At 63.4% G+C, this 225,991-nt stretch carries 216 protein-coding genes and 1 pseudogene (1 of these 217 cut by a window edge); 101 read left to right on the top strand and 116 right to left on the bottom strand.

The genetic code is table 11. The annotated features are described in order from the left end of the window. The 7 genes from KCG88_RS17355 to KCG88_RS17325 form a co-directional block, all read left to right on the top strand. Positions 1–1,414, top strand: partial view of an alanine/glycine:cation symporter family protein gene (locus KCG88_RS17355; protein ID WP_047290058.1) — the 3' portion only. The gene continues 26 nt to the left of window position 1, outside the view; only the last 1,414 of its 1,440 coding nucleotides appear in the window; its start codon lies off the left edge, out of view; its stop codon occupies positions 1,412–1,414. 104 nt (positions 1,415–1,518) lie between these two features. After that, positions 1,519–2,520 carry an asparaginase gene (locus KCG88_RS17350; protein WP_047290061.1) on the top strand — a complete coding sequence of 334 codons (1,002 nt, stop codon included), beginning with the start codon at positions 1,519–1,521 and terminating at the stop codon, positions 2,518–2,520. 132 nt (positions 2,521–2,652) lie between these two features. Further along, on the top strand, positions 2,653–3,645 hold the full coding sequence (locus tag KCG88_RS17345; RefSeq protein WP_047290063.1) for an AraC family transcriptional regulator: 993 nt from the start codon (positions 2,653–2,655) through the stop codon (positions 3,643–3,645). A 184-nt stretch (positions 3,646–3,829) separates the two neighbouring features. Beyond that, complete coding sequence (locus tag KCG88_RS17340; protein WP_210712969.1) at positions 3,830–5,626, top strand: ankyrin repeat domain-containing protein; 1,797 nt, start codon at positions 3,830–3,832, stop codon at positions 5,624–5,626. Between the two features lie 109 nt (positions 5,627–5,735). Further along, the gene (locus KCG88_RS17335; protein ID WP_210712968.1) at positions 5,736–7,649 is read left to right on the top strand and encodes an ankyrin repeat domain-containing protein; all 1,914 of its coding nucleotides are present in this window, start codon (positions 5,736–5,738) and stop codon (positions 7,647–7,649) included. 164 nt (positions 7,650–7,813) lie between these two features. Continuing rightward, entirely contained in the window at positions 7,814–8,845 is a 1,032-nt protein-coding gene (locus KCG88_RS17330) for a histone deacetylase family protein (RefSeq protein ID WP_210712786.1), read from the top strand. A 12-nt stretch (positions 8,846–8,857) separates the two neighbouring features. Further along, positions 8,858–9,958 carry a polyamine ABC transporter substrate-binding protein gene (locus KCG88_RS17325; protein WP_210712785.1) on the top strand — a complete coding sequence of 367 codons (1,101 nt, stop codon included), beginning with the start codon at positions 8,858–8,860 and terminating at the stop codon, positions 9,956–9,958. Between the two features lie 81 nt (positions 9,959–10,039). On the opposite strand, the gene KCG88_RS17320 is transcribed toward KCG88_RS17325, so the two are convergent. Both KCG88_RS17320 and KCG88_RS17315 read right to left on the bottom strand, forming a co-directional pair. Beyond that, positions 10,040–11,251 carry a YeeE/YedE family protein gene (locus tag KCG88_RS17320; RefSeq protein WP_047290072.1) on the bottom strand — a complete coding sequence of 404 codons (1,212 nt, stop codon included), beginning with the start codon at positions 11,249–11,251 and terminating at the stop codon, positions 10,040–10,042. A gap of 40 nt (positions 11,252–11,291) precedes the next feature. Further along, positions 11,292–12,842, bottom strand: coding sequence for a PLP-dependent aminotransferase family protein (locus KCG88_RS17315; protein ID WP_210712784.1), 1,551 nt, complete (start codon positions 12,840–12,842; stop codon positions 11,292–11,294). Between the two features lie 105 nt (positions 12,843–12,947). On the opposite strand from KCG88_RS17315, the gene KCG88_RS17310 reads away from it, so the two are divergent. Genes KCG88_RS17310 through KCG88_RS17300 form a run of 3 tightly spaced genes read left to right on the top strand, consistent with a single transcriptional unit; the run spans position 12,948 to position 14,739 of the window. Next, positions 12,948–13,571, top strand: a complete 624-nt coding sequence (locus KCG88_RS17310) for an FMN-binding negative transcriptional regulator (protein ID WP_210712783.1) — start codon at positions 12,948–12,950, stop codon at positions 13,569–13,571. 30 nt (positions 13,572–13,601) lie between these two features. Next, positions 13,602–14,048, top strand: coding sequence for a GNAT family N-acetyltransferase (locus tag KCG88_RS17305; RefSeq protein WP_047290077.1), 447 nt, complete (start codon positions 13,602–13,604; stop codon positions 14,046–14,048). 19 nt (positions 14,049–14,067) lie between these two features. Continuing rightward, the gene (locus KCG88_RS17300; protein ID WP_047338159.1) at positions 14,068–14,739 is read left to right on the top strand and encodes a GNAT family protein; all 672 of its coding nucleotides are present in this window, start codon (positions 14,068–14,070) and stop codon (positions 14,737–14,739) included. An 83-nt stretch (positions 14,740–14,822) separates the two neighbouring features. Here KCG88_RS17300 and KCG88_RS17295 read toward each other — a convergent pair whose 3' ends face one another. Continuing rightward, on the bottom strand, positions 14,823–15,722 hold the full coding sequence (locus KCG88_RS17295) for a homocysteine S-methyltransferase family protein (protein ID WP_011064317.1): 900 nt from the start codon (positions 15,720–15,722) through the stop codon (positions 14,823–14,825). 110 nt (positions 15,723–15,832) lie between these two features. Between KCG88_RS17295 and KCG88_RS17290 the strand changes: the two genes are divergently transcribed. Both KCG88_RS17290 and KCG88_RS17285 read left to right on the top strand, forming a co-directional pair. Next, positions 15,833–16,654, top strand: a complete 822-nt coding sequence (locus KCG88_RS17290) for an ABC transporter substrate-binding protein (RefSeq protein ID WP_047338161.1) — start codon at positions 15,833–15,835, stop codon at positions 16,652–16,654. Beyond that, positions 16,651–17,487 (top strand): amino acid ABC transporter permease, encoded by an 837-nt coding sequence (locus KCG88_RS17285; protein WP_047290083.1) that lies wholly within the window; start codon positions 16,651–16,653, stop codon positions 17,485–17,487. The genes KCG88_RS17290 and KCG88_RS17285 overlap by 4 nt, the downstream gene beginning before the upstream one ends. Before the next feature lie 3 nt (positions 17,488–17,490). Here the strand turns inward: KCG88_RS17285 and KCG88_RS17280 are convergent, their stop codons facing one another. The 4 genes from KCG88_RS17280 to KCG88_RS17265 form a co-directional block, all read right to left on the bottom strand. Beyond that, positions 17,491–17,760 carry a helix-turn-helix transcriptional regulator gene (locus KCG88_RS17280; protein ID WP_047290086.1) on the bottom strand — a complete coding sequence of 90 codons (270 nt, stop codon included), beginning with the start codon at positions 17,758–17,760 and terminating at the stop codon, positions 17,491–17,493. Next, positions 17,757–19,031 carry a HipA domain-containing protein gene (locus KCG88_RS17275; protein ID WP_210712782.1) on the bottom strand — a complete coding sequence of 425 codons (1,275 nt, stop codon included), beginning with the start codon at positions 19,029–19,031 and terminating at the stop codon, positions 17,757–17,759. The genes KCG88_RS17280 and KCG88_RS17275 overlap by 4 nt, the downstream gene beginning before the upstream one ends. A gap of 232 nt (positions 19,032–19,263) precedes the next feature. Next, positions 19,264–21,072 (bottom strand): sodium-extruding oxaloacetate decarboxylase subunit alpha, encoded by a 1,809-nt coding sequence (gene oadA, locus KCG88_RS17270; RefSeq protein WP_047338163.1) that lies wholly within the window; start codon positions 21,070–21,072, stop codon positions 19,264–19,266. Between the two features lie 11 nt (positions 21,073–21,083). After that, positions 21,084–22,499, bottom strand: a complete 1,416-nt coding sequence (locus tag KCG88_RS17265; protein ID WP_015637534.1) for an acetyl-CoA carboxylase biotin carboxylase subunit — start codon at positions 22,497–22,499, stop codon at positions 21,084–21,086. 190 nt (positions 22,500–22,689) lie between these two features. Here KCG88_RS17265 and KCG88_RS17260 point away from each other — a divergent pair, with 190 nt between their 5' ends. Next, on the top strand, positions 22,690–23,652 hold the full coding sequence (locus KCG88_RS17260; RefSeq protein WP_047290092.1) for a LysR family transcriptional regulator: 963 nt from the start codon (positions 22,690–22,692) through the stop codon (positions 23,650–23,652). Here KCG88_RS17260 and KCG88_RS17255 read toward each other — a convergent pair. The 3 genes from KCG88_RS17255 to KCG88_RS17245 all read right to left on the bottom strand — a co-directional run bounded on the left by KCG88_RS17255 (position 23,594) and on the right by KCG88_RS17245 (position 27,879). Then, the gene (locus KCG88_RS17255) at positions 23,594–23,806 is read right to left on the bottom strand and encodes a hypothetical protein (RefSeq protein ID WP_080965482.1); all 213 of its coding nucleotides are present in this window, start codon (positions 23,804–23,806) and stop codon (positions 23,594–23,596) included. The genes KCG88_RS17260 and KCG88_RS17255 overlap by 59 nt on opposite strands. A gap of 174 nt (positions 23,807–23,980) precedes the next feature. After that, a complete protein-coding gene (hexR, locus tag KCG88_RS17250) occupies positions 23,981–24,847 on the bottom strand; it encodes a transcriptional regulator HexR (protein WP_011064325.1) in 867 nt (288 codons plus the stop codon). Between the two features lie 167 nt (positions 24,848–25,014). Continuing rightward, a complete protein-coding gene (locus KCG88_RS17245) occupies positions 25,015–27,879 on the bottom strand; it encodes an EAL domain-containing protein (RefSeq protein WP_047338165.1) in 2,865 nt (954 codons plus the stop codon). A 247-nt stretch (positions 27,880–28,126) separates the two neighbouring features. Between KCG88_RS17245 and uvrD the strand changes: the two genes are divergently transcribed. The 4 genes from uvrD (at position 28,127) to KCG88_RS17225 (ending at position 32,468) form a co-directional block, all read left to right on the top strand. Further along, positions 28,127–30,310, top strand: a complete 2,184-nt coding sequence (uvrD, locus tag KCG88_RS17240) for a DNA helicase II (RefSeq protein WP_011064327.1) — start codon at positions 28,127–28,129, stop codon at positions 30,308–30,310. 117 nt (positions 30,311–30,427) lie between these two features. Next, on the top strand, positions 30,428–30,868 hold the full coding sequence (locus KCG88_RS17235) for an EamA family transporter (protein WP_047290249.1): 441 nt from the start codon (positions 30,428–30,430) through the stop codon (positions 30,866–30,868). A gap of 180 nt (positions 30,869–31,048) precedes the next feature. Then, on the top strand, positions 31,049–31,924 hold the full coding sequence (locus KCG88_RS17230) for a Tim44 domain-containing protein (protein ID WP_047290098.1): 876 nt from the start codon (positions 31,049–31,051) through the stop codon (positions 31,922–31,924). A gap of 136 nt (positions 31,925–32,060) precedes the next feature. Further along, positions 32,061–32,468 (top strand): SMI1/KNR4 family protein, encoded by a 408-nt coding sequence (locus KCG88_RS17225; protein WP_011064330.1) that lies wholly within the window; start codon positions 32,061–32,063, stop codon positions 32,466–32,468. Between the two features lie 71 nt (positions 32,469–32,539). Here KCG88_RS17225 and KCG88_RS17220 read toward each other — a convergent pair whose 3' ends face one another. Beyond that, positions 32,540–34,303, bottom strand: coding sequence for a cation:proton antiporter (locus KCG88_RS17220; RefSeq protein ID WP_210712781.1), 1,764 nt, complete (start codon positions 34,301–34,303; stop codon positions 32,540–32,542). Between the two features lie 288 nt (positions 34,304–34,591). Between KCG88_RS17220 and KCG88_RS17215 the strand changes: the two genes are divergently transcribed. Both KCG88_RS17215 and KCG88_RS17210 read left to right on the top strand, forming a co-directional pair. Then, positions 34,592–35,077: an acyl-CoA thioesterase gene (locus tag KCG88_RS17215; protein WP_011064332.1), complete on the top strand. Its 486-nt coding sequence runs from the start codon at positions 34,592–34,594 to the stop codon at positions 35,075–35,077. Positions 35,078–35,332: 255 nt separating this feature from the next. After that, complete coding sequence (locus KCG88_RS17210) at positions 35,333–36,736, top strand: APC family permease (RefSeq protein ID WP_047290103.1); 1,404 nt, start codon at positions 35,333–35,335, stop codon at positions 36,734–36,736. 7 nt (positions 36,737–36,743) lie between these two features. Here KCG88_RS17210 and pdxY read toward each other — a convergent pair whose 3' ends face one another. Then, complete coding sequence (gene pdxY / locus KCG88_RS17205; protein WP_210712780.1) at positions 36,744–37,616, bottom strand: pyridoxal kinase PdxY; 873 nt, start codon at positions 37,614–37,616, stop codon at positions 36,744–36,746. 117 nt (positions 37,617–37,733) lie between these two features. On the opposite strand from pdxY, the gene KCG88_RS17200 reads away from it, so the two are divergent. Continuing rightward, on the top strand, positions 37,734–38,126 hold the full coding sequence (locus KCG88_RS17200; protein ID WP_019093413.1) for a DUF3301 domain-containing protein: 393 nt from the start codon (positions 37,734–37,736) through the stop codon (positions 38,124–38,126). Between the two features lie 23 nt (positions 38,127–38,149). Here the strand turns inward: KCG88_RS17200 and KCG88_RS17195 are convergent, their stop codons facing one another. From KCG88_RS17195 to dksA, 4 genes and pseudogenes are all read right to left on the bottom strand, one after another. Further along, positions 38,150–39,112 (bottom strand): CobW family GTP-binding protein, encoded by a 963-nt coding sequence (locus KCG88_RS17195; RefSeq protein ID WP_210712779.1) that lies wholly within the window; start codon positions 39,110–39,112, stop codon positions 38,150–38,152. Positions 39,113–39,257: 145 nt separating this feature from the next. Next, entirely contained in the window at positions 39,258–39,959 is a 702-nt protein-coding gene (locus tag KCG88_RS17190) for a DUF1826 domain-containing protein (protein WP_210712778.1), read from the bottom strand. Continuing rightward, positions 39,959–41,167, bottom strand: coding sequence for a zinc metallochaperone GTPase ZigA (gene zigA, locus KCG88_RS17185; RefSeq protein ID WP_210712777.1), 1,209 nt, complete (start codon positions 41,165–41,167; stop codon positions 39,959–39,961). The genes KCG88_RS17190 and zigA overlap by 1 nt, the downstream gene beginning before the upstream one ends. A gap of 30 nt (positions 41,168–41,197) precedes the next feature. Further along, positions 41,198–41,601: pseudogene (gene dksA, locus KCG88_RS17180) on the bottom strand (RNA polymerase-binding protein DksA). 121 nt (positions 41,602–41,722) lie between these two features. Here dksA and KCG88_RS17175 point away from each other — a divergent pair. Beyond that, positions 41,723–42,100 carry a hypothetical protein gene (locus KCG88_RS17175; protein WP_047290113.1) on the top strand — a complete coding sequence of 126 codons (378 nt, stop codon included), beginning with the start codon at positions 41,723–41,725 and terminating at the stop codon, positions 42,098–42,100. 80 nt (positions 42,101–42,180) lie between these two features. Here the strand turns inward: KCG88_RS17175 and KCG88_RS17170 are convergent, their stop codons facing one another. Then, on the bottom strand, positions 42,181–43,404 hold the full coding sequence (locus KCG88_RS17170) for an N-acetylmuramoyl-L-alanine amidase (protein WP_210712775.1): 1,224 nt from the start codon (positions 43,402–43,404) through the stop codon (positions 42,181–42,183). 129 nt (positions 43,405–43,533) lie between these two features. On the opposite strand from KCG88_RS17170, the gene folE2 reads away from it, so the two are divergent. The 8 genes from folE2 to thrS are packed head-to-tail and all read left to right on the top strand — an operon-like array spanning position 43,534 to position 51,098. After that, entirely contained in the window at positions 43,534–44,427 is an 894-nt protein-coding gene (gene folE2, locus KCG88_RS17165) for a GTP cyclohydrolase FolE2 (protein WP_047290115.1), read from the top strand. Then, positions 44,427–45,092 (top strand): ATP-binding cassette domain-containing protein, encoded by a 666-nt coding sequence (locus KCG88_RS17160; RefSeq protein ID WP_210712774.1) that lies wholly within the window; start codon positions 44,427–44,429, stop codon positions 45,090–45,092. The genes folE2 and KCG88_RS17160 overlap by 1 nt, the downstream gene beginning before the upstream one ends. Next, positions 45,092–45,958, top strand: coding sequence for a metal ABC transporter permease (locus KCG88_RS17155; protein ID WP_210712773.1), 867 nt, complete (start codon positions 45,092–45,094; stop codon positions 45,956–45,958). The genes KCG88_RS17160 and KCG88_RS17155 overlap by 1 nt, the downstream gene beginning before the upstream one ends. Before the next feature lie 11 nt (positions 45,959–45,969). After that, positions 45,970–46,854: a metal ABC transporter substrate-binding protein gene (locus KCG88_RS17150; RefSeq protein WP_210712772.1), complete on the top strand. Its 885-nt coding sequence runs from the start codon at positions 45,970–45,972 to the stop codon at positions 46,852–46,854. Next, positions 46,851–47,288 carry a phosphoribosyl-AMP cyclohydrolase gene (gene hisI, locus KCG88_RS17145; RefSeq protein ID WP_210712771.1) on the top strand — a complete coding sequence of 146 codons (438 nt, stop codon included), beginning with the start codon at positions 46,851–46,853 and terminating at the stop codon, positions 47,286–47,288. Before KCG88_RS17150 ends, hisI begins: the two co-directional genes overlap by 4 nt. Continuing rightward, entirely contained in the window at positions 47,285–47,845 is a 561-nt protein-coding gene (locus KCG88_RS17140; protein WP_011064347.1) for a carbonate dehydratase, read from the top strand. The genes hisI and KCG88_RS17140 overlap by 4 nt, the downstream gene beginning before the upstream one ends. Positions 47,846–47,847: 2 nt before the next feature. Next, positions 47,848–49,182 (top strand): dihydroorotase, encoded by a 1,335-nt coding sequence (locus KCG88_RS17135; RefSeq protein ID WP_047338174.1) that lies wholly within the window; start codon positions 47,848–47,850, stop codon positions 49,180–49,182. A 26-nt stretch (positions 49,183–49,208) separates the two neighbouring features. Next, entirely contained in the window at positions 49,209–51,098 is a 1,890-nt protein-coding gene (thrS, locus tag KCG88_RS17130; RefSeq protein ID WP_210712770.1) for a threonine--tRNA ligase, read from the top strand. A gap of 41 nt (positions 51,099–51,139) precedes the next feature. On the opposite strand, the gene KCG88_RS17125 is transcribed toward thrS, so the two are convergent. Beyond that, a complete protein-coding gene (locus tag KCG88_RS17125; RefSeq protein WP_047290122.1) occupies positions 51,140–51,664 on the bottom strand; it encodes a DUF3617 domain-containing protein in 525 nt (174 codons plus the stop codon). Positions 51,665–51,795: 131 nt separating this feature from the next. On the opposite strand from KCG88_RS17125, the gene cls reads away from it, so the two are divergent. Beyond that, a complete protein-coding gene (gene cls / locus KCG88_RS17120) occupies positions 51,796–53,235 on the top strand; it encodes a cardiolipin synthase (protein WP_047290123.1) in 1,440 nt (479 codons plus the stop codon). Positions 53,236–53,244: 9 nt separating this feature from the next. On the opposite strand, the gene cfaB is transcribed toward cls, so the two are convergent. The 8 genes from cfaB to KCG88_RS17080 all read right to left on the bottom strand — a co-directional run bounded on the left by cfaB (position 53,245) and on the right by KCG88_RS17080 (position 62,538). Then, positions 53,245–54,432: a C17 cyclopropane fatty acid synthase CfaB gene (gene cfaB, locus KCG88_RS17115; RefSeq protein ID WP_047290124.1), complete on the bottom strand. Its 1,188-nt coding sequence runs from the start codon at positions 54,430–54,432 to the stop codon at positions 53,245–53,247. Positions 54,433–54,516: 84 nt separating this feature from the next. Beyond that, positions 54,517–55,305 (bottom strand): DNA-binding domain-containing protein, encoded by a 789-nt coding sequence (locus KCG88_RS17110; RefSeq protein ID WP_047290125.1) that lies wholly within the window; start codon positions 55,303–55,305, stop codon positions 54,517–54,519. Continuing rightward, positions 55,296–56,141 (bottom strand): DUF692 domain-containing protein, encoded by an 846-nt coding sequence (locus tag KCG88_RS17105; protein ID WP_047290126.1) that lies wholly within the window; start codon positions 56,139–56,141, stop codon positions 55,296–55,298. Before KCG88_RS17105 ends, KCG88_RS17110 begins: the two co-directional genes overlap by 10 nt. A gap of 65 nt (positions 56,142–56,206) precedes the next feature. Next, positions 56,207–56,458 carry a membrane protein gene (locus KCG88_RS17100; RefSeq protein WP_047290127.1) on the bottom strand — a complete coding sequence of 84 codons (252 nt, stop codon included), beginning with the start codon at positions 56,456–56,458 and terminating at the stop codon, positions 56,207–56,209. A gap of 137 nt (positions 56,459–56,595) precedes the next feature. Next, positions 56,596–58,500, bottom strand: coding sequence for a cation-translocating P-type ATPase (locus tag KCG88_RS17095; protein WP_047338179.1), 1,905 nt, complete (start codon positions 58,498–58,500; stop codon positions 56,596–56,598). Beyond that, positions 58,497–59,555, bottom strand: coding sequence for a protease modulator HflK (locus KCG88_RS17090; RefSeq protein WP_210712769.1), 1,059 nt, complete (start codon positions 59,553–59,555; stop codon positions 58,497–58,499). The genes KCG88_RS17095 and KCG88_RS17090 overlap by 4 nt, the downstream gene beginning before the upstream one ends. Continuing rightward, positions 59,552–60,592: a protease modulator HflC gene (locus KCG88_RS17085; protein WP_011064358.1), complete on the bottom strand. Its 1,041-nt coding sequence runs from the start codon at positions 60,590–60,592 to the stop codon at positions 59,552–59,554. The genes KCG88_RS17090 and KCG88_RS17085 overlap by 4 nt, the downstream gene beginning before the upstream one ends. Further along, on the bottom strand, positions 60,589–62,538 hold the full coding sequence (locus KCG88_RS17080) for a protease modulator HflK (RefSeq protein WP_210712768.1): 1,950 nt from the start codon (positions 62,536–62,538) through the stop codon (positions 60,589–60,591). The genes KCG88_RS17085 and KCG88_RS17080 overlap by 4 nt, the downstream gene beginning before the upstream one ends. A 245-nt stretch (positions 62,539–62,783) precedes the next feature. Between KCG88_RS17080 and KCG88_RS17075 the strand changes: the two genes are divergently transcribed. The 6 genes from KCG88_RS17075 to KCG88_RS17050 are packed head-to-tail and all read left to right on the top strand — an operon-like array spanning position 62,784 to position 68,533. Then, positions 62,784–63,407 (top strand): CDP-alcohol phosphatidyltransferase family protein, encoded by a 624-nt coding sequence (locus KCG88_RS17075; protein ID WP_047290132.1) that lies wholly within the window; start codon positions 62,784–62,786, stop codon positions 63,405–63,407. Between the two features lie 10 nt (positions 63,408–63,417). Beyond that, positions 63,418–65,175, top strand: a complete 1,758-nt coding sequence (locus KCG88_RS17070) for a bifunctional alpha/beta hydrolase/class I SAM-dependent methyltransferase (RefSeq protein WP_210712767.1) — start codon at positions 63,418–63,420, stop codon at positions 65,173–65,175. Continuing rightward, entirely contained in the window at positions 65,175–66,521 is a 1,347-nt protein-coding gene (locus KCG88_RS17065) for a phosphatase PAP2/dual specificity phosphatase family protein (RefSeq protein ID WP_210712766.1), read from the top strand. Before KCG88_RS17070 ends, KCG88_RS17065 begins: the two co-directional genes overlap by 1 nt. Beyond that, positions 66,511–66,966 carry a hypothetical protein gene (locus tag KCG88_RS17060; protein WP_210712765.1) on the top strand — a complete coding sequence of 152 codons (456 nt, stop codon included), beginning with the start codon at positions 66,511–66,513 and terminating at the stop codon, positions 66,964–66,966. The genes KCG88_RS17065 and KCG88_RS17060 overlap by 11 nt, the downstream gene beginning before the upstream one ends. 9 nt (positions 66,967–66,975) lie before the next feature. Next, the gene (locus KCG88_RS17055) at positions 66,976–67,599 is read left to right on the top strand and encodes a lysophospholipid acyltransferase family protein (RefSeq protein ID WP_047338185.1); all 624 of its coding nucleotides are present in this window, start codon (positions 66,976–66,978) and stop codon (positions 67,597–67,599) included. A gap of 1 nt (position 67,600) precedes the next feature. Next, on the top strand, positions 67,601–68,533 hold the full coding sequence (locus tag KCG88_RS17050) for a phosphatidate cytidylyltransferase (RefSeq protein WP_047290136.1): 933 nt from the start codon (positions 67,601–67,603) through the stop codon (positions 68,531–68,533). A 5-nt stretch (positions 68,534–68,538) separates the two neighbouring features. On the opposite strand, the gene KCG88_RS17045 is transcribed toward KCG88_RS17050, so the two are convergent. Then, on the bottom strand, positions 68,539–69,012 hold the full coding sequence (locus tag KCG88_RS17045) for an Lrp/AsnC family transcriptional regulator (protein ID WP_011064366.1): 474 nt from the start codon (positions 69,010–69,012) through the stop codon (positions 68,539–68,541). A gap of 144 nt (positions 69,013–69,156) precedes the next feature. Here KCG88_RS17045 and KCG88_RS17040 point away from each other — a divergent pair, with 144 nt between their 5' ends. Continuing rightward, positions 69,157–69,786, top strand: coding sequence for a LysE family translocator (locus KCG88_RS17040; protein WP_210712764.1), 630 nt, complete (start codon positions 69,157–69,159; stop codon positions 69,784–69,786). A gap of 173 nt (positions 69,787–69,959) precedes the next feature. Here the strand turns inward: KCG88_RS17040 and KCG88_RS17035 are convergent, their stop codons facing one another. From KCG88_RS17035 to KCG88_RS17010, 6 genes are all read right to left on the bottom strand, one after another. Further along, positions 69,960–72,110: a hypothetical protein gene (locus KCG88_RS17035; protein WP_210712763.1), complete on the bottom strand. Its 2,151-nt coding sequence runs from the start codon at positions 72,108–72,110 to the stop codon at positions 69,960–69,962. After that, entirely contained in the window at positions 72,097–73,299 is a 1,203-nt protein-coding gene (locus KCG88_RS17030) for a DUF3142 domain-containing protein (RefSeq protein ID WP_210712762.1), read from the bottom strand. Before KCG88_RS17030 ends, KCG88_RS17035 begins: the two co-directional genes overlap by 14 nt. 156 nt (positions 73,300–73,455) lie before the next feature. Then, positions 73,456–75,495 (bottom strand): pyridoxamine 5'-phosphate oxidase family protein, encoded by a 2,040-nt coding sequence (locus KCG88_RS17025; protein ID WP_210712761.1) that lies wholly within the window; start codon positions 75,493–75,495, stop codon positions 73,456–73,458. A gap of 23 nt (positions 75,496–75,518) precedes the next feature. After that, the gene (locus KCG88_RS17020; RefSeq protein WP_047290141.1) at positions 75,519–76,148 is read right to left on the bottom strand and encodes a glutathione S-transferase; all 630 of its coding nucleotides are present in this window, start codon (positions 76,146–76,148) and stop codon (positions 75,519–75,521) included. Positions 76,149–76,274: 126 nt separating this feature from the next. Further along, positions 76,275–77,177: a LysR family transcriptional regulator gene (locus tag KCG88_RS17015; RefSeq protein ID WP_011064372.1), complete on the bottom strand. Its 903-nt coding sequence runs from the start codon at positions 77,175–77,177 to the stop codon at positions 76,275–76,277. 70 nt (positions 77,178–77,247) lie between these two features. Continuing rightward, positions 77,248–77,568 carry a hypothetical protein gene (locus KCG88_RS17010; RefSeq protein WP_047290142.1) on the bottom strand — a complete coding sequence of 107 codons (321 nt, stop codon included), beginning with the start codon at positions 77,566–77,568 and terminating at the stop codon, positions 77,248–77,250. 312 nt (positions 77,569–77,880) lie between these two features. Here KCG88_RS17010 and KCG88_RS31140 point away from each other — a divergent pair, with 312 nt between their 5' ends. The 3 genes from KCG88_RS31140 (at position 77,881) to KCG88_RS16995 (ending at position 80,243) form a co-directional block, all read left to right on the top strand. Then, positions 77,881–79,107 (top strand): PAAR domain-containing protein, encoded by a 1,227-nt coding sequence (locus KCG88_RS31140; RefSeq protein ID WP_047290143.1) that lies wholly within the window; start codon positions 77,881–77,883, stop codon positions 79,105–79,107. 5 nt (positions 79,108–79,112) lie between these two features. Next, positions 79,113–79,574, top strand: coding sequence for a hypothetical protein (locus tag KCG88_RS17000; protein ID WP_210712760.1), 462 nt, complete (start codon positions 79,113–79,115; stop codon positions 79,572–79,574). A 282-nt stretch (positions 79,575–79,856) separates the two neighbouring features. Next, a complete protein-coding gene (locus tag KCG88_RS16995) occupies positions 79,857–80,243 on the top strand; it encodes a hypothetical protein (protein WP_047290145.1) in 387 nt (128 codons plus the stop codon). A 93-nt stretch (positions 80,244–80,336) separates the two neighbouring features. Here KCG88_RS16995 and glmS read toward each other — a convergent pair whose 3' ends face one another. The 23 genes from glmS to rpmH form a co-directional block, all read right to left on the bottom strand. Continuing rightward, a complete protein-coding gene (gene glmS / locus KCG88_RS16990; RefSeq protein WP_210712759.1) occupies positions 80,337–82,169 on the bottom strand; it encodes a glutamine--fructose-6-phosphate transaminase (isomerizing) in 1,833 nt (610 codons plus the stop codon). Between the two features lie 10 nt (positions 82,170–82,179). Beyond that, a complete protein-coding gene (locus tag KCG88_RS16985; protein ID WP_169892547.1) occupies positions 82,180–82,950 on the bottom strand; it encodes a DeoR family transcriptional regulator in 771 nt (256 codons plus the stop codon). 161 nt (positions 82,951–83,111) lie between these two features. Continuing rightward, a complete protein-coding gene (gene glmU / locus KCG88_RS16980) occupies positions 83,112–84,479 on the bottom strand; it encodes a bifunctional UDP-N-acetylglucosamine diphosphorylase/glucosamine-1-phosphate N-acetyltransferase GlmU (protein ID WP_047290152.1) in 1,368 nt (455 codons plus the stop codon). A 115-nt stretch (positions 84,480–84,594) separates the two neighbouring features. Beyond that, the gene (locus KCG88_RS16975; RefSeq protein ID WP_011064380.1) at positions 84,595–85,020 is read right to left on the bottom strand and encodes a F0F1 ATP synthase subunit epsilon; all 426 of its coding nucleotides are present in this window, start codon (positions 85,018–85,020) and stop codon (positions 84,595–84,597) included. 45 nt (positions 85,021–85,065) lie between these two features. Then, entirely contained in the window at positions 85,066–86,442 is a 1,377-nt protein-coding gene (gene atpD, locus KCG88_RS16970; RefSeq protein WP_047290153.1) for a F0F1 ATP synthase subunit beta, read from the bottom strand. A gap of 27 nt (positions 86,443–86,469) precedes the next feature. Next, entirely contained in the window at positions 86,470–87,330 is an 861-nt protein-coding gene (atpG, locus tag KCG88_RS16965; RefSeq protein ID WP_011064382.1) for a F0F1 ATP synthase subunit gamma, read from the bottom strand. A gap of 50 nt (positions 87,331–87,380) precedes the next feature. Next, complete coding sequence (gene atpA / locus KCG88_RS16960) at positions 87,381–88,925, bottom strand: F0F1 ATP synthase subunit alpha (RefSeq protein ID WP_210712758.1); 1,545 nt, start codon at positions 88,923–88,925, stop codon at positions 87,381–87,383. Positions 88,926–88,946: 21 nt separating this feature from the next. Then, a complete protein-coding gene (locus KCG88_RS16955; protein WP_011064384.1) occupies positions 88,947–89,483 on the bottom strand; it encodes a F0F1 ATP synthase subunit delta in 537 nt (178 codons plus the stop codon). Between the two features lie 12 nt (positions 89,484–89,495). Then, entirely contained in the window at positions 89,496–89,966 is a 471-nt protein-coding gene (locus tag KCG88_RS16950; RefSeq protein WP_011064385.1) for a F0F1 ATP synthase subunit B, read from the bottom strand. A gap of 57 nt (positions 89,967–90,023) precedes the next feature. Continuing rightward, positions 90,024–90,281, bottom strand: a complete 258-nt coding sequence (atpE, locus tag KCG88_RS16945) for a F0F1 ATP synthase subunit C (protein WP_002555987.1) — start codon at positions 90,279–90,281, stop codon at positions 90,024–90,026. A 133-nt stretch (positions 90,282–90,414) separates the two neighbouring features. Continuing rightward, positions 90,415–91,287, bottom strand: a complete 873-nt coding sequence (gene atpB, locus KCG88_RS16940) for a F0F1 ATP synthase subunit A (RefSeq protein ID WP_011064386.1) — start codon at positions 91,285–91,287, stop codon at positions 90,415–90,417. Positions 91,288–91,303: 16 nt separating this feature from the next. After that, entirely contained in the window at positions 91,304–91,711 is a 408-nt protein-coding gene (locus tag KCG88_RS16935; RefSeq protein ID WP_015637573.1) for a F0F1 ATP synthase subunit I, read from the bottom strand. 148 nt (positions 91,712–91,859) lie between these two features. Continuing rightward, a complete protein-coding gene (locus KCG88_RS16930) occupies positions 91,860–92,732 on the bottom strand; it encodes a ParB/RepB/Spo0J family partition protein (RefSeq protein ID WP_011064387.1) in 873 nt (290 codons plus the stop codon). A 9-nt stretch (positions 92,733–92,741) separates the two neighbouring features. After that, on the bottom strand, positions 92,742–93,539 hold the full coding sequence (locus tag KCG88_RS16925) for a ParA family protein (protein WP_047290154.1): 798 nt from the start codon (positions 93,537–93,539) through the stop codon (positions 92,742–92,744). A gap of 18 nt (positions 93,540–93,557) precedes the next feature. Continuing rightward, a complete protein-coding gene (rsmG, locus tag KCG88_RS16920) occupies positions 93,558–94,193 on the bottom strand; it encodes a 16S rRNA (guanine(527)-N(7))-methyltransferase RsmG (protein WP_210712967.1) in 636 nt (211 codons plus the stop codon). 5 nt (positions 94,194–94,198) lie between these two features. Next, positions 94,199–96,091: a tRNA uridine-5-carboxymethylaminomethyl(34) synthesis enzyme MnmG gene (gene mnmG, locus KCG88_RS16915; protein WP_047290156.1), complete on the bottom strand. Its 1,893-nt coding sequence runs from the start codon at positions 96,089–96,091 to the stop codon at positions 94,199–94,201. 545 nt (positions 96,092–96,636) lie between these two features. Further along, positions 96,637–97,458: a phytanoyl-CoA dioxygenase family protein gene (locus tag KCG88_RS16910; RefSeq protein ID WP_047290157.1), complete on the bottom strand. Its 822-nt coding sequence runs from the start codon at positions 97,456–97,458 to the stop codon at positions 96,637–96,639. 3 nt (positions 97,459–97,461) lie between these two features. Beyond that, entirely contained in the window at positions 97,462–98,874 is a 1,413-nt protein-coding gene (locus KCG88_RS16905; RefSeq protein WP_210712757.1) for an amino acid permease, read from the bottom strand. 311 nt (positions 98,875–99,185) lie between these two features. Next, a complete protein-coding gene (gene mnmE, locus KCG88_RS16900) occupies positions 99,186–100,556 on the bottom strand; it encodes a tRNA uridine-5-carboxymethylaminomethyl(34) synthesis GTPase MnmE (RefSeq protein ID WP_041120513.1) in 1,371 nt (456 codons plus the stop codon). A gap of 79 nt (positions 100,557–100,635) precedes the next feature. Further along, positions 100,636–102,336, bottom strand: coding sequence for a membrane protein insertase YidC (yidC, locus tag KCG88_RS16895; protein WP_047290160.1), 1,701 nt, complete (start codon positions 102,334–102,336; stop codon positions 100,636–100,638). Between the two features lie 2 nt (positions 102,337–102,338). Then, on the bottom strand, positions 102,339–102,584 hold the full coding sequence (gene yidD, locus KCG88_RS16890) for a membrane protein insertion efficiency factor YidD (protein WP_003213574.1): 246 nt from the start codon (positions 102,582–102,584) through the stop codon (positions 102,339–102,341). After that, entirely contained in the window at positions 102,577–102,978 is a 402-nt protein-coding gene (gene rnpA / locus KCG88_RS16885; protein WP_210712966.1) for a ribonuclease P protein component, read from the bottom strand. The genes yidD and rnpA overlap by 8 nt, the downstream gene beginning before the upstream one ends. Positions 102,979–102,994: 16 nt before the next feature. Continuing rightward, positions 102,995–103,129: a 50S ribosomal protein L34 gene (rpmH, locus tag KCG88_RS16880; RefSeq protein ID WP_003213577.1), complete on the bottom strand. Its 135-nt coding sequence runs from the start codon at positions 103,127–103,129 to the stop codon at positions 102,995–102,997. A gap of 566 nt (positions 103,130–103,695) precedes the next feature. On the opposite strand from rpmH, the gene dnaA reads away from it, so the two are divergent. The 7 genes from dnaA to KCG88_RS16845 all read left to right on the top strand — a co-directional run bounded on the left by dnaA (position 103,696) and on the right by KCG88_RS16845 (position 111,746). After that, complete coding sequence (gene dnaA / locus KCG88_RS16875; protein WP_047290161.1) at positions 103,696–105,237, top strand: chromosomal replication initiator protein DnaA; 1,542 nt, start codon at positions 103,696–103,698, stop codon at positions 105,235–105,237. Between the two features lie 38 nt (positions 105,238–105,275). After that, a complete protein-coding gene (gene dnaN / locus KCG88_RS16870) occupies positions 105,276–106,379 on the top strand; it encodes a DNA polymerase III subunit beta (RefSeq protein WP_011058392.1) in 1,104 nt (367 codons plus the stop codon). Between the two features lie 20 nt (positions 106,380–106,399). Continuing rightward, complete coding sequence (recF, locus tag KCG88_RS16865) at positions 106,400–107,503, top strand: DNA replication/repair protein RecF (protein ID WP_011058393.1); 1,104 nt, start codon at positions 106,400–106,402, stop codon at positions 107,501–107,503. A 4-nt stretch (positions 107,504–107,507) separates the two neighbouring features. Further along, entirely contained in the window at positions 107,508–109,925 is a 2,418-nt protein-coding gene (gyrB, locus tag KCG88_RS16860; protein ID WP_011058394.1) for a DNA topoisomerase (ATP-hydrolyzing) subunit B, read from the top strand. A 345-nt stretch (positions 109,926–110,270) separates the two neighbouring features. Further along, complete coding sequence (locus KCG88_RS16855) at positions 110,271–110,795, top strand: DUF4265 domain-containing protein (protein WP_210712756.1); 525 nt, start codon at positions 110,271–110,273, stop codon at positions 110,793–110,795. 148 nt (positions 110,796–110,943) lie between these two features. Beyond that, entirely contained in the window at positions 110,944–111,429 is a 486-nt protein-coding gene (locus KCG88_RS16850; protein WP_210712755.1) for a DUF4265 domain-containing protein, read from the top strand. After that, the gene (locus KCG88_RS16845) at positions 111,426–111,746 is read left to right on the top strand and encodes a hypothetical protein (protein WP_199522646.1); all 321 of its coding nucleotides are present in this window, start codon (positions 111,426–111,428) and stop codon (positions 111,744–111,746) included. The genes KCG88_RS16850 and KCG88_RS16845 overlap by 4 nt, the downstream gene beginning before the upstream one ends. 27 nt (positions 111,747–111,773) lie before the next feature. Here KCG88_RS16845 and KCG88_RS16840 read toward each other — a convergent pair whose 3' ends face one another. Beyond that, positions 111,774–112,502, bottom strand: a complete 729-nt coding sequence (locus KCG88_RS16840) for a response regulator transcription factor (RefSeq protein WP_047338200.1) — start codon at positions 112,500–112,502, stop codon at positions 111,774–111,776. A 228-nt stretch (positions 112,503–112,730) separates the two neighbouring features. On the opposite strand from KCG88_RS16840, the gene KCG88_RS16835 reads away from it, so the two are divergent. From KCG88_RS16835 to KCG88_RS16825, 3 genes are all read left to right on the top strand, one after another. After that, entirely contained in the window at positions 112,731–113,018 is a 288-nt protein-coding gene (locus tag KCG88_RS16835) for a hypothetical protein (protein ID WP_047338201.1), read from the top strand. A 399-nt stretch (positions 113,019–113,417) separates the two neighbouring features. Further along, a complete protein-coding gene (locus KCG88_RS16830; RefSeq protein ID WP_210712754.1) occupies positions 113,418–114,416 on the top strand; it encodes a FecR domain-containing protein in 999 nt (332 codons plus the stop codon). An 18-nt stretch (positions 114,417–114,434) separates the two neighbouring features. Further along, positions 114,435–116,753 carry a CHASE2 domain-containing protein gene (locus tag KCG88_RS16825; RefSeq protein WP_210712753.1) on the top strand — a complete coding sequence of 773 codons (2,319 nt, stop codon included), beginning with the start codon at positions 114,435–114,437 and terminating at the stop codon, positions 116,751–116,753. 181 nt (positions 116,754–116,934) lie between these two features. Here KCG88_RS16825 and KCG88_RS16820 read toward each other — a convergent pair whose 3' ends face one another. The 4 genes from KCG88_RS16820 to glyQ form a co-directional block, all read right to left on the bottom strand. Further along, positions 116,935–117,705: a lysophospholipid acyltransferase family protein gene (locus KCG88_RS16820; protein WP_047290169.1), complete on the bottom strand. Its 771-nt coding sequence runs from the start codon at positions 117,703–117,705 to the stop codon at positions 116,935–116,937. Between the two features lie 83 nt (positions 117,706–117,788). Next, positions 117,789–118,322, bottom strand: coding sequence for a D-glycero-beta-D-manno-heptose 1,7-bisphosphate 7-phosphatase (gene gmhB, locus KCG88_RS16815; protein WP_011058402.1), 534 nt, complete (start codon positions 118,320–118,322; stop codon positions 117,789–117,791). Between the two features lie 17 nt (positions 118,323–118,339). Continuing rightward, positions 118,340–120,394, bottom strand: coding sequence for a glycine--tRNA ligase subunit beta (gene glyS, locus KCG88_RS16810; RefSeq protein WP_047290170.1), 2,055 nt, complete (start codon positions 120,392–120,394; stop codon positions 118,340–118,342). Then, positions 120,391–121,344: a glycine--tRNA ligase subunit alpha gene (glyQ, locus tag KCG88_RS16805; RefSeq protein WP_003177094.1), complete on the bottom strand. Its 954-nt coding sequence runs from the start codon at positions 121,342–121,344 to the stop codon at positions 120,391–120,393. Before glyQ ends, glyS begins: the two co-directional genes overlap by 4 nt. 81 nt (positions 121,345–121,425) lie before the next feature. Between glyQ and tag the strand changes: the two genes are divergently transcribed. The 3 genes from tag (at position 121,426) to KCG88_RS16790 (ending at position 123,231) form a co-directional block, all read left to right on the top strand. Next, entirely contained in the window at positions 121,426–121,989 is a 564-nt protein-coding gene (tag, locus tag KCG88_RS16800; RefSeq protein WP_047290171.1) for a DNA-3-methyladenine glycosylase I, read from the top strand. Between the two features lie 42 nt (positions 121,990–122,031). Then, the gene (locus KCG88_RS16795) at positions 122,032–122,919 is read left to right on the top strand and encodes a lysophospholipid acyltransferase (protein ID WP_011058405.1); all 888 of its coding nucleotides are present in this window, start codon (positions 122,032–122,034) and stop codon (positions 122,917–122,919) included. A gap of 72 nt (positions 122,920–122,991) precedes the next feature. Further along, complete coding sequence (locus KCG88_RS16790) at positions 122,992–123,231, top strand: PilZ domain-containing protein (protein ID WP_011058406.1); 240 nt, start codon at positions 122,992–122,994, stop codon at positions 123,229–123,231. A gap of 171 nt (positions 123,232–123,402) precedes the next feature. On the opposite strand, the gene KCG88_RS16785 is transcribed toward KCG88_RS16790, so the two are convergent. The 5 genes from KCG88_RS16785 to def form a co-directional block, all read right to left on the bottom strand. Continuing rightward, a complete protein-coding gene (locus KCG88_RS16785; RefSeq protein ID WP_047290172.1) occupies positions 123,403–123,720 on the bottom strand; it encodes a tetratricopeptide repeat protein in 318 nt (105 codons plus the stop codon). A 124-nt stretch (positions 123,721–123,844) separates the two neighbouring features. Then, positions 123,845–125,218, bottom strand: coding sequence for a Trk system potassium transporter TrkA (trkA, locus tag KCG88_RS16780; RefSeq protein ID WP_011058408.1), 1,374 nt, complete (start codon positions 125,216–125,218; stop codon positions 123,845–123,847). A gap of 22 nt (positions 125,219–125,240) precedes the next feature. Continuing rightward, positions 125,241–126,566: a 16S rRNA (cytosine(967)-C(5))-methyltransferase RsmB gene (gene rsmB / locus KCG88_RS16775; RefSeq protein WP_210712752.1), complete on the bottom strand. Its 1,326-nt coding sequence runs from the start codon at positions 126,564–126,566 to the stop codon at positions 125,241–125,243. Next, a complete protein-coding gene (gene fmt, locus KCG88_RS16770) occupies positions 126,563–127,522 on the bottom strand; it encodes a methionyl-tRNA formyltransferase (protein WP_210712751.1) in 960 nt (319 codons plus the stop codon). The genes rsmB and fmt overlap by 4 nt, the downstream gene beginning before the upstream one ends. A gap of 212 nt (positions 127,523–127,734) precedes the next feature. Then, positions 127,735–128,241, bottom strand: coding sequence for a peptide deformylase (gene def / locus KCG88_RS16765; protein ID WP_011058411.1), 507 nt, complete (start codon positions 128,239–128,241; stop codon positions 127,735–127,737). A gap of 153 nt (positions 128,242–128,394) precedes the next feature. Between def and KCG88_RS16760 the strand changes: the two genes are divergently transcribed. The 3 genes from KCG88_RS16760 (at position 128,395) to KCG88_RS16750 (ending at position 131,211) form a co-directional block, all read left to right on the top strand. Then, positions 128,395–129,405, top strand: coding sequence for a LysM domain-containing protein (locus tag KCG88_RS16760; RefSeq protein ID WP_210712750.1), 1,011 nt, complete (start codon positions 128,395–128,397; stop codon positions 129,403–129,405). Positions 129,406–129,492: 87 nt separating this feature from the next. After that, positions 129,493–130,599 (top strand): DNA-processing protein DprA, encoded by a 1,107-nt coding sequence (gene dprA, locus KCG88_RS16755; protein WP_210712749.1) that lies wholly within the window; start codon positions 129,493–129,495, stop codon positions 130,597–130,599. A 54-nt stretch (positions 130,600–130,653) separates the two neighbouring features. Next, on the top strand, positions 130,654–131,211 hold the full coding sequence (locus KCG88_RS16750; RefSeq protein ID WP_011058414.1) for an L-threonylcarbamoyladenylate synthase: 558 nt from the start codon (positions 130,654–130,656) through the stop codon (positions 131,209–131,211). Positions 131,212–131,275: 64 nt separating this feature from the next. Here KCG88_RS16750 and KCG88_RS16745 read toward each other — a convergent pair whose 3' ends face one another. Next, on the bottom strand, positions 131,276–132,253 hold the full coding sequence (locus KCG88_RS16745) for an NADPH:quinone reductase (RefSeq protein ID WP_210712748.1): 978 nt from the start codon (positions 132,251–132,253) through the stop codon (positions 131,276–131,278). A gap of 167 nt (positions 132,254–132,420) precedes the next feature. Between KCG88_RS16745 and hemF the strand changes: the two genes are divergently transcribed. After that, the gene (hemF, locus tag KCG88_RS16740) at positions 132,421–133,338 is read left to right on the top strand and encodes an oxygen-dependent coproporphyrinogen oxidase (protein WP_011058416.1); all 918 of its coding nucleotides are present in this window, start codon (positions 132,421–132,423) and stop codon (positions 133,336–133,338) included. A 93-nt stretch (positions 133,339–133,431) separates the two neighbouring features. Then, positions 133,432–134,253, top strand: a complete 822-nt coding sequence (aroE, locus tag KCG88_RS16735; RefSeq protein ID WP_015633620.1) for a shikimate dehydrogenase — start codon at positions 133,432–133,434, stop codon at positions 134,251–134,253. Positions 134,254–134,357: 104 nt separating this feature from the next. Here the strand turns inward: aroE and KCG88_RS16730 are convergent, their stop codons facing one another. The 3 genes from KCG88_RS16730 to betC all read right to left on the bottom strand — a co-directional run bounded on the left by KCG88_RS16730 (position 134,358) and on the right by betC (position 138,476). Then, positions 134,358–135,926, bottom strand: a complete 1,569-nt coding sequence (locus KCG88_RS16730) for a SulP family inorganic anion transporter (RefSeq protein ID WP_047290178.1) — start codon at positions 135,924–135,926, stop codon at positions 134,358–134,360. Between the two features lie 100 nt (positions 135,927–136,026). Continuing rightward, positions 136,027–136,944: a choline ABC transporter substrate-binding protein gene (choX, locus tag KCG88_RS16725; RefSeq protein WP_210712747.1), complete on the bottom strand. Its 918-nt coding sequence runs from the start codon at positions 136,942–136,944 to the stop codon at positions 136,027–136,029. A gap of 17 nt (positions 136,945–136,961) precedes the next feature. Then, entirely contained in the window at positions 136,962–138,476 is a 1,515-nt protein-coding gene (betC, locus tag KCG88_RS16720; protein WP_047290180.1) for a choline-sulfatase, read from the bottom strand. A gap of 114 nt (positions 138,477–138,590) precedes the next feature. Here betC and KCG88_RS16715 point away from each other — a divergent pair, with 114 nt between their 5' ends. Continuing rightward, entirely contained in the window at positions 138,591–139,541 is a 951-nt protein-coding gene (locus KCG88_RS16715; RefSeq protein ID WP_047338208.1) for a LysR family transcriptional regulator, read from the top strand. Here the strand turns inward: KCG88_RS16715 and KCG88_RS16710 are convergent. Beyond that, a complete protein-coding gene (locus KCG88_RS16710; RefSeq protein ID WP_210712746.1) occupies positions 139,538–140,203 on the bottom strand; it encodes an NAD(P)H-binding protein in 666 nt (221 codons plus the stop codon). The two genes, KCG88_RS16715 and KCG88_RS16710, sit on opposite strands and share 4 nt — an antisense overlap. Positions 140,204–140,285: 82 nt before the next feature. On the opposite strand from KCG88_RS16710, the gene KCG88_RS16705 reads away from it, so the two are divergent. After that, positions 140,286–140,612 (top strand): DOPA 4,5-dioxygenase family protein, encoded by a 327-nt coding sequence (locus tag KCG88_RS16705; RefSeq protein WP_210712745.1) that lies wholly within the window; start codon positions 140,286–140,288, stop codon positions 140,610–140,612. 53 nt (positions 140,613–140,665) lie between these two features. On the opposite strand, the gene KCG88_RS16700 is transcribed toward KCG88_RS16705, so the two are convergent. The 3 genes from KCG88_RS16700 to trpB all read right to left on the bottom strand — a co-directional run bounded on the left by KCG88_RS16700 (position 140,666) and on the right by trpB (position 143,263). Then, entirely contained in the window at positions 140,666–141,109 is a 444-nt protein-coding gene (locus KCG88_RS16700) for an anti-virulence regulator CigR family protein (RefSeq protein WP_047290184.1), read from the bottom strand. A gap of 121 nt (positions 141,110–141,230) precedes the next feature. After that, positions 141,231–142,043, bottom strand: a complete 813-nt coding sequence (trpA, locus tag KCG88_RS16695) for a tryptophan synthase subunit alpha (protein WP_047290185.1) — start codon at positions 142,041–142,043, stop codon at positions 141,231–141,233. Next, positions 142,043–143,263, bottom strand: a complete 1,221-nt coding sequence (trpB, locus tag KCG88_RS16690; RefSeq protein WP_011058426.1) for a tryptophan synthase subunit beta — start codon at positions 143,261–143,263, stop codon at positions 142,043–142,045. Before trpB ends, trpA begins: the two co-directional genes overlap by 1 nt. A gap of 147 nt (positions 143,264–143,410) precedes the next feature. Here trpB and KCG88_RS16685 point away from each other — a divergent pair, with 147 nt between their 5' ends. Then, on the top strand, positions 143,411–144,304 hold the full coding sequence (locus KCG88_RS16685; protein WP_047290187.1) for a LysR family transcriptional regulator: 894 nt from the start codon (positions 143,411–143,413) through the stop codon (positions 144,302–144,304). On the opposite strand, the gene KCG88_RS16680 is transcribed toward KCG88_RS16685, so the two are convergent. Continuing rightward, positions 144,301–144,627: a DUF883 family protein gene (locus KCG88_RS16680; RefSeq protein ID WP_047290188.1), complete on the bottom strand. Its 327-nt coding sequence runs from the start codon at positions 144,625–144,627 to the stop codon at positions 144,301–144,303. The genes KCG88_RS16685 and KCG88_RS16680 overlap by 4 nt on opposite strands. Positions 144,628–144,785: 158 nt before the next feature. Between KCG88_RS16680 and KCG88_RS16675 the strand changes: the two genes are divergently transcribed. Both KCG88_RS16675 and KCG88_RS16670 read left to right on the top strand, forming a co-directional pair. Continuing rightward, a complete protein-coding gene (locus KCG88_RS16675) occupies positions 144,786–145,001 on the top strand; it encodes a dodecin (RefSeq protein ID WP_011058429.1) in 216 nt (71 codons plus the stop codon). A gap of 134 nt (positions 145,002–145,135) precedes the next feature. Further along, complete coding sequence (locus tag KCG88_RS16670; protein ID WP_041114958.1) at positions 145,136–145,360, top strand: DUF1161 domain-containing protein; 225 nt, start codon at positions 145,136–145,138, stop codon at positions 145,358–145,360. Positions 145,361–145,419: 59 nt separating this feature from the next. Here the strand turns inward: KCG88_RS16670 and KCG88_RS16665 are convergent, their stop codons facing one another. Continuing rightward, positions 145,420–146,421: an LLM class flavin-dependent oxidoreductase gene (locus KCG88_RS16665; protein WP_210712744.1), complete on the bottom strand. Its 1,002-nt coding sequence runs from the start codon at positions 146,419–146,421 to the stop codon at positions 145,420–145,422. 240 nt (positions 146,422–146,661) lie between these two features. Here KCG88_RS16665 and KCG88_RS16660 point away from each other — a divergent pair, with 240 nt between their 5' ends. Together KCG88_RS16660 and KCG88_RS16655 are read left to right on the top strand one after the other, a co-directional pair. Beyond that, the gene (locus KCG88_RS16660) at positions 146,662–147,093 is read left to right on the top strand and encodes an OsmC family protein (protein ID WP_011058432.1); all 432 of its coding nucleotides are present in this window, start codon (positions 146,662–146,664) and stop codon (positions 147,091–147,093) included. 156 nt (positions 147,094–147,249) lie between these two features. Further along, complete coding sequence (locus KCG88_RS16655; RefSeq protein WP_047290190.1) at positions 147,250–147,483, top strand: DUF1161 domain-containing protein; 234 nt, start codon at positions 147,250–147,252, stop codon at positions 147,481–147,483. A gap of 6 nt (positions 147,484–147,489) precedes the next feature. On the opposite strand, the gene KCG88_RS16650 is transcribed toward KCG88_RS16655, so the two are convergent. Together KCG88_RS16650 and KCG88_RS16645 are read right to left on the bottom strand one after the other, a co-directional pair. Next, complete coding sequence (locus KCG88_RS16650) at positions 147,490–147,909, bottom strand: hypothetical protein (protein WP_047290191.1); 420 nt, start codon at positions 147,907–147,909, stop codon at positions 147,490–147,492. 42 nt (positions 147,910–147,951) lie between these two features. Continuing rightward, the gene (locus tag KCG88_RS16645) at positions 147,952–148,365 is read right to left on the bottom strand and encodes a hypothetical protein (protein ID WP_047290192.1); all 414 of its coding nucleotides are present in this window, start codon (positions 148,363–148,365) and stop codon (positions 147,952–147,954) included. 59 nt (positions 148,366–148,424) lie between these two features. On the opposite strand from KCG88_RS16645, the gene KCG88_RS16640 reads away from it, so the two are divergent. Beyond that, positions 148,425–149,534, top strand: a complete 1,110-nt coding sequence (locus tag KCG88_RS16640) for an aminopeptidase (RefSeq protein WP_047290193.1) — start codon at positions 148,425–148,427, stop codon at positions 149,532–149,534. Between the two features lie 28 nt (positions 149,535–149,562). Here the strand turns inward: KCG88_RS16640 and KCG88_RS16635 are convergent, their stop codons facing one another. Continuing rightward, positions 149,563–150,213, bottom strand: a complete 651-nt coding sequence (locus KCG88_RS16635; protein ID WP_047338213.1) for an HAD family hydrolase — start codon at positions 150,211–150,213, stop codon at positions 149,563–149,565. Positions 150,214–150,241: 28 nt separating this feature from the next. Further along, entirely contained in the window at positions 150,242–150,787 is a 546-nt protein-coding gene (locus KCG88_RS16630; RefSeq protein WP_047290195.1) for a gamma carbonic anhydrase family protein, read from the bottom strand. A 102-nt stretch (positions 150,788–150,889) separates the two neighbouring features. On the opposite strand from KCG88_RS16630, the gene prlC reads away from it, so the two are divergent. Further along, positions 150,890–152,941, top strand: coding sequence for an oligopeptidase A (prlC, locus tag KCG88_RS16625; RefSeq protein WP_047290253.1), 2,052 nt, complete (start codon positions 150,890–150,892; stop codon positions 152,939–152,941). Then, the gene (locus KCG88_RS16620) at positions 152,938–153,216 is read left to right on the top strand and encodes a YheV family putative zinc ribbon protein (protein WP_047290196.1); all 279 of its coding nucleotides are present in this window, start codon (positions 152,938–152,940) and stop codon (positions 153,214–153,216) included. Before prlC ends, KCG88_RS16620 begins: the two co-directional genes overlap by 4 nt. Before the next feature lie 119 nt (positions 153,217–153,335). Here KCG88_RS16620 and KCG88_RS16615 read toward each other — a convergent pair whose 3' ends face one another. Further along, a complete protein-coding gene (locus tag KCG88_RS16615; protein ID WP_047290197.1) occupies positions 153,336–153,995 on the bottom strand; it encodes a tyrosine-protein phosphatase in 660 nt (219 codons plus the stop codon). A gap of 292 nt (positions 153,996–154,287) precedes the next feature. On the opposite strand from KCG88_RS16615, the gene KCG88_RS16610 reads away from it, so the two are divergent. From KCG88_RS16610 to KCG88_RS16600, 3 genes are read left to right on the top strand one after another with little or no spacing between them, the layout of a single operon-like run. After that, entirely contained in the window at positions 154,288–155,040 is a 753-nt protein-coding gene (locus KCG88_RS16610; protein WP_047290198.1) for a gluconate 2-dehydrogenase subunit 3 family protein, read from the top strand. A gap of 2 nt (positions 155,041–155,042) precedes the next feature. Beyond that, positions 155,043–156,827 carry a GMC family oxidoreductase gene (locus tag KCG88_RS16605; RefSeq protein WP_015633637.1) on the top strand — a complete coding sequence of 595 codons (1,785 nt, stop codon included), beginning with the start codon at positions 155,043–155,045 and terminating at the stop codon, positions 156,825–156,827. Between the two features lie 12 nt (positions 156,828–156,839). Next, the gene (locus KCG88_RS16600) at positions 156,840–158,144 is read left to right on the top strand and encodes a cytochrome c (RefSeq protein WP_210712743.1); all 1,305 of its coding nucleotides are present in this window, start codon (positions 156,840–156,842) and stop codon (positions 158,142–158,144) included. Between the two features lie 45 nt (positions 158,145–158,189). Here the strand turns inward: KCG88_RS16600 and KCG88_RS16595 are convergent, their stop codons facing one another. Beyond that, positions 158,190–158,546, bottom strand: a complete 357-nt coding sequence (locus KCG88_RS16595) for a hypothetical protein (protein WP_047290201.1) — start codon at positions 158,544–158,546, stop codon at positions 158,190–158,192. A 198-nt stretch (positions 158,547–158,744) separates the two neighbouring features. On the opposite strand from KCG88_RS16595, the gene KCG88_RS16590 reads away from it, so the two are divergent. The 3 genes from KCG88_RS16590 to KCG88_RS16580 all read left to right on the top strand — a co-directional run bounded on the left by KCG88_RS16590 (position 158,745) and on the right by KCG88_RS16580 (position 162,408). Further along, positions 158,745–159,803 carry a PA0069 family radical SAM protein gene (locus tag KCG88_RS16590; RefSeq protein WP_011058445.1) on the top strand — a complete coding sequence of 353 codons (1,059 nt, stop codon included), beginning with the start codon at positions 158,745–158,747 and terminating at the stop codon, positions 159,801–159,803. 243 nt (positions 159,804–160,046) lie between these two features. Then, entirely contained in the window at positions 160,047–160,781 is a 735-nt protein-coding gene (locus tag KCG88_RS16585; protein ID WP_047338219.1) for a carbonic anhydrase, read from the top strand. Positions 160,782–160,872: 91 nt separating this feature from the next. Next, a complete protein-coding gene (locus KCG88_RS16580; protein ID WP_047290203.1) occupies positions 160,873–162,408 on the top strand; it encodes a SulP family inorganic anion transporter in 1,536 nt (511 codons plus the stop codon). A gap of 83 nt (positions 162,409–162,491) precedes the next feature. Here KCG88_RS16580 and KCG88_RS16575 read toward each other — a convergent pair whose 3' ends face one another. Beyond that, entirely contained in the window at positions 162,492–163,142 is a 651-nt protein-coding gene (locus KCG88_RS16575) for a hypothetical protein (protein ID WP_015633641.1), read from the bottom strand. A 373-nt stretch (positions 163,143–163,515) separates the two neighbouring features. On the opposite strand from KCG88_RS16575, the gene coxB reads away from it, so the two are divergent. The 4 genes from coxB to KCG88_RS16555 all read left to right on the top strand — a co-directional run bounded on the left by coxB (position 163,516) and on the right by KCG88_RS16555 (position 167,899). Then, a complete protein-coding gene (gene coxB, locus KCG88_RS16570; protein WP_011058449.1) occupies positions 163,516–164,643 on the top strand; it encodes a cytochrome c oxidase subunit II in 1,128 nt (375 codons plus the stop codon). An 82-nt stretch (positions 164,644–164,725) separates the two neighbouring features. Beyond that, on the top strand, positions 164,726–166,321 hold the full coding sequence (gene ctaD, locus KCG88_RS16565) for a cytochrome c oxidase subunit I (protein WP_047290205.1): 1,596 nt from the start codon (positions 164,726–164,728) through the stop codon (positions 166,319–166,321). A gap of 99 nt (positions 166,322–166,420) precedes the next feature. Further along, positions 166,421–166,978 (top strand): cytochrome c oxidase assembly protein, encoded by a 558-nt coding sequence (locus KCG88_RS16560; protein ID WP_011058451.1) that lies wholly within the window; start codon positions 166,421–166,423, stop codon positions 166,976–166,978. A 33-nt stretch (positions 166,979–167,011) separates the two neighbouring features. Then, entirely contained in the window at positions 167,012–167,899 is an 888-nt protein-coding gene (locus tag KCG88_RS16555) for a cytochrome c oxidase subunit 3 (protein WP_047290206.1), read from the top strand. 6 nt (positions 167,900–167,905) lie between these two features. Here the strand turns inward: KCG88_RS16555 and KCG88_RS16550 are convergent, their stop codons facing one another. Then, positions 167,906–168,109, bottom strand: coding sequence for a twin transmembrane helix small protein (locus KCG88_RS16550; RefSeq protein ID WP_011058453.1), 204 nt, complete (start codon positions 168,107–168,109; stop codon positions 167,906–167,908). Between the two features lie 70 nt (positions 168,110–168,179). Between KCG88_RS16550 and KCG88_RS16545 the strand changes: the two genes are divergently transcribed. From KCG88_RS16545 to KCG88_RS16525, 5 genes are read left to right on the top strand one after another with little or no spacing between them, the layout of a single operon-like run. Then, positions 168,180–168,920 (top strand): SURF1 family protein, encoded by a 741-nt coding sequence (locus KCG88_RS16545; RefSeq protein ID WP_210712742.1) that lies wholly within the window; start codon positions 168,180–168,182, stop codon positions 168,918–168,920. Beyond that, on the top strand, positions 168,886–169,476 hold the full coding sequence (locus tag KCG88_RS16540) for a hypothetical protein (RefSeq protein ID WP_015633644.1): 591 nt from the start codon (positions 168,886–168,888) through the stop codon (positions 169,474–169,476). The genes KCG88_RS16545 and KCG88_RS16540 overlap by 35 nt, the downstream gene beginning before the upstream one ends. A 10-nt stretch (positions 169,477–169,486) precedes the next feature. Then, on the top strand, positions 169,487–170,566 hold the full coding sequence (locus tag KCG88_RS16535) for a COX15/CtaA family protein (protein ID WP_019095615.1): 1,080 nt from the start codon (positions 169,487–169,489) through the stop codon (positions 170,564–170,566). Beyond that, complete coding sequence (gene cyoE, locus KCG88_RS16530; RefSeq protein WP_047290208.1) at positions 170,554–171,456, top strand: heme o synthase; 903 nt, start codon at positions 170,554–170,556, stop codon at positions 171,454–171,456. Before KCG88_RS16535 ends, cyoE begins: the two co-directional genes overlap by 13 nt. Further along, entirely contained in the window at positions 171,453–172,088 is a 636-nt protein-coding gene (locus KCG88_RS16525) for an SCO family protein (RefSeq protein ID WP_047290209.1), read from the top strand. The genes cyoE and KCG88_RS16525 overlap by 4 nt, the downstream gene beginning before the upstream one ends. Positions 172,089–172,282: 194 nt before the next feature. Here KCG88_RS16525 and KCG88_RS16520 read toward each other — a convergent pair whose 3' ends face one another. The 3 genes from KCG88_RS16520 to KCG88_RS16510 are packed head-to-tail and all read right to left on the bottom strand — an operon-like array spanning position 172,283 to position 174,788. After that, entirely contained in the window at positions 172,283–173,056 is a 774-nt protein-coding gene (locus KCG88_RS16520; protein ID WP_011058459.1) for a MetQ/NlpA family ABC transporter substrate-binding protein, read from the bottom strand. A gap of 59 nt (positions 173,057–173,115) precedes the next feature. Then, a complete protein-coding gene (locus tag KCG88_RS16515) occupies positions 173,116–173,781 on the bottom strand; it encodes a methionine ABC transporter permease (RefSeq protein ID WP_047290210.1) in 666 nt (221 codons plus the stop codon). After that, positions 173,781–174,788 carry a methionine ABC transporter ATP-binding protein gene (locus KCG88_RS16510; RefSeq protein ID WP_011058461.1) on the bottom strand — a complete coding sequence of 336 codons (1,008 nt, stop codon included), beginning with the start codon at positions 174,786–174,788 and terminating at the stop codon, positions 173,781–173,783. Before KCG88_RS16510 ends, KCG88_RS16515 begins: the two co-directional genes overlap by 1 nt. A 215-nt stretch (positions 174,789–175,003) precedes the next feature. Here KCG88_RS16510 and katE point away from each other — a divergent pair, with 215 nt between their 5' ends. Continuing rightward, positions 175,004–177,196, top strand: coding sequence for a catalase HPII (katE, locus tag KCG88_RS16505; RefSeq protein WP_282598217.1), 2,193 nt, complete (start codon positions 175,004–175,006; stop codon positions 177,194–177,196). A 56-nt stretch (positions 177,197–177,252) separates the two neighbouring features. Here the strand turns inward: katE and KCG88_RS16500 are convergent, their stop codons facing one another. From KCG88_RS16500 to zur, 4 genes are read right to left on the bottom strand one after another with little or no spacing between them, the layout of a single operon-like run. Further along, positions 177,253–177,972: a PA5502 family lipoprotein gene (locus tag KCG88_RS16500; protein WP_047290212.1), complete on the bottom strand. Its 720-nt coding sequence runs from the start codon at positions 177,970–177,972 to the stop codon at positions 177,253–177,255. Positions 177,973–178,009: 37 nt separating this feature from the next. Then, positions 178,010–178,798: a zinc ABC transporter permease subunit ZnuB gene (gene znuB / locus KCG88_RS16495; RefSeq protein WP_047290213.1), complete on the bottom strand. Its 789-nt coding sequence runs from the start codon at positions 178,796–178,798 to the stop codon at positions 178,010–178,012. After that, positions 178,791–179,576, bottom strand: coding sequence for a zinc ABC transporter ATP-binding protein ZnuC (znuC, locus tag KCG88_RS16490; protein ID WP_210712740.1), 786 nt, complete (start codon positions 179,574–179,576; stop codon positions 178,791–178,793). The genes znuB and znuC overlap by 8 nt, the downstream gene beginning before the upstream one ends. Continuing rightward, complete coding sequence (gene zur / locus KCG88_RS16485) at positions 179,576–180,058, bottom strand: zinc uptake transcriptional repressor Zur (protein ID WP_011058466.1); 483 nt, start codon at positions 180,056–180,058, stop codon at positions 179,576–179,578. Before zur ends, znuC begins: the two co-directional genes overlap by 1 nt. A gap of 66 nt (positions 180,059–180,124) precedes the next feature. Here zur and KCG88_RS16480 point away from each other — a divergent pair, with 66 nt between their 5' ends. Further along, positions 180,125–181,045 (top strand): zinc ABC transporter substrate-binding protein, encoded by a 921-nt coding sequence (locus tag KCG88_RS16480; protein ID WP_210712739.1) that lies wholly within the window; start codon positions 180,125–180,127, stop codon positions 181,043–181,045. A gap of 91 nt (positions 181,046–181,136) precedes the next feature. Here KCG88_RS16480 and KCG88_RS16475 read toward each other — a convergent pair whose 3' ends face one another. Further along, positions 181,137–182,087 (bottom strand): homoserine kinase, encoded by a 951-nt coding sequence (locus KCG88_RS16475; protein ID WP_210712738.1) that lies wholly within the window; start codon positions 182,085–182,087, stop codon positions 181,137–181,139. Between the two features lie 65 nt (positions 182,088–182,152). Next, a complete protein-coding gene (locus KCG88_RS16470) occupies positions 182,153–182,440 on the bottom strand; it encodes a DUF2782 domain-containing protein (RefSeq protein ID WP_011058469.1) in 288 nt (95 codons plus the stop codon). Positions 182,441–182,514: 74 nt separating this feature from the next. Between KCG88_RS16470 and polA the strand changes: the two genes are divergently transcribed. Continuing rightward, a complete protein-coding gene (polA, locus tag KCG88_RS16465; protein ID WP_047290217.1) occupies positions 182,515–185,307 on the top strand; it encodes a DNA polymerase I in 2,793 nt (930 codons plus the stop codon). A gap of 415 nt (positions 185,308–185,722) precedes the next feature. On the opposite strand, the gene yihA is transcribed toward polA, so the two are convergent. Then, on the bottom strand, positions 185,723–186,364 hold the full coding sequence (yihA, locus tag KCG88_RS16460) for a ribosome biogenesis GTP-binding protein YihA/YsxC (protein WP_011058471.1): 642 nt from the start codon (positions 186,362–186,364) through the stop codon (positions 185,723–185,725). Between the two features lie 191 nt (positions 186,365–186,555). On the opposite strand from yihA, the gene KCG88_RS16455 reads away from it, so the two are divergent. The 7 genes from KCG88_RS16455 (at position 186,556) to KCG88_RS16425 (ending at position 193,987) form a co-directional block, all read left to right on the top strand. After that, on the top strand, positions 186,556–186,846 hold the full coding sequence (locus KCG88_RS16455; RefSeq protein ID WP_015633654.1) for a c-type cytochrome: 291 nt from the start codon (positions 186,556–186,558) through the stop codon (positions 186,844–186,846). A 45-nt stretch (positions 186,847–186,891) separates the two neighbouring features. Beyond that, positions 186,892–187,497, top strand: a complete 606-nt coding sequence (locus KCG88_RS16450) for a c-type cytochrome (protein ID WP_011058472.1) — start codon at positions 186,892–186,894, stop codon at positions 187,495–187,497. Positions 187,498–187,694: 197 nt separating this feature from the next. After that, a complete protein-coding gene (locus tag KCG88_RS16445; protein ID WP_047290219.1) occupies positions 187,695–188,324 on the top strand; it encodes a thiol:disulfide interchange protein DsbA/DsbL in 630 nt (209 codons plus the stop codon). Between the two features lie 12 nt (positions 188,325–188,336). Further along, positions 188,337–189,215, top strand: coding sequence for an endonuclease/exonuclease/phosphatase family protein (locus tag KCG88_RS16440; protein ID WP_011058474.1), 879 nt, complete (start codon positions 188,337–188,339; stop codon positions 189,213–189,215). Next, positions 189,212–191,410 carry a diguanylate cyclase gene (locus KCG88_RS16435; RefSeq protein WP_210712737.1) on the top strand — a complete coding sequence of 733 codons (2,199 nt, stop codon included), beginning with the start codon at positions 189,212–189,214 and terminating at the stop codon, positions 191,408–191,410. The genes KCG88_RS16440 and KCG88_RS16435 overlap by 4 nt, the downstream gene beginning before the upstream one ends. Positions 191,411–191,511: 101 nt before the next feature. Then, on the top strand, positions 191,512–192,291 hold the full coding sequence (locus tag KCG88_RS16430; protein WP_047290221.1) for an N-acetylmuramoyl-L-alanine amidase: 780 nt from the start codon (positions 191,512–191,514) through the stop codon (positions 192,289–192,291). A gap of 73 nt (positions 192,292–192,364) precedes the next feature. Beyond that, a complete protein-coding gene (locus KCG88_RS16425) occupies positions 192,365–193,987 on the top strand; it encodes an EAL domain-containing protein (protein WP_047290222.1) in 1,623 nt (540 codons plus the stop codon). Positions 193,988–193,991: 4 nt separating this feature from the next. Here the strand turns inward: KCG88_RS16425 and KCG88_RS16420 are convergent, their stop codons facing one another. Continuing rightward, on the bottom strand, positions 193,992–195,776 hold the full coding sequence (locus tag KCG88_RS16420) for a KinB sensor domain-containing domain (protein WP_047290223.1): 1,785 nt from the start codon (positions 195,774–195,776) through the stop codon (positions 193,992–193,994). A gap of 10 nt (positions 195,777–195,786) precedes the next feature. Beyond that, positions 195,787–197,133: a sigma-54-dependent response regulator transcription factor AlgB gene (algB, locus tag KCG88_RS16415; protein ID WP_047290224.1), complete on the bottom strand. Its 1,347-nt coding sequence runs from the start codon at positions 197,131–197,133 to the stop codon at positions 195,787–195,789. A 441-nt stretch (positions 197,134–197,574) separates the two neighbouring features. Between algB and KCG88_RS16410 the strand changes: the two genes are divergently transcribed. The 5 genes from KCG88_RS16410 (at position 197,575) to KCG88_RS16390 (ending at position 202,058) form a co-directional block, all read left to right on the top strand. Then, on the top strand, positions 197,575–197,859 hold the full coding sequence (locus KCG88_RS16410; RefSeq protein ID WP_047290225.1) for a hypothetical protein: 285 nt from the start codon (positions 197,575–197,577) through the stop codon (positions 197,857–197,859). 81 nt (positions 197,860–197,940) lie between these two features. Then, positions 197,941–198,105 (top strand): DUF1328 domain-containing protein, encoded by a 165-nt coding sequence (locus KCG88_RS16405; RefSeq protein ID WP_003170804.1) that lies wholly within the window; start codon positions 197,941–197,943, stop codon positions 198,103–198,105. Positions 198,106–198,107: 2 nt separating this feature from the next. Further along, positions 198,108–198,575 (top strand): inhibitor of vertebrate lysozyme family protein, encoded by a 468-nt coding sequence (locus KCG88_RS16400; RefSeq protein WP_047290226.1) that lies wholly within the window; start codon positions 198,108–198,110, stop codon positions 198,573–198,575. A gap of 745 nt (positions 198,576–199,320) precedes the next feature. Continuing rightward, positions 199,321–200,652 carry a glutamate/aspartate:proton symporter GltP gene (gene gltP, locus KCG88_RS16395; RefSeq protein ID WP_011058482.1) on the top strand — a complete coding sequence of 444 codons (1,332 nt, stop codon included), beginning with the start codon at positions 199,321–199,323 and terminating at the stop codon, positions 200,650–200,652. 176 nt (positions 200,653–200,828) lie between these two features. Continuing rightward, positions 200,829–202,058, top strand: a complete 1,230-nt coding sequence (locus KCG88_RS16390; RefSeq protein WP_210712736.1) for a spore maturation protein — start codon at positions 200,829–200,831, stop codon at positions 202,056–202,058. Positions 202,059–202,130: 72 nt separating this feature from the next. Here KCG88_RS16390 and KCG88_RS16385 read toward each other — a convergent pair whose 3' ends face one another. The 9 genes from KCG88_RS16385 to KCG88_RS16345 form a co-directional block, all read right to left on the bottom strand. Next, positions 202,131–202,760, bottom strand: coding sequence for an ABC-type transport auxiliary lipoprotein family protein (locus KCG88_RS16385; protein WP_047290228.1), 630 nt, complete (start codon positions 202,758–202,760; stop codon positions 202,131–202,133). Next, positions 202,757–203,695 (bottom strand): MlaD family protein, encoded by a 939-nt coding sequence (locus KCG88_RS16380; RefSeq protein ID WP_011058485.1) that lies wholly within the window; start codon positions 203,693–203,695, stop codon positions 202,757–202,759. Before KCG88_RS16380 ends, KCG88_RS16385 begins: the two co-directional genes overlap by 4 nt. A gap of 1 nt (position 203,696) precedes the next feature. Beyond that, complete coding sequence (locus KCG88_RS16375) at positions 203,697–204,500, bottom strand: ATP-binding cassette domain-containing protein (protein ID WP_011058486.1); 804 nt, start codon at positions 204,498–204,500, stop codon at positions 203,697–203,699. Continuing rightward, positions 204,497–205,645, bottom strand: a complete 1,149-nt coding sequence (locus tag KCG88_RS16370) for an ABC transporter permease (RefSeq protein WP_011058487.1) — start codon at positions 205,643–205,645, stop codon at positions 204,497–204,499. The genes KCG88_RS16375 and KCG88_RS16370 overlap by 4 nt, the downstream gene beginning before the upstream one ends. A 54-nt stretch (positions 205,646–205,699) precedes the next feature. Further along, positions 205,700–206,743: a DUF5924 family protein gene (locus KCG88_RS16365; protein ID WP_047290231.1), complete on the bottom strand. Its 1,044-nt coding sequence runs from the start codon at positions 206,741–206,743 to the stop codon at positions 205,700–205,702. A gap of 179 nt (positions 206,744–206,922) precedes the next feature. Continuing rightward, on the bottom strand, positions 206,923–208,305 hold the full coding sequence (locus KCG88_RS16360) for an insulinase family protein (protein ID WP_210712735.1): 1,383 nt from the start codon (positions 208,303–208,305) through the stop codon (positions 206,923–206,925). 56 nt (positions 208,306–208,361) lie between these two features. Next, on the bottom strand, positions 208,362–210,020 hold the full coding sequence (locus KCG88_RS16355) for a Na/Pi cotransporter family protein (RefSeq protein WP_047290233.1): 1,659 nt from the start codon (positions 210,018–210,020) through the stop codon (positions 208,362–208,364). Positions 210,021–210,236: 216 nt separating this feature from the next. Further along, positions 210,237–211,004 (bottom strand): TerC family protein, encoded by a 768-nt coding sequence (locus tag KCG88_RS16350; RefSeq protein WP_047290234.1) that lies wholly within the window; start codon positions 211,002–211,004, stop codon positions 210,237–210,239. 67 nt (positions 211,005–211,071) lie between these two features. Then, on the bottom strand, positions 211,072–212,379 hold the full coding sequence (locus tag KCG88_RS16345; RefSeq protein ID WP_047338232.1) for a CitMHS family transporter: 1,308 nt from the start codon (positions 212,377–212,379) through the stop codon (positions 211,072–211,074). A gap of 319 nt (positions 212,380–212,698) precedes the next feature. On the opposite strand from KCG88_RS16345, the gene KCG88_RS16340 reads away from it, so the two are divergent. Further along, positions 212,699–213,100 (top strand): GFA family protein, encoded by a 402-nt coding sequence (locus KCG88_RS16340; RefSeq protein WP_047290236.1) that lies wholly within the window; start codon positions 212,699–212,701, stop codon positions 213,098–213,100. A gap of 101 nt (positions 213,101–213,201) precedes the next feature. Here the strand turns inward: KCG88_RS16340 and KCG88_RS16335 are convergent, their stop codons facing one another. The 11 genes from KCG88_RS16335 to KCG88_RS16285 form a co-directional block, all read right to left on the bottom strand. Next, entirely contained in the window at positions 213,202–215,163 is a 1,962-nt protein-coding gene (locus KCG88_RS16335; protein WP_047338233.1) for a DUF4105 domain-containing protein, read from the bottom strand. Then, positions 215,160–215,480 carry a DUF2388 domain-containing protein gene (locus KCG88_RS16330; protein ID WP_016963715.1) on the bottom strand — a complete coding sequence of 107 codons (321 nt, stop codon included), beginning with the start codon at positions 215,478–215,480 and terminating at the stop codon, positions 215,160–215,162. The genes KCG88_RS16335 and KCG88_RS16330 overlap by 4 nt, the downstream gene beginning before the upstream one ends. Before the next feature lie 27 nt (positions 215,481–215,507). Beyond that, a complete protein-coding gene (locus tag KCG88_RS16325) occupies positions 215,508–215,816 on the bottom strand; it encodes a DUF2388 domain-containing protein (protein WP_047290238.1) in 309 nt (102 codons plus the stop codon). A 103-nt stretch (positions 215,817–215,919) separates the two neighbouring features. Next, a complete protein-coding gene (locus tag KCG88_RS16320) occupies positions 215,920–216,237 on the bottom strand; it encodes a DUF2388 domain-containing protein (protein WP_011058497.1) in 318 nt (105 codons plus the stop codon). Positions 216,238–216,404: 167 nt separating this feature from the next. Further along, complete coding sequence (locus KCG88_RS16315) at positions 216,405–216,593, bottom strand: DUF1127 domain-containing protein (protein WP_080967005.1); 189 nt, start codon at positions 216,591–216,593, stop codon at positions 216,405–216,407. Positions 216,594–216,876: 283 nt separating this feature from the next. After that, entirely contained in the window at positions 216,877–217,092 is a 216-nt protein-coding gene (locus KCG88_RS16310) for a DUF1127 domain-containing protein (RefSeq protein ID WP_011058498.1), read from the bottom strand. Between the two features lie 319 nt (positions 217,093–217,411). Next, a complete protein-coding gene (locus KCG88_RS16305; RefSeq protein ID WP_016963711.1) occupies positions 217,412–218,905 on the bottom strand; it encodes an acetyl-CoA hydrolase/transferase family protein in 1,494 nt (497 codons plus the stop codon). A gap of 179 nt (positions 218,906–219,084) precedes the next feature. Continuing rightward, complete coding sequence (locus tag KCG88_RS16300; RefSeq protein ID WP_047290240.1) at positions 219,085–220,521, bottom strand: NAD(P)(+) transhydrogenase (Re/Si-specific) subunit beta; 1,437 nt, start codon at positions 220,519–220,521, stop codon at positions 219,085–219,087. Then, positions 220,521–220,844 (bottom strand): NAD(P) transhydrogenase subunit alpha, encoded by a 324-nt coding sequence (locus KCG88_RS16295; protein WP_005783507.1) that lies wholly within the window; start codon positions 220,842–220,844, stop codon positions 220,521–220,523. Before KCG88_RS16295 ends, KCG88_RS16300 begins: the two co-directional genes overlap by 1 nt. Before the next feature lie 15 nt (positions 220,845–220,859). Continuing rightward, complete coding sequence (locus KCG88_RS16290; RefSeq protein WP_041115030.1) at positions 220,860–221,981, bottom strand: Re/Si-specific NAD(P)(+) transhydrogenase subunit alpha; 1,122 nt, start codon at positions 221,979–221,981, stop codon at positions 220,860–220,862. Between the two features lie 451 nt (positions 221,982–222,432). Then, positions 222,433–223,332, bottom strand: coding sequence for a LysR family transcriptional regulator (locus KCG88_RS16285; RefSeq protein WP_210712734.1), 900 nt, complete (start codon positions 223,330–223,332; stop codon positions 222,433–222,435). A gap of 159 nt (positions 223,333–223,491) precedes the next feature. On the opposite strand from KCG88_RS16285, the gene KCG88_RS16280 reads away from it, so the two are divergent. After that, entirely contained in the window at positions 223,492–224,673 is a 1,182-nt protein-coding gene (locus tag KCG88_RS16280; protein ID WP_025806792.1) for an acyl-CoA dehydrogenase, read from the top strand. Positions 224,674–224,686: 13 nt separating this feature from the next. Then, positions 224,687–225,907 (top strand): CaiB/BaiF CoA-transferase family protein, encoded by a 1,221-nt coding sequence (locus KCG88_RS16275; RefSeq protein ID WP_011058504.1) that lies wholly within the window; start codon positions 224,687–224,689, stop codon positions 225,905–225,907. Positions 225,908–225,991 lie beyond the last annotated feature (84 nt).

The raw sequence follows: 225,991 nt of genomic DNA, 5'->3' as shown, positions 1-225,991 counted from the left end.
CTCAGGGAAAGTGCTGATCGTGCTCATTGTCGGGCTCGGCAGCTACTTCACGATCCGCTCGCGTTTCGTTCAATTGCGCCACTTCCTCCACATGTTCGCGGTGTTCCGCGACAGCCTGAAAAGCAGCGGCGGCCAGCTCAGCTCGTTCCAGGCGCTGATGCTCAGCCTCGCCGGCCGAGTGGGCGCAGGTAACATCGCTGGCGTCGGCATCGCCGTGACCCTGGGTGGCCCGGGCGCAGTGTTCTGGATGTGGGTGACCGCACTGGTCGGCATGTCCAGCAGCTTCTTCGAATGCACCCTGGCCCAGGTCTACAAACGCGCCGACGGCGACGGCCTGTACCGCGGCGGCCCGGCCTACTACATCGAGCACGGCCTGAAGCGCAAAGGCATGGCGGTGGTGTTCTCCATCCTGCTGCTGGTCACCTACGGCTTTGCCTTCATCGGCCTGCAGTCCTACACCGTGACGCACTCGCTGCAGGACGCCTTTGCCTTCGACCCAAGCCACACCGGCATCGTCCTGGCGGTGCTGCTGGCCATCACCTTCATCGGCGGCATCAAGCGCATCGCCGCGGTGTCCGACCTGCTGGTCCCGATCAAGACCCTGGCCTACATCGCCGTGACCCTGTACGTGATCGGCACCCAGATCGAACAAGTGCCGGCCATGCTGGAGACCATCATCAAGAGCGCCTTCGGCCTCGACCCGGCCTTCGGCGGCCTGCTCGGCAGCGCCATCGTCATGGGCGTGAAGCGTGGCGTGTTCGCCAACGAAGCGGGCCTGGGCAGTGCGCCCAACGTCGCCGCCGTGGCCGCCGTGAAGCACCCGGGCGCCCAGGGCGTGGTCCAGGCCTTCAGCGTGTTCCTCGACACCTTCGTGATCTGCACCTGCACCGCACTGCTGATCCTGCTGTCGGGCTTCTACACCCCGGGCTTCGAAGGCGACGGCATCGTCCTGACCCAGAACTCGCTGGCCGCCGTGGTCGGTGACTGGGGTCGCCTGTTCGTCAGCGTCGCGCTGTCGCTGTTCGTCTTCACCTGCATCCTCTACAACTACTACCTGGGCGAGAACAGCCTGCAGTTCCTCACCCGCAACCGCACCGTGCTGATGCTGTTCCGCGGCCTGGTGCTGGCGCTGGTGGTATGGGGTTCGATGCAGGACCTTTCGACCGTGTTCGCCTTCGCCGACATCACCATGACCTGCCTGGCCTTCGTCAACCTGGTGGCCCTGGCCATGCTGTTCAAGGTCGGCCTGCGCGTGATGCGCGACTACGACGAGCAGCGCCGCGCCGGCGTCGCCCAGCCGGTGTTCGACTCGCGCAAGTTCGCCGATCTGGACCTGGACCTGAAGGCCTGGCCCGCCGAACCTTCGGCCACCGCCCAAGCCGAGCCGCAAGGCGTGCCCGCAGCGCAACGCTGACGGGTGAACGACGGGCGCATCCTCTGCACCCGTCGGTTACAGTGCGATAAATGTGCGAGCGGGCTTGCCCGCTCCCACAGGTACTCACCGTTTCGGAGAATCCCATGACCCCTTCGACCTACCCTGGCGCCCAGCACGTCATGGTGCTCTACACCGGCGGCACCATCGGCATGCAGGCCAGCGCCGACGGCCTGGCCCCGGCCTCGGGCTTCGACGTGCGTATGCGCGCCTACCTCGACAGCCAGCCCGGGCTGGTGGTGCCGGCCTGGCGCTTTCGCGAGATGGCGCCGCTGATCGACAGCGCCAATATGACCCCCGACTACTGGCAGCGCCTGCGTGAAGCGGTGGTCGAAGCCGTGGACCAAGGCTGCGACAGCGTGCTGATCCTCCATGGCACCGATACCCTGGCCTACAGCGCCGCCGCCATGAGTTTCCAGTTACTGGGCCTGCCGGCGCCGGTGCTGTTCACCGGCTCGATGCTGCCAGCGGGTGTGCCCGACAGCGATGCCTGGGAAAACCTCAGCGGCGCCCTGTCGGCCCTGGGCCAGGGCCTGGCCCAGGGGGTGCACCTGTACTTCCACGGCGAGCTGCTGGCACCGACCCGATGCGCGAAAATCCGCAGCTTCGGCCGGCACCCGTTCGCCGCCCTGAAGCGCAATGGCGGCGGCACCAGGGCCGAGGTGATTCCCGCCGGGCTGGATTACCGCCAAGCCAGGCAACTGGCCAAGGTCGGCGTGCTGCCCCTGTTCCCCGGCATCGGCGCCGAGCTGCTGGACGGTGTGCTCGACAGCGGCATCCAGGCCCTGGTCCTGGAATGCTTCGGCAGTGGCACCGGGCCCAGCGACAACCCGGCATTCCTCGCCAGCCTCAAGCGCGCGCAGGAACAAGGCATCGTCGTGGTGGCGGTGACCCAGTGCCATGAAGGCGGTGTCGAGCTGGATATCTACGAAGCCGGCAGCCGCCTGCGCGGCGTGGGCGTGCTCTCCGGTGGCGGCATGACCCGCGAAGCGGCGTTCGGCAAGCTCAATGCGCTGCTCGGCGCCGGGCTGGAAACCGCCGAAGTGCGGCGCCTGGTGGAACTGGACCTGTGTGGCGAACTGGCCTGAACACTCTGTAGGAGCCGGCTTGCCGGCGAAGGCGGTCTTGAGGGCCCCTTCGCTGGCAAGCCAGCTCCTACACAGGCAGGGCGGCATGCAACTTGCTCCGGTTAAGGGTCTTTCCCAGGCTGGAATCTGCGCATGCTGCACTCGCACCTCACCACCCTCAATGCGGTTTCCCTGATCCTCAACACCTTCAAGGGACAGGGCCAGGACGGCAGCGCGCTGTTGGCCGGCAGCGGTATAAACCCCGCCGACCTGAGCCGCGCCGACACTCGCATCACCACCAACCAGGAAATGCTGGTGTGCGCCAACGCCGTGGCCCTGCAACGGGACATCGGCCTGGAACTGGGCCGGCGCATGCACGTTTCTTCCTACGGCATGCTCGGCTACGCCCTGCTCACCAGTGCCACCTTAGGTGACGCTTTGCGCCTGGCGCTGCGCTATCCGGCGCTGATGGGAACACTTTTCGAACTGAGCCTGGAAACCGACGGTTCGCGCATCTGGTTCACTGCAGCCGGCTATAGCGAAAGCCCGGCCCTGGCCGCGTTCAATACCGAGTTCTGCCTGGTGTCGCTGAAAGTCATCTGCGACGACCTGCTGGGCCACACCCTGCCGCTGCTGGGCGCGCGCTTCGACTACCCCGCCCCGGACTATCAGCAACGCTACCGCGAACCCTTCGACTGCCCGCTGCAATTCAACGCCCGCAGCAACGCCTTCGCCTTCGAGCAGCGCTGGCTGGATCAGCCCCTGCCCCTGGCGGATGCCATCACCCACCAGGCCATGGCCGAACGCTGCCGCAAGCAGAACACCGAGTTCACCGGGCGCCAGGCCTGGCTGGGGCGCATCCGCCAGTTGCTGGCGGCGCAGCTGGATGCCGCACCGGGCCTGGATGGGCTGGCGGAACAGATGAACTGCTCGGCCCGGACCCTGCGCCGCCACTTGCGCGACCTGGGGTGCAGCTATCAGGAACTGCTCGACGAGCTGCGCTTCGAGCGCGCCAAGCAGATGCTCTGCGAAGACCAGATGCCCATCTACCGGATTGCCGAGGCCCTGGGCTTCAGCGAAACCGCGAGCTTTCGCCATGCCTTCGTCCGCTGGAGCGGCGTGGCGCCGAGCCAGTTCCGGCCCTGACAAAAACCCCGGCACAACGCTGGCGATTGCATTACATTGCCGACCTTTCTACCGGCAAGGGACTGCACGCTTGAACCTATTCACAGACGCCATCGGCATTCGCAGGCTTTGCCTGACACTGGTGCTGCTGGCTGGCGTCCCCGTCGCCCAGGCGTTCGACCTGTCGAAGATCCGCTGGTGGGAGATGCAGAACGGCATCCTCCTGGACGATCCGGAAACCGCCACGCTGCAACTCGAACCCTTCCCCCTGCCCGGGCTGGCCCAAGCGCCAGCCCGAGTGATCCTCAGCCAATACCACGGCCTGTTCTATCTCAACGGCTATGCGGATGGGCAGTACCGGCAGCGGGTCTACAAGTCGCCGCCCCTGCCGCTGTTCAATGCCCAGGAACTACAGGCCTGCGTGCCCGAGCAGCAACCCGTTGGGGCCTCGGACAACTGGCCGTCGAGCAAGCAGCTGGAAGCCGCCCTGAGCCTGACCAAACTGAGTTTCGACTGCCAGAGCCCAGGCTGGGAGTTGAGCAATCGCTATCTGCTGGTGGACAGCCGCGATCCCCAGCGGCCGTTGCTGGCCATCGGTCAGCGCCAGGGCGAGGCACGGATCGACTTCACCCCGCAGCAACCCATCAGCGCCGAGGTCCAGCAGCAATGGCTGCAAGCCCTGCAGAAGTATCCAAAGCTGCTGGAGCCCTTCGACGCCAGCAGCGGCCAGCTGAGCGTCAAGCCCTATGCGCTGCCGCCCAGCGCGGAGCAGGTCTGGACAGAATTTCGCCAACTGCACGCGCAATTGCGCGACGCCAAGGACAAGGCTCCGGGCATATCCCGGATGCAAGTCTTCTTCACCCGCCATGACTTTCGCGCTATCGCCCCCGAGCGCAGCACCTACCCCGGCCTGCTCAACGACATCGCCTATTGGGCCACCGAGGCCGGCCAGTTGCAGAGCGCCCGGCCCTGGCTGGCCTATGTACTGAGCCGCGACCCCAACCGCATGCCTGCCTACCTCAATCTGGCGGACCTGGACTGGCGCCTGTACGAACAGGAGCCAGCGGACACCCGGCACCTGGGCCGGGCCATGGAAAACTATCGGCTGTACTGCGGGCTGCGTCTGCAACGCCAGCTCGGGGTGCCCGCCAGGGTTAGCCAACGTCTGGGCCTGGAGGTTGCCAGCGAGCAGGCCTGCCAGAGCTCCTGGCCACTGGTGACGGCAGTGGACCAGGGTGACCAGGCCGAAGTCCGGCGCCTGCTGCACAATGGCCTGCGCGGCGACGTCATCGCCGCCGATGGGCGCCCGGCGCTGTTGCACGCGCTGGACAAACCCGACCTCGACATTGCCCGGCTGTTGCTGGCCCATGGCGCCCGCCCCCAGGGCCAATACAACGGCCGCACCCAGGTGGTCCTGGCCATGCGCCGCGACCTCAAGGACAACCCGGACCTGAGCCAGGCCAAGCGCCTTGGGTTCCTGTTGCAGGCCGGTGCCGCGATCGATGAGCAGGATGCCCAGGGCGGCACTGCACTTCAGCAAATGGCCAAGGAACGCGACGACATCGAGCGCTTCAACTGGTTGCTGCAACACCCGCAAGACCTCGACAGGCGCAGCGGGCCAGACGGCGAAACCGCACTGTTTCTGGCGCTCAGGGGCGGCAACTACGCCGCTGCCAGAGAACTGATAGAGGCCGGTGCCAACCTCAACCTGAGCTACGGCCGCGATTTCTGCGCACAGCAGCCGATTCGCCAAAGCCTGCTGATGATCGTCGCCGAACAGGGCTCGCCCGAGGTCATCAATCCCTGGGTCAGCCAGCAAGAGAGCCTGGACATGTTCACCCTGCTGCTACAACGTGGCGCCGACCCCAACGTCGGCCGCTACTGCAAGAACAACGGCTACACCTGGCTGTTGGAGATCATGGCCCGGCGCAAGCGCGACGACATGCTCAAGGTGCTGCAAGGCTTTGCGCCGCCACCGCCGGCGACGGCGTTTCGTCTGTGAGGCGTGGCGCCGAGCCCGCTGCGCTCCAGAAACAAAGCCCGACACAACGGCGCCGATTGCATTACATTGCCGGGCTTTCTACCGGCAAGGGACTGCACACGTGAACCTATTGACCGCCATCGCCCGGCGCAACGGCATTCGCGGGCTTGGCCTGGCGCTGGCACTGCTGGTTGCCGCCCCCGTGGCCCAGGCCTTCGACGTGGACCTGGCCTGGTTCAAATGGTCGGGAATGCGCCGCAACTTCGTCCTCGACTCCCCGGAAACCGCCACCCTGGAGCTCAAGCCTTTCCCCCTGCCGGGCCTGGCGCGAATGCCGCTGCGGATTGTCCTGAGCCAGTACCGCGGGCTGTTCTACTTCAATGGCTATCAAGACCTGCAGTACCGACAGCGGGTCTACAAGTCGCCGCCGATGGTCCTGTTCAGCCCTGAAGAGCTGCGGGCCTGTGTGAGCCCGGGCGATGACATCCAGGTCAGCGACATCTGGCCCACGAGCAACAGCCTGGCCCCCGGCATCACCCTGACGCCCCTGAGCTTTCAGTGCAAGGAGCCATCCGAGTGGCAACTTAGCGGGCGCTACCTGCTGATCGACCAGCGCGATCCGCAGCACCCGCTGCTGGCCATCAGTCACCGCCAGGACCTTAGCCAAATGGAATTCACCCCCTTGCAACCCATCAGCGAGGAAACCGGGCGGCAGTGGTTGCAGGCCCTGGAGACCTTCCCGCCGTGGTTCCGTCCCTTTACCCAAGGCCGCGGGCCGATCACCGTCAACGCCTTTGTGCCAGCGCCAGCCTCGACCCCAGACAGCCTCTGGAAAGAGTTCCGCGCGCTGCACGAACAACTGCGCACGGCCAAGGACAAACTGCCGGGCATCCGCAAAGTGGAAGACTTTTTCGTCACCCATGACTTTCGCAGCATCGCCACCGAGCGCCGCGAATACGCCGGCCTGCTCAACGACATCGCCTTCTGGGCCAGCCAGGCCGGGCAGCTGCAAACGGCTCGCCCCTGGCTCCAGGAAGTGCTGCGCCGCGACCCTGGGCGCATGCCGACCTACCTCAACCTGGCGGACCTGGACTGGGCGCTATTCGAACAGCGGCCGCTGGACAACGCCCACCAGGGCCGGGCCATCGAGGGCTACCGGGTGTATTGCGGCCTGCGCCTGAAGCGCCAGATGAGCATCCCGCCCCGAGTGCTGCAGCGCTTGGGCCTGAGCGCCGCCAACCCCCAGGCGTGCCAAGCCTTCTGGCCGCTGGTGGCCGCCGCGGATGCCGGCGACCTGGGCGAAGTGCAGCGCCTGCTGGCCAGTGGCATCAGCGGCGAGGTCATGGCCGACGATGGCCGCAGCGCGCTGTTGCACGCCCTGGACGCACCGCACCTGGACATCGCCCGGCTGCTGCTGGAGCACGGCGCCCACACCAGCGGCCTGTACAACTGGACCACGCTGGCGACCCTGGCCATGCGCCGCGACCTGGGCGACAGCCCCGACCTGAGCCAGGGCGGGCGCCTGAAGTTCCTCATCGAGGCTGGCGTGGCCATCGACGAACCCGACAGCCAGGGCGTGACGCCACTGATGCAGATGGCCGAGAACAAGCGCAGCCTGCAAGGCTTCAGCTGGCTGCTGCAGTACCCGCAGAACCTCGACCTGCGCAACAAGAATGACGGCGAAACCGCACTGTACCGGGCCTTCTCGGGCAACAACTACGTGGCCTTGAAGCAGTTGATAGCGGCCGGCGCCAACCTCAACCTGAGCTACGGCCGTGCCGTTTGCAATAACCAGCCCGTGGGCGAAAGCCTGCTGACCCTGGTCGCCGACAAGACCTCCGCCGACGCCCAGTCACCCTCCGTCAGCCAGCAGGACACCCTGGAGCTGTTCACCCTGCTGCTGGAGAAAGGCGCCGACCCGAATGTCGGCCAGCGCTGCGAGAAAAAGGGCTACGCACTATTGCTGGAAGCCATTGCCCGGAAAAAACGCGAGGACATGCTCAAGGTCCTGCAGCGCTACGCCCCTACCCCGCCTGCCAGCTGAATCCGGATGGCGCCCCGCAACGGGGCGCCCTGCCTCTTTAAGGGGCGAATTTCGGTCAAACACTTTGGCCACATCAATCCCCTTTTGGCCGCTCCTGCCGTTCTCCCAAACCCCGCACCCCGCAAGACTGTGATCCACCGAATCAGCCTGCGGAGAACAAGAAAATGCTGACGATCTACTCGGACGATCACCACCTGCACCACGGCCGTTGCGAACTCATCGACGGGCAACTGATGCCCTGCTTCGAAATGCCTTCCCGGGCCGACCACGTGCTGGATCGGGTGAAACATCAAAACCTGGGGCCGGTGCAGGCGCCCAAGGACTTCGGCCTGGAGCCTATCGAGCGCATCCACAGCCGGGCCTACCTGGACTTCTTCAAGGGCGCCTGGGCGCGCTGGGCGGCCCAGGGCATCGACGGCGACCTGCTGCCCTACACCTGGCCGGCGCGTACCCTGCGCAGCGTGATGCCCACCAGCCTCCACGGCCAGCTCGGCTACTACAGCTTCGACGGCGGCGCGCCGATCACCGCCGGCACCTGGCAGGCGGCCTATAGCGCGGCGCAGGTGGCGCTGACCGCCCAGGCCCATATCCAGAATGGCGCCCACAGTGCCTTCGCGCTGTGCCGGCCACCGGGACACCACGCCGCCGGCGACCTGATGGGCGGCTACTGCTACCTGAACAACGCCGCCATCGCTGCCCAGGCGTTCCTCGACCAGGGCCACAGGAAAGTCGCGATCCTCGACGTCGACTACCACCACGGCAACGGTACCCAGTCGATCTTCTATGAGCGCAGCGACGTGCTCTTCACCTCGATCCACGGCCACCCGGAAGCCGAGTTCCCGTTCTTCCTGGGCTATGCCGACGAATGCGGCGAAGGCGCCGGGGAAGGCTTCAACTTCAACTACCCACTGGCCGCCGGTAGCGGCTGGGATGCGTGGAGCGCGGCCCTGGAACAGGCCTGCAACGAAATCCAGCGCTATGACGCCGACATCATCGTGGTGTCCCTGGGCGTGGATACCTTCAAGGACGATCCGATCTCGCAATTCAAACTCGACAGCCCGGACTACCTGGCCATGGGCAAGCGCATCGCCGCCCTCGGCAAGCCGACGCTGTTCGTCATGGAAGGCGGTTACGCGGTAGAGGAAATCGGCATCAACGCCGTCAACGTTCTCGAAGGCTTCCAAAGCGCCCAGTGAGGGATTCGCATCATGCAAAGACTCAAACGCTTAATGATTCCCGCCCTGTGCGCCAGCCTGTTGGGGACCGCCGCCCACGCTGAAGAACGCACCCTGCGGGTGTACAACTGGTTCGACTACATCACCCCCAAGGCCCTGGAAGACTTCAAGGCCCAGAACAGCCAGGTGAAGCTGGTCTACGACATCTTCGACACCAACGAAGCCCTGGAGGCCAAGCTGCTCACCGGCAACTCCGGGTATGACGTGGTGGTGCCGTCCAACGTGTTCCTGGCCAAGCAGATCGAGGCCGGGGTGTTCCAGCCCCTGGACCGCAGCAAGCTGCCCAACTGGAACCACCTGGACCCCAAGTTGATGAAGCTGATCGAAGCCAACGACCCGGGCAACAAGTTCGCCGTGCCCTACATGTACGGCACCATCCTGATCGGCTTCAACCCGGACAAGGTCAAGGCCGCCCTCGGCGACAAGGCGCCGGTGGACAGCTGGGACCTGATCTTCAAGGAAGAGAACATCAGCAAGCTCAAGCAGTGCGGCGTGGCCCTGCTGGATTCGCCGTCGGAAATCCTGCCCCTGGCCCTGCAGCACCTGGGCCTGGACCCCAACAGCAAGAAACCGGCGGACTACGAGAAGGCTGAAGCGCTGCTGATGAAGATCCGGCCGTACATCACCTACTTCCACTCGTCCAAGTACATGGCCGACATCGCCAATGGCGATATCTGCGTGGCGGTGGGCTATTCGGGGAGCTTCTCCCAGGCCGCCAACCGCGCCAAGGAAGCCAAGAACGGCGTGACCGTGGACATGCGCCTGCCCAAGGAAGGCGCACCGATCTGGTTCGACATGCTGGCGGTCCCCAAGGGCGCGAAGAACCCGGAAGATGCCTACACCTTCATCAACTACCTGCTGCAACCCCAGGTGATTGCCCCGGTCAGCGACTTTGTCGGTTACCCGAACCCGAACAAGGACGCCACCGGACTGGTGGACCCTTCGATCCGCAACAACCCCAACCTGTATCCGACAGAAGCGGCCATGAGCACCCTGTACACGCTGCAGCCGTTGCCCCGTGATGTAGAGCGGGCGCGGACCCGGGCCTGGACCAAGATCAAGTCCGGGACCTGATCCGGCGGGCGATGGGCGCGCGGTCAGGGATAGACCGCGTCGCCGCTGTTCGCCGGCAAGCCGGCTCCTACACAGTGGCGTTTAGCAGCCGGTAAGGCCTTGGGCGCTGCCCTCTTCGGCGAAGAACCAGGGCCGCAGGCGCACGCCCACGCCGTTGCCGATGAAGGCCGCCACCAGCCACAGCCAGCCATGCAGGCTGCCGGAGGCGATGCCGCTGAAGTAGGCGCCGATGTTGCAGCCATAGGCCAGGCGCGAACCGTAGCCCAGCAGCAGCCCGCCAATCACCGCCGCCACCAGGGAACGGGTGGGGATTCTCAGGTTGGGGGCAAAACGTCCCGCCAGCCCTGCCGCCAGCAAGGCACCCAGGACGATGCCGATGTCCATGACACTGGTGATGTCCTGCCACACCGGTGCCGCCAGCGCCTTGGCATTCGCCGCGCCCTGCCAGAACACCCAGCTGCCCACGTCCACCCCCAGCCCGCTGGCGACCTTGGCGCCCCACAGGGCGAACGCCGAGGTAATGCCCCATGGGCGCCCCGCCAGGGCCAGGGTGGCGAAGTTCAGCAGGGCCAGGGCCACCGCGCCCCAGACCAGCGGCCAGGGGCCGCGCAGCAGCCGGCGCCAGCCCTGGTGCTGGCTGGTGACCGGAGCTTCAAGGCTGCCATGACGGCGCTTTTCCAGGGTCTGGGTGAGCACCGCGATCAGCGCGAACAGGCACAGGCTCAGGCCCAGCGCCGGGCCCACGCCAAAACTCTGGACGATGGAGATGGGCGGCAGCGACGGCAGCGCAAACCACCAGTCCACATGATGGGTGGCGATCAGCGAACCGCAGATGAAGAACGCCAGGGTCACCAGCATCCGCGCATTGCCACCGCCCACGGTGAACAGAGTGCCCGAGGCGCAACCGCCGCCCAACTGCATGCCGATGCCGAAGATAAAGGCACCGACAATCACCGAGACGCCGGCCGGCGCCACCAGCCCCACCACCGGCTGGCCGAACAGGCTGCCCGCCCCCAGCGCGGGGAAGAACAGCAGCACCGCCAGGGCCAGCATGACCATCTGCGCTCGCAGGCCGGCGCCACGCCGGTCGCGGATGAACACCCGCCAGGCCGAGGTGAAGCCGAAAGCCGCGTGGTACAGGGTCAGCCCCAGGGCAGCGCCCAGCAGCAACAGCAGCACCTGCCGGGCACCCACCTGGGCTTGCAGGAACAGGGCACCGGCCACCAGCAGCAGCAAGGCGAACAGCGGGGCGCCGAACTTGCGTTCAGGCGCCAGGAAGAGGGTCTGGCTCATGGGAGGGGCTCGCGCGGGAAATGCTCGCGAGTATACCGCCTCAGGCCCGCCAGGCCTGGCGCAAACGGCTTACCGCAGCCTGGATATCGGCTTCCGGCACCGCCGCGAAGCCCAGCACCAGCCCGGCCCGCTGGTCCTCGGGCAAGGTGGTTTGCGGCAGCCAGTAGCTGCTCAGGCCGGCGACCTCGACCTCAACGCTGGCGGCCTGGGCCAGCAGTTCCTGTTCCCGCGCCAGGCTGTCGACCCGCACCGTCAGGTGCAGCCCCGCCGCCACGCCGGGCAGCGGCCCGACGCCGCCGATCGCCTGCGGCCAGGCCGCCAGCAAGGTGTTGCGCCGGCTCAGGGCCGCCCGGCGCATACGCCGGATATGCCGCTGGAAGTGCCCGGCGGCCATGAACTCGGCCATCACCGCCTGGGTACTGACCTCGGAATGGCGCACGTCCACCGCCCGGCGCTGGGCGAAGGCCTGGACCAGGGTCGGCGGCAGCACCAGGTAGCCCAGGCGCAGGGCCGGAAAGGCGACCTTGCCGAAGGTACCGACGTAGATCACTCGGCCCTGGCGGTCCAACGCCGCCAGGGGGGCCAGGGGCGCACCGCTGTAGCGGTACTCGCCGTCGTAGTCGTCCTCGATGATCCAGCCCTGGCTGCGTTGGGCCCAGGCCAGCAGCTCCAGGCGCCGGGCCAGGCTCATGATCACCCCGGTGGGGTACTGGTGGGACGGCGTGACATAGGCCAGGCGGCAGCTGTCCAGCTGCTCCAGCTGGCGGCAGTCGATGCCCTCCTGGTCCACCGCCACGCCCTGCAACTGCGCACCCGCCAGCGCGAAGGCATGCCCCGCGGCGCGGTAGCCGGGGTTTTCCACAGCCACCTGGTCGCCGGGCTCCACCAGCAGCTGTGCACAAAGGCTGATGCCCTGCTGCGCGCCACTGGTGATCACAATTTGTTCAGCCGTGCAGTGCAGGCCCCGAGCGCTGCGCAGGTAAGCGGCGATCAGGCTGCGCAGCCGCGGATCGCCCGCCGAATCGCCATAGCACAATTGCCCGAGGTCGGGCCTGCGCCAGAAAGCCGCATTCAGCTTGGCCCAGACCTCGAACGGGAACAGATCGAAGGCTGGCACGCCAACCCGAAAAGCCCGTGGCGGCCCCTTGGGCGGGGTACTCAAATGATGGGTTTGCAGGCGCTGCCAGCCGCTGCTGTGGATAACTTTACTGGATAAATCACCAGCCATTTCCGTCTGTTTTGTGGATAAACCTGTGGGTAAGCCTGTTGAAAACCCTGTGGATACTTTTGTGGATAGTTTTTTGATCGGCAATCGGGTTTCCGGCAATTGCGCCACATAGGTGCCGTCACCGACCCGCCCTTCGATAAAACCCTCGGCGTACAGCTGGTCATAGGCCCGCACCACGCTGTTGCGGGAAATCCCCAGGGCGGCGGCCAGGTCGCGGCTGGCTGGCAGGCGCGTACCACTGGCCAGGCGCCCGTCCAGCACCCGCTGTCGCAAGGCCTGGTACAGCTGGCGGCTGAGGCCCTGGCGGCGGTCCAGCTCAATGCCGGCCGGATTGAAGGACAACGGGGGTACGGCACTGTTCATCGAGGTTCACCCGGGCAATTGGACCCACAAAATAGACCAGAGATGGCTCTTACAACGAACCATTAGCCTGCCTAGGATGCAGCCACTCGCCAAGGATTTTTTTACATGTACCTACCCCGCGCTTTCGTCGATGAAGACCTCGCCCGCCTGCAGCAACTGATTCTGGGCAGCCGCCTGGCGACCCTGGTGACCTGGGGCGCCCTGGGCCTGCAGGCCAGCCACCTGCCCCTGCTGCTGGACCCCGGACAGGGGGCCAATGGCACCCTCTACGGGCACCTGGCCAAGGCCAACCCGCAATGCGCCGAACTGGCCGCTGGCGCCGAGGCGCTGGTGATCTTCACGGGCGAGGATGCCTACGTCAGCCCCTCGTTCTATCCAAGCAAGGCCGAGCACGGCAAAGTGGTGCCGACCTGGAACTACGTGGCAGTGCACGCCTATGGCCAGCCTGAGGTATTCAGCGACCCGGAGCGACTGCTCAAGGTGGTGGGGGGCCTGACCGAGCGTCACGAAGCCGGCCGCCCCCAACCCTGGCAAGTGACCGATGCCCCCGCCGACTACCTGGAGGGCATGCTCCGGGCAATCGTCGGCTTTGCCTTGCCGATCCAGCGGCTGGAAGGCAAGCGCAAGCTCAGCCAGAACCGCAGCGCCGAGGATATCGCCGGGGTGCGCGAAGGCCTCGCGGCCAGCGCCGACCTGCGCGACCAACAACTGTCCCGACTGATGGGCTGAGTGCCCGCCCAGAACAATAAAGGAGCTTTCATGCGCCAGATCCAGATCCGCCCCGTTACCGCCGCCGACCACAGCGCCTGGCTACCCCTGTGGCAGACCTACCTGCGCTTCTACGAGACCGAGCTGGCGGATGCCGTGACCCAGAGCACCTGGCAGCGCTTTCTCGACCCCAGCGAACCCACCCACGCGGCCCTGGCCTGGGACGGCGAGCGCGCCGTGGGCCTGGTGCATTTCATCTACCACCGCTCCAACTGGAGCATCGAGAATTCCTGCTACCTGCAGGACCTGCTGGTGACCCCGGACCAACGCGGGACTGGCGTGGGCCGCCAGCTGATCGAGTTCGTCTACGCCCAGGCCAAGCAGGACGGCTGTGCCAAGGTGCATTGGCTGACCCACGAAACCAATGCCACGGCCATCCAGTTATATGAGCGCATCGCCGAGCGCCCGGGTTTCATCCAGTTCCGCAAACCCCTCTGAGTTGCCAAGGAGCCACTGCATGTCGATTTCACTCGCCGATTGGAAAGGCGTTCCCGCCCCCTCGGCCACCCTGCTTGATGGGCGCTTCATCCGTTTGGAAAGGCTCGACCCGGCGCGCCATGGCGACGATCTGTTCCAGGTGCTGCAAGGCCCGGGCGCCGATCCGGTGCTGTGGAACTACCTGCCCTACGGCCCCTTCCCCGAGCGCGCGGCGTTCGATACCTGGCTCAATGGCCATGCCGCCGCCAGCGACCCGTATTTCTTTACCGTGATCGACCGCGCCAGCGGCCAGGCCCAGGGCATCATCAGCCTGATGTCCATCGTCCCGGCCCAGGGCCGCATCGAGATCGGCCACGTGACCTTCGGCTCCCCCATGCAACGTTCGCCAAAGAGCACGGAAGCGGTGTACCTGCTGGCCAAGGAAGCTTTCGCCCTGGGTTACCGGCGGCTGGAGTGGAAGTGCAACAACGCCAATGAGCGCTCGCGCTATGCCGCGCAGCGCTTGGGTTTCAGCTTCGAAGGGGTGTTTCGCCAGCACATGGTGGCCAAGGGACAGAACCGCGATACCGCGTGGTTCTCGATCCTGGACGGGGAGTGGCCGGCAATCGCCAGGGGCTTCGAGCAGTGGCTCAGCGATGAGAACCAGAGCGGCTCGGGGCAGCTCAAGTCCCTGGCGGAGTGTCGCGGCTAAGCGGGATTTTCGCCGGCAAGCCGGCTCCTACAGAAATTGCGGTGAACCCGAACCTTGTAGGAGCTGGCTTGCCAGCGAAGGACTCAACCGAGCTTCTGCGCCAGCACCGCAATATGCTCTGGCCCGATGCCGCAGCAGCCGCCCACATGGCTGGCACCACGCTGGTGCCAGTCCGCCACCCATTGCAGATAACCCGGTGGGTCCAGGTCCTCGCGCAGCGGGCACAGGCCGTCGTTGGCGGTGGCATCCTCGGGCTGCGGCGGGAAGGCATTGGCATACACGCCAATGTGAATCTGCACGCCCAGGCGCTCGAAGGTCTCGCGAGCCGCATCCACCGCCGCCCCAATCACTTCCGGCTGGCTGCAGTTGAACAGCAGGGTCTGCACCCCCAACTGCGCCGCCACGGCTGCCGCTTCGGCCACCGTCTCGCCTGAACGCAGGCGCGGCACTTCGTCGACCTCTTCGTCCTTCAGGGTGAAGGACAGCCAGAACGGCTTGCCGTCCTTGGGCAGGCCGGCGTGGATAGCTCGCGCTTCGACGATCGAGCTCTGGGTTTCCGCCAACCATAGGTCCACATGGGGCGCCAGGCCCTTGACCAGCGGGCTGAGGATTTCCTCGACCCGCGCAGCGTCGAACAGGTCCGGGCGATAGGAGCCGAACAGCGGCGGCAACGACCCCGCCACCCGCACCGGCTTGCCGGAGGCCTCGACCGCGCGGCGCGCCAGCTCGCCCGCCAGGGCAGCCAGGGCCTGGCCTTCAGCAGCGAAGCGCTCTTCGCCGATATGAAAAGGCACCACCGCGTAGCTGTTGCTGGTGATCACATCAGCGCCGCTGTCGATGTAGGCCGCGTGCACCGCCTCCACCGCCCGGGGGTCTTCGCTCAATGCCAGTGCCGACCACTCGGGTTGCCGGAACGGCGCACCACGGCGCTGCAACTCGCGACCCATACCGCCATCCAGAATTACCGTGCTACCTGCGCCCATATGCTTTTCACTCATAAGCTTATGAAAATAACTCACTATCAGAGTCGTTCTTATAACTATTTAATACGCACCATTCAGTTAATAACAACTCTTTTTCAGTCAGGTTTTCGATGAATTTCAAACCGCTGCTGGCCCTCGGCCTGACCCTTCTCGCCGCCTCCTCCCAAGTCTTCGCCGGCGCCACCCTGGACCGTATCGAGCAGAAAAAGGAACTGGTCGGGGTGCTGATGGAAAGCTACCCGCCCTTCTCTTTCCTCAATGAGCAGAACCAGCTGGACGGCTTCGACGTCGACGTGGCCAAGGCCGTGGCCGACAAGCTCGGGGTCAGGCTGCGCCTGGAAACCCCGTCCTGGGATGTGATCGCCGCCGGGCGCTGGAGCGGGCGCTACGACATCTGCATCTGCTCCATGACCCCGAGCAAGGCCCGCGCCGAGGTCTTCGACTTCCCGGTGCAGTACTACGCCTCGCCGGCGGTGATCGTGGTCAACGCCAAGGACGAACGGATCCACGGCGCCCAGGACCTGAGCGACAAGAAGGTCGGCCTCACCGCCGCCTCCAGCTACGAGGGCTACCTGAACAAGAACCTGGTGATCGAAGGCGCCGAGGACACCCACCTGCAATACCCCTTCGAGAATGTGCAGATCGCCCCCTATGACACTGACAACGTGGCCTTCCAGGACCTTGGCCTGGGCCCGGGTGTACGCCTGGATGCGATCCTCACCAACCTGGTCACCGCCCAGCCGCGCCTGACCCAGGACTCGCGCTTCAAGCTGGCCGGCGAGCCGCTGTACGCCGAGCCCAACTCGGTGGCCATCGAGAAAGGCGATGCCCAGTGGAATGCCAAGGTGCGTGAAGTCTTCGCCCAGCTGAAGCAGGACGGCACCCTGAGCAAGCTGTCGCAGAAATGGATCGGCGCCGACATCAGCCAATGACCGCCTACACGCCCCCGCCTCAGCCACCGCAACCGGTGGCCGAGCCGCTGCTCAAGCGCCTGCTGGGCTTTCGCACCCGCCTGTACCTGACCTGGGCCGCGTTGCTGGTGCTGTTCGCCAGTTTCTTCCTGAGCTTCGAGCTGAAGTTCTCGATCATCCTCGACAAGCTGCCGAACCTGCTGGGCCTGCACCTGTCCCCCAGTGGTTTCCTCCAGGGCGCCGCGCTGACCCTGTTCCTCTGCGCCTGCTCCATCGTCGCCTCGTCGCTGCTGGGCTTTGTCACCGCCCTGGCGCGCCTGTCGTCCAGCGCCGTGGCCTTCGGCATCGCCAGCTTCTACGCCTCGTTCTTTCGCGGCACACCGCTGCTGATCCAGATCCTGCTGATCTACCTCGGCCTGCCGCAACTGGGGGTGGTGCCAGGCGCCATCACCGCCGGGATCATCGCCCTGTCGCTGAACTACGGCGCCTACCTCAGCGAGATCTTCCGCGCCGGCATCCTCGGCGTGCCCCACGGCCAACGCCAGGCCGCCCTGGCCCTGGGCATGAGCGACAGCGTGATCTTCTGGCAGGTGACCCTGCCCCAGGCCATGCGCACCATCATCCCGCCGGCCACCAACCAGTTCATCTCGATGCTCAAGGACTCGTCACTGATCTCGGTGATGGGAGTCTGGGAAGTGATGTTCCTGGCCCAGTCCTACGGCCGTTCCAGCTACCGCTACATCGAGATGCTCAGCACCGCAGCGCTGATCTACTGGCTGCTGTCCATCGGCCTGGAACTGATCCAGGCGCGGATGGAAAGGCATTACGGCAAGGGTTACGCCAAGCGCGGGTGAGGCTCAAGGGCGCAGGGAAACCACGCCCATCTGCAGGCCGAAAGGCTTGAACACCGCGTTCAGCGACTTGAGGGTCGGGTTGCCGTCGCCGTGTTCGATATGGATCAGGGTACGCAGGGAAATCCGGCACATCCTGGCGAACTGGCTCTGATGCAACCCGGTGACTTCAGTGCGCAGGCGCTTGACCGCATCGCCAATCGACAAACGCCCAGCGGCCAGTTCCTGGCGGATGTTATCGATCAGCAGGCCGCGCTGTTCCAGGGTCGTAGTCATCGCAAACCCCACTCCTGCAGGCGTCGATCCAGGTCACGCAGGTAAATGCGCGGGTGATTCAGGGTGGCCTCGGGCAAGCCCCCGGCACTGAGCAGGTCCGGCAGGGCCCGTAGCCGTTCGGCATCTTCGCGCAGGCGCGTCAGCGCAGCATCGGGATCGATCAGCGGCTTGAGGCTGGCACACACCTGGCGCCAGTCGATATCACCCGCCACTTCCATCCGGCCGGGCCATTTGGTGCTGCGGGTTATGCCCTTGTCATCCATCACTCGCGGCGCCAGATCGTGGATCGGCGCCAACTGCACCTGACCCTCCTGGCGGATGATCCAGGTGTTGCGCCCATGGTTGGCCGAGTTGCCAAGGATCTTGTTGAGCAGGTCCCGACGCAGGTAGTCGGCCACCAGCTCCGGGATCGCCGAGGCCTGCCCGGCGGTGCGCCAGAGTTCGGCCAGCAGCCCCAGGACCTTGGTGTGCCGCATGCCCAGGCTCTGGCCGGGCAACCCCGCCAGGGAATAGATGGACTCCAGCGCCAGCCGTTCCACACCCTGCCCGTGCAGGCGACGATCAAAGCGTCGCATCCACAGGCTTGGCTGCCGCTCCTCTTCCAGGGCCAGGCCCTGGGCGGAAACCGTATCGATGCCCAGCTGCTGCAGCGCCCGGTAGTAGTGGAACTCGCTTCTGAGCATGTCGCCGTCATTTGGCGTCGCCTGCTCTGGAAGGCATTTCACCAGCCAGTGGCACGCCGCCAACCTGTCTTGCAGCAGCGCATCGGGGTACAGCAACCCGTCGCGAGCCTGGGTCAGCAGCAGCTTCGGTGCCTCGCCAGCGGCACCTGTGGCACCGCTCATTGCCGCTCCCTGTTCATGGGCGTATTCAAGAAAGCGGTTGTCGCGGGCGCTCACCTCGGCCCGGGAGAACCCCAGCAGCGGCCGTTCATTCATGCCGGAAAGGGATTCCTTGATCCGCAGATTGCCCATGGGGGCCGCGCTGGATCGGGCCAGCAGGAACAGGTCAGGGGCAATGCCGGCGGGGCGCGCGCCCACCGAGCGCTCGGCCAAAAAACGCTGCATGGTGAGCGTCGGCGCAATGTCATACAGGAACGCCGGGGCGCCGGGGCTTCGCAGCAGTTCCCAGGTCAGCGGCAAACGCACACTCACCGATCCCGCCAGCGGCGTGGCAAAGGCTTCCAGATTGCCTGCCAGGTACGATTGCTCATAACCCAGACGGCAAGGGCTGGTGAAGCCCTGCTCGGGATGCTCGAAAATCAGGGTCATCGCATCGCTCCACGTACCGGCGCGATGGACCTGTAAAGTCAGCTGCAGCATTCATTACCTGCAATTTAATACACTCTAGGTGCGTCATTACCTCTGCGAAATGCATTGTAATGCAGATACAGCCGTTTTTTGCAGACAATAAGTGCACCAAAATGCACTCAGGCAAATCGTGGACAAAAAAAGGGAGGCCGTAGCCTCCCCGAGGTAAAGCGTTGCAGATGAAGGCCTGAACTCAGCCTTCGATCTCGATCAGGATCTCGCCCGGGTTGACCCGGTCGCCCTTGGCCACATGGATCGCCACGACCTTGCCGGCAACCGCTGCCTGGACTTCGGTCTCCATCTTCATGGCTTCGGTGATCAGTACCGCCTGGCCGGCCTTGACCGTGTCGCCTTCCTTGACCAGCACATCGACGATGTTGCCCGGCATGGTGGTGCTGACATGGCCCGGGGCGCTGGCCTGCTTGCGCTTGCTGCCACCGCCGCCGACGAATTCGTTGAGCGGCTCGAACACCACCTCTTCCGGCATGCCGTCGATGGACAGGTAGAAGTGACGCTTGCCTTCGGCCTTGACCCCGACGCCGGTGATGTCGACGCGGTAGGTTTCGCCGTGGACGTCGATGACGAACTCGGTGGGCACGCCTTCGCCGCCCGGCTTGCTCACGCCGCCCGCCTCGGGAATCGGCAGAAGCACTTCCGGAACCAGGGTGCCGGCCTCACGCTCTTCAAGGAACTTGCGCCCGATGTCCGGGAACATGGCGTAGGTCAGCACGTCTTCTTCGGAATGCGCCAGGGCGCCGATTTCGCCACGCAGCTTGGTCATTTCCGGCTTCAGCAGGTCGGCGGGACGTACATCGATCACCTCCTCGCTGCCGATCGCCTGGCGCCGCAGTTTCTCGTCAACTTCACCCGGAGCCTTGCCGTACCCGCCTTGCAGGTAGAGCTTCACTTCGTTGGTGATGGTCTTGTAGCGCTCGCCAGCCAGGACGTTGAAGAACGCCTGGGTACCGACGATCTGCGAGGTCGGGGTCACCAGCGGCGGGTAGCCCAGGTCGTGACGGACCCGTGGAATCTCGGCCAGCACTTCGTTCATGCGGTTCAGGGCGCCCTGCTCTTTGAGCTGGTTGGCCAGGTTGGAAATCATCCCGCCCGGCACCTGGTTGACCTGCACCCGGGTGTCCACCGCGGTGAATTCGCTTTCGAACTGGTGGTACTTCTTGCGCACGGCGTAGAAGTACAGGCCGATTTCCTGCAGCAGTTCCAGATCCAGGCCGGTGTCGAACTCGCTGCCTTTGAGGGCCGCGACCATGGATTCGGTACCCGGGTGGCTGGTGCCCCAGGCGAAGCTGGAAATAGCGGTATCGATATGATCCGCGCCGTTCTCGATGGCCTTGAGCTGGCACATCGCGGCCAGGCCGGCGGTGTCGTGGGAGTGGATGAACACCGGCAGCGACTGCTCGGCCTTCAGCGCCTTGACCAGCTCGCCGGTGGCATAGGGGGTCAACAGGCCGGCCATGTCCTTGATCGCCACCGAGTCGCAACCCATGGCCTCCATCTGCTTGGCCTGGGCCACGAAGGCCTCGATGGTGTGCACCGGGCTGGTGGTATAGGCGATGGTGCCCTGGGCGTGCTTGCCGGCGGCTTTCACCGCTTCGATGGCGACCCGCAGGTTACGCACGTCGTTCATGGCGTCGAAGATGCGGAACACGTCGATGCCATTGACCGCCGCCTTGGCCACGAAGGCTTTGACCACGTCATCGCTGTAATGGCGGTAGCCCAGCAGGTTCTGGCCGCGCAGGAGCATCTGCAGGCGGGTGTTGGGCAGCGCGGCGCGCAGTTTGCGCAGGCGCTCCCAGGGGTCTTCCTTGAGGAAGCGCACGCAGGCATCGAAGGTGGCGCCGCCCCAGACTTCCAGGGACCAGTAGCCGACTTTGTCGAGCTTGTCGCAGATCGGCAGCATGTCGTCGGTGCGCATGCGGGTCGCCAGCAGCGATTGGTGGGCGTCGCGCAGGATGGTGTCGGTTACATGAATCTTCTTGGACATTGTTTTATTCCTCACAGGCCTGCGTGGGCGGCAATGGCGGCGGCGATGGCCAGGGCCAGCTCTTCGGGTTTGCGCTTGATCGAGTAGTTGGTCAGTTCCGGGTGGCTCTCAACGAAGCTGGTGTTGAACTGGCCGCTGCGGAATTCCGGGTTACGCAGGATTTCCTGGTAATAGGCGGCGGTGGTCTTGACCCCTTGCAGGCGCATGTCGTCCAGGGCGCGCAGGCCCCGGTCCATCGCTTCTTCCCAGGTCAGGGCCCAGACCACGAGTTTCAGGCACATGGAGTCGTAGAACGGCGGAATGGTGTAGCCGGTGTAGATCGCCGTGTCGGTGCGCACGCCCGGGCCGCCGGGGGCGTAGTAGCGGGTGATCTTGCCGAAGCTGGGCAGGAAGTTGTTCTTCGGGTCCTCGGCATTGATCCGGAACTGCAGGGCAAAGCCGCGGTGCTGGATGTCTTCCTGTTTCACCGAGAGCGGCAGGCCGGAAGCAATGCGGATCTGCTCGCGCACGATGTCGATGCCGGTGATTTCTTCGGTGATGGTGTGTTCCACCTGCACCCGGGTGTTCATCTCCATGAAGTACACCTCGCCCTCGGCGAGCAGGAACTCCACGGTGCCGGCGTTCTCGTAGCCCACGGCCTTGGCCGCGCGCACCGACAGGTCGCCGATGTAGGCGCGCTGTTCCGGGGTCAGCTGCGGGCTCGGGGCGATCTCGATGAGCTTCTGGTTGCGGCGCTGGATCGAGCAGTCGCGCTCGAACAGGTGCACCACGTTGCCAAAGCTGTCACCGAGGATCTGCGCTTCGATGTGCTTGGGATTGACGATGCACTTTTCCAGGAACACTTCCGCCGAACCGAAGGCCTTGGTGGCTTCGGAAATGACCCGGGGGAAAGCCTGCTCCAGCTCTTCACGGCTGTTGCAACGACGGATGCCGCGCCCGCCACCACCGGAGGTGGCCTTGAGCATCACCGGGTAGCCGATGCGGTCGCCTTCGGACAGGGCTTCGTGGATATCGGCCACGTTGCCTTCGGTGCCCGGAGTCACCGGCACGCCCGCCTTGATCATGCTGCGGCGGGCTTCGGTCTTGTCGCCCATGCGGCGGATCACTTCCGCCGACGGGCCAATGAACTTGATGCCACGTTCGGCGCAGATGTCCGCCAGTTCGGCGTTCTCCGAGAGAAACCCATAGCCGGGATGCAGCGCATCACAGCCGGTTTCCACCGCCAGATTCACCAGTTTGCGTGGGTTCAGGTAGCCGGCCAGCGGCTCGGCGCCAATGCTGTGGGCCTCATCCGCGCGCTTTACATGCAAGGCATGGCGATCGGCGTCGGAGAAGATCGCTACCGAACGGATGCCCATTTCCGCGCAGGCACGCACGATTCGTACGGCAATCTCACCACGGTTGGCGATCAGGATCTTTTTTATCACTTGGAGGTTCCCTTGAGCCGTTGAAACAGACGACCCGCTAGACCGAGTCGGCGCGTGACCAAATGTTTCAAGTCAGTCGCAGCGACACACTAGCTCTGCAGAGGGATTAACAAAAATCAATAATTATTGGGTTGGCCATAAGTAAAGACTTATAGTCATGCCACCAGCCCTTGGCGCGAGCCCTCAAGAAATGCGCAAGTCCTTGATGAGACTGACATTGCGTCAGTTGCAGATTTTCAATGAAGTCTGCGATCTACGCTCCTACAGCCGCGCCGCCGATGAAATGTCCCTCACCCAGCCCGCGGTCAGCCTGCAGATTCGCCAGTTGGAGGAGCTGATCGGCCAGCCTCTGTTCGACTATGTGGGCAAGAAGCTCTACATGACCGAAGCCGCCGAAGCGCTGCAACGGGCCAGCCGGGACATCTTCGGGCGCCTGGAGAACCTGGACATGCAGCTCTCGGACATGCAGGGTTCGCTGCAGGGCCAGCTCAAGCTGGCCATCGAATCCAGCGCCAAGTACTTCGTGCCGCACCTGTTCGCCGCCTTCAAGCGCCAGCACCCGGAAGTGCACCTGCAACTGACGGTGGTCAACCGCTCCCAGGTGATCCGCCGCCTCTCGGACAATCGCGACGACCTGGTGATCATGTCCATGGTGCCCCAGGACATGGAGCTGGAGTTCCTGCCCTTTCTCAACAACCCGATCGTCGCGGTGGCCCCGCCGGAGCACCCCTTGAGCCACATGGGCCCGCTGCGCCTGCAGGACCTGGAGCCCTACACGCTGGTGCTGCGCGAACAAGGCTCAGGCACACGCCTGGCATGCGAGGAGTATTTCAAGGAGAAGCGCGTGCACTTCACCCAGATCCTCGAAGTGTCGTCGGCCGAGGCTCAGCGCGAGTGCGTGCGGGCGGGTCTGGGCGTGGCCTTGTTGACGCGCCACGCCCTGAACCTTGAGTTGGCGACCGGCGGGTTGGTCGAGTTGCCGGTCGAAGAGCTGCCATTGCTGCGCAGCTGGTGCCTGGTGCAGGCCAAAGCCAAGCGCCTGTCACCGGTAGCGCATGCGTTCCTGGGATTCATCCGCAGCGAACGGGTGCAGATCAGCGGCTTGGTTGAACGCTTCGACGGGAAGCCGCGGGTGCCGCCTGCCAGTAATTGACGGCTTCAAGCTCGGGGTAATCGTTGATTTGCTGCTGCAACTGACGCAGCTCGAAGCGGTGTTCGATCGCACGACGAAATTCCATGCGGCGCTGGTCTTCCTGCTGACGACGGGTCTTGACTGCGCTGTTGCTCTCTTCGTAAGGCCGGGCCATTTCGAGTCTCCCAATGCGAGTACGGAAGCTTCACGATGGACGTCGGCGGTTACGGTTTGGCTGCGGGTCGGTTACAGGACGATGAACATTCACAGCGCCTAGCTCTCTGTAGGAGCTGGCTTGCCAGCGAAGGCGTCCTTAAAACCCAGAGGCCACATCACCGGCCAGAGAGACTCAGTCGTCCAGGGCTTTGACCGACTTGGGCGACAGGCGCAGGCTGCGCAAGCTGCGCTTGACGCTCTTGAGGTGGTTCACCAGGCTCGGGCCGCGGGCCATGGCCACGCCCATGGCCAGCACGTCGATCACCACCAGGTGGGCGATACGCGAGGTCAGCGGGGTGTAGATCTCGGTGTCTTCATGCACGTCGATGGCCAGGTTGACCGTGGACAGCTCGGCCAAGGGCGTCTGGCTCGGGCACAGGGTGATCAGCGAGGCGCCGCTTTCACGCACCAGGTTGGCGGTGATCAGCAGGTCCTTGGAACGCCCGGACTGGGAGATGCAGATGGCCACGTCGGTGGGCTTGAGGGTCACCGCCGACATCGCCTGCATGTGCGGGTCGGAATAGGCCGCTGCGGTCAGCAGCAAGCGGAAGAACTTGTGCTGGGCATCCGCCGCTACCGCGCCCGAGGCACCAAAGCCGTAGAACTCCACGCGCTGGGCCTGGGACATGGCGGTTACCGCCTGCTGCAGGGCCACCGGGTCGAGCTTCTCGCGCACCTCCATCAGGGTATGCAGGGTGGTGTCGAAGATCTTCAGGCTGTAGTCGGCGACCGAATCGTCTTCATGAATCGCGAACTGGCCGAAGCTGGCCCCGGCGGCAAGGCTCTGCGCCAGCTTGAGCTTGAGGTCCTGGAAGCCGGAGCAGCCGATGGCCCGGCAGAAGCGCACGATGGTCGGCTCACTGATGCCCACGCTGTGGGCCAGGTCCGCCATGGAACTGTGCATCACGGCCGCAGGATCAAGGAGCACGTGATCGGCGACCTTGAGTTCCGATTTGCGTAACAAATGACGTGACTGGGCGATGTGCTGCAACAGGTTCAAAGGGCTGGACTCATTGTTATTGGCTGACGCCGGGGATGTAGCAAGCTTGTAGTTATACTACAGGAATCGGCTTTTTGCCCGCCCAATGCATCACGAAGTTGCCTGCCTGCCCCCCATTTTCAGCCGGGTACGACTTATGTAGCCGTTGTGGCAGGCAGCTCTGGCGGCTACTGGCTCTGGGCCCGCAACAGCAGTGCGAGGCCTTCGGCGGCCACCGGGCGGCTGATCAGGTAGCCCTGCACCTCGTCGCAGTGTTCCGCCTTGAGGAAGGCCAGTTGCGCCGGGTCTTCCACACCCTCGGCCACCACTTTCAACGACAGCCCGTGAGCCATGGCGATGATCGCCCGGGTGATGGCCGCGTCCTCGCCGCCCTCGGCCAGGCCGCGAATGAAGGCCTGGTCGATCTTCACGTAATCCACCGGGATCCGTTTCAGGTAACTCAGGGACGAATAGCCAGTGCCGAAGTCGTCGATGGCCAGCTTGACCCCCAGGCCCCGCAGTTGCTGGAAGGTCGCGATGATGTGCTCGACGCTGTCCAGCAATTGGCTTTCGGTCAGTTCCAGTTCGAGAAAATGCGGCTCCAGGCCGGTTTCTTCCAGCACCTGGCGCACCAGGCTCACCAGCTTGCCCTGGCGCAGTTGATACACCGATAGGTTGACCGACACGCGAATCGGCTCCAGGCCCTGGCGTTGCCATTCACAGGCTTGCCGGCACGCCTGGCGCAACACGAACTCACCAATGGGGCCGATGAGCCCGGTCTCTTCCGCCAGGCCGATGAAATCCCCCGGCGGTACCCGACCCATGACGGGGTGATCCCAGCGCACCAGGGCCTCGGCGGCATTCAGGCGGCCGCTGGCCAGGCACAGCTTGGGTTGGTAGAAGACCGTCAACTGGCCCTCCTCTATGGCCTTGCGCAGCTGGTTTTCCAGCTGCAGGCGCTCCAGGGTGCTGGCTTGCAGGCTCTCGGTGTAGAACTGGAAATTGTTGCCGCCCAGGTGCTTGGCATGGGCCATGGCCATGTTCGCCTGGCTGATCAGGGCTGCGATCTCCCGGGCGCTGTCGGGCAGCATGCTGATGCCCATGGACGCGCTGACCACCAGTTCATGGCCCTCGACGGTGATCGGCAGGCGCAGCTTGCTCAGCAGCCGGGTAGCGACCCGGGTCAGGCTCGACAGGCTGCCGTATGCGTCGAACAGCACGGCGAACTCGTCCCCGGAAAGCCGGGCGATGGTGTCGGCTTCCGGCAAGGCATTGACCAGCCGCCGGGCCATCTTTTGCAGCAGTTGGTCGGCCACTTCATGGCCAAGGCTGTCGTTGAGCAGTTTGAAACGGTCCAGGTTGATGTGCAGCAAGGCCAGGCTGCGGCCACCCTGGCGCACCCGCTGATGGGCCTCGCGCAGGCGCTCGCGAAACAGCGAACGATTGGCCAACCCGGTGAGCTCGTCGTAATGGGTGAGGTAGCGCATGCGCTCCTCGGATTCACGCCGTGCCGAAAGATCGGCGAAGAAGCCCACGATATGCCGGACTTTTCCTCGCTTATCACGCACTACATTCAATTGCAGCCATTGCGGGTAGAGCTCGCCGTTCTTGCGTGTCTCCACCAACTCGCCCTGCCAGCTGCCGTACTGTTCCAGGGCCTGGTGGATCAACGGGTAGTGCCGGCGCGCATCGCGGCTGCACGACAGCTCCACTACATTGCGCCCGAGCATGTCTTCGATCTGGTAGCCGGTGACCTGGCTGAAGGCATGATTGGCGGCGATCAAGGCGTAATCGGGGTCAAGGATGACGATGCCTTCGCTGGCTGCCTCGAACACCGTGGCCGCCAGGTTGCGCTGGACCTCCAGCTCCTTGTCGGCGCTGATGTCGCGACGGGTGCCGGCCATGCGCAGCACCCGGCCACTGGGGCTGCGCTCCACGGCCCGGCCACGGTCTTCGATCCACACCCAGTGGCCGGCGCCATGGCGTACCCGGTACTCCACCTGGTAATCGTCGCTGCGGCCCTTGAGGTGCTCCACCAGGGCGCGCTTGAGCAGGGGCAGGTCTTCCGGATGCAGGCGTGGCTTGAGATGGCTGAGCATGGCCGTGACATCTTCCGGCTCCAGGCCGAACAGCTCCTTGATCTGGGTGTGATGGACCTCGTCGGTCTGCAGGTTCCAGTCCCACAGCCCCAGCTCGCTGGCGTTCAGGGCCAGGGCCAGGCGCGCCTCGCTCTTGCTCAGGGCCTGGTTGGCGGCGTCCAGCTCCAGGCTGCGCTGGGCCACCCGCTGCTCCAGCCCGGCCTGGGCTTGGCGCAGCTGCTCCTCGGCACGGCGGCGCTGCTCCACTTCCCGGGCCAGCTCGCGGTTGAGCTGATCGCTGCGGCCCTGGGCATTCTGCAGGTGCTCGATCAGGGCCTGGTTCTGAAAGCGCCGCAGCAGGCCGCGCTGGATCAGGCGATTGACCTGCCAGGCCACCACACTCAGGGAAACCAGCAGTATCAGCCCGAGCCAGCCCCAGCCACGCTGCTGGTCGTCGCCGCCCCAGAACAGGTAGGCGATGGCCGGCAACAGACATGGCAAGGTGAATGAAAGGAAGGCCTGCAGGCTCACCGCGTAGGCCACGCTGGCGGAAAGGATGGCCGCACCGATCAGGCCGAAGACCCAGGCCTGCTGCAAAAAACTGTCGGTAGGCATCAGGGCGATGCCGGCGCAGGCCAGGGTCAGGCCACTGACCGCCGAGCCCAGGAGAAACATGCGTTGCCACACCGGCTGTGCCTGGCGGCTGGGAATCGCCGAATCGAAGGCCGCCACCTGGATCACCCGCAAGGCCACCAGGGCCAGCAGCCAGACCATCCACACACTGAGCAATAGATAGCGCGTCGGGTTCCATAACAGCCAGGTGCACACCAGGCCGTTGAGCAACATGAACAAGGTAGGCAGCAACGAACCCTGGTACAGCAGGCGCGTACGCTCCACTGCCATCTCCACGGCATAGTGCTGGCGGATGACCCGGGGCTCCACAAAGGGCCCGGACAGGTCGGGGTTAGGTGTCATAGGCAGTGTTCTTATAATGGTTGAGCCCGAAACGTCGCCGGAGCATACACAAGCAAAGCCCCGAGCCAAACTGCTCTAGGTCATAAAATAGATAAAACCGGATGGCCCGGCTTGCACCCTGAAAGCGCCCGGGCGAGAAGCGCCAATGGCTGGGGCCTGTGACCAACCGGTCGTCATCGGCGGCTGTTTTATCGGCTAATGCAAAGCCGGGTTTGCCCGGGGTGGCGCCGCCCCCTAGAATGCCCCGATGCGCGATGATCTCTCCCTCCTGTTGAACTCCCTCAACGACGCCCAACGCCAGGCCGTAGCCGCCTCCGTGGGTCGTCAGTTGGTCCTGGCCGGTGCTGGCTCCGGCAAAACCCGTGTGCTGGTGCACCGTATCGCCTGGTTGATCCAGGTCGAGAACGCCTCACCCCACTCGATCCTGTCGGTGACCTTCACCAACAAGGCCGCCGCCGAGATGCGCCACCGCATCGAACAACTGCTGGGCATCAACCCGGCAGGCATGTGGGTCGGCACCTTCCACGGCCTGGCCCACCGCCTGTTGCGGGCCCACTGGCAGGAAGCCGGGCTGAGCCAGACCTTCCAGATCCTCGACAGCGACGACCAGCAGCGCCTGGTCAAGCGGGTGATCCGCGAGCTGGGCCTGGACGAGCAGCGCTGGCCGGCCCGCCAGGCCCAGTGGTTCATCAACGGGCAGAAGGACGAAGGCCTGCGCCCGCAACATATCCAGGCCAGTGGCGACCTGTTCCTGGCCACCATGCGCGGCATCTATGAGGCCTACGAGGCCGCCTGCCAGCGCGCCGGGGTCATCGACTTCTCCGAACTGCTGCTGCGGGCCCTGGACCTGTGGCGCGACCACCCGGGTTTGCTGGCGCACTACCAGAAGCGTTTCCGCCATGTGCTGGTGGACGAGTTCCAGGACACCAACGCCGTGCAATACGCCTGGCTGCGATTGCTGGCCCAAGGTGGCGACAGCCTGATGGTGGTGGGCGACGACGACCAGTCGATCTACGGCTGGCGCGGGGCGAAAATCGAGAACATCCACCAGTACTCCGCCGACTTCCCGGACACCGAAGTGATCCGCCTGGAGCAGAACTACCGCTCTACTGCCGGCATCCTCAAGGCTGCCAACGCCCTGATCGCCAACAACACCGGGCGCCTGGGCAAGGAGCTGTGGACCGACGGCGGCGACGGCGAAGCCATCAACCTGTATGCCGCCTTCAACGAGCACGATGAAGCCCGCTATGTGGTGGAAACCATCGAGAGCGCGCTGAAGACCGGCCTGGCCCGCAGCGACATCGCCATTCTCTACCGCTCCAACGCCCAGTCCCGGGTGCTGGAAGAAGCCTTGTTGCGCGAACGCATTCCGTACCGCATCTATGGCGGCCAGCGCTTCTTCGAGCGGGCGGAAATCAAGAACGCCATGGCTTACCTGCGCCTCCTGGAAGGCCGTGGCAACGACGCAGCCCTGGAGCGGGTGATCAACGTGCCAGCTCGGGGCATCGGCGAGAAGACCGTCGAAGCCATCCGCGAGCATGCGCGCCACAGCGATGTATCGATGTGGGAAGCCATGCGCCAGCTGGTGGCCAATAAAGGCCTGACCGGGCGCGCTGCAGGTGCGCTGGGGGCCTTTATCGAACTGATCGAAAACCTCGCCGCCAAGACCCTGGAAATGCCCCTGCACCTGATGACCCAGACCGTCATCGAGCAGTCGGGGCTGATTGCCTACCACGAAGCGGAAAAAGGCGAAAAAGGCCAGGCCCGGGTGGAAAACCTCGAGGAACTGGTGAGCGCCGCGCGCAACTTCGAGAACACCGAAGAGGATGAAGACCTGACGCCCCTGGCGGCATTCCTCGGCCACGCTTCCCTGGAAGCCGGCGATACCCAGGCCGACGAGCATGAAGACAGCGTGCAACTGATGACCCTGCACAGCGCCAAGGGTCTGGAGTTCCCCTACGTGTTCCTGGTGGGCATGGAAGAAGGCCTGTTCCCCCACAAGATGAGCCTGGAAGAACCCGGCCGCCTTGAGGAAGAACGCCGGCTGGCGTATGTGGGCATTACCCGGGCCATGCAGAACCTGGTGATGACCTACGCGGAAACCCGACGCTTGTACGGCAGCGAAACCTACAACAAGGTGTCGCGTTTCGTGCGCGAGGTGCCCAAGGGGCTGATTCAGGAAGTGCGGCTATCCAACAGCGTCAGCCGGCCTTTCGGCGGCGGCCAGTCACAAAGTACCAGCAGCCTGTTCGGCGGCAGCGAAATCCCGGACACCGGACTGAGCCTCGGCCAGGCGGTACGGCACTCGGTGTTCGGCGACGGGGTGATCCTCAATTTCGAGGGCGCCGGCGCCCAGGCCCGGGTCCAGGTCAACTTCAGCGAAGGCAGCAAGTGGCTGATGCTGGGCTACGCCAAGCTGGAAGCCATCTAACCCCACCCGACCTTAGGAGCCGGCGTGCCGGCGAATCTCACTGGCGAAGGCCGGCACCAAGGCCTCTTCGCCGGCAAGCCGGCTCCTACAGCTCAGTGCAGAAAGGGAAGCGCGAACATGGGCTCAGGCTTTTTTTCCTCTTGGACATTCTGGGCCTTGTTGTCGGCAACTTTCGCCGCTTTGACGGCGATCTTCGCCAAAGTCGGGATAGAAAACGTCAATTCAGACTTCGCCACCCTGCTGCGCACCGTGGTGGTACTGGTCAGCCTGGCCTTGATTTTGTACGCAACGGGCCAATATCAGTCCCTGGGATCGATTTCTCCCAAAAGCTACCTGTTCCTGCTGCTGTCCGGGCTGGCCACGGGCGCCTCCTGGCTATGTTATTTCCGCGCCTTGAAACTCGGCCCCGCTTCATTGGTGGCGCCGGTGGACAAGCTCAGCGTGGTGTTCGTCGCGATCATCGGCGTGTGCCTGCTGGGAGAGAAGCTCGACCTGCGGCAGTGGAGCGGAATCGGCTTGATCACCGCAGGTGTGGTGCTACTGGCACTGCGCCGCTAACGGCTTTCGGGTTGAACCAGAGCCAGGTCTGCGGGGACCAAAAACCTATCGGCGAGCATGACGCCTGGCGAAGCTGAACCGAGGCTGTCAGGCAAAAGCCCGAAACATTATGCCGCTCGCCACTGACACTTCACCTGTGCAATATGGCGCGCGTGCCATCCACAAATGGGAACCCCCTTTATGAAACGTTTTCTTAGCATCGCCATGGCGCTGTGCATCGGCCTGACGATGAGCCTCGACGCCAACGCCAAGCGCTTTGGTGGCGGCAAAAGCGTCGGCGCTGCCCCGACCCACCAAACCCGCCAGGCGGCGCCAACCGCTCCGGGCGCTCCCGCCGCTGCAGCCACCGCGGGCGCAGCCGGTGCCGCGGGCGCTGCTGCCAAGGCCGGCGGTGCTTCGCGCTGGCTCGGCCCTCTGGCCGGCATCGCTGCCGGTGGCCTGCTGGCCTCCATGTTCATGGGCGGCGGCTTCCAGGGCATGCAGATCTTCGACATCCTGATCATGGCGGTCATCGCCTTCGTGATCTTCCGCTTCATTGCCGCTCGTCGCCGCAAGCAGCAGGAGCAATACGCTCCAGCCGGCCACGCGCCGATGCAGCGCGAAGCCTTCGAGCCTCAGCAGCCTGCCGGCGGTTCGATCTTCGGTGGTTCGCCAGCGCCTGCCGCGCGTCCGGTAATCAACGCACCGGCCTGGTTCAATGAAGAGCGCTTCATTGAAGCGGCGCGCAACCACTTCCAGTCCCTGCAGCAACACTGGGACGCCAACGAAATGGACAAGATCGCCGAGTTCGTGACCCCACAGATGCTGCAGTTCCTCAAGCAGGAACGTGCCGATCTGGGCGACGGCTTCCAGTCGACCTACATCGACAACCTGCAGGTGCAGCTCGAAGGTGTGGATGACCGTGCCGACAAGACCATCGCCACACTGACCTTCAGCGGTGTGTCGAAGACCTCGCGCTTCGACCAGGGCGAAGTGTTCAGCGAAAGCTGGAACATGGAACGCGCCCAGGGCGACAACCAGCCATGGCTGGTAGCAGGTATCCGCCAGAACGGCTGATTCATTCTGCTGTCACAGCTGTAAGGCAAAACCCCGACTCAGGTCGGGGTTTTGCATTTCACGATTGCACTTATAGCGAGCTACTGTATAAACCGCCGTCAAACAACCGCGCCATAGAGCTAAGAGGACCCAGGCCGTGGAAGAAGTCATCGAACAACTCCGGGAAGCCAACGAACCGGTACCCGTCCCCCTGGAACTGCCGGACGAAGACCAACTGGTGGAAATTGAAGAACAGCTGTTCATCAATATCCCGTTCGTCTTCAAGGAGTTCCTGTTGACGGTCAGCGACGTGGTTTACGGCAGCCTGGAACCTGTGACCGTCACCGATCCGCAATCCCATACCTACCTGCCGGAAGTGGCTGCGACCGCCTGGGACATGGGCGTGCCGCGCGAGCTGATCCCGATCTGCCAGGACGGCGACGATTACTACTGCGTCGAGGAAGACGGCACCGTGGTGCTGTGGTCCGGCGAAGAAGAGCTGATCACCGAAGAATCCTGGGAATCGGTGTGGCACTGGGCGCGGGACGTCTGGCTGGAAAGCTGAGACGCCGCCGCGGCTGCGTGCACCGCGGCGACTGAAACAGCTCGCCGGCGCCCTGCCGGCGAGCGGCAAGGTCAATGCCCACTGTTGTCCTTGCTGTGGTCGAAGGTTTCGATCAGCGCCACCTGCATTCGCGTATGCACACGGATGAACCAGCGCCACAGGACCGCGGCCACCGCCGCCGCCACTACGGCGATCAACACCAGCAGTTCCAGGGTCGGCAGGATGCTCGACGAGAGCGCCGCCAGCAGCAGGAAAATCACCAGCAGCGACAGGATCGGGATCACCTCGGCGATCACCCGACGCACTCGCTGGGTATGGCGCCCGGCCATTTCCGGCTTGACCCCCATCTCCGCCAGCAACATCGACAGTGCCTTGAGCTTGCGATAGGCAGCTATCAGGAACGGCAGCGAAAGCAGCAGTGCCCCGCCCCAGATCAAGGCTTTCTGCCAGCTCGGCTCACTGACCCAATCTTCCAGATAGGTGCCAATACGCTTGGCGAAATAGCCACCGGAAAAGAAGATCGCCACCACCAGCGCCAGGTTCACCCCCACTTGCAGCAGGATCTTGCGGATCATCGTCGCCAGCAGCGCGCCCTGGCCCTGGGGCTGGATGCTGCGCAACCACTCGCCATACATGCCCAGTACCCGGCTCAGGCGCTTGGGCAGGGCCCCTGCCAGCTTCAGCGATAGTGGGTCCGCGGCACGGATCAGGTAGGGCGTAAGCAAGGTGGTGATGGCGGACACCGCCACCGCTACCGGGTAAAGGAAGTCGCTGGTGACCTGCAGGGTCATGCCCAGTGCGGCGATGATGAAGGAAAATTCGCCAATCTGTGACAGGCCCATGCCTACCCGCAGTGAGGTGCGTCCATCATTGCCGGCGATAAAGGCCCCCATGCCGCAGGACAGCATCTTGCCCAGCACCACCGCCACCGTGATCACGGCAATCGGCCAGGCGTATTGCAGGAGGATCTGCGGGTCGATCATCAGGCCGATGGCGACGAAGAAGATTGCGCTGAACAGGTCGCGAACCGGTTCGATCAGCCGCTCGATCTTCAGCAACTGGCGGGACTCGGCCATGATCGCACCGATCAGGAAGGCCCCCAGGACCATGCTGTACTCCAGCTTGACCACCAGCAGGCAGAAGCCGAAACACAGCCCCAGCACGGTGATCAGCAGCATCTCGTTGCTGTCGAACCTGGCCACGTAGGCCAGCAGGCGCGGCACCAGCAGGATACCGATCACCAGCGCCACGATCATGAACAGCGAAAGCTTGCCGACCGTGGAGAACACCTCGCCGGAACTCACCGTACCGCTGACCGCGATGCTCGACAGCAAGGCGATGATGCCGATACCGAGGATGTCCTCGACGATCAGTACGCCGAAGATCAGCTGGGCGAAGCGCTCGTTCTTCATCTTCAGGTCATTGAGCGCCTTGACGATGATGGTGGTGGAGGAAATGGCCAGGATCGCCCCGAGAAACAGCGAGTCCATGGTGCTCCAGCCGAACCAGCGGCCGATTTCGTAGCCGATCCAGATCATCAGGACGATTTCCAGGAACGCCGCGATAAAGGCCGTGGCCCCGACCTTGAACAGTTTGCGCAGGCTGAATTCCAGCCCCAGGCAGAACATCAGGAAAATCACCCCCAGCTCGGCCAGGGTCTTGATGGTCTGTTCGTCGTGGATCAGCCCGAAAGGCGGAGTGTGAGGGCCGATGATGAAGCCGGCGACGATGTAGCCCAGCACGACGGGCTGCTTGAGGCGATGGAAGAGGATGGTCACCACGCCTGCGACCAGCATGATCACGGCCAGGTCCTGAATGAAGCTGATGGCATGCATGGCCGGGGCTCTCCTTGGAATGCTGGGCGGGGGCAATCGCCTAAAAAGAATGCTCTGATCAGTAGAAGGAAATATCCAAAATAGAAGCGGAAAATGCCCTGGAACGGGTGTTTTGCAGGTTAACACCGCGACTTCCGGCAGGAAGGCGGTGCAATATTAGGAAACAGATCCACCAGGGCGTGACGACGTGGCCCGGCCCGGCGTCCCGTTATCGATGGTTTGAAAACCCTTGGAGCCAGCACCCGCAGAGGTGCTCCAGCAACCCCTGCCCAGAACCGTGAGCGTGCTATGGAACCCGGAAACGCCCAACTGTCGATGACGGTATTGATGACCCCTGACATGGCCAATTTCTCTGGCAATGTCCACGGCGGCACCTTGCTCAAGTACCTCGATGAAGTCGCCTATGCCTGCGCCAGCCGTTACGCCGGCCGCTACGTGGTGACCCTGTCGGTGGACCAGGTGATCTTCCGCGAGCCGATCCACGTCGGCGAGCTGGTGACCTTCCTGGCCTCGGTCAACTACACCGGCAACACCTCCATGGAGGTGGGTATCAAGGTGGTCACCGAGAATATCCGCGAGCGTTCGGTGCGCCACACCAACAGCTGCTTCTTCACCATGGTGGCGGTGGACGACCAGCGCAAGCCGGCCCAGGTACCGCCGCTGCAGCCGGAAACCGCCGATGGCAAGCGACGCTTTATCCAGGCCCGGCAGCGCCGTCAGATCCGCCAGGAACTGGAACAGCGCTACCGGGAAATCAAGGCCGACGGCCCTTGAAGCTCAAGCTGCACCGCTGATTCAGCAGGACCACGGACGGTCCTCCCCCCTCCAGAGCCGCAAGCGCTCCGCCGCCACACTCCAACACCCGCCAGCAGGCTTCTGCGGTCATCCCCAATGGCCAGATCCATCCCTTTTTGACCACATCGAGAGTTATGTCCCCCAGGGCACCGCTGCCAGAATCGAAGGGCAAGGCACAAACGCACTCCCCGCCCGGGGAGCCTTCGAGCCAACGAACGCGTGAGAACAATAAAAATGCCCAGCACCAATGCTCTATCCTCCAGCCCCCCTGCGTCCTCCAGCCTTGATGGCGGCTTCACCCACAGCGCCCAGGGCACCTCGCTGCGGCGCATCCTCGGCCTGCCGGCCCTGGTGTTCTTCGGCCTGGTGTACATGGTCCCGCTGACCGTCTTCACCACCTACGGCGTGGTCACCCAGCTCACCGGCGGGCGCACCGCCGCAGCCTATGTGATCACCCTGCTGGCGATGATCTTCACCGCCCTGTCCTACAGCGTAATGGTCAAGAAATACCCGATTGCCGGCTCAGCCTATTCCTACGCCAGCCTCAGTTTCGGCCCAGGCATCGGCTTTCTTGCCGGCTGGTCGCTGCTGCTGGATTACCTGTTCCTGCCGATGATCAATTACCTGGTGATCGGCCTGTTCCTCAACCTGGCCTTCCCCGCCGTGCCGGCCTGGGTCTTCGTGGTGGCGACCATCAGCCTGGTGACACTGCTGAACATCCGCGGCATCGGCTCGGTATCGAGCATGAGCAACCTGATCGTTTGCGCGCAGATGGTCTTCGTGGTGGTGTTCGTGGCCCTGGTGGTCCGCCAGTTGGCAGGGGCCGAGAGCCTGGACCTGAGCGCACCCTGGGTCGGCGATGGCAGCCAGGATGGGTTGTTGCCGCTGATGGCCGGGGCCGCGGTACTGTGCCTGTCGTTCCTGGGCTTTGACGCGGTGTCGACCCTGGCCGAGGAAACCCGCGACCCGCGCCGGGACATCCCCCGGGCAATCGTCATCACCACCCTGGGCGCCGGCCTGCTGTTCATCCTGCTGGCCATGACCAGCCAGTTGGCGTTCCCCGGCAGCAGTTTCAAGGACGCCGACGCGGCGGCCAGCGAGGTCATGCTGCACGCCGGCGGACGCTTCCTGGAGATGTTCTTCACCGCCACCTATGTCGCCGGCGCCGCCGGTTCGGCCCTGGCCTCCCAGGCTTCGGTGTCGCGCATCCTGTTCAGCATGGGCCGCGACGGCATCCTGCCACGTCGGGTGTTCGGCACCCTGTCCGAGCGCTACAAGACCCCGGTGGTGGCCATTGCCCTGGTGTCGCTGGTGTCCTTGCTGGCGGTGGTCATCGACCTCACCACCCTGGCGTCGATGATCAGCTTCGGTGCACTGGTGGCGTTCTCGGTGGTCAACCTGGCGGTGATCAAGAGTCACCTGGGCCAGGGCCAGCCGCGCACCGGGGCACGACTGCTGCAATACGGCCTGCTGCCGTTGATCGGCTTTGGCCTGATTGCCTGGCTGTGGACCAGCCTTTCGGCCCTGACCCTGGGCATCGGCCTGGCCTGGTTCGCCCTGGGCCTGCTGTATCTGGGCATACACACCCGGGGCTTTCGCCAGCCCGCGCCGACCGTGCAGTTCTCCGAGCAGGCCTGAGCCCGCCTCAGAAGCCGATCGGCGTGGCCTCGAAGCGCACCCGTGGGTGGGCGATGCGGTCCTGGGCCCGCACCAGCTCCAGCTCGTAACTGGCGCAGGCCTGGGTTTCCAGCAGTACTTCATGCACCGCCGCGGCGGTGAATTCGAAGGCTGCCACCAGGCTGTCCCCCAACAGTACCCGGGCCAGGAACAGGCCCGAGGTCAGGTCGCCCACCCCCACCGGCTGGCGCGGGAACGCCAGCAACGGACGGCGCAGGTGCCAGCTGCCGTCAGCGGTCACCAGCAGCATCTCGAAGCCGTCCGCCAGCTTGCCCGGGTAGTCCAGGTGCTTGACCAGCACCGCCCTGGGGCCCTTGTCCAGCAGCGAGCGAGCCATGCCCAGGCAGTCGAACAGCGATTGCGGCTTGCGCCCGCAGAAGCTGTCCAGCTCCAGCTGATTGGGGCAGAGAAAATCCACCATGGCCACGGCCTCGTCCAGAAGGAAGTCGCTGACTTCAGCCGGCACGCTGCAGCCCTTCTCCGGGTGGCCCATCACCGGGTCACACAGGTACAGGGCCTTGGGATTGACCGCCTTGATCCGCGCCACACCGCTGAGGATCGCCCGGCCCTGGGCCGCGCTGCCCAGGTAGCCGGACAGCACCGCGTCGCAGTTGCCCAGCTCGCCGATGGCGGCAATGCCTTCCACCAGCTCGGGAATCTGCTGTGGCGCCAGCACTTCCCCGGCCCAATGACCATACTGAGTGTGGTTGGAGAACTGCACCGTATTCAGCGGCCAGACATTCACCCCGACCCGCTGCATGGGGAATACCGCGGCACTGTTGCCGGCGTGGCCGAAAACCACATGGGACTGGATCGCAAGCAGGTGGGGCGTACGTTTCATGCAGGATTTTCCATAAAACCGGTGGAATTCAAGCCGCGCAGTATGCGACTAAACGCAGCCTGTACGACAGACCGGAGTCGCAGTTAAGCTGACGCCACCTCGTTGGAGCAAACCTTCATGCTGACCCTTGGAAACATCTTTGTGCTGATGCTGCTGGCAACCGCTGCTGCCTGGCTGTGGCACAACCACGGCCTGCGCGAACGAGCCCTGGAGCGGGTCAAGCAGCACTGCGCGCGGCTCGACATCGAGCTGCTGGACGGCAACGTGGCGCTCAAGCGCATCGGTCTGGTCAAGGATGGCAATGGCCGGCGGCGCCTGGCGCGGGTCTACAACTTCGAGTTCACCGTGACCGGCGAAACCCGCCATGCCGGGACCATCACCCAGTTCGGCGCCCACAGCGCCCATATCGAGCTGGCGCCCTACCCGTTCGAAGCCAAGGAACCCCTGCCCAGTGCCGAGGTGATCGAGCTGAGCCAGTGGCGCGAGGAACATCGCAAGTTCAAGCCATAGAAATGGCTGGCACGCCGTTTTTCCTACAGGCGACAGGCATCGAGGCTGGCCTGCAGGGCGGCAATATCCTGAGGGCTACTGAAGATCAGTTCCAGGCGCGAATCCCGGCGCCATTCGCTGGGCAGCCAGTTGAGCGGTGAATTATCCAGCCCGTTGCCCGACCGCCAGCCTTGATCACTGTGGAGCACCAGCTTGGCCCGGCGCCAGTCGAGGTTCTGCAACCAGTGCTCGACCCGGACCAGATCGAACTGCTGGCTGGGGTGCCAGCGCCAGCCGATGCTCCAGCCATCCTCCTGGGACTGGCTGAGGCAGATCGGCAGCGCCGGATCGCTCCACACGGCCGGCAACTGGGCCAGGCCCTGGGGGATGTCCGACTGCTCCAGGGCTACTTCGGCGCTGGCTCCCAGGCCCGGCAGTTCGGCCAGGGGCAAGGCGGCATGGCGGGTCCAGAACAAGGGAAGGTCCGGCAATTGCTCCAGCACCCGCAACCTGTCGCTGTCGCTGAGCAACTCGTCCTTGTTCAGTACCAGCAGGCCGGCGCTGGACAGCGCATCCTGCTGCGCCCGGGGCAACGGCTTGCCAGCGGCCAGCGCCTGGGCATCCAGGACCAGCACGCAGGGTTGCACCGCCAGCACGCCCTTCCAGGGCGCCTCATTCAACTGCTTGAGCAATTGGGCCGGGTGGCCGAGGCCCGAGGGCTCGATAAACAACCGGTCCGGCCGGGCCTTGTGCAACAGGCGGCCCAGGCCCACCTGGAACGGTGCACCGTTGACGCAGCACAGGCAGCCGCCGGCCACTTCGCCCAGGGCGATGCCATCTTCGTCGCGGGTCAGCAGGGCCGCGTCCAGGCCGATCTGGCCAAACTCGTTGATCAGCACCGCCCAGCGCTCGGTAGCCGGGCGCTGGCTCAGCAGATGGCGGATCAGGCTGGTCTTGCCGGCGCCCAGGGGGCCGGCGATCACGTGGGTGGGGATGTTCTGCAGCATGGGAAAGGGTCCGGGAAACCTGTGAGGTGATGCTACGCCCTTCCCGCCCTGGGCGAAAATCCGCTCGATTCGACGCCGCTCTTCAGAGCGCTGAAGGTCCTGCGGACCTTTGCCCAGGCTCGGCAAGCGGCTACACGGGCCTAGGTCAACCCAGCCAATCGAGGGTGAGGATCAGCCGGCGTTCCCCTGGCGCTGGCTGCGGCGAGCGGTGAATCAGGCCGAAGCCTTCGTTGCCGTGCCATTTCTCGCCCTTGAACAGTGCCACGTCGCCGCTGGCGATCTGCTGGATCTGCGCCGGGTCCCGTGGTTCACCCTCGGCCTGCCCCAGTTTCCTGCGGTCCATGGCGCCTTCGCGTAGCCATTGGCTGCCGACTCCGGCGTAGGTGGTAATCAGCCGCACCGGTACATGGTCCACGTGAAACCGCGGGCACATGGCCTTGTCCAGGACCCGCAGGCGCAACCCGACGCGCCTGGCCCCGAGCAGGCAGGCAAAAGCGCTGACCAGCCAGGCAACGTCGGCGATAAAGCCTTCATAACCCTGCAAATCACTGAACCCCGATGCCAGGCCGCGCAGATTGGGTTGCACGTCTTCGTCGGGCAGCTCCAGGGACAGGGATTCGGCCAGCGGCTGGTCCAGGGACAGCAGCAACTCGGCGAAATCGGCGATGTGGGCCGGCAACTGGCGCTGCCAGAGGCCGAGGTTGACCTCATCCTCCAGCACCTGGGCGAGCACCGCCGGGGTGCTGCCGATGGCCTGGCGACGAGAAACCGGCGCAGTCACGCTCGGCCACAGCAGCCACCTGGGCGGATGGGCCAGTGGTGTCACCGGCAAGTTCAGGGTCAGCATCAGGCCGCTTCCTCGTCATGCCAGGGGCCAAAGGGGTCGTTCAGCAGGCTCCAGCCCTCGACGCCAAGGGCCATTTCATCGTCATCCAGCAGGCACAGGTCGAGCTCCGCGCAAAGCCGGGTGAAGTCGATGTTCTGGCCGATGAACACCAGCTCCTGGCGGCAATCGCCGGTGGCCGCGGTCCAGTTTTGCATGATCGCCGCGGTGCTTTCTTCGTCCTGGGGCCAGTGCTGCTTGGGCACAAAGCGCCACCAGCGCCCAGCAAAGCCATGGCGCATCAGGCCACCGGCCTGGGACCAACTGCCGGCTTCCTGGTACTTGCTGGCCAGCCAGAAGAAGCCCTTGGAGCGCAGCAGCTTGCCGTTGACCCAGGGCTGGTGGATGAAGTCGAAGAAGCGCTGGGGATGGAACGGTCGCCGCGCCCGGTAGGCGGTGGAAGCGATGCCGTACTCCTCGGTTTCCGGCACATGCTCGCCGCGCAACTCCCGCAGCCAGCCCGGTGCCTGGGCCGCGCGCTCGAAATCGAAGCGCCCGGTATTGAGGATCTTCGCCAGCGGCACCTGGCCCATGACCATGGGCACGATCTCGGCCTGGGCATTGAGGCTCTTGAGGATGGCCAGCAGTTCCTGGCGTTGGTCGCTGCTGATCAGGTCGATCTTGCTGACCAGGATCACGTCGGCGAACTCCACCTGTTCGATCAGCAGGTCGCTGATGGAACGTTCATCGTCTTCGCCCAGGGTTTCGCCCCGGGAAGCCAGGCTGTGCGCGGCCTGGTAGTCCAGCAGGAAGTTCATGCCGTCGACCACCGTGACCATGGTGTCGAGCCGGGCGATATCCGCCAGGCTCTGGCCGGATTCATCGCGAAAGGTGAAGGTTTCCGCCACCGGCAGCGGCTCGGAAATCCCGGTGGACTCGATCAGCAGGTAGTCGAAGCGCCCGTCGCGGGCCAGCTTGCCCACTTCCTCCAGCAGGTCTTCGCGCAGGGTGCAGCAGATGCAGCCGTTGCTCATTTCCACCAGTTTTTCTTCGGCGCGGTTGAGGCTGACATCGCGCTGCACTTCGCTGCCATCGATGTTGATTTCGCTCATGTCGTTGACGATCACCGCCACCCGCAGGTGGTCGCGGTTGCGCAGGATGTGATTGAGCAAGGTGCTTTTACCGGCGCCGAGAAAGCCGGACAGCACGGTAACGGGGAGACGGTCGGTCATGGGTTGTTCCTCATCAGGATCGCGGCTGGGTCAAAGCGCCCGTTGATGGCGTTCGCGCAGCTCTTGGCGTTCTTTGGCTTCGATACACAAGGTGGCGGTGGGCCGCAGCAGCAGGCGCTTGAGGCCGATGGGCTCGCCGGTGTCGCGGCACCAGCCGTATTCGCCACGGGCCAGGCGCTCCAGGGCTTCGTCGATCTTGTCCAGGAGCTTCTTTTCCCGCTCCAGCAGGCGCAGTTGCCACTGGCGCTGTTCTTCGGCGCTGCCGATGTCGGCGGGGTCGCTGTGGGGTTCCTGTTCGCGCAGTTGGTCGAACTCGCCGGCAATGCGCTCCTGCAGATCACTGCGCTGGGCCAGCAGCAGTTGGCGAAAGAAGCCCTGCTGGGCTTCGTTCATGTAGTGCGTCTCGGGTTGGGCGAAAGGTCTTGTTCAGTCATGGCGAGTCACGGGTCAGGCTGTGTTTTTATGTTATATTATAACAACACAAATTAGCCAACCTTCCCTTGCTGTCCACGACGAAGGGCGCGATGCTGCGCCCCTGTCGTCACGAGAATCGCCATGCGCCCTGTCCTGCCCACCCTGTTTTCAGGCCTGTTGCTGCTGGCTGGTCACGCCAGCGCTGCGGTGCCCAGTACCCTGGCCACCTGCACCCGCAGCGCCACCCTGCTGGCCTGCGTCGACCCGCTGGGCAACGCCTACAGCGTCGCCACGGCCGGCAGCACCACCTACCTGCGCGGCTTCGAGGTGATCGGCAAGCGCTATTGGGCGCAGACCAACAGCCGCTACGGGCAGCTGACGTTCTTCACCGGCCTGGCCTCTGACGGCGAGGCCTGGGTGGGCTACAGCCAGCGCGTGGGCTGGACCACGCGCAACCGCTTTTCCAGCTCCGGCGGCAGCCGCGGGCAGTTCACCTGCAGCCGCATCAGCGGCTGCTAGCTCCCTTTCCCCTACCGCCTGCGTAGGAACTGGCTTGCCAGCCACCACACTCACCGCCCTCTTCGCCGGCAAGCCGGCGTTCAGGCGGGGCGGTTGTTCTTGGTTTCCTGGAGCCAGGCCATGTAACTGTTAACCGGTGGGTTTTTCTCGAAGTAGCGCTGCAGGCCGTTGAACAGGCCATCGGCAATCGCCTGTTGGTGGCGCGCGTTAACCAGGCGCTGGCTGTCGCGGCTGTTGGAGATAAAGCCGGTTTCCACCAGGATCGACGGCACGTCCGGTGACTTGAGCACTGCAAAACCGGCCTGTTCCACACGCTTCTGATGCAGGGTGGTAATGCCCGACAGGCTCTGCAGCACAGTCCCGCCCAATTGCAGGCTGGCGGCGATGGTGGCGTTCATCGACATGTCGACAATCACCCCCGCCAGCATCGGGTCCTTGTCCTTGAGGTTGAGCAGGGTGGTCGCCCCCAGCAGGTCGGCGCCGTTTTCCCGCTGGGCCATCAAGCGCGCGGTGGCCGAGGTGGCGCCACCTTCGGACAGGGCGTACACCGATGCACCGGATGCCGTCAGCCGCGGCGCGGCATCGGCATGCACCGAAATGAACATGTCGGCCTGGTGCTTGCGGGCAATCTCCACACGTTTGCGCAGCGGCACGAAGAAATCATCGTTGCGCACCAGCTTCACGTCGAAACCCTTCTCGCGCTTGAGCCGCTTGGCCAGCAGGCGGGCGATGGCCAGCACCACATCCTTCTCCCGTTCGCCCTTGGCCCCCACGGCGCCCGGGTCCTTGCCGCCATGGCCGGGGTCTACTACCACGATGATGTCGCGCTTGGGATGGGGCTTGCCTGTCATGGCCTCGGGCCTGGCCAGCGGCGCGGCGCCCGCAGCGATCGGCGGAGGCAGCTTGGCGGCATTGGACAGATCCAGCACCAGCCGATGGCCCTGGCCATCCTGGGGCGGCAGGAGAAAACTGTGGAGCTGCACCGGCTCGCGCAGGTCGAGGACGATCCGCGTATCGCCCTGGCCGAAGTGCCCGGAGCGAATGGCGCGGATCACCGTGTTGGCCAGGGCCAGCTGGCTGAAATCACCGCTCAGGCGCGCGCCGTTCAAGTCGATGATCAAGCGCTCCGGGGCACTCAAGCTGAAGGTCTTGTATTGCACCGGGCCGCTCAGATCGAGCACCAGCCGCAACTTTTCTGCGTCCTTCCACAATCGTGCGTTGCGGATCTGCGCGGCGCGGACACTCCAGGGAAACATCAGGGCCGTACCGGCCAACAGCAGGTTGAGCAATTGACGTCTGTGCATGGCAAATACCGCGAAAAAAGGAGCGTCCCTACTCACAAGACAAGATGAACAACCGTCGAGGAAAAATTTCCCATCGAACGTATTGTTATAATATAACATGTGAAATCACTTCCCACGACGGACCTGTTCATGAACGCGCTGACTCTGCCGGATATCGCCGCGCAGGCCTCACGCCAAGCCTTGCCCCTGGAATGGGTGGGCATGTGCGGCATTGCCTTACCTGTAGTGATCAACAACCAGCCAAGTGCAGCCAAGGCCGATGCCGGTGTCAGCCTCGACGATGGCGAGGCTCGGGGCATTCACATGTCACGCCTGTATCTGGCCCTGGAAATGCTGGAACAGGAGAACCTCACCCCCGCTCTGCTACGGCGGGTCTTGCAGCGTTTTCTCGATAGCCATGATGGCCTGGCCCACAGCGCCTACCTGCGCATTGAGTTGGATCTGCTGTTGAAACGCCCGGCCTTGGTCAGCCCGTTGGCCGGCTGGAAAAGCTACCCGCTGAGTATCGAAGCGCGGTTGAAAAACGCGATGTTCCACGTGGAACTAAAAATCGACGTGCCTTATTCCTCCACTTGCCCCTGTTCCGCGGCGCTGGCGCGACAGTTGATCCAGCAGCAATTCATCGAAGATTTTGCCAACCGGCCATTGCAACACGCCGACGTCCTGGCCTGGCTGGGCTCGCCCCAGGGCATCGTCGCCACGCCCCATAGCCAGCGCAGCAACGCAGCATTGCACCTGCGCCTGGATGATTTCATCGACGAACTGCCGTTGATTGCCCTGATCAACGATGCGGAAAACGCCCTGGGCACCGCCGTGCAAACCGCGGTCAAACGTGCCGACGAGCAGGCCTTCGCCCTGGCCAATGGGCAGAACCTGATGTTCTGCGAAGACGCCGCTCGCCGCTTGAACCTGGCCTTGCGCCGCTCCCCCGGAATCAACGCCTTTCAATTGCGGGTGGTGCATGCCGAAAGCCTGCATGCCCATGACGCCGTGGCCGAAAGCCGCTGGAACTGGGAGGCCTGATGATCCGCTGCGAACACCTGCGTTGGGGCGCTCCGGGGCAACCCCTGACTCCAGCCCTGGATCTGCACCTGCCCAGGGCCAGCCTGAGCGCGATCATTGGCGCCAACGGGTCGGGCAAGAGCAGCTTGTTGAAAGTCATCGCCGGGCTGCAGAAACCACTCGCGGGCAAGGTCCACCTCGGTACTGCGCGAGGCGGCTTGTCCTTCTTGCCGCAACAGCAACACCTGGATCGACAGTTCCCCATCAGCCTGGAAGAACTGGTGGCCGGCGGCTTCTGGGGCAAGCGTGAACCGGCCAGGGTCCGGGCAGAAAAGCTGCGCGCGGTCCTCGAAGACTGGTGCCTGGGCGGCCTGGAAAAACGCCCATTGATGGCCCTTTCCGGTGGTGAATTGCAACGTGCCCTGCTCGCCCGATTGAGCCTGACCGAAGCCCCCTTGCTGCTCTTGGACGAGCCCCACGCCGCCCTCGACGAAACCGGCCAGGCCCTGCTCTGGCGCCACTTGTACAACTGGCACGCTCAGGGCCGGACCCTGGTGGTGGTCTGCCATGACCTGGCCGCCGTGCGTCAGCACATCCCCCATACCCTGCTGGTAAAAAGCAGTGGCTGCGTGTTCGGCCCCAGCCTCGATCTGATCACCCCCCAACCTTGCGCGCAGGTGGCTTGATGCACTTCGCCGCACATTTCTGGCAGCCGTTCAGCGAATTCCTGTTCATGCGCCGGGCCCTGCTGGGCGGCCTGCTGCTGGCCTGCAGCACTGCGCCCCTGGGGGTGTTCCTGATCCTGCGGCGCATGAGCCTGATCGGTGACGCCGTGGCCCACGGCATTCTCCCAGGCGCCGCCCTGGGCTTCTGGTTCGCCGGGCTCAGCCTGCCGGCGCTGACCCTGGGCGGCCTCGGGGCCGGATTGGGCATGGCCGGGCTGGCCGCCTGGATCACCCGGCGCACCGGCCTGCGGGAAGACGCCAGCATGGCCGCCATCTACCCCATTTCCCTGGCCAGCGGCGTGCTGCTCCTCGGGCTGGCGGGCAAGCGCCTGGACCTCTTGCACCTGCTGTTCGGCTCGGCCCTGGCGGTGGATGCCCCGACCCTGAACGGCATGCTGCTGGTCTCGCTCTGCAGCCTGCTGGCCATGGCGCTGATCTACAAGGCCCTGCTGCTGGACACCCTCGACCCGCTGTTCCTGCACAGCGTCAGCCGCCTTGGCCCCCTGGCCCACGGCCTGTTCCTGACCCTGGTGGTGCTCAACCTGGTGATAGGTTTCCAGGCCATCGGCGCGTTGATGGTGGTGGGCCTGATGATGCTGCCGGCCGCTGCTTCGCGTTTCTGGAGCCGACGCCTGCCCGCACTGATCGGCATCGCCGCGCTGTTTGGCTGCCTCTCGGTGTGGCTTGGCCTGCTGCTGTCGTTCCACTACTCGCTGCCCAGCGGCCCGGCCATCGTGCTGGTGGCCGGCGGCCTGTACCTGCTGTCCGTGGTGTTCGGCCCGGTGCACGGCTTGCTGCACCGCCCACCTTTGCTCACATCCCCATGAGGTGTTTCCCGATGCGCGCTCTACTCGTGCTGTTCAGCCTGCTGTTGCCCTTGTCGCTGCCTACTGCCCAGGCGGCGGACAAGCTAGCGGTGGTCACCAGCTTCAGCATCCTCGCCGACATGACCCGCCAGGTCGGCGGTGAGCATGTGCACATCACCAACCTGGTGGGTGCCGACGAGGATGCCCACACCTACGAGCCGAGCCCGGATGACGCCAAGGCCCTGCTCAAGGCCCGGCTGATCATCAAGAATGGCCTGGGTTTCGAACCCTGGCTGGATCGCCTGGTGGCCAGCACCGCCACCCAGGCCCAGGTCGTCACTGCCAGCCGCGGGGTTATTCCACGCACCCTGGAGGAAGACGGCGAAAGCCTTCCCGACCCTCATGCCTGGCACAACCTGGCCAACAGCGAGCTCTATGTGAGCAACATCACCAAGGCGCTGATCGCTGCCGACCCGGCCCACCAGGCCGACTACCAGCGCAACAGCCAGGCCTACCTGAAACAGATCTATCGCCTGCTGGCCGAGGCCAAGGCCAAGCTCGGCTCCCTGCCCCCGGGCAACCGCAAGATCGTCACCTCCCACGACGCCTTCGGCTACCTGGGCCAGGCCTACGGTATCGACTTCATGGCGCCCCAGGGCCTGTCCACCGAGCGTGAACCTTCCGCCGCCGAAGTGGCTGCGCTGATCACCCAGATCCGTAACGCCAAGGTCAAGGCAGTGTTCATGGAGAACATCAAGGACGCCCGCCTGCTCAAGCAGATCGCCGACGAAAGCGGCGCCCATATCGGCGGCACCCTGTACTCCGATGCGCTCTCGGCCAGCGGCCCGGCCAGTACCTTTACCGGCCTGTTCGAATACAACCTCGACACCCTGTACCAGGCCCTGAGCCGACCATGATCCGCCCCCCGCCACTGTCGCTGCTGGATCTGGAAGCCGCGCCCCAGGGCAGCCGCTGGGCCTTGACTGAGGTGCTCGACGCCCTGCCCTGGAACAGCGACGGCCTGATCGCCGCCATTGCCCAGCAGCACGCCAGCGGCGAGGTGCTGATGCTGGCCTGGATGAACCGCCAGGCCCTGGCCGAAACCCTGGCCAGCGGCCAGGTCTGTTACTGGTCGCGCTCGCGCCGGTGCCTGTGGCGCAAGGGCGAAAGCTCCGGGCATCGCCAGCGCCTGATCGAAGCGCGCCTGGACTGCGACGGCGATGCTGTGCTGCTGCTAGTGGATCAGCAAGGACCGGCCTGCCACACCGGGCGACCCAACTGTTTCTACAACGCCATTCGCGATGGCGCGGTGGAAGTCATCAGTTCCCCCTTGGAAGGACTCGCGCCATGATTCGTAAAAACCCCTCCGGCGATCTGCCCGTGATCGCCGAATCCGCCTACGTCGACAAGACGGCCATCATCTGCGGCAAGGTGGTGATCGGCGACAACGTCTTCGTCGGCCCCTATGCGGTGATCCGCGCCGACGAAGTGGACGCCAGCGGCCAGATGCAAGCCATCACCATCGGCGCCAACTCGAACATCCAGGATGGCGTGGTGATCCACTCCAAATCCGGCGCGGCGGTGACCATCGGCCAGCACACTTCCATCGCCCACCGCTCCATCGTCCATGGCCCCTGCGTGGTCGGCGACCGAGTGTTCATCGGTTTCAACAGCGTGCTGTTCAACTGCGAAGTGGGCGACGGCAGCGTGGTTCGACACAACTCCGTGGTGGATGGCCGCGACCTGCCGCCGGGTTTCTACGTGCCCTCCACCACCCGCATCGGGCCCAAGACCGACCTGGCGCAGTTCCCTCCCGTGAGTGTCAGCGCCTCTGAATTTTCCGAAGACGTGGCGCGCACCAACGTCGACCTGGTGCGTGGCTACAAGGCCCTGCAGAACGAGTTTTGAGCATGAGCCGAATCCTCATCCGCAACGCCCGCCTGGTGAACGAAGGGCGCGAATTCGACGCCGACGTGCTGGTGGCGCACGGGCGCATCGACACCATCGGCAGCCTGGACCACCTCAGCGCCGAAATCGAAATCGACGCCCGCGGCCAGTGGCTGCTGCCGGGCATGATCGACGACCAGGTGCACTTTCGCGACCCCGGCGCGCCGGACAAGGGCAGCCTGTACAGCGAGTCGCGGGCGGCGGTGGCCGGTGGCATCACCAGCTTCATGGACATGCCCAACACCTCGCCGGCGACCCTGGACCTTGCCGCCCTGAACGACAAGAAGCGCCGCGCGGCGAGCGTTTCGGTGGCCAACTATGGCTTTCACTTCGGGGTCAGCAACGACAACCTCGACCTCGTCGCCGCCCTGGACCCCACGCAGGTGGCCGGGGTCAAGGTGTTCATGGGCGCCTCCACCGGCAATATGCTGGTGGACGATCCCGAGGTGCTGGACCGGCTGTTCCGCCAGGTGCCGACCCTGCTCCTGGCCCACTGCGAACACACCCCGAGCATCCAGGCCCGACAACAGCGCTGGCTGCAGCTCTATGGCGAGCAGATTCCCGCCGCCGCCCACCCGCACATCCGCGATGCCGAGGCCTGCTTTCGCTCCTCGTCCCTGGCAGTGGAACTGGCGAAGAAACACGGCACCCGCCTGCACGTACTGCACCTGACCAGCGCCCGGGAACTGGCGCTGTTCGACGACCTGCCCCTGGCGCAGAAGCGCATCACCGCCGAGGTCTGCGTGCATCACCTGCTGTTCGATGACCGCGACTACCCACGCCTCGGCCACCTGATCAAGTGCAACCCCGCGATCAAGACCCAGGCCGATCGCGATGCCCTGCGCCAAGCCCTGAACAGCCAGCGCCTGGATGTCATCGGCACCGACCACGCGCCCCATACCTGGGAGCAGAAACAGCTGCCTTACAGCCGCGCGCCCTCCGGCCTGCCGCTGGTGCAGCATGCCTTGCCAGCGCTGCTGGAACTGGTGGCCGACCGGGTGCTGCCCCTGACCACCCTGGTGGAAAAAACCAGCCACCGAGTCGCCGACCTGTTCGCCATTCCCGATCGCGGCTACCTGCGCGAAGGCTACTGGGCCGACCTGGTGCTGGTCCGCGCCGAGCCCACAGGCCTGGCCGTGGACAGCCAGCCGATCCTCGCCCACTGCGGCTGGACGCCCTTTGCCGGCCAGCGCTTTCGCCACAGCGTCAGCAGCACCCTGGTGTCGGGCCAGCTCGCCTGGCACCAGGGCCGCCTGTACGACGACTGCCAGGGCCTGCCCCTGCGTTTCACCCGTTAATAGCCCGACACCAAGGACCACCGAAGATGATCCGCATCACCCTGCCTGATGGCGCGTGCCGTGAGTACGACCAGCCGTTGTCCGTTTTCGAAGTGGCCGCCAGCATCGGCAGCGGCCTGGCCAAGGCCGCCGTAGCCGGGCGAGTGAACGGCCAACTGGTGGACTGTGACTACCTGTTGCACAGCGACGCCCGCTTGAGCATCGTCACCGCCCGCGACCCCGAGGGCCTGGAAGTACTGCGCCACTCCTGCGCGCACCTGCTGGCGATGGCGGTGAAACAGCTGTTCCCCTCGGCGCAGGTGGCCATCGGCCCGGTGATCGAAGAGGGCTTCTTCTACGACTTCGCCCATGAGCGCCCCTTCACCCCCGAGGACCTGGAACTGATCGAGGCGCGCATGCATAGCCTGGCCGCCACCAATCATTCGGTGCACCGCCGGGAATTGTCCCGGGAGCAGGCCCTTCAGCATTTCGCCGACCAGGGCGAGCACTACAAGGTCGAGCTGATCCGCGACTTGCCGGCAGAGGCCGTGCTGTCGCTGTACCGCCAGGGGGATTTCGAAGATTTGTGCCGTGGGCCACACCTGCGTTCCACTGGCCAACTGCGCGCCTTCAAGCTGACCAAGGTGGCCGGTGCCTACTGGCGCGGCGATGCCCGCAACGCACCGCTGCAGCGGATCTACGGCACCTGCTGGGCCACCCGCCCGGAACTGGAGGCTTACCTGTTGCGCCTGGACCAGGCGCAACAGCGCGACCACCGCAAGCTCGGCCAGCACCTGGATCTGTTCCATTTCGACGACTGCGCACCGGGCTCGGTGTTCTGGCACGCCAAGGGCTGGACCCTGTTCCAGGAGCTGATCGGCTACATGCGCAGGCGCCAGGAACAGGCCGGCTACCAGGAAGTGAACACCCCCGACGTGATGGACCGCGGCCTCTGGGAAACCTCCGGGCACTGGCAGAACTACCGCGACCACATGTTCACCACCACCACGCAAGACCAGCGCACCTTCGCGCTCAAGCCGATGAACTGCCCCGGCGCGGTGGCGATCTTCGGTCATGGCCGCAAGAGTTACCGCGACCTGCCGCTGCGCATCGCCGAGTTCGGCAAAGTCCACCGCTACGAACCTTCAGGGGCCCTGCACGGCCTGTTGCGAGTGCGCCATTTCACCCAGGACGACGCCCACATCTTCTGCACCCCGCAACAGATGCAAAGCGAATGCGCCGCCACCATTGCCCTGGTATTCGACATCTACAAGGAGTTCGGTTTCGACCAGGTGGCGGTGAAGCTCTCGACCCGCCCCGACCATCGCATCGGCAGCGATGAGGTCTGGGACCAACTGGAAGAGGCCCTGGTCGGCGCCTTGCAAAGCATGCACATCGACTACCGGATCAACCCCGGGGAAGGCGCCTTCTACGGCCCCAAGCTGGAGTTCGTGCTGCGCGACGCCATCGGTCGCGACTGGCAGTGCGGCACCCTGCAGGCAGACCTCAACCTGCCCGAACGCTTCGCCATCAGCTACATCGACGAGCGCGGCGAACGTTGCCAGCCGGTGATGCTGCACCGGGCACTGTTTGGTTCCCTGGAACGCTTCATCGGCATTCTCCTGGAGCACCATGGCGGCGCCCTGCCCCTGTGGCTGGCGCCGCAACAAGCGATGGTGCTGAACATCAGCGAAGCCCAGGCTGACTATGCCCAGGCGATCAGCGACAGCTTGCGCCGTCACGGGCTACGGGCCAGCGCCGACCTGCGCAACGAAAAGATCGGCTACAAGATTCGCGAGCACAGCCTGCAGAAAGTGCCTTACCTGCTGGTGGTCGGGGAAAAGGAAAAGGACGGGGGCTACGTCAGCCTGCGCAGCAGAAATGGCGAAGACCTGGGCCGCCTGAGCCTGGAGCAGGCCCTGGCCCGGATACGCTAGGCGCTGCCCGGGGCACGGGCAGCGCCAGCGTCAGGCAAAAGTCAGGAAGCGCGGGGCTTGACCGTGCCGCAGTCCTGGCCCAGCCACACGGCGCGGGTATCCATGCTGCCCTTCTGCTGCAGACCGGTGGCGTTGAAGGTACCCATCACGTTGGTGGTGAACTCACGATCGCTGATGAACGTGGCCACTCCATTACCCTGGGCCTTGGGGCAACTGAAGCGGAACTTCCATTGATTGCCGCTGCGCTCGGTCACCTGCTGCTGGCAACCCGATTGCGGGTCCTGCAGCGGGATGGTGTCCGACTGCACCTGGGCCGGTGTCAGGCACACGCGAATCCCCTTGCCGCCCATGGTCACACCCTGTTTCTCCAGCATCGCCCGCTGCTGCGGGGTCATCTGCTGCTGCAATTGGCCGAGAATCAGCGACAGGTCCGGCATGTTCTGGTCGTCGATCTTCATGTTGCTGCTGGTCAGCTCCCACAACCCCGGCTGCAGCATCTGCGCCTGCGCCACCACCGGAAGCGCCAACCCCGCCGCCAAGGCCCAACCCAGTAAACGAAGTTTCATCGAATGACTCCTAGACAATAGTGGCCGTTAGACTTCAGCCGAGGCACGGCGTTGCATGCAGAATAAAATAGCGACATTCGCCGTGGAACATGGTCTGTTAGGCATTGAATCTTCAGGAGCAAGGCTGCCCCATGGATTATTTTGGCCCGCACATCTTCGGCTATCTCATCGCACTGCTGCATTTTCTCGGGTTGATCGCCGCGATCCACGCGGTACTCACCGTCAGGACCGCCCAGGGCGCTATCGCCTGGGCCCTGTCGCTGCTGTTCATGCCCTACCTGACCCTGATTCCCTACCTGGTGTTTGGTCGCAGTACCTTCGACGCCTACATCCAGGCCCGGCGCCAGGCCAACGTGGAAATGCACAAGGCCATCAATGAGCTGAACTGGCGTCCCTGGGTGGAAGAAGCCCTCACCGCCCGCGCCTCCAAGGCCTACGCCTCGCTGCGGGCCATGCCCAAGCTGGGGCGCATGCCGTGCCTGGCCAACAATCAGGTGCGCCTGCTGGTCAATGGCGACGCCACCTTCGAAGCGATCTTCAACGCCATCCGCCGTTCCCACAAGGCGGTGCTGATCCAGTTCTTCATCATTCACGACGATGACCTGGGCCGGCGCCTGCAACGCCTGCTACTGGAAAAGGCTGCCGAGGGCGTGTCGATCCACCTGCTCTACGACCGCATCGGCAGCCACTCCCTGCCCGCCAGCTACGTACAGACCCTGCGCGACGCCGGGGTCCAGGTGCACGCCTTCGCCACCCGCAGTGGCTGGCTCAACCGCTTCCAGGTGAACTTCCGCAATCACCGCAAGATCGTGGTGGTGGACGGCATGCTGGGGTTCGTCGGCGGGCATAACGTCGGTGACGAATACCTGGGCAAGAAGCCGCCCCTGGCGCCCTGGCGTGATACCCACGTGCAGGTCAGCGGCCCGGTGGTGGCCTGCCTGCAGGAGTCCTTTGCCGAAGACTGGTTCTGGGCGGCCCGGGAACTGCCACCGCTGATCCTCCCGGACACCTACCCGGACGACGGCGTGCTCTGCCAACTGCTGGCCAGCGGCCCGGCCGATGCCTACGAAACCTGCTCGCTGTTCTTTGTCGAGGCCATCCACGCAGCCACCGAGCGGGTATGGATCACCAGCCCGTACTTCATTCCCGATGAGGCGGTGTTCGCCGCCCTGCGCCTGGCGGTGCTGCGGGACGTGGACGTGCGCATCCTGCTGCCGGCGCGCCCGGACCACCGCATCGTCTATGCCGCCTCCAGCCTGTACGCCTTCGAAGCGGTGCGCGCCGGGGTGCGGGTATTCCGCTATCAGCCGGGGTTCCTGCACCAGAAGGTGGTGCTGATCGACAACGAAATCAGCGCCATTGGCAGCGCCAACCTGGACAACCGTTCGTTCCGCCTGAATTTCGAAGTGATGCTGCTGACAGTGGACGACGACTTCGCCACCGAAGTGGAATACATGCTGGAAGCCGACTTCGCCAGAGCCCGAGAGATCGCCAAGGAAGAAAGCCGCCAGACCCACCGCCTGCAACAACTGGGCATGCGGGTCGCGCGGCTGATTTCCCCGATCCTTTAAGGGCCGGGCTTATGGCTGGTAGAGGTCATCCCGGGTCCAGGGCAGTTCATGGCTGCCATCGGCATGGGGCTTGACCGCCAGGATCTGGTGCAGGTTGATCCAGCCCTTGGCAAAGGCATAGGCGCAGCCCGCCAGGTACAGCCGCCAGATCCGTAGCGCCTGCTCCGGAACCTGCCTGGCGGCGGCTTCCAGGTTGTCTTCCAGGCGTTCGCTCCAGTGATCCAGCGTCCGCGCGTAATGCATGCGCAGGCTCTCGACATCGACAATTTCCAGCCCCGCCTCGCTGATGAAGGCCGAGATCATTGCCAGGTGCGGCAGCTCGCCATTGGGAAACACATAGCGCTCGATGAAATCCCCGGCCCCACGGCCCACCGGGCGGCCGTCGGTATGCTTGGCGGTGATGCCGTGGTTCATCACCAACCCGCCCTCGCGCACGGCCTTGAACAGGGTCTGGCAGTACTCCGGCAGGTTGGCGTGGCCGACATGCTCGAACATGCCGACACTGACCACCTTGTCGAAGCGGCCGTCCTGGGGCAGGTCGCGGTAGTCCAGCAGTTGCAGTTCCACCAGGTCGTCGAGGCCTTCGGCGGTCACCCGCTCGCGGGCCAGGGCCAGCTGTTCCTTGCTCAAGGTGATGCCGAACACCTTGGCGCCGAACTCACGGGCGGCGTAGCGGGCCAGCCCGCCCCAGCCGCACCCGACATCCAGCAGGTAGTCCCCCGGTTGCAGGCGCAGCTTGCGGCACAGGTGGCGGAATTTGGCTTGCTGGGCCTGTTCCAGAGACTCGCTGCCCGTCTCGAAATAGGCGCAGGAATAGGCCATGTCGCTGTCGAGCCACAGCTGGTAGAAGGCGTTGGAAAGGTCGTAGTGGTAGGAAATCGCGGCAGCGTCGGTCGCCTTGTCGTGCAGCGAACGCACCGGCTGGTTGCCCTCGTCATCGTCGAGCAAGGCCTGGCTCAGTTCGTCGCAGACCCGGATGACTTCGCTGATGGAACCTTCCAGTTCCAGTTTGCCCTCGACAAAGGCGCCCCCCAAGGCGTCCAGGCTAGGGTGAGTCAGCTGCGCCACCAACTGCGGGTCCTTGACCACGATCGTGACGTTGGGCTCCGGCCCCAGATTGAATTCATGGCCGTCCCAGAGCCGCAGGCGTAGAGGCAAATGCAGATTCTGTAAGGCCGGTGGAAGTTGCGCGAGCATGGAAAATCCCCCCTTGTTTCAGACGTCTGAAATGAGGGTAGACCATCCTAGAAAATAGCAGGCTATCGATTTGATAGTGGTTTTCTATGATTCGCTGCGCATCACCAGGCCATCCTCGACCCACTGTTTCAACCAGGTAACCGCCTGCAGCGGGGCCCCCTCGGCATAAGTGACGGCCAGCTCGGCGCAGAGTTCCGCAAAATTCCACCGCTGCTCGATCATGCCCCGCAGTGCTGTGGCCTCATCGGCCAGCAGGCTGCGATAACGGCAGACCCGGTCCGCTCGCCAGACCAGGCACAGCTGTTGCTGATCGAGTAAAGCACTGCGGGGGAAATCCGCCTGCTCCTTGACCGCGCGCCACTGGGCCACGCTGTTGTAGCGACAGTCGAGCCATTGCACACAGGGCGCCAGGCACAGTTGCAGCTGCGGCCATTGTTCGGCATCCAGCCCGGCCATGGCGGCCACCGTGAGCACTTGGGCGTCGGCAGCGTCGAAGGCCAGGGTGAAGGCCCACTCCAGGCGCGCCAGTTCCGCCAGGGGGGCGCCCTGCTCCGGCACCAGATGGCCCAGGATGAATTCGGCAAAGCCCTGCCCCAGCCAGCGCAGGCTGAAATGCCGGGACGGGCACTGGCGAATATAGGCCTGCGTCAGGGCCTGGAATTCTGCGTCCCCCAGCCAGTACCAGATGGCCGGGAAGTCGCTGCCCATGACCTCCTGCAACCGGGCCATGTAGGCGTTGTGATAAATCGCCAGGCCGGTCTCGACATCCAGGGTCGGGCCACCGATCAGGCTGTCTTGCAGGACGGCGCGGGCCTGGGCCTGTTCGCCCAACAGATAGGCTTCAAAAGCCAGTTGCCAGTCGTTCAGGCGCATTGCTGCCTCCCGGCCAGGGTCTGTTGCCCGAGATCTCGGGCCTTGTGCAGTTCGCTGAGCAGCTCTTCCAGGGGCGGAAAATGATCGTCGCGCTCCAGCAAGGTGGCCACCGGCCCCAGGTGCTCAAGGGTGCGTTGATACAGCGCCCAGACGGGATCGCAGACCGGATGATCGTGGGTGTCGATCACGTAGTCGCCATAATCCTGGTGCCCGGCCAGGTGCAGTTGCCGCACGCGCTGGGCCGGCAACGCCTGGATAAAGTGCCAGGGATCGAAACCATGGTTGCGCGAACTGACGTAGACGTTGTTCACATCCAGCAGCAGTTCGCAGCCGCTGAGCTGGCTCAAGGCGGCGAGAAATTCCCATTCGCTGAACTCGTCGGCCGCCGCCCGCACATAACTGGAGACGTTCTCCAGCACCAGGGGGCGCTCCAGAATGTCCTGCACCTGACGCACTCGCCCTGCCACGTAGTACAGGCTCTCCTCGGTGTAGGGCAGCGGCAGCAGGTCGTGCAGTTGATGGGCGTTGCCCCGGCTCCAGCACAGGTGGTCGGAGATCCACGCCGGAGTGACCCGGCTGGCCAGTTGCCTGAGCCGCAGCAGGTAATCCTGGTCCAGGGCATGGGGGCCGCCGATGGACAGCGACACCCCGTGCATCACGATGGGGTAGCGCTCGGCGATTGCATCCAGGTAATACAGCGCCTTGCCGCCCTGCACCATGAAGTTCTCGGACACCACTTCAAACCAGTCGACGTCCGGCGCCTCGTCGAGAATCTGCTGGTAGTAGGCACTGCGCAAACCCAGGCCATAGCCCAGGCTGGAAGAAGATTCAGACATCGCCAACTCCTTGCCAAGTGGCCGCAGTGGTTGCCAACCCCACTGCGGCAGCACTCGAACGCCGCTTACTCGCCGACTTTGCCGCCCGCCTTGTCGCACGCGGCCTGGGTCATGGCCTTGAAGCCCTGGCCTTTGCAGGCGCCCATGCCCTTGCAGGCGTGGTCCTTGGTCTTGCAGTCGTTCTGTCCTTTGCAGGCGTTGACGCCGTAGCAGTGCACCTGGGCATCGGCAGCGGACGCTTGAGTCACGACACCGGCAAACATAGTGGCGGCAGCGAAGGCCAGGGCAGCGCCGGCAGCGGTTTTCTTCATGTTCATTTTTGTTTCCTCAATAGTCGCAGGGGATCGGCGGGTGCTTGTGCAATCCCGTCATAGCACTAGAGAGAGGGCACATCCCGGCGTTACAGCCGGGATGAAAAAAATCTGCACAAAGCGTTTCACCGGCAAGCCAGCGCCTACAGCTTGAGCAGCGGCTCCTGGAAACGCAGCAGGCGCCCGGCATTGCCCAGCACCAGCAAGGTGCTCAGGTTGTGCAGCACCGCAGCGATCATCGCCCCCGCCGCCCCCAGCCAGCCGAACGCGGCAAAGGCGACGATGGCCAGGGTCCAGCCCAGGCCGATGATCACGTTGACCTGCAAGGTGCGCCGGCATTCACGGCTCAGGCGTACACAGGTGCCCAGGCGTCGCAGGTCGCTGCCGATCAGCACCACATCCGCCGAAGCCAGGGCGATGTCCGCACCACCGGCGCCCATGGCCACCCCCACCACCCCGGCCTTCAAAGCCAGGGAGTCGTTGATGCCGTCGCCGACTACCATCGGCCGGAAGCCCTTGTCGATCTCCCCCAGTACCCGCTCAAGCTTGTCTTGCGGCAGGGCCTGGGCCTCGACGTCGGCAATTCCCACTTCCAGCGCCAGGCCGTCGGCCACACTCTGGCGGTCGCCGGTGAGCAGCAACTGCCGGCCCAACCCCAGTTCGCGCAACTCGCCCAGGGCCTGCCGGGCCTCGGGTTTGACACTGTCGGCCAGCAACAGCCAACCAAGAAATTCACCATCAAGCGCCAGGCCGGCAATCGGCCCGTCGTGCCCCGGCACCGGGCTGGTGTCGATACCCAGCTGGCGGAACAGCTCCGGGCGGCCGAGCGCCGCTTCGCCTTCAGCGGTACGGGCTACCACGCCCAGGCCCTGGCGTTCATGAATGTCCCCCAATGGCCATTGCTCTTCCTGGGGCACCAGCCCCGCCAGGGCCCGGCTGACCGGGTGGCTGCTGGCCGAGCCGAGGCTGGCGGCCAGAGTGAGCAGGCTTCGCTGGTCTTCCCGGGGGGTGTCGATGGCCTGTAGGCGCAAGGTGCCGTACGTCAGGGTGCCGGTCTTGTCCACTATCAGAGAGGTCAGGTCCGCCAGCTCCTCAAGAAAGGCCGAACTGCGAATCAGGATACCGTGGCGCGCGGCCACAGCGATTCCGGCGATGGCGGTGGCCGGTGCCGACAGCACCAACGCGCAGGGACAGGCCGCCACCAGCACCGCAAGCATGGCTTGGGCATCGTTGGTGATGAACCAGGTCACCGCCGCCAACAGCAGCACCAGCACCATGTAACTGCCGGCATAGCGCTCCAGCAAACGGGTGATGGGCGGCTTGGCGCGCTCGGCGCTTTGCATCAGGGCAATCACCTTGCCCAAGGTCGACTCCTCGCCGGTACGGGTGACCTGTACACGCAACAACCCATCGAGATTGATCGCGCCGCCAAATATCTGCATGCCCTGAACCGCTTCCAGGGGGATCGATTCGCCAGTGATCGGCGCGGTGTCCAGGCTCGCCTGGCCGGACACCACCACCCCGTCGGCGGGCACCCGATCGCCGGCGCGCACTTCCACCAGGTCGCCGGCCTTGAGACTGGCGTTGTCCACTTCCACGACGCTGCCATCGGCCCGTACCTGTCGCGCCAGGCTGCGGGTCAAGCGGCCCAGGGCGTCGATGGCCTCCTGGGAGCCGATCACGCTGCGCTCTTCCAGTACGTGGCCGAAGATCATGATGATCGGCAACAGGGCCGCGGTCAGCAGGTCGCCAGTAGCCCAGGCGCCGAGCATGGCCAGGGCGATCAGTTGGTCGGTAATGCCATGCAGGCTCGGGTAACGCAGGCTGAACCAGGCCGAACGCATCACCGGCACCGCCACCAGCAGCGAGGCAACACCCAACAACAACTGGCTGACGCCTACCTGCTCAGGGGCCAGCCAGCGCCAGATCAGGCCAAGGGCCAGAAGCCCCAGGGCGAGCATGGCCAGGGTCAGTTGGCGGGCAGCGCTGCGCTGCTCGGCCGAGGTCAGCATGCTGGCGGGGGGCGCGGCATGGGGGGTGGCAGTCATTGTTCGGCTCCCTGAATGATCAGGTGTGAATCGTCTTGGGGATTGACCGTGGTCACCGAACCGGCCTGCCCGAGAATCTTCGGCAGGCGTTCACGGTAGATACGCAGCAGCATTTCCGGGTCGGTGCCATTGCGCTGCGCCTGGGCCAGGCTCTGCACCGTGGCAGTCTGGGCCCGGGCCAGGGCCAGCCGTTCGCTGGCCTGGGCATGGGCCACTTGCAGGCTGCGGTCCGCCTGCTGGTTGGCGCCCTGGGTCAGTTTTTCCGCTTCGGTGCGGGCGTTGGCGACCGCCTTGTCGGCTTGCTGGCTGGCAGTGAGCACCGCGTTGAAAGCGCTGACCGCCGGGCCGGGCAGGCTCGATTGCACATCCACCCGCGTTACCTCGACGCCAATGCCCTGACCGCGGGCGGTCAACTGCTCCAGGCGCTGGTTGACGCTTTGCAGCAGATCGCCCCGCAGCCGCTCTCGACGCTCGGCGGCCTGGTTGTCGCTGCCGATCAGTTCCGGGCGAGCCACCAGGATGGTGTCCAGGTCGCGGGCGGCGGTCAGCGCCACGGCACTGCGGGTCACCAACCGATCCAGGGCCGGCAGCACATGGTCAGCCTGGAGTACATAGGCGTAGGGATCACTGACTTTGTAGAACACCCGCACGTCCAGCTGTACCACACCGGCATCGCCGGTCAGCAGGTAACCGGACCCGGCCAGGGTATCGTTCAAAGGGGTGGCCAGCGTAGCAACCCGATCCCCTTCCAGAGCCGCCTCGGAACGCAGCAAACCCTCCACCCGCCGCTCCAGTACCCGGTCAGCGGCGGGCAGCAGCACCACCTGCTCAAAAGGCTGGGGCCAGGCCAAGAGCAATCCGGCACTCTGCACCCTTTCCAATTTGCCAAAGTGCAAGACCATGGCCCGGTTCTGCGGGTCGATCTGCCGCACATTGGAGAAGGCCCAGGCCAGCGCCGCCAGTACCGTCACCCCGTACAAGGCGATGAATGCCAGACGTCCGGCCTGGATCCACGGGCTGCTCAGCTCATTTGTTCCACGTGGAACCTTATTCATGGTTGCGAACCAGCGGCTTTGCCCGGCAGGTTCGGCGGGCCATCCACCAGCACCCGAAACGGCGCCGCGTCGGTGCGCAGGATCAGCTTGGTGCCCGGAGTGACCACGGTGCCCAGGGTGTCCAGTGAGCGCAGCAGGTTGTACAGCTGTGGGGAACTGGCGTAGGCGCGGCCATAAATCTGCGCCGCCTCAACCCGGGATTGCGCCTCGATATCCGCGGCCTTCACCGTGGCATCGGCCTGGACGATTCGCGCATCGCGTTCGGCGCCGGAGCGGATCTGCGCCGCTTCGCGCTTGCCGATGGCCGTGCGTTCCGTGGCGATGGTTTCACGCTCGGCGCGCATGCGGTCCACCGTGGCGGTCAAGGTCACCGAGGGCAGGGTCAGGCGTTCCACTCCCACCTGCACCACTCGCACTCCATAAGTGGAAAGCAATTGCTGTTCGATCTGCTTGCGCAGTTGCGCTTCGAAGTCGGCGATGCGCACCTGGCTGGCATCGGTATTCACCAGGTTGGCCAGATCGAAGCTGCTGGCGGTGGTTTCCAGGGCCGAGCCGACAAAGGTGCGGATCTGCCGCGCCGCTTCGTCCGGCTGGTTCTGCACCGCGCGCATGAAGCGCTGCACATTGTCCGCGTCGCCCTGGACCCGCCAGGCCACGTAGGCCTGGACGATAATCCGCAAACCGTCGCGGGTGCCCACATCCTGCAAGCCACTGGACGTGGTGCGCAGGCGCAGGTCCACCGGGATCGCCGCTTCAAAGGGTGCCGGCCAGCGCCAGTTCAGGCCCGGCTCCAGCAGCACCCGCGCCGGGTTGCCGAAGCGGGTGATCACCGTGGCCTCGCCGGAACGCACTTGCACCAGGCTCGCCGCGGCCACGGCAAACAGTACCAGTAGCACGGCCCAGCCCATGCGCCGCCAGGGAAAAGGCCCGGCCTCGGCCGGCGCCCCATGATGATGGTGGTGATGCCCGTGGTGGTGGTGATGGCCGTGCCCGTGGTCGTGGCCGGCGTGATCGTGGGAATGGGAGGACTGGCTCAATGGACGGCTCCTGGCTGAGCGGCTTTACGCGGCGCCGAAGGGTCGGCCGGTAAGGTGAACGTACGCAGATCGAGGGTCGGCGCGCTGCCGCCCCCCAGACGATGATCAAGAATCAGCAGCTTGGCCTGGCTCAGCCCCTGGCTCAGCTGGCTCAGGTACTGCTCTAGAACGAAGGCCTGCCCCGCGCTGGCGTAGGCTTTCTGTTCGGCGGCAAAGCGCAGGTCGGCAGCCTGGGCCGCCGCCTGCACCTCGCGCGCATCGGCCTGGGCCTGGTCGCGGGCCACGCTGGCTTGCAACTGCGCCTGGTTGGTCTGCTCGGCAGCCGCTCCACGTTCCCGGGAAATCAGCGCCTGGGCGCCAATCTGCGCCGCTTGCACACCGTGGTAGGCATTGGCCGCGCCAGCCGGTGGATGGATGGCCTCGACTACCGTGGCGAGAATCTCCACCCCGCTGTCGAGCCGGTCCAGATCGCCCTGCACGGCCCTGCCGATGTCATCGGCCAGCCCGGTGCGGTCCTGCCCCAGCAGGCCGTCGAGGGTGCGCGAGGCAAAGTCGTGCACCAGCACCCGGCTGGCGGTGCTGCGGATCAGCGTCGGCACATCGCTGCTGTTATAAGTGGCGGCCAGCGCGGCAGCGTCGCCCAGGCCGATACGGTAGACGAAGCGCACGTCCATGTTGACGATCTGGAAGCTCTGTTGCTGGGCATTGCCGCTGGCGATCACCTGGGATTTGTCATTCATGTGGCTGGCATCCCACAGGCGGTTGGCAATGGCGGGGGCCGGGCCTTCGGCGGGGGCCGGTTGAAGCGGCTGCGCGCTTTCGCCCACGCTGGTGGCCAGCTCATGGACCACGCCGTTTTCCACCGTCAGTACCCGCCCCAGGGGCCAGGGCAGGCTCAGGTGCAGGCCCGGGCCAAAGACCTGTACCGGCTTGCCGAAACGCTCGTAAATGCCGCGATTCTGCATGGAAAGTTCATGAACGCCGGTCAACAGCCAACCTATCGCCAACACCACCAGCAACACCGGTACAAAGGCCCGGCGCATATAGGCGAAGGCCCAGATCTGCCGCAGATCGATGCCAAAACGGTTGTGCAATTCATGCTGCAGGCTGAGCAGGGGTTGGGGCGGCCAACGCAGCATGTCGGCAACAAAACTGTGGGCCATAAGCCGTGGCTCCAGCTGTTCGCGCTGTGGGCTGAACAACGACAGCACCGCGCGCAACAATAACTCGCCGGCCACCAATGCCGGCAACAGCCCCGTCAGCACCGCCAGCCGTACTGGCCACAAGGCCGTGTCGCTGCTGAACAACAGGCACAGGGCGCTCACCAGCAAACAGATAATCGCCACCCGCAGCAGCTGCGCCAGGGCGCCGGCTTCCGGCCATTCCCCTGAGGGCTCCTGGGCCAGTTGGCGTTCCAGCACCAGCAGGGCAAACGCCAGCAGCAGAGCCAGCACCGCCACCACGCTGGCACCCAGGCCCAGGGCGGTGGCGGGCAACGACAGGTTGAACACCTGCACCACGCTGTACAGGATCAGCAGCGACCAGCCACCCAGCCACAGGGTAGGCGCGCCGATCTGCTGCAACAGACGCCGCCCGCGCACGGCCAGGGCAGCCGCCAGCCGGCCCTGGGGCTGCCGATCTTCCTCGGCCTCGGGCGCGACAACCGGCGCCGGGGTGATCACCTCTTCGCGCCAGCGGCTCACCCAGCACGCCGATTGCAGCCCGGCCACCCCTACCAGCAAGGCACACGAAAGGTTCACCAGCAGTGCCGGCCAGAGGGTCAGCGCCGCAAACAGGTCGACAAACACCGCCGCCACCAGCCCCAGCACCGCCAGGCCCAGCAAAGCGGCGCCCCAGCGCTGCAAACGCGCCGCATGGGACGCCGCCTGCTGAAACCGTGGCAAGGCAGCCACCTCGCCCCCTTGCGTCTCAAGATCGACTTGCATACCACCCCGCCGCTCTGGTCCGGCCCTGTGGATAAACCCACGGGCCGAAGAAATTCGAAACAATTCGTTACTATATAACGAGCTGAGTGAAATTTTTGTCCCCTTCCATGCCTTTTCATCTATTGCGTACGTCGTAGACACAGAGACAGCTGTTTGCTCATGACAAAAGTTCTGATGTCAGCCCCCTGGCATTTAAGGCAATAATCCAGCCCTGCTCACCGCGTGCGACAAGGAACCGTCCCATCATGCTCTCGATTTACCAGCTCAAACCGCGCTTTCAGAACCTGCTGCGGCCGTTGGTGCAGCGCCTGTACGACAACGGCACCACGGCCAACCAGATCACTGTCCTGGCCGCCGTCATCTCGGTCCTGGTCGGCACCGTCATCGCCCTGTTCCCCAGCCATGCCTGGCTGTTCGCCCTGATTCCCCTGTGGATGATCCTGCGCATGGCGCTCAATGCCATCGACGGCATGCTGGCCCGGGAATTCGGCCAGCAATCGCGCCTGGGGGCCTACCTCAACGAACTCTGCGACGTGGTCGCCGACAGCGCCCTGATCCTGCCTTTCGCCCTGTTGCCCGGGGCCAGCCTGCTGCTGGTGCTGGCCGTGACCCTGCTGGCGCTGTTCAGTGAATACGCCGGGGTGCTCGGTCCCATGGTCGGGGCCTCGCGGCGCTACGACGGGCCCATGGGCAAGAGCGACCGCGCCTTCATCCTCGGCGTGCTGGCCACCGGCATCGCCCTGGGCTGGCTCAGCGCCCTGTGGATAAACGGCGTGCTGGCACTGGTCGCCGCACTGCTGGTCTACACCCTGATCAATCGGGTCCGCCAGGGCCTCAAAGAAGTTCAGCACAATGCTCCCTCTGCATAAGGAAATGGCTATGCGCGACGCTCAACACCAGACGTTCCGAACCCATGACGGTGTCGAACTGTTCTACCGCCACTGGCCAGCCACTGAAGTGGCCCCTGGCGAACCGCGGCAAGCGGTGATGCTGTTCCACCGCGGTCACGAACACTCCGGGCGCATTGCCCACCTGGTGGAAGAGCTGAACCTGCCCCAGTTCGATTTCTTCGCCTGGGATGCCCGTGGCCATGGCCAGTCGCCGGGCGCCCGTGGCGACAGCCCGAGCTTCGCTACCAGCGTGCGCGACGTGCAGACCTTCTGTGATCACCTGGGCAGCACCCACGGGATCGCCGAGGAAAACATCGCCGTGGTGGCCCAGAGCGTGGGCGCGGTGATCGCGTCCACCTGGGTCCACGACTACGCGCCGCGCATCCGCTCCCTGGTGCTGGCCTCGCCGGCGTTCAAGGTCAAGCTGTACGTGCCCTTCGCCCGGCCCGGCCTGGCCCTGATGCGGCGCTTTCGTGGCAACTTCTTCGTCAACAGCTACGTCAAGGCGCGCTTCCTGAGCCACGACCCGGAACGGGTCCGCAGCTATGACAGCGACCCGCTGATCACCAAGGCGATCTCGGTGAATGTGCTGCTGGGCCTGTATGAAGCGGCAGACCGGGTGGTGGCCGACGCCCAGGCGATCCAGGTGCCGACCCAGTTGCTGATCTCCGGCTCCGACTTCGTGGTGCATCGCAAGCCCCAGGAGCAGTTCTTCGACCGCCTGGGTAGCCTGCACAAGGAAAAGCACATCCTCCCCGGCTTCTTCCACGACACCCTGGGGGAAAAGAACCGGGCGCCGGCCATGGCCAGCATCCGCCGCTTCATCCTGCAGAACTTCGCGCGCCCGCTGAACCGCCCTGCCCTGCTGGACGCCGACCGCCTGGGCGTTACCTGCGCCGAGTCCGAAGCCCTGGCCGCGCCGCTGCCGCACAACTCCCTGCGCGACCTGTACTGGCGCGCCACCCGCGCCAGCATGCGCCTGGGCAGCCAGCTGTCGGCGGGGGTCAAGCTGGGCTTCGACACCGGTTTCGACTCCGGCAGCACCCTGGACTACGTCTACCGCAACCGCCCCACCGGGCATTCCGCCCTGGGCCGGATGATCGACCAGAACTACCTGAACTCCATCGGCTGGCGCGGCATCCGCCAGCGCAAGCTGCATGTGGAAGAACTGCTGCGCCTGGCCATGGAAAAACTCCGTGAGCAAAGCAGCGAAGTGCGCATCGTCGATATCGCCGCCGGCCACGGCCGCTACATCCTCGAAGCCCTGCAAGGGGTCAGCCCGCTGCCCGAATCGATCCTGCTGCGCGACTACAGCGATATCAACGTGCGCGACGGCAGTGCGCTGATCCAGGAGAAAGGCCTGGGGGACATCGCCCGCTTCGTCAAAGGCAACGCCTTCGATCGCGAGGACCTCGCAGCCCTGGACCCGAAACCCACCCTGGCGGTGGTCTCCGGGCTCTATGAGCTGTTCGCCGACAACCAGATGGTCGGCGGCTCCCTGGCGGGCCTGGCCAGTGCCGTGGAGCCCGGCGGCTACCTGGTGTACACCGGCCAGCCATGGCACCCGCAGTTGGAACTGATCGCCCGCGCCCTGACCAGCCACCGCGAAGGCCAGGCCTGGGTCATGCGCCGCCGTACCCAGGCGGAGATGGACCAACTGGTGGAGGCCGCCGGCTTTCGCAAGGTCACCATGCGTGTGGATGAATGGGGGATCTTCAGCGTATCCCTGGCGCAACGGGTGCAATGATGGCCGCAGGCGCCTTGCCGGCCCGGGAGCCGGGCCTGCTGAAACCCGCGGTGCTCTGGCTGCTGTTGCTGGCACCGCTGTTCTTCAGCACCTACGGCTTCGCCACTTGGGTCACCGCCCAGCGCGACGACGTCGGCAGCATGGTCTTCGACTGGGAACGGCACATGCCGTTCTGGGCCTGGACCATCGTGCCCTACTGGTCCATCGACCTGCTCTACGGCTTCTCCCTGCTGTTGCCGCGCAGCCGTGACGAGCTCAAGCGCCACGCCCTGCGCCTGCTCACCGCCCAGGTGATCGCGGTCAGTTGCTTCCTGATCTGGCCATTGAGCTTCACCTTCTCCCGGCCGGAACTGGACGGGGTTTTCGGCTGGCTGTTCGGGGTGCTGGCCGGCTTCGACAAGCCCTTCAACCAGGCGCCGTCGCTGCACATCGCCCTGCTGGTGGTCCTGTGGGTCTGCTACGCCCGGCATACCCAGGGCTTCTGGCGCTGGCTGGTGCATGGCTGGTTCGCGCTGATCGGGGTCTCGGTGCTGAGCACTTATCAACACCACTTCATCGATGTACCCACAGGCGCCCTGGCCGGCTGGCTGTGCGTCTGGCTATGGCCGCTGGACCGTCCCAGCCCGCTGTTCAGTGCCCGTGCGGCCCAGGACCCGAAGCGCCGCCAGCTGGCCCTGCGCTATGGCCTGGGTGCGGCGCTGTTCGCCGGGGCAGCCCTTGCCTGGGGCGGCGCCGCGCTGTGGCTGTTCTGGCCCGCCGTGGCGCTGTTGCTGGTGGCCTTTAACTACGCCCTGCTGGGTGCCGAGGGTTTCCAGAAGCGCCAGGACGGCAGCCTCAGCCCCGCTGCACGCTGGTTGCTGGCGCCTTACCTGGCGGCGGCCTGGATCAACTCGCGGCTGTGGACAAGAAAACATCCACAGCCGGACCCGGTTGTGGATAACGTCTGGCTCGGGCGCCTGCCGACACCGGCCGAGCTCAAGGACAGCCCGTTCGGCGCCGTGCTCGACCTGTGCGCCGAGCTGTCCCTGGACAGCCGCGGGCTGCGGGCCTACCAGAGCCTGCCGGTGCTGGACCTGTGCGCCCCCAGTGCCGAGCAGTGCCTGGCCGCCGCCCAAGCCATCGAACGCCTGCGCCAGCAAGGGCCGCTGCTGGTGTGCTGCGCCCTGGGTTATTCGCGCAGCGCCACGGCGATTGCCGCCTGGCTGCTGCACAGCGGCCGCGCAGCCACGGTGGATGCCGCCATCGTGCAGATCCAGCGGACCCGCCCGCAGATCGTCCTGCACCCCGCCCACCGCCAGGCGCTGCAAGCCTTGAGCAGCGCCGGGAGAACGGCCCATGTCCACTGAAATGCAGCTCTACAGCGTGGCCAGCCTGCTGCGCCGAGGCCGCGCCCTGGATCAGTTATCCACAGGCCTGACCCTGCTCGGCGCAATGTATGGCCTGGGCCAGTACCTGCTGACCAGCGTCACCCTGGGTGGGCTGCTGGTCAGCCTGGCCCTGGTCCTGCTGGGGCTTGTGGAAAAGTACCTGGCGCTGCGCGTGGCCTTCGACGCCGACCTGTTTCAACGCGTGGCCGACGCCCCCACTACCCTGGAACACAGTACCCAGGCCCTGGACCAGGCCCTGAGCGCCCTTGGCCTGCAACCCGCGCAGCGCGGCGGCCGGCCCTGGGACCAACGCAGCCGTGGGGCCCTGGGCCTGCTGCGCCGCCAGGCATTGCTGCTGGCCGCACAAGTGCTGGTGATACTGAGCGTGATCCTGGTCAGCCCCTGGCTGACCTTTGCCGGATAAGGAATGCCCATGTTCGAACCCCTGGTCGCCAATCTCATCACCTCCGCCGCCCGCAGCATCACCGGCGCTCGCAGCCTGTGGCTGGGCTCGGCACCGCGCGCGGTGCAGCGGATCTACTTCGCCAACCACAGCAGCCACGGCGACTTCGTACTGCTCTGGGCCTCCCTGCCGCCGGCCCTGCGCAAACTGACGCGGCCCGTGGCCGGCGCCGACTACTGGCAGAAAAGCAACCTGCGCCGCTACATCATCAACCGGGTGTTCAACGGCGTGCTGATCGACCGCGAGCGCAAGGAGGCTGTGGATAACAACCCCCTGCAACCCATGATCGATGCCCTGGAGAACGGCGACTCCCTGATCATCTTCCCGGAAGGCACGCGCAACCTCGAAGACGGCCTGCTGCCGTTCAAGAGCGGGATTTACCACCTGGCCAAACGTTATCCACAGGTGGAAGTGATCCCGGTGTGGATCGCCAACCTCAACCGGGTCATGCCCAAGGGCCGCTTCCTGCCCCTGCCGCTGCTGTGCACCACCAGTTTCGGCGCACCCCTGACCCTGGAAGAAGACGAAACCAAGGAACATTTCCTCGAACGCAGCCGCGCCGCGCTGCTGGCCCTGGCCCCGGAGCACGCCTGAGATGGATAAGCAGACCCTGATGTTATTCGGCGGCATTGGCGCCATTCTGGTGCTGGCCTCGCTGATCGGCTTCATCCTCCAGTGGCGCACCCGTGGCACGCCCAACCCGGTGATCGACAACCTCAATGCGCGGATCAATGCCTGGTGGGTGATGGTGCTGGTGATCGGCATCGCCTTCTGGCTCGGCACCGCGGCGGTCATCCTGCTGTTCTATGCGGTGTCGTTCTACGCCCTGCGGGAATTCCTCACCCTGACCCCGACCCGGCGCAGCGACTACCCGGCCCTGGTGGCGGCCTTCTACCTGGCCCTGCCCCTGCAATACCTGCTGATCTACTCCGACTGGTACGGGCTGTTCTCGATCTTCATTCCGGTCTACGTGTTCCTGCTGCTGCCGATCCTCGCGTCGCTCGGTGGCGACAGCACGCACTTCCTGGAGCGTGCCTCCAAGGTGCAGTGGGGGCTGATGATCGCGGTGTTCTGCGTATCCTTCGTGCCCGCCCTGCTGACTTTGGACATCGCCGGCTATGAAGGCCGCAACCTGCTGCTGATCGCCTACCTGGTGATCGTGGTGCAGCTCTCGGACGTGCTGCAGTACGTCTGTGGAAAACTCTTTGGCAAGCGCAAGATCGCCCCCAACCTGTCGCCGTCCAAGACCGTGGAAGGCTTTGTCGGCGGCATCCTGCTGGCCTCGCTGATCGGCGGCGCGCTGTTCTGGATCACCCCGTTCAATGTCTGGCAGTCGTTCCTCATCGCCCTGCTGATCAACCTGCTGGGCTTTGCCGGCGGCATCGTCATGTCGGCGATCAAGCGCGACCGCGGGGTCAAGGACTGGGGGCACATGATCGAGGGCCACGGCGGCATGCTCGATCGCCTGGATTCGGTGTGCTTCGCCGCGCCGATCTTCTTTCACCTGGTGCGCTACTGGTGGACCTGAGCCCTTCAGCCCGGTAGATGCCCCAGGGGCAAGGGCCCCGGGGTTTTCACCGTGTGAATGGCGAAGTTGCTGCGGATGTCGCTGACCCCGGGGATCTTCAGCAAGTGGCCGGTCAGGAACCGGTCATAGCCCCGCAGGTCCGGGACCACCACTTGCAGCAGGAAATCCGATTCACCCGACACCAGGAATGCCGAGATCACCTCCGGCAACTGCAATACCGCCTGGCGGAAGGCTTCTGCCTCGGCATCGTTGTGTCGCTCCACCTTGACCCCGACGAACACGGTCAGCCCCAGGCCCACCTCGTCGCGGTCCAGGGTGGCCTGGTAGCCACGGATCACCCCGGCCTCTTCCAGCATGCGCACCCGACGCAGGCAGGGTGACGGCGACAGGCCGATCTCTTCGGCCAGTTGCACGTTGCTCAGGCGGCCATCGCGCTGCAGCGCGGCGAGGATCTTGCGGTCATAGGCATCAAGTTTCATGTTTGGCATATCCAGATGGTGATTCCGTTCATTAGTGGAACATTATGCCAATTTCAGCTTTCCCGCTGGTTGATTACGCAAGCACCTGCCCCGGCCTGTGGCCCTAAACTGGGCGCACCGACTCGACAACGAAGGGGGTGCAAGGTGGCGCAACTGTGGATGTATTTCCTGGCTCTGGCGGTGGTCTATCTGCTGCCCGGCCCCGACATGATCCTGCTGCTGCAAACCGGCGCCCGCCAGGGCAAGGCCCAGGCTCTGGCCACGGCCCTGGGGCTGGCCATCTCCCGGGGCTGCCACGTGGTCCTGGCCGCCTTGGGCCTGGCGGCGCTGTTCAAGGCCGCGCCCTGGACCTTCGACCTGGTGCGCCTGGCGGGCGCCGCCTACCTGCTGTGGATTGGTATCCAGTGCCTGCGGGCCAACCTGTTGCCCAACCTTGAGCCCGGCACCGCCGCAGCCACGCCCCTGCGCTGGCGCGAGGCGATCCAGCGTGGCCTGTTGACCAACCTGCTGAACCCCAAGGCATTGCTGTTCTGTTCGGTACTGCTGCCGCAGTTCATCGATCCCCAGGCCGGTGCGGTGGCCCCGCAATTCATGCCCCTGGGGGTGCTGCTGGTGGCCGTGGGCGGCCTGTTCGACTGCTGCTACGCCCTGGCCGGTGCCGGGCTGGGCCGCTGGATGCAGCGCAGCCCGTCGGCGCAACGGGTGCAGCAATGGCTGTTCGGCAGCCTGCTGATCGGCTTTGCCCTGCGCCTGACGTTCGTCCAGCAGGCCTGACGGCACCTGTAGCCGCTGCCGAGCCTCGGCGAAGCTGCGCGAAGGTCCGCAGGACCTTGCCTGGCGATCCCCGTCAAAATGTTCGCCCCAGAGATCGCCGCGACCGCTGCGTCGGAGTGCCGCCCAGCTCGTACGCAGCCTGCGGCAGCGGCTACAGGATCCTGGGCACGCTTTTATGTCGCCTTGTGCGAGGACACCGCGCGGCGGCGTCGGAACAGGTAGGCCGCCCCCAACAGCAGCACGCCGGCACCGGCGCCGGCAGCCAGCCTGTGCTCGGCCACCGCGGAACGGGATGCGTCCAGCCACTGGGTCAGGTAGCGCTTGTTGGCGCTGCCGAAGTCCGGTTCCTCACAGTTCATGCCGAAGTTGCCGGCCCATTCCACAAAGGGTCCGTTCTGCACATAGCGCTGGTAGTAGTCGATCTCGGCATCGCTGCCCCGGGTCCAGCGCGCGGCCTTGCACAACACCGCGGCATAGGCCTGGCTGGTGTGGGGCAGGAAATCCGCCGCCCGGTTGCCCAGTTCCCCGGCCACGTAGCGGTAGTGGTAGCGCACGTCGGGCTCGGCGGTGGTGGCCTGCTGGCGCTGCACTTCATCGGCACTGATCAAGGGCCCGGCCTGCACCGGCGGGATCTCCAGGCTGTAGCTGCCCCAGAGGCTGTGGTAGTCCGGGCCCATCTCGTAGCCGAGGATCTCCATCCCCGACGCCCGCGCCAGCTTGCCGGCCTGGTAATAGGCCTCGGCTCGCCGGGTGGGCAGCCACGCCGACTCGGCGCGGCGTCGGTACTCGCCGTAGGCCTTGGCGATGGCCTGGCGCTCGGGGCTGTCGAAGTAGCTCCAGCCCTCTTCGTAGCGGCCCTCGCGCAACAGCCGCCGGCCCAGCAGTTCGCGCAACTGGGCGGCAATCGGCAGGCTCTCGTAGTAGGCATCGGGTTGCTTGGGCGTCGGCGGCGGCGCGGGCACCTGGGTGTCAACGAAATGCTTGAGCTCATCCAGGGTCAACACCCGCTCCGCCACGGTCGCCGCGTCGTGCCAGTAGATGTCGCCACTGCGGTAGAGCAGCTCGAATGCCTGCACGTAGTCACCCCGATCCAGGGCCAGCACGGCACTTTCGCCGTCTACCCGGCAGCCCGGCTTGAGGTCTTCATAGTTGCCGTCGTAGTCACCGCGAAAGCCCCAGCTCTCGTCCCGCGGGAAGGCCGCGGCGGCCTTGGCGTAAGCGGCTGCGGCCGCCGCCTTGTCGCCATCGCGCACGGCCAGTTTGGCCCGCAGCCACCAGGCCAGGCCGCCGTCGCCGGCATGCTCGAGCAGCATCCGGGTGGTGGCGAAATCGCCGTTCTGGTAATTCAGCGCCGCCAGCCGGTCGGCGTTGTCGAAACTGCCGGCAGTGCCCTGGCTCAGCAGCTTGATCAGTTTCACCTCGGACTCAGGACGCTCGCCGAAGGACCAGCCCTGGTGCGAGATCAACGAAGCCGTGAGCAAGCGCGCCACCGAAGGTTGCTTGAGCTGCTCCAGCAATTGCGCGTCCGACAGGCCGCCCAACTCGCCCACCACCTGCTTCAGCGAGCTGTAGCCGACCTCCGAACCCGCCAGGTTCTGGCTGGCATACAGGTCGATGGCCTCACTCCAGTGGTTCTGGTTCTTCAGGATGCGCGCCTCTTCGCCGAGGCTGGCGACGCCCAGTGCCAGGGGGTCGCTGAAGCCGTCGATGCTCAGTTGACGGGTCTGGACGAAGGCCTGGCGCGCCGCCAGTAGGGTGTCGCTGCGCCCCTGGTCGTCCAGCTCGTTGGCTTCTTCACTGATGGCCTGCAGGGCCCGGCCCAGGGAATAGGCGGCCCAGGTGCTGCGCAGGGCGCGCTGCTCGGCGGGCAGCGCCAGCACCTTGCGGAAGTACTCCGCCGCCAGCTCATGATCCCCGGCGCTGAAGGCCACGGCGCCCGCGGTGTAGAGGTTGATCTCCGGCGGCAGGCTGGCGCCTTGTTGTTCCGCCACGCGCGCGTCACTGAGTTTGCGCAGTTGGCCGACCAGGGTTTGCTGGGCCTGGTCCAGCCCTTGCTGTTCGGCCCAGTTACGCTCTTGCACCTCGTAGCTGTCAGGCAGGTTGTAATCGCGGGTGAAGTCGTTATTGACGACTGGCTTGAGCCCGACAATGGGCTTGCCCAGGCGGCTGATTTCGAACTGGAAGCTGCCTTCGGGCAACTGCGCCAGGGTCTGCGGGCGGTCCCCCAGCAGGCGCATGGGGAAGGTCGGACCGCAGGCCAGGGCCGGGGCCAAGGGCAGGCACAGGCTCAGGCACAGCAGGTAGCGGGATCTAGGGACGAACATGTGCAGCTCCTTGGTCAATTTTTGTACAGCGGGCCCAGCCCACGGCCCGGGTACCGCCCGCCGCCAGCCGGCCGGCCTGCTGGCGGGTCAATAACAGCTGGCCGTCACGCAGCTCGGCGGAATAACCGCCCAGCCCGTCGAATCCGTCGCATTGGGCAACGGCCAGGGTCAGTTGTTCAGGCAGCGGGCGGTCGAGATTGCCCGGGTTGTCCAAGCGGATGTCGAAGAGACCGTCCTGCTCCTGCAGGCTGATGCCCAAGCGGCTGTCCAGCACGTCTCCACGGGCCACCGCGCGCAGGGTCTCCAGGCTCCAGGCGCGGACATCGCCCTTGAGCGGCAGGCGAAACCAGATCAGCCCGGCCAGGTGGGCCGGCGGATCATTGCGCAGGGTCTTGGCCAGTTGGCTCAGTTGCTCGGGGTTGGCCATCAGCTCCCGGCGCTGGCCCCGGCGCGCAATGGGCGCCTCGCTTTCCACCACTGGAGCCTGGGCGGTGCCGGGCAGCAAGGCCACGCCGTAGGCAGGCAGGGCCAGGTAGAACGGCTTGTCGCTGACCCCAGCCCAGCGCCTGGCCCATTGTTCAGCCTGGTGCGGGTCGAACAGCCCGCGCCGGGGATCGCTGACCGCATGCACCTGGAGCACGCTGCTATCGACCTGAGCCAGCAGCCCGGGCAACTCGCGACTGTCGAGCCAGGCGGGCAGCGCGGTGATGCTCAGGGCCAACTGCGGTGGCAGCGCCTCGCGCAGCCGCCGCAGGAGCCCGGCATAGGCCGGCAGCCGGGCGCTGCCGGCATCGTGGTCGATCTCCAGGCCGGCCAGGGTCAGGCCCTGCCCTTGCCAGTCGGCCAGCAGTTGCTGCACCTGCTGGAGGATGTCGTCCTGGTTCAGGGATGGCAGTTGACCGTCCAGGCGCACCACCGCAATCAACGGGCGGCCGTCTTGCTTGAGCAAGGCGGCGTCTATCCGCGCCCGGCTCCAGCCGGCCTGTGGAAAAGCCTGCAGGGCCAGCACCCGGACTGTGGAAAAGTCCACCCGCGAGCCCGCCAGGGCGTCGGCGTGGGCCGGGGTCCACTGGCGTTGCCAGATATAGAGCTGCTGATCCAGCGGCGGCCCCTCTTCATGGCGACAGGCATTGAGCAGCAGCCCGCAGACCAGCACGGCGCAAAGACGGAGCAAAACCCGGGGGAGCATGAATCGTTGATTCCCTTTAACGCAAAAGCCCCGGAATACCGGGCGCCATACACCTGATCGACATCGCGTGTAGCCGCTGCCACCGCGACAAAACAGCCGCCAGCCTACGCAGCAGCGCGGTTGGCAGCAATCGCCGCAAGGAGTTTTTTCCCGCGTCTACAGGTCCAGCACCAACGCTGGCACCAGGTTATCCACAGCCGCCGGCACCGCGCAGCAGATCAGCACCTGCCCCGGTTCCGGCAACTGTGCAGGCACCTGTGGATAATTCACCTGACCGCTGATCAACCGGGTCTGGCAAGTGCCGCATGAGCCGCCACGGCAACTGAATGGCGGATGCAGGCCGGCGCTTTCCGCCAATTGCAGCAGGCTGCCGCTGGCCGGCTCCCAGGACAGCTCCCGGCCGGCCTGCTGGAACCGCACCGCCACGGCCCGGGTGGCGGCAGGCGGTTGGGCAAAGGGCACGGCCTCGGGGTCCGGCCGGCGGCGCAGGGTCGAAGGGCCGAAGGTTTCGGCATGGATCTGCCGGTCGTCGATATCCAGGTCCCGCAGGCTGTCGTACAGGCCCTGGGTAAAGGCCCCGGGGCCGCAGAGCACGAAGTCTGCGCGATCAAGATCCAGGTCCGGTTGCGCCAGCAGCAGTTGCACATCGATACGCCCGCAATGATCGAAGCCAGCACCCGGCCGGGCCCCGGCTTCCGGCTGGCTGAGCAGGCGCAGCAGCCGCACTGAATCCCCAGCCTGCGCCAGCAGGGTTTGCAGCTCCTTGGCAAAGGGTTGCTCGGCAAGCGTGCGCGAACCCTGGATCAACCAGGTGGGCCGGGTATGCCGGGTGCGCAGGCCCTGGTACAGCACCTCCCGCAGCATCGACAGCAACGGTGTGATGCCGACCCCGGCCGCCAGCAGCACCAGTGGCTGTGACGACAGCGCATCGGCAGTGAAACGCCCCTGTGGGGCGCGGGCCTGCAACAGGTCGCCGACCTTGAGCGCCTGATGCAGGTGGCGGGAAACCTGGCCCTCGCGCTTGACGCTGATACGCAGAAAATCATCGGAAGGCGCGCTGGACAGGCTGTAGGTGCGAATCAGCGGCAGGCCGTCGAGCACGACCTGCACGGGCAGGTGCTGGCCGGGCACAAAGCTCGGGGCGCCGGCTGCATCCGCCGGCTCCAGGTAGAAGGAGCGAATGCTGCTGCTTTCGTCCTCGATCCGGGTCACCCGCAATGGCCGCCACTGCTGGCCCAGGGCGGTGGCGCGCAGCCGAGCCTCGGCATGCGGCCAACTGCCGGTCAGCAGGCTGTTGGGGGAAAAACCCCGCAACTGCCAACGCAGGGACAGCGCCGCCGGGCGTCGTACCAGCCGTTCCACGGTAAAGCGCCACAACCGCTCGGCGCCCTGGAAGGCCTTGACCAGTGGCCCGTCGTGGATGATTTCGGTGCGGCCACTGAGCTGCAGCAGCTCACCGCTGTGAAAGTCGATGAACAGCAAGCCGGCCCGGGGGTTGAGCAGCAGGTTGCCCAGGGTGTTGAAGTGCAGGTTGCCGGCAAAATCCGGGATGGTCAGGCAATTGCCCTCGACCCGGACGAACCCGGCCTGGCCGCCACGGTGAGAAACATCCACCGAGCGCTGGCCGTCCAGGTCGACATAGCTGGCAACAAAGAAAGTGTCGGCGCCGCCGATCAGGGCCCGAGCCTCAGGATCCAGGCCGTCGCGATACTGTGCCGGCCGGCTGGCGGGGTCGCTCAAGGGCACCTGCTGCAGCTCGCGCTGCTGGATGTATTGCGGGCAATTGCCGAACGCCTGTTGCACCGTCACGCTGAAGCCGTGGCGGTCCACCGCACTGACCCGGCCATTGAGGCGGTTGCGCCGCCGGGTGTGCAGTTCAATGCCCAGCAAGCCCAGGGCCGCACCTTCCTGCAACTGCACGGGGTCTTCGGCGGCAGGCAGGCGGCCCAGGCGCAGCCGGGTCGCCTCGGGGGCCTGGGCGAAACCGGGCGGGCCTTCAAGAAGGCTCGCCCAGGGGTTGCCCTGGGCATCCACCGCGCCCACCAGGATGAACGGCAGCTGCCCGTAGAACTGCCGGTGCTGATCCGGCATCGCCTGGCGGATCACCTGGGTGCCAAAGGCCTCCATGCGCTGGGCCACTCCGGCCCGGGCCTGCAACTGCCGTTCGCCGGCATGCCAGGGGGAACTGCTGCTCATGGTGCTGCCTCCGCAGGTGCGCCTCAGGCGCTTTTGAGCCCCGCCGCCGTGGACGGCATGGGCACGAAGCCCGGCAAGGCCTCGATCCGCTCCAGCCAGGCCCGTACGTTGGGATAATCGGCCAGGGACACGTTGCCCTCCGGCGCGTGGGCGATGTAGCTGTAGCCGGCGACGTCGGCGATGGTCGCCTGTTCACCCACCAGGAACGGCCGGCTCGCCAGTTCCTGGTCCATGACCTTGAGCAGGCCGTGGGCGCGGGCAATGACCTCCTCGGCATTGAAGGTGGCGCCGAACACGGTGATCAGTCGCGCCGCCGCCGGACCGAAGGCGATGGGCCCCGCCGCCACCGACAACCAGCGCTGTACCTGCGCCGCGCCCACCGGGTCGGTGGGCAACCAGCGGCCACGGCCATAGCGTTGCGCCAGGTACACCAGGATCGCGTTGGAGTCCGCCAGCACCGTGCCCTGGTCATCGATCACCGGTACTTGGCCAAAGGCATTGAGGGCCAGGAACTCGGGCTGCTTGTGGGCACCCTGGGCCAGGTCGACAAAGATGGTTTCGGTGGGCAGGTCCAGCAACGACAGCATCAGCTCGACGCGGTGAGCGTGGCCGGACCGGGGAAAGTTGTAGAACTTGATGGGAAGCTGGGACATGCTCGACTCCGCTGGCTGGGACGCGGTCGAAGGGCCGCGCTGGCAGGGCCATCTTGGTCCATGACGCAAAACAACAGAATCACCAGAAATCGCAATCCGGCATTTCAGCCAGCGCAATAAAGCTGATCAAGTATTGAGCGATGGATGCTCGCGCAGGGCCTGCACGGCGAAATCGACAAAGCTGCGTACCCGCGCCGGCGCCTTGCGACCGCCCTGGTACACCACGTGGATCGGCAAGGGCGGCAGCTCGAAATCCGCCAGCACGATCTGCAACTGGCCGGCAGCGACCTGATCGGCCACCTGATAGGACAGCACCCTGGTCAGGCCCAGCCCCAGGCAGGCGGCACTGATGGCAGCCTGGTTGGCGCTCACCAGCAGCCGCGGTTCCGGGCGCAGGCTCAGAGCGCGCCCGGCGTCGTTGAATTGCCAGTGGCGCGCCTGGCCGGTGGAGGATGGCGCAATCAGCGGAGCCTGGCGCAGGTCATCAGGGTGCTGGGGGCAACCATGGGCCGCCAGGAATCCGGGGGCCGCACAGACCACCCGGCGCACCTGGCCTACGCGGATGCTGTGCTGGCCACTGTCCGGCAATTCGCCGATGCGCACCGCCACATCGATGCCTTCATCCACCATGTTCGCCACTCGGTCCACCAGCAAGGCGTTGATGCTGACCTGTGGATAACGTTGCAGGTAGCGCACCAGCAGCGGGGTGACGAACAGATCGCCGAACAGCACCGGCGCAGTCAGGCTCAGTTGCCCCCGTGGCTGGGCGTGGATGCCGGCGGCCGAGGCCTCGGCATCCTGGACCTCGGCGAGAATGCGTCGGCAGTCCTCCAGATAACGTTGCCCAGCTTCGCTCAGGTGCACCTTGCGGGTGGTGCGCACCAGCAACTGGGTGCCGATGCGCTGTTCGAGGGCTGCCACGGCCCGGGTGACGCTGGCCGCCGACAGGTTAAGGCGCCGCGCAGCCGCGGCGAACCCCTGCTCCTGGGCGACACAGACGAACACCTGCATTTCCTGAAACCTGTCCATGTCTTATCTCACCTGGCAGCGCCCACCCGACAGGCGCCCCGCACGCGCAGCATAATCCACAGCCACCACGTCAGGGAGCGCACCAGGTCTGCACCTCGTGCTTGTCGAATCCGGGGCAACGGTTGGTTTTGGCAATCAGCCGGTAAGGTTGGTCTTGGGCGTAGGAAAAATAGAAGTAGTACTGCTGATCTTCACCGTATAGCCAATAGGAAGAGGAACCTTGGTTGATCAGGGTCGGTTCAAAGGTCCAGATGGACGATTCAGCAGGAATGAAATTGGCTCGGTCCATCAGCAGCAAGAGGCTGTTGGAGAGCACTGGGGTCAGGACTCCCAGCCCCAGGACAGCCACTATCAGAACGATTATCCATCCATGAATCAGGCGAAGTGTCATTGGTTTTCCATTAGCGCGATAAAAAATTCCGGCCTGTGCACAAGTCGGGATTCCAAAACTGTCGCACAAAAATAACGCTCTGATTTCAATTGTTTTTCGAAGCGCCAACGCGCGCAGGCGAGCAAGGACAACGCTGCACCCCAGCCGCTGGGATCCTTCCCGCCGGCGGCGTGAAGCGCGAGTGGTCCCCCCGTGACAACAGACTGCCTTTGAGCTCTTGCCGCGTCCCTGATTACTCTTTGATAATCCGCCGCTCGGGCCACCCACTGGCCCCAGGGAAGATGCGTATCGCATCGCAGGCGGAGTTTCAGCATGGATGTACAGGCCGCAGCGCGGTTGGGCGACGACATCGCCCATGGATTCGGAGTTGCTGCCATGCTCGCCGGCGCGGTCGCGGGCGCTCTCATAGGCGCGGCCATCATCGCGGCTACCGCGGCAACGGGCGGCCTGGCGGCGGTGATCCTGGCGGGTTCGGTCGCCGCCGGCGGCTTGTCGATGTTCCAGCTGGTAAAGGGACTTTCGACCATCTTCGATCTGCCCGAGCCAACCACCGGTGAACTCATAAGGGGCAGCCCCAACGTATTCGTCAACTTGCGCAATGCCATGCGTGCCGGCGAGGACGTGTCCAGTTCCTGTACCGGCTTTCCCGTGGCGCATCCCCCCTGGCCCTTCCCGGTCACCATCGCCGAAGGCAGCGCTACCGTTTACATCAACGGCAAGCCGGCGGCGCGACTGAGCAGCAAGATGACCTGCGGCGCGCATATCAAGTCCGGTAGCCCGAACACCTTCATCGGCGGTCCGACGCTGCAGGTGGAGTTCGTGCTGGATATCGAGGGCTGGCTGCATACCGGCCTGGAGGCGCTGGGCCTGGTCGCCGCCGCTGGCGCGCTGGTGCTGGCCGCCATGGCCGGCCTCGCGGCCCTGCTGACCACCGTGGCGGTGGGGGCCGCGATCTATGGCGGCATGGAGTTGCTGGGCCAGCTCGGCGATCGGCTCGGCCCGGGCTACCGTGACCTGCTGCAAGGTATCGCCGGCCTGGCGCTGCTCGGCGCCGGGCCGAAAATGGCCAAGTTGAGCGCCGAACGCAATGCCGCGCGACTGGCCAACCAGTCGCAGGTGCTCGAGGTCCGCACGGCCGCCCAGGTCAACGAGGCGATGATCGCCGAGGGCAACCTGCCGGCGTGGCTGGAAGGCACCCAGGTCAAGACCGAAATAGTGCCGCCGGGAACGCAATACCAGATGGTCGTCGCCAAGGGCCAGGCCGAAGCCATCATGCAGGGCAAGCCAGCCTTCGGAGGTTTCGCCGCCCCCGAGCCGATTCCCAGCCAGGCCTATGCTCGGGATAAACTGGTGATCCTCGATCGATTCAAGACAGACGTATCCCATGTGATCACCGTCGAAACCACCGCACCGCAAAAGATTCACAGTGGTATCACCGGCCCGCTGGAGAACTACAAGGGCGGCGTGCAGCAGGTGGAGTTCGTCGGTGACAGGAATCTGAAAATTGTCGGCACGCCTGGTGTGCTGCCTGTGGAGTGAAAGTTGTGATTAGTGATTTCGAGCGGATCCGCGAAGACGGCAAGGTCATCGACGAAAACATGACGGTGGACCAGATGATCGCCCTGGGGTGGTCTCCTTGCCGGGTCGTCGAGGCTCGCTGGCGCTGGCAGGAACAGCCCCTGAGCGTGGTCAACAGCCGCGGCCTGCTGGCGATTGTGGTGCCGGATCGGCAACACCTGGCCATCCTGTGGAACGATGACGATACGGGCGTGGCCGCAACCCTCTACGTGGTCTCCGGCGATCGCCAGCAACAGATCAGGATTGCCGACCAGTTGCTGATCAATGGTCAGCTCGAGTCAGGTATCTACAGCTGGTTCGAACAGTTCCCGCAGGTTTCGCCCAGCATCTTTACCTGCATGTTCAGCCGTCAGCGTGACCAGGCAATGTTCAGGGTGGATATCGACGCGTCCACTGGCGACATTGTTTCGATACAGCACTCACGCTGAGCGCTGTTCAGCACCGCTACACCTGAGCGACGAAGGCTGCAGGCAGGCAAAGGGAAATGGCAAAGAGGGGAGCCTGGCTGGGCTCCCCTCGTGCTGTGTCAGCTTCGATGATCCAGGACCATCACTTGAGTGATGGTGAAGATTAAAGATCTGTCTCGCCAGCCCAATGAAATATCACCCCGAATGCTTTCGCGGAATTGTTTCCTGCTGATGCTGGCAGCGGCATGACGCTGAGATGGGCTTGCCAGTTTGGCAACCCATCACAGTAGAGAGAGGCCTGATATGCCCACTTTGAATCCTGCAATCACGCTGGTCGGCAACCTTAACCAATTCAACCATGATGGTTTCGAGATCGAAGCCATGAATTTCCTCTTCGATCGCCTTGACCGTGGCAACCTGACGGTGGATGGCGACGCCCTGTACATTGGCAATCAAGCCGTCCATCACTACACCTGGCGCGACAAACAACGTAATCGCACCTGCTCAATGTTCTACACGTATGGCAACACCCCGAGCAGTCATCTTTCGGTTTATGGCCTGGGCAAACACGTTGGTGACAACGACAAGGAATACGCGCTCTACACCTGGATCGACAAGAAAGAACAGTTGTACACCCTGGCCCCAACCCGCAGCGATTCACGCTTTCGCTCACTGCTAGCGCCCAACTGAGTCGGCGCCATGTGAACCAGCCCCATGCAACAAGGCGCTCATCTGGAGCGCCTTGTTGCAAGAGCGAGCACCTGGGCGGTCACTGTGGATAACTCACTCCACGGTCACCGACTTGGCGAGGTTGCGCGGCTGGTCGACGTCGGTGCCCTTGAGTACGGCCACGTAGTAGGACAGCAGCTGCAGCGGGATGGTGTAGAGGATCGGCGAGAGGATGTCGTGGATGTGCGGCATCTGGATCACGTGGGTGCCTTCGCCATTGGTCATGCCGGACTGCTCGTCGGCAAACACGATCAGCTCGCCGCCACGGGCGCGCACTTCCTGCAGGTTGGACTTGAGCTTTTCCAGCAGTTCGTTGTTCGGCGCCACGGTAACCACCGGCATGTCGTTATCCACAAGCGCCAGCGGGCCGTGCTTGAGCTCGCCGGCCGGGTAGGCCTCGGCGTGGATGTAGGAAATCTCCTTGAGCTTGAGCGAGCCTTCCATCGCCACCGGGTACTGGGCACCACGGCCAAGGAACAGGGTGTGGTGCTTGTCGGCGAACAGTTCGGCGGTCTTTTCCACCACGCTGTCCATGGCCAGGGCCTCGCCCAGGCGGATCGGCAGGCGACGCAACTCTTCCACCAGCTCGGCTTCGACGCCGGCGGCCAGGGTGCCGCGCACCTGACCCAGGGACAGGGTCAGCAACAGCAGGCCCACCAGTTGGGTGGTGAAGGCCTTGGTGGAGGCCACGCCGATCTCGCGCCCGGCCTGGGTCAGCAGGGTCAGGTCCGATTCACGCACCAGCGAGCTGATGCCGACGTTGCAGATCGCCAGGCTGGCCAGGAAACCCAGCTCCTTGGCGTTGCGCAGAGCGGCCAAAGTGTCGGCGGTTTCACCGGACTGGGAGATGGTCACGAACAGGGTATCGGGCTGTACCACCACCTTGCGGTAGCGGAACTCGCTGGCCACTTCCACCTGGCAGGGGATGCCGGCCAGTTCTTCCAGCCAGTAACGGGCGACCATGCCAGCGTGGTAGCTGGTGCCGCAGGCGACGATCTGCACATTGCGCACCTTGGCGAACAGCTCGGCGGCTTGCGGACCGAAGGCCTGGACCAGTACCTGGTTGGCGCTCAGGCGGCCTTCCAGGGTGCGCTGCACCACGGATGGCTGCTCGTGGATTTCCTTGAGCATGAAGTGGCGGAACTCGCCCTTCTCTGCCGCTTCGGCGCCATCGCGGTACTGCACTGCTTCGCGTTCCACGGCCTTGCCGTTGATGTCCCAGATCTGCACGCTGTCGCGGCGGATTTCGGCGATATCACCTTCTTCCAGGTACATGAAGCGGTCGGTGACCTGGCGCAGGGCCAACTGGTCGGAGGCGAGGAAGTTTTCCCCGAGGCCCAGGCCGATCACCAGCGGGCTGCCGCTGCGGGCCGCAACCAGGCGGTCCGGCTGGCTGGCGCTGATCACGGCCAGGCCGTAGGCGCCATGCAGCTCCTTGACGGTGGCCTTGAGGGCCTTGGTGAGGTCTCCCAGGTCCTTGAGCTTGTGGTTCAGCAGGTGGGCGATGACTTCGGTGTCGGTGTCCGAAGTGAACTCGTAACCCAGGGCGCCGAGCTGAGCGCGCAAGGCTTCGTGGTTCTCGATGATGCCGTTGTGCACGATCGCCAGGTCGCCGGAGAAATGCGGGTGGGCATTACGTTCGCATGGCGCACCGTGGGTAGCCCAGCGGGTGTGGGCGATGCCCAGGCGGCCCACCAGCGGCTCGCCAGCCAGGGCCAGCTCCAGTTCGCTGACCTTGCCCGGGCGCCGCATGCGCTCCAGCTTGCCGGCATTGGTATAGACCGCCACACCGGCGCTGTCGTAGCCGCGGTATTCGAGGCGCTTGAGGCCTTCCAGCAAAATGGCGGTGATATTGCGTTCAGCAACGGCGCCAACAATTCCACACATGGTTTCTCTCCTAGCTGACAGCCGCGCAAATCAGAGTTATGCCGCGGGCCTGGATCTGGTCGCGGACCTCTAAGGGCAGGCGATCATCGGTAATAAGGGTATGGACGCTGCTCCACGGCAGCTCCAGGTTGGGAATCTTGCGGCCGATCTTGTCGGATTCGACCATCACCACCACTTCCCGGGCCACTTCGGCCATGACCCGGCTCAAACCCAGCAGTTCGTTGAAGGTGGTAGTGCCACGGGCCAGGTCGATGCCATCGGCCCCGATAAACAGCTGGTCGAAGTCGTATGAGCGTAGAACCTGCTCGGCCACCTGGCCCTGGAAGGACTCGGAATGCGGGTCCCAGGTGCCACCGGTCATCAACAGCACCGGCTCATGCTCCAGTTCGCTCAGGGCGTTGGCCACATTCAGCGAGTTGGTCATGACCACCAGGCCAGGCTGCAGGCCCAGCTCGGGGATCATCGCGGCGGTGGTGCTGCCACTGTCGATGATGATCCGGGCATGCTCGCGAATACGCTGCACCGCAGCGCGGGCAATGGCCTGCTTGTAGAGGGATACGGGCTGGCCAATATCGCTGACCAGTTCCTGGGGCATGGTGATCGCTCCACCGTAGCGGCGCAGCAGCAAGCCATTGCTCTCCAGGGCGGCCAGGTCCTTTCGAATCGTAACTTCAGAGGTTTCGAAACGCTTGGCCAGCTCGTCGACGCTCACTTCGCCCTGTTCATTGAGCAAGGCAAGGATATTGTGGCGACGTTGAGGTGTGTTGCGTTTTGACATGATGGCTTTAAGTTTCGATTCGAAAGATAAAGGAAGCAATAAAAACCCAAGATCGAAACTTCGTCAAGCGCGCAGGTGAAAAAAAATCGCCGGCAAGCCGGCTCCTACAGATGGGTGTAAGAGCCAGCTTGCCGGCGAACAGGGTTCCGCGGTTGTGGATAACCTCAATCCTTCTTGATCTTCTCGGGCCGTTTCCAGCCATCGATGTTCTTCTGCCGGGCGCGGCCGACCGCCAGTTGAGCCGGGGCCACATCCTGGGTGATGGTGGAGCCGGCAGCCGTGGTGGCGCCGGAGGAGATATCCACAGGCGCTACCAGAGAGTTGTTGGAGCCGATGAACACGTCTTCGCCCATCACCGTCTTGTGCTTGTTCACCCCGTCGTAGTTGCAGGTGATGGTGCCAGCGCCGATGTTGGTGCGCGCGCCGATCACCGCATCGCCCAGGTAGGTCAGGTGGCCGGCCTTGGCACCCTGGCCCAGGTGGGCGTTCTTCAGCTCGACGAAGTTACCCACATGGGCACGAGCCTCCAGCACGGTACCGGGACGCAGGCGGGCGAACGGGCCGGCATCGCTGCCCTCGCCCATCACCGCGCCATCGAGATGGCTGTTGGCCTTGATCACCGCGCCCTTGCGCAGGGTGCTGTCCTTGATCACGCAGTTGGGGCCGATCACCACGTCGTCCTCGATCACCACCCGGCCTTCGAGAATCACGTTGATGTCGATCAGCACGTCGCGGCCCACCGTGACTTCACCGCGTACGTCGAAGCGTGCCGGGTCGCGCAAGGTCACGCCCTGGGCCATCAACCGGCGGCCGGCACGCAACTGGTAGTGGCGCTCCAGCTCGGCCAGTTGCTTGCGGTCGTTGGCGCCCTGCACTTCCATGGCGTCGTGAGGCTGCTCGGTGGCGACGATCAGGCCGTCGCTGACCGCCATGGCGATCACGTCGGTGAGGTAGTACTCGCCCTGGGCGTTATTGTTGGACAGGCGGCCGGTCCAGTCGCCCAGGCGCTTGCCGGGCACTGCGAGAATGCCGGTGTTGCCTTCGGTGATGGCACGGGTGGCTTCGTCAGCATCCTTCTGCTCGACGATGGCGACGACTTTGCCGTCGGCATCCCGGACGATGCGCCCGTAGCCGGTCGGGTCGTCCAGCTCGACGGTGAGCAGGCCCAGTTGCTCCGGCCCCACCTGCTTGAGCAGGCGCTGCAGGGTCTCGACTTCGATCAGCGGCACGTCGCCATAGAGGATCAGTACGGTGTCTGCAGTAATGAAGGGCACCGCCTGGGCCACGGCATGGCCGGTACCCAGTTGCTTGTCCTGCAGCACGAAATTCAGGTCCTCGGCGGCCAGCCGCTCGCGCACCGCATCGGCACCGTGGCCGATCACCACATGGATGCGTTGTGGATCGAGTTGCCGGGCGCTGTGGATAACATGCCCGAGCATGGAATTGCCGGCGACCGGGTGAAGAACCTTGGGCAGCGCCGAACGCATGCGGGTGCCCTGGCCTGCGGCGAGGATAACGATTTCGAGAGACATGACTGGCTACCAATCCTGGAAGGTCAGACTGCGACCAAGAGGGGGGTGAATGGCGGAAAATAAAAAGGGTAGCCGAGGCTACCCTTTTTAATCAATCACACAGAAAGCCTGCGACTTAGCCGCCGAACTTCTTGCGGATCTGCTGGACGGTACGCAGCTGAGCTGCGGCCTCGGCCAGACGTGCAGCAGCAGAACCGTAGTCGAAATCTGCGCCTTTTTCATTCAGGGCCTTCTCAGCAGCCTTGACGGCTTCCTGAGCGGAGGCTTCGTCCAGGTCGGCAGCACGTTGCACGGTGTCGGCAAGAACCTTGACCATGTTCGGCTGAACCTCGAGGAAACCACCGGAGATGTAGAACACCTCGGCTTCCCCGCCCTGCTTGATCAAGCGGATCGGACCTGGCTTCAGGTTGGTGATCAGCGGTGCGTGACCCAGAGCGATACCAAGATCACCCAGTTCACCGTGCGCAACCACCATCTCCACCAGACCGGAGAAGATTTCCCCTTCCGCGCTGACGATATCGCAATGGACTGTCATAGCCATCTGCTTGCCTCAACCTAAATTAGCGCCCGTTGCCGGGCGCCGGGATTACAGTTTCTTGGCTTTCTCGATCGCTTCGTCGATGCCGCCGACCATGTAGAACGCTTGTTCTGGCAGGTGGTCGTAGTCACCGTTGAGGATGCCTTTGAAGCCAGCGATGGTGTCTTTCAGGGAAACGTATTTGCCTGGAGAACCAGTGAAGACTTCAGCCACGAAGAACGGCTGCGACAAGAAGCGCTGGATCTTACGAGCACGGGATACCAACTGCTTGTCGGCTTCCGACAGCTCGTCCATACCCAGGATCGCAATGATGTCCTTCAGCTCTTTGTAACGCTGCAGTACGTACTGAACGCCGCGAGCGGTCTCGTAGTGCTCGTTGCCGATCACGTTCGGGTCCAGCTGACGGGAAGTCGAGTCCAGTGGGTCTACCGCCGGGTAGATACCCAGGGAAGCGATGTCACGGGACAGAACGACGGTGGCGTCCAAGTGGGCGAAGGTGGTCGCTGGCGACGGGTCGGTCAAGTCGTCCGCAGGTACGTATACCGCTTGGATCGAGGTGATCGAGCCTTGCTTGGTCGAAGTGATACGTTCTTGCAGAACGCCCATCTCTTCAGCCAGGGTCGGCTGGTAGCCTACTGCGGAAGGCATACGGCCCAGCAGTGCGGATACTTCGGTACCGGCCAGGGTGTAACGGTAGATGTTGTCGACGAACAGCAGAACGTCGTTACCTTCGTCACGGAACTTCTCGGCCATGGTCAGGCCGGTCAGCGCTACGCGCAGACGGTTTCCTGGTGGCTCGTTCATCTGGCCGTAGACCAGAGCAACCTTGTCCAGAACGTTGGAATCCTTCATCTCGTGGTAGAAGTCGTTACCCTCACGAGTACGCTCACCCACACCGGCGAACACGGAATAACCGCTGTGCTCGATGGCGATGTTACGGATCAGTTCCATCATGTTTACGGTCTTGCCTACACCGGCACCACCGAACAGACCGACTTTACCGCCCTTGGCGAACGGGCAAACCAGGTCAATTACCTTGATCCCGGTTTCCAGCAGGTCGTTGCCGCCTGCCTGTTCTGCGAAGGAAGGAGCAGCGCGGTGGATACCCCAACGCTCTTCTTCACCGATAGGACCGGCTTCGTCGATTGGGTTGCCCAGTACGTCCATGATCCGGCCCAGGGTCGCTTTACCGACCGGTACGGAGATGGCTGCGCCAGTGTTGTTGACGTCCAGACCGCGCTTCAAGCCTTCGGTGGAGCCCATCGCAATGGTACGCACCACGCCGTCGCCCAGCTGCTGCTGAACTTCCAGAGTGGTTTCGGCGCCTTGAACCTTCAAGGCGTCGTAGATGCTCGGTACGCTGTCGCGTGGAAATTCCACGTCGATAACGGCGCCGATGATTTGAACGATACGTCCGCTACTCATAGCTGGATCCTCTGAATATTTGAACCGTTAAACCGCGGCAGCGCCGCCGACGATTTCCGAGATCTCTTGGGTGATCGCAGCCTGACGCGCCTTGTTGTAGATCAGCTGCAAATCGCTGATCAAATCACCGGCGTTGTCGGTAGCGTTCTTCATTGCGATCATCCGCGCCGCTTGTTCAGCTGCGTTGTTCTCGACCACCGCCTGGTACACCTGCGACTCCACGTAACGGACCATCAAGCCGTCCAGCAGCTCCTTGGCATCCGGTTCGTAGAGATAGTCCCAGTGGTGCTTGAGTTCTTGATCCGGGGTTGCCTCCAGTGGAATCAACTGCTCCACGGTCGGCTGCTGGGTCATGGTGTTGATGAACTTGTTGGATACCACGGACAGGCGGTCAATCCGGCCTTCCAGGTACGCATCCAGCATCACCTTGACGCTGCCGATCAGGTCATTGATCGACGGCTCTTCACCCAGATGGCTGATAGCTGCAACGACGTTACCGCCGAAGTTGCGGAAGAAGGCCGCACCCTTGCTACCGACCACACACAGATCGATCTCGACGCCTTGTTCGCGGTTTACCGCCATGTCCTTGACCAGGGCCTTGAACAGGTTGGTGTTCAAGCCACCACACAGACCACGGTCACTGCTCACCACAACGTAACCGACGCGCTTGATAGCACGGTCGATCATGAACGGGTGACGATATTCCGGGTTGGCGTTGGCCAGATGACCAATAACCTGGCGGATGCGCTCCGCATAAGGACGGCTAGCAGCCATGCGCATTTGTGCCTTGCGCATTTTGCTGACCGCCACTTTTTCCATGGCGCTGGTAATTTTTTGCGTGCTTTTGATGCTCGCAATCTTACTGCGAATCTCTTTTGCGCCTGCCATGTAACACCTATCAGGTTAGCAAGCGGGAGCCTTGCGGCTCCCGCTGCGGCTTACCAGGTTTGGGTGGCTTTGAACTTCTCGATACCGGCTTTGAGGCCAGCGTCGATTTCGTCATTGAAGTCACCCTTCACGTTGATCTTCGCCATCAAATCGGCGTGATCGCGGTTGAAGTAAGCAATCATGGTCTGTTCGAAGCTACCAACTTTGGCAATCTCGACGTCCGTCAGGAAGCCACGTTCAGCGGCATACAGGGACAAGGACATGTCGGCGATGGACATCGGCGCATATTGCTTCTGCTTCATCAGCTCGGTAACGCGCTGACCATGCTCAAGTTGCTTACGGGTCGCTTCGTCCAGGTCAGAAGCGAACTGGGCGAATGCCGCCAGTTCACGGTACTGAGCCAGAGCGGTACGGATACCACCGGACAGCTTCTTGATGATCTTGGTCTGAGCGGCACCACCCACACGGGATACCGAAACACCGGCGTTCACAGCCGGACGGATGCCGGAGTTGAACATGGCCGATTCCAGGAAGATCTGACCGTCGGTGATGGAAATCACGTTGGTCGGAACGAACGCGGAAACGTCGCCAGCCTGGGTTTCGATGATCGGCAGAGCGGTCAGGGAACCGGTCTTGCCAGTCACTGCGCCGTTGGTGAACTTCTCTACGTACTCTTCGGAAACGCGAGATGCGCGCTCCAGCAGACGGGAGTGGAGATAGAACACGTCACCTGGGTAGGCTTCACGGCCTGGTGGACGGCGCAGCAGCAGGGAAATCTGGCGGTAGGCCACTGCTTGCTTGGACAGATCGTCATAAACGATCAGCGCGTCTTCACCGCGGTCGCGGAAGTATTCGCCCATGGTGCAACCGGAGTACGGAGCCAGGAACTGCAGTGCTGCAGATTCCGAAGCGCTCGCTGCAACGATGATGGTGTTAGCCAGTGCACCGTTTTCTTCCAGCTTGCGAACCACGTTGGCGATGGTCGATTGCTTCTGACCGATAGCCACGTAGACGCAGAAAATGCCGCTGTCTTTCTGGTTGATGATCGCGTCGATCGCCAGAGCGGTCTTACCGATCTGACGGTCACCGATGATCAGCTCACGCTGGCCACGGCCGACTGGGATCATGGCATCGACAGCCTTGTAGCCAGTCTGTACAGGCTGGTCTACCGACTTACGCCAGATCACGCCTGGAGCAACTTTCTCGACCGCGTCGGTCTCGGTGTTGTTCAGCGGACCTTTGCCGTCAACTGGGTTACCCAGTGCGTCGACTACGCGACCCAGCAGTTCCTTACCAACCGGAACCTCCAGGATGCGGCCAGTGCACTTGGCGCTCATGCCTTCAGCCAGACTGGTGTACGCGCCCAATACAACGGCACCTACGGAGTCTTGCTCCAGGTTGAGGGCCATACCGTAGACGCCGCCCGGAAACTCGATCATCTCGCCGTACATAACGTCGGCCAGACCGTGAATCCGCACGATGCCGTCAGATACGCTGACGACAGTGCCTTCGTTACGGGCTTGGGAGGTCACATCGAGCTTTTCGATGCGGCCCTTGATAATTTCACTTATTTCGGAAGGATTGAGTTGCTGCATTGCTCTGCTGCCCCTTCAAACTCAAGATTTCAATGCTTCGGCAAGGTTCGCGAGTTTGCCGCGAATCGAGCCATCGATAACCAGGTCGCCGGCGCGGATTACGACGCCACCAATAAGGCTGGCATCCTCCGCAGCGTGCAGTCGCACTTCCCGGCCGAGCCGTGCACTGAGAACCTTGGCGAGTTTGTCTTGCTGTTCTTGGTTCAATGCGAACGCACTGGTCACATCCACATCCACCGATTTCTCTTGCTCGGCCTTGTACAGGTCGAACAGAGCGGAGATCTCCGGCAACAGCAGGAGACGGTCGTTTTCGGCGGCAACGTGAATGAAATTCTGTGCCTGTGCATCAAACTTGTCGCCACACACTTCGATAAAAGTGCTGGCCTTTTCTGCGCTCGTCAGTCGCGGGGCCTTAAGCACGCGCTGCATGGTGTCATCTTGTGACACCGCTGCAGCCAGGCCGAGCATGGCTGACCAAGAGGCCAGCTGCTGGTGGGCCTGAGCGTGCTCGAAGGCCGCCTTAGCGTAAGGTCGGGCCAACGTGGTCAGTTCTGCCATGATCGCCCTCGCTTAAATTTCAGCAGCCAGTTTGTTAACCAGCTCTGCGTGCGCGTTTTGATCGATTGTGGCACCCAGGATCTTCTCTGCGCCGTTGACTGCCAGGCTGCCCAGTTGGGCGCGCAGCGCGTCTTTGACGCCGTTCAGTTCCTGTTCGATCTCGGCCTGAGCCTGAGCCTTCACACGTTCAGCTTCGACACGAGCCTGTTCACGGGCTTCGTCGACGATCTGAGAACCGCGCTTCTTGGCTTGCTCAATGATTTCAGCTGCCTGAGCTTTAGCTTCGCGCAGTTGCTGACCCGCTTTATCTTGGGCCAGTTCCAGGTCACGAGCTGCTCGGCTGGCAGCGTCCAGTCCATCCGCGATCTTCTTTTGACGTTCGTGCAGAGCTGCAATGACCGGAGGCCAAATGAACTTCATGCAGAACAATACAAAAATTAAGAACGCAACGGACTGGCCAATCAGGGTTGCATTAATGTTCACGCCAACACCTCGCTCGTTCGTTGTCCGTCACACCAATCAACTCGAAGAATCGAGTGATTAGCCAGCGAGTTGACCAACGAAGGGGTTTGCGAAGGTGAAGAACAGAGCGATACCAACACCGATCATGGTTACGGCGTCGAGCAGACCGGCAACGATGAACATTTTAACTTGCAGCATTGGAACCATTTCTGGCTGACGCGCAGCGCCTTCCAGGAACTTGCCGCCCAGCAGGCCGAAACCAATTGCGGTACCCAGTGCGCCCAGGCCGATCAACAGTGCAACAGCGATAGCGGTTAGACCAACTACAGTTTCCATCTTTCCTCCCGACTTTTACGTCGTATGGTTTAGGTTTTTTAGATTAAAGCGGTAAAACAAATCGTTTCATTGACCCGAGACGGGCCCCCTCTCGCCGCAACGAGAGGGACATCAGACTAGTCTGGGACTGGTCTTAATGGTTCTCTTCGTGCGCCATCGACAGGTAGACGATGGTCAGCATCATGAAGATAAAGGCCTGCAGGGTGATGATCAGGATGTGGAACACAGCCCACGCCCATTGCAGAACCACACCCATGCCGCTGAGCCACAGCAGGCCGCTGCCGAACATCACAGCGATCAGGATGAACACCAGCTCGCCGGCATACATGTTGCCGAACAGACGCAGTGCCAACGAGATTGGCTTGGCAACCAGGGTCACGAATTCAAGCAGGAAGTTCACCGGAATCAGCAGTGCCTGAACCAGGATGTTCTTGCTGCCGAACGGGTGCAGGGTCAGCTCGCCGATGAAGCCGCCGATGCCCTTGACCTTGATGCTGTAGAAAATGATCAGCGCAAACACCGACAGGGCCATGCCCAGGGTGGCGTTCGGGTCAGTGGTGGATACGGCACGGAACGGAATGTGCTGGTCGCCGGAGATCAACATGGCCAGTTGTGGAATCCAGTCCACCGGTACCAGGTCGATGGCGTTCATCAGGAACACCCAGACGAAAATGGTCAGTGCCAACGGTGCGATCACCGGGCTGCGGCCGTGGAAGCTGTCCTTCACGCTGCCATCGACGAAGCCAACCATGACCTCAACGAAGTTCTGCAAAGCGCCCGGCACGCCGGAAGTCGCCTTCTTGGCCGCCATGCGGAACAGAAGAATGAAGATCACACCCAGTGCGACAGACCAGCCGAGGGTATCGACGTGGAATGCCCAGAAGCCCATTTCCTTGGCTTCTGCTGCGGAGTGGGCAAAGCCCCAGCTCCCATTGGGTAGCTGACCGAAGGTCAGGTTCTGCAAGTGGTGCTGGATATAGCCCGAAGCGGTTGTTTCTGCTGACATGGTTGCCTCAAACGCCCTAAGGTCTCGAAAGTCTTGTTCTCATTAGCAGGGGAGCGAACCAGCTGACCAGTTGGGTCAGCACGAAGACGCCGAATACAGCCAGCGGCGCCAATGGCTTCACACCTGCAAACGTCAGTGCAAACAGCACCGCCGTCAAAATCAGTTTGCCCGCCTCACCGGCATAAAAAGACCGGACGATGGCTTGGGCCGCTCGGGCGCCGGAAAACCGAAATGCCCTGTGAGCGAAATACACATTGGGTAGCAAGGCTATCAGTCCTCCGCAAAGGCCTGAGTATCCGGCTACGACTCCACGCCATTGCCAGAGCGCCAGAGCGGCTATCAGTAAAATGATCAACTGAGCCAGTAAAACCGGAAAAACCGCCAAGCGATGAAACGGCAAGCGGTTTGGCGTGCGGGTTTCCATCGCTCTTGCTCCTCAAGGGTCGGCTGCCAGAATTCATTAACTTGGCATAATTTGTGCCGACAAAATGCGCGCAGAGTATAGGGGCGGTTCAGCCCCTATTCAACTGCCGGGTAGTGATTTCCGACTGCGCGCTACATAAGGAAATGTTTCAGCGGATGTGAGCGAGGACGCCTTGCAGCTCATCTAGGGAGTTGTAGCCGATCACCAGCTGACCTTTACCCTTCTTGCCGTGGCGGATCTGCACCGCAGAGCCCAGGCGCTCGGCCAGGCGCTGCTCGAGACGGGCGATATCCGGGTCTGGCTTGACCGGTTCAGCAGGTTCCTGTTTGCCGCTCAGCCACTGGCGAACCAGGGCCTCGGTCTGGCGCACGGTGAGGCCTCGTGCGACAACGTGTCGCGCCCCTTCAACCTGTTGATTTTCCGGCAATCCGAGCAATGCACGGGCATGACCCATTTCCAGGTCGCCGTGGGACAGCATGGTCTTGATCACCTCAGGCAGGGCGATCAGGCGCAGCAGGTTGGCCACGCTGACGCGGGACTTGCCCACCGCTTCGGCGACCTGTTGCTGAGTCAGCTGGAATTCCTGCTGCAGGCGCTGCAGGGCCACCGCTTCCTCGATGGGATTGAGATCTTCACGCTGGATGTTTTCGATCAGTGCCATGGCGATGGCGGTTTCATCCGGCACATCGCGAACCATCGCCGGGATGGTTTCCTGGCCAGCCTGCTGGCTGGCGCGCCAGCGGCGTTCACCGGCAATGATCTCGAAACGACCGCCACCGATGGGCCGGACCACGATCGGCTGCATCACGCCCTGGCTCTTGATCGAATTCGCCAGTTCTTCCAGCGCTTGCGGGTCCATGTCCCGACGCGGCTGGTACTTGCCGCGCTGGATCAGGTCCAGGGGCAGGTGTTGCAGCTCACGCTGGTCGGCCTGCACCGCTTGCTCTTCCAGTGCGCTGACAGTCGGACCACTCAACAGTGCATCCAGTCCACGTCCGAGACCTCTTTTCTTGACGGCCATGGGGATTCCTTAAGTTGGCTGGGCGGCTGCGACGCGCGATTGTTTACGTTGCCGGCGAACCATCTCGCCCGCCAGGGCCAGGTAGGCCAGCGCGCCACGGGATTGTTTGTCGTACGCCAACGCCGGCATACCGTAGCTCGGCGCTTCGGCCAAACGGATGTTGCGCGGAATCACGGTGTCATACAGCTGATCGCCGAAGTGTTCCTTGAGCTGCGCGGAAACATCGTTCATCAGGCTCAGGCGCGGGTCGAACATGGTGCGCAGCAAGCCTTCGATCTTCAGCTCCGGGTTGAGCAGTTCGCCGATGCGCTTGATGTTATCCACAAGGTCGCTCAAACCTTCCAGCGCGTAGTACTCGCACTGCATGGGGATAATGACCCCATCGGCGGCGACCAGGGCATTGAGGGTGAGCATCGACAGCGACGGCGGGCAGTCGATCAGGATGTAGTCATAGTTTTCACGGATTGGCGCCAGGGCGCTGCGCAGACGGCTTTCCTTCATCTGCATTTCCAGCAGCACCACCTCCGCGGCCGTCAGGTCGCGGTTGGCCGGCAGCAACTGGTAACCGCCGTGCTCGGAAAAATGCATGGCCTGGGCCAGGTCGCACTCACCGATCAGCAAGTCATAGACCGAGTTTTCCAAACCGTGTTTATCCACACCGCTACCCATGGTGGCGTTGCCCTGTGGATCAAGATCGATCAACAGCACCCGGCGCTTGGTCGCTACCAGGGATGCTGCGAGGTTGATGCAGGTGGTGGTCTTGCCCACGCCACCTTTCTGGTTCGCTATCGCGAATACCTTAGCCATTCTTGCTTGTGTTCCCAATCATGCCGTGCGGCGCAGTATCAGCAGATGGCGTTGGCCTTGGCAACCGGGTACGGCCAAGGCGTGTTCGCTATCGAGGTGGAAGTCCGCCGGCAATGCTAACAGCTCATCCGAGGGATGGACGCCCTTCATTGCCAGCCAGCGTGTATCGCGGTCGCCCAGGTGGCGGGTCCAGTTGGTGAAGTTCTCCATGCTGCTGAACGCCCGGGAAATGATCCCGTTGAAAGGCTGCTCAGGGGTGAAGGCTTCGACCCGACTGTGGATAACTTGCAGGTTGTCGAGCTTGAGTTCGAGTTTGACCTGGGTCAGGAAGCGGGTTTTCTTGCCGTTGCTGTCCAGACAGGTGACTTGCGACTCGGGAAACAGGATCGCCAGCGGGATGCCGGGCATGCCACCACCGCTGCCGACGTCCAGCCAACGGCCGTTTTCGATGAACGACATCACGCTCAGGCTATCGAGCAAATGGCGGGAGACCATTTCATCGGGATCGCGCACCGCGGTCAGGTTGTAGGCCTTGTTCCACTTGATCAACAGGGCCAGGTAACCCAGCAGCAATTCATGCTGGGCCGGGCTCAGCTCGACGCCGAGCTGGCGAGCGCCTGTGGATAACTCATCCGCGTGTTGTGGGGTGACCATAGAACTCAAGCGCTTTGCTCCAACTGACGGCCCGCGCCGCGTTTTTTCAAGTGAATCATCAACAGGGAGATCGCTGCCGGGGTTACACCGGGAATCCGCGAGGCCTGGCCCAGGGTTTCCGGGCGGGTCGCGCCGAGCTTGCTCTGGATTTCCTTCGACAGGCCGGAAATACCGCTGTAATCGATATCCACAGGCAATTTGGTGTCTTCACTGGCGCGCAGGCGAGCAATTTCGTCCTGTTGGCGATCGATGTAGCCGGCGTACTTGGTCTTGATCTCGACCTGTTCCGCGACTTGTGGATCTTCAGCGCCCTGCCCGGTCACTTCGACCAGACCAGCGTAGTCGATTTCCGGACGGCTCAGCAGGTTCAGCAGGTTGTATTCGTGGGTCAGCGGCGTGCCGAATTTTTGTGCAATGGCATCACCCTGCTCGGTACCCGGACGAACCCAGGTGGACTTCAAACGTTGTTCTTCCTGGGCAATACCTTCGCGTTTCTTGCAGAAAGCGGCCCAGCGCACGTCATCCACCAGCCCCAGTTCGCGACCTTTTTCGGTCAGACGCAGGTCGGCGTTGTCTTCACGCAGAATCAGGCGGTATTCGGCCCGGGAAGTGAACATCCGGTACGGTTCCTGGGTACCCAGGGTAATCAGGTCATCCACCAATACACCGATATAGGCCTCATCGCGACGCGGGCACCAGCTGTCTTTGCCCTGGGCGCGCAAGGCGGCGTTGGCTCCGGCCAGCAGACCTTGGGCTCCGGCCTCTTCGTAACCGGTGGTGCCGTTGATCTGGCCAGCGAAGAACAGACCGCCAATAACCTTGGTTTCCAGGCTGTACTTGAGGTCGCGGGGATCGAAATAGTCGTACTCGATGGCATAGCCGGGACGCACGATATGGGCGTTTTCCATGCCGCGGATCGATTGCACGATCTGCAGTTGCACATCGAATGGCAGGGAGGTGGATATCCCGTTCGGGTACAGCTCGTGGGTAGTCAGGCCTTCGGGTTCGATGAAGACCTGGTGGCTTTCCTTGTCGGCAAAGCGATGGATCTTGTCTTCGATCGACGGGCAGTAGCGCGGGCCAATGCCTTCGATCACCCCGGAGTACATCGGCGAACGGTCGAGGTTCGAAGCAATGATTTCGTGGGTGCGGGCGTTGGTGTGGGTAATCCAGCAGCTGACTTGCGGTGGATGCTGCTCTTTCGAACCCAGGAACGACATCACGGGAATCGGGGTATCGCCGGGTTGCTCGGTCATTACCGAGAAATCCACAGAACGGCCATCAATACGCGGCGGTGTTCCGGTTTTCAGCCGGCCGACACGCAGAGGCAGTTCCCGAAGACGGTGCGCCAGGGCAATCGAGGGTGGATCACCAGCACGGCCGCCGGAATAGTTCTGCATACCGATGTGGATAAGTCCACCAAGGAAGGTCCCGGTGGTCAACACCACGGATTCGGCGAAGAAACGCAGGCCCATTTGGGTCACAACACCACGGACCTGATCCTGTTCAACGATCAGGTCGTCAGCCGCCTGTTGAAATATCCACAGGTTGGGCTGGTTTTCCAGAATCTCGCGAACCGCAGCCTTATACAGAATGCGGTCGGCCTGGGCGCGGGTAGCGCGCACGGCTGGGCCTTTGCGGCTGTTCAACACGCGAAACTGGATGCCGCCCTTATCAGTAGCCATGGCCATCGCGCCGCCTAGGGCATCGATTTCCTTGACCAAATGGCTCTTGCCAATGCCGCCGATCGCGGGATTGCAGCTCATGGCACCGAGGGTTTCCACGTTATGCGTCAGCAACAGGGTTTTTGCCCCCATGCGTGCTGATGCAAGTGCTGCCTCGGTACCGGCATGACCGCCGCCGATGACGATCACTTCAAAACGGGAAGGGAAATCCACCACGCACCTCGTGCCTGCTTCAAGTAGGAGTAATTAGGAGTAGTTGTCGGGTTGGTTTTTGGACCAAGGCGGCAAGTATAGGGACTTCGACCTTTCTAAAGAACCCTTTGCACAAAATTTAACCAGCTGTGGATGACTGGCGGACAATAGAAATTAAAAGAGAGAGATTTATTAAAACCTTGTTTTTATGTTTATTCTTATGCAGCACCCTATCTGTGGATAGATTGCTGTAGCCCTTTATTTACAATGTGTACAGAGATTTTAAAGTCTGTGGTTAGGTGACAATGAGGCCCTTGGATAACCGGTTTAAGCCTGTGGATGAATGGGGTGGTTATCCACAGATGGGGTTTTCCTCAGTTTTGGAGGCCGGTTATCAACCGAGCTGAAGGGCAGTTATTCACAGGGCTTAATCCACAGAAAAACCTGCTTTCCACTGATAGGCGCCCACAGCTCCCCCCTTCGCCCAGGGCAAAGAACGAAAAGGGAAGCTGGATAACGTGAAAAGACAGGCCGCGAGCCTGACCTGCCGGTGGATAAATGACCGTTCAGATCAGGTCGCGAGGCCACAAACGTGGAAACAGCTCGTGTTCCAGAGCAGCGCCGGCGGCCAACTGTTGGACCAGGCCGGGGAATTCCGGTGAGGTTCGCCACGCTCTCGGGGCATGACGCATGTCTTCTCCCAGAAAACGCAGGGAAAACGCCCGCCGCCGTCTATTTCCGCCTACACCGCCGGCCCCATGCAGGGTCAGCATGTGGAAAAACACCGCGTCGCCGGGCTGCAGTTCCCAGCCCAGAATGTTCCACGCTGAACGATCGGCCTCGATGTCCGGAAGATCCGCCAGGCTGCCCTCCGGGAACCACTTGGCCTGGTTGTCGAGAAAGGTCCGCGGCATCAGCCAGGGCCCCAGGTGCGAGCCGGCAACGAACTCCAGGGTCGATTCCCTGGCCACCGGGTCTACCGGCATCCACATGCTGCAGTTCTGCCGGCCTTCGACGTTGTAGTACGGCTGGTCCTGATGCCAGGGTGTGCGTTGCCGGGTATTGGGTTCCTTGACCAGCAAGTGGTCGTGATACAGGCGAGCCTGATCGCTGCCCATCAGTTGCGCAGCCACATGGCCAACCCGGCTCTGGAAGATGAACTGCCGATAGGCCGGGTTCTCTTGCCAGTTGCAGAAGTCCTCGAAGAACCAGCCAGGGTCGTCCGGGCGGCTGGCGACCTTGGCCCGTTCGCTGGGAAACGCCAGGTTGTGCTCGATCCCCCGCTCCAGCAGGCCGACTTCATCGCTGCTGAACAGTTGGCGAATGCACACAGCGCCATCGCGCTGAAAGGCTTCAATGGTTGTACGCGGCAACTCGAACGATCCCATGGGTTATCCCTTTTTCTGAGTTCCGATACCGGGCTCGACGGCGGCCGCGCCGGTGGTATCCGGTTTGATCCATATCCAATAGGCCAGAGACAGCAGCGCCAACCAGCCCAGCCCCACATACAGTGCCAGGCGCGTATCGGCAAATGCGCCCAGCACACCGAAGATGAACAACATGAAAACCACGGCACAGGCCTGACCCGCTGCGCCCAGGGGTACCGGAAACTTCAGTTCGTCGATTTCCTGGGCACTCATGCCACGACGCATGGCCATTTGTGACAGCAGGATCATCAGCCAGACCCAGACCACGGAAAAGGTCACCAGCGAGGCAAAGATCAGGAACAGTTCCTGCGGGATCCAGTAGTTGAGCAGCACCCCCAGCAGCAACGCCACCGACATGACCAACACCGTCATCCAGGGCACGCCGAAGCGGGAGGTCCTGGCGAACACTGCCGGCGCCTGCCCGATCGCCGCCATGCCATACATCATTCGCCCGGCACTGAAGATATCGCTGTTGATGGCCGAGACCACGGCGGAAATCACTACGATATTCAGCACCGTGGCCGCCGAACTGATCCCCAGGCTGCTGAAGATCTGCACGAACGGGCTGCCATGGCTACCGATGCTCGACCAGGGCGCCAGGGTCAACAGAATCAGCAAGGTCAATACGTAGAAGATCAGGATCCGCAGTGGTACCGAATTGATGGCCTTGGGGATCATCCGCTGCGGGTCCTTGGCCTCGCCGGCGGTGATGCCGATGACTTCGATTCCACCAAAGGCGAACATGACGATGGTGAAGGAGGCGATCATGCCCTCCACGCCATTGGGGAAAAAACCGCCGTACTCCCAGAGATTGGCCAGCCCTCCCTGGCTTTGTTCCTCCCCCAGCTGGATGCCGAAGAACAGCAGGGTAAAGCCGCCGACGATCATGGCCACAATGGCGCCAACCTTGAGCAACGACAGCCAGAATTCCAGCTCGCCGAACACCTTTACGCTGCACAGGTTCAAGGCGCCAATGCCCAGGACAATGCTCAACACCCAGATCCAGCGGGGAGTATCGGGAAACCACAGGCCCATGTAGACGCCGAATGCGGTGACATCAGCCAGGCAGACCATGAGCATGGAAAAGGCGTAGCTCCAACCAGTGAGAAACCCCGCAAAACGTCCCAGATAACTGCTGGCGTAATGTCCGAAAGAGCCTGAAACAGGAGTCCTGACTGCCATCTCTCCCAGGGCGCGCATGGTCAGGTAGATGGCTGCGCCGCCAATCAGATAGGCCAGCAGGACCGAAGGCCCTGCCCGTTGAATGGCGGCCGCAGAACCGTAGAACAAGCCTGTGCCGATGGCAGAGCCCAGGGCGATGAAGCGGATGTGCCGGGTGCTCAGGCCACGCTGTAGAACAGTGCCCGCGTCAGCCATTTCAACTCCTTGAATGCAGGTTCATGAAGACCAGGCGGCTTCCAACCGTCGGCCCAGGCGCCACATGCCGGGGGATTACCCGAGATGTATAAACCTGTACAAAAAAAGGATGCAAATAGGGAACCAAGTCGGCGTTTACGCGAACTTCTGCGATATGACGGCTATTGGCGGATTAACTGGGGGATAAAGCGGGGATTTTCAGGTGGGCGCTGTTACTCAATGTCGCAGCGGGCTTGCATGGGGGATAAAGGTAACGCCCGCAGACGGTATCCCGGAGGGAGTTGTCCACAGGCGCTTGTTCGTCAGGATGATTACTTGCCGATGCAGAAGCTGGAGAAGATCCGCCCCAGCAGGTCATCGGAACTGAAGGCCCCGGTGATTTCACCCAGCGATTGCTGGGCCTGGCGCAAGTCCTCGGCCAGCAATTCGCCGGCACCGGCCAGGGTCAACTGGGCCCGGCCATGTTCCAGGGCGGCACTGGCGTAGCGCAATGCTTCGAGGTGCCGGCGGCGGGCACTGAAGCTGCTTTCGGACGTCTGTTCATAACCCATGCAGGCTTTCAAGTGGTCACGCAGCAGTTCCAGCCCGCTACCCGCGGCCATGGCACTGAGGCTGATGGTGACGTGGCCGTCATCACAGGTTTCCAGGGCAATGGGTTCACCGGTCAGATCGGCCTTGTTGCGAATCAGCGTGACTTTGGCCGGGTCTGGCCGCTGTTCAAGAAACTCCGGCCACAGGGCAAAGGGGTCCGCGGCTTCCGCTGCGGTAGCATCCACCACCAGCAACACCCGATCGGCTTCGCTGATGGCCTTGAGGGCCCGTTCGACACCGATCTTTTCCACCTGGTCCTCGGTGTCCCGCAGCCCTGCGGTGTCCACCACGTGCAATGGCATGCCGTCGATGTGGATATGTTCGCGCAGAATGTCCCGAGTGGTGCCGGCGATATCGGTGACAATGGCAGCCTCGCGCCCAGCCAGGGCGTTGAGCAGGCTGGATTTGCCGGCATTCGGGCGCCCGGCGATCACCACGGTCATGCCATCGCGCAGCAAGGCGCCCTGCCCGGCCTCACGCAGTACTGTGGATAACTCGTCACGCACTGCATCGAGCATGCTCAGCACATGGCCATCGGCAAGGAAGTCGATTTCTTCCTCAGGAAAATCGATCGCCGCTTCGACATAGATCCGCAGGGCGATCAATTGCTCGGTCAAGTTATGCACGCGCTGGGAGAACGCCCCCTGCAACGAACGCAGGGCGTTGCGCGCAGCCTGTGCCGAACTGGCTTCGATCAGGTCTGCAATGGCTTCGGCCTGGGCCAGGTCGAGTTTGTCGTTGAGGAACGCACGCTCGCTGAATTCCCCCGGCCGAGCCAGGCGGCAACCCAGCTCCAGGCAGCGCTGCAGGAGCATGTCGAGAACGATCGGGCCGCCGTGCCCCTGCAGCTCCAGCACATCTTCACCGGTGAAGGAGTTCGGCCCCGGGAAATACAGGGCAATGCCTTCATCCAGGACTTCTTCTTGCTCACTGAGGAACGGCCCGTAATGGGCAAACCGCGGCTTCAACTCACGACCGCTGATGGCTTTGGCCGCCGCGCCCGCCAGGGGCCCGGAAATCCGTACGATACCCACGCCGCCGCGGCCCTGGGCGGTAGCAATGGCAGCGATGGTTTCACGAGGGACATTCATAACCCGACATCCAGACAAAAGTGACAGATAGCAAAACGCCCCACTAGGGGGCGTCTTGTGTGGTTATCCACAGCGTAGGTCAGGCAGCTGCTTTCTTGGTAGCCGCTTCGATCTTACGAGTGATGTACCACTGTTGAGCGATCGACAGGCAGTTGTTCACTACCCAGTACAGCACCAGACCGGCCGGGAACCACAGGAAGAAGAAGGTGAAGATGATCGGCATCATTTTCATCACCTTGGCCTGCATCGGATCCGGAGGCGTCGGGTTCAGCTGCTGCTGGATAAACATGGTGGCGCCCATGATGATCGGCAGGATGAAGAACGGATCCTTGATCGACAGGTCGGTAATCCACAGCATGAACGGTGCCTGGCGCATTTCCACGCTTTCCAGGAGAACCCAGTACAAGGACAGGAAGACCGGCATCTGCACCAGGATCGGCAAGCAGCCACCCAGCGGATTGATCTTCTCTTTCTTGTACAGCTCCATCATCGCCTGGGACATTTTCTGACGATCGTCGCCGAATTTTTCCTTCAGCGCGGCCAGTTTCGGAGCCACTGCACGCATGCGTGCCATGGACTTGTAGCTGGCAGCCGACAGTGGGAAGAAGATCCCCTTGATCAGCATGGTCAGGAAGATGATCGACCAGCCCCAGTTACCCACCAGGCTGTGGATATGTTGCAGCAGCCAGAAGATCGGCTGGGCAATGAACCACAGGAAGCCGTAGTCCACGGTCAGTTCCAGGCCTGGGGACAACTCTTTCAGCACGGCCTGGCTTTTCGGGCCGGCGTACAGAATGGCGCTGGTTTCAGCCTTGGCCCCCGGAGCAACAGTCATCGAAGGGCCGGTGTAGCCGATGATGTAGTTGCCTTTGCTGTCCTTGCGTGCCAGAACCTGGTTGTTCTCGCCTTTTGGCGGGATCCAGGCGGTCACGAAGTAGTGTTGCAGCCAGGCAACCCAACCACCCTGAACGCTCTCAGTGATCGGAGCCTTGGTTTTGTCCTCGTTCACCTTGTCCATGTCTTTCATGGACACTTTTTTGTACGGCTCGGAACTTGTCCACAGGGCGGCGCCCAGGTAAGTCGCAGTGCCGGTGGCGGTGCTGGAGGAAGGATCGGAACTGGCGTCGCGCTTGAGCTGGGCGAACATCGCACCGGTCCATGGCTGCGCGCTTTCGTTGTCGATCAGGTAGGAAACGGTGATGTCATACAGGCCACGCTTCAGGGTGAAGCGCTTGATGTAGTTGACACCGTCCTTGCTGAACTTCAGGTCGACCACCAATTGGTCCTGACCGTCAGCCAGTTGATAACTTTTCTTCTCGGCCGAGTAGATCGGGCGACCGGCCGGGCTTGCGTCCGGGCCGTTGCTGCCAATCAGGCCACTTTGTGCCAGATAAGTCCGTTCGTTGCCGTTATCGAACAGCTGGAACGGGATTTCCGGGTGGTCCTGACGACGTGGATACAGTGGCAAGCGCAGTTGCGCGATATCCCCACCTTGTGGATCGACAGCCAGGTCGAGCACATCCGTTTTGATCTGAATGAGATCTTTGCTTGCCGCTACAGGCGCTTCAGCGGGTGCGGTGGTGTCGCTTGCCGCGCGCGGAATGTCGTCGTTGGCAGCGGAAGTGCCTGTTGGCGCATCCGGCAAGCCCGGGGCGGTCGTGCTGGAAGCAACATTCTGAGTCGGCAAGGCAGCTTGGCCATAATCCTGGTTCCATTTAAGAACCATGACATAGGACACGATTGCCAGGGCGACGATCAGGATCGTGCGTTTGATATCCATGATTACTCGGCCATCGAAGAAGAACGGGAGGTAGGGATAGGTGGAACCGGGTCATAACCACCGGGATTCCACGGATGACAGCGACCTAAACGACGAAAGGTCAGCCAGCCACCGCGCAGAAGGCCATGATTTTCGATGGCTTCCAACGCGTAGCAGGAACAACTGGGGTAGAAACGACAGTGATTGGCCATCAGAGGACTAATGGCATAGCGGTAAAACTGGATCGGAACGAGTGCCAGTTTACGCATCGGGACTGTCTACCCCTACAGCTTCGGAGTTGGCTGCTGGTACCGGCTTGTTGCGTGCCAGGCGTTTCCAGAGTTTGCCGAAATGCTGAATCAATTCGGGGTTTTCTACATCGCCCAAACCTTTGCGCGCGACGATAACGATATCCCATCCGACCAGTGAGTCCTGGTGGAGACGAAACGATTCGCGCATCAGACGCTTGAGGCGATTGCGCTCAACGGAGAGTTTTACGCTCTTTTTCCCGATCACGAGCCCCAGACGGGGATGATCAAGATCGTTATTGCGCGCAAGGAGCAGGAGATTTTTCCCCGGAACCTTGCCGGTAGGGGAGTCAAAGACCGCCTTGAAGTGCCGGGGAGTAAGCAGACGCTTTTCCCGACTGAAGTCCTGACTCACCTCCAGTGCCGGATTATCAAACTGCCAGACGCGCACGACCTTTGGCGCGACGACGCGACAGGACGGCACGACCGTTCTTGGTAGCCATGCGAGCACGGAAACCGTGGGTACGAGCGCGTTTGATAGTGCTTGGTTGGAAAGTACGTTTCATGTCGTGTTACCTGGTTCGTCCACAACGGGCCGGAATGGCCCCCGTTTTAAGAGATCGGCGATTCTAGAGAAAGCAAGCCTCTAGGTCAATTTCCAACCAGCTTTTCCTTTATCTATGTATGTCCGGGTACGGGGTTGTGAGCCAGGGTCGGCTAGATATAAAAATAAAGAAGGAAAGTATTTAAAGCTTTTCTGTAAAGCTTATAAAGGCTAGGGACGGCCTCATCTGTGGATAACTGACTCAAGCCCTTCTAGTCCGTACTGTACAGAGAATGACAACACGGTTGAGAAACGGTGTCCTGCCTGTGCTGCGCCATCGGAAAACCTGTGCGTGGAACGGTAGGTTATCCACAGGCGAGTTACCCACAGAGTTTCGCCCCGAGTTGTGCAATGGCCTCAAGTGGGGTTATCCACAGAGCTTATGCACATACCGCTGGTCGTGTTTATTCGGGGTAAGGCGTTGATTCTTAGTGTCCTGAGGACACGCTACATGTGGATAAGTGGGCGGCTGATCGCTACAATGGCCGCTTGTTTTTGCCTCACCGGCTTTCAACTTAGGGGATATCCGTGTCAGTGGAACTTTGGCAGCAGTGCGTGGAGCTTCTGCGTGATGAGCTGCCTGCCCAGCAATTCAACACTTGGATCCGTCCGCTACAGGTCGAAGCCGAAGGCGACGAGTTGCGTGTATACGCACCGAATCGTTTTGTTCTCGATTGGGTCAATGAAAAGTACCTGGGGCGCGTGCTCGAGCTGCTGGATGAACACGGCAACGGCATGGCACCGGTTCTTTCCTTATTAATAGGCAGCAAACGCAGTTCAGCGCCTCGCGCCGCACCTAACGCGCCACTGGCCGCTGCCGCTTCGCAAGCCCTGCAAGCCGCTGCAGCGAATGCTGCCCCGGCTGCTGCTCCCGCGCCCACTCCGGCACCCACTTCTGCCCCGGCCAAAAAAGCCGCCGCACAGAAGGCTGCCGAAGTCAGCGAAGAACCCTCTCGTGACAGCTTCGACCCGATGGCGGGCGCCAGCTCGCAGCAGGCACCGGTACGCGCCGAGCAGCGTACCGTCCAGGTAGAGGGCGCGCTCAAGCACACCAGCTACCTGAACCGCACTTTTACCTTTGAGAATTTCGTCGAGGGTAAATCCAACCAGCTGGCCCGCGCGGCGGCCTGGCAGGTGGCGGACAACCCCAAGCACGGCTACAACCCGCTGTTCCTTTATGGCGGCGTCGGCCTGGGTAAGACCCACTTGATGCACGCTGTGGGTAACCACCTATTAAAGAAGAACCCGAATGCCAAGGTCGTGTACCTGCATTCCGAGCGCTTCGTGGCGGACATGGTCAAGGCGTTGCAGCTCAACGCCATCAACGAATTCAAGCGTTTCTACCGTTCGGTCGATGCGCTGCTGATCGATGACATTCAATTCTTCGCCCGCAAGGAGCGTTCCCAGGAAGAGTTCTTCCACACCTTCAACGCCCTCCTAGAAGGCGGCCAGCAGGTGATCCTCACCAGCGACCGCTACCCGAAAGAGATCGAAGGCCTGGAAGAGCGCCTCAAGTCGCGCTTCGGCTGGGGCCTGACGGTGGCCGTCGAACCGCCTGAGCTGGAAACCCGGGTGGCGATCCTGATGAAGAAGGCCGACCAGGCCAAGGTCGAACTGCCTCACGATGCGGCGTTCTTCATTGCCCAGCGCATCCGCTCCAACGTCCGTGAACTGGAAGGTGCCCTGAAACGGGTCATCGCCCACTCGCACTTCATGGGGCGCGATATCACCATCGAGCTGATTCGCGAATCCTTGAAGGACCTGCTGGCGCTGCAGGACAAGCTGGTGTCTGTGGATAACATCCAGCGCACCGTCGCCGAGTACTACAAGATCAAGATTTCCGATCTGCTGTCCAAGCGGCGTTCCCGTTCGGTGGCCCGTCCGCGCCAGGTGGCCATGGCCCTGTCCAAGGAACTGACCAACCACAGCCTGCCGGAAATCGGCGATGTGTTCGGCGGTCGCGACCACACCACGGTTCTGCACGCCTGCCGCAAGATCAATGAACTTAAGGAATCCGACGCGGACATCCGCGAGGACTACAAGAACCTGCTGCGTACTCTGACCACTTGATGACTCCAACGCAGCTTATTAAGGCAAGGGACTAGACCATGCATTTCACCATTCAACGCGAAGCCCTGTTGAAACCCCTGCAACTGGTCGCCGGCGTCGTCGAACGCCGCCAGACCTTGCCGGTGCTTTCCAACGTGCTGCTGGTTGTCGAAGGCCAGCAACTGTCGCTGACCGGTACCGACCTGGAAGTCGAGCTGGTCGGTCGTGTGCAACTCGAAGAGCCAGCCGAGCCGGGGGAAATCACCGTTCCCGCGCGCAAGCTGATGGACATCTGCAAGAGTCTGCCCAACGATGCCCTGATCGACATCAAGGTCGACGAGCAGAAGCTGGTGGTGAAGGCCGGGCGTAGCCGCTTTACCCTGTCGACCCTGCCGGCCAACGACTTCCCGACTGTAGAAGAAGGCCCGGGCTCGCTGACCTGCCAGCTTGAGCAGAGCCGCCTGCGCCGCCTGATCGAGCGCACCAGCTTCGCCATGGCCCAGCAGGATGTGCGCTACTACCTCAATGGCATGCTGCTGGAGGTGTCCGCCGGGATCATCCGCGCCGTGGCCACCGACGGTCACCGTCTGGCCATGTGCTCGATGCAGGCGGACATCGGCCAGCCGGATCGCCATCAGGTGATCGTGCCGCGCAAAGGCATCCTGGAACTGGCGCGCCTGCTCACCGAGCCCGATGGCAACGTCAGCATCGTCCTGGGCCAGCACCACATTCGTGCCACCACCGGCGAATTCACCTTCACCTCCAAGCTGGTGGACGGCAAGTTCCCGGATTACGAGCGCGTGCTGCCCAAAGGCGGTGACAAGCTGGTACTGGGGGATCGCCAGGCGCTGCGCGAAGCCTTCAGCCGCACCGCGATCCTGTCCAACGAGAAGTACCGCGGCATCCGCCTGCAACTGGCCAATGGTCAGTTGAAGATCCAGGCCAACAACCCGGAGCAGGAAGAAGCGGAAGAAGAAGTGGGCGTGGAATACAACGGCGGTTCCCTGGAAATCGGCTTCAACGTCAGCTACCTGCTGGACGTGCTGGGCGTGATGACCACCGAACAGGTTCGCCTGATCCTGTCCGATTCCAACAGCAGTGCGCTGGTGCAGGAATCCGACAACGACGACTCGGCTTACGTTGTCATGCCGATGCGCCTGTAATCATGCTCAGCAGAAGCTAGATGTCCCTCAGTCGCGTCTCGGTCACCGCGGTGCGCAATCTGCACCCGGTGACCTTCTCCCCCTCCCCCCGCATCAACCTTCTCTACGGCGCCAACGGCAGTGGCAAGACCAGCGTGCTGGAAGCCATCCACCTGCTGGGGCTTGCCCGCTCGTTCCGCAGTGCCCGCCTGTTGCCGGTGATCCAGTACGAGCAACTGGCCTGCACGGTGTTCGGCCAGGTGGAGTTGGCCCAGGGCGGCCATAGTAGCCTGGGGATATCCCGTGATCGCCAGGGGGAATTCCAGATCCGTATCGACGGTCAGAATGCCCGCAGCGCGGCGCAGTTGGCCGAGATCCTGCCGCTGCAGTTGATCAACCCGGACAGCTTCCGCCTGCTGGAGGGCGCACCGAAGATCCGTCGGCAGTTCCTGGATTGGGGAGTGTTCCATGTGGAACCACGCTTCATGTCCACCTGGCAGCGCTTGCAGAAGGCCCTGCGGCAGCGGAACTCATGGCTGCGGCATGGTACACTTGACGCCGCTTCGCAAGCGGCCTGGGACCGGGAACTGTGTCAGGCCAGCGCTGAAATCGATGAATACCGCCGCGCTTATATCAAAGCCTTGAAACCAGTCTTTGAGCGGACCTTGGGCGAACTGTTGCAGCTCGAGGGCCTGACGCTTAGCTATTACCGTGGTTGGGACAAGGACCGGGAGCTCAGTGAAGTGCTCGCGACCGCCCTCCACCGTGACCAGCAAATGGGTCATACCCAGGCCGGGCCACAACGTGCTGATTTGCGTCTGCGCTTAGGCGGACACAACGCCGCGGACATCTTGTCCCGTGGCCAGCAGAAGTTGGTGGTCTGTGCCTTGCGCATTGCCCAGGGGCATCTGGTGAGCCAGGCCCGCCGCGGTCAGTGTATTTATCTGGTGGATGACTTGCCGTCCGAGCTGGACGAGCAGCACCGCCGCGCACTTTGTCGCTTGTTGGAAGACTTACGCTGCCAGGTGTTTATCACCTGTGTAGACCACGAATTATTGAGGGAAGGCTGGCAGACGGAAACGCCAGTCGCTTTGTTCCACGTGGAACAAGGCCGTATCACCCAGACCCACGACCATCGGGAGTGAAGGCATGAGCGAAGAAAATACGTACGACTCGACCAGCATCAAGGTGCTGAAAGGTTTGGATGCCGTACGCAAACGTCCCGGTATGTACATTGGCGACACCGATGACGGCAGCGGTCTGCACCACATGGTGTTCGAGGTGGTCGATAACTCCATCGACGAAGCGCTGGCCGGCCATTGCGACGACATCAGCATCATCATCCACCCGGATGAATCCATCACCGTGCGCGACAACGGTCGCGGCATCCCGGTAGATGTGCATAAAGAAGAAGGCGTCTCGGCGGCAGAGGTCATCATGACCGTGCTCCACGCCGGCGGTAAGTTCGACGATAACTCCTACAAGGTCTCCGGCGGTCTGCACGGCGTAGGTGTGTCGGTAGTGAACGCCCTGTCCGAAGAGCTGATCCTCACCGTGCGCCGTAGCGGCAAGATCTGGGAACAGACCTATGTCCACGGTGTTCCGCAAGAGCGGATGAAGATCGTTGGCGACAGCGAAACCACCGGTACCCAGATCCACTTCAAGCCTTCGGCTGAAACCTTCAAGAACATCCACTTCAGCTGGGACGTCCTGGCCAAGCGGATTCGTGAACTGTCCTTCCTCAACTCCGGTGTCGGCATCGTCCTCAAGGACGAGCGCAGCGGCAAGGAAGAGCTGTTCAAGTACGAAGGCGGCCTGCGGGCCTTCGTTGAATACCTGAACACCAACAAGACTGCGGTCAACCAGGTGTTCCACTTCAACATCCAGCGTGAAGACGGCATCGGCGTGGAAATCGCCTTGCAGTGGAACGACAGCTTCAACGAGAACCTGTTGTGCTTCACCAACAACATTCCTCAGCGCGACGGCGGTACCCACCTGGTGGGCTTCCGTTCGGCCCTGACCCGTAACCTGAACAACTACATCGAGCAGGAAGGCCTGGCCAAGAAACACAAGGTCGCCACCACTGGTGACGACGCTCGTGAAGGCCTGACCGCGATCATCTCGGTGAAGGTGCCGGATCCGAAGTTCAGCTCCCAGACCAAGGACAAGCTGGTGTCTTCCGAAGTGAAGACCGCGGTCGAACAGGAAATGGGCAAGTACTTCTCCGACTTCCTGCTGGAAAACCCCAACGAAGCCAAGTTGGTGGTGGGCAAGATGATCGACGCTGCCCGTGCTCGTGAAGCGGCGCGTAAAGCCCGTGAAATGACTCGCCGCAAAGGCGCGCTGGATATCGCCGGCCTGCCGGGCAAACTGGCGGACTGCCAGGAAAAGGACCCGGCGCTGTCCGAACTCTACCTGGTGGAAGGTGACTCTGCTGGCGGTTCCGCCAAGCAGGGCCGTAACCGCAAGACCCAGGCGATCCTGCCGCTCAAGGGCAAGATCCTCAACGTCGAGAAGGCGCGCTTCGACAAGATGATCTCCTCGCAAGAGGTGGGCACCCTGATCACCGCGCTGGGCTGCGGCATCGGCCGCGAAGAGTACAACATCGACAAGCTGCGTTATCACAACATCATCATCATGACCGATGCTGACGTCGACGGTTCGCACATCCGTACCCTGCTGCTGACCTTCTTCTTCCGTCAGTTGCCGGAGCTGATCGAGCGCGGCTACATCTACATCGCCCAGCCGCCGCTGTACAAGGTCAAGAAAGGCAAGCAAGAGCAATACATCAAAGACGACGACGCCATGGAAGACTACATGACCCAGTCGGCTCTGGAAGATGCCAGCCTGCACTTGAACGAAGAAGCCCCGGGGATCTCCGGCGAGGCGCTGGAGCGCCTGGTCAACGACTTCCGCATGGTGATGAAGACCCTCAAGCGCCTGTCGCGCCTGTACCCGCAGGAGCTGACCGAGCACTTCATCTACCTGCCGGCCGTGACCATGGAGCAACTGTCCGACCACGCCGCCATGCAGGATTGGCTGGCCAAGTACGACGCCCGCCTGCGCACGTCCGAGAAGTCCGGCCTGGTCTACAAGGCCAGCCTGCGCGAAGACCGTGAACGCAACGTGTGGCTGCCAGAGGTCGAGCTGATCTCCCACGGCCTGTCCAACTACGTCACCTTCAACCGCGACTTCTTCGGCAGCAACGACTACAAGACTGTCGTCTCCCTCGGCGCTCAACTGAGCACCCTGCTGGACGAAGGCGCGTATGTTCAGCGCGGCGAACGCAAGAAAGCCGTCACCGAGTTCAAGGAGGCCCTGGACTGGCTGATGGCGGAAAGCACCAAGCGCCACACCATCCAGCGATACAAAGGTCTGGGCGAGATGAACCCTGACCAGCTGTGGGAAACCACCATGGACCCAAGCATGCGCCGCATGCTCAAGGTGACCATTGAAGACGCCATCGGCGCCGACCAGATCTTCAACACCCTGATGGGTGATGCGGTCGAGCCGCGTCGCGACTTCATCGAAAGCAACGCCTTGGCGGTGTCCAACCTGGACTTCTGATCCGGGGGCACAGCTGGAAATAAAAAGGCCGACGCTTAGCGTTGGCCTTTTTATTGGATGGAGTAAATAAGGATGTTGACCTTCGCGGGTACAAACAGCCACCTATTCGATGAAGCACCCTACCCCATCGCCTGGCGTTTCAACGCCGTGGACTGTGGCCTGAGTGCTGACGACAAACAGCAAGTCGTACGTCGTACTGTTTGATCAGGTAGCGTCAAAGGCGCTATGGGACTGGTTCATTCCAGTGCCCAGCCTTATCACAGCGCAGAGGTCATATTTTCCTTCGAGGAAAACTTCTTTTACGTGCAGTTTATGAGGCCCATGGTGGCGCCTCGGTGAGATGGAATGGATACCTCGACAGCACAGTTTCACAAGATCATTTTCAAGCTCACCGCCGATGCCGATGGTTACCCTCCGGTGGGGTATGAATCGATGTGGGGCATTCAACGAGGCGCAGGTGTCTATGAGTTGGATAACACGCCCTGCTATCTCTACGGTGTGAGCAAGGGGGACTGGGTGCTGACTCGCGCCGATGCCCATGAGCTGATCGCGACCGGCGTGGTGCGGCAATCCGGGCACTCGACGCTGCGGGTTTTTGCCGAGCGCGAGTCAGAGCGCTCGGAGATTGTGCAGCACCTGCGCAGCCTCGGTGCCCGGTGCACGGTTACCCGGGGCCTGTCGCTGTTCACCGTGGATATCGCGCCCGAGGTCAGTTTTTGCGCCATCGACCAATACCTGGCCTCCATCTCCGACGACCAACATGTCGCCTATGAAGATGCCTGTTTACAGCACGAGGCCATTGAGCCTGCGCGCCTGAGTGAGTGCTCTTCACTGGCCTCACTTGAGTGCGTCACCTGGCGGGATCACTAGGTGCTGTGCTGGCACCTGAGCTGCGAGACGATCCGGCCATCGAACAGGCGCGTTCGAGATGTGTTTATCGATCAGACCCCGCTACGCCGCTGAGCCGTTTCGGCTCATTTCACCTTTAGTAAAAACAGCCATCGCACGGAAATGGGTTATGGATGATGAAAACCAGGAAATATCGATCCGGGTTGTTGCGGGGCAGAACAGCCGTGGCCCGGTCTATGAGCCGCTGCATGTACGGCGGATCGATGAGGACAGTTATGAGATTCTCTATTCACCGGGGCTGACGCTGAACCTGGCCAAGGGCGACATTATCTCGATCAAGGACCCGCAAGCTCCCGCCGTAGTGCTCAAGCGTGGCGGCAACTTCTGCATCCACATGTATTCGGATCACATCCCTGAAGAACACATCGCTGCCCTGGCGGCGGAGGTGGCGAGCGAATTGGGTGGCATGCTCGACGGGCGCTATAAGGGCAATCTGACATTGTCGGTGCCGGCGCGAAACGGCATGGACAACATCGCCCTGTTCTTCAACCGTTTTCGCGAGACCACGGGCATCGAGTGGTACTACGCCAACATCTATAAAAACCTCGATGACACCGATGACGAGACCTTGCTCGATTGGTGGCTGGAGCAATGAACGAAAGACAGCAGCTTATCTGTGAACGCTACGACCTCGCTCCCCAGGCACCGGAGCCGATGATTGCACTGGCCATCGGTTCCCTGGCGCAGTCGCCCATCTATGGCACCCGGATCGAGTTGCCGGAGAACGGCACGGTCAGTTGGTTTATCCATTGCGGCGAACATTCCGCCGCCGTGGATTTCTACCAGCCGCTGTGCGCCGAGCATCTGCTCGAGCTGTTGCCGGAGGTGATCGATTACCTGTATCTGCCGAGCGGGACACGTTTCATCATCGACCGCGCCGGCTATGAAGATGTCTGGCGGGACCCGGAATGATATCGAGCCGCTTTTGAAGGCAAGCGGTCAGCTGCCCTGTTCTTCAGGCGAGGCGACACTTTCCAGGCGGTAGCCATAGCCGTAGATCGTCAACAGCTGCCAGCCGCGATCCGCGGTCAGCCCCAGCTTGTTGCGCAGGCGGTAGATGTGGGTATCCAGGGGCCGTGAGGACACGATTTCCTCATGGGTCCAGAACCGTTCGTACAGGTATTCCCGGGACAGCGGCCGGCCCAGGTTGGCGAACAGGCAGCGGGCCAGGCGGTACTCGCGCTCGGTCAGGCTGATGGGCGCGCCGGCGCGGGTGACGGTCAGTTCGGCATCATCGAAGCTCAGGTCGTTGAAGCTCTGCACTTCTTCGCTGTGGTTGCGCTGCAAGCCATGGCGGCGTAGTACCGCGTTGACCCGTGCCTTGAGTTCGTTGGGCCGGAAGGGCTTGCTCAGGTAGTCGTCGGCACCGGTGTTCAGGGCCTGGACGATATCGCTCTCGGCATCGCGGCTGGTGAGCATGATGGCTGCCGGCGGCACATCCATGTGTTCCCGGGTCCAGCGCAACAGGGACAGGCCGCTGAGGTCCGGCACTTGCCAGTCGAGGATCAGCAGGTCGAAGGTTTCCCGGCGCAACTGGCGCAGCAGGTCTTCTCCGCGCTCGAAGCTGTGCAAGGTCCAGGGCTGTTCGCCGGGGCCGGGAATCTCTCGCAGTGTCTGTTCCACCCGCGCCAGTTCCGCAGGTTCGTCATCCAGTATCGCGACACGCATGCGAGGCAGTTCCTTATGGTTCCAAGAGCGCCCGAGGCCGTGGCTGCCGGGCTCGGACTGAGGGGAAGTTTAGGCACCTGACCTGAATCTGAACAATTGTGGCGAATTGCTCTTGAGCCCCGGGTCCCTCGGTACGCTGATATCAAATAGCCGGTAAGGCGCCCGGAGCACGGGCCGTCGGGCTATTGAGCAGCACGATACCGGCTCGTACAAACAAGGAAAAGAACCATGGGGAACCTGCTCAGGAAAGGCCAGGTCGCGCTTGTCAGAATATTCAGCGGCGATGATCCGGTGCGTCTTCTCAGTTTGATGCTGGCGGCTTATCTGGGAATCAGTGCCTGTACCGTGCCAGCGTCCACAGCGGGCTGCTGTCAGCCCTCCGGCATCGGGCAATACCCGGGATCGGCCCTGCCCGCCGGCAGTGACTCCAACCTGACCCTGGACGCCGAGCCCGTGATTGGGCGGACAGCGCTACCCACGAACCTGCAGCCACCGGCCCCGCGCTGGGTGTTCTAGAGGCCGCGGCAATGATTCTGAACAAATATTGCAAATTCGTCGCAGCTTTGCGGCCAGCGTTACATTGCTTCTTGCTGAGTGGCACACGGGGGCACCTGGAAGTGCTCCGACACAGGGAGTGTCAACCGCCAGGCTGGCGGGACAGCGCGCGCTCGCGTGCGTCGTTGAAGGGGAATACAGGGAGTGCCTCCTCAGGACTTTGGGCCGGGCGACCTGTCGCCCCGGTTCCGACACAGGGACGTGTCACTTTCTTCTCGCCCTGCCCTGTTTCCGCCCTCGCCCGACCGGGTTCCTGTCTTTGGGCGACATCCCGCAGCGTTCGGCTTTCTGCCAACGATCTGCCTCAGGTATGGTGCGTAGGATTTCGCCGCGGTTTTCCCAAAGGCTCTAAGCACATCCATGAATGACCTCTGCCTTTTTCCGTCCACCGGCCGGCCTCAGGTCGCGCGTGTCGCCCTGCTGTTGGCCGGGCTGATTCTGCCGCTGTGTGCGGCACAGGCGGCTGCGCCACGGCTGCCCTATATCGATGACAACCAGCAGTGCCGTGGCCAGCCCCTGCCGGCCACGGTGGAACACCTGACCGGCGAAGCCTGGAAACTGGATGCCAAGGGACGTGAAGTGCTCCTGCAGGAAGGCATGAGCATCGATGAGAAGGAAGGGGTCAGGACCTCGCCGTCGGCCTTTGTCAGCCTGTCCCTGGGAGACGGTTCGCGGGTGGTGCTGCCTTCCAGTTCCCAGGTCACCCTGCAACTCAATAACCAGTACGCCATCCCTCAGGTTGTGCTGGAGCAGGGCCAGATCGAGTCCTACGTGATCAAGCGCACCAGTGATCACGACCGCTTCCAGATCGTTACGCCGGTGGGCGTGCTGGGGGTTCGCGGTACTCACTTTCGGGTACGCAATGACGATCAGCAATCCCTGGTGGAGGTGCTCAATGGCCAGGTGGCGGTGAATCGCGAAGAGGATGTGCCGCAGCCTGCACCGCGGCATAAACGTCAGCGCCCTGTGGATAAACCGGCAGGCCCGGTGCCGGGTGAAGTCCAGGTCATGGCGCGCCAGGGGCTGCGGATCCAGAAACAGGGCGAGCTCAAGCCGGTGGAACTGCTGGCCGCGCCGAGGCTGCTGGGGCAGGCCGGGCGGACCGGTGCCCTGCCCGTCTGGCAACTGATCCTGCAACCTTTGCCCGGGGCCAGCCGCTACCGGGCCCAGGTCGCCACCGACAAGGACTTCCTGAACATCAAGCAGGAGCAGTTCTCCAGCACCCCGCAGGTCAACTTCACCGGCTTGCAGGCATTTTTTTATCACGTGCGTCTTTCGGCGTTCGATGAGCACGGCCTGGAAGGCGAAACCGGGGTCTATGACATCTTTTATTACCCCAGGACCACCCGTGTTGAATAACGCTCCGGTGGGCCGTCCATGAGCCTGTGGCGCCGTCGGGTCGAAGGCCGTGAACCGACCCAGGCTCAGCGCCTGTTCCGCGGGCTGGTGCGGGAGTGGCTGTGGGTCAGCCTGATTCTTCTGCCGCTGACGGCGGTGTTGTCCCTGAGCCACGGCCTGGCCCTGAACAATCTGTTCTACGACAACCTGCGGCGCTTCACCCCGCTACCGGTGGACCCACGCATCCTGCTGGTGACCATCGACGATTACAGCCTGCAGCAACTGGGGCGCTGGCCCTGGCCGCGGGCCATTCATGGCCAACTGCTGGACCGGCTGAGCGCCGCCGAGGCCAAAGGGGTGCTGTTCGATGTGATCCTCAGTGAACCCGGCAGCACGGTGGAAAACGACACCCGCCTGGCTGCCGCTCTGTGCCGGGCCGGCAATGTGTTCCTGCCGGTGCTGCGCCAGGGCGTTGCCCGCTATGGCCAGGACATTGAGGAAATCCCGCCGGTGCCGCTGCTGCGCAATTGCGCCCGCGGCCTGGGCCATATCAATGCCGAGGCGGATGCCGATGGCACGGTGCGCAGCGTCTACCTGCGCGAAGGCCCGGTGCTGGCTCCCCGGGCGCAACTGACGTGGCTGCTGTACCAGCTGACCGAAGCCGAGCCGGCATTTCCCCGTATGCCCGGGCCCGGTGAACCTCGCGTGGCCCAGGGGTGGCTGCGGTCCAACCCGGTGCGCATTCCCTTTATCAGTGCCGACGCCGGCTTTCCCAGCGTGCCCTATGTCAGCGTGCTGCGGGGCGAAGTGCCGCCGGAGCTGCTGCGCGACCGGTTGATCCTGGTGGGCTCCACGGCCCCGGGGCTGGGGGACCGCTACGTGACCCCGCAATCCGGCAGCCAGGGCACCACCCCGGGGGTGGAGATCCAGGCCAACCTGCTCAATGGCCTGCTCCAGCATCGCAGCGTGGTTGCCCTGGGCCAGTGGTCGGGGATGCTGCTGGCCATGGCCCTGACCGCTGTGTTGCTCGGGCTGTTGCTGTGGCGGCCGCGCCACGCGCTGTGGATAACCCTGGGTTGCATGGGGCTGGGCCTGGCGGGCTCGGTACTGATGCTGCGGCTGGGCTACTGGTGGTCGCCGGTGGCCAGCCTGCTGGGCATGCTGCTGGCCTACCTGATCTGGAACTGGCGCCGGCTGAGTGTGATCCTGGCCTACTTCGGCTGGGAACTGGCGCGCCTGGACAGCGAGCCCAAGGTGTTGCCGGAACGCCGGCGCAGCCAGGCCCCGGCCGGGGATGTGCTGCAGGGGCAGATCGTCGCTCTGGAGCAGGCCCTGAGCCGTACCCGGGACACCCGGCGTTTTATCGCCGATGGCCTGGAGTACCTGCCGGTGGCGACCCTGATCAGTGACCCCGACGGCAAGATCCTGCTGGCCAACCGCAACGCACGGGAAGTGTTTGCCCATTCCCTGGTGGGCGAAGGGCTGATTGCCCAGCTGGCCGCCCTGGGTTACCCGGGCTTGACGGAGCCGGCCTTGTACCCCCGGCTGGAACAACTGCCGGCGGTGGAGTTCCGGGATGTTCAGCAGCGCAGCCTGCGCATGGAACTGGCGCCGCTGCTGCCGGTGGACTGCGATACCGCCATCGGCTGGCTGCTGAGCCTTACCGACCTCAGCGTCGAGCGCGACGCCGAACAACAACGCAGCGTGCTGTTGCGCTTTCTGTCCCATGATCTGCGTGCGCCCCATTCGGCGATCCTGGCCTTGCTGGATGTGCAGCGTCGTCAGCCGGAGACGCCCCGGCTGGTGTACGGCCAGATCGAACAGCAGGTACGCCGGGCCCTGGCTCTGACCGAGGCCTTCGTGCAGTTGGCCAAGGCCGAGTCGGAGGCCTACCAGTTCGAACCGAGCATGTTCGCCATGCTGGTGCTGGACGCCTTCGATCAGGCCACGACCCTGGCCCAGTTGAAGGACATCCACCTGGAGCATGACCTGGACGACGAGGCCGAAGGCCTGGTGCTGGCGGACCAGTCGCTACTGACCCGGGCGCTGTTCAACCTGCTGGAAAACGCCATCAAGTACAGCCCGGTGGAGTCCAGGGTGAGTGTGCGGGTCAGTTGTACCCCAGGCTGGCTGCGCTGTGAGATCAGCGATGAGGGCCGGGGCATCGATGCCGCGGATCTGCCCCAGCTGTTCGGCCAGTACCAGCGCTTTGCGTCGGCCAAGGGCATAGATGGCCTGGGCCTGGGCTTGTCCATGGTCAAGGCGGTGGTGGATCGGCATCAGGGTCGTATCAGTTGCCAGAGCGTGGTGGGTCGGGGCTCTTGCTTCATCCTCGAACTGCCTTTGCTGGAGGAATGAGGGGCGGGGAATATTCCAGGTGAAAAAAAACCGGCTTCAAGGCCGGTTTTTTTGTCTGCTTAAAAACTTATGCACGTTTTTCCACATTTTATGAACTTGGGAAATATACATATAAATCAGTGATTTATAAGTCGATTTCAGGCCTTGTAGGAAAATTCGTACACAGGTTATCCACAGAAGCTCATACAGCAAGCTTATCCGTGGAAGTGGCCAATGGTGGCAATGAGCCCATATCCCGTTGGGCCTGTTCATTCCAGGCCGCCACTCGGTCATTGAGCTCGGCGATGGCCCGCGGGCCGCTGCCTTGGGCATACATCGGCGCGCCAATGGTCACGGTGATGGTGCCGGGGCGCTTGGCCCAGCCGGTCTTCGGCCAGAACTTGCCCGCGTTATGGGCTACCGGCAGCACCGGCAGGTCGGCATTCACCGCCAGGGCGCTGCCGCTGCGGGAAAACTTGCCGATCTGGCCGTGGGGCACACGGGTGCCTTCAGGGAAGATCAATACCCAGACATTGTCCTTGAGCAACTCGTCGCCCTTGCTCGCCACCTGCTTGAGGGCCGCCTTGGGGTTGTCCCGGTCAATGGCTATGGGCCGCAGCATGGCCATGGCCCAGCCGAAGAACGGCACATACAGCAGCTCGCGCTTGAGCACCTGGCTCAGGGGCTCGAAGTAGGCCGAGAGAAAGAAGGTTTCCCAGGTGCTTTGGTGATTGGAGACGATCACGCAAGGCCGCTCGGGGACATTTTCCGCGCCCTTCACTTCTACGCGGATATTGAGGAATACCTTGGTCAGCCACAGCGCGCAGCGACACCAGTAGACGTTGATAAAGCGATAGCGCGCCTTGAAAGACAGGAACGGCGCGATAAAAAAGCTCAGGGAGCACCACAGCAAGGAACTGGTGCCCAGTAGCAGGTAAAAGAAAAAGGTTCTGATGGCCTGCAGGATCGACATAGCGGCATTTACCATTGCGGGCATTGCCCGCCTGTTAAAAAGCGCTCTCCCGAACAGTCCTTGGTCAGGATGCCAGAAGGGGCCTAATTGTGGATAAGTTCAGCGGCAACGGCCGCCAGGTCGTCAAAAATCAAGGTGCCTACCGGCAGGGTTTTCCCCAGAGTCTTTTCGCCTTTCCCGGTCTTTACCAATACTGGCTGAGAGTCGACGGCTTTTGCGGCTTCCAGGTCACCGAGACTGTCACCGACAAACCATAGACCTGTCAGTTCTGCCTGGTAATGCTCGGCAATGGTTCGCAGCATGCCCGGTTTCGGTTTGCGGCAGGCGCACCCTTCGTCGGGCCCGTGAGGGCAGTAGACGATCAGCCCGACTTCGCCGCCCTGCTCCGCCACCAGTTCGCGCAGGCGCGCGTGCATGGCATCGAGGGTGGCCAGGTCGTAGTAGCCGCGAGCGATGCCGGACTGGTTGGTGGCGATCGCCACCGTCCAGCCGGCCTTGCTCAACTGCGCAATGGCTTCGATCGCGCCGGGGAGCGGAATCCACTCCTGCACCGATTTGATGTAGGCATCGGAGTCGTGATTGATCACGCCGTCACGATCGAGTATCAGCAGTTTCACAGCAGTTCCTTACCTGATCAGCTCAGTACCGAAATGTCGGCCACGCCCAGGAACAGGCCCCGCAGCCGCGCCAGCAGCGCGTAGCGGTTGGCCCGTACATTGGCGTCCTCGGCATTGACCATCACCGCCTCGAAGAAGGCGTCCACCGGCTCGCGCAGGGCTGCCAGGCGGGCCAGGGTCTCGCTGTACTGGCGGGCAGCGGCCATGGGCTGTACAGCCTGGTCCGCTTGCTGGATCGCCGAGTACAGGGAGAACTCGTTGGCGTTGTCGAAGTACTTGGCTTCGATGGTGGTCGGCACATTGCCTTCGATCTTGCTCAGCAGGTTCGACACGCGCTTGTTCACCGCGGCCAGGGCGGCGGCTTCCGGCAGCTTGCGGAAGGCCTGCACGGCTTGCACGCGCTGGTCGAAGTCCAGGGCCGAACCCGGCTTCAGGGCACGCACCGAGAGGTAGGTGGCCACATCCACGCCTTCGTCTTCGTAACGGGCACGCAGGCGGTCGAAGATGAACTCCAGCACCTGGTCGGCCAGGCCGGCGGCCTTGACCTTGCTGCCGAAGGCGCTGACGGCGAAGGCCACGGCTTCGTTCAGGTCGAGGTCGAACTTCTTCTCGATCAGGATCCGCAGCACGCCCAGTGCCGCGCGACGCAGGGCGTAGGGGTCCTTGCTGCCGGTGGGCAGCATGCCGATGCCGAAGATCCCCACCAGGGTGTCCAGCTTGTCGGCGATGGCTACGGCGGCACCGGTCACGGTGCTGGGCAGCTCGGCACCGGCGCCACGGGGCATGTACTGCTCGTTCAGGGCCAGGGCTACATCTTCCGGCTCGCCGTCATTGAGGGCGTAGTAGTAGCCGGCGATGCCTTGCATCTCCGGGAACTCGCCGACCATCTCGGTGGCCAGGTCGCACTTGGACAGCAGGCCGGCACGGGCTGCGCGCTGGGCGTCGCCGCCGATGCGCGGGGCAATGAAGGCGGCCAGCTTGGAAACCCGCTCGGCCTTGTCGTAGACGCTGCCGAGTTTTTCCTGGAAGACCACGTTCTGCAGGCGCAGGTTGAAGTCTTCGAGCTTCTGCTTCTTGTCCTGCTTGAAGAAGAACTCGGCGTCGGTCAGGCGTGGGCGCACGACTTTCTCGTTGCCCTCGATGATCTGGCGCGGGTCCTTGCTCTCGATGTTGGCCACGGTGATGAAGCGCGGCAGCAGCTTGCCGTCCACGTCCAGCAGGCAGAAATACTTCTGGTTGTCCTGCATGGTGGTGATCAGGGCTTCCTGGGGCACTTCAAGGAAACGCTCCTCGAACGAGCACACCAGCGGCACTGGCCATTCCACCAGGGCGGTCACTTCGTCCAGCAGGTCCGCCGGGACGATCGCCGTGCCTTCCTGCAGGGTGGCCAGTTCTGCGGTGCGCTTGCTGATCAGCTCGCGACGCTCGTTGGCGTCGGCCAGCACGTAGGCGGCACGCAGGTCGGCCAGGTAGTTGGCCGGCGAAGTGATGCGCACGCTTTGCGGGTGGTGGAAGCGATGGCCGCGGGAGTCGCGACCGGCCTTCTGGGCCAGGATGGTGCAGTCGATGACGTCGTCACCCAGCAGCATCACCAGCCATTGGGTCGGACGCACGAACTCTTCCTTGCGCGCGGCCCAGCGCATGCGCTTGGGAATCGGCAGGTCGTTCAGCGAATCTTCGACGATGGTCGGCAGCAGGCTGGCGGTCGGCTTGCCCTTGATGCTCTGGCTGTAGCGCAGTTTCGGGCCGCTCTGGTCGATCTCGCTGAGTTCGACGCCGCACTTCTTGGCAAAGCCCAGGGCCGCCTGGGTCGGGTTGCCTTCAGCGTCGAACGCCGCCTGGCGTGGCGGGCCATCGAGGTTGATGCTGCGATCCGGCTGCTGGGTGGCCAGCTGGGTGATCAGGACCGCCAGGCGCCGTGGCGCGGCGTATACGTGCTTGGCCTGGAAGCTCAGGCCGGCGCTCTGCAGGCCTTTTTCGATGCCGGCCAGAAAGGCTTCGGCCAGGGTGTTCAGGGCTTTGGGTGGCAGTTCTTCAGTGCCCAGTTCAACCAGAAAATCTTGCGCACTCATTGTGCCGCCTCCAACTTAGCCAACACTTCATCACGCAGGTCCGGGGTCGCCATGGGGAAGCCCAGCTTGGCCCGGGCCAGCAGGTAGGCTTGCGCCACGGAACGCGCCAGGGTGCGCACACGCAGGATGTACTGCTGACGTGCGGTGACCGAGATTGCCCGGCGTGCATCCAGCAGGTTGAAGGTGTGCGAGGCCTTGAGGACCATTTCATAGCTCGGCAGCGGCAGCGGCTGATCCAGCTCGATCAGGCGCTTGGCTTCGCTTTCGTAGAAATCGAACAGTTCGAACAGCTTCTCGACGTTGGCGTGTTCGAAGTTGTAGGTCGACTGCTCCACTTCGTTCTGGTGGAACACATCGCCATAGGTGACCTTGCCGAACGGGCCGTCGGCCCACACCAGGTCGTATACCGAATCCACGCCCTGCAGGTACATGGCCAGGCGTTCCAGGCCATAGGTGATTTCACCGGTTACCGGGTAGCACTCGATGCCACCGGCTTGCTGGAAGTAGGTGAACTGAGTCACTTCCATGCCGTTGAGCCAGACTTCCCAGCCCAGGCCCCAGGCGCCCAGGGTCGGCGATTCCCAGTTGTCCTCGACGAAGCGGATGTCGTGCACCAGCGGGTCCAGACCCACGTGCTTCAGGGAACCCAGGTACAGCTCCTGGAAGTTCTCCGGGTTGGGCTTCAAGACCACCTGGAACTGATAGTAGTGCTGCAGGCGGTTGGGGTTTTCGCCGTAGCGGCCGTCAGTCGGGCGACGACTGGGCTGCACATAAGCGGCGTTCCAGGTTTCCGGGCCGATGGCCCGCAGGAAGGTAGCGGTGTGGAAAGTGCCGGCGCCTACTTCCATATCGTAGGGCTGAAGTACCACACAACCTTGCTCGGCCCAGTACTGCTGGAGGGCGAGGATCAAGTCTTGGAAGGTACGCACGGCTGGCGTAGGCTGGCTCACGAAATTCACCTGTTACTTGGGCTGCGATTTAAGGAGCGGGAGTATACCCGATTCAGTCCTGCGCACGCCCCCTGGAGCCTTATGCCACGCTGCTTTTGGTGTTCCGAAGATCCGCTGTACATGGCTTATCACGATCAGGAGTGGGGCGTGCCGCTGCGCGATGGGCAGCGCTTGTTCGAGTTGTTATTGCTCGAAGGGTTCCAGGCCGGGCTGTCATGGATCACCGTGCTGAAGAAGCGCGAGCACTATCGCCAGGTGCTGTTCGGCTTCGATGTGCAGCGCGTGGCGCAGATGAGCGATGCCGAGATCGACGACCTGATGCAGGACCCGGGCATCATCCGCAACCGCCTCAAGCTCAACGCCGCGCGGCGCAATGCCCAGGCCTGGCTGGAGCTGGAAGACCCGGTGGCCTTTCTCTGGGCCTTCGTCGGTGGCGTGCCGAAGATCAACCATTTCAAGGACCGCAGCGAAGTGCCGGCGGTGACACCGGAGGCCGAAGCCATGAGCCGCGGCTTGCGCAAGGCCGGCTTCACTTTCGTCGGCCCGACCATCTGTTATGCGCTGATGCAGGCCTCGGGGATGGTCATGGACCACACCCTGGACTGTGATCGCTACGCCATCCTGGCCGATGCGCGGTTAGAATAGCCGGCTGGCGACACGCTTCATGACCAAGATCAGGAGTCATTTGTGGATAAGTTCAAAGGCGCCCTGCTGGTGGGCGCTCTGCGGTTGTTTGCCCTGCTGCCCTGGCGCGCGGTGCAGGCGGTCGGCGCAGCCATCGGCTGGATCATGTGGAAGACGCCCAATCGTTCCCGCGAGGTGGTGCGCATCAACCTGGCCAAGTGTTTTCCACAGATGGACCCGGCGGAACGCGAGCGCCTGGTGGGCCAGAGCCTGAAGGACATCGGCAAGTCCCTGACCGAAAGCGCCTGCGCCTGGATCTGGCCGGCCGAGCGTTCCATTGCCCTGGTGCGTGAAGTCGAGGGCCTGGAGGTGCTCAAGGACGCCCTGGCCTCGGGCAAGGGCGTGGTCGGCATCACCAGCCACCTGGGCAACTGGGAAGTGCTCAATCACTTCTATTGCAGCCAGTGCAAACCGATCATTTTCTACCGTCCGCCCAAGCTCAAGGCGGTGGACGAACTGCTGCGCAAGCAGCGGGTGCAGCTGGGCAACCGCGTGGCGGCTTCCACCAAGGAAGGCATCCTCAGCGTCATCAAGGAAGTGCGCAAAGGGGGTGCAGTGGGCATCCCCGCCGACCCGGAACCGGCCGAATCCGCCGGGATCTTCGTGCCCTTCTTCGCCACCCAGGCCCTGACCAGCAAGTTCGTGCCGAACATGCTGGCCGGCGGCAAGGCGGTCGGCGTGTTCCTCCATGCCCTGCGCCTGCCCGACGGCTCGGGCTACAAGGTGATCCTCGAAGCGGCGCCGGAAGACATGTACAGCACTGATACCGAAACCTCCTGCGCGGCCATGAGCAAGGTGGTCGAGCGTTATGTGGGGGCCTATCCGAGCCAGTACATGTGGAGCATGAAACGCTTCAAGAAGCGCCCGCCTGGCGAGGCGCGCTGGTACTGAAGGAGCTGGCACGATCTGTGGATAATCCCCCACCGGGAGTTATCCACAGCACACCGAACAAGGGCGCAGAAGATGTCCGATCACCGCAAGTCGTTCCGCATCAAGATTTCCCACGAAAGCATCGGCGAATGCCTGGGGCAGACCCGCAACCTGTCCGCCAGCGGCGTCTATGTACAGAGCCCGGCCCTGGCAAGACTGCCCAAGGGCGCGGTGGTCTACGGCCAGGTGCAAGGCCTGCCGGTGACGGCGCCGCGGGTGCGCATGGAAGTGGTGCAAGTGGACGCTGAAGGGATCGCCCTGCGCTACCTGTGAAATCGCCCCGTCGCCGCTGCCGAGCTCGCGAGGCTGCGAAAAGGACCGAAGGGCCTTGCTTGGCGCTCTCTTATCGAGCCTGTGCGGGTCTTCAGAGCTAGCGAGCACTGCATCGCAGTGCCGCCCAGCTCGTTCTCAGCCTGCAGCAGCGGCTACCGAGCAGGGGTGGGGTCAGCCTTGAGACTGGCGGTCGAGTTTTTTCAGGAACACCGTCATTTCCTTTTCCGCCTGCTTGTCGCCGTGGCTCCGGGCCGCTTCCAGGCCCTGTTCCCAGGCCTGGCGCGCTGCCGGCAGGTCGCCCTGCCCCTGGCAGGCTTTGCCCAGCAACTTCCACGCCGCGGAATACTTGGGGTCGAAGGCCACGCAACGTTGCAGGTGCTCGGCGGCCTTGGCGAAATCGCCCTGATCCAGGTAACCCTTGCCCAGGCCGAAGCGCAGCAGGGCGTTATCCACACCCTTGGCGAGCATTTTTTCCAGGGATTCAAGCATCGTTGTCACTCCTGTGGGCTCATGTAGCCGCCGCAGGTTGCGATCAGGCCCGCAGGGCCTTCGCAAGGGCAGCGCCTGCTGCGCAGTCGATCGCAGCCTTCGGCAGCGGCTACAGAGTTGTTGATCAGAAGAAGCTCAGGCCGACGTGGAACAGTTTCTCCACGTCGCGGATGTGTTTTTTATCCACAAGGAACAGGATCACGTGGTCGCCGGCTTCGATCACCGTGTCGTCGTGGGCGATCAGCACTTCTTCGTCGCGAATGATCGCGCCGATGGTGGTTCCCGGCGGCAGGCCGATGTTCTCGATGGCGCGGCCGATCACCTTGCTCGACTTGGCGTCACCGTGGGCAATGGCCTCGATGGCTTCCGCCGCGCCCCGGCGCAGGGAGTGCACGCTGACGATATCGCCGCGGCGCACGTGGGCCAGCAGCGTGCCGATGGTGGCCAGTTGTGGGCTGATGGCGATGTCGATGTCGCCACCCTGGATCAGGTCGACATAGGCCGGGTTGTTGATGATGGTCATCACCTTCTTCGCACCCAGGCGCTTGGCCAGCAGCGAGGACATGATGTTGGCTTCGTCGTCGTTGGTCAGGGCCAGGAAGATATCGGCGTCGGCGATGTTCTCTTCCAGCAGCAGGTCGCGGTCCGAGGCGCTGCCCTGCAGCACCACGGTGCTGTCCAGGGTGTCGGAGAGATAGCGGCAGCGGGCCGGGTTCATCTCGATGATCTTCACCTGGTAGCGGCTTTCGATGGCCTCGGCCAGGCGCTCGCCGATCTGCCCGCCACCGGCGATGACGATGCGCTTGTAGGATTCCTCCAGGCGGCGCATCTCGCTCATCACCGCGCGGATGTGGGCCTTGGCGGCGATGAAGAACACTTCGTCGTCGGCCTCGATCACCGTATCGCCCTTGGGCATGATCGGCCGGTCGCGACGGAAGATCGCCGCCACCCGGGTATCGACGTTGGGCATGTGCTCGCGCAGCTGGCGCAGTTGCTGGCCCACCAGCGGGCCACCGTAGTAGGCCTTGACCGCCACCAGTTGCGCCTTGCCTTCGGCGAAGTCGATCACCTGCAGCGCACCGGGGTGCTCGATCAGGCGCTTGATGTAGTTGGTCACCACCTGCTCGGGGCTGATCAGCACGTCCACCGGGATCGCATCGTTGTCGAACAGCCCGGCGCGGGTCAGGTAGGCGGCTTCGCGCACCCGGGCGATCTTGGTCGGGGTGTGGAACAGGGTGTGGGCCACCTGGCAGGCGACCATGTTGGTCTCGTCGCTGTTGGTTACCGCCACCAGCATGTCGGCGTCGTCGGCGCCGGCCTGGCGCAGCACCGTCGGGAACGAGGCGCGGCCCTGCACGGTGCGGATGTCCAGGCGGTCGCCGAGGTCGCGCAGGCGTTCGCCGTCGGTGTCGACCACGGTGATGTCATTGGCTTCGCTGGCCAGGTGTTCCGCCAGCGTGCCACCCACTTGCCCGGCGCCGAGGATGATGATCTTCATCCAGTCACTCCCTTAAAACCGTTTAACCGCGTGCGGCGGCGATCTTGATCAACTTGGCGTAGTAGAAGCCGTCGTGGCCGCCTTCTTGCGCCAGCAACTGGCGCCCGTGGGGCTGCTTGAGGCCGGCCGCAGGCTGCCCCAGTTGGCCGCCGATGTCCAATTCACGAGCACCCGGGGTGCGGGCCAGGAAGGCCTCGATGACCTCGGTGTTCTCGGTAGGTAGCGTCGAGCAGGTGGCGTAGAGCAGGATGCCGCCCACTTCCAGGGCCTGCCACATGGCATCCAGCAGTTCGCCTTGCAGTTGCGCCAGGGCGGCGATGTCTTCGGGCTGGCGGGTCAGCTTGATATCCGGATGGCGGCGGATCACCCCGGTGGCCGAGCATGGCGCGTCCAGCAGGATCCGCTGGAACGGCTTGCCGTCCCACCAGGCCTGGGTGTCGCGGCCATCGGCGGCGATCAATTGGGCGTCGAGCCCCAGGCGGTCTAGGTTTTCCCGTACCCGCACCAGGCGCTTGGCTTCCAGGTCCACCGCCACCACGCCGGCCAGGGCCGGTTGCACTTCGAGGATGTGGCAGGTCTTGCCGCCCGGGGCGCAGCAGGCGTCCAGCACCCGTTGCCCCGGTGCCAGTTCCAGCAGCTCGGCGGCCAGTTGCGCGGCCTCGTCCTGCACACTGATCCAGCCTTCGGTAAAGCCTGGCAGGCTGCGTACATCCAAGGCTTCGTCGAGGACGATGCCGTCCTGGCTGTAGACGCAAGCCTTGGCCGCAACCCCCGCTTCGCTCAACAGGTTCAGGTAGGCATCGCGGGAGTGATGCCGGCGGTTGACCCGCAGGATCATCGGCGGGTGGGCGTTGTTGGCGGCGCAGATGGCCTCCCACTGCTGGGGCCAGAACGCCTTGAGGGATTTCTGCAACCAGCGCGGGTGCGCGGTGCGCACCACCGGGTCGTGCTCAAGCTCGGCCAGCAGCGTTTCACTTTCGCGTTGGGCGCGGCGCAGCACGGCATTGAGCAGGGCCTTGGCCCAAGGCTTTTTCAGCTTGTCGGCGCAGCCCACGGTTTCACCGATGGCTGCGTGGGCCGGAACCCGGGTGTAGAGCAACTGATAGAGGCCCACCAGCAGCAATGCTTCGACATCGGCGTCGGCTGCCTTGAACGGCTTCTGCAGCAGCTTGGTCGCCAGGGCAGACAGCCGTGGCTGCCAGCGCGCGGTGCCGAAGGCCAGGTCCTGGGTGAAGCCGCGATCCCGGGCCTCGACCTTGTCCAGTTGAATCGGCAGCGAGCTGTTGAGCGAGGCCTTGCCGTTGAGCACGGCGGTCAGCGCCTTGGCGGCGGCCAGGCGCGGGTTCATTGGGCCTCCGCTGCTGGGCCGAGCAGGGTGCCGATGGCGAATTTCTCGCGACGGCTGTTGAACAGGTCGCTGAAGTTCAGCGCCTTGCCCCCGGGCAGTTGCAGGCGGGTCAGGCACAGCGCCTGCTCACCGCAGGCAACGATCAGGCCGTCCTTGCTGGCGCCGAGGATTTCCCCCGGCGCGCCCTTGCCTTCGGCCAGGGTGGCGGCCAGCACTTTCAGCGCTTCGCCATTCAAGCTGCTGTGGCAGATCGGCCAGGGGTTGAAGGCCCGCACCAGGCGCTCCAGCTCCACGGCCGGGCGGCTCCAGTCGATGCGCGCCTCGTCCTTGTTCAGCTTGTGGGCGTAGGTGGCCAGGCTGTCGTCCTGGACTTCGCCTTCCAGGGTGCCGGCGGCCAGGCCTTCGATGGCTTGCAGCACTGCGGGCGGGCCCATCTCGGCCAGACGGTCGTGCAGGCTGCCGCCGGTATCTTCGGCGCTGATCGGGGTGCTGACCTTGAGCAGCATCGGCCCGGTGTCCAGGCCGGCTTCCATGCGCATCACGGTCACCCCGCTTTGCGCGTCACCGGCTTGCACCGCACGCTGGATCGGCGCGGCACCGCGCCAGCGTGGCAACAGCGAAGCGTGGCTGTTGATGCAACCCAGGCGCGGAATATCCAGCACCGCCTGGGGCAGGATCAGGCCGTAGGCCACCACCACCATCAGGTCCGGCTTGAGCGCTGCCAGCTCGGCCTGAGCCTCGGCATTGCGCAAGGTCGGCGGCTGTAGCACGGTGAGGTCGTTTTCCAGAGCAAGCTGCTTGACCGGACTGGGCATCAGCTTCTGCCCGCGCCCCGCCGGACGGTCCGGCTGGGTGTAGACCGCAACGATCTGGTAAGGGCTGTCGAGCAGGGCCTTGAGGTGTTCGGCGGCGAATTCGGGGGTGCCGGCGAAGACGATGCGCAGTGGCTCAGTCATGGGAATTCTCGATGTTAAACATGCGGAAAAGAAAAAGGCTTGCCGTGCAGGCTGTGTGAAAACTGCTGCGTTCGGCAAGACTGCGTTAAAAACAGGCTCGGAATGCTCATTTAGGGGCCTAAACTCCGCTTCCTCGCCTGTTTTTGCCTTGTCTTGCTCTCACTCGCGACTTTTTCACTCAGCCTGCTTGGCAAGCCTTTGCAAGACGGTCATCAAGCCTGCTGGCGATGCTGCTTTTCCAGCTTCTTCTTGATCCGGTCACGCTTGAGCGTGGACAGGTAGTCGACGAACAACTTGCCGTTCAGGTGGTCGCATTCGTGCTGGATGCACACGGCGAGCAAACCTTCGGCGATCAGCTCGTAGGGCTGGCCGTCGCGGTCCAGGGCCTTGATCTTGACCCGTTGCGGGCGGTCGACGTTTTCGTAGAAGCCCGGTACCGAAAGGCAGCCTTCCTGGTACTGGTCCATCTCGTCGGTCAGGGCTTCGAACTCGGGGTTGATGAACACCCGTGGTTCGCTGCGGTCTTCGGACAGGTCCATGACCACCACGCGTTTGTGCACGTTGACCTGGGTCGCCGCCAGACCGATGCCTGGGGCCTCATACATTGTTTCAAACATGTCGTCGACCAACTGACGCACTTCGTCGTCCACTACGGCCACTGGTTTGGCGATAGTGCGCAGGCGCGGATCAGGGAATTCGAGGATGTTTAAAATGGCCATAAGCGTAATTGCTACACGTGTGAAGTAAGGGCGGAGTCGGCGTCCGCGCAGGTTCTGGACCTGGGCCGCCGGTGCAAAACGTGCTCTGGGATGGAGCGAGCCGTGCAGGCTCTGGCGTTTCACGCGAACGCACATAATAAAGGGATTCAGCCCATGAGGAAATCACTGTTCGCCCTGCTGCTGGCGGGCTGGACCGCCATCGGCCAGGCCCAGGTGCAACTGCGGGACAGTTATCCACAGCACTACTGGGTGCAGCCGGGCGATACCCTGTGGAGCGTCGCCAGCCTGTATCTGCAGCAGCCCTGGCAATGGCGCGAGCTCTGGCCGGCGGGCTTCGCCGGGCAGATCTTCCCCGGCGACCGCCTGCAACTGGTGCGCAATGACGGCCCGCCACGCCTGCAGCTGGAGCGACCAGCGGCGCCGCCGACGGTCAAGCTCGCGCCCCAGGCCCGGCGCCTGCCCCCTGCCCCGATTCCGAGCATTCCCCTGCAAGCGATCAGCAGCTTCTTGCTGGACAACCGCATCGTCGATCAGCCCGGGGCCCTTGAGCAGGCGCCGTACATCGTGGCCGGCGAGGGCGAGCGGGTGCTGGGTGGCATGGGCGACCGGCTTTTCGCCCGTGGCCGGCTGGACCCTGAGCAGCCGGTCTATGAGCTGTTCCGCCAGGGCAAGATCTACCGCGACCCCCTGAGCCAGGAACTGCTGGGGGTCAACGCCGATGCCATTGGCAGCGCCCGGGTGGTGGCGAGCGAGGGTGACCTGGCCACCCTCACGTTGCAGAGCAGCAACCAGGAAGTGCGCCTGGGTGATCGCTTGCTGGCCGTCGATACCTCGGGGTTGCCGGGCTCCTTCAGCCCCAGTGCCCCGCAACGGCCGGTGGAAGGGCTGATCATCGACGTGCCCCGAGGGGTCACTCAGATCGGCGCCCTGGATGTGGTGACCCTCAACCGCGGGCGCCGCGACGGGCTGCTGGAGGGCAACGTGCTGGCGGTGATCAAGACCGGTGAAACCGTGCGCGACCGGCAGACCGGCGAGCCGCTGAAGATCCCCGACGAGGCGGCCGGCTGGCTGATGGTGTTCCGCAGCTACGACAGGCTCAGCTACGGATTGGTACTCAAGGCCACCCGTTCGCTGGCGGTGCTGGACAAGGTTCGCAACCCCTGAGGGAGATCTTTCCTCAACAAGTTACCAACAGAGTTATCCACAGCTTGTTCCAGCGCAGGCTGGAGCCCTGACGATCAAGGATGATCCATGTCGAACTCGATGAGCGGCAGCATTTCCCCGGCAGAACTGGAAGCCCGATTGCGCTTGCACGTTCTGCCCGAACTCGGGCCGATGCGCTTTCAGCGCCTGGTTCAGGCATTCGGTTGTGCTTCTAAAGCACTCAGTGCCCCGGCCAGTGCCTGGCGTTCCCTGGACCTGCCGCCAGCCTGCAGCGAGGCCCGGCGCAGCCCCCAGGTGCGCGACGGCGCCCGTCGCGCATTGGCCTGGATAGACAGCCAGGCCCAGCATTTGCTGATGTGGGACCAGCCCGGCTACCCACCCTTGCTGGCGCAACTCGAGGATGCGCCACCGCTGCTGTTCGTGGCCGGCGACCCCTCGATTCTCGAACGGCCACAGTTGGCGATGGTGGGCAGCCGTCGCGCATCGCGACCGGGTCTGGACACCGCCGGGGCCTTTTCCCGCAGCCTGGCCCGCGCCGGTTTTGTCATCACCAGCGGCCTGGCCCTGGGCATCGATGGCGCTGCCCATCAGGCGGCCCTGGAGGTTGGCGGGCGCACCGTGGGCGTGCTGGGCACTGGCCTGGAAAATTTTTATCCACAGCGGCACCGGGCCCTGGCCAGGGCCATGATCGACCAGGGCAGCGCGGTGGTTTCCGAGTTCCCCTTGGACACCCCGGCGCGTGCGGAACACTTCCCCCGGCGCAATCGAATCATCAGTGGCCTGTCCCTGGGCGTGCTGGTGGTGGAGGCCAGTGTCGCCAGCGGTTCGCTGATTACCGCGCGGCTGGCGGCGGAGCAAGGCCGCGAGGTGTATGCCATCCCCGGTTCTATCCACCACCCCGGTGCCCGGGGCTGCCATCAGTTGATCCGCGACGGCGCGGTGCTGGTGGAAAGCGTGCAGCACATCCTGGAGACCCTGGCCGGCTGGCAGAACCTGCCGCCCAGCGCCACGTTGCCGACAGCGGCCTGTACCCACCCGTTGCTGGCCTTGCTGCATGCGGCGCCCCACAGCAGCGAAGCCTTGGCCAGTGCCAGCGGCTGGCCCCTGCCCCGGGTGCTGGCGGCCCTGACCGAGCTGGAGATCGAAGGCCGTGCGGTCCATGAAAATGGGCGTTGGTATGCGCGTCTGAGCTAGGTTTTATAAGCAGGATCGGTAAACTGCGCACAGCTTTTATCTGGAGAGTCGGCAATGGTCAGCAGTTGGCGCGTGCAGCAAGCCGCACGAGAGATTCGCGCAGGGGCGGTGATTGCCTATCCAACCGAAGCGGTCTGGGGCCTGGGGTGCGATCCGTGGAATGAAGAGGCGGTGGATCGCCTGCTGGCGATCAAGTCACGGTCGGTGGACAAGGGCCTGATCCTGATCGCAGATAATATCCATCAGTTCGATTTCCTCTTCGAGGACTTCCCGGACACCTGGATCGATCGCATGTCCAGCACCTGGCCGGGGCCCAATACCTGGCTGGTGCCCCATCAGAACCTGTTGCCCGAGTGGGTCACCGGGGTCCATGACACGGTGGCGCTGCGGGTCAGCGACCATCCGCTGGTGCGTGAGCTGTGCTCACTGGTGGGCCCACTGATTTCCACCTCGGCCAACCCCCAGGGGCGCCCGGCGGCGCGCACGCGGCTGCGCATCGAGCAGTATTTCCGTGGGCAACTGGATCTGGTCCTCAGTGGCAGCCTGGGCGGGCGCAAAAACCCGAGCCTGATCCGTGACCTGGCTACCGGCAAGGTAGTTCGGCCTTCCTGAAGCGCATCGCCGGCAAGCCGGCTCCTACGATACTCGGTAGGAACCGGCTTGCCGGCGAAGGCGTTCAAGGCAGCAGCACAGTCGAGCCAGTCGTGCGTCGTGCCGCCAGTTCGATATGGGCCTTGGCCGCATCCGCCAGGGCGAAGCGTTGGCCAATCTCGATCTTCAGCTTGCCGCTGGCAATCATGCCGAACAGGTCGTCGGCCATGCGCTGCAGGTTCTCGGCATTGTTGGCGTAGCTGGCCAGGGTCGGCCGGGTCACGTACAGCGAGCCCTTGGCCGAGAGAATCCCCAGGTTGACCCCGTCCACTGCGCCAGAGGCGTTGCCGAAGCTGACCATCAGCCCGCGTGGGGCCAGGCAGTCCAGGGAGGTCAGCCAGGTGTCCTTGCCCACGCCGTCGTAGACCACCGGGCACTTCTTCCCGCCGGTCAGTTCCAGCACTCGCTGGGCCACGTCTTCATGGCTGTAGTCGATGGTTTCCCAGGCGCCCAGGGCCTTGGCGATGGCGGCCTTTTCCGGCGAGCTGACGGTACCGATCAGCTTTACCCCGAGGGCCTTGGCCCACTGGCAGGCCAGGGAGCCGACACCGCCGGCGGCGGCGTGGAACAGCACGGTCTCGCCGCCCTGCAGTTCATAGGTCTGGCGCAGCAGGTACTGCACGGTCAGGCCCTTGAGCATGACCCCGGCGGCCTGTTCGAAGCTGATGGCGTCCGGCAGGCGTACCAGGTTGGCTTCGGGCAACACATGCACATCGCTGTAGGCCCCCAGTGGGCCGCTGCCGTAAGCCACGCGGTCGCCGACCTTGAAACGGGTCACGGCACTGCCCACGGCCTCGACCACGCCCGCGCCTTCGGCCCCCAGGCCCGAAGGCAGGGCGGGCGGTGCGTAGAGACCGCTGCGGAAATAGGTGTCGATGAAGTTCAGGCCGATGGCCTTGTTGCTGACGCGAACCTGTTGCGGGCCCGGTTCCGCCGGTTGGTAATCCACATATTCGAGCACTTCGGGGCCGCCATGGGCGCGGAACTGGATACGTTTGGCCATCTGCATTCTCTCCTCGGACGTGTCGTGAAAGTGCTCTATCGGACTCCTCTGCTTGACCTTCGTCAACTGCGGAGCGCCCCGGCGCGGTGTTATGCTACGCGCCCATTTGCGCCGGCCCGTGCTCCATCCCTAGCGCCGCGTAGCTTTGCCCGATTCAAGGTGATGCCATGACTACCCGCACCGAGGCCGTGAAAGCCTACCTGCTCGACCTGCAAGACCGCATTTGCGCTGCACTGGAAACCGAAGACGGTGGCGCGCGCTTCATCGAGGACGCCTGGACCCGGCCTGCCGGTGGTGGCGGGCGTACCCGGGTGATCGGCGACGGTGCAGTGATCGAAAAGGGTGGGGTGAACTTCTCCCATGTATTCGGCAGCGGCCTGCCGCCATCGGCCAGTGCCCACCGGCCCGAGCTGGCCGGCCGTGGCTTCGAGGCCCTGGGCGTGTCCCTGGTGATCCACCCGCACAACCCCCATGTGCCGACCTCCCACGCCAACGTGCGGTTCTTCATCGCCGAGAAGGAAGGCGAAGAGCCGGTCTGGTGGTTCGGCGGCGGTTTCGACCTGACCCCCTACTACGGCAACATCGATGACTGCGTGCACTGGCACCGGGTTGCCGAGCGGGCCTGTGCGCCCTTCGGTGCCGACGTCTATCCGCGCTACAAGGCCTGGTGCGACAGCTATTTCCACATCAAGCACCGCAATGAACCGCGGGGCATTGGCGGCCTGTTCTTCGACGACCTGAACGAATGGGATTTCGACACCAGTTTCGCCTTCATGCGCGCCATCGGCGACGCCTACATCGAGGCCTACCTGCCCATCGTCCAGCGCCGCAAGGCCGCGGCCTACACCGCGCAGCAGCGGGAATTCCAGGAGTTCCGCCGGGGCCGCTACGTGGAGTTCAACCTGGTCTACGACCGTGGCACCCTGTTCGGCCTGCAATCGGGCGGGCGCACCGAGTCGATCCTCATGTCGCTGCCGCCACAAGTGCGCTGGGGCTATGACTGGAAGGCCGAGCCGGGCAGCGAAGAAGCGCGCCTGACCGAATACTTCCTGCAGGATCGCGACTGGCTGGCAGCCAGCAACTAAACCGCACCCACTGTGCAGAAGCCGGCTTGCCGGCGAAAAGGCCTTCAAGGCGGATGCGGTTCCTACCCCTGTGTTGAGCAAATGGGATGAGAGATGGATCAGTACGTTGTCTTTGGTAACCCGATCGGCCACAGCAAGTCGCCGCTGATCCATCGGCTGTTCGCCCAGCAGACTGGCCAGCAGCTGGAGTACAACACCTTGCTGGCGCCCCTGGACGACTTCGCCGGCACCGCTCGCAGTTTCTTCGCCCACGGGCGTGGGGCCAATGTCACGGTGCCGTTCAAGGAAGAGGCCTATCGCCTGTGCGACAGCCTGACCGAGCGGGCCCAGCGCGCCGGCGCGGTGAACACCCTGAGCAAGCAGGCCGACGGCCGCCTGCTGGGGGACAACACCGACGGCGCCGGGCTGGTGCGCGACCTGAAGGTGAACGCCGGGGTCAGCCTCAAGGGCAAGCGCATCCTTGTACTGGGGGCTGGCGGCGCGGTCCGTGGTGCCCTGGAGCCGTTGCTGGCCGAGCAGCCGGAGGCCTTGGTGATCGCCAATCGCACCGTGGAAAAGGCCGAGCTGCTGGCGGAGTTGTTCGCCGACCTGGGGCCGGTATCGGCCAGCGGCTTCGACTGGCTACAGGAATCGGTGGACCTGATCATCAATGCCACCTCCGCCAGCCTTTCGGGCGAGCTGCCGCCGATTGCCGGCAGCCTGATCGAGGCGGGCAAGACCGTGTGCTACGACATGATGTACGCCAAGGAGCCGACACCGTTCTGCCGCTGGGCCAGTGAACAGGGCGCGGCCCTGGTGCTGGATGGCCTGGGTATGCTGGCCGAGCAAGCGGCGGAAGCCTTCTACCTGTGGCGCGGCGTGCGCCCTGACAGCGCCCCGGTGCTGGCTGAACTGCGTCGCCAGTTGGCGCAGTAACCCCTCTCCCCTCGTAGGAGCTGGCTTGCCAGCGAAGGCGGCCTCAAGACTGGCGCCAGGTCCAAGGGCCTCTTCGCCGGCAAGCCGGCTCCTACGGATGGGGGTCAGTCTTCGAAGTGGATCGGACAGCGTTCCGGGCCCTCGAGCTTGATCAACTCTTCTTTCACCGCCTGCCGTGCCCGGCGCAAGATCAGGCTGCGCCCCTGGCGCCTGAGGCGGCGTGCTTCCTGGTGCAGCATCTCCACCCCTGAATAGTCGATGAAGTTGATTTGCCGTGCGTCGATCACCAGCCTGGGCGCGTGGCAGCGCTGCATGCGCACCTGCAAGTAATGGCTGGCGCCGAAGAAAATCGACCCGCCGACCCGCAGGATGTCTTCATCGCCTTCGCTGGACTGCTGCACCCGCGGTTGCGAAGTGCGCTTGAGGTAGAAGAACAGCGACGCCAGGACCCCGGCATAGATCGCGGTCTGCAACTCCAGGAGCAGGGTGGCGACGCAGGTCAGGCTCATCACCACGAACTCGGCGCGGCTGACCCGGAACAGCGCGCGAATGCCCCGGTGGTCCACCAGCCCCCAGCAGATCAGCAGGATGCTGCCGGCCATGGCCGGGATCGGGATATGGGCGATCAGCCCGGCGCCGGCCACGGCGAACAGCGCCACCCACAGCGCCGAGAACACCCCGGCCAGGGGCGAGCAGGCGCCGGCCTCGTAGCTCAAGCCGGAGCGGGTGAAGGAGCCCGAGGACAGGTAGCCGGAGAAAAACGCCCCGACCATATTCGACAGACCCTGGGCGCGGACTTCCTGGTTGGCGTCCAGCAACTGTTCCGAACGTGCTGACAGCGAGCGGGCAATCGACAGGCTGGTGACCAGCCCGAGCATGCCCACCGCCACTGCACTGGGCAGCAATCGCAGGATCAGTTCCAGGTCCAGGGGCAATGGGCTAAACGGCGGCAGCCGGCCGACGAAGGCGCTGACCAGTTGCACATGACCAAACACCCCTGGCAGCAGCCATACCACCAGGGCACTGAACACCAGGCTCAGCAGCAGGCCTGGCCAGCGCGGCGCCAGCAGCTTGAAGGCGACCCCCAGCGCCAGGGTGCCCAGCCCCAGCAGCAGCGAAGGCCGGTCCACCTCGCCCAGGTGCTGCAGCAACTGGCTCAGGCTGTTGAGGGCAGTGGCCTGGTTCGGCAGTTCCAGCCCCAGCAGATTGGGCAATTGGCCCAGGGCGATGACCACCGCCGCGCCGAGGGTGAAGCCCAGCACCACCGAGTGCGAGACGAAGTTCACCAGGGCGCCGAAGCGCAGCATTCCCAGCAGCCACTGGAAGACCCCGGCCAACAGCGTCAGGAGCAGGATCAGGGTGATGTAGTCCTCGGAGGCCGGCACCGCCAGGGGGCTGACGCTGGCATAGAGGACGATGGAGATCGCCGCCGTGGGGCCGCAGATCAGGTGCCACGATGAGCCCCACAGGCAGGCGATCAGCACCGGGACTATGGCCGCGTACAGCCCGTACTCCGGGGGCAGGCCGGCGATCAGGGCATAGGCGATGGATTGCGGCAGAGCGAGGATCGCGCCGCTCAGGCCCACCAGCAGGTCACGACCGACGCTGGCCCGGGTCTGGCGCGGCAGCCAGCTCAGCAAAGGCAGGAGAGATTGGCGGTCGGGCCAGGCCATGGTTCCTCACGGGTGGGTTGATTCAATGGGCCAGGGTAAAGCATTGCCAGGCTTTGGGTGCAGGAGCCGGCTTGCCGGCGAATGGCCGGCGCACCTCGGGCTACAACCTGCTCTTCACCGCTGCCAGGGCCTCTTTGTCATCAATGGTCCGCACTCCCTCCAGCCATTGCTCCAGCACTGCCGGGTGGGCCTTGATCCAGGCCTTGGCGGCCTCGGTGTTGCTGAGTTTGCTGTTGACCACCGCGGCCATGATGCTGTTCTCCATCTCCTGGGTAAACCGCAGGTTGCCCAGCAGTTTGCCGACGTTCGGGCAAGCCTGTGCATAACCCTTGCGGGTCAGGGTGTAGACGCTGCCGCTGGCGCCGAAGTACTTCTCGCCGCCGGTCAGGTAGCGCATTTTCAACTGCACGTTCATCGGGTGTGGAGTCCAGCCGAGGAAGGTGATGAAGCGCTGCTTTTTCGTGGCCCGGGACACCTCGGCGAGCATTGCCTGTTCACTGGACTCGATCAGCTTCCACTGGCCCAGGTTGAACTGGTTGTTCTTGATGATTTCCTGCAGCGACAGGTTGGCCGGCGCGCCGGAGCCGATGCCATAGAGCTTTTTATCGAACTTGTCGGCGAACCTGTCCAGGTCGGCAAAATCATGCACTCCGGCCTCCCACACATAGTCCGGCACCGCCAGGGTGAACTCGGTGCCTTCCAGGTTCTTGGCCAGCTGGGTGACGTCGCCATTGGCCACGAACTTGTCATAGAAGCCTTGCTGCGCCGGCATCCAGTTACCCATGAACACATCCACCCGGCCATCCTTCAGACCACCGAAGGTGATGGGCACGGCCAGGGTGTCGATCTTCGCCTTGTAGCCCATGCCGTCCAGCAGGAAGCCGGTGATGGCATTGGTGGCGGCGATATCGCTCCACCCCGGGTCGGCCATCTTCACGGTCTCGCACGAGTCGGCCCAAGCGGATGCGCTGCCCAGGGCCAGAAGCCCGAGCGTCAGTGCTGTGGATAACCTTTGCATGCTTTTCACCTTACGTTTTATTGGTTTTGGCAGGGTTGTGGATAACGGGCCTTGCGCTCCAGGTCATCGAGGTCGATGTGGTTGCGCATGTACTGCTGGCTGGCGTCTACCAGCGGCTGGTGGTCCCAGCTCTTGAGTTTGCCCCGGCTCAGGGCCTCGGCCACCAGCCGGCGGCGGCGCTGGCTGGCCAGGACTTGTTGGTGAATGCGCGGAATGTCCCACTTGGCCCGGGCCTCGGCCAGGAATGCGGCGAACAGCGGCCGATGCTCGGGCGATTGGCCAAGGTCGAAGCGCTCTTGCGGGTCGTGGTGCAGGTCGAAGAGTAGGCAGGGGTCGTCTTCGCTGTAGATGAACTTGTAGGCACCGCGGCGAATCATCATCAACGGGCCGATGGTGCCTTCGGCCATGTATTCGCCGAACACCTCGTCGTGCCCGCCCTGCCCCTGCAAGTGCGGGACCAGGGAGCGGCCATCCAGCGGCAGGTCGGGCTCGACTCGGCCGCCGGCCAGTTCCACCAGGGTCGGCAGCAGGTCGGCGGTGGAGACAGCGGCGCTGACCCGGCCGGCAGAGAACTGCCCCGGTGCACAGATCAGCAGTGGTACCCGGGCGGCCATTTCAAACCAGTGCATTTTGTACCAGAGGCCGCGCTCGCCGAGCATGTCGCCGTGGTCGCCGGAAAACACGATCAGCGTGTCGTCCGCCAACCCGGTGTCTTCCAGGGTCTGCAGCAGCTTGCCGACGTTGCTGTCGATGTAGCTGCAGGCGCCGAAGTAGGCGCGGCGCGCGTCGCGGATCTTATCCACAGGCAGCGGCTTGTCCCACAGGTCGTAGACCTTGAGCAGGCGCTGGGAATGCGGGTCCAGCTCGCTTTGGGGCGGGGTCTGCGGCAGTGGAATCTGGTCGTCGCGGTACAGGTCCCAGAAGGCCTTGGGAATGGTGTACGGATCGTGGGGGTGGGTCATGGAGACGGTGAGGCAGAACGGCTGGTCGCCGGCCTCGCGCACATGGTCGAACAGGTATTGCTGGGCCTTGAACACCACCTCCTCGTCGAAATCCAGCTGGTTGGTGCGTACACAGGGGCCGGCCTGCAGTACCGAGGACATGTTGTGGTACCAGCTGGGGCGCACATCGGGCTGGTCCCAGTTCACCGCCCAGCCATAGTCGGCGGGGTAGATATCGCTGGTCAGGCGCTCTTCATAACCGTGCAACTGGTCCGGGCCGCAGAAGTGCATCTTGCCCGAGAGCGCAGTGCGGTAGCCCAGGCGCCGCAGGTAGTGGGCGTAGGTGGGCACGTCGGCGGGGAAGTCCGCGGCGTTGTCGTAGGCGCCGATCCGGCTGGGCAACTGGCCGCTGACCAAAGTGAAGCGCGAGGGTGCGCACAAGGGGCTGTTGCAGTAGGCGGCGTCGAAGACCACGCCCTGAGCGGCCAGCCGGCTGAGGTGAGGCAGCTTGATCGGCGAGGGTCCGTAGAACGGCAGCAAGGGGGCGGCCATCTGATCGGCCATGATGAAAAGAATGTTCTTGCGCTTCATGGATTCGCGGCATTCCATAGTCGATGGTTATGCGAAAGTGCTGCAATCGAGCATGGATCCCATACCTTTGGTGGTAAAGCCCATGCACAGCAATGACTAGGATAAGCACAGCTTATGTATGAAGCCCTTGGCGACCTGTCCCTGGACCTGCTCCGGGTGTTTGAAGCAGCGGCCCGTTTGCGCAGCTTCACCGCCGCGGCGGTGGAACTGGGCACCACCCAGCCGGCTATCAGTCAGCAGATCAAGCGCCTGGAGGAACAGCTGGGGGTGCGCCTGTTCGACCGCATCTACCGGGGCATCGAGCTGACCGAGTCCGCCGCCTTGTTGCTGGAGCAGGTCCAGGCCGGCCTGCAGAGCATCGATGCCGGCCTCAGCGCCCTCAGCCAGCAGCATCAGCATGAGGTGTTGCAGGTGGCCACGGATTTCGCTTTCGCCGCCTATTGGCTGATGCCCCGCCTGCATCGCTTTCATGAGGCCAACCCCCAAGTGGATGTGAGCCTGGTTACCAGCGAGCGCAGCCACAGCATGCTGCGCAGCGATATCGACGTGGCGGTGCTGTTCGGCGACGGGCGCTTCAGGCAGGGGGAAAGCCACTGGCTGTTCAGCGAAGAAGTGTTTCCGGTGTGCAGCCCGCTGCTGCTCAAGGACCGTGTTGCGCCGTTGCCCGCCCCTTCCCTGCTGGAACTGCCGCTGCTGCACCTGCGGGGCGAAGGCAGCAACCACTGGTTCGACTGGAGCGGGGTATTTCGCGAGCTGGGCCTTGCGGGTGCGCCGGCCCCAGGGCAATTGCGCTTCGACAATTACACCCTGCTGATCCAGGCGGCCATCGGCGGCCAGGGCGTGGCCATCGGCTGGCGTCACCTGGTGGATGACCTGCTGGAGCAGGGCCTGCTGTGCCGGCCCATCGCCGAGCGCGCGCTGTCCGCCTACGGCTATTACGTGGTGCTGCCCCAGCGCAAGCGCCGCGGCCCGCTGATCCAGCGTTTCGTCGACTGGCTGATGAGCGAGCAGGCCGGCAGCGCCCAGAGCCTCAAGGGGCTGGCGCTGCCGTCCATTGCCCGCTAGGTGGCGGCCTGGGGTTGGGTGGCGATGAAACTCACATGCTCGCGCAGGTGCAGATTCAGGCGCAGCTCGTCGCTGATGCCGATTGCCACGCCGTTGAGCCGTCGCAGCGGCTCGGCAAGCCCCGGCTCGAGGCTGTCGCCAACCTGGTTGAAATGCTCGATGCCCAGCCCGGCCACGCCCCGTGGCGCATTGATCAGGGTCCAGTCCAGCGCGCTGCTGTGCAATGCATCGAGGATTTCCTGCGCGGCATGGTGAGGCAGGCTGGTGCTGGAGGGCGGGTTGTCGAGGACGCTGAACTGCCCCACCAGCATCAGCCGGCGGATGCCGGCGCCCTGCATGCCTTCGATCAGGGCATCCACCGCTCGTACCTGGTTCACCGGGTCGGGGGCCTGGCCGGGCGTGGTGCTGCCGGGCAGATCGGGGGCATCCAGCAGGCAGATCACCGCCGAGCTACCGGCTACGCTCTGCTTGACCCGGTCCGGGTCGAACAGGTCGCCGCCCTTGGCACGCAGGCCTGGGCGCGGGGCCAGCGCGGTGAGGTCGTCGAGAATGGCAATCACCTCATGCTGGCGCCTCAGGCTCTCTGCCATCAACGCACTGCCCAGGCTGCTCATGGCACCATAGAGCACCAGTTTGACTACCGGAGTTTCGGCATTTTTCATGGCCTGGCTTCCTTATTTTCCACAGGTACCGGTTGTGACCTGTGGCGAGCCTTGAGGGTTCGTCTTGATTGCGAGGGTTTGCATGCAACGGATCAAGGGCTACCACGCCCATGTCTACTTTGACGCCAGTACCATCGACCAGGCTCGGGCCTTGTGCGAGCAGGCGGCGCAGCTGTTCGAACTGAAAATGGGCCGGGTCCACGAGCGGCCGGTGGGGCCGCATCCGGACTGGAGCTGCCAGTTGGCGTTCGGCCCCGAGGTGTTTGCCCAGGTGGTGCCGTGGCTGGCCCTCAATCGCCAGGGGCTGGTGGTGTTCCTGCATCCGGATACCGGTAACGACCTGCTGGACCACACCGACCATGCGATCTGGATGGGGGCTGTGCGGCCCCTGGACCTGAGGGGGTTCTGAGGGCGGCGGACCCCGGCAAGCCGGCTCCTGCGGGGCCGGCGGGTCGGGGAAGGTCAGTAGAGCACGCCGTCGAGGATCTCGTAGACGATGCCGGTGCCCACGGCGATCAGCACGATGTCGCCCCCCATGCGCCGCCATTCGTACCCTGGGTACACCGGCAGGCGCGACAGGGCCCGGGGCTCCAGGCGTTCGCCGTAGTAGCCGCGCGGCAGTGGCTGGCCACGCACCAGGTGGATGCCCGGAGGCGGCGGTGCGCCCCGGACGAAGTAGCCGTGGTTGTCGCGGATGGTCTGGCGCACCGGGCCGAAATCCCGGGGCGGGCCGCCGCGGCGGTCATCCCCCGGGCCGCGGTGCTCGTCGCCACGGTTGTCCCAATGGCCCTGTTGTGGCCCGCCACGATCATAGCCGCCGCGCTCGTCGGCCATGACCTGCAGCAACGGGCTGGCGCTGAGCATCAGCACCGCGGCACCGGCAATCAGACGTTTGGGCATTTTCATCAGGTATTCCTCGCAACACATACAGCAAAAAGGGGGTCGCCACCTTGGTCGCGAACCCCCGGGTCTTGCTATTTAGTCTGTGTGCGAAAGGGCTAATTCCTCTGTATCAGGAACTTTACCTTCAGCTGACGCGAGCCTTACGTACGCCTTCGGACAGCGCCGCACACAGGCTCAGCACCCCATCCACCGCCTGCTCGGCAGACTCGGCGCTGGCGATGTGGTCGATCAGCGCCGAGCCCACCACCACGCCGTCGGCGAGGCGAGCGATGGCAGCGGCCTGCTCCGGGGTGCGGATGCCGAAACCGATGCTGATGGGCAGGTCGGTGTGGCGACGCAGGCGGGCCACGGCTTCTTCCACGTGTTCCAGGGTGGCGGCGCCGGCACCGGTGACCCCGGCCACGGAAACGTAGTAGACGAAACCGGAGCTGCCGTTGAGCACCTTGGGCAGGCGCGCGTCGTCGGTGGTCGGTGTGGTCAGGCGGATGAAGTCGATGCCGGCGGCCTGGGCCGGGTCGCACAGCTCGCTGTTATGTTCCGGCGGCATGTCCACCACGATCAGGCCATCGACACCGGCGGCCTTGGCGTCGGCGATGAAGCGCGGTACGCCGTAGTGGTGGATCGGGTTGAAGTAGCCCATGAGCACCAGTGGGGTGTCGCTGTTGCCTTCGCGGAACTCGCGAACCATCTGCAGGGTTTTCGCCAGGTTTTGCTTGGCCCCCAGGGCACGGATGTTGGCCAGCTGGATCGCCGGGCCGTCGGCCATCGGGTCGGTGAAGGGCATGCCCAGCTCGATCACGTCGGCGCCCGCTGCGGGCAGCCCCTTGAGGATCGCCAGGGAGGTGTCGTAGTTCGGGTCGCCGGCGGTGACGAAAGTCACCAGGGCGGCGCGGTTTGCTTCCTTCAGCTCGGCAAAACGGGTTTGCAGGCGGCTCATCAGTGTTTCTCCTGCTGGGACTGTTGCATGTGGTGCATCACGGTTTGCATGTCTTTGTCGCCACGGCCCGAGAGGTTGACCACCATCAGGTGATCCTTGGGCAGGTTCGGTGCGCGCTTGAAGACTTCGGCCAGGGCATGGGCGCTTTCCAGGGCCGGGATGATGCCTTCCAGGCGGCAGCACTGGTGGAACGCGGCCAGGGCTTCGTCGTCGGTCACCGAGGTGTATTCGACGCGGCCAATATCGTGCAACCAGGCGTGTTCCGGGCCGATGCCGGGGTAGTCCAGGCCGGCGGAAATCGAGTGGGCGTCGATGATCTGGCCATCGTCGTCCTGCAGCAGGAAGGTGCGGTTGCCGTGCAGTACGCCGGGTACGCCGCCGTTGAGGCTGGCGGCGTGCTTGCCGGTCTCGATGCCGTAGCCGGCGGCTTCGACGCCAATGATTTCGACGCTCTTGTCGTCAAGGAAAGGGTGGAACAGGCCCATGGCGTTGGAACCGCCACCGATGCACGCCACCAGGCTGTCCGGCAGGCGGCCTTCCTGGGCTTGCATCTGCTCGCGGGTTTCCTTGCCGATGACCGCCTGGAAGTCGCGGACCATGGCCGGGTACGGGTGCGGGCCGGCGACGGTGCCGATCAGGTAGAAGGTGCTGTCGACGTTGGTCACCCAGTCACGCAGGGCTTCGTTCATCGCGTCCTTCAGGGTGCCGGTGCCGGCCACCACCGGGATCACTTCGGCGCCCAGCAGCTTCATGCGGAACACGTTGGCCTGTTGGCGCTCGATGTCGGTGGTGCCCATGTAGATCACGCAATCCAGGCCAAAACGCGCGGCCACGGTGGCGGTGGCCACGCCATGCATGCCGGCGCCGGTCTCGGCGATGATGCGTTTCTTGCCCATGCGCCGCGCCAGCAGGATCTGGCCGATGCAGTTGTTGATCTTGTGCGCGCCGGTGTGGTTCAGCTCTTCGCGCTTGAGGTAGATCTTGGCGCCGCCGCAGTGCTCGGTCAGGCGTTCTGCGAAGTACAGCGGGCTGGGGCGGCCGACGTAATCGCGTTGGAAGTAGGCCAGTTCCTTGAGGAATTCCGGATCTTCCTTGGCCTTTTCGTATTCGCGGGCCAGGTCGAGGATCAGCGGCATCAGGGTTTCGGCCACGTAACGGCCGCCGAATGCGCCGAACAGGCCGTTGTCGTCAGGGCCATTGCGTAATTGGGACTGGGTCATTGCAGCGCTCCCGGGGGAAGTTTGGAGAAAGAAGGCTTGGTGGAAAGACCGCTTCGTAGAAACACAATGGAGCCCACTCTACCCCTGACATCCGATGCTGAAAACCGATAAGATCGCCGCAACCTGTCAGGAAAACTCACAGATAAAATGAGCCGCGACCTGCCTCCCCTGAATGCCCTGCGGGCCTTCGAAGCCACTGCCCGGCTCAATAGCGTCAGCCAGGCGGCCGAACAGCTGCACGTCACCCACGGCGCGGTCAGCCGGCAGTTGAAGGTGCTTGAAGAACACCTGGGGCTGAGCCTTTTCGTCAAGGACGGCCGTGGCCTTAAACTCACAGATGCCGGCATTCGCCTGCGCGATGCCAGCAGCGAGGCCTTCGAGCGCCTGCGGGATGTCTGCGCCGAGCTGACCCAGGGCAGCGCCGATGCGCCCTTTGTGCTGGGCTGTTCCGGAAGCCTGCTGGCGCGCTGGCTGATCCCGCGCCTGGGGCGCCTGAACGCCGACCTGCCGGACCTGCGCCTGCACCTTTCGGCCGGTGAAGGCGACCTCGACCCCCGGCGCCCGGGCCTGGATGCCTTGCTGGTCTTTGCCGAACCGCCCTGGCCGGCGGACATGCAGGTCTATGAACTGGCCAGCGAACGCATCGGCCCCGTGCTCAGCCCGCGTTATGGCGGTTATCCACGCCTGCGGCAGGCGCCGGCTGCCGTCCTGGCCAGCGAGGCCCTGCTGCACACCACTTCCCGCCCCCAGGCCTGGCCCAGTTGGGCACGGCGCAACGGCCTGAACCCCGAAACATTGAAGTACGGGCAGGGTTTCGAGCATCTGTATTACTTGCTGGAGGCGGCCGTGGCGGGCCTGGGGGTGGCAATTGCCCCGCAGCCGCTGGTGGCCGAGGACTTGCTGGCGGGCAGGCTGGTTGCGCCCTGGGGTTTTTCCGACACCCCGGGGCAACTGGCGCTGTGGTTACCCAAGCGCGCCGCGGATGGGCGCGCCCGGCAATTGGCGCAGTGGCTGGAAAACGAACTGCGCCAGCAGCTTTAGTCGCCGCGCTTGCACAGCAGATAGGCGGCCAGCAGGCCAATGGCACCCACGGCGATCCCGGCGGTGGTCCAGGGGTGTTCCTGGGCGTAGTCGCGGGTCGCGATCCCGGTTTCACGGGTTTTCACTTTGACTTCCTCGTAGGCGTCGCTGAGCAGGCTGCGCGAATGCTTCAGCGCGCTTTCGGCATTGCTCTTGAGCGCCTTGAGGGTCTTGCGCGACTCGTCGGAGGCATCGTCCTTCAGGCTTTCCAGCGATTTGAGCAGGCTGGAGATTTCGGCTTCCATACTTTCCAGTGAGGCTTTGCGTAACGAGGTGTTGGCCATGTCGGCTCTCCTGCAGGGTGGTGAATGGACTGTGTAGGTTCCGACTGCGGCGTGTTGGGAAAGTGCAGAAAATCTGAACTTAGCCCTGGGGGCAGGCGCCACAAGTAATAAGAAAAATCACTGCTAGGCTGTAATTCACAGCTAAAAAGGAGAGCGCCATGACTGATCATCACACTTACAAGAAAGTCGAACTGGTGGGTTCGTCGCCGAACAGCATCGAAGATGCGATCAACAACGCGCTAGCGGAGGCGCACAAGAGCATCAAGCACCTGGAATGGTTCGAAGTGACCGAAACCCGGGGCCATATCAAGGACGGCAAAGCGGCGCATTTTCAGGTCACGCTCAAGGTGGGCTTCCGAATTGCCAATAGTTGAAGGCTTGAGCTAGGCTCTGGAACTTGTGCGCTGGCCGAGTGCCATAGGAAATGGCAAAGCGCTACAAGTGTCTTGAGCCTCTGTCAGGCAGGCGTCAATGCCGCCTCTTTTGATCCGACCAGGGAATGTGACCGATGAAAAAACTAGTATTAGCTGCTGCTTTGTTGAGTCTTGCGGGAACAGCCCTTGCCGCTGGCAAGCCGTGCGAAGAACTCAAGAGCGAGATTGCCGCCAAGATCGACGCCAATGGCGCCAAGCACTACTCGCTGGAAGTGGTGGACAAGGGCGCGGCGGCGGATGGCAAGGTAGTCGGCTCCTGCGAAGCCGGTACCAAGGAGATTGTCTACAAGCGTGGTTGAGCCTTGTGGATGGTCAAAAAAAGCCGACGTAGAACGTCGGCTTTTTCATGCCTGTCATTTCAACCTTTCATCACCTGTGACAGCAGTTCGTAGGAGTGCAGCCGGTCCGCGTGTTCGTACAGATCGCAGGTGAAGATCAGCTCATCGGCTCCGGTCTGCTCGATCAGCACCTCCAGCTTGGCGCGGATTTTCGCCGGGCTGCCGATCATTGCCAGGCCGAGGAAGCTGGCGACCGCTTCCTTCTCATGGGGCAGCCACAGGCCGTCCATGCTTTGCACCGGTTTGCGCTGGACCAGGCTCTGGCCACGCATCAGCGCCAGGATGCGCTGATACACCGAAGTCGCCAGGTAATCGGCCTGTTCGTCGGTGTCGGCTGCCACCAGCGGCACGCCAAGCATCACATAGGGCTTGTCGAGCACCGCCGAAGGCTTGAAGTGGTTGCGGTAGACGCGAATCGCCTCGTGCATGTAGCGCGGTGCGAAATGCGAGGCGAAAGCGTAAGGCAGGCCCCGCTCCCCGGCCAGTTGCGCACTGAACAGGCTGGAGCCCAGCAGCCATACCGGCACGTTGGTACCGGTGCCCGGCATGGCGATCACCCGTTGTTCAGGGGTACGCGGGCCCAGGTACGCCATCAGTTCGGCCACGTCCTCAGGGAAATCGTCGGCGCTGCCGGAGCGTTCCCGGCGCAGCGCGCGGGCGGTCATCTGGTCGGAACCCGGGGCGCGGCCCAGTCCCAGGTCGATGCGCCCCGGGTACAGGCTTTCCAGGGTGCCGAACTGTTCGGCGATCACCAGGGGCGCATGGTTGGGCAGCATGACCCCGCCGGAACCGACGCGAATGGTCGAAGTACCGCCCGCCAGGTAGCCGATCAGCACCGAGGTGGCGGAACTGGCGATACCGTCCATGTTGTGGTGCTCGGCGACCCAGAAGCGCGTGTAACCGAGCTTCTCCACATGCTGCGCCAGGTTCAGGGAGTTGCGCAGGGACTGCCCCGGGCTGCCGTTTTCACGCACGGGCACCAGGTCGAGGGTCGAGTATTTAACAGCGGACAGCGGTTTCATAAGCCTGCTTCTCCTTGGGGTGCGCAGGCTTTTGTCATGAGCCAAAACCTGCCGAAGTCTGTAAGTCAGATCTATGCAATGTGGGCATATACCCGAGTTTCAATAGCCTGAGTGAATTTGTCGGGTAAACGGGCATCGGCGACAACGGCTGAACTTTGCCATCGGATCTATCCTCAGAACCCTTAGGCAACAAAAAACATCAGGGTGCGAACTTTCGCACCGGTTCTTGAGGAGAAAGCGATGAGCATCAAAAAGAAAGCCTCGGCGCACTGGGAAGGTGACCTGAAAACCGGCATTGGCTCAATCTCGACCGAAACCGGCGTGTTGCGTGAGGCGCCCTACGGCTTCAAGGCGCGTTTCGAAGGCGGCAAGGGCACCAACCCGGAGGAACTGATCGGCGCGGCCCACGCGGGCTGTTTCTCCATGGCCTTTTCCATGATTCTCGGTGAGGCCGGGCTCAAGGCGGACAGCATCGACACCCAGGCAGAAGTGACCCTGGACCAGGTCGATGGCGGCTTTGCCATTACCGCGGTGCACCTGATCCTCAAGGCGAAGATCCCCGGTGCCAGCCAGCAGCAGTTCGATGAGCTGAGCAAGAAGGCCAAGGAAGGGTGCCCGGTGTCCAAGGTGCTCAACGCCAAGATCAGCCTGGATGCGACGCTGCTGAGTTGAGGCAACTGCTTGGCCGGCAAGCCGGCTCCTGCACCGGTCCGTAGGAGCGGGCTTGCCAGCGAATGCGCCTGTGCGGCGGACAAGCACCTGTGGTCGAATACGCGCCTGCGGCTTCAGCGCACCCCCGTGTGCACCGCAGCAAGGGAGCTTTAGATCATGAAACGTTTTGCCTTGGCGGTTGTTAGTTGTGCGCTGGCCACATCGGCCCTGGCCGCGCCCAAGCCCTGCGAGGAACTCAAGGCCGAGATCGAAGCCAAGATCCAGGCCCAGGGCGTACCTTCCTACACCCTGGAAATCGTCACCAACGACGAGGTCCATGACAACAACATGGTGGTCGGCAGCTGTGAAAACGGCACCAAGAAGATCATCTATCAGAAGAACGATCGCTGACCCGACTCAGGGCACGCAGTTGATCATGCGCTCCTCGGCGACTATTTCGCGCTGGGCGTTGTACAGCCGGGCGCTGGGGGTGAACCCCAGGTTGCGCGCCTCCAGGCGATAGCGCTGGCCGGCCTGGAAATGGTCGTAGCGCAGGCTCAGGTAGCACAGGCGCTCCTGGGGATCGTTGTTCATGCCCATGCCGCCGGCGAACACTTCGAAATCGAAGCGCACCATCAATTCGTGGCTGCCGGGGCTGACCTGGAAGAAGCGCCCGTCGTCCAGGCGCTGGTTGTCCAGGCGTTCGGCCATGACCAGCTTGCCCCCGGGCGTCGGGGTGGCCAGGTCGATCCAGGCCTGTTGCGGATCGACGCCGGGCAGGGGCGTGGTGCAGGCGCTGAGGGTGCCAAGGGCGAGAAACAGGAGAAGTGGACGCATGACGGGGGCCGAGTGAGCGAGAGGCCCTCAGCATAGCGCCGTTCAACTGCGCTGGCAGCCTGCTGGTCGGGCTTTGTCGAGCAGGGTGTGCTGCTCGTCGTAGAGCCTGGCCCAGGGGTGCAAACCGATGTTCCCGGCTTGTACCTGGTAGCGCTGGCCGGCACCGAAATCCTTGAACTTCACATGCAGCCGGCAATCGCGCCACAGCGGCTCGGCGTCTGGCCCGATGTTGCTGGGTTGCACGGCGAACTGGTAGCGCAGGGTCAGTTCATGGCTGCCGGGCTGGACCTGGAAATAGCGCGGATCATCGATGTTCTTGGCGTCCACCTCCAATGCTTGCAGGTGGGTGTCGCGGGGTGGAGCCAGGTCGACCCAGGCCTGGGCGGGGTCGGGGTCGGGCAGGCCGGCGCAACCGCCGAGGGTCAGCAGGCCGGTGGTCAACAGCAACACACGCATGGCGAAACTCCAGGCTGGCGAGATAGTCTTGCGGACAGACTCTCTGTGGATGATTCGTTTTGACTAGGCCGTGTTCAAGCCATGGGTTACTTGATTCTCTTTTACGGCTTTTGTTTCCGGCACTGATGCTTTTGCTGCTCAACGGTTGCAGCAGCGTCGGTTATTACAGCCAGCTGGCCAGTGGACAATTGCAGCTGCTGCGAGCCCGTGTGCCGGTGGCACAAGTCGTCGCCGACCCGAGCCGCGATGCGAGCCTGCGCGCCCATCTGGCCCAATCGCAACAAGCCCGCCGCTTTGCCAGCGAGCACCTGCACCTGCCGGACAACCGCAGCTATCGGCTATACGTCGACATCGGGCGGCCCTATGTGGTGTGGAACGTGTTCGCCACCCCGGAGTTTTCCCTGAACCCGCAAACCCACTGCTTTCCCATTGCCGGTTGCGTGGCTTACCGCGGCTATTACAGCCAGGGCGCGGCCCGGGGTGAGGCGGCGTTGCAGCAGTTGAAAGGCATGGACGTGGCGATCGGCGGGGTCGAGGCCTATTCCACCCTGGGCTGGTTCGACGACCCGATCATCAGTTCGATGATGCACTGGGGCGACGAGCGCCTGGCGACCCTGATCTTCCACGAGCTGGCGCACCAGCGCTTCTATGTGAAGGACGACACCGAGTTCAACGAGTCCTACGCCACCTTCGTCGAGCAGGAAGGCACCCGCCAGTGGCGGGCCTATCGCGGGCTGGCGCCATTGAGCGACGGCGAGTTGCGCCAGCGTGACCAGTTCACCCAGTTGGTGCTCGATACCCGCAAGCGCCTGGAGCAGCTGTATGCCCTGCCCTTGCCCGCCGAGCAGATGCGCCAGCGCAAGGCCGCGGAGTTCGAGCGCATGCGCAGCGAGTATCGGCAGTTGCGCGACAGCCAGTGGGCCGGTTCCAAACGCTATGACGCCTGGATCAACAGCCCGCTGAACAACGCCCGGCTGCTGCCCTTCGGCCTGTATGACCAATGGGTGCCGGCGTTTGCCGCCTTGTTCAGGCAGGTGAAGGGCGACTGGCCGGCATTCTTCGCCGCCGTGGAGACGCTGGGACGTTTGCCGGCCGAGGAGCGCAAGGCGGCCCTGATCCGGTTGCAGGACGCCACCGCCCTGACGCCGGCTCCTGCTGCGGGCCTGTAGCAGCCGGCTGGCCGGCGAAGCCTGTGCTCTAACGCCGCAAAAACGCCTGGTGCAGCTCGCCCAGGGTCTGGAAGTGATAGGCCGGGGCTTCGGCAATCAATTCCTCATGGCTGCCAAAACCATAACCCACCGCCGCCGCGTCCAGCCCGTTGCGCCTGGCGCCGATCAGGTCGTGCTTGCGGTCGCCGATCATCAATGTGCTGGCAGGGTCGAGTTGCTCCTGCTCCAGCAGGTGGGCGATCAGCTCCACCTTGTCGGTGCGGGTGCCATCCAGTTCGCTGCCGTAGATCACCTTGAAGTGCTTGGCGAAGTCGAAGTGACGGGCGATCTCCCGGGCGAAGACCCAGGGCTTGGAGGTCGCGATGTACAGTTGCCGCCCCTGCCCGCCGAGGGTTTCCAGCAACGGCGTGACACCATCGAATACGCGGTTTTCATACAAGCCGGTGACCTTGAAGCGCTCGCGATAGAAATTCACCGCTTCCCAGGCCCGGGCCTCGTCGAAGCCGTAGAACTGCATGAAGGCCTGCAACAGCGGCGGGCCGATGAAGTGTTCCAGTTTGCTCAGGTCTGGCTCGTCGATGCCCAGTTTGCCCAGTGCGAACTGGATCGAGCGGGTGATGCCCTCGCGAGGGTCGGTGAGGGTGCCATCAAGGTCGAACAGTACGGTTTGGTAATGCATGGGGATTCCTGGGCTGTGCAAGGGGAGATCAGGGTCGGTCGTAGCCTTCGGCCAGGTGCAGGTCCTTGAGCTTCACGTAGTTGGCGGCGCTGTAAGTGAAGAAGGCGCGCTCCTTGTCGGTCAGCGGGCGCACCTGCTTCACCGGGCTGCCCACATAGAGAAAGCCGCTTTCCAGGCGTTTGCCCGGTGGCACCAGGCTGCCGGCGCCGACGATCACATCGTCCTCCACCACCGCGCCGTCCATGACAATGCTGCCCATGCCGATCAGCACCCGGCTGCCGATGCTGCAACCGTGGAGCATGACCTTGTGGGCGATGGTCACGTCGTCGCCGATCAGCAGCGGGAAGCCGTCGGGGTTGAACGGGCCGGCGTGGGTAATGTGCAGCACGCTGGCGTCCTGCACGCTGGTGCGTGCGCCGATGCGGATGCGGTGCATGTCGCCGCGGATCACGGTCAGCGGCCAGACCGAGCTGTCGGCGCCGATTTCCACGTCGCCGATGACCACCGCCGAGTGGTCGACAAAGGCCCGTTCGCCCAGGTTCGGGGTGTGGTTCTGGTAGCTGCGAATGGCCAAGTGCGAATGCCTCTTTGAGATTTATTAATGGGGGCTATAGCTGCGGTGGGCGTCGATTGTAATTAAGATGGCTCAATGTTTCTTCCAGCCAAGGTGCCCACCGTGAGTGTGAACAACCCTCTTCTGCAGCCCTACGACCTGCCGCCGTTCTCGGCGATCCGCGCCGAGCATGTGCAACCGGCCATCGAACAGATCCTGGCTGACAACCGCGCCGCCATCGCTGACATCCTCAAGACCCAAGCCACCCAGCCCACCTGGGCCGGCCTGGTGCTGGCCATGGACGAGCTCAATGACCGCCTGAGTGCGGCCTGGAGCCCGGTCAGCCACCTCAACGCAGTGTGCAACAGCGCTGAACTGCGTGAAGCCTACGAGGCCTGCCTGCCGGCCCTGAGCGCCTATTCCACGGAAATGGGCCAGAACCGCGAGCTGTTCCAGGCTTTCGATGCCCTGGCCAAGAGCCCGGAGGCCGCGGGTTTCGACGTGGCGCAGAAGACTATCCTCGAACACTCCCTGCGGGACTTCCGCCTGTCGGGCATCGACCTGCCGCCCGAGCAGCAAAAGCGTTATGCCGAGGTGCAGAGCAAGCTTTCCGAGCTGGGCAGCCGGTTCTCCAACCAACTGCTGGACGCCACCCAGGCCTGGACCAAGCACATCACCGACGAGGCCGCCCTGGCCGGCCTGACCGACTCGGCCAAGGCGCAAATGGCCGCCGCCGCCCAGGCCAAAGACCTGGAAGGCTGGCTGATCACCCTGGAATTCCCCAGCTACTACGCAGTGATGACCTACGCCCAGGACCGTGCCCTGCGCGAAGAAGTCTATGCCGCCTACAGCACCCGCGCGTCGGACCAGGGCCCTAACGCCGGTCAGAACGACAACGGTCCGGTCATGGAAGAAATCCTCGACCTGCGTCAGGAGCTGGCCAAGCTCCTGGGTTTCGCCAGCTTCTCCGAGCTGAGCCTGGCCACCAAGATGGCCGAATCCAGCGACCAGGTGCTCAGCTTCCTGCGGGACTTGGCCAAGCGCAGCAAGCCGTTTGCCGCCCGGGACCTGGAACAGCTCAAGGCCTACGCCGCCGAACAGGGTTGCCCCGACCTGCAAAGCTGGGACAGCGGTTTCTACGGCGAGAAGCTGCGTGAACAGCGCTACAGCGTTTCCCAGGAAGCCCTGCGCGCCTATTTCCCCATCGACAAGGTGCTGAGCGGGCTGTTCGCCATTGTCCAGCGCCTGTACGGCATCGAGATCGCCGAGCAGAAAGGTTTCGACACCTGGCACCCGGACGTGCGCCTGTTCGAGATCAAGGAAAACGGCCAGCACGTCGGCCGCTTCTTCTTCGACCTCTATGCCCGCGCCAACAAGCGCGGCGGTGCCTGGATGGACGGTGCCCGCGATCGCCGTCGCACGCTGGACGGGGTATTGCAAAGCCCGGTAGCCAACCTGGTGTGCAACTTCACCCCGGCGGTCAGCGGCAAGCCGGCCTTGCTGACCCACGATGAGGTCACCACCCTGTTCCACGAATTCGGCCACGGCCTGCACCACCTGCTGACCCGGGTCGAGCACGCCGGAGTGTCCGGGATCAACGGCGTGGCCTGGGACGCCGTCGAGCTGCCGAGCCAGTTCATGGAGAACTGGTGCTGGGAGCCGGAAGGCCTGGCGCTGATCTCCGGTCACTACGAGACCGGCGAGCCGCTGCCCCAGGACCTGCTGCAGAAGATGCTGGCGGCGAAGAACTTCCAGTCCGGGCTGATGATGGTGCGCCAGCTGGAGTTTTCCCTGTTCGACTTCGAGCTGCACGCCACCCATGGCGACGGTCGCAGCGTGCTGCAAGTGCTGGAAACCGTGCGCGATGAGGTCTCGGTGATGCGCCCGCCGGCCTACAACCGCTTCCCCAACAGCTTCGCGCACATCTTCGCCGGCGGTTATGCCGCGGGCTACTACAGCTACAAGTGGGCGGAAGTGCTGTCGGCCGACGCCTTCTCCAGGTTCGAGGAAGAGGGTGTGCTCAACGCGGCCACCGGGCGAGCGTTCCGCGAGGCGATCCTGGCCCGTGGCGGCTCCCAGGAGCCCATGGTGCTGTTCGTCGATTTCCGCGGACGAGCGCCGTCGATTGACGCACTCTTGCGCCACAGCGGCCTCAGCGAGGACGCGGCAGCATGAGTGACGCACCCGTGAAGACCAAGAAACGCTTTATCGCCGGGGCGGTATGCCCGGCGTGCAGTGAGCAGGACAAGCTGATGATGTGGAGTGAGGACGATGTGCCTCATCGTGAATGCGTGGCCTGTGGCTACTCCGACACCCTCAACGAACAGGGGCTGTCGGTGCCCAAGGAACTCGGGACCCGGGTCAACAGCGCGACGCCCAAGGTGGCGGACACCAAGGTGCAATCGGTGCAGTTTTTCCCCAACCCAAAGTTGAAGAAAAAGACCGACTGACCCCGCAGTAAAAAACCGGCTCCCCTCCAGGAGCCGGCTTGCCGGCGAATCGCTTCGCCGCCCTTGCTTCGCCCCCTGGGTTTTCGCAAGCAAGCTCGCTCCTACACAGGGTGTGGCGCTCAGTTGCTCAGCGGCTTGGTCGCGCTCACTGTCTCGAACCAGCTCTTCACCGAACAGGTGGCAAAGACGCTGGTGCTGCAATCACCATTGGCCAGGGCGGTGCGCAGTTTGTCGACATCGGCCTGCATCATGTAGCGAATGCCGTCCTTGAAGTGGGAGCTGTCGCCAAATCCGCCCTGAGTCATTTCATTCAGTGCTTCTTCTTTGCTCCAACCCTGGACCACTACCCGATACATGGCCGACATCAGGCCGGTGCGGTCCGAGCCGTGCTTGCAGTGCATCAGCACCGGGCCCTGGGCTTCGGCGCTCTGGATCGCGCGCAGGGCCTTGAGTACGTCGGCGTCATCCACATGGTTGGTGCGATAAGGCAGCTGCACCTGGTTGATGCCCGGGGCCGACAGCCAGCTGGCATCGGACTCCGGCAGGAAGTTGATCACCGTGGCCACCTTGAGCTGCTGCAGCAGCGGCACCGCGCCTTTGTCCGGCAGGGCGCTGCGATACAGGGTCGGGGACATCTGGTACAGGTTGTACTGCTTTTCCACTGGCTGCGCCCATTGGTCCGGGCGGCTGGAGGGGGCCTCGGCGGCTTGTACCTGGGGCCCGGCAAGCAGTGCCAGCAACGACAGGCAAAGGGCCGGGATGAAACGAATGCTCGACATGCGCGGGATCACCGATCAGGGGATTCAATGTCGCGCAGTATCGGTTTGCCCGGGTCAAAGCCCCGTGAGCCCTCTGTCAAAGAATCGTGAAGCTGATCCGCTTTTTCCGGCGATTTCTGATCTTTTTTCCGCCTGAAACGATTTATCTGGATGCTTAGCCTGCTACCATTTGTAACTAAAGTTTGCTGATGTGTTCATAAAACCGGGGCTTTTCGGCCTTTTGCGTTGCCAAAACACAAAGTCGCGCCATGACGCGGCTGACCAATCCATCAATGCCTGATGAGGTGCACCCATGTCTGATCAAGATCGAGACAACCCGCGGCGTGAGTTCTTGCGTAAATCCCTGACCTTGATCCCTGTGGTCACCGTTGCCAGCACCGGCCTGGGCGGCTCCCTGCTGGCGGCTGCACCTGAAACGGCCGCCGCCGCACCGGCCACGCCGAGCAAGCAGCGCGCCGGCAGCAGCCAGGGCTATGAACCGAGCTATTTCACCGCCGAGGAGTGGGCCTTCATCAAGGCCGCGGTAGAACGCCTGATCCCGGCCGACGAAATGGGTCCGGGCGCCCTGGAAGCCGGCGTGCCGGAATACATCGACCGGCAGATGAATACCCCCTACGCCGCTGGCGCCCTGTGGTACATGCAAGGCCCGTTCAAGGCCGACGCCGCACCGGAGATGGGCTGGCAGAGCAAACTGGTGCCCAAGGACATCTATCGCCTGGGCATTGCCGCCACGGATGCGTGGTGCAAAGAGCTCAAGGGGCAAACATTTGCTGCGCAAGACAGCGCTACCCGAGACGACTTGCTCAAGCAGCTGGAGGCCGGAACCCCGCAGTTCGACACGGTCCCGGCCAAGCTTTTCTTCAATCTGCTGTTGCAGAACACCAAGGAAGGCTTCTTCAGCGACCCGATCCACGGGGGCAATAAGGGCCTGGTGGGCTGGACCCTGATCGGTTTTCCCGGCGCCCGCGCCGATTTCATGGATTGGGTGGAACGCAACGAGCAATACCCCTTCCCGGCAGTTTCGATTCGCGGCGAGAGGGCCTGAGCATGGCAACGGTAATGAAGAAGGTCGACGCAGTGATCGTCGGTTTCGGCTGGACCGGCGCGATCATGGCCAAGGAGCTGACCGAGGCCGGGCTCAATGTGCTGGCGCTGGAGCGCGGGCCGATGCAGGACACCTACCCGGACGGCAACTATCCCCAGGTGATCGACGAACTCACCTACAGCGTGCGCAAGAAACTCTTTCAGGACATCTCCAAGGAGACGGTGACCATCCGCCACAGCGTCAACGACGTGGCCCTGCCCAACCGTCAACTGGGGGCCTTTCTGCCGGGCAATGGCGTGGGCGGTGCCGGCCTGCACTGGTCCGGGGTGCATTTTCGCGTCGACCCCATCGAGCTGCGCATGCGCAGCCACTACGAAGAGCGCTACGGCAAGAACTTCATTCCCAAGGACATGACCATCCAGGACTTCGGCGTCAGCTATGAAGAGCTGGAACCGTTCTTCGACTACGCGGAAAAGGTCTTCGGCACCTCGGGCCAGGCCTGGACCGTGAAGGGCCAACTGGTGGGCGACGGCAAGGGCGGCAACCCTTATGCGCCGGATCGCTCAGACCACTTCCCGCTGGAATCGCAGAAGAACACCTATTCCGCACAGCTGTTTCAGAAAGCGGCCAATGAGGTGGGCTACAAACCCTACAACCTGCCGTCGGCCAATACGTCTGGGCCTTACACCAACCCCTATGGTGCACAGATGGGGCCGTGCAACTTCTGCGGTTTCTGCAGCGGCTACGTCTGCTACATGTACTCCAAGGCTTCGCCCAACGTGAACATCCTGCCGGCCCTCAAGCCGCTGCCGAACTTCGAGCTGCGGCCCAACTCCCACGTGCTCAGGGTCAACCTCGACAGCAGCAAGACCCGCGCCACCGGCGTCACCTACGTCGATGGCCAGGGCCGCGAGATCGAGCAGCCGGCGGACCTGGTGATCCTCGGCGCCTTCCAGTTCCACAACGTGCGCCTGATGCTGCTGTCGGGCATCGGCAAGCCCTACGACCCGATCACCGGCGAAGGCGTGGTGGGCAAGAACTTCGCCTACCAGAACATGGCCACCATCAAGGCCTACTTCGACAAGGACGTGCACACCAACAACTTCATCGGCGCCGGCGGCAACGGCGTGGCGGTGGACGACTTCAACGCCGATAACTTCGACCACGGCCCCCACGGCTTTGTAGGCGGCTCGCCGATGTGGGTCAACCAGGCCGGCAGCCGGCCCATCGCCGGCACCTCGAACCCACCGGGTACCCCGGCCTGGGGCAGTGCCTGGAAGAAAGCCACCGCCGACTACTACACCCACCAGGTGTCGATGGACGCCCACGGCGCGCATCAGTCCTACCGGGGCAACTACCTGGATCTGGACCCGGTGTACCGCGATGCCTACGGCTTGCCCCTGCTGCGGATGACCTTCGACTGGCAGGAAAACGACATCAAGATGAACCGCTTCATGGTGGAGAAAATGGGCAAGATCGCCGAGGCGATGAACCCCAAGGCCATCGCCCTGCTGGGCAAGAAGGTCGGTGAGCACTTCAACACTGCGTCCTACCAGACCACCCACTTGAACGGCGGCGCGATCATGGGCACCGACCCCAAGACCAGCGCGCTGAACCGCTACCTGCAAAGCTGGGACGTGCACAACGTCTTCGTGCCCGGGGCTTCGGCCTTCCCTCAAGGCCTGGGCTACAACCCTACCGGCCTGGTGGCGGCGTTGACCTACTGGTCGGCCCGGGCGATCCGCGAGCAGTACCTGAAAAACCCCGGCCCGCTGGTTCAGGCATAAGGAGCGATGACCATGAAAGCACTCGTTATCGCCACCCTGGCGCTGCTGGGCAGCGCAGCCGTCAATGCTGCCGAAGCGGATCAGCAGGCCCTGGTGAAGCAGGGCGAATACCTGGCCCGCGCCGGTGACTGCGTAGCCTGCCATACCGCCAAGGACGGCAAGCCGTTCGCCGGCGGGCTGCCGATGGAAACCCCTATCGGCGTGATCTATTCCACCAACATCACCCCGGACAAGACCGGCATCGGCGACTACAGCTTCGAGGACTTCGACAAAGCCGTGCGCCATGGCGTGGCCAAGGGCGGCAGTACCCTGTACCCGGCCATGCCGTTTCCCTCCTACGCCCGAGTCAGCGACGCCGACATGCAGGCGCTGTATGCCTACTTCATGAAGGGCGTGGCACCGGTGGCCCGGGACAACCAGGACAGTGACATTCCCTGGCCCCTGAGCATGCGTTGGCCGCTGTCCATCTGGCGCTGGATGTTCGCCCCGAGCGTGGAGAGCCCGGTACCTGCGGCTGGCAGCGATCCGGTGATCAGCCGCGGTGCCTACCTGGTGGAAGGCCTGGGCCACTGCGGCGCCTGCCACACGCCACGGGCCCTGACCATGCAGGAGAAGGCCTTGAGCGCCAGCGATGGCAGCGACTTCCTCTCTGGCAGCGCGCCGCTGGAGGGCTGGATCGCCAAGAGCCTGCGCGGCGATCACAAGGATGGCCTGGGCAGCTGGAGCGAAGAGCAACTGGTGCAGTTCCTCAAGACCGGTCGCAGTGATCGCAGCGCGGTGTTCGGCGGCATGAGCGATGTGGTGGTCCACAGCATGCAGTACATGACCGACGCCGACCTGACGGCGATTGCCCGCTATCTCAAGTCCCTGCCGGCCAATGACCCCAAGGACCCGCCGCACCAGTACGACAAGCAAGTGGCCCAGGCCCTGTGGAACGGTGACGACAGCAAGCCGGGCGCGGCGGTGTACATCGACAACTGCGCGGCCTGCCACCGCACCGACGGCCACGGCTACACCCGGGTGTTCCCGGCGCTGGCAGGCAACCCCGTGCTGCAATCGGCGGATGCCACCTCGCTGATCCATATCGTGCTCAAGGGCGGCACCTTGCCGGCGACCCAGAGCGCGCCGTCGACCTTCACCATGCCGGCCTTCGCCTGGCGTCTGTCGGACCAGGAGGTGGCCGATGTGGTCAACTTCATCCGCAGCAGCTGGGGCAACCAGGCATCGGCGGTGAAGCCCGGGGATGTGGCGGCGCTGCGCAATGGCGACTTGCAGAGCACCTCCAACGACGACCTGGGGCAGGTCACCAGCCACTAACCCCAAGGCCGGCGCTCGCTGCGGGCGCCGGCCCAGGATGGCCGTTCAGCCCTGAGTGAAGCGCTGGATGCCCAGGCGGCTTTCCAGCTGATAGCCGGCGATGCAGTCCGCCAGCCCGGCGTTCATCAGGTCTTCCCAGCTTGCGGGCAGCAGGCCCATGCCGTCGTGGCAGGGGCTCCAGCGCACCTCGGCGAACTTCGGGTCCGCTTCATCGAAGGGTTGCTGGCCGCTCAGGGTGGCCTTTTCGATGTCCTGGGTGCACAGCTCGAACTCGCAGGCCACTCCCCACAACTGCCCGTCGGGAGCCCTGACGATGATCAGGTCGGCACCCTGTTCGTAGCTGGGGAGGTAGGCCTCTGCGGCGTAGAAGATCTTTTCCAGCGTGCCGGGTGTCCTGGGCATGCTTGTGCTCCTGTTCTTTGAGCCTGCCTTATACCCTAACGCCACACGCCCGCAGTAGCCGGCTTGTCAGCCAAGGATGCGGTGCACCTTGTGTCGCACCGGGCAGCGCTCGCTGGCAGGGTGGGTTTCGGTCCGACGGTGCTGGTCAGGTAAATCCGGCTCCATTACTGTATGTGCATACAGTTATGGAGTGCTTCCATGTTCAACCCCCTGCCTCCCCGTGGTCGCGGTACCGCCAGCAATCCGCACAACCGTTTTGCGCCCAACCGCTCGGTGGCCGAGGATGATGGCTGGTACCAGGAAGTGCCGTTGACCCAGGGCACCGAGGTGCGCTTTGAAACGGCCAAGTCGATCATCACCCGCAACAGTTCGCCGGACCTGCCCTTCGATCGTTCCATCAACCCCTATCGCGGTTGCGAGCACGGTTGCATCTATTGCTACGCGCGGCCCAGCCACGCCTATTGGGACCTGTCCCCGGGGCTGGATTTCGAAACCAAGCTGATCGCCAAGAGCAACACCGCGGCCTTGCTGGAGCAGCAACTGTCCAAGCCCGGCTATCGCTGCGCACCGATCAACCTGGGGTCCAATACCGACCCCTACCAGCCCATCGAGCGCGAACAGCAGTTGACCCGGCGCACCCTGGAGGTGCTGCTGCGCTATCGGCACCCGGTGACCATCGTCACCAAGGGCTCGCTGATCCTCCGGGACCTGGACCTGCTGAGCGAGCTGGCGCGCCAGCGCCTGGTGGCGGTAATGATCAGCCTGACCACTTTGGACGATGAGTTGAAGCGCATTCTCGAACCCCGGGCGGCGGCGCCCAAGGCGCGCCTGCGGGCCATCCGGGTCATGCGCGGGGCCGGTATCCCGGTGGGCGTGCTGTGTTCGCCGATGATCCCGATGATCAACGACAGCGAACTGGAAAGCCTGCTCAGCGAGGCCCATGCCGCGGGGGCGCAAAGCGCGGCCTACATGATGCTGCGCCTGCCCCTGGAAGTGGCGCCGCTGTTCGAGGAGTGGCTGGCGGCGCATTACCCGCAAAGGGCGGCCCATGTGCTCAGCCTGATCCGCCAGAGCCGTGGCGGTGAGCTCTACGACAGCCGTTTTGGTGCCCGCATGCGCGGTGAGGGGCCCTTCGCCGACCTGCTGGCCCAGCGCTTTGCCAAGGCACTCAAGCGCTTGGGGCTCAACCGTCGCGAGGGTTTCGATCTCGACTGTTCAGCCTTCTGTCCGCCGGGCGGGCAGATGTCGTTGCTGTGAGCGGCATTGGCCTATCGTTGAGTAGTGGGCGCAGTTTTGCCCAGGTACTTTGGTCGCCCTTTGCCATCGTCCATAGTGGCGTTCTAGAGCCTTCCGTTCAGTTTGAGTTAAGTATTTAGGGCTACCTTGTTCATCGAGTGACCTACGGGTCGCCGCCAGCGGGTCGGTGGTTTCTTAAACGATGGCTGGCGTCGTGCCGGATATTTCTGGAAAATTCACCAAATCCGACAGAGAGGATCAATCATGAGTGACAAGGATAAACAGCCGTTGGCTGTGTCGGCTCCGGCACCCGCAGAAGTCGCCGAGACCGCCGATGCAGCGCTGCAGCACATCGTTGACGGCTTTTTACATTTTCATCATGAAGTCTTCCCGCAGCAGGAAGAACTGTTCAAGAAACTCGCCACCGCTCAGCGGCCGCGGGCCATGTTCATTGCCTGCGCCGACTCGCGCATCGTTCCCGAACTGATCACCCAAAGCTCCCCGGGCGATCTGTTCGTTACCCGCAACGTGGGCAACGTGGTGCCGCCCTACGGGCAGATGAACGGTGGTGTTTCCACGGCGATCGAGTACGCGGTGCTGGCCCTGGGGGTGCATCACATCATTGTCTGCGGGCACTCGGATTGCGGCGCCATGCGCGCGGTACTCAACCCGCAGAGCCTGGAGAAAATGCCCACGGTCAAGGCCTGGCTGCGCCACGCCGAAGTGGCGCGGACCATGGTCCACGAAAACTGCGATTGCGCCGATGAATCCTCCAGCATGCATGTGCTGACCGAAGAGAACGTCATTGCTCAATTGCAGCACCTGCGTACCCATCCTTCCGTGGCCTCGCGCATGGCCAACGGCCAGTTGTTCATCCATGGCTGGGTCTATGACATCGAGACCAGCTCGATCAAGGCCTACGACGCCGACAAGGGGTGTTTCCTGCCTCTGGATGGCAGCCACCCGATCCCGGTAGCGACGCCCAAAGCGCGCTTCTGAATCCGCCTAAATCCCCTTGAGTGGTTGTAGCCAGGGCTGCCGTTTGGCAGCTCGGCTTTGCCACGCCTGAAGAAAAGTCGGGAGAACTGTCATGCGTGCAGCACAGTTGAAAAGTGTCCTGCCACGGGAGCTGCTGGCTTCGGTGGTGGTGTTCCTGGTGGCCCTGCCCCTGTGCATGGGGATCGCCATTGCCTCGGGCCTGCCGCCGGCCAAGGGCCTGATCACCGGGATCATCGGCGGCCTGGTGGTGGGCTGGCTGGCGGGCTCGCCCTTGCAGGTCAGCGGGCCGGCGGCCGGGCTGGCGGTGCTGGTGTTCGAGCTGGTGCGCCAGCATGGGGTGGCCATGCTCGGGCCGATCCTGCTGCTGGCCGGGCTGTTGCAATTGCTGGCCGGGCGCCTGCGCCTGGGTTGCTGGTTCCGGGTCACGGCGCCAGCGGTGGTCTACGGCATGTTGGCGGGCATCGGCGTGCTGATTGTGCTGTCCCAGGTGCATGTGATGCTCGATGCCGCGCCCCAGGCCTCGGGCCTGGATAACCTTGTGGGCTTTCCCCAGGCTCTGGCGCAGGCCTTGCCGAGCCTGGGGTGGCAGGCAGGCTTGCTGGGGTTGGCGACCATCGCGGTGATGTGGGGCTGGGACAAGTGGCGGCCCCGGGCACTGCGGTTCATCCCCGGAGCCCTGCTCGGTGTGGGGCTGGCGACCCTGGCCAGCTTGCTGCTGGCGCTGCCGGTGAAGAGGGTCGAGGTGCCGGCCAACCTGGCCGAGGCCATCGACTGGCTGCGCCCCGCCGACCTGCTCAACCTGGCGGACCCCAACCTGCTGATTGCGGCCTTCGCCGTGGCCTTTATCGCCAGTGCCGAAACCCTGCTGTCCGCCGCCGCAGTGGATCGTATGCACAGCGGCCAGCGTTCGGATTTCGACCGTGAGCTATCGGCCCAGGGCGTGGGCAACATGCTCTGTGGCCTGCTGGGTGCCCTGCCCATGACCGGGGTCATCGTGCGCAGCTCGGCTAATGTCCAGGCCGGGGCCCAGACCCGTTACTCGACGATTTTCCATGGCCTGTGGCTACTGGGTTTCGTGCTGGTGCTGTCCAGCGTGCTGCAGAGCATTCCAGTGGCGAGCCTGGCGGGGGTGCTGGTCTACACCGGCTTCAAGCTGGTGGACCTCAAGGTCTTCCGCGGCCTGGGGCGCTACGGGCGCATGCCGATGCTGACTTATGCGGTGACGGCCCTGGCGATTGTCTTCAGCGACCTGCTGACCGGGGTACTGATCGGTTTTGCCCTGACCCTGGCCAAGCTGGCGTTCAAGGCGTCGCGCTTGAAGATCAGCCTGATCGACCTGGCAGAGGAAGGCGAGATGGAGTTGCGTCTGGTGGGCGCTGCGACCTTTCTCAAGGTACCGGCCCTGACTCGGGTACTGGCGACGATTCCCCCGGCCACCACTGTGCATGTGCCCCTCAGCAACCTCAGTTATATCGACCATGCGTGCCTGGAGTTGCTGGAAGACTGGAATCGGGCCAACAGTGCCAAGGGCTCGCGGCTGGTGATCGAAACGCGGGGCTTGAAGCGGCGCCTGGAGGGCCGGTTGACCACTACCAGCGGCGTGGGGGCGGCTGCGGTGAGAGGTTGAATCGCCGGGTGGGCGCGAGGGGCTTGGGCAAGCCAGGCCCTTCGCCACAAGGCTCGCTGCGAGCCTTGCTGGCGAGGAATGGGTCAGGCGGCGGGCTGGTCGAGTTCCAGTTCCACGCCCAGTTGGCGTGACAGGCAAGGCCAGCGTTTCCAGGCGGCCTCGGTGTCCGGGCTGCTGAGTTTCTCGCGGTAGGCTTCCACCGACTCCAGGGCGAAGCTTTCTTCGTCGAGCATGGCGTCGACGGCGTGGTGCACCGCTTCGTCCAGCTGGTTGGCGAAGGTTTCGCCGATCAGTTGGTGGGCGATGAGGTTGGCGACTGTCATGTCCAGGGGGATCAGCGGACGGCCGAAATGCTTGATGTACAGGTCGTTGACCTCTTCCACCAGACGGTGGGCCAGATAGGCTTCATCCAGCAGGCCGTCGAGGCCGACGTGACCGTCCATGATGGCCGGCGGCTGGAGGAAGAATTGCTCGGCGATCTTGAGCACCGGCTTGATCTGTGACTCGATGCCGGCTTCCCGGGCTACAGAGTTGGCGGCGTCCAGAAGGTCTGGAACCTGGTCGATGTAGGCGCTGACAAAACGGGTCATGACGCCCTTGGCGTCGACTTCGGGCAGCTGGATGGCGGGGTGCAGGTGAGGCAATTGGCTCTCCAACTGACGGGTCAGGAGGCCGGTACTGGCTTCGTGCTGCTGGGCCAGTTTGATCTGCTCGCGCAATGCGGCGGTGTTCATGAAAACTCCAGGGAACAAGGGCAATTGAATAGGGAGAACATAAGTTAGCCTGCTTACAAAAGCGCTTAAGACGCATTTGTCATAATTATTTCATGCTTAGTCACCACGGTTATATCGTTTCGCCATCCAAGACACTCGATCCCTTTCCAGCCGTGGCCTGCAAACCTCCTTATTAGTGTTTCAGCTGATTTACGCCCTCGCGTTGCGAGGTGGGAGTCGCTGTCTATACTCGCCCTTGTATGAAGTTAGCTGATGACGCCCGACTGCAAATGCAGCGAAGGCTCGGCCGGTTTAAGTTCGTAGTCTAGGCAGCCGCTCCCTTGCCGCAGGTGTTAAGCCGGCGGGATAACAAGAACGATAAGGGGAACCCGCAATGATGCGACATCCACATGTCTGGATGGGCCTCCTGTTGTGGTCGGTATTCAGCCAGGCGCAAGCCGCCTGGACCGTGAATATGACGCCTGGGGCGACCGAGATAAGCCACGCGGTATTCGACCTGCACATGACCATCTTCTGGATCTGTGTGGTGATCGGCGTCATCGTCTTCGGTGCGATGTTCTGGTCGATGATCGTTCACCGTCGTTCCGTCGGCCAGGTCCCGGCCAAGTTCCACGAAAGCACCACGGTGGAAATCCTCTGGACCATCATTCCCTTCCTGATCCTGGTGGCCATGGCCGTGCCTGCCACGGCAACGCTGATCAAGATGTACGACACCAGCGAGCCGGACGTGGATATCCAGATCACCGGCTATCAGTGGAAGTGGCACTACAAATACCTCGGCCAGGATGTGGAGTTCTTCAGCAACCTGGCCACTCCCGCCGACCAGATCCACAACCAGAGCACCAAGGGCGAGCACTACCTGCTGGAAGTCGACCAGCCGCTGGTGCTGCCGGTGGGCGCCAAGGTGCGCTTTCTGGTGACCGCCGCCGACGTCATCCACTCCTGGTGGGTACCGGCCTTCGCGGTCAAGCGCGATGCCATCCCGGGTTTCGTCAACGAAGCCTGGACCCGGGTCGACAAGCCCGGCATCTACCGTGGCCAGTGCGCCGAGCTGTGCGGCAAGGACCACGGCTTCATGCCGATCGTGGTGGAGGTCAAGAGCCAGGCCGACTACGACACCTGGATGGGCGAGCGCAAGGCCGAGGCGGCCAAGCTCAAGGAGCTGACCAGCAAGGAATGGACCCTCGACGAGCTGGTGGCCCGCGGTGACAAGATCTACCACACCACCTGCGTTGCTTGTCACCAGGCAGAAGGCCAGGGCCTGCCGCCGATGTTCCCGGCCCTCAAGGGCTCGAAGATCGCTACCGGTCCCAAGGAGGCTCACCTGAGCCTGGTGTTCCACGGCAAGCCGGGCACCGCCATGGCGGCCTTCGGCAAGCAGCTGTCGGAAGTCGACATCGCCGCCGTCGTCACCTACGAACGCAACGCCTGGGGCAACAACAAGGGCGACATGGTGACGCCCAAGGAAGTCCTGGCGCTGAAGCAGGCGGAAAGCAAATGAGCCGGCTCATGGGGTATGTGCGCAACCGGTCGCGGCGTCTCGCCGCCGATCATCCAGTCCATTCGCTCGCAGGAGACAGGACATGAGTGCTGTGATCGATGACCACGGCCACGCCGGCCATGATGAACACGCCCATGGCCCAGCCAAGGGCCTGATGCGCTGGGTACTGACCACCAACCACAAGGACATCGGCACCCTGTACCTGTGGTTCAGCTTCTGCATGTTCCTGCTGGGCGGCTCGTTCGCCATGGTGATCCGTGCCGAGCTGTTCCAGCCCGGGCTGCAGATCGTCGAGCCGGCGTTCTTCAACCAGATGACCACCATGCATGGCCTGGTGATGGTCTTCGGCGCGGTGATGCCGGCCTTCGTCGGCCTGGCCAACTGGATGATCCCGCTGATGATCGGCGCGCCGGACATGGCCCTGCCGCGGATGAACAACTTCAGCTTCTGGCTGCTGCCGGCGGCCTTCCTGTTGCTGATCTCGACCCTGTTCATGCCCGGCGGCGGGCCGAACTTCGGCTGGACCTTCTATGCCCCCCTGTCCACCACCTATGCCCCGGAAAGCGTGACTTTCTTCATCTTCGCCATCCACCTGATGGGCGTCAGCTCGATCATGGGCGCGATCAACGTGATCGCCACCATCCTCAACCTGCGAGCCCCGGGCATGACCCTGATGAAGATGCCACTGTTCGTCTGGACCTGGCTGATCACCGCCTTCCTGCTGATTGCGGTGATGCCGGTACTGGCCGGGGTGGTGACCATGATGCTGATGGACATCCATTTCGGCACCAGCTTCTTCAGCGCAGCCGGCGGCGGCGACCCGGTGTTGTTCCAGCACGTGTTCTGGTTCTTCGGCCATCCCGAGGTGTACATCATGATCCTGCCGGCCTTCGGCGCGGTCAGCTCGATCATCCCCACCTTCAGCCGCAAGCCACTGTTCGGCTACACCTCGATGGTCTATGCCACCGGGGCGATTGCCTTCCTGTCGTTCATCGTCTGGGCGCACCACATGTTCGTGGTGGGCATCCCGCTGGTGGGCGAGCTGTTCTTCATGTACGCCACCCTGCTGATCGCCGTGCCCACCGGGGTCAAGGTGTTCAACTGGGTGAGTACCATGTGGCAGGGCTCGCTGACCTTCGAGACGCCGATGCTGTTCGCGGTGGCCTTCGTCATTCTGTTCACCATCGGCGGTTTCTCCGGGCTGATGCTGGCCATTGCCCCGGCGGACTTCCAGTACCAGGACACCTACTTCGTGGTGGCGCACTTCCACTACGTACTGGTGCCGGGGGCGATCTTCGGGATCTTCGCCTCGGCCTACTACTGGCTGCCCAAGTGGACCGGGCACATGTATGACGAGACCCTGGGCAAGCTGCACTTCTGGCTGTCCTTCGTCGGCATGAACATGGCGTTCTTCCCCATGCACTTCGTGGGGCTGGCGGGCATGCCGCGGCGGATCCCGGACTACAACCTGCAGTTCGCCGACTTCAACATGGTGTCCTCCATCGGTGCCTTCACCTTCGGTGCGACGCAGATCTTCTTCCTGTTCATCGTCATCAAGTGCATTCGCGGCGGCAAACCGGCTCCGGCCAAACCCTGGGAAGGCGCCGAAGGCCTGGAGTGGAGCATTCCCTCGCCGGCGCCGTACCACACCTTTGTCACGCCGCCGGAAGTGAAATGAACATCTGTGCTGTAGGAGCGAGCTCGCTCGCGAAGGCGCCAGCGGGTGGTGCCCGGTTCGCCGGCAAGCCGGCTCCTACAGGCTTGGGAGGACATTGAGATGGCCGAGGTAACGCTGAAGAAACTGGTGACCCGCCTGTTGCTGGTGGTAGTGGCGATGTTCGTCTTCGGTTTTGCCCTGGTGCCGATCTACGACGTGATGTGCAAGGCCCTGGGGATCAACGGCAAGACCGGTGGGCAGTACGCGGACCAGGGGCAGCAGGTGGACGTATCGCGCCAGGTGCGGGTGCAGTTCCTGTCCACCAACGCCATCGACATGGTCTGGGATTTCTATCCCAAGTCCGATGACATCGTGGTCCATCCGGGGGCGGTGAACGAGATGATCTTCATCGCCCGCAACCCCAGCGACCACCCGATGAGCGCCCAGGCGATCCCGAGCATCTCTCCCAGCAGCGCGGCCATGTATTTCCACAAGACCGAGTGCTTCTGCTTTACCCAGCAGGTGCTGCAGCCGGGCGAGAAGATCGAGATGCCGGTGCGTTTCATCGTTGACCGTGACATGCCCAAGGATGTGAAGCACCTGACGCTGGCTTACACGCTGTTCGATATCACCGCGCGTCATCCACCGGTGGCGGTTGCCGCCAAGAACGGTGGCTAGACGATCTAGCGTGCCCGATAAGGAGAACAACCCATGGCGACTCATGAGCACTATTACGTTCCCGCCCAGAGCAAGTGGCCGATCATCGCAACGGTGGGCATGTTCGTCACCGTGGTGGGCCTGGGCACCTGGTTCAACGACCTCAAGGCTGCGCGACCGGAATCCCACGGCCCGCTGATCTTTTTCGTCGGCGGCCTGCTGCTGGCCTACATGCTGTTCGGATGGTTTGGTGCGGTGGTCAAGGAAAGCCGCGCCGGGCTCTACAGCGCCCAGCTCGATCGTTCGTTCCGCTGGGGCATGAGCTGGTTCATCTTTTCCGAAGTGATGTTCTTCATGGCCTTCTTCGGCGCGCTGTTCTATGTGCGGCACATGTCCGGGCCCTGGCTCGGCGGTGAGGGGCACAAGGGCATCGCCCACATGCTGTGGCCGAACTTCGAATTCGTCTGGCCGCTGCTCAACAACCCCGACCCGAAACTCTTTCCGCCGCCCAAGGGCACCATCAGCCCCTGGGGCCTGCCGCTGCTCAATACCATCCTGCTGGTCAGTTCCAGCGTCACCGTGACCATCGCTCACCACGCCTTGAAGAAAGGCCATCGCGGCGCGTTGAAGATCTGGCTGGCGCTGACGGTGCTGCTGGGGTGCGCCTTCCTGGGCTTTCAGGCCGAGGAATACATCCATGCCTACCACGAGCTGGGGCTGACCCTGGGTTCGGGGATCTACGGTGCCACCTTCTTCATGCTCACCGGTTTCCACGGTGCCCACGTGACCATTGGCACCCTGATCCTGTTCGTGATGCTGATGCGCATCCTGCGCGGGCATTTCGACGCCGATCACCAGTTTGGCTTCGAGGCCGCCAGCTGGTACTGGCACTTCGTCGACGTGGTCTGGATCGGCCTGTTCGTTTTCGTCTACGTGCTCTGAGACGCCCTACCAGGGCGCGTGGGAGACCAGCTGGCCGCTGAAGAAACCCCAGGCGATCAAGCCGACGGTGACCACGGCCAGTGCGACCCGAATGCTCAGTGAGGTCACCAGGCGCTTGGATGAACTGTCGTCCTTGACCAGAAAGAACAGGCCGCTGAACAGGCTGACAACCGTGGCAATCAGCATCAGGACGATGGCTGCTTTGAGCATGGTGGGACTCCGGGGGAAACGCGATGTACAGCAGTATAGCGAGTGGATTTCTCAGCCTTGCAGGCCAGCCATGAAGGGCTTCCGGCCGGGCATCGGGCCGACCCTGGTGGTGCTTTTGCTGCTGCCGGTGCTGGTTGCCCTGGGCTTCTGGCAACTGGGCCGGGGCGAACAGAAACGCCAGTTGCTGGCCAGCTACGCCGAGCGCCGTGTGGCGGAGCCGGTGGCCCTGTTCGAGCTGTTGGCCAGTGAAGATCCGGCTTTTCGCCGGGTACGCCTGCACGGTCATTTCGATGCCGACCACAGCCTGTTGCTGGATAACCGCCTGCATGACGGCAAGGTCGGGGTCGAGCTGCTGCAACCCTTCCTCGACCAGGCCAGCGGTCGCTGGCTGCTGGTCAACCGCGGCTGGCTGCCCTGGCCCGACCGGCGCACGCCTCCCGTATTCAGCACCCCGCAGCAGAGCCTGAGCCTGGATGCCTGGGTCTACGTTTCGCCGGGCGCGGCATTCCAGCTGCACGCCGACCCCAGCGGCGCGAGCTGGCCGCGGCTGATTACCGCCGTGGCTCCACAGGCGCTCTGGGCCGAGCTGGGCCGCAGCGGTTTCGACCATGAAGTGCGCCTGGAGCCGGGCCCGGGTGCCTACCTGACCGAATGGCCGGTGGTCGCCATGGGCCCGGAAAAACACCAGGCCTATGCGGTGCAGTGGTTCGCCATGGCCCTGGCGCTGTTCGCTCTCTATCTCTATTTCGGCTGGCACAACACTCGGGAGAAACGCCATGGGAACGGCCATGAATCCACCCAACATCTCTGACGCCCAGGCGCCCAACCGGCGGCGCGGCCGCTGGCAACTGGTGCTGATCCTGCTGATGGTGATCGGCCCGATGATCCTTGCCACCGGCATGTACAAGCTGCAGTTCTGGGTGCCGGAAAGCCGCAGCTATCACGGCGAGCTGATCGGCAATGGCCAGACCCGCGCCCAGATCGGCGTGCAGGCCGAGGAGGACCGCTGGCAGGTTCTGGTCACCGCGCCCGGGGAATGCGCGGTGGATTGCCAGCAACTGGTGTACCTGGCGCGGCAGATCCAGATCGCCCTGGGCCGTGATGCCTCGCGGGCCAGCCATGCCCTGGCCAGCGCCCGGCCCCTGAGCGCCGAATACGAAGCCAAGCTGCAGCGTGAATACCCGCAACTGCAACGCTACCCCCTGGACCTGGCTACCTTCACCAAGGGCGCCAACGACAAGGAGGCGCCGCAGCTGTGGATAGTCGACCCCCACAGCAACCTGGTGCTGCGCTACGACGCCCGGGTCAAGGGCAAGGACCTGCTCAACGACCTGCGCCACCTGCTGAAACTGTCGAACATCGGATAAGGGCATCGTCATGGCCAAACCTGGATTTCGCCTCGCGTTGTTTGCCACCTTGCTGGCCTTGATCGTGGTGCTGCTCGGCGCCTACACCCGGCTGACCCATGCCGGCCTTGGCTGCCCGGACTGGCCCGGCTGCTACGGCTTTATCAGCGTGCCGAAAAGCGAAGCCCAGTTGGCCCATGCCGAGCTGCATTTTCCCGATACCCCGGTGGAGGCCCACAAGGGCTGGAACGAGATGATCCACCGTTACTTCGCCGGCACCCTGGGGCTGCTGATCGTGCTGCTGGCGGCCCGGGCCTGGACCCATCGCCGGCATCCGGGGCAGCCCCTGAAGCTGCCGCTGTTCCTCCTGGCAGTGGTGTTCGCCCAGGCGGCCTTCGGCATGTGGACAGTGACCCTCAAGCTCTGGCCGCAAGTGGTCACCGCCCACCTGCTGGGCGGTTTCGCCACCCTGAGCCTGTTGTTCCTGCTGACCTTGCGCCTGTCCGGGGTATTGCCGGCGCTGATCGTGCCGCGGCGCTTGCAGTACTGGGCTACCGCCGGGCTGGTGCTGGTGATCGGGCAGATCGCCCTGGGCGGCTGGGTCAGTTCCAACTACGCGGCGGTGGCCTGTATCGACCTGCCCACCTGCCATGGCCAGTGGTGGCCGAACATGGATTTCGCCAACGGCTTCCACCTGACCCAGCACATCGGCCCCAACTACCTGGGCGGGCAACTGGACAGCGATGCCCGCACCGCCATCCACATGACCCACCGGGTCGGCGCGGTGCTGGTGACCCTGGTGTTGCTGGGCCTGGCCTGGCAGCTGCGGCAGACCGGCATGACCCGCCTGGCCGGGCTGGTGCTGGTGGCGCTGGGGGCGCAGGTCAGCCTGGGCCTGAGCAACGTGTTCTTTCATTTGCCACTGCCGGTGGCCGTGGCCCACAACGCCGGGGGGGCGGCGCTGCTGCTGACCCTGGTGCTGGTCAATTACCACGCCCGTACCAGCCTGGTGCGGGCCCGGGATCGCCTGCCCCTGGGCTGGCGGCTCAGCCCGCGTAAACAGATGGCGGGTCCCATCACCATCAAAGGAGAGATGCCATGGCGACTCTGACCGGCGCCCGCCAGCACCCCCAGGCGATCTGGCGCGATTACCTGGAACTGACCAAACCCAAGGTGGTGGTGCTGATGCTGATCACCTCGCTGGTGGGCATGTTCCTCGCCACCCGCGCCGGAGTGCCGTGGACCGTGCTGGTGTTCGGCAACCTGGGCATTGCCCTGTGCGCGGGCGGGGCGGCGGCGGTCAACCATGTGGTGGACCGGCGCATCGATGCGGTAATGGCCCGGACCCACAAGCGGCCCCTGGCCGAAGGCCGGGTATCGCCACGAGCGGCGCTGGCCTTTGCCCTGCTCCTGGCGCTAGCCGGGCAGGCGCTGCTGCTGACCTTCACCAATCCACTCACGGCCTGGCTGACCCTGGCCTCGCTGCTGGGCTATGCGGTGGTCTACACCGGGTTTCTGAAACGCGCGACGCCGCAGAACATCGTGATCGGTGGGCTGGCCGGCGCGGCTCCACCGCTGCTGGGCTGGGTCGCCGCCACCGGGCACATGAGCGCAGAACCGCTGCTGCTGGTGTTGATCATCTTCGCCTGGACCCCGCCGCACTTCTGGGCCCTGGCCATCCACCGCAAAGAGGAGTACGCCAAGGCCGATATCCCGATGCTGCCGGTCACCCATGGCGAGCACTACACCAAGGTGCACATCCTGCTCTATACCTTTGCCCTGCTGGCGGTGAGCCTGCTGCCCTATGTCATCCACATGAGTGGTGTGCTGTACCTGGTGTGTGCCCTGGCCCTGGGCGGGCGCTTCCTGCAATGGGCCTGGGTGCTGTACCGTGGCACTCGGCCGCACGCGGCGATCAACACCTTCAAGTACTCTATTTATTACTTGTTCCTGCTGTTCATCGCCCTGCTCGTAGACCACTACCTATTGTTGAACCTATGACTCGAACTCAGAAAACCGTCTTTATTCTCGTTGCCCTGGTGGCCCTGGTGCTGGGGCTTACCGTCAACAAAGTACTGTCCGGCAAGGGTCAGGGCGACCCCACTGCACTGATCGATGCGGGCATCATCCTGCTGCCGCAAAGTCGTACCCTGCCTGCGGTGAAGATGGTCGACCAGGACGGCCAGCCAGTGGTGATCGACGAGCTGAAGGGCAAATGGTCGCTGCTGTTCTTCGGCTACACCTTCTGCCCGGACATCTGCCCCACCACCCTGGCCCAGTTGCGGCAGATCAAGAGCGAGCTGCCCAAGGATGCGGTGGACAAGCTGCAGGTGGTCCTGGTCAGCGTCGACCCCAACCGTGATACACCGCAGCAGCTCAAGCAGTACCTGGGCTACTTCGACAAGGACTTCAAGGGCCTGACCGCCTCCTCGGTGGAAGACCTGCAGAAGCTCGCCAACGCCGTGAGCATTCCCTTCATCCCGGCCGATACCAGCAAGCCCAACTACACCGTGGACCACAGCGGCAACCTGGCGGTGATCGGCCCGGACGGCACCCAGCGCGGTTTCATCCGTGCTCCGCTGAACAACCAGAAGCTGGTGGCCCAACTGCCGGTGATGCTGCAGCGCAAATAAAGCTACATGCTCGAACCGCTGAACCGCTGAACCGCTGAACCGCTGAACCGCTGAACCCTGTAGCCGCTGCCGCAGGCTGCGATCGGCCTCGAAGAGGACGCGCTCTTGAGGCCCTCGGAAGGCGCTGAGCGCCTTATCCCGGCTACAACGAAACGGGGCGCCCCAAGGCGCCCCGTTTGTGTTTCTGCAACCGATCAGAACGCCGGCACGATGGCGCCTTTGTACTTCTCGAGAATGAACTGCTTCACTTCAGGGCTGTGCAGGGCCGCGACCAGCTTGTTCATGGCGTCCGAATCCTTGTCGTCAGGACGGGCCACCAGGATGTTCACGTAAGGCGAATCCTTGCCTTCGATCACCAGGGCGTCCTTGGAAGGATCCAGCTTGGCTTCCAGGGCATAGTTGGTGTTGATCAGCGCCAGGTCGACCTGGGTCAGCACGCGCGGGATGGTGGCCGCTTCCAGTTCACGGAACTTCAGGTCCTTGGGGTTCTCGGTGATGTCCTTGATGGTGGCCAGGATGTTGTTGGAATCCTTGAGCTTGATCAGGCCAGCCTTGTCCAGCAGCAACAGCGCGCGGCCGCCGTTGGTGGCGTCGTTGGGGATCACCACGGTGGCGCCGCCCGGCAGTTCGGAGAGCTGCTTGTACTTGCTGGAATAGGCACCCAGGGGCTCGACGTGAACACCGGCAACGTTCACCAGCTTGGTGCCCTTGGCCTTGTTGAACTCATCCAGGTAGGGCTGGTGCTGGAAGAAGTTGGCGTCCAGGCGCTTTTCGGCGACTTGCACGTTCGGCTGCACGTAGTCGGTGAAGACCTTGACCTTCAGGTCCACGCCTTCCTTGGCCAGGGCCGGTTTGACGAATTCCAGGATCTCGGCGTGGGGCACTGGTGTGGCGGCCACGGTCAGGGTTTCGGCGGCGTGCGCGGAGAACGCGGCAACGGCTGCGAAAGCGACGAGTAGTTTTTTCATCCAACAAGCTCCTTGTAAGTCGCCCGATCCCGGGCGCTTGCCGGCCTGGGCCGGCAATTTTATTTGCGGGAAAAGTGCACCACCAGCTTGTCGCCGACGGTTTGCAGAACCTGGACCAGCACCAGCAGCAACACCACGGTCACCACCATCACATCGGTCTGGAAGCGCTGGTAGCCGAAGCGGATCGCCAGGTCGCCCAGGCCACCGGCCCCCACCACGCCGGCCATGGCGGTGTAGGACACCAGGGTAATGGCAGTCACGGTGATAGCGGCAAAGATGCCCGGGCGGGCTTCCGGGAGCAAGGCATTGGTAATGATCTGCCGGGTGCTGGCACCCATGGACTGGGTGGCTTCGATGATGCCGCGATCCACTTCGCGCAGGGCGGTTTCCACCAGCCGGGCGAAGAATGGCGTGGCGCCGACCACCAGCGGTGGAATGGCCCCGGCAACCCCCAGCGATGTGCCGGTGATCAGTACGGTGAAGGGAATCATCACGATCAGCAGAATGATGAACGGCAGCGAACGCAGGATGTTGACCACCAGCGACAGCAGCGCATACAGCGACTTCTGCTCCAGCAGTTGGCGCGGGCTGCAGAGGAACAGCAGCACGCCCAGTGGCAGGCCCAGCAGTACGGTGAACAGCAGCGAGCCGCCGAGCATCATCAGGGTGTCGCCGGTGGCCAGCCAGATTTCCAGCCAGTCGATGTTGGCGAAGAAGCTATCCATCAGCGCAGCACCTCCATGTGGACATCCGCCGCGGTGAAGCGGGCGAAGGCCGCTTCCATGTCACCGCCGGTGATGGCCAGGGTCAGTTGCCCGTAAGGGGTGTCCTTGATGCGGTCGATGCGTCCGGCGAGGATGCTGTAGTCGACCCCGGTCTCCCGGGCCACGGTGCCCAGCAGCGGCGCGTAGGTGGAATCGCCCTGGAAGGTCAGGCGCACGATGCGCCCCGGTACGTGGGCGAAGTCGTCGCGCTGCTCGTTCTCGTCGATCTGCTCATCTTCCTGGACGAAGCGCCGGGTGGTCGGGTGCTTGGGGTGCAGGAACACGTCGGCCACCGGGCCCTGTTCGACGATCACGCCGGCGTCCATTACCGCCACCTGGTCACAGACGCGACGGATCACGTCCATCTCGTGGGTGATCAGGACGATGGTCAGGTTCAGCTCGCGGTTGATCTCGGCCAGCAGTTGCAGGACCGAGGCGGTGGTCTGCGGGTCCAGGGCACTGGTGGCCTCGTCGCACAGCAGGATCTTCGGCTTGGTGGCCAGGGCGCGGGCGATGCCGACGCGCTGCTTCTGGCCGCCGGACAGCTGCGCCGGGTATTTCTTCGCGTGGTCGGCCAGGCCGACCCGGTCCAGCAGCTCGGCCACCCGGCGGTCGATGTCGCTGCGCGACAGCTCGCCGGCCAGGGTCAGGGGCAGGGCAACGTTGTCGGCCACGGTCTTGGACGACAGCAGGTTGAAGTGCTGGAAGATCATGCCGACCTGCTGACGGAAGCGGCGCAGGCCACTGGCGTCCAGGGCGGTGACGTCTTCGTCGTCGACGACGATGGTGCCGCCACTGGGGTTTTCCAGGCGGTTGATCAGGCGCAGCAGAGTACTTTTACCCGCACCGGAGTGGCCGATCAGGCCGAACACCTGGCCATTCTCGACCCGAAGGCTGGTCGGGTGCAGGGCGGGAATATCCTTACCGGCGACCCGGTAGGTTTTATGGACGTTTTGAAACTCGATCACGTAGCGAACCTTGTGGGGCGCGATAGAAAAGGATCAGCGGTTAGCCGGGCGCGCATTTTAGCCTGTCCGTATAGAGGTTCTTAGCATTTATTTCGCAATCATCCTGCCATTTGGCAATAACGCGATCAAAGGTCATAAAAAAGGAACGCTCGCAGCTTCTCGTCAGTCACTACTTAAGCCACTCGAAAGCCGCCAGGTGCCGTGCCTGGAGGCCTTTGCCCACGAAGCCCCGGCACGCCAGGGGTTTCGCCAACGAGGAGTTTTGCCCGATGAGCACGAAGAAGCCCGATACCCCAAAAAGCCAGATGGCCGGGACCGACACCCTGGACCGCGGCAACAGCAACAGCAAGCTCAAGAGCCTGGAGACGTTCCGCTCCGACGCCACCGGACAGGCCCTGCGGACCAACCAGGGAGTGAAGATCGCCGACAACCAGAACACCCTCAAAGCCGGTGCTCGTGGGCCTTCGCTGCTGGAAGACTTCATCATGCGGGAGAAGATCACCCACTTCGACCATGAGCGGATTCCCGAGCGCATCGTGCATGCCCGAGGGGTGGGGGCCCATGGTTACTTCCAGAGCTATGACAACCATTCGGCATTGACCAAGGCCGGTTTCCTGCGTGATCCGGGGAAGAAAACACCAGTGTTCGTGCGTTTTTCCACGGTCCAGGGGCCAAGGGGCTCTGGCGACACCGTGCGTGACGTGCGCGGCTTTGCGGTGAAGTTCTTCACTGACGAAGGCAACTTCGACCTGGTGGGCAACAACATGCCGGTGTTCTTCATTCAGGACGCGATCAAGTTCCCCGATTTCGTACACGCCGTGAAACCCGAACCCCACAACGAGATACCCACCGGCGGCTCGGCCCATGACACTTTCTGGGACTTTGTCTCGCTGCAGCCGGAATCGGCGCACATGGTGATCTGGGCCATGTCCGACCGGGCCATTCCGAAAAGCCTGCGGGCCATGCAGGGCTTTGGCGTGCATACCTTTCGCCTGATCAACGCCCAGGGCCGGTCGAGCTTCGTCAAGTTCCACTGGCGGCCGACGGTGGGTACCTGTTCGCTGGTCTGGGATGAGGCGCAGAAGCTGGCGGGCAAGGACACCGACTTCCACCGCCGTGACCTGTGGGAGTCGATCGAAGCCGGGGATTACCCGGAGTGGGAGTTCGGCGTGCAGATCATCGCCGAGGAAGACGAGCACAACTTTGATTTCGACATCCTCGACCCGACCAAGCTGATCCCCGAGGAACTGGTGCCGGTCACGCCCCTGGGCAAGATGGTGCTGAACCGCAACCCGGACAACTATTTTGCCGAGACCGAGCAGGTCGCCTTCTGCCCGGGGCACATAGTGCCCGGGATCGACTTCTCCAACGACCCGCTGTTGCAAGGGCGGTTGTTTTCCTACACCGATACCCAGATCAGCCGCCTGGGTGGGCCGAACTTCCACGAATTGCCGATCAATCGGCCGCTGGCGCCCTTCCACAACAGCCAGCGCGACGCCATGCACCGCATTACCCTGGACAAGGGCCGGGCCTCCTATGAGCCCAATTCCATCGACGGCGGCTGGCCCCGGGAAACCCCACCGGCGGCCGAGGATGGCGGCTTCGAGAGTTACAACGAGCGTATCGATGCGCACAAGATCCGCCAGCGCAGCGAATCGTTCAGCGACCATTTCTCCCAGGCGCGGCTGTTCTACAAGAGCATGAGCAAGCACGAGCAGGAGCACATCATCGCCGCCTACAGCTTTGAGCTGGGCAAGGTGGAACGTGAATGGATCCGCGAACGCCAGGTCAACGAGATTCTGGCCAACATCGACTTGCAACTGGCCGCGCGAGTGGCCGAGAACCTCGGGCTGGCGGCGCCGAAGAAAGCCACGGTGGCGGAGCGCAAGACTTCGCTCTCGCGCTCGCCAGCCCTGAGCCAGGCGAACCTGTTACCGGGCAATATCAAAACCCGGAAGGTGGCGATCCTGGCGGCCAACGGCGTCGATGGTGCAGCGATCGATGCGCTGAAGAAGACTCTCAAGGCCGAAGGAGCGCACGCCAAGCTACTGGGGCCGACCTCGGCGCCGGTCACCACGGCAGACGGCAAGAGCCTGTCGGTGGATGCGTCCATGGAGGGCTTGCCATCGGTGGCTTTCGATGCGGTGTTCGTGCCCGGAGGTGCGCAGTCGATCAAGGCCTTGAGCGGCAATGGCGTGGCCTTGCATTACGTGCTGGAGGCGTACAAGCACCTCAAGGCGATTGCCCTGCACGGCGATGCCCGGGAGCTGTTGCACAGTCTGCGGCTGGAGGCGGATGAAGGCTTGATCGTGGGGGCCGATGCCAAGGCGCTGAAGGCATTCATTGCCGCCATCGCGCAACATCGGGTCTGGAGCCGAGAGGAAAAGGCCAAGGCAATCCCGGCCTGAACACACTTTCCCCGACAAGCCTGCTCCGTGTAGGAGCCGGCTTGCCGGCGAAGGCTTTACTGCGCCTTGCGCGGCGTCAGCACCATCTGCGCCGGTACATGGCGCACGATCTGGCGGCTGATCTTCTGCTCGAAGTCGGGATCGAGCTTTTTCACCCGCTTGCCGAGCAGGGTCGACAGCCAGGGGTAATCCTCGGTGCGCGGTACCTGGATGCTCACGTCGCACTGGTAATTCACCACGTCGGCGGCCAAGGCATCGAGTTGATGCCGCAGCTTGCGGATATCAGTGACATTCAAGGCGACGGTGGTGCTCTCGGCGGTCGGATCGATCAGCTTGGCCGCAGGGCGCGCTTCGGCGGCCTTCAGGGCGGCTTCGGCCTTGTCCAGCTCAGCCTTGCGGGCGTGGGCAATGGCACTGTTGACCCCACCGGTCAGCGCCGGAGCCTTGGGCATCAGTGCCCGGGCACGGCTCAGGGCCGTGGCTGCGGCGTTCACATCGCCCTTCTGCAGGACGATCTGGCTGCGCTGCAGATAGGCTTCGGCCAACTGCCGCTGGTACTGCACCAGTTGCGGGTCGTCGGGCGTCTGCGCCTGCAAGGCACTGAGTTGATCTTCCGCGGTGGCCAGTTCGCTGCTGGCGATGTTTTGTTCCAGCTGCGCGATGGCCGTGGCCCGTGCATCAGGGACCTCGGTGGCCGCTGGTGGCGTGCTTTGGCAGGCTCCCAGTAGCAGGGAAAATGCGACAAGGAGCAGATAACGGGAGGCGAACGGCTTCATTCCTGCGACTCTCTAATTGCGCAAAAAGCGAGCAAGTCTACACCCCTCGACGGGGCAGAACAAAACTCAGCAGAAACAGTGCGGCGGCGGTGACCACGATCGACGGCCCGGCCGGTGTGTCCTTGAACCAGGACAGCGCCAGCCCGCCGCACACCGCGAGCATGCCCAGCAGGCTGGCGCCCAGGGCCATCTGCTCCGGCGAGCGGGCGTGACGCTGTGCCGCAGCGGCCGGGATGATCAGCAGCGAAGTGATCAGCAACACCCCGACAATCTTCATGGCCACGGCAATCACCACGGCGATCAGCAGCATCAGCGCCAAGCGCAGCGAGGCCACAGGCAGGCCTTCGACCCTGGCCAGTTCCTCGTGCACGGTGATCGCCAGCAAGGGGCGCCACAGCGCCACCAGCAGCAACAGTACCGCCGCGCTACCGCCGAGAATCCACGCCAGGTCGCCCGGGCTGATTGCCAGCAGATCGCCGAACAGGTAGGCCATCAGGTCGATTCGCACTTCATGCATGAAGCTTAGTACCACCAGGCCCAGAGACAGGGTGCTGGGTGCAAGAATCCCCAGCAGCGTGTCGGAAGCCAGGGGTTGGCGCTGTTGCAGGGTCACCAGCAGCACCGCCAGCAGCAGGCAGCCGACCGTGACCGCTACCGCCGGGCTGACATCCAGCAGAAAGCCCAGGGCCACGCCGAGCAGCGCGGCGTGGGACAGGGTATCGCCGAAATAGGCCATGCGACGCCAGACCACGAAGGACCCCAAGGGGCCGGCAACCACCGCCAGGGCCAGGCCTGCGAGCAGGGCGTAAAGCAGAAAATCAGCCATGCTTGCAGTTTTCTCCGTGGACATGGGTGTGGCCCGAAGCGGGCTGGGTGACGACCGAACCATGCAGGTCGTGGGCATGGTCGTGATGGTGGTGGTAGATCGCCAGGCTCGGTGCGTTCTTGCCGAACAGCTCGACGAAAGCCGGGTCGCCACTGACCTGCTCGGGGTGGCCGGAGCAGCAGACGTGGCGATTGAGGCAGACCACCTGATCGGTGGTGCTCATCACCAGGTGCAGGTCGTGGGAGACCATCAGCACGCCGCAGCCGTGACGGTCGCGCAGGCGGGTAATCAGGCTGTAGAGCTCGGCCTGGCCGGCCACGTCGACGCCTTGCACCGGTTCATCGAGCACCAGCAGCTCCGGCTCGCGCAGCAGCGCCCGGGCCAGCAGCACGCGCTGCATCTCGCCGCCGGAGATGCTCTGCACCGGGCTGTCGATCACCTGCTCGGCGCCTACTTCCTTGAGCGCTGCCAGCGCCCGGGTGCGGTCCACTCCCGGCACCAGGCGCAGAAAGCGCAGCACCGACAGGGGTAAGGTCGGGTCCACATGAAGCTTCTGCGGCATGTAGCCCACCCGCAGTTTGGGCTTGCGCCAGACGCTGCCGGTGTCGGGCGTGAGCAGGCCGAGCACGGCGCGCACCAGCGTGGTCTTGCCGGCGCCGTTGGGGCCGATCAGGGTGACGATCTGCTCGGGTTCGACGCTGAGCTGGATGTTCTCCAGCACGTTCTGCCCGGCAAAGCTTACCCCGACCTGCTCGAGGCGGATCAACGCATTGCTCATCAAGCCCCCTGGCAGCCCGAGCAGAGCCCGACCACTTCGACGGTCTGCCCCTCGACCACGAAGCCGACGTCGCGGGCGCTGCTGATGATGGCGTCGCTGATGGACTTCTGTTCCAGCTCGATGGCGGCGTGGCATTCGCGGCAGATCAGGAACTGGCCCTGGTGCGCGTGCTCGGGGTGGTTGCAGCCGACAAAGGCATTGAGCGAGGCAATGCGGTGCACCAGGCCGTTTTCCAGGAGGAAATCCAGCGCCCGGTATACGGTGGGCGGCGCAGCGCGACGGCCGTCCTGCTCGCTGAGCACGGCCAGGATGTCGTAGGCCCCCAGGGGCTTGTGGCTTTGCCACACCAGCTCCAGCACCCGCCGGCGCAGGGCGGTCAGGCGCAGGCCTTGCCGTGCGCACAGGGCGTCGGCCTCAGACAGTGCGCTGTGTACGCAGTGAGAGTGGTCGTGTGGACGGCTGGCAAGGGGTGTTTTAGGCATGAGCGGCGACGAGGTTTGTGAGAGACGTTATTATGTTACCCGTTCTCGCCTCCTCGAGTGTCCATCGTGCCCAGACTTTTTCGCCTTTTTGTCGCTTTTACCTTCAGCCTGTCCGTGATCGGCTCGGCCCAGGCCGAAGTGCGGGTGCTGACCAGCATCAAGCCGCTGCAATTGATTGCCGCCGCCGTGGAGGATGGGGTGGCGGTTCCCGAGGTGCTGCTGCCGCCCGGAGCTTCCCCGCACAACTACGCGCTGCGCCCTTCGGACGTGCGCAAGGTGCAGAGCGTGGACCTGCTGTACTGGATCGGCCCGGACATGGAAGGCTTCCTGCCGCGGGTGCTGAAGGGCCGTAGCCTGCCTTCGGTGGCGGTACAGGAGCTGCCGGGTATGAAGCTCCGGCACTTCGCCGAAGATAGCCACTCCCACGCTGAAGATGCCGACGAACATGACCATGATCATCGCCCCGGCACCCTGGATGCGCACCTCTGGCTGTCGCCGGTCAATGCCCGGGTGATCGCCACCCGCATGGCCGCGGACTTGAGCGCCGCCGACCCGGCCAATGCCGCCCGCTACCAGAACAACCTGAAGGCGTTCAGCGAGCGTCTGGATGCCCTGGATGCCCGCTTGAAAACCCGCCTGGCGGGGATCGCCGGCAAGCCTTATTTCGTGTTCCACGAAGCTTTCGACTACTTCGAGGACGCCTACGGCCTCAAGCACGCCGGGGTGTTCAGCGTGGCAGCGGAAGTCCAGCCGGGGGCCCAGCACGTGGCCGCCATGCGCGCGCGCTTGCAGCAGGTGGGTAAGACCTGTGTGTTCAGCGAGCCGCCACTGCGCCCACGCCTGGCGGAAACCCTGGTGGCCGGCCTGCCGGTGAAGCTGGCGGAGCTGGATGCGTTGGGCGGTTACACGCCGGCGACCGCTCAAGGCTATGAGCAGGTGCTGGAGAAGTTGGGGAATGATCTGGCGGGCTGCCTGGAGCAGCTTTAAGCGGGGATTGTTGCGCGATGGCTTTCGCGGGCAAGCCCGCTCCTACAGGTTGAGCGCATCTCTGTAGGAGCGGGCTTGTCCGCGAAGCGTTTTACAGGGCGAACGGCAGCGCGATGCTGACCTGTTGCCGCTGCGCCAGGCGTTGCTGGAACTCCAGCGGATCGTGAATCAGCACGTCCTGCCCGGCGAAGCTCTCGGCGGCGATCAGCCGCGATAGCCAGAAGCGCACGCAGGCCACCCGCAGCAGGGTCGGCCAGAGTTCGGCCTCAGCCGCAGTGAACGGGCGCAGCGCCGCGTAGGCGCCCAGCAGGGCTCGGGCCCGTTGGCCGTCGAGTACGCCTTCATCGTCGGAGCACCAGTCATTCAGGGCGATCGCCACGTCGTAGAGCATGGGGCCCGAACAGGCGTTGTAGAAGTCGATCAGGCCGGTCAGGTGGGTGCCTTCGAACATGGCGTTGTCGCGAAACAGATCGGCGTGGATGTTGGCCCGGGGCAGGGCGAGGATCTTCACCTTCTGAGCGGCGATTTCATCCAGGGCCCGTTGCAGCAGGTCCTGGGCCGTGGGGGCCAGGTGCGACAGCAGTTGCCTGCCCTCTTCCTGCATCCAGTCCAGGCCGCGATCGGTCTTGCGCTGGATCATGTGGTCCTTGGTGGCCACGTGCAGGTGGCCGAGCAGCTCACCGACCTGGGCGCAGTGCTGGGCGTTGGCCTGCTTGATGTGCTTGCCCGCCAGCCGCGGTTGCAGCAGCGCCGGCTTGCCCGCCAGTTCGCGCAGGGCGACGCCGTCGGTGGTGCGCAGGGCATAGGGCACTGGCAGGTTGGCCTGGTGCAGCACGTCCAGCAGTTCAATGAAGAACGGCATTTCCTGGACCGGGCCACGTTCCACCAGGGTCAGGACGAACTCGCCCTGTTCCAGGCTGATGAAGAAGTTGGTGTTTTCGCTACCAGCGGCGATCCCCTGGAAATCAAGCAGGCGGCCGAGCCCATACGGGGCGAGAAAGGTTTCCAGCTCGGGCCGAGCCAGGGGGGTGAACACAGACATGGTTAAAAACTGCCAGTACGGGCGCTGCTATCCAGCCAGCGCCATAGAGTTGAAGTCGGAGTGGTTTACCACTCAAAGATTTTCCACGAAGGGATCAGCATATCCGGCTGATCCGAACGGATGAAGTTGCCGTCCGAGCCATCGGCACGCACCAGGAAGTAGGGTTTGCCGCCCTTTGGCGTGATCTTGATGGCATACAGGAAGCCATTTTGCCGGTATTCCTGGATGGTCTTGTCGCCTTCCGTGCGAATGGTTACTTCCGGGTCCGCTGATGGCGCATCTTCTGCGGCGATCGCGGCCAATGGAGCGATTGCAATCAAGCCGGTCAGCAGCAAGCGATTTAGTGTGCGCATGATAACCTTGTCCCTTTGTCGTCAACGGTCCCGCTATTCTAGCGCCGGACCCGCCGAAAAGGTTGATCCCGCTCATGAGCCAAGCCCCCCTCGTCCTGGTGGACGGTTCTTCATATCTGTACCGCGCGTTCCACGCGCTGCCACCGCTGACCACCTCCAAAGGCCTGCCCACCGGCGCGGTCAAGGGCGTGTTGAACATGCTCAAGAGCCTGCGCAAGCAATACCCGGACAGCCCGTTCGCCGTGGTCTTCGATGCCAAGGGCGGGACCTTCCGCGATGACATGTACGCCGAATACAAGGCCAACCGTCCGAGCATGCCCGACGACATGCGGGTGCAGATCGAGCCGTTGCACGCCAGTGTGATCGCCCTGGGTTTCCCCTTGTTGTGCGTGGAAGGGGTCGAGGCCGATGACGTGATCGGCACCCTGGCCCGCAGCAGCGCGGCGGCGGACCGCCCGGTGGTGATTTCCACTGGCGACAAGGACATGGCACAGCTGGTGGACGGGCACATTACCCTGGTCAACACCATGTCCGGTAGCAGCATGGATGTGGAAGGCGTGAAGGAGAAATTCGGCGTCGCTCCCGAGCAGATCATCGATTACCTGGCGCTGATGGGCGACTCTTCCGACAACATTCCCGGGGTGCCGGGCATTGGTCCGAAGACCGCTTCCGGCCTGCTGGTCGGGGTCAATGGCGGGTTGAAGGAGCTGTACGAACAGCTCGATATCGTACCGACCCTGCCGATCCGCGGGGCCAAGACCTTGCCGGCCAAGCTCGAAGAACACAAGGAAATGGCCTTCCTCTCCTATCAGTTGGCGACCATCAAGGTCGACGTGCCGCTGGATGTCGGGCTCGACGACCTGCACCTGGGCGAGCCGGACCGCGAGAAGTTGGTGGAGCTCTACAGCCTGCTGGAGTTCAAGAGCTGGCTCGACGAGTTGCAGCGCGATGCCAAGCGTGTCGAGCTCAGCGGCGCTGAGGCGACACCCGCCGCCGTGCCACCGCCGCAGGCTGTGGAGCAAGCTCCCCTGGAGCTGCAGTACGAAACCATCCTCGACCAGGAGCGTTTCGATGCCTGGCTGGAGAAGCTCAAGGGCGCCAAGCTGATTGCCTTCGATACCGAAACCACCGGGATCGATGCGCAGCAGGCGCAACTGGTGGGCCTGTCCTTCTCGATCAAGGCCGGCGAAGCGGCCTATGTTCCCCTGACCCACTCCTACATGGGCGCGCCGGCACAGCTGGATCGCGACAGCGTACTGCTGGCCCTCAAGCCCTTGCTGGAAGATCCCAAGCTGCTCAAGGTCGGCCAGCACGCCAAGTTCGACATGAACATCCTGGCCAACTGCGCCATCGGCGGCGACCAGGCCAATGGCATCACCATGCGCGGCGTGGCCTTCGACACCATGCTCGAATCCTACGTGCTCAACTCCACCGCCACCCGCCATGACATGGACAGCCTGGCGCAGAAGTACCTGGACCACAGCACGGTGAGTTTCCAGGACATCGCCGGCAAGGGGGCCAAGCAGTTGACCTTCGACCAGATTCCCCTTGAGCAGGCCGGCCCCTACGCCGCGGAAGATGCCGATGTGACCCTGCGCCTGCACCAGGTCCTGTTCGACAAGCTGTCCGCGATACCGAGCCTGGCCAGCGTGCTCACCGATATCGAAATGCCCTTGGTGCCGGTCCTGGCGCGCATCGAGCGCCAGGGAGCACTGGTGGACGACAAGCTCCTGGGAGTACAGAGCATCGAACTGGGGGACAAGATGGTCGCCCTGGAGCGCGAAGCCTTCGAGATCGCCGGCGAGGAGTTCAACCTGGGCTCGCCCAAGCAGCTGGGCAGCATCCTCTACGACAAGCTCGGCCTGCCGGTGCTGAAAAAGACCGCCAAGGGCCAGCCATCCACGGCTGAAGAGGTGCTGGCCAAGCTGGCGGAAGACGACTATCCGCTGCCGCGGGTGCTGATGCAGTACCGTTCCATGAGCAAGCTGAAAAGCACCTATACCGACCGCCTGCCGGAGCAGATCAACCCGCGTACCGGGCGCATCCATACCTCCTATCATCAGGCGGTAGCGTCCACCGGTCGGCTGTCCTCCAGCGATCCGAACCTGCAGAACATTCCGGTACGTACCGCTGAAGGCCGGCGCATTCGCCAGGCCTTCATCGCGCCGCCAGGCTACAAGCTGCTGGCAGCGGACTATTCGCAGATCGAATTGCGGATCATGGCGCACCTGTCCCGCGATGAAGGTTTGCTCAATGCCTTCCGCAATAACCTGGACGTGCACACCGCCACGGCGGCCGAAGTGTTCAAGGTAGAGCTCAAGGACGTCACTTCCGATCAGCGCCGCAGCGCCAAGGCCATCAACTTCGGTCTGATCTACGGTATGGGCGCGCAGAAGCTGGGCAAGGACATCGGTGTCGATACCAAGCAGGCCAAGGCCTATATCGACACCTACTTCGCGCGCTACCCGGGGGTTCGCGAGTACATGGACCGCACCCGTGCCCAGGCCGCGGACCAGGGGTATGTCGAGACCATCTTCGGTCGCCGTCTGTACCTGCCGGAGATCAACTCCAACAAGCCACAGGAACGCGCTGGCGCCGAACGCACCGCGATCAACGCGCCGATGCAGGGCACCGCGGCAGACATCATCAAGAAAGCCATGGTGGCTGTGGACAACTGGTTGGAGTCCTCGGGGCTGGATGCCCGGGTGATTCTCCAGGTGCACGACGAACTGGTGCTGGAAGTGCGCGAGGACCTGGTGGACCAGGTTCGTGAGGACATTCGCGGGCACATGAGCGGTGCCGCGACCCTGGATGTGCCTCTATTGGTGGAAGTCGGGGTGGGAAATAACTGGGATGAGGCCCACTAAAGGCACTTTTCAGGTTTTTTTGCCGCGGCATAGTGTCGCGGCAAAAACTAGCGAAGGGCTATTAGCACCGAAAATTTCATCGATTATTGCCAATAGTTTTTGCAACCGGCCGGAACTAAATTGGTGAACGCCCACTCAGAGTTACTGAATGGCTGGTGAAGCCCTTCGATGCTCCTATGTTGTGTTAAGTGTTGGCAGATATCTGGACCCCGCCCTAGCGGTCTAGAACTTGAACCCCGAACTTCCCCCTCCCCATACGAAGTCCGGGGTTTTTTTTGCCTGAAAACCGCCCGGGAAATGATCATGCTGCGTTAAAAGCCCGGCGCGAAATGCTCATTTACAGCCAGTAAACTCCGCTTTCGCACCGCGCTTTTGCCTTGCCTGATCATCCCCCAGGCAATTTTCCCTACGTCTCTCAGGCCTCGGCTTCGGCGCCTTTGTCGGCCAGTTCCATCCAGCCCGCCAGCACGGTATAGGCCTCTTCCAGGCCCATGCGCTTGGGGGCCGAGAACAGTTGGATGGTGACGGCTTCGCCCCAGCCCTTGCGGATCTGCGACTGCACCTTGAGCAGGGTGTTCTTGGCCGCGCCGTAGGTCAGTTTGTCGGCCTTGGTCAGCAGGATGTGCATCGGCATGCCGCTGGCGACCGCCCAGTCCAGCATCAGCAGGTCGAAGTCGGTCATCGGATGACGGATATCCATCATCAGGATCAGGCCCTTAAGGCTCTCGCGGCTGCCCAGGTAGGCTTCCAGGTGACGCTGCCAGTGCTGCTTGAGCGGGATGGGCACTTTGGCGTAACCGTAGCCCGGCAGGTCGACCAGACGGCGATCGTCGTCTAGCTTGAAGAAGTTCAACAACTGCGTGCGCCCCGGGGTTTTCGAGGTGCGTGCCAGGCTGGCGTGGGTCAGGGTGTTCAGGGCGCTGGATTTGCCGGCGTTGGAACGCCCGGCAAAGGCCACTTCAAAGCCTTCATCGTCAGGGCATTGGTCGACTTTGGCGGCGCTGAGCATGAACGTAGCCTGTTGGCACAGACCGAGGATGGGGTTCTTGAGTTGCATGGGATTTCCGATTGGGGCGATGCCGAGAGTGGACGCGGCGAGCGGTGTCGTTTCCGTTTCAGTAGCGCCAGTATATAATGCCGCAGATTTTGTGTGCGCTTTGTCCCAGCGTAGGATGAAGTTCACGAGAGCGATAAACCTTGAATGCGCATTAGAACGCAGCACGCTCTCAACCCTGAAAAGGTCGTTTTATGACGAAATGGCTGCTAGCTGCCGGTGTCTTGATGCCGTTTTACGGCGCTCAGGCTACACAGGATCCGGAAGCTGTGTACAACCGTGTTTGTGGGGCTTGTCATTCCGGCCAACTACCCACGGCGCCCCGCAAGGGCGACCAGGAAGCTTGGGCGCCGAGGTTGGCGCAAGGTATGGAGACGCTGGTGCAACACGTGACCCAGGGTTTCAAGGCGATGCCGCCGCGTGGTTTGTGCATGGACTGCAGTGCCGAGGATTACCGAGTCATCATCCATTGGATGAGCGAGTGATCCCGGTCCATAACTCTTAACCCTTAGCCGTAGTTGGATTAGCTGATGAACAAATTACTCGTGAGTCTGCTGTTGACCTTGGGCATCACAGGTGTTGCCCATGCCGCAGGCGACGCTGCTGCCGGTCAGGCGAAAGCCGCAGTCTGTGGTGCTTGCCACGGCCCTGATGGGAACAGCATGGCGCCAAACTTTCCCAAGCTGGCGGGTCAGGGGGAAAAGTACCTGAACAAGCAGTTGCACGATATCAAGTCCGGCAAGCGCCAGGTGCTGGAGATGACAGGCCTGTTGACCAACCTGAGCGATCAGGACCTGGCTGACATCGCCGCCTACTTCGCCAGCCAGAAAGGCAGCGTCGGCGCAGCAGATCCTAAAGTCGTGGCCCGTGGTGAGGAACTGTTCCGTGGCGGCAAACTGGACCAGGGCATGCCTGCCTGCACCGGTTGCCACTCGCCAAACGGTGCGGGTAACGCAGCAGCCGGCTTCCCGCATCTGGGTGGCCAGCACGCACAGTACGTGGCCAAGCAGCTGACCGACTTCCGCGAAGGCAACCGTACCAACGACGGCGATACCCTGGTGATGCGCAGCATCGCTGGCAAGCTGAGCAACAAAGACATCGAAGCGGTGTCCAGCTATATTCAGGGCCTGCACTGAGGCTGGCTCGATCAGCGTTGCCCGAGGTGCTCAGCCACGGCAACGTTAATGATCGATTAATCTGACGGTGCAAGCATAAAGGGTGGCTCAGGCCGCCCTTTTTTATGGCGTCTGCCGCTACACTAGCGAACTCAAGCCCGCCAAGACCTGGCCGAATTCAGGTCGAGCGAGGCGCCAAAATTGTCCAGGAGTAAAGCATGCGTAATCTGATTCTCAGCGCCGCACTCGTCACCGCCAGCCTGTTTGGCGTGACCGCTCAAGCGGCCGAACCGCTTGAAGCCGGTAAACAATATGTCGAGTTGAGCAGCGCCGTTCCGGTTGCCGTGCCAGGCAAGATCGAAGTGGTCGAGCTGTTCTGGTATGGCTGCCCGCACTGCTACGCTTTCGAACCGACCATCAATCCGTGGGCTGAAAAACTCCCGGCCGACGTCAACTTCGTCCGTATCCCGGCCATGTTCGGCGGTATCTGGAACGTCCATGGCCAACTGTTCATCACCCTTGAAGCCATGGGTGTCGAGCACAAGGTGCACAAGGCCGTATTCGAAGCCATCCATGGCGGCAAGAAACTCGCCACTCCTGAAGAGATGGCCGAGTTCCTGGCTGGCGAAGGCGTCGACAAGGACAAGTTCCTGAGCACCTACAATTCCTTCGCCGTCAAAGGCAAGGTCGAAGACGCCAAGAAAAAGGCCCAGGCCTACCAGATCACCGGCGTACCGACCATGGTGGTCAACGGCAAGTATCGTTTCGACCTGGGCACCGCCGGTGGTCCTGAAGGTGCGCTGAGCGTGGCCGACCAGTTGATCGCCAAAGAGCGAGCAGCCAAGTAAGCGCCCGCCGCCATGCCGCGCTGGAGCTCGGAACGCATCGTTGGCCTGCATGATCCGCAGGTCAACGAGCACCATTTGGCGTCGTCCGGCCTGCCGGCAGACAGTCGCCTGCGCTTGCTCAGTTTCAATATCCAGGTCGGTATCAGCACCGAACGTTATCGCCATTACCTGACTCGTGGTTGGCAGCACCTGCTGCCCCATCATGGGCGTGCCGACAATCTGCAGAAAATCGGCAACCTGCTTGGCGATTTCGACCTGGTGGCCCTGCAGGAGGCCGACGGCGGCAGCCTGCGCTCCGGCTACGTCAATCAGGTGGAACACCTGGCCCAACTGGGCGCCTTCCCCTACTGGTACCAACAGCTCAATCGCAACCTGGGACGCCTGGCTCAGCACAGCAATGGCGTGCTCAGCCGCCTGCGCCCCTGGGCCATCGAAGACCACCCGCTGCCTGGACCCAAGGGGCGCGGCGCGATCCTCGTGCGTTTTGGCGAGGGCCCCGAGGCACTGGTGGTGGTGATGATGCATCTGGCGCTTGGCGCCCGCACCCGAACCCGGCAACTGGCGTATATCCGCGAGTTGATCGGGGGCTACAAGCATCAGGTGCTGATGGGGGACATGAACACCCACGCCAGCGACCTGCTGGAGCATTCCCCTCTAAGGGACCTCAGCCTCTTGGCGCCGCAACTGCAGGCGACCTTCCCCAGCTGGCGTCCGCAACGTTGCCTGGACCATATTCTGCTCAGCCCCAGCCTGACCCTGGAGCGCGTGGAGGTCCTGGCCCAACCCATATCCGATCACCTGCCGGTCGCGGTAGAGATTCGTCTGCCGGGTTCGCTCACGGCTGATGCATTGCCCGCGTTGAGTCCTGCCCCTCGCGGAACCGATGAATGAGCGACGACGCCAATCGCTGGAAAGAGAAATACCTTAAAAGTATCGAACAGCAGGAAAAGCTCGAACGCCGATGGGCGGCCCGTCTCGACTTGCTGCGTCGTGGCCTGGTGCGCAGCACCCTGGCGGCGGAGGGTACCGACCGCGCGGTCGACCAGTGCATGAAGGAAATGCGCGAGGTGGTACGCACCGACGACATGGACGCGGGGCTGGCAGCCCTGCTGCCGCGCCTGGAAAAAGCCGTACTGGACTCCGAGCAGCGGCGCGAAACCCGGGTCGAGCAGATGAGCAGCGCGCTGACGGCGCTGGTCAGCCAGTTGCAGTCCCTGCCCCTGCCCCGGGAGGTCAGCCGTCCGCTGAAAGCCTTTGCCAAGCAATTGGACGGCCGGGTCGGCCAGGCTCGGGAAATTCCCTTGCTGCTCGGCGAGCTGAGCAACTTGCAGGGCAAGGCCCTGAGCCAGCTGGAAACTCCGGCCGAACCCGGTCGCCCCAGCCTGTTGCAGCGCCTGTTCGGCAGCCGCGAGGCGAGCGAGACGCCGGCCCCGTCGGAGGAAGCCGTTGCGACGCATCCGCAACTGCCGGCAGCCTCGGCGGAGGCTCATCCACAAGCCGATGACGCCCCGGCACCTGAGGATGGCGCGCGCGAGCACTATCAGACGCCGACCCAGGCCTTGCCTGAGGCGGTTTCGGCGCCTGCCACGCCCGCCCCGGCACAGCCCGAAGCGCCGCTCGAACCGGAGCCGGTTGCCCAGCCGGTTGCCAGCGATGAGCCGGAGGTTGCTGCCCCGCCCGCTCCGGCCCCGGTGGTGGCGTTCGTGCCTCCGGTGCTGGTGCAGGAGACGCCCGCCGAGCCTGTTCCCGCTATCGAGGTCGAGCCTCAAGGAGCCATTTCGCCCGTCGCGGAGCCACAAGCGCCTGTCGATCCCGTGGAGGCCGCCGTTCCCGATTCGCCGCCAGCGCCTGTCACCGACGCCCCGCTCGCTCCCGTCGCGCTCAATCCCGACGAGTTGCTGCCCCTGCCGACGGTTTCCCCGGCGGTGCTGCTGGACAGCCTGCCCCTGCCGACAGTCATGGCCGAGGCCCTGGCCGCCATTGATCCGGAGCAGTCGGAGCACGATGTGCTCTACGCTCTGCCGGATTCGCCCGAGCCCTCCTACAGCTCGGTGGCCAAGCACATCGAGCACACCTTGCTGGGGCTGCTCGACGACCTGAGCCTGCCGGAGCGCCACCGGCCACAGGCCGAGGCCATGCGTGATCGTCTGCAGCATGGGTTGAACTGGTACGAATTGCTGCCGATCCTCGACGATCTGGCGGTGTTGATGCTGGCCATCACCGACTCCGGCCAGCATGAGTTCGAGACCTATCTCAAGCAGCTCAACGAGCGCCTGGAGGCCTTCCAGAGCAACCTGCAGGCGGCCAGCGACGGCCATGCCGACAGCAGTTCGGCGGCACGGGCCATGGACAACCAGATCCGTGAACAGGTCGACGGCCTGCAAAGCAGCGTGCAGGAGGCCGCCGACCTGGATGACCTCAAGCAAGTGCTGGAAAGCCACCTTGAAGGCCTGCTGGGCACCATGGACCACCACCAGAAGCAGCGCGACGAGCGTGAACGGGAAGTGGCCGCCCGCCTGCAAAGCCTGGCGGAGCGGGTTTCGAGCATGGAGCAGGAAGCCCAGGGCTACCGCGAGCACCTGGAAGAGCAACGGCAGAAGGCGCTGATCGATCCGCTCACCGGCCTGCCCAACCGTGCTGCCTGGAGCGAACGCCTGGAACATGAAGTCGGCCAATGGCAACAACATGGCAATAGCCTGCTGCTGGCCATGCTCGATCTCGATCATTTCAAGCGGATCAACGACAACTACGGTCACCTGGCCGGTGACAAGGTGTTGAAAATCATCGCCAACGTATTGCGCAAACGCCTGCGGGGCAGCGATTTCATCGCACGTTTCGGTGGCGAGGAGTTTGTTTTGCTGCTGCCCAACACCCCCTGGCCGGTGGGCGTGCGCATTGTGGAAGCCCTGCGCGCAGCAATCGAGGCGTGCCCGTTCCATTTCAAGGGCGAGCCGGTGACCATCACCGTGTCCGTCGGGCTGAGTGCGTTCAAGGCTGGTGATCGCAGCGATCTGGTGATCAAAAGAGCCGATCAGGCGTTGTACCGGGCCAAGGATGCCGGCCGCAACCGGGTGGAGGCTGGTTGAGGAGCCAGGGCTTTGCTGAATGAAAGCGCTGTTTTGCCCATGATCGCCAGGGCAGTACGTTACACTGTTGCATTATCGTCTTCAGCGTACTGCCTTTTGCCATGAAACTTCTTGCCCTTGCCTTCTCCCTGCTGGTCCTCGCCGGCTGCGCCAGCGGCCCGCGCATCGACACCAGCCACCCGTCGGTCAATTACGATCAGCGCGCCCAGTTCATCATCGTCCACTACACCTCGGCGTCGCTGGAGCGTTCCCTGGCCCTGTTGACCCACGGCCAGGTCAGCAGCCACTACCTGATCGGCGATGACAAGTCCGCCACCATCTACAAGCTGGTGGACGAGCAATACCGTGCCTGGCATGCCGGTGACAGCCAGTGGCAGGGCCGGACCTGGCTCAATTCCAGCTCCATCGGCATCGAGATCGTCAACCCGGGGTTCCGCGATGGCCCCAACGGGCGGCTCTGGTACCCCTATAGCGAAGCGCAGATCCAGAACCTGATCGTGCTGCTCAAGGACATCAGCAAGCGCAACAACATCTCGCCGCGCCACATCATTGGCCACAGCGATATCGCCCCCATGCGCAAGCTGGATCCGGGCCCGCTGTTTCCCTGGAAGCGCCTGGCCGAGGCCGGTCTGGGCCTGTGGCCCGATGCCCAGGCGGTGGCACGCCAGCAGGCGTTCTTTGCCGTGAGCCCGCCGAGCATCGCTTGGTACCAGCAGCAACTGGCCCAGCTGGGTTACGCCACGCCGCAGACCGGCGAGCTGGACAAGGCGACCCGTAACGTCCTGGCCGCGTTCCAGATGCACTACCGGCCAGGGCGTTTCGATGGCACGCCGGATGCGGAAAGCGCGGCCATCCTGATGGTGCTCAACCAGACAAAATAATGACGCCGCCGGACGGTGGGGGCCGATCGTCCAATCAGTTGCTATAACTCATTGGTAATCCTTCGGATCTCCCATGATGCCGGCCGCTCGCGAACCCTTGCGTACCTGGTTCCATCGCCCCTGGACGCTGGCGATGCTGGCGGCTGTGCTGAGTGCGGTGATTCTGCTGCTGGGCAGCGCCGGGCTGGCCATGCATCAGGTCCAGCAACGGGAAAGCGAGCAGATGAATGCCCAGGGGCGGCGTTTTCTGGAGCGGCTGGAGCAGTTGTTCGGGCAACTGCGCGAAGGTCTCGACGTGCTGGAGGCGCAGCCGCTGCGCGAGTGCAACGCCGATCTCATTGCAGCTCTGCAACAGGTCAGCTACAGCTATCGCTTCATTTATGAAGCGGCCTACAGGGACGCCACCCACACCTGTTCCAACTGGCCGCGGCAGAACCTTCTGCCGGCGGCCAGGCCGCCGGATATCCGCGGGCCGACCTACAGCTACTGGCTCAACACCTCGACCCAGCCCAACGAGAACCTTGCTGCCCTGATGCTGGGTCGCGGCAACTTTCGTGTGGCCACTTCCCGCGGGCACCTGACCGATGTGGTCGATCTGCCTGCCGGTGGCAGCCTGATGGTGGTGGTGGATCATGGTGCCCGGGCGATACCGGTGCTCGGCCCGGCCCGCGCCTGGCCTCCCGCGCAGCCCTGGCGAGCGAGCCGTGACGGGCCCTTGCAGGTCACGCCGGACCTGCTGATCTATCGCATGCCCACTCGCAACCCCGAGTACCAACTGGTGCTGATCACCCCCCGCGCCAGCCTGCAGGGCGAAGTGCTCGACGGTTGGTGGTGGTTGCTGCCCGCCAGCCTGGTGCTGGCACTGTTCATCGGTGGGCTGGTGTATCAGCTGGTCCGCCAGCGCCAGTCCTTGGGGGCGGAGCTGCAAGGAGCCCTGCGCCGCGGCGAGTTGCAGGTGCTGTACCAGCCGATCTTCGACCTCAGTAGCCGGCTCTGCGTGGGGGCCGAGGCCCTGCTGCGCTGGCGCCGCCCGGATGGCACCCTGACCAGCCCCGATCTGTTCATCCCGCTGGCGGAGAATACCGGGCAGATTCGCCAGATCACCGACTTCGTCCTGCAGCGCCTGCTGGAGCAACTGGGGCATGTGCTACGGGCCAATCCCCAGCTGTACATCTCAGTCAACCTGGCGGCCTGCGACGTGATGGTTCCGCGGATCGGCCTGGTCATGGCGCGGCTGCTGGCCACGCACCGGGTGGCGGCCCGGCAGATCGCCTTCGAAGTTACCGAGCGCGGGCTGATCGATGTGGTGGTGGCGCGCAACAACCTGCAGGCCCTGCGCGATGTCGGGCATCAGGTGCTGATCGATGACTTCGGCACCGGCTATTGCAGCCTGGCCTACCTGCAGAGCCTGCCGGTGGATTGCCTGAAGATCGACAAGGCGTTCATCGATGCCCTGGGGCACGACGCCGCCAGCAGCGGCGTGGCGCCGCACATCATTCGCATGGCCCACGCCTTGAAACTCAAGGTGATTGCCGAGGGCATCGAGTTCGAGGACCAGGCGCTGCTGCTCAGCAGCGAGGGCGTGAGCTTCGGCCAGGGCTGGCTGTTCGCCCATGCCCTGAGTGCCTTGCAGTTCACTGAGCTGATCACCCGTGGCCGACGGCTGGTGGCCAGGCGCCTGGATGATGAAGCATGAAGCCCTAGAGCGGCAGGGCCAGGTAGAACTGGGTGCCCTGCCCGGGCCTTGAGTACACGCCCATGCGCCCGCCATGCAGCTGGACGATCTCCTTGCACAGCGCCAGCCCGAGGCCGGCACCGCCCTTCTTGCGCCCTACCTGGACGAAAGGCTCGAAGATCCGCGCCTGCTGGCCATAGGCGATACCTTCGCCATTGTCTTCGACGCTGACGATCACCCGCTCGCCATGGCGCCGCGCCTGCAGGCGGATCTGGCCGTCGCTGGCGGTATGGCGCAAGGCGTTGTCGATCAGGTTGTCCAGCACTCGTTCCAGTTGTGCGCGATCGGCATGCAGGCGCGGCAGCGGCGCCTGGATCTCCAGTAGCAGGTCGACGCCTTGCCGCTGCGCCTGCTCGCTGAAGCGGTCGCGGGCCTGTTCCAGCAGTTCTTCCAGGAGGCAGGGAGCGAGGGTGAGCTTCTGCAGGCCGTTCTGGTAGCGCGAGAAGTTCAGCAGGTCGTTGATCAGTTGCATCAGACGCTGCATTTCCTCGTTGACCGTAGTCAGCAGGTCGGCTTCCCGGGATTCCTCGGGAAAGCGCAGGCGTTCCTGGAGCAGCCCGAAGGCCATGTGCATGCCGGTGACCGGGGTACGCAGTTCGTGGGAAGCGCGCAACACGAACTCACTGCGAACCCGCTCGAATGCCCGCTGCTCGGTGACATCGTGGAGCACCATCACCGCGCCAAGAATATGCCCTTGGGTGTGGCTGACCGGAGTGAGGCTGTAGGTCAGCAGGCGCGACTCGCCGTCGACCTCGATGTCCAGGTCATCCGGGGCCCGTTCCAGGTTGCCGCCGCGTAAAACCAACTGTAACTGCTCATCCAGTTCCGGGCGTTGCAGGGCGCTGCCCAGGCCTTGGCCGAGGCGCTCCTGGTCCCAGCCCAGCTGGCGCTGGGCCACCGGGTTGAGGTGTTCCAGGCGGCCCTGGCGGTCAATCATCAGCAGGCCGTCGTCAATGCTGTCGAGCACCGCCTGCAAGCGCTGCTGGCCGGCCAGCAATTCATCTATGTTGGTGGCCTGATGCTGACGCAAGGCCTCGGCCATGATGCCGAAGCGACGGGTCAGCAGGTTCATTTCCGCCGCCGCCGAGATGGGCAGGGTAACGTCGAAGTTGCCTTGGCCGATCTTGTCCGCGGCCTTGGCCAGGGCTTCGATCGGCCCGCCGAAGCGCCGGGCGATGGCATGGGCGGTGACGAAACCGATGATCAGCACTGCCAGGGCCACCAGGCCCAACAGGCCGGCCACCAGCAACGCGCGGTTGCGGGCCTGGTGCTCGACCTGGCTGATGTTGTCCAGGGCGCGCTTGTGTTCGCTGATCAGCCCACCGCGCAAGGCGTTGAAGCGCTCGGTCAGCTCGTTGTTGCCATTGAGTCCGGCCTCGGTGCTATTGCGCTCGAAGGCCTGGTAGAAGCTCAGATAGTCGCTGCGGGCCTGCTGGAAACCACTTTGTACCTGGCCTTGCTGATCATGGGCGATGCCTTGGTCGAGCAAGTCCAGGTAATGCTCGCGGGAGGCTGCCAGGGCTTCACGATCGGGCTTGTTGCTGAGCATGATGATCAGCTGGTCGCCCAGGGTCTGGCGCAGCTTGAGGCCCAGGTCCAGGGTGATGAAGTTGTTGCGGATCAGCGATTCCTGGGTGCTGGCCATCTGCATCACGCTGACCAGCCCGAGCACCAGGCCCAGCAGGGCCACGGTGATCAGGGCGGAGATGCTCAGAAACAGCCGGGTACGCAGTTTCATCGCTAACTTCATAGGGTGTTGCTCACAGGTTGTACTGTTTGCGTTTGCGGTACAGCGTCGACGCGTCGATACCCAGGGTCTTGGCGGCTTGATCCAGGGTGTCGCTGGTGGCCAGGACCGCACCGATGTGGGCCTTTTCCAGCTCGTCCAGGCTCAAGGCGGCGCCGATCCGCGGGGCATTGTTGGTGGGTTGTTCGGCCATGCCCAAGTGGCTGATTTCCACCCGTTCCTGCGGGCAGATGATGCTCGCGCGCTCCACCACGTTACGCAGTTCGCGGATGTTGCCCGGCCAGCGGTAGTTGAGCAGCGCTTCCCGGGCTTCGTCGCTGAACCCCCGGGCCGGGCGCGAATACTCTTTGACGAAGCGGGCGAGGAAGCGGTCGGCCAGGGTCAGGATATCTTCGCTGCGCTCGCGAAGGGGCGGCAGGTGCAGGGTGATGACGTTCAGCCGGTACAGCAAGTCTTCGCGGAAACGTCCGTCGCGCACCATGTCCTCAAGGTTCAGGTTGGTGGCGGCGAGGATGCGCACATCGGCGCGGCGGGTTACCGGGTCGCCGACGCGCTCGTATTCCTTGTCCTGGATAAAACGCAGCAGCTTGGGTTGCAGGGTCAAGGGGAAGTCGCCGATCTCGTCGAGGAACAGGGTGCCGCCATCGGCCTGGTTGACCCGGCCCAGGGTGCTCTCGCTGGCCCCGGTAAAGGCGCCGCGGCTGTGGCCGAAGAGTTCGCTCTCCATCAGTTCGGCCGTCAACGAGGGGCAGTTGATGGTCACGCAGGATTTTTTGGCGCGTTTGCTCCAGCCGTGAATGGCCCGGGCCAGCTCACCCTTGCCGGTGCCGGACTCGCCGAGGATCAGGATGTTGGCGTCGGTGCTGGCCACCTGACGCGCGGTTTCCAGCACCACCTTCATCGCCGGGCTGTGGGAGTCCAGCCCGTCCTTGGGTTTGCGCACCTCACCTTCGAGGGCTTCCAGGCGCGCCGAGAGCTGGCGCACTTCCAGTTGCTTGGCGGTGGCCAGGCGCAACTGATCGGGGCTGCAGGGCTTGACCAGATAGTCCGCGGCGCCGGCCTGGATCGCATCTACTGCGGTGTCCACGGCGGAGTGAGCGGTGACGATCACCACCCGCATCCAGGGTGCCTGGGTACGCATTTGTGCCAGTACGTCGAGGCCGTTGTCTTCGCCCAGGCGCAGGTCGAGGAAGCACAGGTCGAATACCTGGCGTTGCAGCAGAGCATCGGCCTGCGCCGCGCTGTTGGCGGTGGCCACGGTGTAGCCCTCGTCTTCCAGGCAGTAGCGGAAGGTGCGAAGGATTGCGGATTCGTCATCCACCAGAAGGATGCGGCCTTGATTCTCCGGCGCTGACTCCATTTCCCGAGGCTCCTTAATGAATGATCTTTATTTAGTCCCGGAAAAATCGGGCAAGTTGCAAGGTTGATTCTGATCCATTCCAGCGCCGGTAGGTTAGATATCTCCGGCTGAAACGGCTAACAGGCTGAAATTACGCATGTTTTACCCAGAGTAGCCGCTGGGTGGGTCTGTATCAGGCTATTGGCCATTCACCAAAGTTCCCCCTGTGATCAAAAAACGCTCACTGTTTTCCCGGGGCATCGTGCATTTCGCACGGCCGGCATGGGGGTATCGTGCAGTATGCGTGTGGAAGGTCTTCGCTGAATTGTTATAAGCCATTGATTTTATTGGATTTAATATCATCTAAAAAGCTGGCATGCAGCCTGCAATATCCCTCTCATCGAGAAGCGCCGGCCGTGGCTTCCATAACAACATCACCACCAGTGTGGGAGGAGTTTCAGGATGAATCGCCAACGTCTTGCCCAATTGCGTATCGCGCCACTGCATCTCCAGCAAGGTCTTTTCGCCGTTTTGGCGTTGCTGGTCACCCTGATCGCGGGGCAACAGTTCCAGCGCTGGCAGGACAGCCAGGCACCCGAGCCGCGCGTGCCGGTTCATCACTTCACCCAGACCCATTTCAGTTCGGTGAGCAGCCAGCTCAACGAGCAGGCCCCCATGCAACTGATGGCCGTCGACCAGGCACAGCCGGTCGTGGACGCGCCACGTCAGGAACGCTGGGTGTTCTAGCACCAAGGCCTGGCCCGCAATCGGCGGCGCCGGGCTGGCTCCATAGGCAGCACCACTAATAGAAGAGTAAGGAGAATCATCATGCTGAGCTGGGCAATCACATTCCTGATCATTGCCATTGTCGCTGCGGTCCTGGGCTTCGGTGGTATCGCGGGCACCGCCACGGGTATCGCCAAGATTCTCTTTGTGGTGTTCCTGGTGATGTTCATCGCTTCGTTCTTCTTTGGCCGTCGAGGCCGGGGCTGACCATGAGGCTCTCGTTGAAGACATTGACTGCCACGCTGCTGCTGGGCGCCAGCGCCCTGGCGTCGGCAGCCAATGATGGCCAGGCACGCGCCAATCAGTTGCTGGGGTCGGACCCGCAGTTTCGTGAAACCTGGCAGAGGGTCGTGCACAAGGAGGAGCGCTTGCCCGAGTGGGTGATGAACCTCTCGGGTGATGCGCCGCAACAGATGAATGCCATGACCGAAGACGGCGACCAATACCTGGTGGGCCCTCTGTGTGAAACCGCCCAGAGTTGCCAGAACCAGCGCTTGATCGTGGCCTTCAGTTTCGACAAGAAGCATGCCTACGCGATGCTGGTGGACGTGCCAGCGGGGTTGCCCGCAGACAAGTCACCGACCCGCCACGCCAATTATCGGTTCCTCGGCAAGCCCGATGACGGCATGCAGGCGCTGCTCCAGGAGCAGTTGCGCAAGGACCCGAACTGGTACTGAAGTACAAATTGCCGATATTGCATAACAGATAGACGAAAGGGCCGCCCTGGCGCTTTCGGCTGTTGCACCACCCGAGGAGGGCGAGTGCATGACCAAGGGGCCGGGATGTTCTGATCCACTGGCGATCGGAGTGACCTAGGGGTACAGGGAGTGCCTCCGCAAGGGCCGGGTCAGGAAAGAGCGGCGGCGCAAGCTCCCAGGTCGGCCACCGACCTGATGAGCTTGCGGCGTGCTTGAATGGCAAAGTCCTGTGCTAGAGCCGCCCGTCTGACAATTACCGTGCTCGCGCGGGAAAAAATCTTCCTTTGACTCCGATCAAACGTTTCGTGGTGTTTCTCTGCGACCGTATATCGAGAAACTTTGTGCACATTGCGCAGCGTTTCCAGGCGCCCGAATCAGAGCAATCCTAAACTTTTTTAGCCTTTTTCCTGACCCCTCCGACAAGCCTGCACGCCGCCTGAAATGGCCGTTTCACGGCATTTTTGCCTGCCGAAATGTCGTATTCGAACCGGTTGGGACGCTCGTTTTGTTTGGAAAAACTCATGCCGATTCGGCATAGGGTAGGCGTTTACGGCATTAGACGCGCCTCCCTAGCATCGGAATAGTTGCGCCTTTTTTCGCCCGCAGAGAGCCGTAAATGCTCGTTCGGGATGACCTTATACGGGGGCCGATGCACAAACTTTTCCGCCATTGAGCGTTCCAGTTCGCGCATCAGCCCGAGTCCAACTGAAGTAAGGGTAATGATATGAAGAAGGCAAAATTAAGCCTCGCCTGGCAGATCCTCATTGGTCTGGTCCTGGGGATTGCGATTGGCGCGCTGCTCAATCATTTCAGTGCTGAAAAGGCCTGGTGGATCAGCAACGTCCTGCAGCCTGCGGGCGATATCTTTATCCGCTTGATCAAGATGATCGTGATCCCGATCGTCATTTCCTCGCTGATCGTCGGCATCGCCGGTGTCGGTGACGCGAAAAAGCTGGGGCGCATCGGCCTCAAGACCATCATCTACTTCGAAATCGTGACCACCATCGCCATCGTCGTCGGCCTGCTGCTGGCCAACCTGTTCCATCCGGGCGCAGGCATCGACATGAGCACCCTGGGCACCGTGGACATCTCCAAGTACCAGGCCACCGCGGCCGAGGTGCAGCATGAACACGCGTTCATCGAGACCATCCTCAACCTGATTCCATCGAACATCTTCGCGGCCATGGCCCGCGGCGAGATGCTGCCGATCATCTTCTTCTCGGTGCTGTTCGGCCTGGGCCTGTCGAGCCTGCAGTCCGACTTGCGCGAACCGCTGGTGAAGATGTTCCAGGGCGTTTCGGAAAGCATGTTCAAAGTCACCCACATGATCATGAACTACGCCCCTATCGGCGTATTTGCGCTGATCGCGGTGACTGTCGCCAACTTCGGTTTCGCCTCCCTGCTGCCGCTGGCCAAGCTGGTGATCCTGGTGTACGTGGCCATCGCTTTCTTCGCCTTCGTGATCCTCGGCCTGATTGCCCGCCTGTTCGGCTTCTCGGTGATCAAGCTGATGCGCATCTTCAAGGATGAGCTGGTCCTGGCCTACTCCACCGCCAGTTCGGAAACCGTGCTGCCGCGGGTCATCGAGAAGATGGAAGCCTACGGCGCACCGAAAGCCATCTGCAGCTTCGTGGTGCCGACCGGCTACTCGTTCAACCTCGACGGTTCGACCCTGTACCAGAGCATCGCGGCGATCTTCATCGCCCAGCTGTACGGCATCGACCTGTCCATCAGCCAGCAACTGCTGCTGGTGCTGACCCTGATGGTCACCTCCAAAGGCATCGCCGGGGTTCCGGGCGTGTCCTTCGTGGTCCTGCTGGCCACCCTGGGCAGCGTCGGCATTCCTCTGGAAGGCCTGGCCTTCATCGCCGGTGTCGACCGTGTGATGGACATGGCGCGTACCGCCTTGAACGTGATTGGCAACGCCCTGGCGGTGCTGGTCATCTCCCGCTGGGAAGGCATGTACGACGACGCCAAGGGCCAGCGCTACTGGAACTCCCTGCCGCACTGGCGCAGCAAGGAAAAACTGCCAGCAGGCGAAGCGTCCAAAGGCTAAGCGCCTAGCGTGTAGGCGCTGGCTCGCCAGCGAAGAGGCCCCAAGCCCTTCACCTGCCTGAAGACTGTCTTCGACGGCAATCCAGCCCCTACAGATGACAGACCCCGGTTGATCCGGGGTTTGTCGTTTCTGCCCGCCCCGCTATCATTCGCCGCATCTTTCGAGGGGTATGACCGATGCTCAATGGCCTGTGGCTTGGCTTCTTTATCGTGGCAACCGTGTCGGCCCTGGCGCAGTGGCTGGTGGGTGGCAACGCCGGGATCTTCGCCGCCATGGTGGAAAGCATCTTCGCCATGGCCAAGCTGTCGGTGGAGGTCATGGTCCTGCTGTTCGGCACCCTGACCCTGTGGCTGGGTTTTCTGCGCATCGCCGAGAAGGCAGGAATCGTCGAGTGGCTGGCCAAGGTCCTGGGGTCGCTGTTCAAGCGCCTGATGCCGGAAGTGCCGCCGGGGCACCCGGCTCTGGGCCTGATCACCCTGAACTTCGCCGCCAACGGCCTGGGTCTGGACAACGCCGCCACGCCCATCGGCCTCAAGGCCATGCGGGCCCTGCAGGAACTCAATCCCAGCGCCACCACTGCCAGCAACGCGCAGATCCTGTTCCTGGTGCTCAACGCCTCGTCCCTGACCCTGCTGCCGGTGACCATCTTCATGTACCGCGCCCAGCAAGGCGCGGCGGACCCGACCCTGGTGTTCCTGCCGATTCTCCTGGCCACCAGCGCCTCGACCCTGGTGGGCCTGCTGTCGGTCGCAGTGATGCAGCGCCTGCGCCTGTGGGACCCGGTGGTACTGGCCTACCTGGTTCCCGGGGCCTTGGCCTTGGGCGCCTTCATGGCCTTGCTGGCCACCCTGTCGGCCACGGCCCTGGCGTCCCTGTCATCGATCCTCGGCAACCTCACGCTGTTCGGGCTGATCATGCTATTCCTGGTGGTCGGCGCGCTGCGCAAGGTCAAGGTCTACGAGGCCTTTGTAGAGGGCGCTAAAGAGGGCTTCGACGTCGCCAAGAGCCTATTGCCATACCTGGTAGCGATGCTCTGCGCCATCGGTGTGCTGAGGGCGTCCGGGGCCCTGGATTTCGGCCTCGACGGCATTCGTCATCTGGTGGAGTGGGCCGGTTGGGACACACGTTTCGTCGACGCCCTGCCCACCGCCCTGGTCAAGCCGTTCTCGGGCAGTGCGGCGCGGGCCATGCTCATCGAGACCATGCAGACCCAGGGTGTGGACAGCTTCCCGGCCCTGGTGGCGGCCACCATCCAGGGCAGTACCGAAACCACCTTCTATGTGCTGGCGGTGTACTTCGGCGCGGTAGGCATCCAGCGGGTGCGGCACGCCGTGGGCTGTGCCTTGCTGGCGGAATTCGCCGGCGTGGTGGCGGCGATTTCGGTTTGCTACTGGTTCTTTGGATGAGTTGAGCGAGCCTTCGCCGGCAAGCCGGTTCCTACACCCTCCATAGGAGCCGGCTTGCCGCCGAAAGGGCTCTCAATGTTTCAGCGCCCGATTGCCCTGCCCCACTGCCCAATCCACCACTTGCCGGGTCAGCGCGTCGCCGGCCTGGCCAAACCCTGTGACCACCGCCGGCACCCCGGTTTCAGCCAGCGCTTGGCGCACTTCGAAGCGCCGGCTGGCGAGGATCTTCTGGTCATAGCCACGAATCAGCCGCGCATCCAGGCGGATCACCACCTGGGCGGCGTTGCCCTGGTATTCGGTCTGGAAGGCCTGCAGGTCGCCGCCCAGGGCCAGGTCGGTCTGCAGGTTGCTGTCATCGGTGCTCAACAGCTGGACCCGGCCATCGCGCTGGAAGCCGTCCAGCAGGCGGTTGCGCAGCAGGATCGGTGCTGGGTCGCTCCAGCGCGAGGCCTTGTAGCTGCTGATCAGGTTGCCTTGGGGAATCACCGCGATCCGTGCGCTGTTCAGCGCATCCCCGGCCTGGGGCTTGAGCAACTGCAAGGACCACGGCAGGGCCGGGTTCGGCGCCGTGGCGCCGGCCTGGCTTACCGGCAGCCGATAGATGTCCAGCGGCTCGCCCTTGGGCAGTATCGAGCAGGCCCCGGTCAGGGCCAGGGCGGTACTCAGGCCCAGGGGGGCAAACAGGCGATAGGCACGCTTCATGGCGTGAACTCCTTGTTCTTCTCGTTACCCAGCAAGTAACCGCCGGGGTTGGCTTCCAGGCGCCGGGTGATGGCCCGCAGCGAGCTCAGGGTCTCGCGCAGCTCACGGACCGCTGGCGCCAGGCCGTTAAGGCCCTGCATGCCGTTGTTCAGCGAGTCCTGGTTGTCGCTCAGCAGTTTGTTCAGGGTGGCGCTGCTTTGCTCCAGGGAGCGCATGGCGTGCTCGGCGCTGCCGAACATCTGCTTGCCCTGGTCGTTGAGCAGGCCGTTGGCATTGCGCATCAGCGCGGTGGTCTGTTCCAGCATGGCGCCGGTCTGCTTGCTGATGGAGCCCAGTTGCTGCATCAGCTGGCGCAGGTCGTCGCGCTGCTCGGCGATGCTGGCGGAGGTCTTCTGCAGGTTGTCCAGGGTGCTGCTGACCCGGGCCACGTTGTCCGGGGAGAACATGCGGTTGGCGTTGTGCAGCAGCAGGTTGACCCCGGTCATCAGGTCGTTGCTGTTGTTCAGCAGGCGGGCGATGGGCGACGGCGAGGCGATGATGGTGGGCAGTTCGCCGTCCTTGCCCTTGAGGGTCGGGCTTTGCGGCGTGCCACCGCTGAGCTGGATGATCGAGGTGCCGGTGATGCCGGTCAGGGCCAGCTTGGCCTGGGTGTCTTCCTTGATCGGCGTTTCGCTGCCCAGGCGGATCTGTGCCAGCACCCGGCGCGGGTCCTTGGGGTCCAGGCGCAGGTTGACCACATCACCGACCTTGATCCCGCTGTATTGCACCGAGCTGCCCTTGGACAGGCCACTGACCGCCTCGTTGAAGACGATCTGGTAGTCCTGGAAGGCGCTGTCGACGCTGGACTTGGCCAGCCACAGGCCGAACAGCAAGGCGCCGGCCACCACGATCACGGTGAACAGGCCGATCAGTACATGATGGGCTCGGGTTTCCATGTCATCCCTCGTTGGTCTGTGTAGCGGCCTGGTAGGCCGCGCGGCCGCGAGGGCCATGGAAGTATTGGTGAATCCATTCGTCGTCGGTCTCGGCGACGATATCGATGGCATCCGCCACCAGTACCTTTTTCTGCGCCAGCACCGCCACACGGTCGGTGATGGTGTAGAGGGTGTCCAGGTCGTGGGTGACCAGGAACACACTGAGCCCCAGGGCATCGCGCAGGGTCAGGATCAACTGGTCAAAGGCGGCGGCGCCCACCGGGTCGAGGCCGGCGGTGGGTTCGTCGAGAAACAGGATGTCCGGGTCCAGGGCCAGCGCCCGGGCCAGGGCGGCGCGCTTGATCATGCCGCCGGAGAGCGAGGCCGGGTACTTGTCGGCCGCCGACAGCGGCAGCCCGGCCAGGGCCAGCTTGACCGCCGCCAGGTGTTCGGCATCGGCACGGGACAGACCGGCATGCTCGATCAATGGCAGGGCGACGTTCTCGGTCACGGTCAGCGAGGTGAACAGCGCGCCCTTCTGGAACAGTACGCCGAAGCGTCGTTCGATCAGTGAGCGTTGCTGTTCCGGCAGGCTTGGCAGGTCCTGGCCGAATACCCGCACCGAGCCTTCGCTGGGCTGGCGCAGGCCGACGATGCTGCGCAGCAGTACCGACTTGCCACTGCCCGAGCCGCCGACCACGCCGAGGATCTCGCCCTGGTACACATCCAGGTCGAGGTTCTCGTGCACGCTCTGCTTGCCGAAGCGGTTGCACAGGCCACGGACCTCGATCACCGCCTTCGCCGGCGCGCGTGGCGGCCGGCTCACCAGCCCATCTCCATGAAGAACAGCGCGGCCACGGCATCGATGACGATCACTACGAAGATCGACTGGACCACGCTGGAGGTGGTGTGGGCGCCCACCGACTCGGCGCTGCCGCTGACCTTGAAGCCTTCCAGGCAGCCGATGGCGGCGATCAGGAAGGCGAAGATCGGTGCTTTCACCAGGCCCAGCAGGAAGTGCTTCACGCCGATATCCGAATGCAGCAGCGAGAGGAACATTGCCGGGGAGATATCCAGGGACAGGGCGCAGACCACCGCGCCACCGACTATCCCCGAAAGCATCGCCAGGAACGTCAGCATCGGCAGCGACACCAGCAGGGCCAGGACCCGAGGCAGCACCAGCAGTTCTACCGGGTCCAGGCCCAGGGTGCGGATGGCGTCGATCTCTTCATTGGCCTTCATCGAGCCGATCTGCGCGGTGAAGGCACTGGCCGTGCGCCCGGCCATGAGAATCGCGGTGAGCAGTACACCGAATTCCCGCAGGAAGGAAAATGCCACCAGGTCCACGGTGAAGATGCTGGCGCCGAAGTTGGCCAGCACCGTGGCGCCGAGAAAGGCCACCACCGCACCCACCAGGAAGGTCAGCAGGGCGACGATGGGCGCCGCGTCTAGGCCGGTCTGTTCGATGTGTGCCACCACCGGGGTGATGCGCCAGCGCTTGGGGCGCAGCAGGCCGCGGGCCAGGGTTTCCAGGATCAGGCCGATGAAGCCCAAGACCTTCAGGGTGTCCTGCCAGACGGTGTAGACCGCGCTGCCAATGCGCGAAAGCAATTGCACGCTGACCGAGATCTCCGGTTCCTTGACCGGTACGCAGAAGTCGTTCAACGAGGTGTAGACCGTGTGCAGCAGCGCGCGGTCGGCGGCGGACAAGGTGCAGTCGGGGTGTTCGGCGGACTGCCCCAGGCGTTCGGCCCCCAGCAGTTCCACCAGCAGCGACGCGCCGGCGGTGTCCAGGGCGCCCAGGCCGTTGAGGTCGATATGGGTGCTGCTGTCGTAGCGGCCGTCCAGGGATTGGCTGAGGCGCTTGAGGTCGCTGTAGTGCGCCAGCGTCCAGTCGCCGCCGATGCGCAATTGCGCCGGGGAGTGGGCAAGGTCCAGTTGAGCGGTACCGGGCGTCACGCTGCTAGTCATAAGCTCCGAGCTTGTGTGGCCATTTCGCAGTGCTACGTAATAGCACGATCCCGGTTACTTTGCCTCGCCGGTCTTGGCCGCGTCTTGATCTGGAGCGGTGATCTCGAAACGCAGCACGCCGATCACCTGGCCGTCCTCGGTGATCACCCGCACCTGCCAGTCGCCCGCCGGGTTGGCGGGGAAATTCTGCTTGTGGGACCAGGCACGGTAGCCCTCCTTGCGCCCGCCATGGATGTCCAGGGCGACGCGATCCACCTCGCTGCCGTTGAATTGCCAGACGTGGTAAATGCGTTCGTCCAGGCCCCGGGGGGCATTGATCGCGGTGTAGGCGTACAGGCCGGTGCTGCGTACCTGGGCGGTGCTGATCTGCTCAAGGCTGTCGCCCGGAGTGCGATCCTGGAGCTGGGTGCTGATGGCATCCTCGGTCAGCCACAGGGTGGCCGGCGGCACCCAGGTGCGCAGCAGCCAGCCGGTGCTGCCGATGGCCAGGGTAATGGCCAGCACGGTCAGGGCGCTGCGCAGGCTGCGGATCGGCAGGATCGAGGCCAGGCTCGGAAAGGACAGGAGCATGGCGATGCCCAGGGCCAGCTTGAAGCTCTGGGCGGTGGTCAGGTGCAGGATCAGCGGCAGGGCCGTGAGCAAGGCGGCGAACAGGGTCAGGGTGTGCAGCGCCAGGAACAGCCAGCGGCGTGGCGCCAGCCATTTGTAGTACAGCGGGTCAGTGATGGAAATCAGCGCTGCGGCGCCGAGCAGGCCGGTGAACACCAGTTGGCCACTGTTCCAGCTGGTGGTGATGAAAAAGAACGGCAGGACGAAGAACAGGCTTTCCTGGTGGATCATCTGCGTCGCATAGCGCAGCAGCGGCTGCGGGATCTCGCGCTTGAAGACCTTGGTGAACAGCTGGGTCAGGCTGTTCTCCAGCATCAGCCAGACCCAGCTCACCAGCAGGATCACGGCGATCCACGAGGCCAGGCTCTGTTGCCGGTCCACCAGGATGAAACTGCCGACCCCGGAGATGAAACCGCCGAGCGCAATGATCCCCGGATAGCGCTTCATCAATTCGAGAATGCGCTGGATAAGGAGGGTCAGGTTCGGCATCGGGGGGATCACAGTCAGGGCAGGAAAAACCGCGACAGGATAACGTCGGCGGCGGTCCGTGGCGAGGGAGCTTGCTCAGGTGCGCACGCGCTGGCGAGGTAATCCGGCCAAGGTGATCGCATTGCCCTGCCCCTGGGGCTGCTGCGCGGCCCGGCGGGAGCAAGCTCCCTGGCCATGGGTCAGCGGGCCGGGCGGCGCAGCAGGTAGACGCCGAAGCTGCCGAGCAGGACCAGGGCCAGCAGGCCGCCGATCAGCCAGAGCAGTTGTTCGTCACTGAGCAGCGGTTGTTCGATGCGCAGGTAGCCCGGCTGCTGCAGCAGCTGGCGCAGGGCCAGGTTGGCCTGTTCCAGGCTCACTGCTTTCAGGCGCTTGGCCGGGTCGCTGAAGCGGCCGTTGTCGAAGTCCCCGAGGGCGCTCCAGTAATAGTCCGCCAGGGCGCTGTTGCCCTGCACGGCCCAGGCCTGGCGATCGATGGCAGCCTGTTTCAGGCGGGCGAAGGTGGCCGGGTCGAGGCCGTCCTTGAGCAGCCGTGCCTTGAGCTGCTCTACCACTTGCCGGGCTTGGGGCAGGTCGTCGCGCTCAAGGTCGGCGTTGAGGCTGAGAAAACCCACGCCACCGAAGACTTCCCGATCACTCCAGGGGCCGTAGGACAATTCGTGCTCAAGACGCAATTGGCGATACAGCGCCCAGTCCAGGTAATCCTTGAGCAGGTCGAAGGTCTCGTCGTGCTGCTGATCCAGCATGGGCTCGGGAAACAGCCAGTGCAGTTGCGCGCTCTGCCCTACCCAGCCATGGACCAGGGTGCGCTCAGGGGCGGCGGTGCCCTGGATCTGCGGCAGGTCGGGGTGTTCGCTGGGTTCCACCGGCTCCAGGGCACCGTAGGTGCGCTCCAGGTAGGCCGGCAGCAGGCGATCGAGCTCGCCCACCACGATCAGGGTCATGTTGTTGGGGGCGTACCAGTCCTTGCGTACCTGCTCCAGCTGGGCCAGGGTCAGGTTCCCGACCTCGGCGCGTTCGGCGCATTTGAGCCCAAGTTCCACCGCCAGTTGGTTGCCTGCCTTGTGTCCCAGGTCCTGGCGGTCGAGCCAGCGTTGCAGGTGCGAATAGTGGCCCCCGCCTTCGCGTTCCACCACTTGCTTGGCCGCGGCCACGGCGTTGTCGTCCAGGCGGGTATGGGTCAGCAGCGACAGCAAGAGGTCCAGGACCTTGCGCTGGTTGCGCGCCGGGGCTTCGATGACGAAGGTGGTGTCGGCGTTGCTGGTGTAGGCATTCCATTCGCCGCCCAGGGCCTGCATGCGTTCTTCCAGGCCGCCTTCACCGCTGCCATCCACGCCGCTGAACAGCAGGTGTTCCAGCAGGTGCGGCAGTTCCTTGTCGGCACAGGCGAAGTCGTCCAGGCCCACTCCCACCACCAGGCGGATCGCCACGTGGCCGCGTTCGCTGCCGGGCTTGAGCAGCAGTTGCAGGCCATTGGGCAGGGTGTAGCCTTCGACCTGGAAACGATCCAAAGCCCATCCTTGTGCACTGCCCAGCAACAGGCAGGCGAATAACAGACAACGCATAACAAGCTTCCTTACGGCGTGCGTAAGTTCTACAGACTTCGTGGGACTGTGGACGTTCAGGGTGAATGAGTGATGTCAGCCATCTCTTCGACCTCCAGCGCGCCGGTGTCTGAGGTTTCCAGAACCACGTAGGCACTGCTGCAGAACAGGGAGTTGAGGCGCTTCATGTCGGCGATCAGCTCCAGATGCAGGGAGCTGGTCTCGATGCTCTGGACGATCTTGCGTTGCAGGCGGCTGACGTGGGCGTGGGCCAGGCGCCGCTCCTGGGCGCGGAAACGGCGTTTTTCCCGCAGCAGCTGGCGCGCGCTTTCCGGGTCGGCGCTCAGGAACACCGAGAGCCCCAGGCGCAGGTTGGCGATCAGCTGCGCGTGCAGACCGGTCAACTCTTCCAGGCCAACCTCGGAGAAGGAGCGGCGCTGGGAGGTCTTCTGCTGCTGGATCTTGCGTAGCATGCGCTCGATCAGATCGCTGGCCAGCTTGAGGTTGAACGCCAGTTCGATGATTTCGGCCCAGCGCCGGCTGTCCTGGTCGCTGAGGTCTTCCCGGGGCATCTGTGCCAGGTACAGCTTGATGGCGCTGTACAGCGCTTCGACGTCGTCGCTGAGGGCGCGCAGCTCCTGGGTGATGGCGGTCTGCTTGCCCTGCAGCGCGTCGCGCATCGCCTCCAGCATGCTGTCGATCAGGTCACCGATGCGCAGGGTCTCGCGGGCGGCGTTGGCCAGGGCCAGGCTCGGCGTGGCCAGGGCGGTAGGGTCCAGGTGCCGCGGGCGAGCGCGGCCGTTTTCCTGGGGGCGCTCCGGCAGCAGCCAGGCGCAGAGCCGGGCCATGGGGCCGACAGTGGGCAGCAGCAACAGGCAGCGGGCGGTGTTGTACAGCAGGTGGAAGCCGATCACCACTTCCTGGGGGCTGAAGTCCAGGCTGTCCATCCAGTGGGCCAGCGGGTCGAGCACCGGGATGATCAGCAGCAGGCCGATGAGCTTGTACAGCAGGCTGCCCAGGGCGACCTGGCGCCCGGCGGCGTTCTGCATGCTGGTGCTGAGGAAGGCCAGTACCCCGCTGCCGATGTTGGCGCCGATCACCAGGCCGATGGCCACCGGCAGGCTGATGACCCCGGCGCCGGCCAGGGTCGCGGTGAGCAGCACCGCCGCCAGGCTGGAATAGGACACCATGGCGAACACCGCACCCATCAGCGCATCCAGGAGAATATCGCCGGTCAGCGAGGCGAACAGCACCTTCACGCCCTGGGCATGGGTGATGGGGGCCGCGGCTTCGACGATCAGTTGCAGGGCCAGGATGATCAGCCCCAGGCCGATGCCGACCCGGCCCAACTGGCCGGCGCGGGTCTGCTTGCGCGAGAGAAAGAAGATCACTCCGAGGAAGATCAGCAGCGGCGACAGCCAGGACAGGTCGAAGGTCAGTACCCGGGCCATCAGCGCCGTACCGACGTCGGCACCGAGCATGGTGGCCAGCGCCGGGGTCAGCGCCATCAGGCCCTGGCCGACAAAGGACGTCACCAGCATCGCCGTGGCGTTGCTGCTCTGGACCATGGCCGTGACCAGGATCCCGGCAATGAACGCCAGTGGCCGCCTGGCCATGTTCTGGCCGATCACGTGGCGCAGGTTGGAGCCGTAGACCCGCAGGATGCCGGTACGGACGATATGCGTACCCCAGATCAACAGGGCCACGGCAGAAAGCAGATTGAGCAGGGTCAGCATAGAGGCCCCCCCTGGGGTGAAGTGCCCCAAGCGGGGCGAGTGGACGTTGTTGCGCGACGTTCTACGTTATGTACTTAAGCTGTAGTTGGCTAACGCACGAGGCGCCAGCATCGCATAGCCAAACCGGCGATTGAAACAAAACCGTCATGAAAACAGCTTCCTGCAGACGCAGAAAAGGGGCCCGAGAGCCCCTTTCCCATTCAGCGCATTCCCGGATTATTGACCAGGAACGTCCTTGCGCAGTTTCACCGGGTCCTGCTGTTTTTTCTTTTTCGCGATGGTGGTGCGCATCTTGATGTTGATGGCTTCGACCGCCAGGGAGAAGGCCATGGCGAAGTAGACGTAGCCTTTGGGCACGTGCACTTCGAAGGCTTCGGCGATCAGTACCGTACCCACCACCAGCAGGAAGGACAGCGCGAGCATCTTCAGCGACGGGTGCTTGTCGATGAACTCGCTGATGGTTCCGGCTGCCAGCATCATCACCAGCACTGCGACGATGATGGCCGCCACCATGACCGGCACATGGGAAACCATGCCCACGGCGGTGATCACCGAATCCAGGGAGAAGACGATGTCGATAATGGCGATCTGGATGATGGTGTAGAGGAAGTTGCCGCCCTTGCCCTTGGGCTCATCAATGGTTTCGTCCTCGCCTTCCAGGGCGTGGTACATCTCCTGGGAGCTTTTCCACAGCAGGAACAGGCCACCGAAGAACAGGATCAGGTCACGCCCGGAAATGCCCTGGCCGAAGACCACGAACAGGTCGGCCGTGAGGCGCATGACCCAGGTGATCGACAGCAGCAACAGAATGCGCGTGACCATGGCCAGCGCCAGACCGAAGATCCGCGTGCGTGCCTGCATGTGCTTGGGCATGCGGCTGACCAGGATCGAGATCATGATGATGTTGTCGATGCCCAGGACGATCTCCAGGGCAGTCAGGGTAAAGAAGGCAACCCAGATTTCCGGGTTGGTCAGCCATTCCATGTGTATTCCTTTGAGCGAGTGTTATAGCCCGGGCCGTGAGGCCGGCCCGGGCGCAGAAGCATTGCTTTTATAGAGTGCTGAACAGCGGAAAAATCCCCATCAGCAAAGCGGCGAACATTATGCACAGGCACACCAGCACTGCCCACTTGAGGGTGAAGCGCTGGTGATCGCCGAACTCGATACCGGCCAGGGCCACCAGCAGGTAGGTCGAAGGTACCAGCGGGCTGAGCAAGTGCACGGGTTGGCCGACGATCGAGGCGCGGGCCATTTCCACCGCGGTGATGCCGTAGTGGCTGGCGGCTTCGGCCAGTACCGGCAGCACGCCGTAGTAGAAGGCATCGTTGGACATGAAGAAGGTGAACGGCATGCTCACCAGCGCGGTAATCACCGCCAGGTACGGCCCCAGGGCTTGCGGGATCACCGCCAGCAGGCTCTTGGACATGGCATCCACCATGCCGGTGCCGGACAGGATGCCGGTGAAGATGCCCGCCGCGAAGATCAGCCCGACCACTGCCAGCACGCTGCCGGCGTGGGCCGCGACCCGATCTTTCTGCTGCTGCAGGCAGGGATAGTTGACGATCATGGCGATACTGAAGGCCACCATGAACAGCACCGGCAGCGGCAGCAGCCCGGCGATCAGCGCGCACATGAGGGCGAATGTGAGGGCACCGTTGAACCAGATCAGCTTTGGCCGACGAGCATCCGGGTACTGCGATACGCTGATCTCGCTGTGGTCGATCTCGTCGCCCGCCAGGTGCAGTTCCCCCAGGCGCGCCCTTTCCCGCTTGCCGTACAGGTAGGCGATCGCCAGGATCGCCACCACGCCTGCGAGCATGGCCGGGATCATGGGCACGAAGATGTCCGACGGGTCCACGTGCAGGGCGCTGGCCGCGCGGGCGGTCGGGCCGCCCCAGGGGGTCATGTTCATCACCCCGCCGGCGAGGATGATCAGGCCGGCCATGATCCGCGGGCTCATGCCGATGCGGCTGTACAGCGGCAGCATGGCGGCCACGCAGATCATGTAGGTGGTGGCGCCGTCACCGTCCAGGGACACCACCAGCGCCAGTACCGCGGTACCTACCGAAACCTTCAGCGGGTCGCCCTTGACCAGTTTGAGGATCTTGCGCACCGCCGGGTCGAACAGACCGGAGTCGATCATCAGGGCGAAATACAGGATGGCGAACATCAGCATCACGCCCGTGGGCGCAAGCTTGGTGATGCCTTCGAGCATCATCGGGCCGATCTTCGGCGCGAACCCGCCGAACAGGGCGAACAGGATAGGCACGATGATCAGGGCGATCAGCGCCGACAGGCGCTTGGTCATGATCAGGAACATGAAGGTGATGACCATGGCAAAGCCAAGGAAAGTCAGCATGGGAATACTCCAGGCGTAGCGCGGCTAGGGAATGGCGAACCGGGTGGGATCAGCGCAGAACGGCAAGCACGAGGCGTACGGGAGGAGTCGGAGCGAACAGGCGGGTACGAGCGGACATCAGAATCACCATTGTTGTTGTTAATAGGGCCGGGAGCGCGAGAAACGCCCACTGTGGCCAACCGGTCTGTTGCCGGTAGTGGCGGCGATCCTAATGGGGGAAGCTTTCAGCCAGCTTTCGTCGCTGAAAGGAACGAACGGATGTTGCTGCAGGCGACCAGCGGCATAAAGTGATGGCTATCGGCGCCAGGGAGACATGCACATGAGAAAGTTGCACACCGGAGGCTGCCACTGCGGGCGGCTGCGTTACCAGTTCAGCGGCCCGTTGCGGGACATCGCCCACTGCCATTGCTCGATCTGCCGCCGGGTCAGTGGCGGTCTGGTGACCAGCTGGATCACCCTGCCCGCCTCGGCTTTCCAATGGCTGGAAGGCGTTCCCGCCCGGTACGACTCATCTGGAAGTTGCGCGCGCTATTTCTGCGGCAACTGTGGTGCTCATTTGGCGCTGATCACCCACCTGAGCCCAGACAGCATCGATGTCACCATCGCCACCCTGGATCACCCGGAACGGGCGCCGGCGGACCGGCATATCTGGACCGACAGCCGCCTGCCCTGGTTGCACCTGGACGAGCACCTGCCGCAGGAGCCGCAGGAAACCCTGTAGCTGCTGCCGCATGCGCACGAGCGCGCAGCGGTCGCGAGGCTCCCAAGGCTGCCCAGCAAGGCCCTTCGGTCCTTTTCGCGGCCTCGCGGGCTCGGCAGCGGCTACGGCAGCTCCAGCCCGCCCGCCGCCTTGTGCAACGCTCTTAAATGCTCGCCCACCAACTTCAGGTTGGCCTCGTTGGCGGCAATTTCCGCCGCCCGCTCCGGCTCCAGCAGGGCTCGCACTTCCTTGTCCAGGTCACCGGTCAAGGATTGCAACTGCTTCTGCCGCTGGCTGCTTTCGGACTCCAGGCGTTGCCATTCAGCAGGCTGAGGCAGGCCGTAGCCGCCGCTGCCCAGCAATTCTGCCGGGCGGCTGAGGAAGCCGCTGTTGGCGAGGATCTGCTGCAGGGTCTTGTTGGCCTGCTCCATACCACCATTTTTCAGCTCGCGAGCGCCCAGGTAGCGCTGCTTGACCTCGTCCTGAGCCAGCAGCAGTTGCCGGCGATAGCTGGCCTGCTCCAGCAGCAGCAAAGCGGCGCTGGTACGCAGGTCGGCCTGGTCGAACCAGTGCCGGCGCTGCTCGGCGCTCAGCGACAGCCAGTCCTCGACGCTGGTCTGTTTGATCGGCAGGCGCTTTTTGATCACCTCGAACATCGCCTGGTAGCGGTCGCGGAAGGAGTCGAAGCGATAGCCCAGGCGTAGCGCCTCGCGCGGGTCGTCGAGCACGCTGGTGTCCGCCAGCCCCCTGCCCTTGAGCACTTCCAGCAAGCCGTTGGGCATGATGCTGTCGAGGCCGATCAGTTGCTTGTTGTTGCTGCCGCTGCGCAGCAGCTTGAGGCTTTCCACTGCGCAGTTGTTGGACAGGAAGTAATAGTTGCCGTCATAGCTCCAGTGCATTTCGGCGGCGTGCTCCACCACTTCCTCGATCTCGCTGCGCGACAGTTTCAAGGGCACCGAGGCCAGGCTGCGCAGTTCGGTCTTGGTGTATTCGTCGATCACCTGGGACAGCGGCAGGACAAACAGCCGCGAAGGGTACTTGCCCACCAGGCCGTCCCAGCTGGAGAGCTGCACGTCACCGACAAAGGCGCGGTAGGACAGCACCAGGTGCTGGTCCAGGTCCAGGCGGCAATCCGGCCCGCGGGGGCGGCCCGGGGCGCAGATCACCAGGCGCAGCATGCTGTGGCCCCAGCGGCTGACCCAGTTCTGGTTGGCTTCGGCCAGCAGGTAGTCCACCGCGTAGACCCGCTCCGGGTCCACCTGCCCCAGGGGCGTCTTGGCGAAATCGTTGCCGGCGTTGAGGAAGGCGAAGGACTTGGCGCAGTTGTCCTTGGCGGCCGGCGCCCAGCCGAAATGTTCCTGGTAATAGCGGTACAGCGCCGGGCGGCGGCAGGCGTAGCTCGGATCGAGAAGGAAGTACTCCATGTTCACCGCGACGAATTCCTTCGGGTTGGTGATCTCGTAGATGTCCGGGCTGCGGGCGACCTGACGGTTGTGCTGCTCGCGTTCGCCACGGCGGCCGACGTATTGCGGCCAGCCGGCCAGATCCAGCAGCCGTGGATCATCGCTGAGGGTGAAGCGCCGGTCGTTCTGGCCGCGGCACTCATCCGGCAGGCCGATCAGCCCTGAGGTGCTGTTCTTGCGGGTGCAGCGCTGGATCAGGCTGCGCTCGGCCCGGGGCCATAAACGCGCGCGGTCATAAATGTGGGTCAGTTCATGGAGTACCGTGGCGAGCATTTCCCGGCGCACGGTGCCATGGGGGCGGCTGGTCTTCTGGGTGGCGGCGGAACCGTCGGTCAGGCTGGGCAGCAAGGCGCGGTTGAGGTCCAGTTCCGACACCAGGGATGCTTCGCCATAGGCGTTGTCGGGCATCTGGTCGGTCCAGCCGACATCAATGGTGCGATCCAGTTGCTGGATGAAACGCGGCGGCAACGCCTGCATCGCTTCATCCAGCAGCGCCTGGCTGGCGTGTTGCTGCGCCGGGCTCAAGCCTTCGGTCTTGAGGCGCAGTTGCAGGTCGGCCTGGGCGGTGCCGCTGAGCAGCCCCAGGGTCCCGGCCAGCAGCCAGGCGAGGAATGGTTTCACAGGGCCAGGATGGCTTCGGCGAGAACCTGATCGCTGGCGTCACGGGCTTCCGGCAGTTGCGTGCGCAGGGCAGTGAACGCGGCTTCCAGTTGCGCGCCACGGATATCACCATTGCTGGCAACGAAGCTGGCGGCATCGTCGTGGGCTTCGCGCACGACTTTGGAGTCACGGATCGAAGTGGTGGTGTCCGAGGTGAAATCGATCGTGCGGCCGGAGGCACGGACGATGATGTTACTGGTGGCCACCAGGGTGTGTGCCTGGGCCACGTCGGCCAACAACAGCAGGCCAAGGGTGGCGGCAATCAGCGGGCTACGCATGGAACGACTCCGGAAGAACAGGGATGGTTATTGGACGAGAATTGCCTGCGCCAGTTCAAGGTCGCTGGCATGAAGTTTTGCCGGGTCCTGGCGCAGGTATTTCAGCGCAGACTCCAGGCGGGCGCCGCGCAGTTGGCCGTCGGTTGCCACGAAGGCAGCGGCGTCATCCTGGGCAGCAAGCAGCAGTTTATGGTCGAAGGGCGCCGAGGTCACCTGGCCTGTCGCATAGACGGTGACAACCAGGCTTTGGGTGGTGAGGTCGAATGCCTGCACCGAACCGGCCCAACAGGTGGCGATCAATACGGGAGCGAAAAGCGAAATTCGGAACAAACCCAAGAGTCTCGACAGCTGAAAACCAGCGCCAAGGCTAGCGCAATGCCCCTTGGAGGACCAGTGCAGAGGGTTTCAGGTGCGCCGGGGCACCTGAAACCGAGAGGCTTCAGATTGCCAGGATGGCCTGGGCCAGCTGTGCATCGGAGGCCTGCAGCTGAGGCGCTTGCTGGCGAATATGAGCAAATGCGCTTTCCAGTTTTACCCCGCGAATGGCGCCGTCGGTGGCGACGAAGCTGGCGGCATCATCCCGGGCGGCACGGACAATCTTGTTGTCACGCAGGGAAGAAGTGGCATCGGAGGTGGCATCGGTGGTGGCCTTGAGCGCGCCGACAATGGCGTCGGTGGTCACGATCAGGCTGGTGGCGTGGGCATTGGCAGCCAGGGCCAGCAGGGCGGCGGCGCTGAGCAGGCGGAGACGGGACATGGGTAACTCCTGTGAATGTACAGACAATTTAAGGGCGCTGAGTGAGACGCCGGGCAGCCACTGCGAGGTGCTGTGTCTGATTGCTCTGACGCAGTTCGAATGAAAATCGCCACGTCGCCTCAGATATTAGGCTCAGCGGCCCCTTTCGCACAGCGTTGCGGCAGGCCTCAGCGCCAAAAGGGTTTGTGCAGTTCCGCTGCTCGATCGCAGTGGCTGATGCCGCTGTCCGAGAGTTGTCGTTCATCCATTTGTGCCAGCAAGTGACGGGTGCGGGCCCGCTCCCGTGTGTTGGCGAACGCCGTGAGCCAGCGCTTGAAGGGCGTGCAGTGAAGGTGGGTGCCAGGGGACGAGTGCATGATGCTTGCCTCCGTGAGCAGCCGAGCGATGAGCTGGGTGCAACCTCATGGTGCGGCGGTTCGATGCGGCTATACAGATACACTCGAGCTAAATTGTACTGGTTAATTGTTGTGTTTTATAAAACTGTACCTGTCGCGATGAGGCGCACTGTATTTCAGGGGTGTAGCGCCTTTTCCGCGGCCAGAACGACAAGACCCGTCGCGGTTTCCCGCGACGGGTCTTGTCGTGTGCAATTCGGGGTGCTGGCGGTGGACCCGGTGGGCAAGGGCCAGCGACGCTGAGTTAGCGCCAGAACGGCTTGCTCAGCTCTTCGTAGCGTTGTGCTTCGCTGATCCCGGCATCGGCCAGCAGACGCGAATCCAGGCGAGCCAGTTGATGGCGGCTGGAGATGCGGCGCTGCCACAGCATCAGGTTGGCGATAACGCGCAGAGGCAGGGAAGCCTGGGTTTTTTCAGCTTTGTCTTCGAAGAACAGTTCGGAACTGAGTGTACGTTCCATGGTTGACATCCTTCCGCTTGTGGCGGGATCAGGTAGTGGTTTAACTGATGCCAATGATCCTCCTCCCGCGCAAGACTCTGTAGATACAGTTCACCTGTATTGTGAGGGACCAGTTAACTGTTTATAGGGGCTGTACTGTTCGGAAATGGCGCAACTGTACCTGTCAGCACCTTTATGGTGCGTTTCGGCGCTTTTCAGTGGGAGGTAAGCGGTTTTAGGCGGGGAAAATACCGGTACAGCAGTACAGTTTTTGACGCTAATTGGCGAGCGGTCGGCAAGCTGACGAAACTGTGTTTGCGTCAGCTGCCAACTGTATCAATCACTCGGCGAGCATTTTCCCGGTTTCTTCCAGGTTGATGTGCCAGCTCAGGGCATCACGCAGGATATGTGGCGTGTGACCACCCAAGGCGCAGGCCTTGGTGAAGTAGTCATTCAGTGCGTCGCGGTAGGAAGGGTGCACACAGTTGTCGATGATCACCCGGGCCCGCTCCCGCGGCGCCAGGCCGCGCAGGTCCGCCAGGCCGATCTCGGTCACCAGGATATCGACGTCATGCTCGGTGTGGTCCACGTGGCTGACCATCGGCACCACGCTGGAAATAGCTCCGCCCTTGGCAATCGACTTGGTGACGAAGATCGCCAGGTGGGCGTTGCGGGCGAAGTCGCCGGAGCCGCCGATGCCGTTCATCATCCGCGTGCCGCAGACGTGGGTGGAGTTGACGTTGCCGTAGATATCGAACTCCAGCGCGGTGTTGATGCCGATGATACCCAGGCGGCGCACCACTTCCGGGTGGTTGGAGATCTCCTGCGGACGCAGCACCAGCTTGTCCTTGTAGCGCTCCAGGTTGCCGAACACGTCGGCGTTGCGCCGGCTCGACAGGGTGATGGAGCTGCCCGAGGCGAAGCTGAGCTTACCGGCGTCGATCAGGTCGAAGGTCGAGTCCTGCAGCACTTCGGAGTACATGGTCAGGTTCTCGAATGGCGACTCGATCAGGCCGCACATCACCGCGTTGGCGATGTTGCCGATACCGGCCTGCAGCGGGCCGAGCTTGTTGCTCATGCGCCCGGCATCGACTTCCTGCTTGAGGAAGTCGATCAGGTGGTTGGCGATGCCCTGGGTTTCGCTGTCCGGGGTGGAGACGGTGGATGGCGAGTCGGACTGGTTGGTGATGACAATGGCGACGATCTTTTCCGCCGGGATCGGAATCGCCGTGCTGCCGATGCGATCGTCGACCTTCACCAGGGGAATCGGTGTACGGGTCGGGCGATAGGTCGGGATATAGATGTCGTGCAGGCCTTCCAGGTTCGGGTTGTGCGCCAGGTTGATCTCGACGATCACCTGCTTGGCGAAGATCGCGAAGCTGGCGGAGTTACCCACCGAGGTAGTGGGCACGATATGGCCCTGTTCAGTGATGGCGACCGCCTCGATCACCGCGATGTCCGGCAGCTTGAGCTGCTGGTTGCGCAGTTGCTCCACGGTTTCCGACAAGTGTTGGTCGATGAACATCACTTCGCCGGCGTTGATCGCCTTGCGCAGGGTGCTGTCCACCTGGAACGGCATGCGTCGGGCCAGCACGCCGGCCTCGGTGAGTTGCTTGTCCAGGTCGTTGCCCAGGCTGGCGCCGGTCATCAGGCTGATTTTCAGTGGCGTCACCTTGGCCCGTTCGGCCAGGGCATGGGGCACGGCCTTGGCTTCACCGGCGCGGGTGAAGCCGCTCATGCCGACGGTCATGCCGTCCTCAATCAGAGCGGCAGCGTCAGCGGCGCTCATCACCTTATCCAACAACGAAGGCAAGCGGATACGATCACGGTACATGGATTGTTATCTCGGGCAACGGAAGCAAGAAGCGCAGTCTAGTGATTTCAAAAAAAAACACCGCGCGACAAAGGTCGAATGAAAGGCCCTGATCTAGAGCCTTCTGTCGGCTTTATGGAGTAAATAAAAAACCCCAGCCTACTAAAGGCTGAGGTTTTGGGTATTGCGCTACAGCAGCTTTATTCGACGGCTTTGACCATGTCTTCGATGACCTTCTTGGCGTCGCCGAAGACCATCATGGTCTTGTCCAGGTAGAACAGTTCGTTGTCCAGGCCGGCATAGCCGCTGGCCATGGAGCGCTTGTTGACGATGATGGTCTTGGCCTTGAAGGCTTCGAGAATCGGCATGCCGGCAATCGGCGACTTAGGATCGTTCTTCGCCGCCGGGTTGACCACGTCGTTGGCGCCCAGCACCAGCACCACGTCGGCCTGGCCGAACTCGGAGTTGATGTCTTCCATCTCGAACACCTGGTCGTAAGGCACTTCGGCTTCGGCCAGCAAGACGTTCATGTGGCCGGGCATGCGCCCCGCTACCGGGTGGATCGCGTATTTCACGGTCACGCCGCGGTGCGTCAGCTTCTCGGTCAGCTCTTTCAGCGCGTGCTGGGCGCGTGCCACCGCCAGGCCGTAGCCGGGGACGATGATCACGGTATCGGCGTTGGTCAGCAGGAAGGTCGCATCGTCGGCCGAACCGGATTTCACCGGGCGTGCTTCCTTCGAACCTGCCGGGCCGCCGGCATCGGCTGTGTTGCCGAAACCGCCGAGCAGGACGTTGAAGAACGAACGGTTCATCGCCTTGCACATGATGTAGGAGAGGATCGCACCGCTGGAGCCCACCAGGGAGCCTGCGATGATCAGCATCGAGTTGTTCAGGGAGAAACCGATCCCCGCTGCCGCCCAGCCTGAGTAACTGTTGAGCATCGACACTACTACTGGCATGTCGGCGCCGCCGATCGGGATGATGATCAGCACGCCCATGACGAAGGCCAGGGCCAGCATCAGGGCAAAAGCCCCGAGGTTGCCGGTGGCCATGAAGGTCACGCCCAGGCCGAGGGTGGCCAGGCCCAGTACCAGGTTGAGCTTGTGCTGCCCGGCGAACTGTACCGGTGCGCCTTGGAACAGGCGGAACTTGTACTTGCCCGACAGCTTGCCGAAGGCGATCACCGAACCGGAGAAGGTGATGGCACCGATGGCTGCGCCAAGGAACAGCTCCAGGCGGTTACCGGCGGGAATCGAGTCGCCCAGGTGCTTGACGATGCCCAGGGACTGAGGCTCGACCACGGCGGCAATGGCGATGAACACCGCGGCCAGGCCGATCATGCTGTGCATGAAGGCCACCAGTTCCGGCATCTTGGTCATCTCGACGCGCTTGGCCATGATCGAACCGGCGGTGCCGCCGATCAGCAGGCCGACGATGACGTAGCCGATGCCGGCGGTCGCCAGTTCCGCGCCCAGCTTATAGATGAGGCCGATGGTGGTCAGTACCGCCAGGGCCATGCCCAACATGCCGAACAGGTTGCCGCGTCGGGACGTGGTCGGGTGCGAAAGCCCCTTGAGTGCCTGGATAAAGCACACCGAGGCGATCAGGTAGAGGGTTGTTACCAGGTTCATGCTCATTATTTCTGCACCTCTTCTTTCACGGCTTTGGGCGCTTTCTTCTTGAACATTTCCAGCATGCGACGGGTCACCAGGAAGCCACCGAACACGTTGACCGCGGCCAGGGCCACGGCCAGGGTGCCCATGGTCTTGCCCAGCGGGGTCACGGTCAGGGCGGCAGCCAGCATGGCGCCGACGATGACGATCGCGGAAATGGCGTTGGTCACTGCCATCAACGGCGTGTGCAATGCGGGTGTAACGTTCCAGACCACGTGGTAACCGACATAGATCGCCAGCACGAAGATGATCAGGTTGTAGATACCGGGGGAGATAAGCTCTTCCATCGTCTGAATCCCTGCTTAGGCGTTTTTGCGGATGACTTGGCCGTCGCGGCACATCAGGCACGCGGCGACGATGTCGTCTTCTAGGTTGACTTCGAACTGCCCTTCTTTGGTGAAGACAAGCTTCAGGAAGTCCAGCAGGTTGCGGGCGTACAGCGCCGAGGCGTCGGCAGCCACTGCCCCGGCCAGGTTGGTCGGGCCGACGATGGTCACGCCGTGCTCGACTACGACCTGGTCAGCCACAGTCAGTGGGCAGTTGCCACCCTGAGCGGCTGCCAGGTCGATGACCACCGAACCGGGCTTCATCTGCGCCACAGTGTCGGCGCTCAGCAGGGTTGGCGCCTTGCGGCCCGGAATCAGCGCGGTGGTGATGACGATATCGGCCTGTTTGGCGCGTTCGTGCACGGCCTGAGCCTGGCGCTGCATCCAGCTGGCCGGCATGGGGCGCGCGTAACCGCCGACACCGACGGCGCACTCGCGCTCTTCATCAGTCTCGTAAGGCACGTCGACGAATTTTGCACCCAGGGATTCGATCTGTTCCTTCACCGCCGGACGCACATCCGAAGCTTCGATCACCGCACCCAGGCGCTTGGCTGTGGCGATGGCCTGCAGGCCGGCAACACCGGCGCCGAGAATCAGCACCCGGGCAGCCTTCACCGTACCGGCGGCGGTCATCAGCATCGGCATAAAGCGCGGATAGTAGTGGGCAGCCAGCAGCACGGCCTTGTAGCCGGCGATGTTGGCCTGGGACGACAGCACGTCCAGGCTCTGGGCCCGGGAGGTGCGGGGTGCGGCTTCCAGGGCGAAGGCGGTGATCCCGCGCTCGGCCAGCTTGGCGATGGTTTCATTGCTGAACGGATTGAGCATGCCCACCAGCACGGTGCCGCTCTTGATCAGCGCCAGTTCGCTGTCGCTGGGCGCCACGACCTTGAGAATCAGCTCGGCGCCAAAGGCATCGTTGGCGCTGCCAATGGTGGCTCCTGCCGCTTCATAGGCACTGTCGACCACGCTGGCGTTGATGCCGGCGCCGCTTTGCACAGTGACTTTATGACCCTGGCCGATCAGCTTCTTGATGGTTTCCGGGGTTGCAGCAACCCGTGTTTCACCCGTCTGGGTTTCGAGAGGAACACCAATGTGCACGTCAAATCTCCTGCTTGATCTTATTGCTTTCGATCTTTCTTAGAAGGCCAGCGCACTGCGGAGGGTGCGGCTGGGGCGGCCGATCAGCACGATCCCGCTGAAATCACAGCGGGGCGCGGCATTTTGCAGGCGAACTTTGAGGCCTTCAAGGGATTCTGACTAGTGACGGAAAATTAACTACAAGTCACCCCGTGACCGAATGTCGCAACGTACCAGGTTAAAGCCTTGTAAGCCGTGCCTTTCAAGGCTTTGCTATGGAAAATAAGATTTTTCTCATCCGTGACATGAATAGTCTTACATTGCCCTTGAATAAACCCTACAAGCCGCGTGGTTAGGCGCTTGTAGAACGATTGTCCAAGGTGTCGGTACAGTCTGTGGAAATGCGACAAATAGTTATATCTGTAGGGTTTTAATTTATTTGACTACGGGGTCAGTTATTGGTTGTGAGCCTTTATTTCTCGAGGTTGTAGCTGTTTGCCTGGTTCACCAGCCAGTCGCGAAAAGCCCGTAAAGAGGCCGATTCCACTTTCCGTTCGGGAATCATCAGGTAATACGCCTTGATGCTCGAGAGTGCCTGGGGGTTGGCAATGACCAAGCGTTTTTCGGCCAGCTCGCGCTGGATAAGGAAGGGCGGAATCAAGGCGATACCCATGTCGTGCATGGCGGCCTGGGCGAGCATGGAGAATAGCTCGTAGCGCGGGCCTGTCATGTCGCGGGGAATATTCAGTTGCTGTGAGTTGAACCATTGCCGCCAGGCATAAGGCCGCGTGGTCTGCTGCAGCAGGGGCAGTTCGGCGATGGCCTCGGCGCTCAACTCTCGCTGCTTGCCGAGCATTGCCGGGCTGCACACCGGCATCGGGTTTTCGCCCATCAGCCAGTGAGACTGGGTACCCGACCAATCGGCATCGCCAAAGTAGATGGCGGCGTCGAAGGGGGTGTCGGCAAAGAGGAAGGGGCGCGTGCGGTTGGTCAGGTTGACCGTGACTTCGGGGTGCTGCTGCTGGAAGTCCTTCAGGCGTGGCAATAACCACTGCGTCCCGAAGGTCGGAACCACCGCCAGTTCGATGACGTTGGCCCCCTGCTGGCCCATCACTGAAAGTGTGTCGCGCTCCACTGCGTCGAGTTGTGTGGCGACCCGGCGGCTGTAGGACAGCCCGGCCTCAGTGAGTTTGACGCCCCGACGTGAACGCCGGAAGAGTTCAACCCCCAGGAACTCTTCAAGGCTGGCGATCTGTCGGCAGACCGCACCCTGGGTCAGGGAAAGCTCTTGGGCTGCCTTGGTAAAGCTCTCGTGACGTGCGGCGGCTTCGAAGCTGATTAAGGCGGCGGTACTGGGGATCTTTCTGCGCATGTACGGCAATCTCACTAATAGCTGCTGTAAAAGGCGGTTTAGGCCATTACGAAGTGAGAAATTAGCACAACACTATGCGAAATCCTCGTTTGCCTGGGGGCGCACCCTAGGCCTAGGATCTGTTTCACGATAGTTGACCTACTTCACGAGGATTCACTCATGGGCGGTAAAGCAAGCTTCAACTGGATCGATCCCCTTCTGCTGGACCAGCAACTCACCGAAGAAGAGCGCATGGTCCGCGACAGTGCCGAGCAGTTCGCTCAAGGCAAGCTGGCACCACGGGTTCTGGAAGCTTTCCGCCATGAGAAGACCGACCCGGCCATCTTCCGGGAAATGGGTGAAGTCGGCCTGCTGGGCGCTACCATTCCTGAGCAGTACGGCGGCAGTGGCCTTAACTATGTGTGCTATGGCCTGATCGCTCGTGAAGTGGAGCGAGTGGACTCCGGCTACCGCTCGATGATGAGCGTGCAGTCGTCCTTGGTGATGGTGCCGATCAACGAGTTTGGTACCGAGGCACAAAAGCAGAAGTACCTGCCGAAACTGGCGTCCGGCGAATGGATTGGCTGCTTTGGTCTGACCGAGCCGAACCATGGATCTGACCCGGGTGCGATGATTACTCGTGCACGTAAAGTGGACGGTGGCTACAGCCTGACTGGTAGCAAGATGTGGATCACCAACAGCCCGATTGCGGATGTATTCGTGGTTTGGGCCAAGGATGATGCTGGCGACATTCGTGGTTTTGTCCTGGAGAAAGGCTGGAAGGGCCTGAGTGCACCCGCGATTCACGGCAAGGTAGGCCTGCGGGCCTCGATTACCGGCGAAATCGTCATGGACAACGTGTTCGTGCCGGAAGAGAACATCTTCCCGGATGTGCGCGGTCTGAAAGGTCCTTTCACTTGCTTGAACTCGGCGCGTTACGGCATCTCCTGGGGCGCCTTGGGGGCTGCGGAATTCTGCTGGCACACCGCGCGTCAATACACCCTTGATCGTCAGCAGTTCGGTCGTCCTCTGGCGGCAACCCAACTGATCCAGAAGAAGCTGGCGGACATGCAGACCGAAATCACCCTCGCCCTCCAGGGCTGCCTGCGCCTGGGGCGGATGAAGGACGAAGGGACTGCGGCGGTGGAGATCACATCGATCATGAAGCGCAATTCCTGCGGCAAGTCCCTGGATATCGCCCGTATGGCTCGTGACATGCTGGGCGGCAACGGGATTTCCGATGAGTTCGGTATTGCCCGTCACTTGGTGAACCTGGAAGTGGTCAACACCTATGAAGGCACTCACGATGTGCATGCGCTGATTCTTGGGCGTGCGCAGACCGGCATCCAGGCGTTCTATTAATAGGAGAGCGGCCATGGGCGCGTTATCGCATCTGCGGGTACTGGATTTGTCGCGGGTACTGGCCGGGCCGTGGTCCGGGCAGATCCTTGCGGACCTGGGGGCCGAGGTGATCAAGGTCGAGCGCCCGGGCAATGGTGACGATACCCGCGCCTGGGGGCCGCCCTTCCTCAAGGACGCCTATGGCGAGAACACCACGGAGGCTGCCTATTACCTGTCGGCCAACCGTAACAAGCAGTCTGTGACCATCGACTTCACGCGCCCAGAGGGGCAGCAGCTGGTGCGCGAGCTGGCAGCCAAGTCGGATATCGTCATCGAGAACTTCAAGGTGGGTGGGCTGGCGGCTTACGGCTTGGACTATGAGTCGCTCAAGGCCGTCAATCCGCGGCTGATCTATTGCTCTATCACCGGTTTTGGTCAGACCGGGCCCTATGCCAAGCGCGCAGGTTATGACTTCATGATCCAGGGCTTGGGTGGGCTGATGAGCCTGACTGGGCGACCTGAGGGTGATGAGGGGGCTGGGCCGGTAAAAGTGGGTGTGGCCTTGACCGACATTCTTACTGGGCTCTACTCCACTGTGGCGATTCTGGCGGCCCTGGCTCATCGAGATCAGGGCGGCGGTGGTCAGCACATCGATATGGCATTGCTGGATGTGCAGGTCGCTTGCCTGGCCAACCAGGCCATGAACTATCTGACCACGGGGGTCGCACCCAAGCGCTTGGGTAATGCGCACCCTAATATAGTGCCCTATCAGGATTTTCCGACGGCGGATGGCGACTTCATCCTCACCGTGGGTAATGACGGGCAGTTTCGCAAGTTTGCCGAGGTAGCAGGCCAGCCGCAGTGGGCGGACGATCCTCGGTTTGCCACTAACAAGCTGCGGGTGGCCAATCGCGCGGTGCTGATTCCGCTGATTCGCCAGGCCACGGTATTCAAGACTACGGCGGAGTGGGTGAGCCAGCTGGAGCTGGCTGGGGTGCCTTGTGGGCCGATCAATGATCTGGCACAGGTGTTTGCCGATCCTCAAGTCGTGGCTCGAGGCCTGGCTGTGGAGCTGCCACACGCATTGGCTGGGATGGTGCCTCAGGTGGCTAGCCCGATTCGTCTTTCGCAAACCCCCGTTGAGTACCGTAACGCCCCTCCTCTATTGGGCGAACATACCGCAGAGGTTCTGCAGCGTGTATTGGGGATGCGGGTCGAGGCTGTGGACGCCTTGAGGCATTCGCGAGTGGTGTAGCACTGCCCTTCTATATATAGAGGCGCCTCCTGTGCCTCTATATAGCCTTGCAGAAGCACCCTTGGAGGGGGCTTTTGAACTTAT

Origin of the sequence: Pseudomonas sp. MWU349, assembly GCF_017947325.1 — a bacterium.
GTDB lineage: Bacteria > Pseudomonadota > Gammaproteobacteria > Pseudomonadales > Pseudomonadaceae > Aquipseudomonas > Aquipseudomonas protegens.
Note: the sequence above shows the minus strand (reverse complement) of the source record. Positions and strands in the feature narration are given on the sequence as shown.

Bases quoted from the DNA above. Each gene is read 5' to 3' on its own strand.
- KCG88_RS17350 (WP_047290061.1), top strand. From the start codon at position 1,519: ATGACCCCTTCGACCTACCCTGGCGCCCAGCACGTCATGGTGCTCTAC.
- KCG88_RS17345 (WP_047290063.1), top strand. From the start codon at position 2,653: ATGCTGCACTCGCACCTCACCACCCTCAATGCGGTTTCCCTGATCCTC.
- KCG88_RS17340 (WP_210712969.1), top strand. From the start codon at position 3,830: ATGCAGAACGGCATCCTCCTGGACGATCCGGAAACCGCCACGCTGCAA.
- KCG88_RS17330 (WP_210712786.1), top strand. From the start codon at position 7,814: ATGCTGACGATCTACTCGGACGATCACCACCTGCACCACGGCCGTTGC.
- KCG88_RS17325 (WP_210712785.1), top strand. From the start codon at position 8,858: ATGCAAAGACTCAAACGCTTAATGATTCCCGCCCTGTGCGCCAGCCTG.
- KCG88_RS17320 (WP_047290072.1), bottom strand. From the start codon at position 11,251: ATGAGCCAGACCCTCTTCCTGGCGCCTGAACGCAAGTTCGGCGCCCCG.
- KCG88_RS17315 (WP_210712784.1), bottom strand. From the start codon at position 12,842: ATGAACAGTGCCGTACCCCCGTTGTCCTTCAATCCGGCCGGCATTGAG.
- KCG88_RS17310 (WP_210712783.1), top strand. From the start codon at position 12,948: ATGTACCTACCCCGCGCTTTCGTCGATGAAGACCTCGCCCGCCTGCAG.
- KCG88_RS17305 (WP_047290077.1), top strand. From the start codon at position 13,602: ATGCGCCAGATCCAGATCCGCCCCGTTACCGCCGCCGACCACAGCGCC.
- KCG88_RS17300 (WP_047338159.1), top strand. From the start codon at position 14,068: ATGTCGATTTCACTCGCCGATTGGAAAGGCGTTCCCGCCCCCTCGGCC.
- KCG88_RS17295 (WP_011064317.1), bottom strand. From the start codon at position 15,722: ATGGGCGCAGGTAGCACGGTAATTCTGGATGGCGGTATGGGTCGCGAG.
- KCG88_RS17290 (WP_047338161.1), top strand. From the start codon at position 15,833: ATGAATTTCAAACCGCTGCTGGCCCTCGGCCTGACCCTTCTCGCCGCC.
- KCG88_RS17285 (WP_047290083.1), top strand. From the start codon at position 16,651: ATGACCGCCTACACGCCCCCGCCTCAGCCACCGCAACCGGTGGCCGAG.
- KCG88_RS17280 (WP_047290086.1), bottom strand. From the start codon at position 17,760: ATGACTACGACCCTGGAACAGCGCGGCCTGCTGATCGATAACATCCGC.
- KCG88_RS17275 (WP_210712782.1), bottom strand. From the start codon at position 19,031: ATGACCCTGATTTTCGAGCATCCCGAGCAGGGCTTCACCAGCCCTTGC.
- oadA (WP_047338163.1), bottom strand. From the start codon at position 21,072: ATGTCCAAGAAGATTCATGTAACCGACACCATCCTGCGCGACGCCCAC.
- KCG88_RS17260 (WP_047290092.1), top strand. From the start codon at position 22,690: ATGCGCAAGTCCTTGATGAGACTGACATTGCGTCAGTTGCAGATTTTC.
- KCG88_RS17255 (WP_080965482.1), bottom strand. From the start codon at position 23,806: ATGGCCCGGCCTTACGAAGAGAGCAACAGCGCAGTCAAGACCCGTCGT.
- KCG88_RS17245 (WP_047338165.1), bottom strand. From the start codon at position 27,879: ATGACACCTAACCCCGACCTGTCCGGGCCCTTTGTGGAGCCCCGGGTC.
- uvrD (WP_011064327.1), top strand. From the start codon at position 28,127: ATGCGCGATGATCTCTCCCTCCTGTTGAACTCCCTCAACGACGCCCAA.
- KCG88_RS17235 (WP_047290249.1), top strand. From the start codon at position 30,428: ATGGGCTCAGGCTTTTTTTCCTCTTGGACATTCTGGGCCTTGTTGTCG.
- KCG88_RS17230 (WP_047290098.1), top strand. From the start codon at position 31,049: ATGAAACGTTTTCTTAGCATCGCCATGGCGCTGTGCATCGGCCTGACG.
- KCG88_RS17220 (WP_210712781.1), bottom strand. From the start codon at position 34,303: ATGCATGCCATCAGCTTCATTCAGGACCTGGCCGTGATCATGCTGGTC.
- KCG88_RS17215 (WP_011064332.1), top strand. From the start codon at position 34,592: ATGGAACCCGGAAACGCCCAACTGTCGATGACGGTATTGATGACCCCT.
- KCG88_RS17210 (WP_047290103.1), top strand. From the start codon at position 35,333: ATGCCCAGCACCAATGCTCTATCCTCCAGCCCCCCTGCGTCCTCCAGC.
- pdxY (WP_210712780.1), bottom strand. From the start codon at position 37,616: ATGAAACGTACGCCCCACCTGCTTGCGATCCAGTCCCATGTGGTTTTC.
- KCG88_RS17200 (WP_019093413.1), top strand. From the start codon at position 37,734: ATGCTGACCCTTGGAAACATCTTTGTGCTGATGCTGCTGGCAACCGCT.
- KCG88_RS17195 (WP_210712779.1), bottom strand. From the start codon at position 39,112: ATGCTGCAGAACATCCCCACCCACGTGATCGCCGGCCCCCTGGGCGCC.
- KCG88_RS17190 (WP_210712778.1), bottom strand. From the start codon at position 39,959: ATGCTGACCCTGAACTTGCCGGTGACACCACTGGCCCATCCGCCCAGG.
- zigA (WP_210712777.1), bottom strand. From the start codon at position 41,167: ATGACCGACCGTCTCCCCGTTACCGTGCTGTCCGGCTTTCTCGGCGCC.
- KCG88_RS17175 (WP_047290113.1), top strand. From the start codon at position 41,723: ATGCGCCCTGTCCTGCCCACCCTGTTTTCAGGCCTGTTGCTGCTGGCT.
- KCG88_RS17170 (WP_210712775.1), bottom strand. From the start codon at position 43,404: ATGCACAGACGTCAATTGCTCAACCTGCTGTTGGCCGGTACGGCCCTG.
- folE2 (WP_047290115.1), top strand. From the start codon at position 43,534: ATGAACGCGCTGACTCTGCCGGATATCGCCGCGCAGGCCTCACGCCAA.
- KCG88_RS17160 (WP_210712774.1), top strand. From the start codon at position 44,427: ATGATCCGCTGCGAACACCTGCGTTGGGGCGCTCCGGGGCAACCCCTG.
- KCG88_RS17155 (WP_210712773.1), top strand. From the start codon at position 45,092: ATGCACTTCGCCGCACATTTCTGGCAGCCGTTCAGCGAATTCCTGTTC.
- KCG88_RS17150 (WP_210712772.1), top strand. From the start codon at position 45,970: ATGCGCGCTCTACTCGTGCTGTTCAGCCTGCTGTTGCCCTTGTCGCTG.
- hisI (WP_210712771.1), top strand. From the start codon at position 46,851: ATGATCCGCCCCCCGCCACTGTCGCTGCTGGATCTGGAAGCCGCGCCC.
- KCG88_RS17140 (WP_011064347.1), top strand. From the start codon at position 47,285: ATGATTCGTAAAAACCCCTCCGGCGATCTGCCCGTGATCGCCGAATCC.
- KCG88_RS17135 (WP_047338174.1), top strand. From the start codon at position 47,848: ATGAGCCGAATCCTCATCCGCAACGCCCGCCTGGTGAACGAAGGGCGC.
- thrS (WP_210712770.1), top strand. From the start codon at position 49,209: ATGATCCGCATCACCCTGCCTGATGGCGCGTGCCGTGAGTACGACCAG.
- KCG88_RS17125 (WP_047290122.1), bottom strand. From the start codon at position 51,664: ATGAAACTTCGTTTACTGGGTTGGGCCTTGGCGGCGGGGTTGGCGCTT.
- cls (WP_047290123.1), top strand. From the start codon at position 51,796: ATGGATTATTTTGGCCCGCACATCTTCGGCTATCTCATCGCACTGCTG.
- cfaB (WP_047290124.1), bottom strand. From the start codon at position 54,432: ATGCTCGCGCAACTTCCACCGGCCTTACAGAATCTGCATTTGCCTCTA.
- KCG88_RS17110 (WP_047290125.1), bottom strand. From the start codon at position 55,305: ATGCGCCTGAACGACTGGCAACTGGCTTTTGAAGCCTATCTGTTGGGC.
- KCG88_RS17105 (WP_047290126.1), bottom strand. From the start codon at position 56,141: ATGTCTGAATCTTCTTCCAGCCTGGGCTATGGCCTGGGTTTGCGCAGT.
- KCG88_RS17100 (WP_047290127.1), bottom strand. From the start codon at position 56,458: ATGAACATGAAGAAAACCGCTGCCGGCGCTGCCCTGGCCTTCGCTGCC.
- KCG88_RS17095 (WP_047338179.1), bottom strand. From the start codon at position 58,500: ATGACTGCCACCCCCCATGCCGCGCCCCCCGCCAGCATGCTGACCTCG.
- KCG88_RS17090 (WP_210712769.1), bottom strand. From the start codon at position 59,555: ATGAATAAGGTTCCACGTGGAACAAATGAGCTGAGCAGCCCGTGGATC.
- KCG88_RS17080 (WP_210712768.1), bottom strand. From the start codon at position 62,538: ATGCAAGTCGATCTTGAGACGCAAGGGGGCGAGGTGGCTGCCTTGCCA.
- KCG88_RS17075 (WP_047290132.1), top strand. From the start codon at position 62,784: ATGCTCTCGATTTACCAGCTCAAACCGCGCTTTCAGAACCTGCTGCGG.
- KCG88_RS17070 (WP_210712767.1), top strand. From the start codon at position 63,418: ATGCGCGACGCTCAACACCAGACGTTCCGAACCCATGACGGTGTCGAA.
- KCG88_RS17065 (WP_210712766.1), top strand. From the start codon at position 65,175: ATGGCCGCAGGCGCCTTGCCGGCCCGGGAGCCGGGCCTGCTGAAACCC.
- KCG88_RS17060 (WP_210712765.1), top strand. From the start codon at position 66,511: ATGTCCACTGAAATGCAGCTCTACAGCGTGGCCAGCCTGCTGCGCCGA.
- KCG88_RS17055 (WP_047338185.1), top strand. From the start codon at position 66,976: ATGTTCGAACCCCTGGTCGCCAATCTCATCACCTCCGCCGCCCGCAGC.
- KCG88_RS17050 (WP_047290136.1), top strand. From the start codon at position 67,601: ATGGATAAGCAGACCCTGATGTTATTCGGCGGCATTGGCGCCATTCTG.
- KCG88_RS17045 (WP_011064366.1), bottom strand. From the start codon at position 69,012: ATGAAACTTGATGCCTATGACCGCAAGATCCTCGCCGCGCTGCAGCGC.
- KCG88_RS17035 (WP_210712763.1), bottom strand. From the start codon at position 72,110: ATGTTCGTCCCTAGATCCCGCTACCTGCTGTGCCTGAGCCTGTGCCTG.
- KCG88_RS17030 (WP_210712762.1), bottom strand. From the start codon at position 73,299: ATGCTCCCCCGGGTTTTGCTCCGTCTTTGCGCCGTGCTGGTCTGCGGG.
- KCG88_RS17025 (WP_210712761.1), bottom strand. From the start codon at position 75,495: ATGAGCAGCAGTTCCCCCTGGCATGCCGGCGAACGGCAGTTGCAGGCC.
- KCG88_RS17020 (WP_047290141.1), bottom strand. From the start codon at position 76,148: ATGTCCCAGCTTCCCATCAAGTTCTACAACTTTCCCCGGTCCGGCCAC.
- KCG88_RS17015 (WP_011064372.1), bottom strand. From the start codon at position 77,177: ATGGACAGGTTTCAGGAAATGCAGGTGTTCGTCTGTGTCGCCCAGGAG.
- KCG88_RS17010 (WP_047290142.1), bottom strand. From the start codon at position 77,568: ATGACACTTCGCCTGATTCATGGATGGATAATCGTTCTGATAGTGGCT.
- KCG88_RS31140 (WP_047290143.1), top strand. From the start codon at position 77,881: ATGGATGTACAGGCCGCAGCGCGGTTGGGCGACGACATCGCCCATGGA.
- KCG88_RS16995 (WP_047290145.1), top strand. From the start codon at position 79,857: ATGCCCACTTTGAATCCTGCAATCACGCTGGTCGGCAACCTTAACCAA.
- glmS (WP_210712759.1), bottom strand. From the start codon at position 82,169: ATGTGTGGAATTGTTGGCGCCGTTGCTGAACGCAATATCACCGCCATT.
- glmU (WP_047290152.1), bottom strand. From the start codon at position 84,479: ATGTCTCTCGAAATCGTTATCCTCGCCGCAGGCCAGGGCACCCGCATG.
- KCG88_RS16975 (WP_011064380.1), bottom strand. From the start codon at position 85,020: ATGGCTATGACAGTCCATTGCGATATCGTCAGCGCGGAAGGGGAAATC.
- atpD (WP_047290153.1), bottom strand. From the start codon at position 86,442: ATGAGTAGCGGACGTATCGTTCAAATCATCGGCGCCGTTATCGACGTG.
- atpG (WP_011064382.1), bottom strand. From the start codon at position 87,330: ATGGCAGGCGCAAAAGAGATTCGCAGTAAGATTGCGAGCATCAAAAGC.
- atpA (WP_210712758.1), bottom strand. From the start codon at position 88,925: ATGCAGCAACTCAATCCTTCCGAAATAAGTGAAATTATCAAGGGCCGC.
- KCG88_RS16955 (WP_011064384.1), bottom strand. From the start codon at position 89,483: ATGGCAGAACTGACCACGTTGGCCCGACCTTACGCTAAGGCGGCCTTC.
- atpE (WP_002555987.1), bottom strand. From the start codon at position 90,281: ATGGAAACTGTAGTTGGTCTAACCGCTATCGCTGTTGCACTGTTGATC.
- atpB (WP_011064386.1), bottom strand. From the start codon at position 91,287: ATGTCAGCAGAAACAACCGCTTCGGGCTATATCCAGCACCACTTGCAG.
- KCG88_RS16935 (WP_015637573.1), bottom strand. From the start codon at position 91,711: ATGGAAACCCGCACGCCAAACCGCTTGCCGTTTCATCGCTTGGCGGTT.
- KCG88_RS16930 (WP_011064387.1), bottom strand. From the start codon at position 92,732: ATGGCCGTCAAGAAAAGAGGTCTCGGACGTGGACTGGATGCACTGTTG.
- KCG88_RS16925 (WP_047290154.1), bottom strand. From the start codon at position 93,539: ATGGCTAAGGTATTCGCGATAGCGAACCAGAAAGGTGGCGTGGGCAAG.
- rsmG (WP_210712967.1), bottom strand. From the start codon at position 94,193: ATGGTCACCCCACAACACGCGGATGAGTTATCCACAGGCGCTCGCCAG.
- KCG88_RS16910 (WP_047290157.1), bottom strand. From the start codon at position 97,458: ATGGGATCGTTCGAGTTGCCGCGTACAACCATTGAAGCCTTTCAGCGC.
- KCG88_RS16905 (WP_210712757.1), bottom strand. From the start codon at position 98,874: ATGGCTGACGCGGGCACTGTTCTACAGCGTGGCCTGAGCACCCGGCAC.
- mnmE (WP_041120513.1), bottom strand. From the start codon at position 100,556: ATGAATGTCCCTCGTGAAACCATCGCTGCCATTGCTACCGCCCAGGGC.
- yidC (WP_047290160.1), bottom strand. From the start codon at position 102,336: ATGGATATCAAACGCACGATCCTGATCGTCGCCCTGGCAATCGTGTCC.
- yidD (WP_003213574.1), bottom strand. From the start codon at position 102,584: ATGCGTAAACTGGCACTCGTTCCGATCCAGTTTTACCGCTATGCCATT.
- rpmH (WP_003213577.1), bottom strand. From the start codon at position 103,129: ATGAAACGTACTTTCCAACCAAGCACTATCAAACGCGCTCGTACCCAC.
- dnaN (WP_011058392.1), top strand. From the start codon at position 105,276: ATGCATTTCACCATTCAACGCGAAGCCCTGTTGAAACCCCTGCAACTG.
- recF (WP_011058393.1), top strand. From the start codon at position 106,400: ATGTCCCTCAGTCGCGTCTCGGTCACCGCGGTGCGCAATCTGCACCCG.
- gyrB (WP_011058394.1), top strand. From the start codon at position 107,508: ATGAGCGAAGAAAATACGTACGACTCGACCAGCATCAAGGTGCTGAAA.
- KCG88_RS16855 (WP_210712756.1), top strand. From the start codon at position 110,271: ATGGATACCTCGACAGCACAGTTTCACAAGATCATTTTCAAGCTCACC.
- KCG88_RS16850 (WP_210712755.1), top strand. From the start codon at position 110,944: ATGGATGATGAAAACCAGGAAATATCGATCCGGGTTGTTGCGGGGCAG.
- KCG88_RS16845 (WP_199522646.1), top strand. From the start codon at position 111,426: ATGAACGAAAGACAGCAGCTTATCTGTGAACGCTACGACCTCGCTCCC.
- KCG88_RS16840 (WP_047338200.1), bottom strand. From the start codon at position 112,502: ATGCGTGTCGCGATACTGGATGACGAACCTGCGGAACTGGCGCGGGTG.
- KCG88_RS16835 (WP_047338201.1), top strand. From the start codon at position 112,731: ATGGGGAACCTGCTCAGGAAAGGCCAGGTCGCGCTTGTCAGAATATTC.
- KCG88_RS16830 (WP_210712754.1), top strand. From the start codon at position 113,418: ATGAATGACCTCTGCCTTTTTCCGTCCACCGGCCGGCCTCAGGTCGCG.
- KCG88_RS16825 (WP_210712753.1), top strand. From the start codon at position 114,435: ATGAGCCTGTGGCGCCGTCGGGTCGAAGGCCGTGAACCGACCCAGGCT.
- KCG88_RS16820 (WP_047290169.1), bottom strand. From the start codon at position 117,705: ATGTCGATCCTGCAGGCCATCAGAACCTTTTTCTTTTACCTGCTACTG.
- glyS (WP_047290170.1), bottom strand. From the start codon at position 120,394: ATGAGTGCGCAAGATTTTCTGGTTGAACTGGGCACTGAAGAACTGCCA.
- tag (WP_047290171.1), top strand. From the start codon at position 121,426: ATGCCACGCTGCTTTTGGTGTTCCGAAGATCCGCTGTACATGGCTTAT.
- KCG88_RS16790 (WP_011058406.1), top strand. From the start codon at position 122,992: ATGTCCGATCACCGCAAGTCGTTCCGCATCAAGATTTCCCACGAAAGC.
- KCG88_RS16785 (WP_047290172.1), bottom strand. From the start codon at position 123,720: ATGCTTGAATCCCTGGAAAAAATGCTCGCCAAGGGTGTGGATAACGCC.
- trkA (WP_011058408.1), bottom strand. From the start codon at position 125,218: ATGAAGATCATCATCCTCGGCGCCGGGCAAGTGGGTGGCACGCTGGCG.
- rsmB (WP_210712752.1), bottom strand. From the start codon at position 126,566: ATGAACCCGCGCCTGGCCGCCGCCAAGGCGCTGACCGCCGTGCTCAAC.
- fmt (WP_210712751.1), bottom strand. From the start codon at position 127,522: ATGACTGAGCCACTGCGCATCGTCTTCGCCGGCACCCCCGAATTCGCC.
- def (WP_011058411.1), bottom strand. From the start codon at position 128,241: ATGGCCATTTTAAACATCCTCGAATTCCCTGATCCGCGCCTGCGCACT.
- KCG88_RS16760 (WP_210712750.1), top strand. From the start codon at position 128,395: ATGAGGAAATCACTGTTCGCCCTGCTGCTGGCGGGCTGGACCGCCATC.
- dprA (WP_210712749.1), top strand. From the start codon at position 129,493: ATGTCGAACTCGATGAGCGGCAGCATTTCCCCGGCAGAACTGGAAGCC.
- KCG88_RS16750 (WP_011058414.1), top strand. From the start codon at position 130,654: ATGGTCAGCAGTTGGCGCGTGCAGCAAGCCGCACGAGAGATTCGCGCA.
- KCG88_RS16745 (WP_210712748.1), bottom strand. From the start codon at position 132,253: ATGGCCAAACGTATCCAGTTCCGCGCCCATGGCGGCCCCGAAGTGCTC.
- hemF (WP_011058416.1), top strand. From the start codon at position 132,421: ATGACTACCCGCACCGAGGCCGTGAAAGCCTACCTGCTCGACCTGCAA.
- aroE (WP_015633620.1), top strand. From the start codon at position 133,432: ATGGATCAGTACGTTGTCTTTGGTAACCCGATCGGCCACAGCAAGTCG.
- KCG88_RS16730 (WP_047290178.1), bottom strand. From the start codon at position 135,926: ATGGCCTGGCCCGACCGCCAATCTCTCCTGCCTTTGCTGAGCTGGCTG.
- choX (WP_210712747.1), bottom strand. From the start codon at position 136,944: ATGCAAAGGTTATCCACAGCACTGACGCTCGGGCTTCTGGCCCTGGGC.
- betC (WP_047290180.1), bottom strand. From the start codon at position 138,476: ATGAAGCGCAAGAACATTCTTTTCATCATGGCCGATCAGATGGCCGCC.
- KCG88_RS16715 (WP_047338208.1), top strand. From the start codon at position 138,591: ATGTATGAAGCCCTTGGCGACCTGTCCCTGGACCTGCTCCGGGTGTTT.
- KCG88_RS16710 (WP_210712746.1), bottom strand. From the start codon at position 140,203: ATGAAAAATGCCGAAACTCCGGTAGTCAAACTGGTGCTCTATGGTGCC.
- KCG88_RS16705 (WP_210712745.1), top strand. From the start codon at position 140,286: ATGCAACGGATCAAGGGCTACCACGCCCATGTCTACTTTGACGCCAGT.
- KCG88_RS16700 (WP_047290184.1), bottom strand. From the start codon at position 141,109: ATGAAAATGCCCAAACGTCTGATTGCCGGTGCCGCGGTGCTGATGCTC.
- trpA (WP_047290185.1), bottom strand. From the start codon at position 142,043: ATGAGCCGCCTGCAAACCCGTTTTGCCGAGCTGAAGGAAGCAAACCGC.
- trpB (WP_011058426.1), bottom strand. From the start codon at position 143,263: ATGACCCAGTCCCAATTACGCAATGGCCCTGACGACAACGGCCTGTTC.
- KCG88_RS16685 (WP_047290187.1), top strand. From the start codon at position 143,411: ATGAGCCGCGACCTGCCTCCCCTGAATGCCCTGCGGGCCTTCGAAGCC.
- KCG88_RS16680 (WP_047290188.1), bottom strand. From the start codon at position 144,627: ATGGCCAACACCTCGTTACGCAAAGCCTCACTGGAAAGTATGGAAGCC.
- KCG88_RS16675 (WP_011058429.1), top strand. From the start codon at position 144,786: ATGACTGATCATCACACTTACAAGAAAGTCGAACTGGTGGGTTCGTCG.
- KCG88_RS16670 (WP_041114958.1), top strand. From the start codon at position 145,136: ATGAAAAAACTAGTATTAGCTGCTGCTTTGTTGAGTCTTGCGGGAACA.
- KCG88_RS16665 (WP_210712744.1), bottom strand. From the start codon at position 146,421: ATGAAACCGCTGTCCGCTGTTAAATACTCGACCCTCGACCTGGTGCCC.
- KCG88_RS16660 (WP_011058432.1), top strand. From the start codon at position 146,662: ATGAGCATCAAAAAGAAAGCCTCGGCGCACTGGGAAGGTGACCTGAAA.
- KCG88_RS16655 (WP_047290190.1), top strand. From the start codon at position 147,250: ATGAAACGTTTTGCCTTGGCGGTTGTTAGTTGTGCGCTGGCCACATCG.
- KCG88_RS16650 (WP_047290191.1), bottom strand. From the start codon at position 147,909: ATGCGTCCACTTCTCCTGTTTCTCGCCCTTGGCACCCTCAGCGCCTGC.
- KCG88_RS16645 (WP_047290192.1), bottom strand. From the start codon at position 148,365: ATGCGTGTGTTGCTGTTGACCACCGGCCTGCTGACCCTCGGCGGTTGC.
- KCG88_RS16635 (WP_047338213.1), bottom strand. From the start codon at position 150,213: ATGCATTACCAAACCGTACTGTTCGACCTTGATGGCACCCTCACCGAC.
- KCG88_RS16620 (WP_047290196.1), top strand. From the start codon at position 152,938: ATGAGTGACGCACCCGTGAAGACCAAGAAACGCTTTATCGCCGGGGCG.
- KCG88_RS16615 (WP_047290197.1), bottom strand. From the start codon at position 153,995: ATGTCGAGCATTCGTTTCATCCCGGCCCTTTGCCTGTCGTTGCTGGCA.
- KCG88_RS16610 (WP_047290198.1), top strand. From the start codon at position 154,288: ATGTCTGATCAAGATCGAGACAACCCGCGGCGTGAGTTCTTGCGTAAA.
- KCG88_RS16605 (WP_015633637.1), top strand. From the start codon at position 155,043: ATGGCAACGGTAATGAAGAAGGTCGACGCAGTGATCGTCGGTTTCGGC.
- KCG88_RS16600 (WP_210712743.1), top strand. From the start codon at position 156,840: ATGAAAGCACTCGTTATCGCCACCCTGGCGCTGCTGGGCAGCGCAGCC.
- KCG88_RS16595 (WP_047290201.1), bottom strand. From the start codon at position 158,546: ATGCCCAGGACACCCGGCACGCTGGAAAAGATCTTCTACGCCGCAGAG.
- KCG88_RS16590 (WP_011058445.1), top strand. From the start codon at position 158,745: ATGTTCAACCCCCTGCCTCCCCGTGGTCGCGGTACCGCCAGCAATCCG.
- KCG88_RS16585 (WP_047338219.1), top strand. From the start codon at position 160,047: ATGAGTGACAAGGATAAACAGCCGTTGGCTGTGTCGGCTCCGGCACCC.
- KCG88_RS16580 (WP_047290203.1), top strand. From the start codon at position 160,873: ATGCGTGCAGCACAGTTGAAAAGTGTCCTGCCACGGGAGCTGCTGGCT.
- KCG88_RS16575 (WP_015633641.1), bottom strand. From the start codon at position 163,142: ATGAACACCGCCGCATTGCGCGAGCAGATCAAACTGGCCCAGCAGCAC.
- coxB (WP_011058449.1), top strand. From the start codon at position 163,516: ATGATGCGACATCCACATGTCTGGATGGGCCTCCTGTTGTGGTCGGTA.
- ctaD (WP_047290205.1), top strand. From the start codon at position 164,726: ATGAGTGCTGTGATCGATGACCACGGCCACGCCGGCCATGATGAACAC.
- KCG88_RS16560 (WP_011058451.1), top strand. From the start codon at position 166,421: ATGGCCGAGGTAACGCTGAAGAAACTGGTGACCCGCCTGTTGCTGGTG.
- KCG88_RS16555 (WP_047290206.1), top strand. From the start codon at position 167,012: ATGGCGACTCATGAGCACTATTACGTTCCCGCCCAGAGCAAGTGGCCG.
- KCG88_RS16550 (WP_011058453.1), bottom strand. From the start codon at position 168,109: ATGCTCAAAGCAGCCATCGTCCTGATGCTGATTGCCACGGTTGTCAGC.
- KCG88_RS16545 (WP_210712742.1), top strand. From the start codon at position 168,180: ATGAAGGGCTTCCGGCCGGGCATCGGGCCGACCCTGGTGGTGCTTTTG.
- KCG88_RS16540 (WP_015633644.1), top strand. From the start codon at position 168,886: ATGGGAACGGCCATGAATCCACCCAACATCTCTGACGCCCAGGCGCCC.
- KCG88_RS16535 (WP_019095615.1), top strand. From the start codon at position 169,487: ATGGCCAAACCTGGATTTCGCCTCGCGTTGTTTGCCACCTTGCTGGCC.
- cyoE (WP_047290208.1), top strand. From the start codon at position 170,554: ATGGCGACTCTGACCGGCGCCCGCCAGCACCCCCAGGCGATCTGGCGC.
- KCG88_RS16525 (WP_047290209.1), top strand. From the start codon at position 171,453: ATGACTCGAACTCAGAAAACCGTCTTTATTCTCGTTGCCCTGGTGGCC.
- KCG88_RS16520 (WP_011058459.1), bottom strand. From the start codon at position 173,056: ATGAAAAAACTACTCGTCGCTTTCGCAGCCGTTGCCGCGTTCTCCGCG.
- KCG88_RS16515 (WP_047290210.1), bottom strand. From the start codon at position 173,781: ATGGATAGCTTCTTCGCCAACATCGACTGGCTGGAAATCTGGCTGGCC.
- KCG88_RS16500 (WP_047290212.1), bottom strand. From the start codon at position 177,972: ATGAAGCCGTTCGCCTCCCGTTATCTGCTCCTTGTCGCATTTTCCCTG.
- znuB (WP_047290213.1), bottom strand. From the start codon at position 178,798: ATGGCTGATTTTCTGCTTTACGCCCTGCTCGCAGGCCTGGCCCTGGCG.
- znuC (WP_210712740.1), bottom strand. From the start codon at position 179,576: ATGAGCAATGCGTTGATCCGCCTCGAGCAGGTCGGGGTAAGCTTTGCC.
- zur (WP_011058466.1), bottom strand. From the start codon at position 180,058: ATGCCTAAAACACCCCTTGCCAGCCGTCCACACGACCACTCTCACTGC.
- KCG88_RS16475 (WP_210712738.1), bottom strand. From the start codon at position 182,087: ATGTCTGTGTTCACCCCCCTGGCTCGGCCCGAGCTGGAAACCTTTCTC.
- KCG88_RS16470 (WP_011058469.1), bottom strand. From the start codon at position 182,440: ATGCGCACACTAAATCGCTTGCTGCTGACCGGCTTGATTGCAATCGCT.
- polA (WP_047290217.1), top strand. From the start codon at position 182,515: ATGAGCCAAGCCCCCCTCGTCCTGGTGGACGGTTCTTCATATCTGTAC.
- yihA (WP_011058471.1), bottom strand. From the start codon at position 186,364: ATGCAACTCAAGAACCCCATCCTCGGTCTGTGCCAACAGGCTACGTTC.
- KCG88_RS16455 (WP_015633654.1), top strand. From the start codon at position 186,556: ATGACGAAATGGCTGCTAGCTGCCGGTGTCTTGATGCCGTTTTACGGC.
- KCG88_RS16450 (WP_011058472.1), top strand. From the start codon at position 186,892: ATGAACAAATTACTCGTGAGTCTGCTGTTGACCTTGGGCATCACAGGT.
- KCG88_RS16445 (WP_047290219.1), top strand. From the start codon at position 187,695: ATGCGTAATCTGATTCTCAGCGCCGCACTCGTCACCGCCAGCCTGTTT.
- KCG88_RS16440 (WP_011058474.1), top strand. From the start codon at position 188,337: ATGCCGCGCTGGAGCTCGGAACGCATCGTTGGCCTGCATGATCCGCAG.
- KCG88_RS16435 (WP_210712737.1), top strand. From the start codon at position 189,212: ATGAGCGACGACGCCAATCGCTGGAAAGAGAAATACCTTAAAAGTATC.
- KCG88_RS16430 (WP_047290221.1), top strand. From the start codon at position 191,512: ATGAAACTTCTTGCCCTTGCCTTCTCCCTGCTGGTCCTCGCCGGCTGC.
- KCG88_RS16425 (WP_047290222.1), top strand. From the start codon at position 192,365: ATGATGCCGGCCGCTCGCGAACCCTTGCGTACCTGGTTCCATCGCCCC.
- KCG88_RS16420 (WP_047290223.1), bottom strand. From the start codon at position 195,776: ATGAAGTTAGCGATGAAACTGCGTACCCGGCTGTTTCTGAGCATCTCC.
- algB (WP_047290224.1), bottom strand. From the start codon at position 197,133: ATGGAGTCAGCGCCGGAGAATCAAGGCCGCATCCTTCTGGTGGATGAC.
- KCG88_RS16410 (WP_047290225.1), top strand. From the start codon at position 197,575: ATGAATCGCCAACGTCTTGCCCAATTGCGTATCGCGCCACTGCATCTC.
- KCG88_RS16405 (WP_003170804.1), top strand. From the start codon at position 197,941: ATGCTGAGCTGGGCAATCACATTCCTGATCATTGCCATTGTCGCTGCG.
- KCG88_RS16400 (WP_047290226.1), top strand. From the start codon at position 198,108: ATGAGGCTCTCGTTGAAGACATTGACTGCCACGCTGCTGCTGGGCGCC.
- gltP (WP_011058482.1), top strand. From the start codon at position 199,321: ATGAAGAAGGCAAAATTAAGCCTCGCCTGGCAGATCCTCATTGGTCTG.
- KCG88_RS16390 (WP_210712736.1), top strand. From the start codon at position 200,829: ATGCTCAATGGCCTGTGGCTTGGCTTCTTTATCGTGGCAACCGTGTCG.
- KCG88_RS16385 (WP_047290228.1), bottom strand. From the start codon at position 202,760: ATGAAGCGTGCCTATCGCCTGTTTGCCCCCCTGGGCCTGAGTACCGCC.
- KCG88_RS16380 (WP_011058485.1), bottom strand. From the start codon at position 203,695: ATGGAAACCCGAGCCCATCATGTACTGATCGGCCTGTTCACCGTGATC.
- KCG88_RS16370 (WP_011058487.1), bottom strand. From the start codon at position 205,645: ATGACTAGCAGCGTGACGCCCGGTACCGCTCAACTGGACCTTGCCCAC.
- KCG88_RS16365 (WP_047290231.1), bottom strand. From the start codon at position 206,743: ATGCCGAACCTGACCCTCCTTATCCAGCGCATTCTCGAATTGATGAAG.
- KCG88_RS16360 (WP_210712735.1), bottom strand. From the start codon at position 208,305: ATGCGTTGTCTGTTATTCGCCTGCCTGTTGCTGGGCAGTGCACAAGGA.
- KCG88_RS16355 (WP_047290233.1), bottom strand. From the start codon at position 210,020: ATGCTGACCCTGCTCAATCTGCTTTCTGCCGTGGCCCTGTTGATCTGG.
- KCG88_RS16350 (WP_047290234.1), bottom strand. From the start codon at position 211,004: ATGGAATGGCTGACCAACCCGGAAATCTGGGTTGCCTTCTTTACCCTG.
- KCG88_RS16345 (WP_047338232.1), bottom strand. From the start codon at position 212,379: ATGCTGACTTTCCTTGGCTTTGCCATGGTCATCACCTTCATGTTCCTG.
- KCG88_RS16340 (WP_047290236.1), top strand. From the start codon at position 212,699: ATGAGAAAGTTGCACACCGGAGGCTGCCACTGCGGGCGGCTGCGTTAC.
- KCG88_RS16330 (WP_016963715.1), bottom strand. From the start codon at position 215,480: ATGCGTAGCCCGCTGATTGCCGCCACCCTTGGCCTGCTGTTGTTGGCC.
- KCG88_RS16320 (WP_011058497.1), bottom strand. From the start codon at position 216,237: ATGTCCCGTCTCCGCCTGCTCAGCGCCGCCGCCCTGCTGGCCCTGGCT.
- KCG88_RS16315 (WP_080967005.1), bottom strand. From the start codon at position 216,593: ATGCACTCGTCCCCTGGCACCCACCTTCACTGCACGCCCTTCAAGCGC.
- KCG88_RS16310 (WP_011058498.1), bottom strand. From the start codon at position 217,092: ATGGAACGTACACTCAGTTCCGAACTGTTCTTCGAAGACAAAGCTGAA.
- KCG88_RS16305 (WP_016963711.1), bottom strand. From the start codon at position 218,905: ATGTACCGTGATCGTATCCGCTTGCCTTCGTTGTTGGATAAGGTGATG.
- KCG88_RS16300 (WP_047290240.1), bottom strand. From the start codon at position 220,521: ATGAGCATGAACCTGGTAACAACCCTCTACCTGATCGCCTCGGTGTGC.
- KCG88_RS16295 (WP_005783507.1), bottom strand. From the start codon at position 220,844: ATGGAAGAGCTTATCTCCCCCGGTATCTACAACCTGATCATCTTCGTG.
- KCG88_RS16285 (WP_210712734.1), bottom strand. From the start codon at position 223,332: ATGCGCAGAAAGATCCCCAGTACCGCCGCCTTAATCAGCTTCGAAGCC.
- KCG88_RS16280 (WP_025806792.1), top strand. From the start codon at position 223,492: ATGGGCGGTAAAGCAAGCTTCAACTGGATCGATCCCCTTCTGCTGGAC.
- KCG88_RS16275 (WP_011058504.1), top strand. From the start codon at position 224,687: ATGGGCGCGTTATCGCATCTGCGGGTACTGGATTTGTCGCGGGTACTG.